The sequence below is a fragment of the Candidatus Omnitrophota bacterium genome (genome assembly GCA_030688425.1).
Lineage (GTDB): Bacteria > Omnitrophota > Gorgyraeia > Zapsychrales > JANLHA01 > JAUYIB01.
The window spans coordinates 690799-879678 of the sequence record JAUYIB010000012.1; the positions used below are offsets into that span (position 1 = coordinate 690799).

Here is a 188880-nt window from a genome sequence, read left to right on the forward strand (position 1 = left end):
TCGACGTTACCGCTGCGGATCTGGACCGAATAAACGTCCTGGGTGAAGCCGCTCAGCTGGATCTTGATGAAATCCAGCCCCGCCTCCAGGATCGCCCGGGACCTGTTCTCATCCAGCAGGATCCCGTTGGAGGCGATCACCGAGACAACGCCGTTGTCCTCGGCGAATTTGATGACCCTGGCCAGGTCCTGGTAGATGAGCGGCTCGCCGTTGGTGTAAAGCACGGCCACCACAAGGTAATCCTTCAACTGGCGGATGATGTCCATCGCCGTCTCCGCCGGCATCTTTCCCTTTTCGATCCCGCTCCCCGTCCCGCCGGGATTGTAATCGTAGATCACGCCTTTTTTGTCGCGGCAAAAAACACAGTTCGCGTTGCATTCGTTCCAGAGCTCGATGCTGATCATGTAAGGCGAGCGGCCGGATTTTTTCAACTGAAACGTGTAGGCGAAGTAACAATACGCCACGTTGAGCAGTTTTTTGAGGGTGATCTTGCCTTTGCGCAGACCCAGGGCAAGAAGGCTCAAATGCACCAGGGTATACTGATTGCGGGTCTTCATGCGTTGGAACCAATCGCGGGTCACGGGCGTCCTCTCTTTTGGGCGGGGTTACTAAGACGGCTGCGAAGGGTGGCTCTGCCGGAAACCATAGGTGCTCTCAATGATGTAATTGGGGCGTTTCCGGCTTTCCTCATAAATCGCGTTGATATAAAGCCCCATCATTCCCATGCAAAGAAGCTGGATACTGCCGATAAAAATGATCGCGATCATGATCGCCGTCCACCCCGGGATGGCGCGGCCCTGGAGTTTTTCCAAGAACACATGGACCAGCAGGGCCAGGTCGGCCAGGATGGCGAGAAAGGACGTGAAGATGGCGACCTTCAGAGGCGCGGACGAAAACGAAATGAGCGCGGATTCCAAAAAATTGTTGATGACGGCCGGGTTCAGGATCGGGAATTTGGTATTCCCGGCGAAGCGCGGCTGGCGTTCATAGGACACATAGGCGTGCTGAAAACCGACCCAGCAGACCAGCCCCCGCATGTAAGGCTTCTTTTCTTTCAATGCTGTCAGGTGATCGACGACCCGGCGGGACAACAGCTTGAAGTCCCCGGCCTCCACCGGCAGAGGGATCGAGGCGGTCCGGTTGAGGATCCAGTAGGCCAGGCGCGTCAGCAGGATCTTGGTCACGGACTCCCCTTTGCGCGACTTGCGGACCGTGTGAACAACGTCCACTCCCCCCTCTTTCACGAAAGCCGCCACCATCTCGGAGATCAGTTCCGGCGGGTCCTGGAGGTCCGCGTCCATGTAAACGACCGCGTCGCCCGAGGCGTGCTCCATCCCCGCGAGAACGCAGGGCGAGACGCCGAAACGCCGCGACATGCTGATGACGCGGATGTCACCGTGCCCGCGGTCCAGGTCCTTGAGGACATCGAGAGAACGGTCCGAGGACGCGTCATTGACAAAAACAAGCTCATACGACCCGGCGCGGCCGGCCGCCTGTTCGTCTTTCATGACGCGGCGCGTCCGCTGGACCAGCTCCGGGAGGACGGCCTCCTCGTTGCGGAAGGAAAAAACAACGGAAAGAAAAGAAATGGTCTTTGGCATATGATTGTCCGGGACCCTGACGGCGACGGGGTTTATTTTACCCTCCCCCCGATGGCAAATCAACCAAACCTTTCAAAGAATGCTCGAGAATCTCCACGGCTTTATGGCTCGACTTTCGCCCGCCATCCCGAGCAGCGCGTCGAGGGACAGCCTCGTCACCTTTCCATCCAAAATGCCGTGGAGCGGAATCCCGCCCAGAAAGCCATCCTTCCCATTCCTCAGGGAAGGCTTTCTGTTGGCGGGATCAGCGGGCGGCGGGCGCGGAGCGCAGTTCATACAGCCGCGGATGGACCCTGTCAGGGTCGGCGTACTCCAGAAACAGGTCCACGATCCTGCGGATCTTCCGCGTCAGCTTGGGAGAGCCCCACTTTTTGTCCTCGGGTCTGACGTTCAGCCGGTCGTAACTCAGGTGGACAACATGGCGGTTCCGTTTTTTCTGAAAATCCCGGAAATCCTTGTCGATCGGCGGCAGGACGGCCCTCCACTCCTTGACATCGGACATGAAATGCACGGCCTTGGCGTCCTCCGGGCCGGATTGCGGCTTGTAGAAGAAATCGATGATCACGCTGGCGTGGATCACAAAGGATTCCAGCATGGCATTATAGATATGCAGGTGCGTGGTCCCCCGGATCAGGGACTGACTGACCCCGTAAAGCATCGAGATCTCATAATAAAGATGCTCGCCTGAAAAAGCGACCAGCTTCTCTTTCGGGACTGAATCAATAATTTCCATCAAGAAACTCCACTCTCCCCTCCCTCTCCGTGGGGAAGGCACGGGAGGGGGAGATAGCAACTCCATCTCTTCCTTCCCCCTTCGTGGGGAGGGTTACCCCAATTCTTCCCTCCCCCTCCGTGGGGAGGGCACGGGAGGGGGGAACCACTGCTGATATTGCCATCGGTATGCCCCCTCCCCCTACCCCCTCCCACAAGGGGAGAGGGAAAATGGTATGGAGGCAACGGGAATCCTCAACCCTTCCTTTCAACTCTTCCCCTCAACCCTTCCTCTCAACTCTTCCTCTCAACCCTTCTGCACCTTCTCTGCCAAAATATTGATCCTCTGGATCAACGCCTCGAACACCTCATCCCCTTTTCTCGCATGGATCGGGCCCTTGGACTCTCCCGCGATCAGAGCGTCCAGTTCCCGGAGAACGCGCTCATACGGGCCGACCATGATGTTGGAGACGTAATACGTCCAGTACACAAGGACCAAAAGCAGGACCCCGGTGCTGATAAAAAACAGCGGGGCCACGCCGTTGAAACGCTTGATGTCCACGAACCACGGCAGGGCCCAGTGGAACTGGTGAATGTCGACCTCGGCTAACAGCATCAGATGCTCGCCGATGTAATACAGATAACACAGCGTGGCAAACGAGATCACGCTGGCGATGAAACAGCAGACCATGATCGGGAAGATGATGCGTTGCTGGGACCTGTTGACGTGGAGCAAGAGACTGCGCTGATATTCGGCCGCCATGGGTTCTCCTCCTGAGAGAAGTTGTCGGGACGCTCGTTGGGGCTAAGGATAAACGCCTTGCCGGATGAGCCTGCCTTCGCTGTTATAAATTTTTGAGACGCCGCTTTTCAGCGACCATTCGCTTTTCAGCCGTCCGTTTTCGTGGAATATCCTGGTCTGGATCAGCCGGCCGTCTTTATAAATGTAATCGGACATCAGCCGCCCGTTCTGGTAAAAGAGCCGCCGGCGGACCAGTTTCTCGTCATTAAAACGAAGAAACGTCTTGACCTTGCCGTTGGGGTGATATTCCTTGTGCACGCCCTTTTCCGGCATGTCGATCGCGGCCGCCGGAGGACAGGCGGCGCACAGGAAGATCAAAATGGACAAAAAGATCCGCGCTCTCATGACCCCGCCTTTGCTTTGCGCTCAAACACCGCGTTAAGATCGCTGACCCTGTCGCGGCCCAGAAGTTTCTGCGCCTGGCGGACCGCCTCCGGCAGATTTGTCGATTCCACCGTTTTCTGGATTTTCGGAAAAAACCGCGGGTCCAGACTGAACTTGCGGATGCCGATGCCCAGGAAATACGGCACATACCTCTCGTCATGGGCCATATCCCCGCAGACCGACACGTCCTTGCCGTGCTTGGCCGCCGCGTCCACGATCTTTTTCAACGACCGCAGGATAGACGGGTGGTGCGGCAGGTAAAAATCCGCGACCTTTTCGTTGGTGCGGTCCACGGCCAGCATATACTGGATAAAATCGTTGGTCCCGATGCTGAAAAAATCGCTTTCTTCGGCCAGTTCGTCAATGATCTCCAAAACCGCCGGCAGTTCGACCATCATGCCGATGGGCGGGGTGGAATGGCAGACGATCCCTTCCTTCTTCAAATCCGCCGCGCACTCGCGCACCACCTGCTTGGCTTCCAGCAGTTCATCCAGGGAGGAAATCATGGGAAACATGATGCGAATCTCGGCCCCGGCGCCCGCGCGCAGGATCGCCCGCAACTGCTGGGCGAAGATGTCCTTGTGCCGCAGAGAAAAACGGATGGACCTCAATCCCAGAAAAGGATTTTCTTCATGCCCGTAATCGTAATAGGACAACACCTTGTCCCCTCCGATGTCCAGCGTGCGGAAGACGATCTCCTTGCCGCCCATGCCGTCCACCAGTTTCTTGTAAACCACATACTGCTCTTCTTCCGACGGAAAATCACTGCGGACAATGAACGGGAACTCGGTGCGGTAAAGCCCCACCCCCTCGCACTTGTATTCCCGGGCGATCTGGACGTCGTGCAGGAGGTTGACGTTGGCGTAAAGGCGCACGCGCGTCCCGTCTTTGGTCCTGGTCGCCGGCTTCATCGCTTCACAGGCCTTTTTCCAGCTCAGGCGGGAATCGTCCTTCTTGGCAAAGGCTTTGACAATGGTCTCGGAGGGCTCAACGTAGATCTTCCCTTCCTCGGCGTCCATCAGGACCATGGTGGACGGCGCGAGCTTCAGCAAATGGCGAGCGTCGGAAATGATGACGGGGATCTCCAGGGAGCGCGCCAGGATCGACAGGTGCGACGTCATCCCTCCGCTCAACAGCAGCACGCCCCGGACGTCCTGCGAGGACAGCTTGAGGATGTCGGAGGGCAAGAGTTCCTCGGCGATCACGATCTTTCCCCGCAGGTCGTTCTCCTCATCCGATATCCCGACCAGATTTTCCAGCAGCTTGATGCCGATGTCCTTGACGTCGTGCTTTTTCTCGCGCAGGTACGCGGTCGGCAGGTCCTCAAATTTCTTCATGTACTCTTCCACGACCGCGACGATCGCCTTGGGCGCGGGAAGGCCCCGCCGGATGCCTGCGGCAACGGTGTCGACAAAGGCCTTGTCCTTCAGCATCAGGATCTGCGCGGTGAAGATGAGCGAGGCGACGTCGGCGAGCTTTTGTTCGATCTGCTGTTGAAGGGCCTGAAGGCGCTCTTCCGTTTTGCGGACGGCCTGGGTGAAATCGTCGATGCTGTACGAGCGGTCCTTGGCATGGGCCAGGAACTTGGCGAACGGCTGGAGATTGTCCAGGACAACGGCCTGCGCCACGGCAAAGCCCCGGGACCCGACGCGGCCCTGGATAACCTTGGGGTGGCTGAGACTGTCCGGCTCTTTCTGACGGCCCTGCTTTTCATTGAACCCGATCAAAAGCCGGGCCGTTTCGATCACGGTCGCCAGCTGTGAAGAGATGGCGCGGAAGTAACGCACGTCCTCCTCGCTGAAATCATCCTTCTTGGAATTCTGCACGACCAGCGCCCCGATGCGCGACACCCCGCGCACGATCGGGACCGCCATGAACGACTCGTAGAGCTCCTCCCCGATCTCGGGGAAATGGCAGTAACTGGACGACCGGCTGGCGTTCTTGACGCAGATCGGCCGCAATTCCTTGACAGCCACGCCGGTCAGCCCTTCGCCGAGCTTCATCCGGACATTATTGATGGCCGACGGGTTCAGCCCCTTGGTGGCCTTGAGCACCAGGTCTCCGGTGTCCTCATAGTAAAGATAGATCGAGCACACCGGGCAGGCCATGTGCTCGGCCACCATCTCCACGATCCGCTGAAGGAACGATTCCAAACTCGGCGCGTCGGAAAAAATCTCCGTCAGTTCGCCGATATCGCAGATGAGTTTTGTGTGGTCGCGTTTTGGCATAGGTAAGGTTGAGCTCCACCCTGCCCTTGGGGCAGGGTGGGCGAAATCCCGTTCAGGGCGATGCCCCTATTATAAGAAGAAATAATATGGAAAGGAATATTAATTTGGAAAGAGGCGGGACGATACGGCAGGAGCACTTTGCTCACAACGGTGGAAGGGCTAATGGCTTATTGGTACCCTCTTGGAGGTACTTGGGGCCTATCGATTACCTTTTGCCCGATTATGTGTTTTACACAACATTTGGCAATTTTTGGATGCTGTTTTGCCGCCTTTACTCCATGCCGTAACATGGTCGGCATCCATTTCGTCTAACTTCCAAATCTTGCTCTTGTTTGCATCATGGCCCATAGCACAATGCGGGCAATTCGACGCACCTTTAGCTTTGGCTTTGGCGGTCTGTGTTGCATAAACAGTTCTCTTGGTCGCTTCGTCAAAGACCCGCACTTCGAGTAACTTTGTGTCAACAGAGCCGCCGAGGATATATTCAAAAATTCCTTTGCGATTTTTTACATATGGATCAGCATAAAGCTTTTGCACCTCGGCTGACACTTTGGTGGAATTATATGCTTTCTTGTGATGCTCTTCGTACAGCCGTCCCCACTCAAGCCCGCGCATCTCGCTTTCAACATCGGTAAATACACTAGAAACCCAGTCGATCACGCTGTTGAAATATCTCTTTAATTCATTGATATTTTTGTCAAACCGATGACGGCTCATGTAATCGCCGATATTGCCCTTGCTTACCCAATCCAGCGCACATTCAAGAAATTCCTGCCGGTTGGCACTGCCTTTTATGTATGCGCTCCATTTTTGGATGTTGGAGTTTTGGCTATTACTGAACTCCTCTTTGCTGAGAGTCACAAACGGGCCAGAATACACGGCGTTGAGTAATTCCTGATCGCTAAGCGGAACCCCAGCGATATTGATTGTCTTAAACCATTCCTTTATTTCGCTTTCTGTTCCTTCGCATTCATAAATGGTAAGCTTGGTCTCTAGCATCTTGGCTTTCTTATCTTTTGCCATACCGCTAAAATTCTGCGGCATACCGTTTTCATCTTTGATAGCGAATTTGTCAGTTACAAACCGTCCCAGACTGGTAATGCGCTGTTGCCCGTCTAGAACTTCCAATTTGGCGTCGCTTACTTTAGTAAAATAAATCAGCCCTATTGGATATCCCTTGAGGACTGATTCGATAACAGCCGCTTCTTTTTTGCCGCCATCGGAAGCATAGATATAGTTGCGCTGATACTCCGGCTGAATAGTGAGTTTGCCAGACAAGCCGAATAGCCCTTTGCCCTCCAGCTCGTTATAGACAAACCCATTGCAAATATCTTTGACAGTGATGTCGGTCTTCAAAATTGTTTTCATATCATTGTTCCTTACGCCTTATAAAAATTCGTCCATATTTTAATTTTCCATTCATATATGGGCCATCCTTACCTGTTTTACTTGGAATTCCAGCAAGTCCTCTAATATTGCCGGCCGCAAGTCCTAAAATCTCAAATTGCTCAGGACTATATTTATCAAGAAAGCTGATCGGCACGCCCATCACTCCGTCGTAGTCGCTCGGGATGGCGTCAGTAAACGGCACCTCTATGGCATCATAATTGTCGTATTTGTCATACTTTTTCTTACCTTTAACTTCTTTGTGTTTGCTGTATTTCAAATTTTCTCTCATTGTCATAAGCGGCAATGTTCGGTGACGTCTTCCGTGGTCGAGATTGGTAAACCAACAAACATTGCGGAACTTCACTAAACCTGTCTTTGGATCGTAAACTCCCGAAGCAAAATCGCGCGTATTCGGTGTAAAAAAATATGCGTTACCTGCATGGAAACCGTTCCCAAACCACAATTTATTATCTTTAATTAATGGAAATATTTCTTTGTAAGTAATCGCACTCATGCTGCCAATAATGACGAACCTTTTTTGATAATCATAAAGTTGTTTAACATACTGACGAAACAAGCTAAATGGAGGATTCGTTGCCACTATATCAGATTGTTTCAGCAGATTTATACATTCATCGCTACGAAAGTCACCATCGCCTTCGAGCGGTATCCATTCGTTGTGTTTGTTTGCCTTTAACTGCTTGACAACATCTTTCAAGTTAAATTCGCCGTCGCCGTCTATATCGTGTACCTTATCGATAATAAATTTATTAGCGGTTAACTTTGGACGACCTTTTGATTTTGTGAGAGTTTTGTCATCACCAAACAACTGCAGTTGTGTATTCGCTACAGGTGAAGGCTTGTAGCTGGTGGTGATAAGTTGTTTCAATCCGAGTTTGTTGAAATTAAGCACGAAATAGCGAAAAAAATTGCTCTCATACGGATCGTCACAGTTGCAATACACCACCTTGCCGCGGAATACTCCGGGGTTATAATCCAAATACGCTTCAATCTCCTTCTGAATATCGCTGTACTGAGTATAAAACTCGTCGTACTTTACCATTCTTGCGTTAGTAAGATTATTGGTTGCCATGTTAGAAATATTCCTACAGTTTTGTGCCTAAAGGCGCCCTTCAGGTGTCAGACCTGATTCAAAATCGGCAGAACTATCTGTCAAATTTACACTTACTGATAATCGGAAGATCAGTTGTGCCAGATTTCTGCCAACATTCTCAATGAAATTGATTCAAGGTGGCCTGGATTTGATCAAATTCTTTTTTTGTGTACTTAGGAAACCAGCTTTTAAATTCTCTATCGACTCTAAGAAAGTTCGGGTCCACCTTGTTATTCGCCGTCACATAACCCTTTTGTTTACACCGCGCAATTATGGAACTCGCATCCAAACCATCTTTTGTAAACGCATATTCTGCGACAACACCGCAACACCAACTCATTGGTTTATAAATGTTGCAGCCGGGAATGATGCTTGGTAATTGTGAACCTGCGAGGACACCTTCGCGAAGCCTTTTAACAAAATCAACATTTTGTTGCAATTCCCGCGATTCATTAAGGACATCAGAGGGATTAAGGGGCCGTCCGAGAAGTGATGCTCTTAATTGAGCTGCACAAAACGGTACGATTAAGCCTCGCTTTTTAGTTGGATGGTGGAGTTTTAACAAGTTCAAAGCGCCGGCAATGTCACTATCATTAGATACTAAAACTGCACAATCATACCTTTTTAACCATCCATCATTCAAAAGGTGCATCGCAAGATTCACATCAGACCCTTTTTCATCGACTCTAACAACACTTTCAAAAACCAAATTCTGACGAGTATCCCTTTTATACATATCGGATGAATAATCTGGATAAGAATGGTTCGCTAATGGCATTCTTATAACGTGTGCTTGAAATCTTCCCCAATAAATTTCCAACTCAGGAATACATTTTTGTAAGGCCCGGATGTAGATCTCCTGTCTTCCTGGTCGATCTGGATCGCCTAAGGGGGCAACAGGTGAAGTAAAATATTTGATAGAGGTAATATCGTGTTTATCTGCAGGGAGAACTTTAGAGAATAGGGATTTAAAATCGAGCCATTTATACGGTGTATGCTTTAAGCTCCTATGATAGAGGTTAAAACCATCGATGTATATTGTTGTTTTTGCAGGCGCCATAAAATAAGCAGGGGGCTACTTGCGTAGCCCCCGCACCCTGGGTCAAAGACCACAGGGGTGGTTGAAATAATTATAAATATGGTAAACTTTCTCCTTTAAACAGAAAGGTTAAATACCCCTGATAAAAGATAACATATTTTTTTTGAATTTGCGAAATATGGGCTATTTGCGAGTTTGGGCATGTTTTGTGCCGAAATGACCAAATTCGGTACAAAGTTGAATAATCTTTAACTCTGAATAAGTTCATTTTACCACATATGCCCAAATGTCAAGAAAAATCGTTGCCTTTGCCAAGCCAAAATAAAAATGTCCTAGTTCTACCAAATTAGAAATCTCTCTTCGCAATTCAGGCTTCCCCCAGTTCTTAATCCTCCGTTAACCTGTATGACAAGCTGAAGAACAAGTAGCACAACCGTCTACGCTACTATATCCTCGACTTCTTGCTTGCTGCACAGCACCATGACAGCTTGTAAAGTCGCCTAAATACTCTCTGTTCTCTGGGTTAGGTAACCACTGGCACCCGTCTTTGTGCACCTCATGGTCATAGCGAGGATTGTTTGTAGTTTTACAAACGTAATACTTAGCCATTTTACCCTCCTTTTAAATGATTATAATTAAATAATACAATACCACCCATCTGTATGGTAGTCAATTATTATGGTTTGCACACTTTGCACGGAACATACCCGTATTTTTCAGTATCTTTTTTCGACTTAAATCCAATTAAATTTTCAGATTTTATTTTATGAGCCCAAATACATGATGGGCGATTGTATTTGTTAGAATTAATACTACCTACATGCGCTATTTCCTTGTCCGCAACATCATTCGACGAATTTTTAGATTGGTACTTTGGGTAGTCAGTACAACTTGGATAATACGGAGCACATTTTACTGCTAGCTTAATTCTGGAAACACATGACTTAATGATCTGAATTATGTCATGTGCCCCAAAACTGTCATAACCTTTCACCCCCACCTCTCCGCCAGCCCCTCATCCATCAACACCTGATTCAAAAACCTCTCCCCTTCCCCGGCAGATACCCCTGCAAGCTCCTTCGGTGCTCGCAGGGCGTTTCTTTTATCTTCCCTAACACCGTTTGGCGGTCGATAAAAAACGTCCGCCAAGTAGCGGTCGTATTTGTCGGACCGGGAGCTGGTGAGGAGGATGCGCGGAACCTTGGCGAGCTCGCGTTCGACAAAGGATTTGGATTTTTTGCCTTCGGGTGTTGTGAGCTCGGGGGCATCTCACCCCTTCGATTAATTGCCCTGTCCCCTTCCATTAAATTATAACTTCCCCAAATTTTTCAACATTTTATCCAAGATATCATGCAACGATATTTGTCCCCGATAATACAACGCTGATGTTTTCTTGTATTCTTTTTCAAAGCGTTCTCTTATCGCTGGATCTTTCAACAAAAAGGCTTCTTGTTCGGATAAGGGGATCTTTTGATCTATAGCCGGGAATCTTCTTTGCTTATGCTTGTTGTACGCTTCTGTTCCAATAAATTTCTGGACAGTATCGTTGTTCAAAAGGCAGGCAACATCGTAATAATGTCTCAAAAAATTGGCGGGCATTCTTCCTGTTTCTTGGAATTGCCGAAATTTCGTTGCAATAGTCTGCAATTTTTCAACAAAGGTATAACCCGGATGATAGCATTTCACATTGTTCGCCTTATTATCTATAACTTCAACGCCCTTTTGTTGAGCAAAATCTAGCGCCCAAGAACCAATTGTCAAAGGACTGTTGGGAGCAACGTCATCAAAACCAACTTCAAGCAAGACACCTTCTTTTAGTCCCCCTGCGAGAGGAAATGTATTCTTGTAATAAAGACGGATCCCTGCACTGGTAAATTGGTCATTATCAAATTCCGTATCACGAGCGATTCTCTCTATTCCATTAATCTTGATCTTCTTCGCGAGCCAATCGTAGTAATTCTTACGACTTGCACAATGCTGTGGTTTAATATGATTTTTTCCTGCCTTAACATCCATTTTAGCGGGTGGTTCAATACGAATATCAATGTCCTCGGAAAAGCGATGGATTATTCCATACCCTTTGGAAAGTGATGTGCCGCCTTTTAGTTCAAATTCAAATCCCCCTTGTTGCAAACCATACAAGACATGCATAATCCAGTAGTCTTTTTCTACTAAACTGCTATCAATATTCTTTTGATGCTCTACAGTCCGCAGAAGCTCTTTAAACTCAGGATGATTATGAAGATAATCAGGCATGTGCTAAAGACCCCCTAATACCCATTGATTAAACAAAGTTTTTGTTCTTTCCCCTGCATAGGCATTAACAGCGCGCTTCATCTGCGATTCTGATTCTTTCAAAACTTTATCTTTAACGCTTTTTAAGACATCTTCCCTGTCTTCAGCTAATTCATTTAAATTATTCAACAAGTCAACCAGCAAAAACTCCCTTGAGAGTTCTTTTGGAAATTTATGTTTAAGGCGAAAATCAAACAGTTTTCCGCCAAGCATAAATTGACCATGTCGTTTATGATTATAAACAACTCTTTTATTGTAGAGTTGTGTTGTTCCCACTCCTAATGAATTATACAAATTGGGCGTAGTCAGAAGAAACTCATCACTCTTTAAGAAAGCACTCACAAGTTTTTCATCTTCTGGTGGCACATTTCCAAAAGATACTTTCATGGGATAATAGTACAATCCTTGCGATAACTTTTGTAAAGTCTCTTCTTCTACTAATTGTTTCAAGTGTCTATCCACAGCATTTGACCATTGTTCCAGATCACTTCTGCGATAAACTTGTCCTGGCTTTAAATGCTTTTTTAACTCTTCATGCGCATTCATTTTCTATCACCTCACACTACAAGTATAGAATCCAATCTATAAGATTGCAAGTTTATTAATTTAAAATTCATGCAATCTGATAGTAAGCAATAATTCCAAATATTGAATTTATCGAATCCATCGAACCATGTAAGATTCTTAACTATATGCAATATGACACTTTACATACATCCAAGGACCGGGCGCCAACAAATCTCCTGGCATAGATCACTTACGGCTAACATGTCCCCAACGTCCCCAAAACTGCCATAACCTTTTACCCCCACCTCTCCGCCAGCCCCTCATCTATCAACACCTGATTCAAATACCTCTCCCCTTCCCCGGCAGATACCCCTGCAAGCTCCTTCGGTGCTCGCAGGGCGTTTCTTTTATCTTCTCTAACACCGTTTGGCGGTCGATAAAAAACGTCCGCCAGGTAGCGGTCGTATTTGTCCGACCGGGAGCTGGTGAGGAGGATGCGCGGGGCCTTGGCGAGTTCGCGTTCGACAAAGGATTTGGATTTTTTGCCTTCGGGTGTTGTGAGCTCGGGGGCGTCAATGCCTCTCAAACGTAAATATTGGCGGATGCGGGTCTCGAACCCCAGGTCTATCTTGACGAGCAGGGTGTCGCCGTCCACCACCCGCTCGACATGGGCCTGATAGGTGAACAAGGCCTCTTCTTGCCGGTCTGTGGCGCTGATGCCGTAATCGCCGTCCTTTTTGAGGGACTCGATGATCTGGCCTTCTTTGAAATTGCGGGCCGTGGAGGGAATCTGCCGGTGGACCTGAAACCCCAGGTCAATCCAGAGCCGCTCGTCTTCCTGTTTGTGGACGGAATCCGGCGCGATCAGGCGGTAGGTATAAATCGTCCCTTTGCGGGGGATGAGTTTGGGGATTGCCGAAGAGGACGGTTTGCCGTTTCCTTCAGGGGCAGACTCTTTGACTTCCTCATAGATTTTTCGCGCCAGCTCGCGGGAGGTCCAGCTGGATTTTTCCGCCCGGCGCGTAAAGGAAAGCCGGGTTTCCTCGTCCGGGATGGTAATCAGTTCCCGATAATGCGCCCACGTGAGGGGGGACAAAGATTCTCGCCGCGCGGCGAGAATCTTGAAGGACCGGGCAAACTGCACACAGCGCCACAGCGTGCTGACGCTGATCGTCAGGTCTTCGGAGAGTTTCTCAACAACTTCCTGCCCGTAATGTTCAGAACGCGATTCGTGGCGCAAGATATGTTCATTGATGAGCTTGCCGGTCTGCCAGTAGGTCTGCACCTTGGCCTGTTCGATCCTGCTCTGGCCCAGGAGAAGGGTCTCTTCAACCTTGCGGCGAAGGGCGGGATAATCGCTGGGGATGACGGATGAGGTTGGCATGGGTCAAAAGATCAATCGACGGTAATGTTGCCATTCTACACCCGGGCTTAAATTTTGTCAAAATGGACGCCGGGCGGAAAACCCGGGTTAGCTCAATGTGTCCCCGAAACCAGGGACCCGGCCTTTATGGCCTTCCTCTCATTTCCTCACATCGGTCTTAACGGTTGAGAGAAGCGTTTTAAGCACCTGGTGAGACGGGTTCACTTCTCCGTTGGGGTCTGTCCCCTCCGGGCCCTCAATGAACGACTTGAGAGAAAAGACCATGACATCCGTCAATTGAGGAAAGGCCTTCCCGACAACCGGCGCGTTCAGGTAGTACGTTAAGTTCAGGGTCGATTCTTCAATCCCCTCTGACCTTGCCCTGAAAAACTCGTGGCCGCCGATGGTCACACTGGCCATATCCTTGACAGCATAAGGCCAATGCCCTTGGGCCGTCGCTTCCAGAAAGGCCTTTTCAAAATCCGCCGGTTCAGCCGGGGACTCGGGCAGGGATGTCAAATTGATCTCGATGCCATCCGTTCCCTTGCCGATCATGATGTTCATATACCCGTCTCCCGCGGCTACAAGGAATTTCCAGTCCGAAGGATACTTAAAAGAGACCCCGAAGTTGTCGTTGCGATAGGTTTTCCAGGACCCCACATCCAGGGAGGTCGGCCGCGCGTGTTCCGTGATGCCCGCATTCTCGCGGGATCTCTCAACAACAGCCGCGACGTTTGTTTCATATTCCGAGACAGGTGAAAAAGCTGAATCCATGCTCTTGAAGACCAGCCCCTTGTTATCCACGGCCACGATCGTCCCTGAATCGCGCAAAACCAGAAGATTCTCATTTTGGGACTTGATGGTCAGGTCGGTCACCAGCCCCCCGGACACATCAAAGACCAAAAAGCCGGAAAAGGTATGGATATTCTGGCCCTGAAAAGGAGTGGCGACCCAATAACCGGTCATCAGGTATCTGTCATCGAGCCATTGAGGGCTCGACACATAATCGCTGATACGGAAGAGACGTTTGCCTGTGTCAACATCATAAACGGCAACCGGGCTTACGCCTTTTCTGACCGATTCTTCGTCCATGTAGGAGAAGGCGAGCTGTTTGTCATCCGGGGACCACGCAAAACGGCTGACGTTACGAAACGGCCCGGCCAATTCCCTTTCACCGGTTGAAATGACCTGGCCGTCCTTTTTCTCAATGCCGATGAGGATGACTTGCGTCTCACCCCGTTGGCCCGTCGTCTGACAGGCCAGGGTCTTTTGGGAATGTGACAAGGCGGGCTTATAATAGAACCGTTTTCTGGGCAACACTTCCCGGCCGCTTTCAAGATCTACAAAGACCAGTTCCTGGGCTGAATTGCCAAGTCTATGCACAAAAGCCATAGTCGCATTGTCGAGCCAGACAGGGCCGTCCTGACACTCGTAACAATAAGCCAGGTCCCCCCATTTATCTTTTGCGGCCAGATCAATGGTGGCTTTGCGGGAAAGATCCAGTAAAAGGATGCGGCTGTTTAAATTGTTATTCAGTTCATTTAAGGCGACGGCCCCGAACCTTCCATCCGGCGAGAACGTGATCCGGTTAAACGCCGTCACCTGGTGCGGGAGGAACCTTGCAAGGGAATCCTCATAGACAAGCTCACCGGCCCTATTTAAGACTTTGACCGCGATCTCGCTGCCTCGGTAAGAAACCACACCGATCAAGCTCTCATCACGGCTGGCCGAGAGCCGGCTTATGTTGGGAGCCGGGGCCAACCCGGGGACCACCCCCTGAGGAATCGGCCGTCCCTGGTCCTTGAAAAATAAAAGGGACACGGCCAAGACCGCCCCAATAAGGCCCAAAGCCAAAAATAAACCGCGCATTTTAATTTTATAGTTCACGTGAGAATGAAGGTGCCAGAAAATTCTGGGGACATGACTTAATTATCTGAATTATGTCACGCGCCCCCGAAACTAAAATCCTATCTGTCTGAACAAATCCCCGGAGGCGTGCAGGTATTTGTCTTTCTTGATCTCTTCTTTCCAGCCCCGGAGGACGTCTTTATTTGTCTGGACGCGTGAGTCGCCCCAGTTCCAGCCTTTGAACATGGGGATGGTGTCCCAGTCGGTGTTGATGTAGGACAGGGCTTTGACGTTGTTCTCTTCCATGAAAGTGAACAGTTTCTTGAAATAGATCTTCCAGGCCTTGTCGTCCTTGCTCAAGATGCGGCCCATGGGGGTGGCCTCGGCGATCATGAGGGGCTTGCCTTTGTCCTGCGCGATCTTCAGGACCCGCTTGATGTCGCTGATATTATACCCGCTGAAATACGAGATGCCGACCCAGTCCACATACTCATCGCCCGGATACCACCGCAGGAGATTGCCCCCTTCCACCACCGATGCGTAGGAATGCCAGACATACGCCACGTTCGTGACTCCGGCCCGGTTGAACTTGTCAACGATGTAGCGGTAGGCCATGGCGTATTTCGCCGGGTCATAATGATTGATCGGCGCGTCGAACTCGTATCCGATGCGCAGGAACACCGGCGCGTTCGCCTTCTTGAACCAGGCCGCCATCTTGTCGAGGTTGGCGTCGTAAGAGCCGGCGACGATTCCGTCCAGGGCGTCGACCATGTACAGCCCGATCTGCAAGGCCGTGCCCGGATATTTTTCCTGCAGGTAGCCGCAATGCTGGACGCGGGAGCCGAGATCCGAGGGCTCATCCAAACTGTTTGCCATCTGGACGGAGGAGTACACCATGAACCCGGCCGGAATGCGCTTGACGCTGCGGACGTAATCGTTAATGGATTCCTGGTCCTGACCGATGAAGAGCAAGACTTCGCCGTCGGCCGGCTCGAACTTGGCCGCGGCTTCGGTAAAGGCCGGGATGGATAACGCAAGCCAAAACGACAAAAGCCCTAAAATGAAAAGTCTTCGCATGTCCCCCTCCTGTTAGTGAACAGGCCCTGTCCGCTACGGCCCGTAGTTGACCCCCAATAATATCCAGCTGTAAGCTTTCAGCCCGGCCTGGGCCAGGATGCTCATGACCATGAAGAATGCCGTGAACAGCAGGACGTAATTCCTCACATGCCGGTTATTCATGAAAACATAAACGAAAGGAAAGAGCGCGAGGAAAAATATCAGGAATGCCACCGCCAGGAACAATAAATGCCCGGGGTGGAACCGTGTCCCTGTGGAAAATATCATAAAGCCTAAAATCGACACATCCATGACGGCCGAGATCGCCGCTGACACCTTGGCAGCGCTGCGGAAACTGACCTTCGGCTGCGGGGCCTCTGTCTTGCGGGTCAGCCGGTCGTCGATCTTGAGGCGGTGGGCGGCGATGGTAAACCCGATCAGAGTGAAGAAATTGTACAAACCGAACAGGGCGAACCTCACTTTGGACGGCTGATATTTCCGGAACGCAACCATCCCCGCGAGCCAGCTGGACAGACACGACAACAGTATGAACACGGCGACCCCCCACGCCCAGAAATACCGGAAAATAAAATCAGCAAAGGCGATCTTAGCCGGGACCTTTTCTGTCATCCACAGGTCCTCCGTTAAAAGCCGGGACGGGGCATTGATGCTGATCTCCGTGTAACCCTGGTTTTTCAGGCTGGTTTTCCCGTTGAAAAAGGACTTCAATTCCTCGGGCACATCATACCTGCTGTTATTAATCAAATAACTGACCCGCAGGCTCTTGCCCAGCGAGATTTCCGGGGCCACGTATTTTGTCACATAGACCGTCATCGGGATGACCGTGTCGCCGTAAACGCTCGTGAGCCGCATCGGGAAATAGATCTTTTCTGAGGGGAAGGAAATGGACACGCTCAAGCTGTAAAAAGCGTTCCCCTGATCATGGCCGCCATACCGGTACTGATATTCTGTCACTTTCTTTGCTTCCTGATTGAACTTCTCCACATCTGAGATCCAGGAAATGACAAACGAATACTCTTGCCCCAGATATTCATCAAAAACGGATTTGATATCCGGAGGCAGGGTCAGGTCTTTGGCCGTCAGGTAATCCGCCAGCCGGGTGCCGTCCCGGGCGGTGATCAGCTCCGTGGTCAGTCCCATCTTCTCCAGGCGCTGATGAACATCCACCCCCTCGAAGTCGCCGAGCCTCGCCATGACCCTGTAATGGCCTAAAAAAACAGGAAGATATTTCCCGGCAAAAGGGAAGCTGTATATTTGTGTCAGCCGCATATAACTGAAAACGCCATCGATCACCGAACCGGACAATCTCTCCACATTGTGGCCCTTCAGGATCGGGAAGCTTTTGAAAACGTCGATCGTGACCCCGTCGGGCTTCGCAGGTACCGGGAAGATCCATACCGCTCTCTCCCCCTGCAGGGCATCGGTGTGGATCGACAGCAACAGCCGCTCCTCCCCCTTGTCATGATTGATGACGCACAGCTGATTGTTCATCTCCTGAAGCCGCCAGAGCTGCGCGTTGGGATCGTAGATCATGAGGCCCCCGTCGGCATGGGCCGGAGACGCGCAAATGGCCGCCAGGATGATGAACGCCGCGAGGCCCGGGAGCATTCTGCAAACACTGTTTTTCCTTCGCATAGCTGTCATTTCCTTTCCGGTTGGCAGAGGTTGCGCGCGATGGCTCAACGGTCGACAGGAACGCAGATCCCGCGCTCGATCGCCGCCTGTTGGGGGTTGCTGATCTCCTGGCCGTCGATAACGGCCTTGAATCCCGTCGATTTGAACCCGTAGATGTCCGCCTTATAGGTTTCCCGGTAAAATCTCGCGACCACCTTACGGAACTCCTCCGGATACCGGCATTCCAGCATGGTCTTATCGGAGACCTCTTCCCTGAACAAACATTTGCCGTCCACCATCCCTTCGACCCTGCGCTCGGTGGGCTGGCCGCCCAAAGGGTGAGTGTAGGTATACACGTAGGGCGTGCAGGATTCCAGATGGTCCGCCATTTCCAGGTGCTTGGCCTGTTCCGCGGGCGCGTTCTTGAACACGGTCAGTTCCGGAACGCACCGGGACTTTGCCCATCCGTCCCTGATATGCTCGCAGAGGCCGGGGTCTTGCCTAAGGATCGCGGTATCCTTGATACACCGGTCCCTCTCCAGGCCGGCCAAATTCCCGCACGCGGTCAATTCCTTCGGCAGGGCCGGGGAATCCGGGGCCGCGGCTTTGGCCTCTTGCTGCGGTTCGGACGGGGCCGGACCGGGCTGAACAAAAATGATCCGGGGGGCTCCAGCGGGTTGAACGGCAGGCGACGCGACCGGGGACGGCTCTCCGGCAGGCACAGGGGACGGCAGAGGGGCCGGCTTTTCGGCACTTTCAATCTCGTCGCGGTAAAAGGTCACATCGGCGTCCTGGACCTTCAGCCTGACCCACGCCTCATTTTCTTCCGTCACCAGGCCTTCAAAACGCTTTCCGTTCTTCAACGTGATGACGGTGTCGGTCAAGGACGGATTCTTCAGGTCCTCGGCCAGCTCGCTCCCGTCGTCATATGTCGTGATCTGCCTGGAGAGGAACAGGACCAGGGTGTTGTCTTCCGGGGAACCGTCCAGCTTCAACTGAAATTCATAGCCTTTGACATTTTTGCGGTCCTCGCTGCGACCAAAGAGCATATCGCTCAAAGGAAATTCGTATGCGAGAAGATGAAACGGCTGTTTTGAGAGATCAACGCCGGCGAGACTCTCATTGTCCGCCTTTAATTTATCGAAGTCCACCTTGTATATCCAGGAAACTTTATGCCTGCAACCCACGCCCTTGTAATGCGGTGTGAATCCGGGCAGACAGCCGTTCTCAACACGAAAATAGCGGGGGCCTTTGTCATAAAAGCCGTAACAAAGCCCGATAGAGGCTGTCCCGACCAAAGAGATCTGCGGGTACTCCTCGAGGTTCATGATCTTTATGCACGGACGCACCGAATATTGCCCGGGGATGATGATATCCGCTGAGACTGCGTTGACGTTGAGCAAGGCAAGAGTTGCCAGCGCCGGAAGCCATTTTTGCCTAATCATGATCCCCCCCTTATAATCGAAGATATTTATACAGCAGGAGCCCGGTCAGATAGGAACCCGCATTGCACACGAAGGACAACTTGAAAGACTCAAACGCTTTCATCTTCAGGATGCTCCATAAGATCGCGCCTTCCATGGCGATCACGGAAAACTCAACGAGAGCGTCCCTCCATGGGAAAGGCAGGTCATGGAACGGCAGGACAAACCAGGCGTAAGGCAGTGTCGCGAAGGACGGCAGGATGCCCGCGAACAGCAAACAACCCATAGAGTGAGCTTTAAACAGGCCCCCCTGAAAAATCTTTATATAAATCAACAAAACCGATGTTTCAATCAAGCATGTTAACGCAAGCGCTAATAAAAAATGAGATTCATACGCCAGGATTTCCATAAAGCAGGGACAGCTCCTATTTTTTCATGTACTTGCACTCGGTCCGTCTCACGCGGTCTTTTGTTGTGATTCCGGGGAGTCCGGAGAAGTCGATTTCCAAATCTTCTTTCACTCCCGCCAGGAATAAATTGTACCCCCTCTTTTCGATAAAACGCAGCTTTCCTCCTTTGAAAATTCTCTTTGTGTAAACGTTTGTTAAAAAATCGGCATGGCCCTTAAATGCCCAGTCTTGATTCAGGTCCACGGGCTGAAATACTGTGTCATACGCGGGATTAAATGTGAATATCGGCCCAAAAAACGGCCCCGTGCAGTTCCCTTCGATCAATTCATACTGCCCCGCGTATCCGTAGAGGTCCCCGGCGCTGGCGGCCGCTTTTGGGGACGTCAAATTCATGGACTGTCTGTTAGCATTATCGATCCGGAATCTGATGACGAGATGAAGAACAATGACCAACGCGGCCAGAGACGCGACCAACGCAAGGGCCACATAACAGAGGAGTTTGAAGATATTTTTAAAACTGGCCTTCATGCACTACTCTTTCGATAAAGTAGAAAAAACGGAAAAAACAACAAATTCAGCCCCAAATGTGATCCCCTCCCATCGAAGTGAATGGTGTCATTCTACTCCTAAGCCTAAATTTTTGTCAAAATAATAAAACTCATCGTCCAGGGGAGGCTCAATACTGTTTGGCGTACCGGTCCACCAGCTCGCGGATCATCTTCTGATACTTGATGTTGTTCTTTCTGGCCTCTCGCTTGAAGAATTCGACGCTCGATCTGGTCAACGAAAGCGTCACCTTCACGGTTTCATCCGGGAGCACCAACTCTTCCGGAGGCGGCAAGAAATCGGGGACTCTTGTTAATTTGCCTGTCGGCTGATCTCCATTTGTCTTTTTCTTCGTCATAAGATTTCACTCCTTTCCTTCCGCCATCAGAATACCCCATAAGCCATATAAACGTCAATATAGTTATACATACTATCGTACGCACGGAGGTGGTGACAAATTGGCACCGGTTTGAGGTGGTTGCAAACTGCAACCACCTCCCCCTCTACCGGTGGGCAACAAAGCCGATCTTGCGCTTGGGCGGTTCCGGAGGCGGGGCCATGAGCTGGCGGATGGCGTCAACAATTGTCTTGATCTCCGTGTCATGCCTGCCCACTACCCGCTCAAGATCTTCAATTTTACGGGCCAATTCCTGATGGGCAGACAAGAATTCACGCAGTTTGATAAACGCCCGGACAACAAAAACACTCATTTCAACGGCCTTCTTTGTGTTCAATACACTGGCCGCCATGATAGCCCCATGCTCGGTGAAAACATGCGGTAACGCTGGAGAGAATCTCAACGTCTTAAGGTGGTCGCAAATTGCGACCACCTGCTTTTTCTCTTCAACCGTCAATTGAAACATAAAATCCGGTGGAAAGCGATGACGGTTTCGCTTAACTTGCTCATTCAATCTTCTCGTTGTTACTCCATACAGTCCGGCTAAATCCTTGTCAACAATGATCTTATGCCCCCTAATCAAGAAAATTCTTTTCTCAATGATTTCCGGTGAGGTGACTTTGGAAGACATAAAAAACCCCTTTCGTTGGGGGAAAGGGGGATAGCTGTCTTTAATTTACATCAACGTTTGCTGCTTTGCAAGGAATCAACTTGAAGTTCCAAATTGGAACTTCAAGTTTGACGTGGTATCACATTTTGTGATACCTGGAAGGTCTCAAGGATATCACGATTTGTGATATCCTGGCGTGCCCAAAAGTCGGCTTCCTCTAAAATCTTTTATCCCAGGGAAGTCCCGGCTTCCGCAGTGTTCATCCAGGAAAGTCGGGGGCTTCCTCTAAAATCTTTTATCCCTGGGAAGTCCCGACTTCCACCGCGTCTATTGAGGAAAGTCGGGGCGGACGGATTCGAACCGTCGACCCCTTGCTCCCAAAGCAAGTGCGCTAGCCAGCTGCGCTACGCCCCGATATATCAAATCTTCCATCCCAGGGAAGTCCCAGCTTCAACTGCTATATAGATTAGCTGGGGCTACGCCCCGATTATATTTAAGAACAGTGCTCCATCTCGATAGGGATGGTGAAAGGCGCCTGTATTGCGGAACCCGCCCCTCCTCACCGACTCGGCGGGCGTGGTAATCAGCGCTCTTTATTCATCGCGCTACCACCCCATCAGCCGTCCGCCCTGATAGACCAGCAGGGCGACAAGATACGCCATCCCGGTCATATAGGCGAGCTGGAACATCGCCCAGCCGGCGCGGCCGGTTTCTTTCCAGACCAGGGCGATGGTGCTGAGGCATTGCATGGCGTACACGAAAAAAACAAGCAGACTGAGGCAGGCCAGGGGCGTGAACAGCGGCCGTCCGTCGGGCCAGGACGCTTTTTTGAAGGCCTGCAGGAGGGTGACTTCCTGGTCCTCCTCCGTGATATTGAACACGATGCTCATGGTGCTCACAAAAACCTCGCGCGCGGCAAATGCGCCGACCAGACCGATCCCGATCCGCCAGTCATAGCCCAGCGGCTTCAACGCCGGCTCGATGGTGGTGCCGATCCGCCCGGCAAAACTGTGGCGCAGACGTTCGCCCGCGTCCGGGTGGTCGAATTTGGGATACGTCATCAGCCCCCACAGCAGGATGGACATGGCCAGGATCACGGTGCCGGCCCTTTTCAAAAACTGGCGGCTGCGGTCCTGCATATGGAGCGCCACGGTTTTCAGCGAAGGCATCCGGTAAGGCGGCAGTTCCATGATGAAGAGCGGCTTCTCCCCGCGGAACAAAGTCTTCTTGAAGATCCAGGCCATCACGCCCACCCCGACGATCCCGAGGAGATACAGCATCAGCATGAGACCGGCCTTCTCCAGGGCCGACGAGCGCGGCATCAGAACCGCGATCAGGATCGTGTAGACCGGAAGACGGGCCGAACAGCTCATCAACGGCGCGACCAGAACGGTGACGAGCCGGTCCTTGGGACTTTCGATGGTGCGCGCGGCCATGATCCCGGGGATCGCGCAGGCGAACGAGCTCAACAGCGGAATGAACGACTTTCCGTGCAAACCGAAACAGGACATGACGCGGTCCATGATGAACGCGGCACGCGCCATGTAGCCGGTGTCCTGCAGAAGACTGATAAAAAAGAACAGGATCAGGATCTGCGGCAGAAAGATCACAACGCCTCCCACCCCGGCGATGATGCCGTCGGTCAGAAGGTCGCGCAGGTCTCCCGGCGGCAGGCCGTTCCGGGTCAGATTGGCCAGCCAGAGGAAAGCGGAATCGATCCACTGCATCGGATAGGTCGCGATCGAAAAGATCATGAAGAACATGAAGGCCATGATGCCGAGGAAAAACAGCCAGCCCCAGACCTTGTGCGTGAGGATGCCGTCAATCCGGTTGGTCAGCCCGCCCGAGGCCTCGCCCTTGTCCTTCACCACGCCCTGGAGCACCTTTTCGATCCAGCGGTAGCGGGACTCGACGATCTCCGAGCGGTAACGGATGCCGCGTTTATCCAGCGATTTACGCGCCTCCAGGACTTTCTGGCAAAGCTGTTCGCCCTCGCAAAATTCATGCTCAATGACGCACTTCTGGTCTGCGTCGAACTTGGCGTAAGACAGCAGGACCAGGGCCTCGGAAAACGCCACAGGGCGGGTCAAGTTCTTTTTCTCGATGAGAAACCGGGTGATCTGCTCGACGGTCTCTTCCATGGGCTGGCCCATGCGCCACAGGCGTTCGTGGGGGGCGGGGACCCTGCCGGCAATGGCTTTCTTGAGGTCTTCGATCCCGGCCTTCCGGCTGGCGACCAGCGGCACGACCGGCGCGCCGATGCGCTTGGACAGCAGTTCGCAGTTGATCTCCTTGCCGAGGGCCCGCACCTCGTCCATCATATTCAAGGCCATGATCACGGGAACGCCCAGGTCCTGGATCTGGCTGAACAGGTAAAGGTTTCTGTCCAGGTTGTTGGCGTCGATGACGCAGACCACCAGGTCCGGCGGCGGGGTGTCCTTCATCCGGCCCAGCAAAACGTCGCGCGCCGCTTTCTCATCGGGCGAGCGCACGACCAGACTGTACGTCCCGGGAAGATCCAGCACGTTGACGATCCGGCCGTCGGGCATCACCATCCGCCCGGTCTTTTTCTCGACCGTGACGCCGGGATAATTACCGATCTTCTGATTAAGGTTGGTCAGCGCGTTAAAAACCGTGGTCTTGCCGGAGTTGGGGTTCCCGGCCAGGACAACGGTCAATGTCTTGGTGTGCTGATGTTCGATAGTGGATTCAGGCATAATTTTATTTCGGCAGTTGATCCCGGCTGCCTTAACCGCTCCGCAAGGCAAACCGGCCGGGATTATTTCGCGCATGAGCTTACGTTCGCTTCGCTCCGTAAGTTCAGCGCTCAATAACCTTAACGCACTTCGCTTCATCCCGCCTCAGCGAGAGGAGATACCCGCGGACCTTGATCTCCACCGGATCTCCCAGAGGAGCGAAACGCACGACCTCCACGGTTTCGCCGGGGGTCAGGCCCATCTCTTCGAGCCGCTGGGCGACAACGCCGTAGTCGGCGAACTCGATCACTTCGCCTTTCTGGCCCGTTTTCAGCTCGGCCAGGGTCATGACATGTCTCTTGTGCATCGCGGTCTATGGCCTCGTGGAAGGGTCGTCTTTGGCCGTACAATGGCCGCAGCAGTCCTTCCCTTTGCCGTTGATGGATTTGTACAGGATCCAAATGAGATAAATGAAACTTGCCGCAACGATGAACAGGGCAATATAGGTCTGCATCACCGGCCCCCTTGGGGTATATATACTGATATTTCTTTATCCGGAAGAAAATTTATACTAACAAAGCTTGCCTGGATTGTAAATCGTTCTTTTTCCATGGCAGGACGGGCGGAACCGGCCGGATTTGCCTTGCCCGGCCGGAAAAACAGAAGTATGATAAAGCTGCGATTGTGGAAGGCGCGACCACACCATGAAAAATTACCGGGTTCTCAACCTGTTGTTCTGCGTCATCTTTGTGTCCGGGGCCATTTTTCACGTTTTCCGGCAGATGGCCTCGGACGACACGGGCAAAGAGCTCGCGGCCCGGGCCGCAGTCCTGCCCAAAGCTTCGGAATTCTCTTCCAAAACAGGGACTCCCCCCCATTATCAGGCCTATACCAACGAATCCGGCGGCCGGCAGGCGGCCGGGATCGCGTTTGTCACGACCGACGTCACGCCCGATATCCCCGGTTACGCCGGGCCGATCAAACTAATGGTCGGCCTGGACCCGGAAGCCGTGATCACAGGTGTCGCGGTCATCTCCCACAGCGAAACCCCTTCTTACGTTGTTTCTCTGGAGGATTTTCTCAAACAATTCACCGGCCGTTCGGTCAAAGATGCTTTCACGCTCGGCAAGGACGTGGACGGCATAACGCGGGCCACGATCTCCAGCGAGGCCATCGCCCGCGCCGTTGAGCGCGGCGGCAAAAAAGTGGCCACGGGTATCCTGGGACTCGACGCCGGAGTGCCTGCGGCGGCACAGCCCCGGCTTGCTGTCACGGAAATTCTGCTCACCGTTTTTATCTTCGGTCTCGCCGTCACCGCCGCGGTAACCAACAACCACCGGATCCGCTGGGCGGCCCTGTTGTCCGGGCTGTTTTACCTGGGATTCCTGAAGGCCACCATGTTTTCGGTGGTTCAACTGGTCAACGTGCAGTTGGGCAAAATTCCTTCCTGGACCGGGCATCCCCTGTGGTATGTGCTCCTGGGGCTGACCTTTCTCACCATTCTTGTTTGGGGAAATGTCTATTGCGGAAGCGTCTGCCCGTTCGCCGGATTGCAGGACCTTCTTTACAAATTGGGGAAAAATCTTCATGTGGAAAAATTTTCCGTGTCGCCAAACCTGGAACGAAAAGCCCGCTATCTCAAATTTATTGTCCTTTTTTCCGTTCTGATCATGGGCGCGGCCATCGGCAAATCCGATCCCGCCAACATCGAGGCCTTCATCCTGTTCTTCACGTTCCATGCCAGCCGCCTGGGATGGCTTCTCGTGGCCCTGGTGTTGGTCGCCGCGCTTCTTGACCAGCGTTTCTGGTGCAAATATCTCTGTCCGGCCGGCGCGTTCAACGGTCTCCTCGCCCGTCTGAGCCTTTACAAAGTCCGTCTGGACGGCGACTGCGGAGGATGCGCGGCCTGCCAAAAACTCTGCCCGATCGGGGCGATCACCATGGACGCGCAATCCAGGCCGGTCATTGACGATCCCGAATGCATTGTCTGCGGGAAATGCATCCGCGGCTGCCCGGAAGCCGGCCTGCAATTGACGAGGATGACCCATGAAAAAAAATGACGCCCTGTTCGCCGGAGGAGTGCTCCTCGGCCTATCCCTGCTCGCCGGCGTGGCCGTGGAAAATACGCGGTCGGTTCTGGACCCCCGACGGGTGGACATTGTCATTGACGTGGCAAAAGTGAAAGCCGGCATCGAAAAAGCCGGGCTGGTTCCTTATGATGCCAAATACTGGAAAACCTTAAAATGACCTCTCCGATCGTCGAATGCACGCTGTGTCCCCGCCGCTGCCGGCTCCGGAACGGAGAACGCGGCGATTGCCGGGTCCGGCTGAACCTTGACGGAAAACTGTACTCTCTCGTCTTCGGGAACCCGTGTTCCGTCCACGTCGATCCCGTTGAAAAAAAACCGATGTATCACGTCCTGCCCGCGTCCTCTTCATTCTCGCTTGCCACGGCCGGGTGCAACCTGCACTGCAAATACTGCCAAAACTGGGAAATATCCCAAGTCCCGCCGGAGGAAACGGAAAACTACAACCTCACACCGGAGCAGATCGTCCAGGCCGCTCTCAATGAACGGTGCCGGAGCATCGCCTACACGTATTCCGACCCGGTCGTGTTCTACGAATACACGCTGGCAACCTCGCGGCTGGCCAAGGAAAAAGGGCTGATCAACATTTTCCGGACCGCGGCTTATATCGAACCGGAACCTCTGGAAGAACTCTGCGCTTATGTGCAAACGGCCAGTGTGGACCTGAAGGGCATCACGGAAGAATTCTACAAAAAAATATGCGCGGGAACGCTGGCCCCTGTCCTCAAGGCGCTGAAGATCATGAAAAAAAACGGGGTCTGGATCGAGATCACCAACCTCGTCGTCCCCACCTGGAATGATTCTGCGGAAGATATCCGCGGGCTGTCCCGTTGGGTGCTGGACAACCTGGGGCCTGACACGCCGATACACTTTTCGCGGTTCTGGCCCATGCATCAGCTGCAAAATTTGCCGCCCACGCCGGTCCGGACCCTGGCCGCGGCCTACGACATCGCGAAAAAAGAAGGGTTGCGTTACGTTTACATCGGCAACGTGCCGGAGCACATCGGCAATAACACGGTCTGCCCCACCGACGGTAAAACGCTCATCCGGCGGGTGGGATATTCCATCCTGGAGAATCACATCGTCAACGGGGCGTGCGAATATTGCGGGACGAAGATCCCGGGGATTTGGAGTTAAGATACACGTCACAAGACACAAGTCACAAGACACACGTCACAAGCAACACCGTGAACCTGATAGCGATAGAAGGGCGGGGCGGGGTCCCGGCGTAGCCCTCGCTTTTTGCTCGGGAAGGAAAGGAAAAAAATGCAACGGAGAGAATTTCTCAAACACATCGGGCTATGGCTGGGTGGGTTCATGCTCCTGAAGTTCCGGGACGTTATCCGGATATTCAAAAAAGACCGGCCTGACAACCTCCATGAAGCCCGGCATTACCGCCCCGGCGACACGCTGGCCGGCTGACGAAGCCCGGTCAATAACGGGACGCACACGGCGAAATTGAGCGCGGCCGCCAAAAAGCTCACCGCCGGGATCCCGTAAAGGGGAACCAGCAAAGCCCCGGTCACCAGCGCGCCGGCCGAGGCGCCCCAGGTATCGGCCGCATACAACGGCCCGGCGGAGTCGTCGTTTCCTCCCGCGTGCAGCCGGACCGCCAACGGGTAAATGATTCCGCCGGCCAATCCCGCCAGCGCCGGCAAAACCAAAAAGACGGCGGCCAAAATCTCCTCCCCTCCCGCCTCTTTCTGAAAAACACCCAGGAATACGGGCAGCGATAACAGAAAAATTCCCAGCCCCGTCTGACAAAAGATATACATCCTCCCCACCCGGCCGGGCGGCCAAACGCTGCTCTGGAGGACCAGCGCGCTGCCTGCGGCCAGCCCCAGCATGAACGCGCCCATCATGGCGCCGATGCGCTCATACGCGTATCCGTAAATCGCCTGGAACGCGATCAACAGCAAAACCTGCGAGACGATCAGCGAAAATCCGGCGACGCCCACGGGAAGCCGTAAATCCGAAAGAGAACCACGCCGCGGCGGTCGCAGCCCGAGAAGGAAAACAAGCAACGGAAAAATCAAAAAAGCGGTTGCGGGGATTCCGCGTAACGCCGAGGCCACCTTCGCCGCCCAGGGATCATTCTGCAAACTCCAGAGGACCATATTGTAATAATACGCCACAGGGCAGAGGTCGCTGTTGATCCTCCCTTCGACGGACAAATCCTTTTGGACGCGGCTCATCCGGTCCGGGCTCATGACAAACGGCAGGTAATGCCCGTTGACGAACTTCAGCCCAAGCCGCCGCTCGGCTTCGCGGCCGGACAAGGTGGCGGGATCAGCGAACAGGGTTTTCGAATTACCGGCAAGAAAGATGTGCGTGTCTCCGGGAATCGACTGCACCTGCGGGAAAACCTGCTTGAGGGTTGAGTGGATCGAACGCAGATATTCGCGCTGCGAGGGGCCAAGATAGTTTTCGGAAGATGTCAGCCGCAGGGACAAAAGACTCCCGGGATACATCAGTCGCTGCACCTCTCTGAAAAATTCGACGGTATAGTAACGGTTCGTCATGGCGCTCACCGGGTCCCCGAGGTTCACGATGACGACATCATAGCCCTGCGTGATCCGTCCCCGCCCCTTCTGCTTGATGAACCGGCGCGCATCCGCAGCCACGGCGTTCACCCGCGGGTCTGCCAGCGGCCTGACCGCTTCGTCCGGAAAGTACGCCCGCCCCAGGCCGATCATTTTCGGGTCCAGCTCGACATAATCCACATGTTCAACCGGATGGCGCAGGATTTCCCGCAGAGATCCGTTCAACCCGTTGCCGGCCAGAAGGACCTTCCGCGGCGAGGCGTGCGACAACATCGCGTAATGCACGGATGTCTCTGCGGTGAGGTCGTCGCCGGTCGTGAACGCCAGCGTACCGTTCTCATACACGCTGAACGTATCTTCCCGGCGGATCAAGGACAAATGCCCGTAGGGAGATTCCACCGACGCGACCAGTTGCATCCCCGGCCATTGGGCGCGGCGGGACCAAGTTTCGACCGCATCCAGACAGAGGATCGGGACAAAAGCGCCGAGTAAGAATAGGACGAAAAGAAAACGCTTCGGAGCCCACCAGGCCATCAGGACCCCGCAAGCCGCGGCAAGCCCCAGCCATCCGGCCAGCCCCGCAACCGTCAGAGGGGCCAGGACATGGACCAAAACAAAATGAAAGAAGAATCCGCCCGATGCCGCGCCGAGCGATTCCCAGAAATAAATTCGGGCCGCCGCGCGTTCTTCTGTACGGCTCTGCAGCGCCGCAGACCGGACGAGCAGGGAAAAAATAGCGCCGAACACAAACGGCACGGGGGCAAGGACAGCGAAACTGGCGATCGCCATCGGGACAATTCCAATGACGGCGCCGGAGGGGACGTTCAACATCACTTTCAGGAAACGCCCGGCAAGGACAGTCGCCGGCAGCAGAGCCCAGGCCGCGACTTGGGCGATCACAAGTCCTGGCAAGGACAGGTGGGGCGGGCACAAACTTCCGGCATAACTCCCGACGGCGATCCAGAACAGCCACGCGGCCAGGATGACGGCATAGGCGATTTCATTGCCGAAAAAAACGGCGGACAGTTCCCTCAACATCACGACCTGGGCTGTCAGGGAACAAAATCCGAGCGCGAAGGCAAGGACATTCGAATGGGACCCGGACAAAGGACGCTGCTCCACCGCTTCACCCTCCCGGCCTAAGGCCATGATGTATTCTACTCTCCCTCCCGGCCGCGGACAAGACAACAGCCACAAATACGCAGTTCCTCACGGCCCTGATTTTGACTGTGCTATAATATCCATCTATGAAAAAGCGCCTGTGGATCATTGCCGCCGCCTTGCTGTTCACCGGGACAGCGGCCTTTTACATGCTGGCCTGCGCTTATCTTCCGGACAAGATCAAGGAGATCCTCGTCACGCAGGCCCGGGAGACGCTCGGCCGCCGCCTGTCCTTCGACGACGTCATCTATGACCCCCTCAAAGGGCTCAGCGTCACCAACCTGACCCTGTACCAAAAGGGCGATGACCGGTCTCCTCTCCTTCACGTCCGCAAGGTCCATTTCAACGTGCTGTTGGCCCCTCTTCTCCTGAATAAGCAGGCGGTGATCCCCTCCATCACCATTACCGAACCATATGTGTTCCTCATCCGCGAAGGGGAAACCACCTGGAATTTTTCCGACCTGCTCGCCCGCCGCAAGCCGGCGGCCGGCAAACCCAAGATATCCGTGTCGGTCGGCGGGATCAACATCGAAAAAGGGCGCATCGAGATCGCCGACAAGACGCGGCCCGGCGCCCCGGTGAGAATCCTGGCGGACACCGACCTGCGCGCCAGCGTCTCCCTGACCAAGGACATCCGCTTCTCGATCGCAGCGCGCCCGTCGGAAAAATCGTCCCTGAAGGCCGACGGGATCTACGCGCTCTCCAGGCGTGAGCTCACCGCCGACATCGACGCCCAGGACCTGGACGCGTTTTCCTGGCTCGGATTGTTTCCCCCCTCCCCGATCTTCACGCCGCGCGGCGGCACGGTCCAGATGGCCAGTCTGCGCGTCCAGCACAAAGGACAAAAGCTGCGGATCACCGGCAACCTGATATTCCCCCAGGCCGACATGACGTTCTGCCCCCGGGGAGCGGACCAGCCCTGCCACACCGTGCGCGGGGACGCGAGCGCGACGGGGATCGATTTCGTCCGCGACGGCGCCGCCTATTTCCGTTTTGAGGGAAACACCAAGGTCGGCCGCGCGGACCTTTTGTTCGATAACCGCACCCTCATCCAGGGCGATCTTTCGGCCCCGGCCCTGGAAGTGACGCGCCAGAACGGGAAACTCAAAATCACGGGCAGCGCCGAAGGCAAGGGCATGCACGTCGAGGTCTCCAGGGAACACCGGATCGACGGCGACGCGCAGCTCACCGGGTTGACATTTATCAAGAATGGCCTCGACTTCCATCTCAAGGCCAAGGCCGTGATCAAGAAAGGCCGTTACGCCGGCTCCGGCAAAAACCTCAGCGCCGACCTGGCGTCCCAGGCTCTGGAGGTCACCCGCAAGGACGGAAAAACAGCCGTCGAGGGAGACCTGACGGCCGCGAACGCCGCCCTGACGGTCGGCGACGACACATGGACCTTGACCGGGCAATTGTCCAGCCCCCGCCTGTATTTTGTCCAGGACAACGGGTCATTTTACGTCAAGGGCGGGGCCGAACTCACGGACGGGGATTTGACCGTTGGAAAACAGGTGAAGGCCAAAGGCCGGCTCAAGGCCGATTCCGCCGAAGTCCTGTTCAAGGACGGCGGGCTGAACGTCAGGGCCGGAGGGCTGCTTTTTGAAAACGGATCGGTAATCACGCCGGACAAAAACATCGCCGGCACGTTCTCCTCCAAGGATTCGGTCCTCGGGCTCAAAGACGGCCGGCTCACCCTGGAGTCGGACCTGACGATTGCGGCAGGACGGCTCGCCCTGCCGGGGGACAAAATTTTGACCGGCAACCCTTCCCTGCAGATCAAACTGGATCACGCGCTGGACGGGAGCGAAACCGTCTACGCCGGGACCGTCGATTTTAACAACTCCGACATCACCGGCCTGGACCGCGTCGGCGATGCGCGGGGCGTCCGGGGAAAAATGTCTTTCGACAATCTCCGCGCCCGGAGCAGCGGCCTGACCTTCCGGGCCTTTGACACCGAACTTCAACTCTCCGGGAGCGTGAAAAACTTCACAGACCCTGAGGTGGACATCCAGGCCTCGGCGGACCGCGTGGATCTCGGCAAGATGTCGTCTTTGTTCGCGGATGAGCTGGCCGGATACGGGCTGAGTCCGTCGGGGCTGGCGGACGTCAACCTGCGTTACCGGGGTCTCCTGAAACCTTTTGATCCTGCCGGGATGACATTGACGGCCTCGGTGTCCGGCGGAACGCTGGAAGGGAAAAAACTTCCGGCCCCGGTCCAGCAGATCTCCGGGACCTTTACGGCGTCAGGCAACAACCTGGCCTGGGACAACGCGCGGGCGCTTTACCAGGGCACGCGATACGCGCTGACCGGCCGCCTGAAGGATTTCAAGAACCCGCTCATCACCACCACGGCGGAATCCGATTTCTTTAAGATCGAGACAACCGCCGAAATTTCAGGGGAAGAGATCCGGGTCCGTTCGCTCAGCGGGACACTCTACGACGCTCCGGTGAACATCCGGGGGACGGTCTCACTGCCGCCGGGGGCTTCGCCGGTCCTGGACGTGTCTGGAACGGCGCGCCTGAAACTGGATCAGCTGGCGTTCCTGCCGGAATCGGCAAAGACAAAGATCAAGGACATGAAACTCCGGGGCGATGTCAGCGTCGAAGCGTCCTTCCAGGGCTCCCTGCAGGAATGGAAAACGGCCAAATGCGCGGCCACAGCGACCGCGGACAAACTGTCCCTCAACGGCCTCACCTTCGACGGCGTCACCGTCAAAATCGACCAAGGCACCCGCATCGCGACGTACTTCAGCCTCTCCGGCGGATTTTACGGCGGCCGCCTGCAAGTGGATGCCCAGGCCGAAACGCAAAAGGCCGACATGCCGTTCTTCCTCTCGGCCAAAATCCTGGACACGGACCTGGCCCTGTTAAAACAGGACCTCAAATCCAAGAACTTTGAACTGGGGGGCCGGTTCCTGTTCGACCTGAGCCTGGAAGGCCCGCTGGCCAAAACGGAAAAGATCAAAGGACGCGGCTCGGCCCAGATCCAGGACGGCAACATCGGAAAATACGACGTGCTCAAAGGGGTCTGGAAAATCCTTTTATTGAAGGACTACGAGAACATGATCCTGACCTACGGGAGGGTCAACTTTGAAGTGCGGAACAAACGCGTCCTGACGGAGGACCTGTTCATGAGCGGGGACACCATGGAACTCTCAGGCAAGGGTTGGGCGGGGTTTGACCAGCGGCTCAGCTTCTTGGTCATGCCGAAATTCAAGGAGTTCGCGATCCTCAGTTCCCAGGACGGCGCCATCAAGAAAACGCCGACCCTCATCATGGCCAAGGCCGCGGACGTGGTCGGCGTCAAGATCACCGGAACGCTCCAATACCCGCAGTACGAAAAAGTCATCCTGCCCGGCAAGATCCTCGAGAAATCCTCGGACACCATCCGCGAGGGTGTGGGCACCATCCTGGAAGAGATCTTTAACTTTTAACGTTTCGGCGGTCACGTGTTTTCGATGACGGGGGCCGCCGGGAAGAAGTCGGTCTTTCGCCGTTTGAGGCAGGCCCAGAGTTTCTTGAGCGCCCTGGCCCGGTGGCTGATCTTGGACTTGACGGAAGGATCGAGCTCGCCGAAGGTCTTCCCGTAGCGCGGGACCACAAATAACGGATCATACCCGAACCCGTTCGTCCCGGCCGGTTTGGCCGCGATCAGCCCGGAGCATTTCCCGTCCACGACCGCGACGACCCCGTCTTTGTCGGCAAGGGCCATAAAACAGCGGTAGCAGGCCTGGCGTTTGGACGCCGGGACCCCGCTCAGCAAGCGCAGAAGTTTTTTGTTGTTCTTCTCGTCCGTGGCGCCGGGCCCGGAAAAGCGGGCCGAATAAACGCCCGGCTTGTTGCCCAGCACCTTCACTTCGATCCCTGAATCCTCCCCCATCGTGAGTTTGCCCGTGTGCCTGGCGATGGTCACGGCCTTCTTGATGGCGTTATCGCGAAACGTCTTGCCGTCTTCCACGATCCTGGGCAGCCCGGAATAATCGTGCAGAGACGTGACCAGGATGTCGTCGTCCTCGAGCATGTCGCGGATCTCCCGCAACTTCCCTTTGTTTGTTGTGGCAATGAGCAATTCACGCATGGTGATGTCCTTTATGTTAAAAGAGTGAGCCCTTTGAGATTCTGTTTCTGAATGACCGCCAGTTCCCTGATCCCTTTTTGCGCCAGCTTGAGCAGGCCGTCCATCTGGGCCTTGGAAAACGGATGGCCTTCGGCGGTCCCCTGGACCTCGACGAAGTGTCCTTTCCCCACCATGACCACGTTCATGTCCATGTCGGCCTTGGAATCCTCGGCGTAATTGAGATCGAGCATCATCTGCCCCCCGAAAACGCCGACGCTGATCGCGGCCACGGTGTCCGTCAGGGGGATCGCGGGGATCACCCCGTCTTTTTTCAGCTTCATCAGCGCGAGCGCCAGGGCGATGAAGCCGCCGGTGATCGCGGCCGTGCGCGTCCCGCCGTCGGCCTGGATGACGTCGCAGTCCACCTTGATCGTCCTCTCCCCCAGCCGATCGCGCGCCACGACCGCGCGCAGGGACCTCCCGACCAGTCGCTGGATCTCCTGGACGCGGCCCGAGTTCTGGTCGCGCCTGATCCTCTGGGCGCAGGAGCGGGGCAGCATGCCGTACTCCGCCGTCACCCACCCGTTCCCGGTGTTCTTCAAGAACGGGGGGACATTTTCTTCCACGCTCGCCGTGCACAGCACCCGCGTGTCGCCGAATTCGATCAGGCACGAGCCCTCGGCGTACTTGGTGAAATGTTTCGTGACCTTGATCTTTCGCAAAGCGTTGTTGGCGCGGCCGTCGTTTCTGGACATAAAATAAACTCCTTTTCAGCGTACAGCAGTTACCGAATAACGGCCAGAGAGCCTTTCTCCCCGCTCTCCGCTGAACGCTATCCGCTCTTTCTGTTGTATTCCGCGCTGACGTTGGTGTGGATGCCGCCGCGGGGGTTCATGACCACGTCGACTTTGGCCCAGCGGGGGCGGCAGGCCCTGACGATGTCCTCGAGGATCTTGTTGACCAGATGTTCATGAAAAATACCGACGCCGCGGTAAAAGATAAAATACATCTTGAGCGATTTCAGTTCCAGGCACGTCTGGTCGGGGCCGTAGGTGATCCGCACCGAAGCGAAGTCCGGCAGGCCGGTCTTGGGACAGATGCAGGTAAGCTCCGGGAAGCTCAAATCCACGGTGTAGTCGCGGTCGGCGTACTGGTTTTTCCAGACGTCGATCTTCGGGGTCTTGAGCGCCCGGATCTGCTTTTGCAGGCCTTCGTAGGAATTCTTTTTATTCATTTGGACCTCTGTCATTTGTCACAAAGTCACAAGGTCACATGTCACACGTAAAGAACCTATAAACGACAACCTGTGACGTGTGACTTTGTGTCGTGTGACGTTACCTAACCTTCATAAACTTATGCATCTGCGGCATGATCCGCGTGTTAGGCAAAAACTTCAGGCAATACTCCTGGAATTCCAGGCAACGGGCCATGACGCCGTTCTTCAGTTCAAAGGTGTTCGGCTGGAGGACAAACAGGATGTCCGGCGCGATCCTGCGGACCAGGTCCACCGCGCGGACAATGTCCGCCCGGTCGGCGCCGCTGGTGACCACCGCCTTGATAAAGACGTCCTTTTGAGTCGAAATTTTCAGGAATTCCTCATGCTCCGTCCAATACGCCCGGCACCCGGTGGAACTGGGGAGCTTCAAATCCATGGCCACGACGTCCACGTCCCGGATGACCTCGGCCAATTCCGCCGGAAGGGTCCCGTTCGTTTCCAGATACGCGGGCAGGCCGCTTTGTTTCAACAGCGGCAAAAGCTCTTTCAGAAACGGCGTTTGCATCAACGGCTCGCCGCCGGTCAGGCTCGCCGAATGGCACCCGCCCCGCAGTTTTCCGATTTCCGCCATGACCTCATCCAGGCCCATGTCCGTGTAGTTGCGGCTGGCGTCGCCGATTGAAGCCGGGGTATCGCACCAATCGCAATGCATGTTGCACTCAAAAAAGCGGACAAACACCTGCGGGACGCCGGCGTACTTGCCTTCGCCCTGGATGGAGCGGAAAATCTCCAGAATTTTGGCCTTCATCTGCGCGTGCTCTGTCTGTTGAATTTTAAAATGGATGTTTAGACGGGGAGTATTGTAACACAAAATGCAAAGAAAGGAAGATTCCGCTGCAAAGAGGGCAGCGGAGGCAGGAGAGGGACAAAAGCGCGCGACCTGCGCCGCCTCCGGGTGCGCAAATCACGCGCTCATCAATCGATATATTTCCCCTTGCGGCCCTGGACGTCGGTGATGTATTCTCGACGGATCAGGGCGCACACCACGGCCGCGACGAGCAGGATGGCAAAGGTCAGGGTGAGCTTGAAAAAATTCGCGCCGCTCATGATCTCAAACCAGATCTGCAAAATGGCCAGGAACGCGTAAACGACCATGAGACTGATAGAAATGATACTCGCGATTTTCATGGCTATTTTTCCCTTTCGAGGATGACCATAAATGCTTCCCGTTTCCAGAACATAAACAGCCGCCGGGATTCCCGCTCCATGGTCACGACACGGTATCCTTCGGCCGCCTGGGAATTGAGAAAACTGCTGAATCGGACCGGATCCACTTTGGACTGCCCAAGGATCAACGACCCCAGAACCCCTTCCTGGTAAATGATAACTTTGTATTCTTTCACGGTGTCCTCCCTTGTTGTTTAAGACGGATCTTTCAATCCCAGGGCCTCGAATCCCTTTTCCCTCAACAGACAGCTGTCGCACCGTCTGCAGGGACGCTGTCCCCCGCTATAACAGGACCAGGTCAAATGATACGGCACTTTGAGTTTGCGCCCCAGCTCAATGATCTGGGCCTTGGTCTTGCGGATGAGCGGGGTTTCAATGCGGACCGGCCTGCCTTCCACCCCGGCCTTCAATCCCCGCCGGAGCGTTTCCTGAAAGGCCCGGTAAAACTCCGGCCGGCAGTCCGGGTAGCCGGAATAGTCGATGGCGTTGGCCCCGATGAAGATCGTCCGGGCGCCGACGGCCTCGGCGTAGGAAGCGGCAAAGCTCACGAAAATGGTGTTGCGCGCCGGGACATACGTCACCGGGATCTCCCGGGGGATGCGCCGGCGGTTTTTCGGAAGAGGAATTTTCTTGTCCAGAAGCGCGGAGCCGCGCCAGGGCAGGGGAATCTTGACGACCTTGTATTCACTTCGGCTCAGCGCGGCGATCCGTTTGGCCAGGGTGATCTCCTTGCGGTGCCGCTGGCCGTAATCAAAGATCAGACAATACGTCCGATACCCCCGGCTCCTGGCGTAATAAAGCGTCGTGGCCGAATCCAGCCCGCCGGAGAGCAGTACAATCGCGCGTTTCATCAATTTGATAGTCGCTTAATTTCAGCGGAAATTTCATCAATGACTTCAATATTTTGGATCTGCTTTTTATCCCCAACCTTAACGGAAATTACGTAAAATACCTTACCGCCATATTTTTTTGTAAATTTTTCATGTGCCGATGCCTGGAGAGATCTTTCTTTAAATATCTGGCTTATGTGCGAAACTCCTCCCGCAGGCTTAATCTGCAAGCCGATGTATTTATCCTTTATTTGAATAAAAAAATCGACATTATACAACCGGTCCCACTCATCTGAAGCCGGCTCCATCTTGATCTTCAATATCTCTGCCAACTGCCCATAAATCGTCTGGATCTCAGTGACATACCCCTGATAGGTTCTATTGATTACCATTTGAAACATATAATCTATACAATCTTCTTCAGTAATACCCTCAACCTCCGCTGCAATGACTTCTGTTATTTTAATATAAAGTTTCTTACCCAAATCTTCGATATGCCCTTTCGGGCGGACATTTTCAAAATAGTATTTCTCCCACTCTTCAATGGCCTTAGGGGAACACTTTCGTATTTCCTCAGAAACCGACCCGACATTCCGGCTAAAATTCATCTGGAACCGGTTCATCGCGCTATTTAATATCCATTCTTTAGCCATGAGCCCCGCTTTTCAATTCAAGAAATTTTGTTTTGTATTTATAGTCTGAATTTTTGTCGACATCCACAAGCCCGCTTTTGATCAAATGCGCGTTGACGAATGTTTTGTTTTGAAGGTACATGTAACAAAACAGCCTTTTCTCGGCATCATACTTTTCCTGGTCATATTTCAAAAAGACTCGCTGCCCCCGAGTTTTATCTCTTAAATATCCGATAGCTTCATCTTGCTTCGCGACGTCCTGCCTCACGCCAATCAATTTCACCATAAGGCCATTATCAAGCCTAACGATCTCGGGGCTCACAATCTCTTTAACGGTATAGAAATCCCCCCGACCGCCGCTATTCTGGTCGATCTTAGAACCGAACTGCAGTTTCTTCGGGTCAATTTTCTTGTCAAATTTAACGGGATCCTTAAATATATACGGCAACTTTTGTATTTCGGCGGCAAAATCGATAGAAAGCTTCTCTTGCCCGCAGACATCAAATTCACACTCCTCAAAGAGCATTTTTTCCTGACAACCGATTTTTGCTTTAATGATCGGGAGAAAATCATCATTAATTTCATAGCCGACGGAATTCCGCTCTAACTTTTTTGCAGCCAAGGTGGTCGTCCCGCTGCCCAAGAAAGGATCCAACACAACATCTCCGACAAAGGCAAACATTTTAATCAACCTCTTGGGAAGCTCTTCCGGGAACATGGCCAAATGCTTATCTTGCTTTTCCCCCGCAAAATTCCAGTGCCCAGTGAAATACTGGTTCCATTCCTCCGTGGTCATCCTTGATTTTTCGCGGATCTCTTGTCCAACGGGCCTCGGAGTCCCCTGTTTCTTAAAAATTAAAATGAATTCGTAGTCTATTTTAAGAATCCCATTGCGCGGATAAGGGAAGGACCCCATAACCGTAGCTCCGCCTGTTGTGTTGCAAGTCGTGACCTTCTGCCAAATAATGGCGCCCATGTAATCAAATCCGATGGTTTCACAAAATTTTATAATTTCAGTCCTGATAGGAATTATTTTATAACGTCCATAATAAACAGACCTCGCGAATTGATCACCGATATTAATGCACAGCCTACAGCCATCTTCTAAGACACGACAACTCTCCCGCCACACAAGATTTAAATTATTGATATAATCTTCATATGTGTGGTTATATCCAATCTGGTTTGCATCGCCATAATCCTTGAGTTGCCAATAGGGGGGCGAAGTAACAATCAGCTGGACGGAAGAATCGGCCACCTCTCGCATGCAGCGGGCATCTCCTATGATAACTTTATGCGACGTTTTTTCGGTCTTTCTTATCATTTAAACCAGCTCCTTCTCACACCACGATAGGCATCTCCATATTTGTGCGTACGCGCGCTCCCGTAATCCATACAATCATTACTCATAATACGTCACGCTCGCCGTTTCGGACTCCCAGACCCGGACCTTGAGCAGCTTGAACGGCCGGCAGTCTTGGGCGAATTCCTGGTAAATGTGCTTCGCGAGATTTTCCGTCGAAGGGTTTGCGCTCTGGAACGCGGGCAGGTCGTTGAGATTCACGTGGTCGAGCCGGTCGAGCAGGGCGTTGAGCTTGTGCTTGACCTCCTTGAAGTCCATGATCAACCCGATGTCGTTCACCCGGTCCGCCTGGATCGTGACCTCGGTCTTCCAGGTGTGGCCGTGCAGATTCTTGCAGGGCCCGTCGTACCCGCGCAAGGCATGCGCCGAACAAAAATGGCCCGTGACTGATAATTCAAACATCAATGAGCTCCCAACTTACGGAGTCCCGCAGGGGCGACGTAAGTTTGTTGAGCGAATTGATCCCGCCGTCTTCCCGCCGCAGGCGGGAGGCGGGATTCAGATCGCATTGTTAAATTTCACACCGGACACCGCGTCACGTGCTCGATATCAAACCCCAAAAACTGCTTCGCCGCCTTCTGAAAATGCTTGGGTTCGTCCGAAACCAGGAACCGGTAACGGGCGGTGCGCCGGGCCGTCCGGCTCAAACCGGTCTCAACCAAAAGCCGGGCCACTTCCTGCGCGACCTCCTGGGCCGAGTCGATCAGGGCGACCTGCGAACCCATGACCTTGCCGATCACGGGCTTTAACAGCGGATAATGCGTGCATCCCAGAATCAGCGTGTCAACGCCCCACGACTTCAATTTGTTCAGGTATTCCTGGGCGATCTCATGGGTCACCTTCTGGTCAAACCATCCCTCTTCCACCAGCGGAACGAACAGCGGGCAGGCCTGGGCGATGACCTTGATGCCGGGGTCGGCCTTGGTGATCTCTTTTTCATACGCCGAGCTTTTGATCGTGGCCGGGGTCGCGATCACGCCGACGATGCGGTTCCGGGTGGAACGGACCGCTTTCCTGGCGCCGGGGACGATGACGCCCACGATCGGGAGCCGGAACGTCCGGCGCAGGACCGGCAGGGCGTGGCTGGTCGAGGAATTGCAGGCCACGACGATCATCTTGACGTTGTGCTTGAGCAAAATCGAAATGTTCTGTTTGGAGAACCGGATGATGGATTCGCGCGACTTGGTCCCGTAAGGGACGCGGGCGGTGTCGCCGAAATACACCACGTCCTCGTTGGGCAGCTGTTTCATGATCTCCTTGACCACGGTGAGCCCGCCGAGGCCGGAATCGAAAACGCCGATGGCCAGATTTTTCTTGCCGGATGCCATGACAATCCTTTCCGAATATTACCGGGAAACGTATTCCCAGATGCTCTGCGCCAAGCCTTGGGCGATCTTCTCCCGGTGGCCGTCGGTCTTCAGCAAATTCTCTTCTTTGCCGTGGGAGACATATCCCACTTCCACGAGGATCGCCGGGGTCAGGGTGTTCCTCAAAACGAAAAACCCCGCCATCTTCCGGCCGCGGTTGTGGGCCCTGGTCTCATCGGACACGACCGAGGCCACAAAACTCGCCAGCGAATAAGACTCGACCCTTTTGTACGAATACATCATGTCTTCCAGGATCTTCTTAAGAGTATCAGAATTTTGCTCCATTGACAATCCGCTGAACAACAACTGGTGGTTGCGGCGGCGCTGGTCTTCTTTCTTCTCTTTGGACTCCAGCTCCCGGCAGGCGTAGACCTCCACGCCCTGGGTGTTCTTGGACGGGCTGGCGTTGGCGTGAACGCTGATGAACAAATCCGCTTGGGCCCGCGTGGCGATCTCGGTGCGCTGTTCCAGCGTGAGGAAAACGTCCCGGTCCCGCGTCAGCACGACCTCAAACCCCTTGCCCCGGAGCTTTTTCGCGAGATTCTGGACGATGCCGAGCGTCACGTCTTTTTCCCGCAGGCCCGACCGGCCGATCGCGCCCGGGTCCTTGCCGCCGTGCCCGGCGTCCAGGACGATCTTCTGAAACCGCATCCGCGCCGCCGTCTTCACCGGGGCGGCCGCCAGCAAGCGGTCAATGATCTCCGCCTTGAAATCCGGCGGGACAATGATCAAACTGCGCTGGATCTTCAGCGGCGCGCTCAAGGGGATAGTTTTGCCGTCCAGCACAACGAGGTGACTGCCGACCAGGGCGCGGGCCTCTTTGCTCCCCTTGCGCATGGTCACGGTCTGGGACACGCTGTCCAACTGCCAGGAAATGCCGTTGGCCTCGCACATCTCCTTCAAATTCGCCTGAACGCCGGGGCGCGGCGCCGTGGCGCATCCGCCCACAAACGGCGCGGCCGCCAGCAACAGGAGACAACCATATCGGACCAATCTCTTCAAACAAAACTCCTAGGGAATGAGCGCCGCTTCCTTGAGGATGTCCTTGGCCGGGGCGTCGCCGGTGATGATGGTCGGCGTCAAAAGGATCACGATCTCGGTCTTGCGCTTCTGCTGGGAACTGTTGCGGAACGCCATGCCCAGGACCGGGATGTCGCCCAGCAGCGGGATCTTGTTCCGCGTCTCCAGGCTTTCCTCCTTGATCAGGCCTCCGATCACGATCGTCACGTTGTCCTTGACCATGACCGTGGTTTCCGCCTCGGAGGTCTCCTTGACCGGGATCACGTTGTTGTTGCTCGTGGTCAGGGTCTTCACCACCGAGCTGACCTCGGGCTTGATCTTCATGGTGACGTAATCGTCATGATGAATGGTCGGGGTCACGTACAGCTTGATGCCCACGTCGATAAAATTCACGCTCTCGGCCGTGGTCGCCGGGCCGGACGCGGGTGTTGTCGTGGTGGTCGTGACATACGGCTCCGTGGACCCGACTAAAATTTTCGCCTCCTGGTTGTTGAGCGCGGTGATGTGCGGGCTCGACAGGATGTTGGTCACGCCCACCGTTTCCAGCGCCTCCACCAGCGCCGTGTAATCGTCGTTGGCGATGGTGCCGATGCTCAGCGATCCCTTCTTGCCGCCGCCCAGGATGTCCAGGTCGTTCTTCAGATCCAGGTTGTGGTAATCCGAGACGATCGCTTCCCAGTCCACACCCAGTTTGTGCTCGTCGTTGAGCACGATCTGCACGATCTTGGCCTCGATCAGGACCTCTCTCTGTTTCACATCGAAGGTCGAGATCAGGTGCGCGATCTCGCGGACGATGGACGGCGTGTCCTTGACGATGAGCTTGTTGGTCCGCTCATCGAACCGCACACTGCCGAGATTTTCGGTGAGGACCTCCTGCACCTTGGCCGCCACGTCCTTGACCGGCGCGTAGCTCAACTCAAAAACGCGTGTCTCGCTGGGCAGGTCGATCTGCTTGGCCAGCGCCTCCATCGAGTCCAGCTTGTCCGGGGAATCCATCAGGACCACCGTGCTGGACTTGGCGTCCGCCACGATCTTTCCCGACGGGCTTTTCACCTGGTTCAGCACGGCCACGATGTCCGCCGTGTCCGCGTAAGCGATCTTGAGGATGCGGGTCTGGACCTTGCCTCCGAACTTGAAGCCGTAACGCTGTTCGAATTCCACGGCCGGCATCACGTAAACGATCCCGTTGTCCACGTTGTAGGCCAGGTCGTTGGCGTCGAGGATGATGTCCAGGACCTCCTTGAGCTTGACGTTCTTCAGGTAGATCGAGACCTTGCCCTTCACGTCCTCGCCGGCCACGATGTTCAGCCCGGTCTTCTGCGACAACAGCTTGAGCACGTCCATGATGTCCATGTTGCGCAGTTCCAGGACGTCCACCAGCATGTTATGGGGCAGTTCCTGCCCGGCCGCCTGCGCCTGCTCAGGGACCGGCGCCGCCGTGTCTGCGGCAATCCCCGCCCCGGCCAAAAGCCATCCCGACACCATCATGATCAAACCGGCGCGCACAGTCACTTCCCCTTTTGGCATCCCCGGGCCCGGCCCAGGGAGAAAACTCTATAAAAGTCGATTTATTATATATCAGGTTGGCCTGATAAGAAAATTCATTCCTCTTATTTCATTTGATAGCAAACCGCAATCCATCCCTGAATTATCTGACAGGCGCCAATTCCATCCGCTCGCCCTGGAACTCAAATATGACGCGGCCGTCCAGGATCCTTTCTAAGACAGCCCCCTCCAGACGGTCGCCGGGGGATAAAAAAACCGGCCCCTCGGCCTTTCCTCCCTCCAGCACAGCCACCGGGTGATCATCCAGAACAATCCCGACCACCTGATAGCCCCCGGACAAATTCGGCCGGCTGGCGGCAATAGGGTGGCCGGCAGAATTGTCCGGCGTGTCTTGCTCCCGGGCGGAACCAGTAAATAAATCCCTGGATTCAAAAATTTTTCCGTACTCCATAAAATTTCCCGCTTTAGACACAGGGATCGCCCTCATCTCCGGCTTTCGGGACATCGCCTCGCCGGAAGACAATTCCCCGGCGCTGTCGCCCGGAGAAATATCCAGGGCCTGCCAGCCGATCAAAACCGCGCAGATCAAACACAGGCAGCACAAAAAGACATTCACGCACCTCAAAAGCATCATCCCATCACTCCTCCACAAGGATCCGCCCCATCACCAGGCGGCAGCGCAACTCCGGGGCATTGGGGGATTTTCGTTCCAGAAAAAACTCCTGCACATCAAAATAATACGGGCCTTGCTGCGCATGGTACACAAATTCCATGATGCCGTTCATCGGCCCCTCGATCACGAGGCCGACCGGCACATACGCCGCGATCCCGGTCTTTTTCGCTTTCTGAGGCTTGATGTCGGCAACCGTGATCCCGGCCCGCCGGGCCGACTCCTCGATGCCTGACTGGACATAGGCCAGAAGATCCTGTCCATCGTCCGGTTGCCGAAAGATATTTGTCCTGTCTGCATATCCCTCAATAAAGACCTGCGCGTCCCGGACCGCGGCGGTGTCCCGCCGCACATCCCGATAAACGCGCTCCATTTCGGAATCCAGGGACGACAACCGGACAAAATATCCCTGTTCCAGGATGCGGTAACCGGCCGCAGCCAGGGCCAGGACAAAAACAACGCCGGCCAATATTTTTTCTCTGGCTGACCAGTTCCTTTTCATCGCTCCCCTCCTGCACCGGACGCGGCCAGCCGGAAAACCAATTTGAAATCGATCATCTCCGCCGTCCCCATCTTCTTTTTTGTCGCGAATTCCAAGGCCACGTCACGGAACGCGGACGACCCGGCCAACGTCTGCTGAAAACCATGAACACCCTCTTCAACCGGGGCCCAGCCCTGGACGGACCAGACGCCGGAAGCGCTCATCGCGACCGACCGCAAAGAAATGTTCTCCGGCATCAAGTCATACAGGTCTTTCATGGCATCCACGACCAGGACACGGCCCTGGACCCTGTCGTCGACGGCACGGTAACCATTCATCTTTTCCCTTTCCCGCCGGACCTGGGTCTGCAGGGACCGCGCCTCTTCCTGCAGACGCTCCACCTGCGCTTCTCTGCGGCTGACGGCGGCCTGCATAAAAAAACACAACAAACCAACCGCCAAAACCATCAGCACCGCCGACAGCGAGATGGTCCGCCTCAGCCGGCAGGCCGCCCGTCGGGCAAGAATATCCTTCGGCATGAAATCCATCATCTGGTCTGTGCCGGCGCTCATGACACCCAGGACTCCCGCTGACGAAAATTGCGCCGGACACGGCGAGCCCCAGGAGATCGCATGGGGCCCGCCGGAAAGGGCCGGACCCGGAAGAGTCTCTGCCGGCAAGGAGACGGCTCCCGCCAATTCCCGCAAATCCACCGGCAACCTCTGGACTGAGGCCGATCCGAAAATCCTCTCCGGCCCGGCCCCGGGGCATTGTTGGCCGTGCGCCTTGATCGCAGCCGCAATATCTTCGAGCAAGGCCGGGCCTTGTTCCGCCGACGAAAAACTGCGGGAAAAAACCCACTGTTTGTTTTCACAAAAACACACTTCAACCCCGGCGTCATCCGCTTCGATCAGTACCGCGGGCTCCCCGGCAAAATCCGGGTGATCCCTGAAAAATCTCTCCGCGATCGCCTGCGAACTCAAAACAAAATGCTCCGGTGTCAGGCGGCACTTGTGAAGGATTTGCATATAACGGTCGACCGTCACCCGGGAGACAAAAACCGCCAACGCCCTGGAAGAGCCGTCCGGTTCACGTCCGGTCAGGCTCACGTCAAAAATCACTTCCTCTCTGCCATAAGGGACCAGGGATGGGATCTGCAAATCCACGATCCGGCGCATTTCTTCCCGGGACTGTGACGGCAGCGGCAGCTGTTTCAAAAAAACTTCCTGCCGGGGGACGAGGCAAATCGCGCCTCTGCCGCGGCCGCCGAATTCCGAAACCATCTCCGACAACAATTCCTGCGCAGACTTTCCGGACCCCGGAATCTTCCGGATGCCGCCGCGCACGGCCCACGCCTTGTTTTTCCAAACCCCCCGGAAGAATTTGACGCACGCCGCGTTGATCTCGACAACCGTTTTTTCGTCCCGTCTCATGGCTCCCCCTCATCCCGCCGCCAGTCCACAACCGCCAAGGTGTGACGCTCAATGACCGCCTGCGCCGACGTGAAAATCCCCGTGTCTTCATCGACACCTTTGATCCGGACCACAAGGTGCCGCGAAACAGGCGTGCGCAAACGCGCCATCGCTGTCCAAAGGGCCGATTCCCGGGCATTGAGCGGCGTCTCCCGGCCGTCCACCCGCGGATCATCGCCTGTGCCCCAGTTCCCGTCAGCGCCCCGCCGGAATTCCACGATCTTCCGGACAAGTCCGTCGGCATCATCCTGCGACGCGTTGTTGGCCGGACCGGCGAAAAACCGGGCCAGCGCCGCCAGGACCGGCTCCTCGGCCGTATCAAAATTGATCCGCAACCGGCCCTGACGGGGAAAGACCGTGACAAAATTCTTAAGGCGATCAAATATCTCCGGCGTCATCCCCTCAACCATCATCAATTCTTCAACGGCATCAAACGGCCGGTTTTTGCCGGCCGGCTCTTCTCTGCTCTCCGGCGACCCGGCGGACACCTCGTCTTCATCTTTCCGATCCACAACCGCAAAGGATAGACGCGCGGCCATGCCTTCCTCTCCGCCCCCCAGCGTTATCAGTTCGGCCAAAATTCCGCTGTTGGCCGGCGTCAAGGCATTGAGGTTGATCTTTCCGTCTTCATCACTGAAACCCGCGCGGCCGGCGGCGCCCATTTCAAAAAAAGACCGGTCCGCGCCTTGCCGGCCGAACACATGTTCCGGGGCCTCCCCGTCCGGCAAAGAAAATCCGCACTGATAACGGGTATCGAACCCTTGTGACGACAGGTCCGCGGAATCCTGACGAATCAAAGATCGCGCATACATAACGCCCGACAAAACCGCCTGCCGGGAGCGCATTTTCCCCAAATGCGTTTTCACCAGCATCCGTTCGGCACGGAGACTGCGCGCCAGTCCGGCAGCGGCCAGCGACAAAATCACCATCATCCACAAAACCACGATCACCATGACCCCTCTCCGGTTCCCTGTTCTCAACGGCTGTCCTCCGGAGGCCAAAGGCCCCGGGGGATAAGGATCACCCTCCGGAAGGACTCTGTTTCCACAGCCACTCCCGCCGGCAACCCGGGCCCTGACCAGGCATCCTGCCAGGCGGCGCCGGACCTTTTGCCGATAAAGGAAAATTTAAAATCCTCTAAAAGACCGCCTCGGCATAAAATATCCCGCTTGGCGCCGGGGTCTCCCTCGCGCAGCGGAGTAATGTCCCGGACCAGCCGGCGGGCGAGCTCCGTTTCGCGAAAATCAGCTGTCACGGCCGTCTGCTCCTGCCGGTGTTCGCCGATCCGGACCTCGTGTACCTGTCCCTCTTGAGGAATTTCAAAAAAATATCGCACCTTCCACAAGCGGCTTCCTGACACAGTCACGAATGACAAGGCATCTGCCTGGCCTTCAAAGACTAAGCCACCTTCCTCCGCCCAAGACGGGAAGGCAGTTTCCAGATCCGACGACAATTTTTCTATTAACAGGATCCTGGCCCGCAGCCGGTCCCCTTTCTCCTGTGCCAGGCGACTGACGCGCATCCCGCCGATAAACACAGACGCCAAACCGCCGGTAATCAATAAAAAGATCGTCATCGCCAGCAAAACCTCGATGACGGTGAACCCGCCGGGCCGATGGGATATGCGCTCTGCCATGGCTACTCTCCGGGGCTGTCCGCCTTCAGGATGTTCATCAAAAAGATCTCTTCGGATTTCTGCGCCGCAGACAGACGGGTCTCCATCTGCGCCGCCGTCCGCAAAGACGCGCTCAAAGCCCGAAGGGTCAACGCGATCCCGACGGTCAGGACCACCAGCGTCAAAGTCGCCTCAACGAGCAGGACCCCGTCACAGTCCTTCGCGTTCCGTTTCCCAATTCGCCACATCATCCGTGCTCTCCACCCCGTCGCGCCCGCTGGAGGACAGGTCATAATCCCCCGCATTCCGCGCGCCCGGCGAGGCATACACATAATCGTTGCCCCAGGGGTCTTTCGGGATCCGTTTCTTTTTTAAATAGGGGCCGTTCCAGTCCCGGGGGACCGGCGCCGCGGCCGGCGCTTCGATCAGCGCCCGGAGCCCCTGTTCACTCGTCGGATATCGTCCGTTATCCAGTTCATACATGTCCAAGGCCGTGGCAAGATAAGAATCAATGTCGGCCCGCGCCGCCGCGCGCCGCGCCTTTTCCCCCTGGCCCGCCATGTGCGGCACCGCGAACGCCGCCAGGATGCCGATGATCATCAGCACAAGCAGCATCTCGACCAGCGTAAACGCCTTTGCCGTTTTTCCCAATATCATCTTGTCTTTCCCCCTTCCATCCTCTATTTTCCACTTTCGGTGTTTCTACATCCCCTGCACATCCATCGTCATGATCGGCAGGAGCATGGCAACAAAAACAAAACCGATGACCGCGCCCAGGATCAGGACCATGCCCGGCTCGATCAGCGAAAGAAGCCGTTTGACCGTCCGTTGCGTCCGCAATTCACTGTATTCCGCCAGCTTGACCAGCCCCCGCCCGGGACGGCCGGACTGTTCGCCGACCATGATCATGCCGGCCGCGACCGGATCCAGCAACCCGGTCTTACGAAGGGCCTGCGCCAACCCGGCCCCGTCGGAAACATCCCGCCGGACCTCCCGGATTCCGTCTCTGATCGCGATATTGCGAACAACGCCTTCCACCGCCTGCAAAGCGGCCACAATTTCCACGCCGCCGTGAATCAGCGCGGCCAGCCCGCGGGCCAGCCGTCCGGTTTCAGCGGTCCTGATAAACTCCCCCAAAAACGGGACCCGCAAGGCGGCCCGATCCATTCGCAATTGACCCGCCGGATCCCTGGACAACCACGGCAACGCGGTAACGGCTGACACAACCAGGGACGCGCCGATCCACCAAAAGCGGGAAACCGTGCGGGCCGCGCCTGTCACAAAACGCGTGACCAGAGGGAGCTCGGTTCCCCAATCTTCAAAGACGACTGAGAGCTCCGGAACGACAAAACCGAAAAGAACGATGAAACTGATCCCGGCCGTGGCAACGATCAGCCCCGGATACATCAGGCTTGTCACCATTTGCGAAACCGCTTCCTGGTCTTTTTCGCGCCAGACCGCCAGCTCATCCGCGGCCGAGACAAGATCCCCCGAGATCTCCCCGCAACGGATCATGTTGACATTGAGCAGCGGAAAACAAGCCGGATGCCGGGCCATGGCTTCGGAAAGCATCAAGCCGTCCCTAACATTCGAAGCGATGTCACCCAAAAGATCCCGGAGAAGGGGGTGCCGGACCTGGCGGAGGGCCGTCTCCAGCGATTCCAAAAGCGGCACGCCGGCGCCCAGTAGATCCGCCAGCATCCGGATCGCAAACGTGATGTCCCGGTCCGGGACTTTTTTCCCGGACAGACGATGAAGAACGAGTCCGGAGAATTCCGCGTCCCTCTTTTCCCGGACATCCAGAGGCGTCAGCCCCTTTTTCAAGACCGCCCGGACAGCGCCCGCCGGCGTGTCCGCGGCGACTGTGCCATCCACGGTCCGCTGCGGCCCGTCTTTCGCCGTATAGAAAAATGTCGCCATCATGAATCTCCTGTCAACCCTCCGCTGTCACGCGCAAGACCTCGGCCGGCGTGGTGCGGCCTTCCAATATCTTTTTCCATCCGTGTTGAAGCAGCGTCCTCGTCCCCCGGGCAACGGCCTTTTCTTTGATCTGTGTGGCCGGCGCCGACGACATGATCATCTGCCGGACCGGGTCATCAACCGTCAAGAATTCATAGACCCCTTCCCGTCCGTGATACCCTGTCATGCCGCACGATTCACACCCCCGCGCTTCATAAATCCTCAAGTTTCCTGACGGGACCGGACACGCGCCGAAGGCCCGGACGGCTTCCTTATCCAACTCCGCAGGCTTTTTGCACAACGGGCAAAGCACACGCACCAGCCGCTGGGCGACAAAGCACCGGACCGCGCTGGCCACCAGGTAAGGCTCAATGCCCATGTCCGTCAGCCGCGCGATGCCGCCGGCCGCGTCATTGGTATGCAATGTCGAGAACACCAGGTGCCCGGTCAGGGCCACCTGGACGGCGATCCGCGCGGTCTCCAGGTCCCGGACCTCGCCGACCATCATGATGTCCGGGTCATGGCGCAGCATGGAACGCAGCCCGGCCGCGAACGTCAGACCGATCCCCGGGTTGACCTGGACCTGGGTAACGCCGTTCAGCCGGTATTCGACCGGGTCCTCAATGGTGATGATTTTCTTGTCGCGCGAATTCACGGCCGAAAGGCAGGAATACAGCGTGGTCGTCTTACCGCTGCCCGTCGGCCCGGTCAAAAAAATGATCCCGTGCGGGTTCTTCAGAAGAACGTCCAGCCGGTCCAGATCTCCGCTGTCCAATCCAAGCCGCGAGAGGTCATAAAGCTGCCTCGAATTTAAAATGCGGATCACGACACTTTCCCCGAACTGCGCCGGCAAAAAAGAAACTCTCAAATCCAATTCCGCGCCCCCGGCATTGATCTTTAATCTCCCGTCCTGCGGAAGCCGTTTCTCCGCGATGTTCAGCCCCGCCATAATTTTAATCCGGGAATTCACGGCATCCTTAAAATGCCGCACGTGATCCGGGAGCTTGATGTCATACAGCATCCCGTCGATGCGGTAACGGATCTTCAACGCGTTTTCATACGGCTCAATGTGGACGTCGGTGGCACGGGCCGCGTGGGCTTCCGCGAATATCTGGTGAACCCATTTGGCGATGGATGCCTCGGGATCGACCGGGCCGTCATCGACGGGCTGAATATCTCGCTCCCATGTGCCGAAGCCCGCATCGCGCATGGATTCGATGGTTTCCGCGCCGATCCCGTAATATTTGCGGATCGCCTCCCGGACATCCTTCCCTTCCGCTAAAACAGCCTTAACCCTTTTTCCGGTGGCCAAGGCCACGGCATCAAGCATGGAGATATCTTCCGGAGCTGCGGCGGCCACCTTGAGGACACCGTCCGTTTCCTCCAGGGGAACCACCTGATAAAAAACGGCAAACTTCGGAGGCAACAGGGCGGTCGTCTCCGGCGGCACGTTTAGGTTTTTCAAAACCAGGCATTCGTTTCGCATGGCCATGATCGTGACTCGTCAAGGGACGACCCTTCGGGTCGCCACTTGGCCGTGGCATGACCACGGCCAAGTACTGCACCAAGCCACGGGCAGAGCCCGTGGCATCTGATTTGTCTCATACAATTTCAAATGGTGCTTCTTGGGGCAGGGGACGTGCCGGGGGCATTCGGAGAAAAGGGGATCCCTCAATCCAGGGGAATTGATAACACGGCCGGGGCGGCCGTCTTTAGTTCTTCCGGCTGTCGGGCCGGGGGGTCAGGAACACGACCCATTCGGTGCGCTGAAGGACCTGCGCGTTTCTGCGGAACACCGCACTGACAAACGGCAGGTCGCCCAGGACCGGGGTCTTCTGCACAACGGTTTCCGGGGTATAACGGTAAAATCCGCTGATCACGATGGTCTCGCCGGGACGCACGGGGACGTCCACCAGGGACGAGGACTCCGGCCAGGGCCGCGGGCCGGCGGGGGTGTCGGCGATCCATTCGACGACGGGACGGATCTTCATGGTCAGCGCGTCGCCGGTCTTCTGGGGCAGGGCAAACAGGGAAAAATCGTAATTCATGCCGTCGCCGGTCCGGCCGCCGGACGTCTCCCGCATCTCGAGCGGCTGTTGGAGGACCCAGGGGATACGGATCTCGCGGTTGGCAATGGCCTGGACGGAAATATCGTCGGTGTCGTTTTTCGTCCCGATGGTGTCCAGGGCCTCCAGCAGGATCTGCATGTCCTCGCCGGACACGATCCCCATGTTGAGCTCGCCCAGCGGCCGGCCCGACGGGTCGCGGGGATCGGGGATGGGCCATTGCTTCAATTGAGACAAGATCGCGGGCCAGTCGATGCCGGCCTGGTGGTCGTCCTTGAGCTGGATCTGCAGACAGCGTCCGTCGAGGGGCACGTCCACTTTTCTGTCCAAATTTTCGATGATCTCCGTGATCGCCTCGATCTTTTCGGGCGTGTCCATGACGGCCAGCTTCTCGATCAGCTCCTCGAACTGGAGACTGCCGGTGCCGGGGGTCAGCAGGGGCTGGATTTTTTCCCGGATGGCTTCGTAGGTGACGTATTTCAGATAAAATGTTTTAACGGACAGGGCGCCCGGGGGCGGGGTTTCGGGGATTGCGGCCGGGGCCGCGTCTTCGACGGCGCGGGCGGCGCGGTCCATGGCGTCCAGGGCGCGGTCAATGATGGCGTCCCTCGGCTCCTCGGCGCTGAGGCCGGGCGCGATCACCAGGCACAGCACAAATGATCCCCCTGCGACGATAGGGGAAATGCGATGCTGAAAACGCCGGGAATTCTTCATCGAATTTTATTATACCAGTTTTTGGAAAAACGATACGGAAAGTTCCGTCCCTCTTCGCCCTGCATGATTTGCTGACGCAGATCTGATCCCGGCTGCCCCATGCGCTGACGCGGGGCAAGACAGCCGGGATTAATTCCTGCCGGCAGGCAGGCGCCCAGCAAACTTACGTCGTCCCTACGGGACTCCGTAAGTTTGGGGCTCATTAAAAAAGCCGGAATCAGTAAACTGATCCCGGCAGAAGAAAAACAGGGGAAACGACAAATGGCTGGGGTAGCCGACAACATTTGAATTATAACATATCTCATCCGTCTCTTCAACCCCCCGGCTCAACCGGCTGCCGCGCGGCCCGGAACTTTTCAAGCTGTTTTCGGGCGTATTCGTCGTCGGGATAATCCGCGGCCAGCTCCTCGCCGAGCATCACCGCCTCTTCGGTCCTTCCCATTTTGTAAAGCACTTCCGCCTTGGTGTCCCGGTAGGCGTACTTGCGGGGAGAACCGGCCAGGGCCAGGTCGATCAACCGCAGGGCCTCGTCAAGATTCCGCCCCTCTTCCGCGTACAGCCAGGCGAGATCATTGCAAGAATCGGCGTGGCCGGGTTGCCTGCGGAGGCTCTCAGTCAGCAGGCCCTCCTTCTCGGCGGAGGTGAGCTGCGGAAAGCGGGTCTGGTATTGATAATACGTCGGGTTGGAAACGATCAGTGTCAGGACGGGGATCAGCGTCATCATGCCGTTATAAAAATAGTGCGCGACCGTGCTCGCGAGCGTTGTCCCGGCCCAGACCCTCAACAGCGCCAGGATCACCCCCAGCACCCCGACCATGAAGATGGCGAACCAGTCGCCCCAGTATTGCTCGACGTGCAAAAGGGCAAAGACCGCCGAAACGATCCCCACGGCCAGGGCCGTTCCCCGGTACTGCCGGATCACGTAAAAAAAGTACCCGCGGAAGATCACTTCCTCGGCGAACGGCGCGATGAAGACCGCCATCACCAGGAACAGGTAGAAAATCCCGGCGGACGGGGCGGCCTCGATGGCCTTGTTCAGGGGCGTCTGCGGCTGCATGTCGCGGGCCAGGATCCAGACCGACGTCAGGACCGCGAACCCGGTGCCGGCCAGCGCCGGAAGAACGAGGATCTTTTTCCAGGACGCGTCCCCCTTGCGCAGCGCGGTGATCTGGGTGAACGACACGCCGGGATAGCGGCGCGCGCGCAGGGCGATCAGCCCGATGATCCCCGCGAACGACAGGACGGCCGTGACCACCATCTCGGCCAGTTCCGACGGCGGGCCAGGCAGAACCGCTTTCGCCGCCTGAAGAAGCATGACGAGGGCCACCATCCCCGACATCCACAAATACAGAACGGTGAAGCCGTCCGACGCCATCCGCAGATCCAGGGGCATGGACGCGAGCAGCCCCGGCGCGCGTCTCAGCGCCAGCTTGAACATCACGCGGTAGATCAGATACGGAATAAAAATGAAAAACAGAAAAATCCCCAGGGCGTTTTGGGCCATTCCGGTCACCAGGGTCAGGACAACAAGGAAAAAGACATACGCGGCCCCGTACCGCATCGGCAGGGCGCAGAACCTCCGAAGGATTTCCGGAGACTGCTTCCACAGCAGGGACACGTCGCAATACAGCAAAACCGCCAGCACCGCCGCAATCACGCCATTGGACATCGCCGCCCCTTTCTTCAAGCTTTCCGAGGAGGATCAAATCACAAACTTTGAAATTTCGCGATGAAAAACCCGTCCCTGTTTTCCGACGGCAAAACACGGCGACACCGGGACACGCGCGGGTCGAAGTCCCTGGTCTCCCATTGCGTCAGCGCCGGATAAGTCAGGGTTCCCTCAAAGTCGATGTCGAGCAACGCGAGCCGGCCTTCGGTCTTGCGCAAAAGCCAGTCCACCACGCCCTCGTTCTCTTCCGGCGCGAAGGTGCAGGTCGAATAGACCATGACCCCGCCGGGCTTGAGCAGCCGGGACGCGCTCAAAACGATCCCCCGCTGTTTGCGGACCATTTCTTTGATCTTGCGCGCGCTCCAGTATCCGAAACTGTCCGGATCTCCGGCGCAAAACCGGCCTTCGCTGCTGCAGGGTGCGTCCACGAGGATTTTGTCAAATCCCTGCGAATCCCGGAACCGCCTTGCGTCCATCACGCGGAACTCGATGTTGCCCGCGCCCAGCAGCGCGGACACGGCTTTCAGTTTATAAAACCGCGGCCGGACCGCCTCCAGGGCCGTGATGGTCCCCTCGTTCTTCATCAAAGCCGCCATCTGGGTGGTCTTGCTGCCCGGCGCGGCGCACATGTCCAGGACCCTGTCCCCGGGCTGAGGGTCCAGGGCCAGCACCGGCAGCATGCTGGAAAGGCCCTGGATGTAAATCAGCCCATCCTTCACAAGCCCGCTCTGGCTCAGGTCCCGGGCTGTGGTCCCGCGCAAAACCAAAGCCCCGGGGACTCCCGGGATGTCCTCAAAACGGACGCCATCCTGCTCAAGCCGCGCGCAAACGGTGTCGCGGTCTGTTTTGATCGTGTTGATCCGCACGCAAACCGGCTTTTCACGGCTGAAGCTTGCCAGCACGCCTTCCAGCAAACCGCCCGGAATAATCGTCGGGAGCCGCTCCATAAACAGGGGCGGAAGCCCAGGACTCCCTGCTATTTGCGCTATTTTTGGTTGCGCCAAAATGACGTCCCCCCCTGAATTCATATTTTTTACGATTATGGCAGTAACGATTCGTATAATATCAGAATTATTTATTTTATGTCTCTTTTTCTTGCTTTTAACCCAAATAGAGTTCCCGAAGTATTTCTTGACCCGGAGGGGAATATAGATTATTATTATGAGGCTGGTTCAGCCGGCGCATTATGAAAAAACTGCATACCTTTCACATTCCGGTCATGGGGACCGGATTTTCTATCGATACCCCCCTGAAGGTTGCCAAATACGGCATCTCCTCTGTTGTTTCCCTGGTTGACGACATCCTGATCGAGGACATGCGGAAGTATTACAGCAAGCTGACCGGGGAGGAGTATGTCCCCATCACCAAAGACGAGCCAGATTACCGCGCGAGGCGCATCACCGCCTACCTGAACCTGATGGACCGGATCGTCAAAAAGCAGTTTGAAGAGCTGAAACAGTCCGCGTTCGAGATCGGCAGCGAGATCACAAAATATTTTCAACTCTTGCCAGAGACCTCCCCGCTTAAAGAGCTCTACCGGCGGATGCTCCACACCGCCGACCCCGCAGAAAAAGAATACCTGCAAAAGACCCTGCGCGAATCCATTGAGCCGGGCGCGATCAACGTCAACATCATGACCAAGCTCGACCGCCTCAATTACGACAAAGACGGGAAAGAACTCCCCCGCGAATTTTCCGACGCCCTGGCGGCCCTGCGAGGGTTCGCCATGAGCACGCTCAACTCGGCCATTGTTTTTTCCGCTGGCATCAACCGCCAGCTCTACAGCTATGTCGAGGAGTTCAAGGATTTTTACGCCGACGCCTCCGGCTTCATCAAAAAAAGGGTCATCCTGAAAGTCAGCGATTTCCGCTCGTCCATCATCCAGGGAAAATTTTTCGCCAAAAAGGGTATCTGGATCTCGGAGTTCCGTGTCGAGTCCGGCCTCAACTGCGGCGGGCACGCCTTTGCCACGGACGGATATCTGATGGGCCCTATCCTCGAGGAATTCCGCGCCAAAAAGCAGGAGCTGATCGACACCCTGCACACGATGTGCAACGACGCGCTCAAGTCCAAAAACAAGATTCTCCTGGAAAAAGCGCCCCAGATGAAGATCACGGCCCAGGGCGGGATCGGGACCGTCAAAGAGGACAAATTTCTGCAGGATTACTACAATCTGGACGCCACCGGCTGGGCGTCGCCGTTTTTGCTGGTCCCCGAGGTCACCAACGTGGATGAAGACACCCTGAATAAACTGGCCGGGGCCACCGAAGACGATCTGTATTTAAGCGGCGTTTCCCCTCTGGGCGTGCCGTTCAACAATCTCCGGAGTTCCAGCAGCGACCTGGCGCGAGACATCCGCGTCCTCCAAAGCCGTCCGGGCAGCGCCTGTCCCAAGGGATATCTCGTGTCCAACACCGAATTCACGCCCCAGCCGATCTGTACCGCCTCACGGCAGTATCAAAAGTTGAAGATCGACGAACTCAATCGCCAAAATTTGAGCTCCCTGGAGTACCAGGAACAGTTCCGGAAAATCGTCCAAAAATCCTGCATCTGCAACGATCTGTCCGAAGGCGCGATGATCAAATACGCGCTCGGCAAGAACCCCGCCCTCCAGCGTCACACCGCGGTCTGCCCAGGGCCGAACATCGCGTATTTCTCAAAGATCTGCACCCTGCAGGACATGGTGGACCACATCTACGGCCGGACCAACCTCCTGAATACCGCCGAACGTCCCAACATGTTCATCAAAGAGATAAAGATGTACATGGATTATTTCGGCAAGGAAACCCAAAAAGTCCTCGGCGATCCCACGGGACAACAGATCCAATACTGGAACACGTTCCGGAAGAATCTTCTGGAAGGCATCGAATATTACAAGACTCTTTTCCCGAAGATGCTCGAGGAAACCTCGGAATTCCGCGACAAATGCCTGTGCGAACTCGAAGATTTCCGCAAACAGCTCCTGGCTTTCTCGGTCTTTCACCCCGCCCTCTTCCCTGAAGCCCTTCAGCCGGCCGCCGCCTAAAAGAATTCCCCCAGGCCTGACCCGGCAGCCCCTACGGCCACACTCAATTTTTCATGGATAATTCGCGCAGGACCACAGGTCTGCGCAATTTGTACAACAGATAGGAGAAGACCGCGACCGGGACCAGGGCGACAGCTCCCAGGTCCAGCACGGAGAAGAATGACGACGCCAAAAGCGCGGTCAGGACGGCGTGGGCCAGGTGGTAAGCCCAGACGCGCCCGGCGTTGAGATAGACCCCGCTCACGACAAGCGCGAAGGAAATGAACGCGATGAGAAAAACCGTGTAACCATCGGGCTGGACCAACAGGATATCATACCCCCTCCGGGCCTTCATATACTGCAGGACAGGGATCGAAAAGAAATAGATCGAAAGGATGACATAATATCCCAACAGTCCAACGGCCCGGACCTCATCGGCGATCAGCGGGAGGTCGCTGAAAGGCGCTCCCTTCATCTGCCTGTGCCGCCGATGGACAAGGGGGAACACCATCGCAAACGGGACGACGTTGATCAGCAGAAATCGAAAAAGCAAGTTCCAAGCGGTGAGGTCTGTCATGGGAATTGAAATTCAAAATTTGAACGGCGGCGGTTCGACTCCCTCCATGTACTCCAGAACGAAAAGTCGTTCCGGCGCCACCACCGCCACGGGAAAATCGGCAAAAGCGGCGTCGTGAAAGCCCAGCAAGGTCGGTGCGGTGCGGTCCACCGTCGCCGACATCTCCAGGAGCTTCCGGTCCTTGGCGCGCAGGGTGTCCCAGGGCCGTTTCCCGAAGTCCGGCGCGGTGCAACGCAGGACCGAAAGGCATGTGAGCGCGAGGGCAAGAACAAGCCCCGACCGCATCAGCCGCGTGAGCATCTCCCCGCGCGACAAAACAGTCAGGATCATCAGCAGGACAGGGATATAAAGGAACCTGCTCTGATGAGACCCGAGCCACCACGTCGCCCAGTAAGCGACCGCTAAAAGCGGCAATATCAAGAATTCCTTCCTCCTCCACGCATCGGCGAGGACGTAAAAGAAGGGCAGCAAACAGAGCAGATATACAAGTCCGAGGGGATAATCGTAGCGGTTGTTCACGCCGTTTTCCGGGACCGCCACCAGCCAGAGATGGCGCAGGAATTCCTTTGGAGAGCGGCCGGAACCATACATGTCCCTGACAGCCATCAGCGGGCCGGCCTTCCCCGTGATGGACGTCCAACCCAAAGAATTTTGATCGATGTTTTTATTGACGATCCATCGGCCCGCCGCAAGGGGATAAACCGGCGTCCCGGAATAATACAGCGATTTCGCCAGGAACGGCCCGGCGATAAAAATGCTCAGCAACACCGACATCAGCGCCACCCGCTTTGCGTCCGGCCAGCGTTCCCCTGGCCCTTCCCCTTCTGGCGGCACCGACAACCACGCGAACTTGAGAGGGCGCTTCCCTCCCAGGGACATCACCGCCGCAAACGCGATCATCAGGACCGCGCTGATCACCAAAAAGGCCGGGATAAAAGGCTTGGACCATATAAAAAATGTCAACTCCAGGGCACAAAGCCATTTCCGGCCGTGCAAAAAACTGTCCCACGCGGCAAAAAAAAGATACACAATGACGAGATCCAGCATGGCGGTGCCGGCCTGGATGCCGACGTTGTGGCTTCCGGCCACGGCACAGGCGATCCAGAACGCAGGAGATAACCTCCCTCTGGTGAAACGCCCCGATAGCCGGGCCATGACCGCTATCATGCCGATCAAAAACCAGAATTGAGGAATTTTGTTGGGAGTGGGCGTGCTCAGCCAGAATGGCGCCAGGGCGAAATCCAGCGGCAGGAGGAACAGGTCTGTGACCGACCAGGGGAGGAACTCAAAAGATCCGTAAATCAAATGTTGCCGCGGAACGGTGATGTGATAATTGAGGGCATCACCTTCCTGGGGAAGATGCGGAGGCAGGAGCGAGGCATAAAACGCGCAGGCCAAAAGGACAAAGAGGATCATTCCGGCGGTGAGAACCAGCGTCCTGCGCGGCAGCGGCATCCGCAGAATTTCAGCACGGCTTTCGAGGACAACATCTTTCAACCCCGGCCACGCGCCTTTCAGGACAATCAGAAGAACCACGGCAAACACAATCCACCCCAGGGGCGATGTGATCCCGCGGCGCGACCCCAGCCAGAACAATTCCAGCCAATAGGCGGGATAGCCGATGACCAGAAAAAACGTCGGAAGATGCCAGAACGTCAGGGCGTTCTGTTGATGAACACGATGGTCCGCCATAGGATATAAAGGACTGTTATGGCCAGGCAATAAACATCCACCCAGAGACATGTCTGGGAGCCTGGTTTCGGTGATGGGCTGTCGGGAAAATTCATGGCCGGTGGATGGTCCCCTCATGCAGATCGCGGTGGCCGGCGATCCGTTCCAGGATCATATCGTAGGTCTTTCCCCAAGGATAGTCGGCATTGCACGCCTGCTGGTGCCAGGACACGGCCACGTGCGCGGACCGGCATTCCTCCAGTTGATCGATGAGGCGCAGGGCCCGGTCCTCAAATGGCACGTTCTCAGCGCCTGGCGGCTGATAGATGTTGAAATCCATGATGACCTGGGGGATCTCCCAAAAATCGAACGGCCGCTGGTTCTGATGGTCGTAAGGACGGTAAAGACTGGCGCAGCCGCTGCGGAACCCCACCCGGACGTTCCACCCCAGAGTCGAATCAAATTTGAGATAGCGGTTATGAATGGGCGGGGTTTTGTTCTCGTCGTAGCGCAGCCAGCGTTGCCGCCCCTTGGTGACCGGGCTTCCAAGGACGTTCTCCAGCAACTCCTTTTCCCGGCGGAATAGATCGCCATCGACCGCGGATAAAAAACTCCCCTGGATCCCCACCTCAAACCCGTCCCTGACCAATTGGCGGAGCTTCTGCTGGAGCGGAAGGTTCCGGGCCAGGTCATACGTCGGGTCGGTGACCCACGTCAGCGGCGTTTTGGGGAGGACCCTGGCGTGGATGTAAAAAACCGACCGGTAATCGAATTTTTTCTCGACCTCCTCCCAATGTTCAAAGCACCAGTAGGACGGCCGCTGAAACAAAAACCGCGCGGCATGGCCTGCGGCCCGGACGGCACCCCTCCCTTTTCTCAAAAAACGAAAAAAGTCATAAGCATTCAAGGCCGTCTGCTTCACCATGAGCGTGAAATCCTTGGCAAGATAATCCACATCGTGCGAAAGCTCGATCCTCGGTTTGGGGACCGGTTTGAAACGCAAAGCCGGGAAATGCTTCCGCAGGGCGGCCTCCAGCTCATTGAAAAGAAAATTGACGATCGGCACGGCCAGGGACGCCTTGTCTTCGCGCGGATGCAGGACGCCATGGCTGAGCGCGCTCTTCCTCCGACGGAGGAGCAGGGCCTCTTCCAGCCTGGAGAGAAAAACAAAGGCGTTCCAGAACAGATCGTAAGGCAGGGTGAATTTTTCGTCCGTAGTCGTGGTGTTGTCGACGGCGTAAATTTTCTCTCCATGGATAGATTCGATGCGGTTTTTCGGAAGGATATGCGAGCGGTTGATCAACGCCAGGTCCCCGCCCTGATAATACTTGGTGTAATAGATCACGGGCTGCTGCCTGCCCCTGTCTTTCTCATGGATGTCGGAAATCCGCCACTCCGCCTCCAGCCCCTGGATGCGGTTGAACTCTTCAAGGATGTAGCGAAGCCAGCGCTGATCTTCCAGATCGGTGATCAGGTGGATCACCGCCGGGACGGCTGCGGCGGCGTTCTCGGGCTGGACTCGAACGGACGGAAGGATCACGGTCTCTTCTTTCCGCCGTGCCCTCGGGTCAAACGGGGCGCCATCAAGGGGACGACTCCTCTTTCTCGATCTCCCGGGCCTTGAAAAGGAACGCGCCCTTCACGCGGTCAGGGGAATAGCCGATCTTGACCAAAACTTTTTCCATAAGGTCCATGGCGTCGCAGATGTCATTGGCGTCCTCCTGTTCCATGACCGCCCGGTGCCCCCCATGCTCGACGGTGATCTTCATGGCCGCCGTTTCAGCATGTGGTCAATGACCCGCTCGCTGACCTTGTTGTCTTTCAAATACGCGATCAAATCCGACGTCATTTCATACCGGGAGTTGGTCCGGTCGATCTCGCTGATGATCTCGCTGTCCGGGACCCCGGTTTTGGCCATTTCCGCGATCTGCACGACCGTCAGGTGGCGAGGATTGTCGGTCGAGGCCCTGGGTTCCTTGTCCATCTGGTGGCCGATAACGCCGCCGACAACCCCTCCGGCGGCCGCCCCGATCAGGGCCCCCTCCACATCATGGCCGTCCTGATGGCCCACGATGCCGCCGAGAACCGCACCTCCCGCGGCCCCGATCCCGGCCCCTTTGGCCGTATTGTTGTTCAGACTTTCACAGCCGGCCGAGGCCAAGACAAAAATGAGGCAAAAAATAAAATTTTTCATCATCTCGTCCTCCTCAATGAGCGATTGAGTTACGGAGTCCTGCTGCCCCTTGCGCCTTGGCGGGGCAAGAAGCAGGACGACGTCAAATCAACCTGCGCGAACCCGTTCACTTCGCTCAGGGTGGTTTGGCCAGATGGGTCAAACCATTGATCCCAATTCGGCTGCGACCCAGCAGCGCAAATCGGGACGCATCAAGAGCCCCCAGGCTTCCTTTTGACAAAAATGCCAAATCAGGACCGGGATAAACCTCTCCCCCGGTAGCGGCAATTTTACCACGTTTACCTTTCCAAGACGACGGGATTGTGATAAATTAATAGAGAGATTGGGGGAGGTTCCGACTGGCCTTATGAACAGACAACCCGTATTCATCTTCGACTTCGACGGCACGATCGCTGACACGCACCACTATATCGTTCAGATCAGCAACCGGCTCGCCGCGGAATTCAAATATAAGCCTATCCTGCCGCACGAGGTGGAACTCCTCAAGGACAAGACGTCCCAGGAAGTCATCCGCCACCTCAACGTGCCTGTCCTGAAGATCCCGGCGATCCTCGCCAGAGCCAAAAAAGAATTTTACGCGGGAATCGGGACCCTGAAACCGATCCAGGGGCTCAAGGAAACCATTCACCGGCTGAAACGGGAAGGGGTACGGATGGGCATCCTGTCATCGAACGCCGCGGAGAACGTCAAAAAATTCCTGTCCAACCATGCCCTGACCGACTCGTTTGAGTTCATCGACACGACATCCAAGGTCTGGTCCAAGAACACGTCGTTCAAGAAACTCATCGCGCGCCGCGGCTTCACGATAGAGCAGCTTCTCTACATCGGGGATGAGACCCGGGACATCGTGGCGGCCCAGGCCTTGGGGATCCATGTCGCAGCCGTGACTTGGGGCTACAATTCCATGAGAACCCTGCGCGACCATAACCCCGACTACATCATCCACACGCCGCAAGACCTTTACGAGCTCTGCACCCGCACCGCGCACAGCGCCCAAATGGGCGAAGAGTTTCTCTTCCCCAATCCCCTGCAGTTCGATCTGGGCGATAATTTCATCCCCGGTATTTCCTGAGCCCGCAGCGAAATTTAAGCCTTAAAATCAAACCGTCACGCCTTCAAAATCGATGTAGCCCTTCTCCGGCTCCATGGCGATCAGCTTCACCCGGACGCTCTGGCCGATCTCCATGCCTTTCTCGTTGCGCATGACCCGGCCTTCCACCGGCGGGGACAGCAGGCGCACGTATGTGCCTTTGTCGGACGCGCCGGTCACGAGCGCGTCGAACTCCTGGCCGATCTTGCCGCGCAGGAGCATGGCGCCGGCCACCTTGCGCATGAAGCGCTCGACTTTTTTGGACGACTTGTCGCGGTCCGTGCACCAGCCGGCGATCTCGGCGAGCTCCGTCTTCGTGTAGGGCATGTTCTCCCCGGAGAGCACGGCCTTGATGAGCCGCTGGACGATCAAATCCACATAACGGCGGTTGGGCGCGGTCGAATGGGTGTAGTCATGGACCGCGAGCCCGAAGTGGCCTTCCTTGGGACGTCCGGGTTCGGCCATCACATATTCGCCCGCGCCGATGAGCTTGACGATCGTCAGCGACAGGTCAGGGAAATGCTTCAGATCCGCGTGCCTCTGCCGGGCCAGGAAATCCGAAAGGGCCTTGGAATCGGGGTCCGCCGGCAGCTCTTCCCCCAGTTCCAGCGCGATCTGGCGGATCCTCGGCCATCGCTCGGGCGTGCGCACGATGCGCTGGATATACGGACAATCATGTTTCTCCAGAAAACGGACCATCGTGCTATTGGCCGCCACCATAAAATTCTCGACAATCAGCCGCGCGGGATTCTTCTTTTTCAGTACCAGGTCCGCGACCTCGTCCCCTTTCATCACCGGGGTCACCTCGATGGTCTCCAATTCCAGGGCCCCGTTTCCCATCCGGAATTCGTGCAGGCGCTGCGAGGCCTCGTCCTGCAAAAGGAGCTGTTCCTCCAGCCCCGGGATGCTTTTCGCCAATTCCGGGACCGGCCCGGCCCCCTCCAGCCATTCTCCGACGGATTCATAAACCAATTTGGCTTTATTGCTCACGCGGGCCTGGAACACGTCGCCGGAACGGACACTGCCGTCCTTGAGGACAAAGTATTCGACGATGACGGCGAAACGTTCGCCGTCGGGGACCAGGGACGACAGGTCCGCCGAAAGCCGGTCCGGCAGCATGGGGAAGACCTCAACCCCCGTATAAACCGACGTGCCGTTGTATCGGGCATGGTCATCGGTCTTGCAGCCCTTGGGCACGTAACCGTCCACGTCCGCGATGGCGACCATCACGCGGATCTCGCGGTTTTGGCGGCGCTCGCAAAATTCCAGCTGGTCCAGGTCCTTGGAATCCACATTGTCGATGGAGGACCACAAAAGGTCCCTCAAGTCCCTCACCTTTCCGTTGGGAACGGCCTCCGGATCCTTTTCTTTAAGATCGGCCACCTCATGGGCCACCGGCGCCGGGAACTCTGACCAGAAACCGTACTCGGCCATGGCACGGCGCGCAACAACCCGAAGATCGATGAACGAAGAAAAATTCATAGAAACCCACCCTTCATTGTGTGCGGTTAGAAGACAAAAATCTCAGGGGAAAAAATGGGCGGGGCATGACGAACGCAGATCCGCAAGAAGCACAACTGACGCGAGGAGGAATGCACAAAATTATCCTAACAAGAGCGCCAACAGCTGTCCAGACGTTTTCAGTGAAACTCCGCAGGTCAATTCTTTCCCATCCCTGCGGGGTGGAATCCCGCCGGTTCCCCATCCCCGGGCTGAGCCCGGGGTGCTTCTGGGGAGGCGGGATAAAAAACCCGGCGCAAGGCCGGGTTTTTTATATCTTCTGCAAATAAAACGTCTATGGCTCCTGCCCCCCCTCGCCCTTTAAAACGGGATGACCGCATCTTCTGGAGGGATCAGTGCGAGCCATGCTCCACGGAGGAATGAAGCCTTCCCCGGATACCCCGCGCCGCGGGAGCGGTGGATGGCTTCATTTCAATCTTTCCGTAATGCGATAGAGCACCCCGCCGGCGACCTCCGGTTTGGGGATCATGAACTTTCGGGCCGAGACTTTGATGGTACTGCCTTTGGCGGACTTTTCGACGGCGATGGCCACGTCGGCCCCGTCTATCTTAACTTTGATGACTCCCTTGGCCCGGTCCTCGCTCTTGAGCTCCCCTGTTTCCTTGACCACGGCCAGGGCCGTGTCGTAAGCCTTATCGAACCCCTGGCTGACGTCGGCGGTGCTGTCATCGTTGCCGAGCAGCATACCGGCGACACCGGCGGGAAGGAACCCCACGCCGAGGATCGCGGCCGCGCCGTAGATCTTCGCCCCCTGGATGGCGGTCGGACTCATCGCCTGGACCATGATAAGCGTCGCCATCTGCTCGGCGCTGGTGATGTTCTTAAAAACTTTGTCCTTCATGCCGACGTCAAACACCTCGATCTTGGGCTCAGTCCCTTTGGTGTAATCCTTGAAGATCACACGGCCGACAGTGAGCCGCATCTCGTCGATCTGCATGACCATGTCCCCGGCCGGCTTTTTCTTGTCTTTCGACTCTCCCTTCTTTTGATCTTTCGCCTGGACCTGCGCCACTTTCAGGGAATCCACGTTGAGACTGCCGTCCTTATTCTTGATCACCGTCATTTCTTTGACGTTCACGATGATCAGCGGCGTATGGAGTTTTCTCCGGAGAAGGGCCGGGAGGTCATAATCCACGCCGATTTCCGGGATGTCGATGAGCGGCTCATCCGGGAACCCCGGGGGATTGTAAAGCAGGATATTTTTGATCCGGACCTTCTGGGTCAACAGATTCAAGGAAAAATGCCCCACCCGGAGCGGCGCCCCGACCACGGAGGAACCGATTGAGGTGATGGCGGACTTGATCAGGAAATCCTTGATCACGGCCAGCCCCAACAGAACGGCCAGGACAACGGCAAAAATTTTCAACCAGCGATTTTTCATCTCAGCCCCTCCCTCCAGATTATGTTTCTTTATAAATGTGCACGTCTCTCTGCGGGAACGGAATTTCAACGCCGTTTTTCTGAAGGGCATCGAAGATCCCCTTGTTGGTGTCGAACAGGACATCCCAGTAATCGTCCTGCTTGCACCACACGCGGGCGGACAGATTGACGCTCGAATCCCCGAACTCCGAGATGCCGGCCCTGGCCTTGCTGCTGTTCACGATCCGCGCGTCGGCCCGGATGATCCCGCCGATCAGATCGATGGCCTTCTGGATATCGGCCTTGTAACTGACCCCGACCTTGAGCTCCAGAAGCTTGGCCGTGGAATAATTGTGGATGACCTCGCCGATGATGTGCTTGTTGGGAACCACGATCATCTGCCCGTCCACGGTCTTGAGCTCGGTGCGCGGCAGTTTGATGTCCGTGACCTCGCCCACGACCCCGGCGACCTCAATGATCTCCCCGACCTTGAAGGGCTTGGTAAAAATCAGCGTGGCTCCGGCGGCGTAGTTGGACAGCGGCCCCTGCATGGCGAAACTCAAGCCGAAACCCGCCACGCTGACGCCGGCGATCAAAGGCGCGATCTGAATCCCGAAATTTCCCAGGGCCACGATCACCGCGAACGACAAAATCAGAAACTGGACGCCGCTCACCAGGAATTTGGCGATGGTGATATCGATATTTTTCTTCTCCAGGAATTTCCCGAATAGATTGGCAATATACCTGGACACCATCCAGCCGGCGACCAGCACGATCAAGCCGCCCAGCACCTGGAAACTGTATTTGACCACGAATTCCATGATGAGACCCACCAGATTCTTGGCCGTATCGATCTGCTCCGCGGCCACTTCCTCGACCGATTTGGCCTCTGCCGCGGCCTGGGCAAAGGCATCGCCGGCCCAGGACATCCATGCCGCCGAAAACACACACCGTAAAATAGACCGACTTCTCATACCGCCTCCTTATTGATCCTGCTTTTTAGAATCATCGTTCTTCCAGATTTTCTTAAGATATTGGTCGCGGCCGGATGCGAAACGGTAGTACTTGTACGGCAACGGCTTTTTTTTATAGTAATCCTGGTGATATTCCTCGGCCTTGTAAAACGCGGAGGCCGGGGTGATCTCGGTCTCGATCGGCTTGCCGTTGTAGCGGCCGGATTTTCCCAGCTCGGCCTTGGAGGCCTCAGCCAGCCGCTTCTGCTCCTCGCTGTGATAAAAGACCGCGGTCCGGTACTGGGTCCCGACATCGTTGAACTGGCGGTTCACGGCGGTAGGGTCGATGTTGCGCCAGAAGACGTCCAGAAGCTGGGAATAGGAAACCTGGGAGGGATCAAAAAGGACCTCAACGGCCTCGCAGTGGCCCGTTTCGCCAGAGGAGACTTCCTTATAATCCGGGTCCGCTTGGGAGCCGCCGGTGTAGCCGGAGGTCGTGGAAACAACGCCTTTGAGCTTGTCGAACGGCGGCTCCATGCACCAGAAGCATCCGCCGGCAAAGGTCGCTTTTTCCAAAGGATGGGCGTTGGGATCCAAATCCCTGGGTTGGCTGAGAACCAGCGCAGCCGGGACGAAGAGGAATAGGGACAAAAAAGACAGGAATGGGGGTTTCATAGGGTTGCGGTTCATCAAATCACAAATCGCACCCCATCCTAACAACTTACCCGAAGATTTTCCAGCATTTTTTACTGCAGGGTTTGATTTTGAAAGGGGCGTCTGCGGCCTGATGTTCCTGAGGAAGCGCGAACGAATCGGGATGAACGGGGATCAGCAACCCAGAGGCTGAGTGATGAGGACCGGCGACTGCCGGGCATCCAGCCACTCCAGCAGGTGAAGGAGATCCGGCTCGGCAACAGCCACACAGCCGGCGGTCGGCCGGCCGAAACCGCGCCAGACATGGAGAAATATCGCGCTGCCGTTACCCGGGACAACAGGATCGGTGTTGTATTCCATCACAACGCCGTATTTGTACAGATCGTCCTCTCTCTTCATCTTCTCGAAAGATTTGGCTTGCACAGGACCTTGGACCCAGAGGTTGTAATCCGGGGATTCAGGATCGTCAACCCAGAAATCGTTGTCCGTCGCTTGCCGGTAAGATAATCCTGTTTTGACAGATGCCGTGTAGCCGAACGCGGTCCCCAGACGGAAAACCCCGGCAGGGGTGCGGCCGTCGCCTTCACGTTTCTCTCCGGCCAGGGCAAGTCCGTTTTTTCCCAAAACAGCGGCCACCGGGCCGATCACGGGCTGCCAGCTTCCCTCTCCATTTTTCTGCCAGCCGGTCAACAACGCGTCCGCCCCCGACTCCGACAGCGGCTCGACAACAACGGCCTGGGCTGTGTCCGGATCCAAGCCCGCCAGGGTAGCCGGCGGTTCGTCCAGGAACTTTTCCAGCTGGACATCCACCAGCGGGAAATCCTTATAACCGGGATCGTCAAAATGCCACCATTCATGCTCGTAAAACGCGAAACCGCTCTCCCCCATGACACGGGCGAGATATTCGGCGTTCCGGCGGGCCTCCGGTGAGGCCGAAGGACTGTCCCGGCGGGCTTTTTCGGAAAAATCATCATAGGCCGACGGCATTTCCAGTTCCCGCCCCGAAGCGTCGATCAGCGTGACATCCACCGCTCCTCCGCGGTTATGCCTCGAACCGCCGGCGTTGGGATTGGCGACATAACGGTCATCAGGCAGGATGTCCCAGAAAATTTTTTGGACGTACGGCGGGCGGTACCCGTCCCAGACCTTGATCCGGTACCCGTCCCGGAGGAAACGCACGTTGGCGGCGGCCAGTTTTTGCGCGGTCTCTTTACGAAGCGCGCAAGCCGCCACGGGATAAATTTTCTTGCCGGTAAAATTATTTTCCGTCGCGTAACGCAATTCGACGGCGATGTCGGGATCAACATCCTGAACGCGGACAAGGCCTTCAATTTCTTTGACAGCCCCGGCGCAGGACCCCTCCCGGGAAACAATAAATGCGGAGAACGCCAGGGCGAAAATGACAAGGAGCCGGGGGGAAATCCATGAAAACCGGTTGGTCATCGTTATGCGGGAACTTCCCTTATTTTTTGAAAAATGTGGCCCGCCCGCCTCCCCTGGCGGCCAAGCCTGTAAAATCGGCGCGGGAGACCGCGAACATCATCCCGGCGCCCACCAGGGCAAAGACCGACCCGAAAACCGGGAAGAACCACACCCCGCCGTGCATGCCCGGCTCCAGCACCGATTCGTACGGATCGTCCGGATTGAAATGCACCGAGACCTTTGTCCCGACCGGATAACGATTCAGGACCCGCTGGGCGTCCGCGGGGTTGGAGGTATTGAGACTGCCGTAACGGACTTTGCTGCTGACGTACGTCGTCCCCTCCAGAACATATCGATAGGTGACATCCGCGCTGTATGTCGTCCCGCGATCACTGTCGCGATGGCGTCCCATGTCCGAAGACGAGACCACGCCCTCCACCGTCGGCCAGGTCATGCTCAATTTCGATTTCTGGATCTGTTTGAACCCCATGTTCATGACGGCAAGGCCGACGATCAAGAAAATGCTGCAAAAGCCAAAGGCGATCACACGCGGCATAACATCTCCCCCCCCTCCTTATTGTCCGCCAAGATCTTTCTTCATCCAGTTTCTGCCTTCCATCACCCGGGCGACCAGCATGCTCGCCACGTTGTCTCCGGCGGCGTTGACCATGGTGGCGGGCGGGTCCACGAGCGTGCCGATCATGGAGATCACCGGCAGGGCCTCCGGGGGAAAACCGTACAGGGTGACGATCAGGATCTCGCCGATGAAGCCGCCGCCGGGAATCCCGCTCATGACCGTGCCGCTCAGCAGGGCGATGCCGATCGCGGTGACGATCGTGCCGGGCCCGGAAAAATCCATGTTAAAAATCCCGAACAGGAAAGCGATCTTGAGAATGGCGGCCAGGCAGGAGCCGTCCATGTGAATCGTCGCTCCAATGGGGATCACGATCTCGCGGATGTCCTCCGGCACGCCGGTCTTGCGGGCGGCCTCCAGGTTTGTCGGGATCGTCGCGACACTGCTCCCGGTCCCGAGGGCCGTGAACGCGGCCGGGATGATGTTGGTCCAGAATGTCCTCACGCCTCTCCCCCCGCCGGCCAGGAAGGCGTACAGCGAAAACGCGGCAACAAAATACCCGATGGCCAGGGGATAATACAGGGCCATGGCGCGCAGGTAGGAACCCATCAATTCCGGGCCGAAAACCCCGACAAGATAGGCGAAATACGCCCCCAGGCCGACCGGCGCGTACAGCATGATCAGCCGGATCAGCCGTCCCATGACCTCGTTGCCGGCGGCCAGAAACTGCGTGAAGGGGCGGGCCTTCTCCCCGCTCAGGGACGCCGCCAGTCCGACAAGGATCGCGAAGACGATCAGGGCCAGCATGTTTTTCTTGGACAGCAGGTCCCGGAAATCCGCGACCGTGAACGCCCGGACAATCTGCTCGGAGACATTGAACGTCTCCGCCGGCGGCGGGGGCAGCAAGTCCAGCCGGACGCCCGAAGCCGGAGGATAACACATCACCCCGGCCACCATGAGAACGGACGAGACGATCCCTGTCCCGATGAAGATCAGCATCATCCATCCCATGATCCTCCCCAGCCGCTTCCTGTCCCCCATCGAGGCCACACTGGAAGAAATTGAAAAAAACACCAGGGGAACCACGGTGGTGAACAGCAAGTTCAGAAAAACGTCGCCGAGCGGTTTGAGGACCACGGCGCTGCCCTTGAGGCAAAAGCCCAGGACCGCGCCGATAGAAATGGATACCAGCAGAAGAAGAGAAAACCCGTAACTCTTCAGGAATTGTTTTTTGTCCGTCACTCACCGGCTCCTGGAAGCCATTGGGAAAACATCGCCCTTTTATTCTAACAACCGGCCCGGCGCGTGTCCACGCCTAAACCGCAAAATCAGCCATCCCGCGCCTTCCGCCGCAAGGCCCTAAGGCGTTCTCCAGAGCGATCGTCCAAGCTCCTCAATCACCGGATCGATCTCCTCCGGACGGAACCCCAACTCCTTGGCTTTGAGCGCGAAGGCCATGGCGCGATGATAATCTCCGTCCGCCTGAGCGACTTTGGCCGCCACGTAAAACATGGCCGCTTCCCGGCCCGTGTAGGCCGTCACCCGGTAAAGGTTCGCATCCGGCCCGGTTTCCACCAGTTCGGTTTTAATATACCCGGGGAAATCCATCGGACTCCCGTAAAGAAGCGTGCATGGATAAGTATCCAGGGTTCCCGGCAAGGACACGCTGTGGTCAAACGCATGAAAATCGCGGGTCCAGCGATTGTAAAACAGCGCGTCTGGGAATTTGGCCTGCATGAGCCCGGCGTAATGCTTAAAGCCGAAGCAATCGTCCCCGAAATCCAGGGCGGTCATCGGGGAGGAGGAACGGTAATAGCCGAAGATCGCGCAGCCGCGATGCTGGGTATAAACCTTGCGGGAAAATTCCAGAATATCCCGGTTCGCCGCCCAAAGCTGCTGCCGGTAGTGGCAGGACCACGCCGTCGTCGCGGCCACAAAAATCACGATGAATGCCACGGCGAATTTTTGAGCATTGCGGACCCGCCGTCCTGCCGTTGTGTACAGCAAAACCAGCAGGATCCCCGTGAGGCCGTAACCCGGGGCCAGATAATGCGGCGCCGGCTGTTTGAGCACCATCAGGATCTGGCAAAACAAGGCCAGCGCCGCGACTTCAAGGACCATGAACGTCTGTCCCATCGTCTCGCGTTTCTGAACAAGCCTCCAATGCAAAAGCCATCCTCCCGCGCCGGCAAGAAGGATGAAAAGAAGACTGTGCTCGCTCAACAGCCATCGGATCTCTCCCCCCAAATTCTGGAGATCCAGCAACCCCACGCCCCCCGAGCCGTGAAATCCCTTGTGCGTCAGAATGGTCGTCAGCCAACTCCAGACTTTCCCGTAGCGGGGCAGGATCGGCGAAGTCACGGCCACCCACGCCACGGCGAACGACACGAGCAACAGGGCCTTCGATACCCATCGCCGGAAACAAAAAAGAGGAATGAGGATCAAGGGAAGGAAAGAGATCTTGGTGGCTGTCCCCAGCGCGCAAATAATGCCGAAAACAACCGCCATCATCCGGCGGTCCCTAACATTGTCGTCTGTCAACAGCTTCACGGAGTACCCCAGGAACACATTGAGGAATGTGATCATCAGGGTCTCGGAGTTGACATTGGCAACGATGGGCAGGACATATTCGTGACTGCGGTAGGATTTCAGCGTCAGGAACAGAAACGCCGGCAGCTGGATCAACAGGGCCTGAGGGAGGTCTCTGGTTTTCCGATAGGTGTATTGCCCCAGCCAAAACAATGACACCACATACAGAACAAGCATCACCGCGTGGATCGCGCCGAGGTAATATTCCGGGTCGTCAAAAACATGGCCGGCGATCTGCCCCGACGGCATCGGCCAGGTCAACAGCCGGATGACCAGGGCCCCGAGGATCTGCAGGGTGATTCCCGGATGGTCGACAAAGATCGGGGCAACCCCGTCCAGGAGATAGAGCGAATTGACGAGATGGATATACGCCGGATCAAAATTGGGCCCAAGCCAGTAAGGTCCGGCCGCGGATTTGAGCCACAGGATCATGACGGCGGCCCCCAAAGGGATTGCCAGCAAAATCACCCGCGTCTTAAAACTTATTCCGATGGGACCGCGTTTATTTTTCACAAAAAAGCTCCCGGCAGAAATCGGCACAAAAGAGCAGCCCAAACCCCAGCCCCAACAGGGCCAGGACAACGGTCATGGCCGTTTGGGCAGGGCTGTAAAAAAACCGGACGACATTTTCCCCGGCCGACAGCGCGACCGCTTTAAACGCGAGGTTGGCCTCCAGTACCGGGACGGACTTTCCGTTGACCGTGGCCCGCCAATTCGGATGAAACGCATCCGCGTAAACAAGCCAGCCTCCGTCGCCGGGAACCGAAATCCGCGCCACCAGCTCATTGGCGGTAAATTTCTCGACATGTCCCCCTTGCGGAAGCCCCTGGCGCCCCTTCTCTGTTCCTTCCCGAGGAGAAGCCGGCGGTTTCCCTCGCAGCACAACCGGATCCGAGGGGTGACGGATTTTCATAATTTGAAACGCAGCCTCCTCAACCGTGGGGACAAAAACGGCGCGGGATGTTAAATGCATCTTGGGATAATAACACCCGACCAAAAAACGCTGCACGCCGGGAATCGGGACCAGGCGCCTGACCCGGCTGGACAAAAGGTCCATCCGGTAAACAGGGTCGCAGACATCCATCTGCACAAAATTGAAACTGCCCGTGTATTTCGCCGTCATCGGGGAAAATGTCAACAACTGCCACGCCTGCCTCTGGCGGTCATCCAGCGGATCGAGAACGCGGACAGGCTGATAACCGGCTTGATGGACCTTGACGCTATCCATGGCCCGGACCTGCTCATCCGGCAAGCGCGGGGCCTGGGCATGCAGGCGTACCTGAAAAAACATCAAATCACCGAATATCGCCAAAAGCAACAATCCCGCGAGGACGCGTTGCTTCCCCGGGTCTTTGCTCATCCATTTCAAAAACTCATCCACGCCGTACCCCGATCCAAGCAGCACCAGAACTTTCACCAGCGCCGCCAGCGAACCCAAGTGGCGGTAATACGCCATCCCCGGCAAATGATAGCACAGCTTCGCCAGAGCACCTCCAAACGAGAGCAAGGCGACAAAGGCCGTTGTCAGAAAAAGGCAGAAAAAAAGTCTGTCCCGGCATTTGACAACCGCAAGGAGAAAAAATAAGAACGGCAGAAAGCCGATATAAACCGTCATATCGACCGCGGAACTGACCGGCAAAAACGGCGGATCGGCGAACAGAAACGCGCGCAACAGCATCCCCAGGTCCGCTGTCCCTCCATATGTCAAAAAGGACTCCATGGAGCTGGCCCCGGTGCCGGGGTCACGGCCCGGAGAAGAAAAAACCAGGTCCTGCAGAGCCAGACGGTAATAAACGCCGAAATAAACCGTCAGACCCAGAAAGGCCAGGAACCCCAGAATGTTCTCCTTCGTGGCCGATACGAGGGCCCGGAAAACGCCTTTTGTCCGGCATAGCAGCAAGGCCGCGAACACGGCCACAGCCCAGAATTCCGCGATGATGTGGTAAGCCGTACTGCCGACAACCCACCACATTAAGCCCAGTATCCCGGCCCACCACAAAAAAATCGGACGTAACGTCCGTGAAAACAGGACCACATAATAGACCACCCATGGGAGCATATAACCGAACCGCAGACTGTCATGCAGATTGGAATACCAAACCGTGCTCACCGCGGCAGCAACACCAACAGCCAGGACCGCCAGCCGATTTTGATAAATGAGCCGGGACAAACGGTAAACCCCCAGGAGGAAAAAAATCTGCTCGCCCACCACACCGATCTTGAAAAGCAGCATCGCGTCCTCAGCGCGAAAAATCGAACCGAAAAACATGACAACGTAATGGACCGGGGTCAAGACCTGGATCTGGTGAAAATGGGCCGGGAGTCCGTAGGTGCTGAACGGCAGCCATTGCGCGATGTGCCCGTGAAAGAACCATTCGCTGTAAAAAAAATGATAAAAAGAAAACTGATACATCGTGTCGTGGACGGGAATAAACCGCGGATCCAGATACAGCAGGTTGGCGGCAACAACGGCCAGGGCCAGCAGAAAAAAATGGGAATCGAATTTGCGTATCATGAGAGGCTGAAATTTGGGTCAGGGGACATGAGACATGGGACGGCAAGTTCTGTGCCGATGCATTTCATTATAAAGCAACCGCAAACAGCCACCAATAAAAATATCCGTTTTCCTTCCCGCGAAACCGTCCTCGCGTAAAACGCGGGGGACTCATTTTCTAAGGGAGGATGAAACATTTTTGCGGATTTCTGATATACTATGCTCGCTTGACCCCGGAAGAACCTATGCCCCTGATCCCCTTGTCAAAAACACGCAGGGCCTCCTGCCTGGGACGGCTCCTCGTCTTTTTCGTCCTGATCGTCCTGGCGATCCTGTATTTTAATCCCTGGTTACGGAAGATCGCCCTGGACGCGGTCGCGGAGCGTTACCCTCAGACCAAAACCTGGCCGGACAAGGCGGCCAAGGCCGCCGGGGATGCGCGTGATCTGGCCGTCTCCGGGTACAATAAAGGGAAAAAGCTCCTTCAATCCTCCCTGCCCTCGTCATCTCCGGCCCCAAAAGCCGCGCCCCCCTCCCGCCCCGCCAAATTGACCGGGGAAAAAGACGAAATCCGCATCGGCTCGTTCAACATCCGGATATTCTCCAACAACAGCCGCACGGATGACGAACTCCAGCAGATCGCCGATATTCTAAAATATTATGATGTGATCGCCATCCAGGAACTGCGCGACGGGAAGGTCCTCCAGCGGACAACCGATATCCTGGCGCAGATGGGCCAGGTTTACGACTACATCGTCAGCCCCCCGACCGGGCGAGGCGTGAAAGAGCGGTACGCCTTTGTCTTCCGCCCGGACAAGATCCAGCTCATCGGCGAAGGCCGCCTCTACGACGACCCGCGCGACGTCTTCATGCGCTCGCCGTTTTACGCGACGTTCCGGGCGGGGAATTTCGATTTCACCCTGATCACGGTGCACCTCGTCTACGGCGACTTCAAAGACGCCCGGCGCAAGGAAATCCACCATCTGGCCAGGGTTTACCGCGAGGTCATGGACACCGACCCACGGGAAAAGGACATCATCGTCCTCGGAGACTTTAACCTCCCGCCGGTGGACAGCGGATGGGCGGACTTTAAGGCCATCCCGGAGATGATCCATCTCATCAGCCCGCCGGAGAAGACCACCATCACCGACACCAGCCTTTATGATAATTTCTGGTTCCAGAGAGATTCGCTGCGGGAATACACGGGGCGGGCCGGGGTCATCCGGTTTGACGAAAACATGTTCCAAAACGATGACGCCGGCGCCGAACGGGCGGTTTCCGACCACCGGCCCATCTGGGCGGATTTCCGGACGTCGATGCAGGATGACGACTGATCACCCGGCCGTGTGGGTGGTTTTGCGGTGAAGCTCCTGCCTCCGGCGGGCGATCTCGGCGAGGAATTGGCGCGGCAGGAGCCGGACAAAAAAAGGAATGGCCTTGTTCGTGAAGCCGGTGATCGCGATGAGTTTCTTTTCTTTCATGGCTTCATACCCGAACCGCGCCGTCTCGGCGGCTGTCGGTATCCGGCGCTTGCGGGTGACGGACGGATTTTCACGGTAGGCCACCAGTTGGAATTCCGACTGGACCGGGCCCGGGCACAGCACCGTGATGAAAACGCCGGTGCCTTTCAACTCGCTGGCCACGGCCTCCGAGAAGGACAGGACAAACGCCTTGCTCGCGTAATACACGGACATCAGCGGCCCCGGAACGAACGCGGCCATGGACGCGACGTTAAGGATGCGCCCCTCCTTCCGGGCGATCATGTCGTCCAGAAAAAGCCGGGTGAGCTGCATCAGGACCGCCACGTTCACCTGGACCATCTCGGTCATTTTCTGCAGATCGGACCGGGCGAATTCCCCAAACCCGCCGAAGCCGGCGTTGTTCACCAGGACGTCCACAACGATATCGTTGTCCCGGACCTCCTGATAAATGCTGCGGGCCGCGCCCACCTCGGTCAGGTCGCTGATGATGTTCTTCACCGACACGCCGTGTTTCTCGTGGAGGTCCTGGGCCAGCTCTTTTAACCGCTCTTCCCGGCGGGCGACAAGGACCAGGTCATATTGTTCCGAGGCAAACACCCTGGCGAACTCCATCCCGATGCCGCTGGAAGCGCCAGTGATCAACGCCGTCTTTTTCATAGCCCCTCGCTTTGCGTTCAGCCCGGGAGTTTACTTCCCCTGCTCCGGCTTGGGCTGGACCCCTTTGTCCCACTGCGGGATCACGGTCTCCAGGAACTGCCGTTTTTCCGCGATGAATGTGTTCATGTCCAGGCCGATGTAAGCCTGGGCTTTGGCTTTGGTTGAAATGTCCGGCACGGGCACCGGGTCCTTGACCCCGCGCTGCAGCAGCACGCGCGCCAATTGCAGACGGGCTTCCTGGGATTTTTCAATGGACGTGCCCAGGATGCGCGACACTTCCAGTGGTGCATGGAAGGCTGCACCATGGCTGGCCGCCGCGTAGTCCCATCTCCACTGGGCGTGGCGGATCAATTGCAGGATCGGTTTCATTTCCGCTTCGGTCGCGCCGGCGTCCCAGGCGGCCTTGGCCTCGACGTGCGCCTTCACCAGCGCGTCCTCAGCCATGATCCGCAGTTCGCGGACCTTGTCCTGCCGCTCAAAGACGTTCTGCCGCAACGTCTCCTCGTCCTCCCGGTGACAGACCTGGCAGGAGTTCGAAATGTTGTTCAAGGGGCTCTGGATCCAATGGTCCGTGAACTTCACCCCGCCTTCCCGGCGGTAAGGCATGTGGCAGTCCACGCAGGATACCCCACGCTGGGCATGGATGCCCTTGGTCCAAATTTCATAGTCCGGATGCTGGGCCTTGAGCATCGGGGTCTTGCTCAACGCATGGGTCCAGTCCGAGAATCCCGCCGCGTCATAATAATCCTCGATGTTCTCCGCCTCCATCCCTTTGTCCCAGGGGAACGTCAAATATTTTCCGTCGCCCTTGAAATAATATTCCACATGGCATTGGGCGCAGACCATGGTGCGCATTTCCTGGTGCGTGAGGTCCGCGGTCTTTTTACCCTGACGTTCCAGCGCCTCCAACAGCGCCGGGCGGGAGATCCGAAGGCTCATCGTTTTGGGGTCATGGCAGTCCAGGCAGCCGATGGCGTGCGTGACCTCGTGCCCTTTTTCGATCCACTTCCCTTTATAGAATTCCGCCGGGCCGGTCTTGGCCATCATCCGGACGACATCCGGGCTTTTGCAGGACCAGCAGGTGGCCGGCTGCGGAGCGCCCGTGCGCAGGGTGTTGCGGATATCCTCGATCGTGTGCGCGTGGCCGCGGCCCTGGCTGTAATCGCGTGAAAACGCGTAACCCGCCCACAGCACCACCATCCGGGGATCGCGCTCCAGCATGTCGATCATGACGCTCCCGCCCTCGCGGCTGGCGAATTCCCCCTGGGCCGTCATTTTGTAACGGTCATACTGGCGTGGATAGTTTTTCGCCCATTCCTCGCTGCGCACCTCAAGCTCATCGATCGGATGAAGCACCTGGCGGGCCATGCGCGACTCGGCCCGGCGCTCGATGATCGATGTGGCAAAAAGTCCGAAAACGTACACGACCATGGCGGTGGCCAGGAAGATCCCCCAGCCCACGATCGGCCGCTTGCGGATGAGATCAACGATGGTTTTCATGTTTGTCCTCCTCATTCATCGAAGGGTTATCTGGTAAAGGAAAAAACTTTTTGAGCCATCCCGGAGACGGGTCCGGAAGCTGAGGGGATTGAACGTAAGGCGTTGCGGACAAGCTCCGCACCGTGCCGTGGGGGACGTCGCGGTGGCATTCCCAGCACAGCTTGCCGTCGCCTTTCAAATAATCCTCATAGGTTGTCTTGTGAATGCTCACGTCCTGCAAAATACCGGAATGGCAGCGGATGCAGTTTTCCTGGACCACCGCCCGGCCCTCCGGCTTGATCCGGATGACCTGTTGTTCCTGGCGCAGGGTGAAGATGGTGGCGTGCCGGGTCCCGTCCTTGGCCTTGAATTCGTATTTATGAATGATGTTGTCGTGCGGGACATGGCAGTCCATGCAGGTCACATCCCGGCCATGGCTGCCTTTCTGCCAGGTCTCATATTGGGGGACCATCACGTGGCAATTGATGCAGGTCCGGGGATCCTCGGAAAGATACGAGGACGCGTTGGAAACATTAAAAATGAGAAGACCCAGCCCGCAAAGGCCGCCCAACAAAAAAAGGACCGGCAGAAGCCACTCCTCCGGAGGGGCCGCGGCCAGGATCAACGCTTTCAAGTGACGGAACGTCTTTTTCATCCCCTATAGTATAAATAAATTTTAATAATTGTCGTATTCTATCTTGATAAAAATGCGAAAGCTATCCGTAATAGCACGGAGCCCGCCAAAACAAAACCCCCGTCCGGAGGACAGGGGTTTTGTGAAAACAGCAACCGGAACATCCCGGGGCTTACTGATGCTTCAGCAAGTCGCGGATCTCCGACAACAGGAGCTCTTGTTTGGTCGGAGGCGCGGGCGGGGCCGGCTTGGCTTCCTCTTTTTTCTCGAGTGTGTTCATCAATTTGATCATCATGAAGATCGCGAACGCGATGATGATGAAATCTACGGTCGCCTGGAGGAAACTCCCGTAGTTGAGCGTGACCGCGTCCTTGAGTTTCCCATCGGCGCCCATCTCGGCCGCTTTCATGGTCAACTTCAAATCCTTAAAATTGACCCCGCCCAAGATCAGCCCGATGGGGGGCATGAGAATGTCGCTGACCACGGAGGAAACGATCTTGCCGAACGCGCCGCCGATGATGATGCCGACCGCCATGTCCACAACGTTGCCGCGCATGGCGAATTGCTTGAATTCCTGAACGATTTTCATGGCTGGACTCCTTGACGAGCCGTTTTATTGACCGAGACTCCCCATTTTCTTCTCCAACTCCGCCTTCATCTCAGCGGCCTTCTTTTCCGCCAGGGCCTTGATTTCGGCCTGGGCCTTCTCCAGAATACTCTTGGCTTCCGCGGAATTCTGGTCGACCTGCGAGAGGACGTGATTGGCCAGCTTCATGGCATCCTCATATTTCTGGCTGCTCAAAAACGCGTTGGCTTCGCTCACGAGGAATTTCGCTTTTTCATCCACCGTTGCCATGGCCGAGGATTGCTGAATGGCGGCGCCGGCATCAGCCGACTTTGGCTTCTGCGCGCACCCGGTCAAACCCAGGGTAAAAACGACTGCGGTCACCACGAGATACGAAGCGGCTGTCTTCATGGAAGGCCCTCCTCTGTTGATGATCTTGGATATGAAAATCTCTATCGAAAGAGTAATCATACACCCTCTCCCCAAAAAACACTAATCAATTTTGGACAGGCCCTGGAGCGGCGAGGAATCCACCGGGGATTATTGAAATTTGATGACGAACGTAAAGTCCGCTTCCTGGGAAGGGCTGCGGGGCTGAGTATGCCAAAGACTGGCATGGATCTCCGCCGGAAGGGATTCAACCCAAAAATCCAATTCCGGCTCGAAGGGGCTGGCGTTGTTGCATCCGCCGGGGTAATGGCAGCTCTGGCCCAGATGGACAAAACTGTCCAATTTCGACGGCGTACGCGTCAGCTGGCCCATCTTGAATTGCACCCTGGCCGATTCGCTCGGAGAAACCCAGGCATACTCATAACCAAAATCCCGGGCATTATAGCTTCCCAGCATCAACAACGGTTTGTAAAAATCGCCGGAAGAGAACCCCGCCTTTTGTTTTTCCTGGAGAAATCCGCTGTAATCATAGATCGCCACGGCCTTGCGTTCGATGGGGAACCATTCGAGCGAAACCGCCTGCAGATAGATCGGATCACAATTCTCCCCCCGGCGGAAAGCGGAACATTCATCGGCCCACAGGAGAAGAAACGGATTCATCCAGAACCGGCTCTCCTCCGACTCCCCTTCGATGCTTTTCTCGCCGTCGGCATAGCAATACTGCCCCTTCAGCCCCCACCAGGGCCTGCCGTCCATGATGTTGCCGAACAGGTGCAGAGACGGCGTGTACTCCCCCAGAACAAGGCCGGAATGGCGGGCCACGATCTCTTTGCGCATGTTGAAAATGTCCTCGCGGGTCTTGCCGTCCAGTTCGACGGGAGGATAAATGGGGATGGTGACCGGCTCGATCACGTCGCTGACATCCAGGCGCAAACGGTTAGCTTCGGCCGGAAGCTGGACAGGGGCCGGGGGCGGCAAACGGGAAAACCGGGGAAAATAAAATCCAAGTTTCTGAATGACCGCGGTGAGGATGACCGTGAGGACAAGGATGGAAAGCAGCAGGCGAAGCGTTTCACGCATGGGGTATCACTTGGCCAGGAGCTCGTCGATTTTTCCGGTGATCTCCGGGGCCAGCGGGTCTGTCCGGGTGCCGAACCTCGCAACCACGTTCCCATCTTGGTCCACGAGGAATTTATTGAAATTCCAGGTGATGGGCCCTTCCAAACCCGGCAGAGTGATGAGATATTGATACAATGGGGCGATGTCGTCTCCGGCCACGCTGATCTTGGAAAACAGCGGAAATGTCGTCTTGTAGTTCAGCAGGCAGAAACCCTTGATCTGGGCGTTGTCCCCCGGCTCCTGATTCTTGAAATTGTTGGCCGGGAACGCCAGGACCTCCAGTCCCTTGTCTTTGTATTGCTGATAGAGCTTCTCCAGCCCGCCGAGTTGGGGCGTGAATCCGCATTTCGACGCCGTGTTCACGATCAATAACGCTTTCCCCTGGTAATCCGCCAGATTCTTCTCCTCCCCGTCGATGGTCCGGACGGTGAAGACATGAACGTTCGGCGCGTTCTCCGCGGCAGCAGGCCTGACGCACATCACAGAAATCACCGCTAAACAGAAAAGAATTTTTTTCAGCATGTTTTAGGTCCTCTTGATTTTTTGGGAACGGGCAACGCCGGGGGTTCTGACCACCCGTTGCCGACCAGGGCCATTTTCTGGCCGCGGCTCCAGGTCTTGATCCTGGCTTCGCGCTGCATGGCCTGCCGCCGGGTCCGGCATTTTTCAAAATAGGCCAGGGCCTCCACGCCGAACATCCTCGTGTAACGCGCGCCCCGGCCAGAACGGTGCTCTTCGAAACGGCGCGCCAGATCGCTGGTCACGCCCGTGTAAAAAGCGCTGTTGCCGCAACGGAGGATATACACGTACCACATGGGGGCAGGGGATTTTCTCATGCGCCTGGGGTTTCACCGCCTTCCTAAATCAGGAAATATGGGAAGCGGGTCAATCTGTGAATCCGGGGTAATCCGGGCTGTCGACCCGCCAGCTGCCGATGGTCCGGTCGCCATCCATCACGACCCACTGCATATGCATGCCGCCAAGCGGGCAGGCTTCCTGACACCGGCCTTCGCTCGTGCATTTTTCGGGATGCAGGACAACGGCGATCCCGTCCTGGAGAATGATCGTGCCGGAACTGCACATCTCGGCGCAGGTGCGGCACCCGGTGCACAACTCCTGGTCAATGACAGGGACCAACTTACGGAATCTGTGTGTATCGCTCATATTTTTATCCTCGGTATAAAGGTTAAAATGGCATCATGAAAGTCGATCTAATCTTATCTATACTAATTATATAGAAATTCAATAAATCCTGGTAAAAAATTACTTCCCGGGACGTTTCGAGGACGCGGCTAACGCCCCTGACTGACGGCAATAGCTATATTCTCTTGAGTTTTTGCGCCGCCCTCATATAACCGGCGCTCATGGCAAAACAGTAAAACGCCGCCCCGCCCAGACAGGGATGGACAACAAAAAAGACCGCCGTCAACAGGCAAAAAGTCCCCATGGCCGCCAGCTGATAGGCCCATTTTCGATAAATATAAACCGTGGAGAATGTGATCTGGCCGCTGGCAGGCGACTCCCCATTGAGCATTTTCCAATTTAACCCCGCCTCGAGTGTTTGGGCAAGGGGGACCGCCTGCGAAAGCACAAAGCCGCCGGCAATAAAACTAAACCAGTAATCGTCAAAAACCGACGCCACCGCGAAAACAAAGGCCCCCAAGGCCACTACTGGAATAAACGCCCGGGCTTCCTGATCGACCGATGGGATGGTCCCCGTATCCATCAGGATCGACGTCTGCTTTTGTCTCCATCCCTCGGCCCAGCGGCGCAGATAAACCTGGGCCAGCAGGATCGCGGCAAAGAGAACAAAAAGCGCAAATCTCCAATGCGGGCAAAAGTCCACCATGGCCGCCTCCCTTGCTCTTGAACACGTTAATAACTCACCCCCATCTTCAGCCCGAATTCCAGCGTATCGCTTTTGGCCTGAGAGCCCTCGCGCCGTTGTGAAAAATCGGCGCTATACCAGAATGTATGACCACTGTGGGAGGTGAAATGTTTGGTTTCGGAATTTTTGAGGTTCCAATACCGGATGAACGGTTCCAGGTAAAAGCTCGCCATTTCCGTCTCGCGGGCAAGCTTGACCGAACCGCGCAGCCCGAAACCGGTGTCCTGGCGGAAGGTGAGATCATCCAGCACCTCTGTCCCGTTCACCTTGGGGCCGCCGTCGGAATAATGGTTTGTCTGGCGGCCGAATATAAACAGATCATATTCCCCGATCATCGTCATGGTCCAATCACGGGGCATCTGCCGGAAAACCTCAAGCCCGAAGGGCAGATACAGATACCGGGACTCGCGTTCAAAGCCAAAGGCGCCGGAAAAACTGGTAAAAGGAAGCAGGCGGCCCGGAGAGTTGTCGTTCAGGTAACGGTACCCGACACCCATGTACGGGGTCCAGCGCGTGCCGGACATCATGGGGATGTCGTATCCGGCCAGGAAACGGGCCTCATACAGATAATTCCGGTCATTCTCATGGTCGGCGATCCCGTCGCCCTTGAAATCCACATAACCCCAGCCGAGCATGCCTTCCACTTTGAACACGTTCACCATATTCTCGTTTGAAAAGATGTCCCGCCAGGACTGAACGGCCTTATTCTCCGAGAGACGATACGTGTAAGCCCCCTGCACCCCGCTGAACAGGCCCCGCTGTTCCATGAGCCCGGGTTCGCTGTAAATGTGATAATAACTTTCGAGGCCCATTTCCAATTTGGATTTCGGCGCGGAAGAAGGCAGCTGGCGGAGTTTCGTTTCCCGGCGGTCTTTTTTCAAGGATTGCGGGGCATCACCCACAGGCAGAGGCTGGACAGCAGACTGCTCGCGAGAGCCAGGAAACATCTCGCCAGAAATTTTCTCCGCAGGGACAACCGCATCTCCGGTTGGCGACGCGTTGATACGGTCGAGTTCGCGGCTGATCAGGGCGTTCCTCTCCTCCCTGTGGAGCCCTTTATTCTCCCATGCATAGCAGACATTTTCCCAGGCCAGGGAGTCTTCCGCAGAGAGATGCCGCGACACGCAGTTGAGTTCCCGGGAAATTTTTCGCTGACGCTCGCTTTCCGTCAAGGGCGAGCCAGCCCATGAACTCTCCGTAAGGGCCCAAAAAGCGGCAGTGATCAGAAGAGGAAAAAGAATTTTTCGCAAGGGCAAAAGTCCTGGGTACGCGAATGATTATTCGTTTAATAATCATTATAATCAGACATTTTATGAGAATAAACAGTGTTCTTGAAAAAATGAAAGCCCCGGGAAGGAATCCATAAAGCCGCGGACTGCTCTTGCAATCCCTCGCCGCGCCAGGCGAGCTCGGGATTCTCTATCGCGCTTTTCTCGCAAACCTCTATGGAAGCGCGCTAAAAAAAACCGGAGAGTTGGGGAACTCTCCGGCTTGATGAGTGATACGCGGTACTGGTTTGCCAACTGGCCGATGCGTGAGTGGGGTTAGGAAGGAACGACCCCATACGATCGGTAGGCAATAAAATTATACCGCATGCCCGCCCCCTCTGGCAAATTTTTGCCGCACCGCGTCCGGGGCCGCCGCGACACGCGATTTTACAATTTTTTTACAATCATTTTACCCCCTCATGACAACCGGCCTCGCTATCCGTGCGATAGTTGTGTTGATGAATACGCAGCCCCTCACAACAACAGCCCGGATCCCTGACGACCTGCTCAGAAACGGGCTGATCAACCCGGAGGTCCGGGCAGACCGGGGTCTCCGGCATACAGAACGCCCGCGCGCCTGGCGCGGGATCGCCGCCCTGACAAGCACGTCAGGGCGGTTTGGCTATCCCCGGCAAGGGACCCGGCGTCCCCCAAATTTCCAACAGGAGGAATTGTCATGAAAAGTCAAAATGTCAACTGGCTGATCCTGCTCACCATGGTGTTCGTCGCGGCGTTCTGCGTGAAATGGGTCGGCACCGTGGCCGCGAAAGGCGAGCTGGAGAATGTGATCGAGTCTCTGGAGGTCGGGGACCCGGTCTATTACGAGAACCTCACCATCATCCCCATCTACAATACCAAGGCCCGCGACGGAAACAATTACGCGACCCTCGATGAAGCCCTCGGCCGCAACTGGCTTGAGATCACCGAGGTCTACGGCGGCACCGTTCCCAAGGTCAGGATCACCAATCACTCCAACACCTCTGTCTTCATCATGGGCGGTGAGATCCTTTCCGGCGGACGGCAGGACCGGATCGTGGGAAGAGACGTCCTCATCGGCCCGCGCAGCCGCAACGTCATTGTTCCCGTCTACTGCACGGAACAGGGACGATGGAATGAACAGTCCCGGAATTTCTACAGTAAAAAAAATCTCGGCACCTGGAACATGCGAGCCGCGGCCCAGCACGCCGGCCCTTCCACTCAATCCGACATCTGGGGCCACATTTCCTCGTCCTCAGGCCGCATGGGCATCAAATCCAACACCAGCGCCTATCAAAGCCTTTACGAGGACACCTCGGTCCGCCGGAGGATCGAACAGCATGAAACCTATCTGAGAAATATTCCCCAGCTCGAGCGCGACACGGTCGGGGTTGTCATCGGCGTCGGAGGCAATATCGTAAGTGTCGACATTTTCGCCAACCCGGACCTTTTTCGCGAACTCTGGCCGAAGATCCTCAAATCCGCCTCTTTGTCATCAATCGACAGCTCCCGCTCGGGGTCGATCAGCCAGCGGGATGCCATCCAAATCCTGCGGAGAATCCATGACGCGTCCTACCGGCAGAAATCCGCGGTGGATCTCGGCGTGGAACTGTCCGCCTACAACAATGGGGTGAACGCCAACGCCCTGCTTTACCGCGGCGCGCTCCTTCACTTGGCCGCGTTTCCGGCCGGCTACGACAATATCCGCACGAAAAACAATTGGAACAACGATCGCCGCATCCCGGTGATCCAAAGACGCTATTAATCAACGCATCAACACATTGAAGGAGGACATATGAAACGCTTGTTATTCATTCTCGCAGGACTCACCCTTATCTCGGCTGTTCCCTCCCAGGCCGCCCTTGACAAACGCGTAAAGGTCTACGCGGACCTGGATAAACCCGTGATCATGAGCGGGACCCCGGAAAATGTCGTCATCCGCGTCGGGCTCTCCGCCCCGGATATGGACTTCGTAAAACAGAGAATACCCCTTAACCTGGCCATCGTCCTGGACAAATCCGGGTCCATGGGCAGCCAGAACAAGATCCAGAACGCCCGCAGCGCGGCCCTGGAGATTATCGACCGGCTCAATCCCAACGACATCGTGTCGCTGATCGTCTATGATTCCCGGGCCTGGGTCATGGTCCCGGCCCAGCCGCTGAAAGACAAGGGAACGTTCACCAGCGCCATCAACCGCATCAACGCCGACGGCTCCACCGCTCTGTACGACGGGGTGAGCCTGGGCGCCCGGGAACTGCGCAAAAACTTGTCCAGCGAATACTTCAACAAGGTCATCCTGCTCTCGGACGGACTCGCCAACATCGGGCCCTCTTCGACAGAGGAGATCGCCTCCCTGGGGGATTCGCTGGAATCGGACGGCATCACGATCACCACCGTAGGCGTCGGGCTGGATTACAATGAAAACCTGATGGGGGCGCTCGCGGAGTCCAGCGGCGGCAACACCTATTTCGCCCAGGACAGCGACCGCCTGCCGGAAATATTCGCCCAGGAGATCGACGAATCCATGACGCTGGCCGCGCAGAAAGTGAAGATCCGCGTGGAATGCGCCGACGGCGTTGTGCCGGTGGGCTCCATCGGCCGCAAAGCCGTTTACGGAAACCGCGACATGGAATTGACCATCAATAATCTTTACGGCAAAAACGAAAAAAGCGCGATGTTCGAAGTCCAGGTCCCTGCGGGCAAGCCCAACGGCAATCTGGAAGTCGCCCGCGTGACTGTCGAGTATTTCGACCCCAAAACCCAGGAAACCGTCAGCGAGCGCCAGGCGGTTAATATCCGGTTCGACAGCAACCAGGCCGTGGTCGACAAGGCCCTGAACAAAGAGATCCTCAAAGACGCCGAGTTGACCCGGACTTCGGAAATCAAACAGCAGGCGATCGCGCTGGCGGACCAGGGCCACTATCAGGAAGCCGACGCCCTCCTCCAACAAAGAGGGGCCGACCTTGAAAAAGTCGCGCAACAGTGTGATAATGACGCTGAACTGATGGAAGAAGCCAAAAAGAACAAAAGCTCGTCCTGGTCAGAAAACGCTAAAAAGGGGACGACGAACTTCTTCCGCAAACGGATGCATGCCGAATCCCAGAGCCAGATCGGGCAGCAGTACGAACCCGGGTATTCAGATTATTGGGGAAGTAAATAACCTCTGTTCATTCCGGCGGCCTCCCGCCCATAAGCCGGGGGGCCTGCCGGAATGCTCCTAACATGAAATCATCCAAATTCAAAATCCATCTGGGCATCTGGTTCATCCTCGCGGTCGTGGTCCCCAGTTTTCTTCTTGGGATCCTGGCCATCCGCACGGTGGCGCGTGAGGAAGCCTTCCTGGAAAAACGCCTGCAGGACACCCTGTCGGCGGAAACCAGCCACACGGCATCCGCCGTGACGGGACTGCTCGCGGCGGCCAAGGAGGAACTGAACCGCACCCTCACCTTCCGGCCCCAGCAGACCGACCAGGCGTTCCAGGTCTCGCTTTGGAAAAAATCATCCGACCTGGTGGATATCCCCTTTCTGCTGTCTCCCAACCGGGAGTTGCTTTGGCCTTCGGAGGTAGCGCAGGTCTCTGCCAGCGAAAAATTTTTCATCCGGTGGAGTTTGGATTTTTTCAAAGACCTGGAAGCGACACCGGTCTACCAGAACATCGCCCTGGCATATAAAGACAAGATCATCGAGGAAGCGCCCCGTTATCAAACAACCTCCTGGGGAGATTCCTCAGACCAGCAGGCCATGCAACAAAAATCCTCATCTCCCAAATTGGCCTCCCGCAGCCGGGCCCAGAAGTCCGACGCCATCGGCGAACAATACTCAGCCAGCCAGTTCGCCCAATATGAACCCTTGCAAAAAGAAGTGTATTCCGAGGCCACCCAAAAAGGGCAGACCGTTTCCAAAAGAAACATCTATCCGCAAAAAAGCGCGGGACAGCAGGCCCAGGCCAGGATGGAACCCGAAGAGTCCATCTTCATTTCCGAATCGCTCAAATTCAGTCAGATCGTTTCCAAGTCCGACAGCGGGATCATCCCCTTTATCATCAAGGAAAAACTGCGGCTGCTGTTCTGGAAAAAGGACGGCAGCGGACATATCTACGGCTGTCTCCTCAACCAGGAGAGTCTCGTGGAGCGGATCGTGCGCGCCCTGCCTCCTATCTATTCCGAAACCCGGGTCCTGACCGTACTGGATGAAAACGGCAAGCCGCTGATCACGCCGGACCAGAAAAACCCGATCGACTGGCACCGGCCGTTTGCGGCCGCGGAGATCAGCGAGATCCTCCCCCGATGGGAAGTCGCCGCTTATCTGACCGACCCCCGCGCCATTTCCTCGAAAGCGCGCGCGACCGAGGTCCTGACCTGGGTCTTGATCTCCATCCTCCTGGTCTCCATCGTCACCGGCGGGGCGCTGGTCCTGCGGTCCCTGGACAGCGAGATCCGCCTGGCCCAGCAGAAGACCACGTTCGCGGCCACGGTCTCGCACGAACTGAAAACGCCGCTCACGTCCATCCGCATGTTCACCGAAATGCTCAAGGAGGGCCGCCAGCCCGACGAAAACAAACGCCGGCAGTATCTCGACATCATGCTCTCGGAATCGGAACGGCTGACGCGGCTGATCAACAATGTCCTGGACTTTTCCCTCACGGGCCGCAAACAAAAAACCTACCGGTTCAAAGAGGTTGACATCGTAGAGTTATGCCGCAGTGTGTTCGAAGGCCAGCGCGTGCGGCTGGAATACATCGGCTTTCAGATGACCTTTGCCGGCGCGGCGATCGGCCTGCGCGTCAAGGCCGATGAAGAAGCGCTCCGGCAGGTCCTGCTGAATCTCCTGTCAAACGCGGAAAAATATTCCGGAGAGAATAAAGAAATCGACATCGAGATCGTCAAAAAAGACGGGAGCGTCCTGATCAACGTCATGGACCGGGGGATCGGCATCCCGGCCGCGCATGCCCGGCGCATCTTTGAAGAATTCTACCGCGTGGACGACAGCCTGACCGCCAAGACCCGCGGCACCGGCCTGGGGCTGACGATCGCGCAGAGCATCGCGCGCGATCACGGCGGCGAAATTCTCTGTATTCCCCGCGACGGCGGCGGAAGTATTTTTCAGGTTAAACTCCCTTGCCTGGAGGCGTCACAATGAAAGAAAAAATTTTGGTCGTTGAAGACGACGTGGCCATCATGACCGGCCTGGTGGACCTGCTGACCGGCGAAGGCTTCACTGTTTCCTCCGCCACGGACGGAGACCGGGCCTTAGGGCTTTTTTCCGCCAACGCGCCGGACCTAGTGCTGCTCGACATCATGATCCCCGGCAAAAGCGGGTATGAGGTCTGCAAAGAGATCCGCAAGAAGAACGCGACCGTGCCGGTCCTCATGCTGACCGCCAAAGGACAGGAAGTGGACAAAGTGGTGGGGCTGGAAATCGGGGCGGATGATTACATCGTCAAACCCTTCGGCGTCAATGAACTGCTGGCCCGCGTCCGCGCGGCCCTGCGCCGCAGCCAGGCCAAGCCCAGGCGCGAGAAAAACGACGACCCGTTCAGCTTCGGCGACATAACCGTCAACCCAAAAACGTTAACGGGGACAAAAAAGAAAAAAACCTTTCCCGTGACCCCCCGGGAGGTCCATCTCCTGCAAATTTTCCTTGAACACGACGGCGAAGTGGTGGACCGCTTCACCCTGCTGGACGAAGGCTGGGGGATCCAATATGAAGGCACGACCCGAACCCTGGACCAGCACATCGCCAAGCTCCGGCAGAAAATCGAGGACGATCCCGCCTCGCCCGCTTACATCACGACGGCGCATGGGACCGGATACCGGTTCAATTCCAAGGGAAAATAAGAGGTTGCCGCGAAAGGGAGCTTAGACAGCCGTGAAGAATTCTTTGAGTTTGGCCGCGTAAAACCGCACGAACTCCCGCTCGTCGAACTTGATCGGATCGATGATCCTCACCCCGACATTGTAATGGGACTGGTCCTGCGGATTGCGTTCGACACGGACGACCTTGGCGTGGATCTCGATCCTGTCCTTCTCCGGGAGGAGAAGATACATCAGAAGTTCCTGCCTCGGTTTCAACTCCTCCTTCGCCGAAAACGAAACCCCTGTTCCGCTGATGTCCAGCGTGGACGTCTCGATCTCGCGTTCCTGCGGCGGAACGCGGAATTTCATCGGGATTCCCACCTTCAAACGGTGATACGCGCGTTTTTCCTGCATAAAGCCTCCGTCTCAAATAACACCGACATTATAACAGAAATCTTCCTCCGAACATACTTCTTGAAAATCCTTTTTCTTCCTCACCCCGCGGCCCTGCGAATGGAATAAACCTCGATCTGTGCGTCCCGGTTGAGATGCCCTTCGATGAACCGCTGAAAGCGGCCCAGATAGGCCATCCCGAGTTTCCGCATGACCCGGCCGGAAGCGGCATTATGGACAAAATGGTGCGCCTGGATTTCTGTGACGGGATAGGCGGAAAAAACATAATCGAGCAGCGCCTGGGCGGCCTCGGTGCAATAGCCGCGGCCCCAATATTCCCGCCCGATCCAAAAGCCGAGCTCGGGAACTTTGACCGGATCATTGAAGTGCATCACACCCGTGGCGCCGATCAACGGTCCACCGTTTTTCAGGGCAACCGCCAGGGACAACTCGTCTCCCTGCAAAAACGCTTCCTGCTGAGTCGCGATCCAGACCCGAGCCGTGTGCTCCTCGTAAGGATACGGGATCCGGCAGGTGTTCTCGGCAAAAATCTTGTCGTTGAGCAGTTGGGACAGGCGAAAGGCATCGTCTGGACGGAATGGCCTCAAAATCAACCGCTCCGTTTGTATGGTTGGAAGTTCCTTCACCTGTCCCCCGGGCGTGAATAAAATCAATAACGATCGACGGCACGTCTCGCGCTTACTTCCTTTTGCGAAACACTTTCAGGACTTCCCACCCCAGAGACAGGGCGCAAACGATCAAGACCAGTGAAACGGCAATCAGCACGATCTGTTTTTTCTGCCAGTAACCCCCCAATTGAAAGACCAGGGCGGTCATGGATGTCGCCAGCATGAACAGCGCCGGCGGCAGCGCGTAACGGATGGGCTTGTTCTTGCCCAAAAGCCAGCAGGTGATCACCAGCAGCGCCAGCGCCGCGACCAGCTGATTGGACGCGCCGAAGGCCGGCCAGATGACCTGCCAGATCGGGGTGTTGACGCTGTCCTTGCCGAGCGCCAGCCATCCGGCCAGGACAACGATCGTGACCGTCGAAAGATACCTGTTGCGGATCCCGGTCAATTCTTCGGCGATATACCGGGCAATGCGCGTGGCGGTGTCCAGGGTCGTGAGGATGAAGGCATTGAGCACCATGATCGCGAACGCTCCCCCCCATCCGCCCAAGAACGAAGACGTCACCTTGCCGAACCCCAGGCCATACATGTTCACCGGAGACGACTTGGCCGCGACATGCGCGTGAAATTCCGCCAGGCTGAACCCGCCGGCCACGATCGCGATCACCAGCGCGGCGAGAAAACCCTCCAGCAGCATCCCGCCGAAAGCGATCTTTTTGGCGTCGGCTTCGCTGGACAATTGCTTGCACGTCGTCCCGCTCGCGATCAACGAATGAAAACCTGAGTTGGCCCCGCAGGCCACGGTGATGAACATCATCGGCCACAGCCACCCCATCGGACTGTCAAACCCGGTAAAGGCCGGGGTGTTCATCGCGGGGCGCGTGACCACAAGACCCGCCACCCCCAGCAAAATCCCGGCAAACAGCAGGTAGCTGGACAGATAATCCCTCGGCTGAAGCAGAATGTTTACGGGGGCTACCGACGCGAAAAGGCAATAAACCAAAAGGACGACCATCCACACGGTCAGGGCGTTGGCGCCCAAATCGATCGGGAACAAAGCGCCGAGTTTCATCAATCCGGCCAGGGCCAGGAGCCCGGCGATCGTAACAATGACCGTGTTGGCGTTGAGCTTATACAAAAAAAATCCGGTAATAACAGCGACCGGGATCAACCCCAGCGAAGGGATGATGATGTCCGGCTCTTTGACAAAGGTATCGGCGGCGAAGTAGGCAAAGACCGCCACGACAAGGATCAGGGCCAGCAGGGTAAAAATCGAAAGCAGAAGTTTGGCTCTCCGGGAAATGGTCATCTCCGCGATATCGCCGATCGAAGTCCCTTTTTCCCGCACCGCCATCATCAGAGACCCAAAATCATGCACGCTGCCCAGGAAGATCGAACCGAACACCACCCACAGCAGGGCCGGCAGCCAGCCCCAGACGGTCAGGGCGATGATCGGCCCGACGATCGGCCCGGCGCCGGCGATGGAGGAAAAATGGTGACCGAAAAGAATCAGCCAGTGTTTGGCCGGAACAAAATCACGGCCGTCACAGCGGGTATGCGCGGGCGTGGGGCGGGAAGGGTCCACATCCCAAATCGATTCGATCCTGCGGGCGTAAAAACGGTACGCCAGGATGAATGCGGCTGCGGCAAAAATAATGAGAGTGAGGGCGTTCATTCTTCAGGTGGCGTAAAACTGGCGGAAAAAATTCCCGTCGAGATCAGGAGACGACCTTTTTCATTATAATGAAAATCCGCCATCCAGCCAGCAAAAAATTCCTGTTTCGGCGACAGGAGTCCCCCTGCCGATGGGCAAAACGTCTCATGAAAAAACTTTTCATGAAGACTTTTTCATTCTTTCTTCATGTTCTTTTCATGTCGATTTTCCTATAATTCTCCCGCAAACACCGAAGAAGGCGACATCGTCCAACAAGGGAGGTTTACCATGCGGCCATTCTTTATCTCATGTGCTATCGCCATGGCGTTATGCCCTGCCGCGGCTTATGCATCCGATGGCAACGCACAGGGGGCTACGTCTTCCTCCCTCCCCCAGAAAGACTGGACCTTCTCCAGTTCCCTCAGTTATGAAACCGGTGACTTTGGGACCAACACGACCACCAACACGGTCTACATCCCTCTCACCTTACGGCGTAATTTCGAGCGCTGGGACGCGGCCCTGACCGTTCCCTACATTTACCAGCAAAGCGGCCCAGGGGTCAGCGCCTTGAGCGGGGTCCCCCTGCGGACAGGCCGTTCAGCGGCCGGCATAAAACAAAAAGCCGACGGGCTTGGCGATATCCTCATGACCGGAAGGTACCGCCTAACGGAACAAGGCGCTTCGGCGCCTTTTGATCTGACCGGTTTAGGAAGGATCAAGTTCCCGTCGGCCGATGAAGACAAACGCCTGGGGACCGGTGAATTTGACGAAACCATCGGCCTCGAGGGCGCGAAAGCCCTGAACGAAACGTGGCGGCTGTACGCGGATCTCTATTACACGTTTATCGGCGAACCGCCCGGGACCGATCTCGACAACGAATTCGCCTATGACCTCGGGGTCGGGTACGCCTTTACAGACCAGACAACGGCCAGCGTATTTTACGAGGGCCGGACCGCCCTGGTTGACGACGTCGATGACCCCAGCGCCCTGGCGTTTTATGTCACGCACGAACCGGACGATGCCTGTGACATCTTCGTAGGGCTCCGTGTCGGCCTGTCGGACGGCAGCCCGGACACCGGAGTCCTGGCCGGAGGCAATGTGCATTTCTAACGCCCAAAGGAGGCCAACAATGAAACATCAATACGCATCATTATTGTTTGCCGTGACCCTGATGGGAGGACCGCTACCCACCCTTCTCGCCGCAGACGACCCGGCGGTTTTCAAGGCCGAAGAGGCCAAGCTGGAAGAGACGGCCGCTCCGATAGAGACCGAGGCCCAGACGAACGAAGGGCAACAGGCCGTCACCCAAAAACTCAAAAACCAATTTCAGGTCGATGACCGGCAGATCAGCAACCTGCGGAACCAAAACATCGGCTATGGAGAAATCGGCATCGTCCTCTCATTGGCAAAACAATTGCCGGGCGGGATCACGGACCAGAACATCCAGACGGTCATGGGCACGCGCCAGAGAGAACACAAACGGGGATGGGGTCAAGTGGCCCGGGAACTCAACCTGAATCTCGGCCGGTCGATCAGCGACGTCAAAAAAGCTAAACGACAGTCCGCTGAGACCGTCTCCCCGCCCGATGCCGAGGGAGCGGCGGGAACAACCGGACCGTCACCCACAAACACCGCCCGGACCGCGGGGCCTGGCAAATCTTCCATGACGGGCAAAGTCCCTAAATCCGTGGCACCCCGGTCCAGCCCTCCCCCAAAACGCTGAACCAACTCCTCCCAAGGAGCCGTAACAAAACCGAAAGCCAGGGAAGCGATTCCCCTGGCTTTCGGTTTTGTGGAGCATCCGGGACAACCGTGTCCGGCGCTTGAACGGCGCCGCCGGACATAGGTCACATGAACAGAATTTCTATCACTTTTTCCATGAGCTTGACCGGCCCCTGGGACTTGTCGTAGTATTCAGTGGCGTCGGGGACCAACTGCCGCTGCCTCTCTTCCGGAAAAACGCTGGCCACCATCACCTTCAAGTGCGGATCATATTCCCGGATCACTTCAAAAATCCGCTGGCCGCCGATCCCCGGCATCCGCAGATCAAGCAGAATCAGATCCACCCTCTCCCGGATCAGCAGATTCGTGGCCTTAACCGCGTCCGGCGCCTCCAGGACGTCAAACAACCGGTTGCCGCCGGACCGGAACAACCGGGCATAATTCTCCCTGATGGCATCTTCGTCATCAATGATCAGAATTCGCTTTTTCATTGGGCACCCTCCTTTTATCTCAAGCTTACATCAGATGAAATGAAAGGAAGGTGAAGATAAAATGAATTTTCTTCATGCGGCGGAGGGCGCGTCAGGCCAGGGGCAGGGTGACAAAAAACGTTGTGCCGCGGCCCGGTTGGCTGTCGATGTCGATGGTCCCGTTATGAATTTTGGCGATGGACCGGACAATGCTCAACCCCAGCCCGCATCCATCGACCGATTCATCACCCCGGAAGAACCGTTCAAAAAGTTTGGGCATGAGTTCCGGAGGGATCCCTGGCCCGGTGTCTGCGACCGAGACAACGACATTTTCCCCTTCAGCCCTGGCACTGATGTCGATCGTCCCCCCCGCGGGAGTGAACTTCAGGGCATTATCGAGCAAATTCAGGAACAAGCGCCGCAGGTGCAGAGGGTCGGCCTTGACCGTCAACAGCTCCCGCGGGAGCATCAGCCGGACATCCAAGCGCTTGCTAAGGCAGAGGATTTTTCCCTGCTCATGGATTTCCCGCAAGAATTCCCCCAGGTCCACCTCTTCAAACTTAAAAAGACCGGGCTGATAATCCAGCCGGGCCAGATACAGCAGCCTCTCAATGGTTCGCAGCATCCGGTCCGTCTCTTCCAGATTGATCTTCAACGCCTTTTGATATTCCTGATGGCTACGGCGGCTCAACAGCCCCACCTCCGCCTCCCCCTTGATGATGGTCAGCGGTGTCTTCAGCTCATGGGCGACCTGATAGCTGAATTCCTCGATGTACTTGAATGATTTTTCCAGCCGCGCGATCATGTCATTGAATGCCTGGCTCAGGTTCTCCATCTCCTCATACGGATGCCAGGTTTTCACCCGGGCGCTCAGATCCTCATGGGTGATCTTCTGCGCGGCCGCGGTGATGATCTCGACGGGGGTCAGTATCCTGCGGGCCAGGACCCGCCCGACAAAACTTGTCAAAAGCAGGATGATCGGCACGCTGATGATCACCGAGTTCAGCCAGTTCAGGGCGGCCTCGGCGATCGGGGTCTGGAAAACCCCGACCTGGAGGATATATTTCCCTCCGTAAAACCCGCAGGGATAGTTGATCAGCCGGATCCGCCGGCGATTGTACGTGACATTCTTGAACGCGGCCCCCCCGCTGGAAGAGAGATCGGCGTTCTGCAAAAACAGCGTCAGGAGGTCGGTCGGCAGGCTTTTCGCCCGAAAAAGGGGCTGTTTGTCCCAGGAGAGGAAATTCACATAATCCTCTTCCAGGTCCAGCCGGTCAATCTGTTTAAACCAGCGGCGCTCGAACCCCATGATCCACCAGCGGCTCAGCCGCTTCCCCTGCTCGGAGATCGTTTTGTCGACGGCAAAGGCCAGGGCGGAGGGGGCCTGGCCCTTGATCTCCAGGTAGGTGTTGACGGTAAAAACAATACGTTCGGCCTTGAGTTTCAACTCGTTGTCCATCTCAGTATAAAGCGTAAAGAAAAGCATCACATACAACAGCCCGCTGAACACGACCAGGATCATGCCCAAGATGACGGTGTACATCACGCTGATCTCAAATTCCAGTGAATTCAACCGAATTTTGGCGGAGGTGGGCCGGCGCAGAAGCCGCATCCCGAGATGCGACGCGGACAACACGGCGCGGCCCGGCATTTTCACCGCGGCCCGGAGACGCCGGAGCACGGCCGATGAGCAGGAGACGACGGTGGGAAAAAGACGCTTGAACAAAATCATAGGGAAAAATTCTTAACCCCAGCTGCCCAATCGCATGGCTGGGCAAGGCGCTGGGATTAATTTCTGCCTGTCGGCAGGCAGGCGGCCAGCGACTTACGTTCGCTATCGCTCCGTAAATCGCGGCCTCATTAATCCTTGAGAATGTATCCCGTTCCCCTAATCGTGTGGATCAGTTTCAGCTTGGACCCGTCATCAACCTTGCAGCGGAGATTGCGGACATGGACGTCGATGACGTTGCTGAGGCTGTGAAAATCCTCGTGCCAGACATGTTCGGAAAGCATCGTACGGGTCACTACCTGGCGGGAATGGAGCATAAAATACTCAAGCAGGGCGTATTCCTTGGTGGTCAGGACAATCTTCTTCCCGGCTCTGCGGACGTCGTGGCTGAGCATGTTCACATGCAGATCGGCAAGAGTGAGGTCGCTGGTCTTCTCGCTGCGGTTGCGGCGAAGCAGGGCATGGACTCTGGCGAGGAGTTCTCCGAACGCGAAGGGCTTGCTCAGATAGTCGTCCGCACCGCAGTTCAGGCCGTTGATCCGGTCCTTCACGGCGTCCCGCGCGGTCAAGATCAGGATGGGGACATTGATCTTTTTATTGCGGAGTTCTTTACAAACGGCGAGGCCGTCTTTTTTGGGGAGCATGAGATCAAGGAGGATGAGATCATAGGGGTTGACCTCAGCCTGGAACAGGCCTTCTTCGCCATCGCGCACCGCGTCCACAATGAATTTCTTTTCCGTCAACCCGCGCTTGATGAACGCCGCGATTCTCAGCTCATCTTCGATCAGAAGGATTCGCATAACGGCCTCCCCTTTTCTCACACAAACGTCAATTCAAGCGAAACCATTTTACTCAGGAACAGGGAAATAGACAAGAAGAAATTATGCCCAAGGGCAACAAGGCCGGAGATGCCCGGGGCCAATGACCACGATGGGAAATGGCCACTGTGTTGACAAACTTCCCTGGCGGTATTAGAGTATAGACCTTTACATCATCCATCAATCATATCCTATGAGCCCACCGCAACGTCACGCGGCCCTGGCCGCCCTAAAACTCCCGGAAATCCGTTATTTTCTGGGATCGATCGCGTTTTTTACCCTGGCCAACCGGGCGGCAATCGTTGTCATCGGCCTGCAAATTTATCAGATCACGCACAGCGCCCTGGCGCTGGGGATCCTGGGACTGGTCGAAGCCATTCCGGCGATTTCCCTGTCGCTATACGGCGGCTATGTGGCCGACCGGTGGGACCGGCGCACGATCCTGCTGGCGACCCGGTCGGTGTCGGTCCTCTGCGGCCTGCTGCTGGCTCTCATCACTTTCAATCTTCACGCTGTCCATGTGTCGGCGCTGTATGGCGTCATTTTCCTGGCCGGCATCGCGCGGGGGTTTGCTGACCCGGCCATGACCGCGTTTGAAGCCCAGGTCGTGCCCAAACACCTCACGGTCAACGCCACCTCCTGGATCGGAAGCACCTGGCTGTCCTGTTCGGCGATCGGCCCGGCGCTGGTGGGGTTCGCCTATGAGGCCTTTGGCCCGGGAAGAACCTATCTGGTCATCGCCGCCGGGTTTGCGATGTCCTGGATATTCACCTGCCGGATCCCGGCCAAGCCCTATCCGGCCATCGCCAAGGACGAATCTATCTTCAAGAGCATCAAGCTGGGCGTCAAATTCGTGCTCAAAGAGCAGGCCCTGGTCGGCTCCATGGCCCTGGACCTGTTTGCCGTCTTGTTCGGCGGGGCCGTGGCGCTCCTGCCGATCTTTGCCACGGACATCCTGCATGTCGGCGCGCGCGGGCTGGGTTTTCTGGAAGCGGCGCCCGCGCTGGGGGCGCTGATAGTGATGCTTTGGTCCACACACCATCCGCCCATACGCCGTGCCGGCCGCAACCTGCTGTTGTGCGTGGCCTGTTTCGGCTTCAGCATTATCGTTTTCGCCTTCTCGAGAAATTTCGCGCTGTCGCTGCTCGCTCTGTTCTTAAGCGGAGTCTTTGACGGGGTGAGCATGGTCATCCGCCGCTCCATCCTGCGTTTGATGTCGCCGGAGCACATGCGCGGCCGGGTGGCGGCTGTGAACTGGATCTTTATCGGGGCTTCCAATGAAATCGGGGCTTTTGAGAGCGGCCTGGTGGCTCACTGGATCGGCGTGATCCCCTGCGTGTGGGCCGGCGGCGTGGTGACCCTGCTGGTGGTCGCGGTCACCGCCCTGGCCGCGCCACGATTGAGGAACCTTGGTTTTGATCCCAAGAATCTGGACATAAAGAATAATTAAACAAGAAACAGGATTCAACCCACCAGCCGCGCTTCTCCCCTCCCGCCTGCAAAATCGGCGATCTTGTCGACTTCATTTTATTCAAGAGTATTTTATAAAACAAAAGGTGCCTGGAAGAGGGGGATCGGGGAATTGGGATTAAAAAAATGAGACCCGTCTCTACTTTTTGATATCGGCGATCTCGTGGAGCTTTCTGACAGCCAGGCCGGCCTCACGGGCTTGCTGGAGGGCCCGTTCAAGCCGGGCGGAGGCGGTGCGGCCCAGGCATTTGTGCTGGGGGTCGCCGTCAAAGGCCCTGAGCATGCCGGCGACGAGTTTTTCACGATTGAACGCCCTGCCGGTGAGCCACTCCTGGACATCGAGGACATCATTCGCCACGGCTCGGGCAAGATCCTGGTGCCTGGACCAGAGCTCTTGCACGGTCCCGCCGGCGACCAGACCGGAAATATTGATGGTGAGAATGTAGAGATTCTTAAGAACGAGCTCAAAAAGAAGGGCATCGGTCCCCGGAAGGACCGTGCAGGGAATGCCCAAAGAGCCGAGCGCGTCATGGACCAGCCCGGCTTGCGGGCCGAAAACCGGGGATGGGATCAGAACCTTGAAATCCTGTCCCGGCTTTTTCTCGAACCAGACCGAAATGACCGTCGGATCATGCAGGCCGTGCGTTGTCCAGTCCCGGGGCAAAAGCTCATTCTGCAACAAGATCAATTTCTCGCGCCACGCCGAGGGCAAAGCTTCCAGGACAGCCGGCAGATCCTTCTCCCCCACGCCGACGACAACCGCTTCCAATTCCGCGATCTCGCGGGCCGCGTCGTTGAGGTTCATGGCCCGGGTGACCGGATAAACGGGGTAGCCGGTCTTGAGGAGCCCCCGGGCAAATACCCCTCCCATCTCGCCGATGCCCACTAAAATAACTGGCTTATTCATGGCCTCCCCCCCTCTGGCCTGCTTCCCAGGCACTTACTCAAATCGAAGTGATACTCCTGTTTTAGTTCCCCTCATGGACCTGATCACAGCCGATTTTCAGTTGCTTCGACTCCCCTTCTTGCGTTTCCTCCGGTGTTCTGAAATCTGAATCATGCCGCTTCCCCTTCGCGGGGTTGATATGAAGCGCGGATCATACTGTAAACCGCCGGGACCACAAAGAGCGTAAAAAACGTGGAAACGATCATCCCCCCGATAACGGTGATGGCCATGGGGCGCAAGGCCTCGGCGCCTGGCCCCAGGGCCATCGCCGGCGGAAGCGCGGCGGAAATGGTGGCCAAAGACGTCATCAAAATCGGCCGCAGGCGCATCGGGCACGCCTCCAAGAGAGATTCCCGCAAGCCCTTGCCCTGGTCCCGCAGTTGATTGGTAAATTCCACAAGCAGGATCGAGTTCTTCTTCACGATCCCCATAAGAAGGATAATCCCGATAAAACTGTAAATGTTCAACGACTGGCCGGTCAGCCACAAGGCCAAAAACGCTCCGGAAAGACTGAAAGGCAGGGCCAGAAGGATGATGAACGGATCTTTATACCCGTTGAACTGCGACGCCAGGATCATGTACGCCACCAGCACGCCCAGCCACAGGACAAAGGACAGGCTGGAAAAGGACTCCTGGAACGTCTGGGTGCTGCCCCGGAAAACGGCCCGGTAACCTTCCGGCAGAATTTCCTTCGCGATTTTCTGCGCCGCTTCAATGGCCTGGGCCTGGGACTTGTCCGGCGCGACGTTGGCGTGCAGGGTCACGGCGCGCTCGCGGCTGCGGCGGTTGATCGTGGTGGGCGTTGATTTCTCTTTGAGAACAACAAGGTCTTTTAACTGCACGAGCTCCCCGTGATCGTTCCAGACCCACAGTTTCTGGATGTCCTCGGCCTGTGCCCGCTGGGACGGAACGAGCCGCACCCGCACGTCATACCGCCGGCCGCCCTGGGTATACCGGCCCACCCGTTCGCCGGCGATCATGGCATTGACGGTGCGGGCGATGGACTCGATGTCCACCCCCCGTTCCATGGCCAGGGTGCGGTCGGGATAAACCTGGATCTCCGGGATCCCTTCATCGTAATCGCTGTCCACATCGGTCATCAATCCCGTGCCCGACATCTTCCGGGTCATCTGCTCGCTGAACGCGATCAGCTTGTCCCGGTTGGGCCCCAGCAGGGTCAATTCAATCGGGTACCCCCTCTGGCCGGAGAGTCCGCCCGTTGATGGGTCCTGGATCCTGGTCTCCAGGCCGGCGATCTTGCCGAATTCCTTGCGGAAATACGCCATGATGTCTTTCTGCGTGGGACGGCGCTTGTAAGGCGGCGTCACCGGCCTCTCGTGCGGCTCTTTGAGGATCACAAAAATCTGTCCCGCGTTGACTTCCCCCCCGCCGAACCCGCCGATGGCGCAAAAATACCTTGCCACTTCGGGACGGCTTTGCAGAAAGGCCTCGGCCTCTTTGAATTTTTCATCGGTGAAGTCGATGGAAGACCCGGTCGCCGTTTTCAGACGGCAAAAGAACATGCTCTGGTCCTGCGGAGGGACGAATTCCTTGTTCAAAAATTTGACCAGCAATAGCGACGCGAGAAAAAACGCCAAGGACCCGATGACAACAAACCCTTTCCGGGACAATGTCCACTCCAGCCCGTCGTGATAAGCGGCCGCCAAACGTTTGAATCCGCGGTCGACGGTTTTCCCCAGCCAGGTCTGGTGTTCGCCCACCTCCAGGAACTGGGAACAACGCATCGGCGTCAACGTCAGGGCCTCCAGCAGAGAAATGGCGACAGCCACGGAAATCGTCAGCCCGAACTGAAAAAAATACTTTCCCATGACCCCGGACATGAACGCGACCGGGAGAAAGATCGCGATGATCGCCGCGGTCGTGGCCATGGCGGCGAAGGCGATCTGGTTCGCCCCCTTGCGCGCGGCTTCAATCCGCTCCTCCCCTTTTTCGCGGTGGCGCACGATGTTTTCCAAGACCATGATCGCGTCGTCGACAACGATCCCGATGGCCAGAGAAAGCGCCAGCATCGTGAAGGTGTTGAGCGTGAATCCCAAAAAATAAATAAAGATAAACGTCCCCAGGATCGACGTGGGGATGGCCAACAGCACGTTGATGGTGGCTGTCCATGATCCCAGGAAAAGCCAGCAGACCACGGAGGTGACCAGGGCCGACAGCAAGAGCGTGAATTTCAACTCTTCAATGGCCTGCTTGACGAATTTTGTGCGGTCCACGGTCAGGTTCAGCTTGATCCCTTCCGGCACGTCCTTGCGGATCTCCTCGAGACGTTTGAGAATGCGTTCGCCGACAGCCACTTCGTTGACCCCGCGCTGCTTGCGCATCCCCAGGCCCACCGCCTGCCTGCCGTTGGTGCGTGAAATGCGCCGGATATCAGCCAGGCCGTCCTCCACGGTCGCCACGTCTTTGATGAAGATGGGCTTATAAATCGGCTGCCCGCCCCGGCGGGTGATGGGGATATTCTCAAATTCCGCGACGTTCAGCGCCTCGCCCATGGCGCGGACGTTGCGTTCGGTGGTCGACGTCTCCAGCCGCCCGGCGGGGCGCTCGACATGGCCCTGTTCGATGGCGGTGATCACGTCCAGCACCGTCAGCTGATGTTCATTCAGCTTCACGGCGTCGATCCACACGCGCAGGTTCCTTTCCAAAAATCCGCCCATGAACACCTCGCCCACGCCGTTGACCGTGGCAAACTGGTCTTCCAGATGGTTATCCACGTAATCCATCAGATTGCGCAACGGGATGTCCGACGTGGCCGTCACCCACATGATGGGCTGGTCTTCAGGGTTGGTTTTGGTGACGATGGGGGGATCGATATCATCGGGAAGCCGACGCTGGGCCTGGGAAAGTTTGGTCTGAATTTCTTGGACCGCCACATCGATGTCGCGTTCCAGCTCCAGTTCGACGGTGATGCTCGCCTGGCCCTGCCGGATGGATGAGGACATGTCCCGAATGCCCTGGACGGACATCAGGGCTTCCTCCACGACATCCACCACGTCGGTCTCCATGACTTCGGGCGCGGCGCCTTCCCAGGTGACGCGCACCGAGACCACCGGAAAATCCACGTCCGGCAGGCGGCTGATGCCCAGCCGCTGAAAGCTGATCCAGCCGAAAGACATCAGCCCCAGCATCAGCATCCAGGCGAAGACGTGGCGTTTAATCGACAGGTCCGAGAGTGTCACGCAATTCTCCTGTTGTCACCAGCAGGTTCCAATAAAGGCGCTTGGTATCCTTGGCGGCCGCGGTCCAGGCCCGGCGCATCTCCTGCAGGTCTTCCAGGGCCTGCAGGACATCAAGGTTGTTGACCAAATTTTTGCGGTAATCGTCCAGCTGGAGCCTGTAGTTTTCATCGGCCGCGTCGTAAGCCGCGCGGAGGGCCTTCTCCTTGAGTAATGCCACTTCCAGATTGGTGTACACGTTCTCGATCTCCAGGGCGGCCCGACGGCGCGTTTCCAGGTAAATTAACTGCGCTTTGCCAGCGGAGGCCTTGGATTCCCTTACCTTACCGGTGTTCTCCCCGCCCCGGAATACCGGGACATCAATGGACAGCGTGACATCCCAGTCAACGCCCGAAGAATTCCCTACGCGCTTGTCGTAATAGTTCCCATCGAGGCTCACCTCCGGGAAAAATCCGGCTCTTGCAACCACGATTTGTTTCTGCGCGACCTTCCATGCCTCGAACGCGGCCCGGACGTCATCCCGGTTTTCGGCCTTGGCAAGATCATTTCCTTTGACGGGGACCGCTACCGTCTCCAGGTCGTCATGGATAGAAACAATTTCCTGCCCGGTCAAAAATCCCAGCAGTTGGCGCGCGATCATCCAGTCGCCTTTGACGGATTCCAGATCGGCCTCGATGCGGCTCAAGCGCGCCTGGGCGCTGGCCACTTCGCTGGCCCGGGAACGGCCCAGATCAAAACGTTCTTTCAGTTCCTTGACCCGGTCCACCAGCGCCTGACGCACCTCGGACAGAGTTTCCACGTCCTCCTGATAACTCAAAAAGAAATAAAACGCGTCCGCCACATCCACGAAAAGCGTCTCCTCGGCGCGGCGTTTCTCATGCCGGCGCTGGCGCTTTTCGGCGCGGCTGCCGGCGATGGCGGCGAATTCCTTGAAACCGGAGAACAGCGGCTGGCTGAAGGTAAATTTTCTTTCCGGGACTTCACGGAGAGTGAAACCGTTGGCGTTGCTCCTCCCGTCCTGCCGTCTGTCCGAATAGATGTAGGTGACGTCCGGCAGGACCCCGCTCAACGACTGCAAAAACCGGCCTTCGGCTTCTTCAATGGATTTCTGCTGAATGGCGACGGTTTCGCTTTGCCGAAGGGCCCAGCGATAGCATTCTTTCAAAGTTAATGAGGCTGCGGAGGCGTCAGACGGAGTTCCCGGGACAGGGGCCGCCCAGGACAAGCTGGCGCGCAGAATAAAGAGGAAGGAAGAAAACAGAATGACTGGCCGCATCGGGTTTCCCCCTGAGCAAACGTTGAAAAACCGTTGTATTATAAATGAAAATCAAAAAATTGTATATCCCTATCGGAGGAAACGGCAGGGTTGCCGCCTGAAAAATTCTGGAAGGATACCGCGGCGAGCATGAGAGGGGGAAAAAAGCTGCGGACAGAAAAAGGGCCCGGTGATTGTGTCACCGGGCCCCCTTCAAGGACAAGCCTTGGGGTCGATTACAACTTTACGACATCGACGGCCTGTTCGCCTTTCGGGCCGGTCGTGATGGAAAATTCCACCTTCTGGCCTTCTGCTAATGATTTATAACCTTCACCCTTGATCGCGCTGTGATGCACGAAGACATCGTTGCCCGACTCCGGGGTAATAAATCCATAGCCTTTTTGGTCGTTGAACCATTTGACTGTACCTTTGGTCATGTTACGTTCCTCCTTTCCTGAGGTAAATTCGCGAGTAAATATCGGCACAATAAAAAAGCCGCAAGGCGATTCAACTTCCGCCTTCCGGCTTCTAGTGTTGTCTCCTCTACTTACTGCTTCTATTCGTACTGGAAGTAATTATGGCCGAGGTATCTATGTTTGTCAAGAGATTTTTTTATCTGCTTTTTCCGGCTCCTGGCCGGACTTCCACCGCCGGTGGATCCACGCCCACTCCTGCGGCGCCCGTCGGATCTGTTCTTCGATGATCCCGGTCAAGGCCTGGACATTCGCCTTCACTGTCGCCTCCTGATCCCCGAGAATCACCATCTCGTGCGCTGGCAGGATCTTCACGCAATGCCGGCCGGCGCCGGTACGGAAAATGAACATGGGGACCATCGGTGATCCTGCCCGGGATGCCAGGACCACCGGACCGGTCGGCGTGGACGCGGGCCTCCCAAAAAAGTCCACCATGATCCCTTCATCGCCGAAATCCTGGTCCATCTGGATCAGTACGATGTGATTGCCCCGCAAATGGGCCAATGTCTCGCTGATCGCCCTTTTCCGGGGGAAGGAATGGATCGTTTCGATCCCGCATCTACTTTGCAGGTCGTTCAGATATTTTCCCACCGCCGGGTCCCGCATCGGGCGGGACATGACATAGATCGGATAACCCGTCTGGGCCAGCTTCAGGTGCAGGAGAGGAAAATTGCCGAAATGGGCCGAGATCGCCATGACCCCCCGGCCCTGCGCCAGGGCCGCGTCCAGATGGGATATTCCTTCGACGGTCACGTTCCCCAGAGACGACAAATGACTGGAGAACCACATGGTCTCCAGCGCGCCCCGTGGCATGTTGATAAAAAAACTCCGCGCGATACCGGCCCGCTCCCGGCGGGAAATATCCGGAAAGGCCGCGGCCATGGTCTGCCGCGCAAGCCGCCGCTGCGACGAGCTGCAAATATAAAAAAGACATCCGGCCACAAACCCGATAGCGGACACCGCCCCCAGGGGCAGACAGCGGATCAACGCCCGCGCGGCCTTCATCACCCGCACCAGCACCCGCCCCCTTTTCGCTCTTTCGGCTGCCTTGTCCATACCTCCCGAAATCCCCGAACAAAATTCTTATCTCCCGCCAATTTTAATTATGCTCATCCTAACAATTTACGGGGGGAGTGTCCATCACTAAAAAATATACCGCCGGGAAATCCGTCCTTTCTCTCCCAGAGATGCCTCCGGGGACCCGGGACAAACCGCGTTGAAATCTGCGTCAAAATAGTTTATATTTGTCATAGAGAGTCCTATGGTATGATAAAGGCAAACCCATCGTAAGGTGGGGACGCAAAGCTATAGGGCCCGCTCGGAATCTTTGCGGATTCCAGGGGGGCAGCCAGTTGCCATATCAATCGGCATCGACAACTATGTCTGGTAATGACTGCCTATCCTCTGTTTATTTGGGATAGGTTTTTTATTTTAACGGCAACACAAAAAGGGGCGTCAGGAGGCAGTGCCATGAAAGGGAAGATCCTGATCATTGATGATGAAAAAGAGATGGCGCAGTTCATGAGCTGGCGGCTCGCCCGGGCGGATTTTGATTCCCGGCTGGCCTTTGACGGCCAAGACGGGCTGACCATGCTCGAGGAGGAAGAACCGGACCTCATCCTCACGGACATCGTCATGCCGAAAATGGACGGCTACACCCTCTGCAAAACGCTCCAGGAACGCGGCACCCTGTCGAAAATCCCGGTGGTCGTGATGACCGCTTACGCCAACAGGGCAGAGGATTTCGAAGGGATGGGCATCCAGGCGTTTCTGGTCAAACCTTTCGACGGGCAGAAGCTGGTCGATGTCATCGAACAAATCCTCGATAAAAAATCCCGGGCAGAGTGTCACAAAAAAGTTCTTCTCCAAGACGGCCTGGAGGCGGGAGTGCCTTTAGCCCTCAAACAATTCCGGGAACTCGGGTACGACGCGCAGGTGGACGTCATGAAGGAAGAGGATAATTTTATCGAAGAGATTTTACGGCATCATCCGGATGTCCTGATCCTGGACGCCTCGCGGCCAGGCGTTCCGGCGCATCAGATCATCCATTCCCTGCGCTCCTACGTGCTCCTGCAGGACATGACGATCCTGTTCTATCTCAAAAACAAGGGTGAAGAACCCAAAGGATGGTTTCGGAAGGGGAAAAATAAGCTCCTGGAAGAAACCAAGGCCGCCTGCCTGAAGGCCGGGGCCGTGAAGTATCTCGACTCGATGGACCGGGAAGCGTTCTTGTCCGTGCTTTTTGAATACTGCCGTTGACCCTCAACCCCAAGAAAAAGCCGCCGGGATCGACGTCACAGCGGCTTGACATTCATCAGAAAAAAGCCCTCTTTCCTCTTCACGACTGAAAGCTCAAATCTGATACCGTCGGCGTTTTTGCAGAAAATCGGGCCGGCAAAGGTCCCGGCGGAAAGATACGCGCTCACCTGTTTGGAGACCGACGGCGGGATCTCCTGCCCCTTGTCAAACAGCCGGTATTTCAACCTCATGGATTTTCCGGGCATCAGCATGTCCACCGGCTCAAAGCTCATCCGCAAAACCTTGGTGAATCCGGCCTCGACGTTCAGGTCGATCTCGCCGATCCGGATATCGCGGATCCCGCAGGACCCGTCGTTCTTTAAATAAAGCCCCAGATCGTGCGGATCGAATTCAAATGTCAAAGACGGCGTGACCCTCTTCTTGATCTCCCGCGACAAGGCCCTCCACAAAAGAAGGATGACCAGCAGGCAAAAGCACAAAGCCACGGACAAAATCAGGATAATTTCATCCTGGGAAAACTGGTAAGCGGTCATCATTCCTCCGTCTGCTGCTGTGGCGACTTATTCGAAAATCATTTCCTTTATCCTATCAATCCACGAAGCCCTTGTCCATCACAAGCGCAATGGATGGGTCGGGCGGGACAAAAAATCCCGGCGGGGGCAATATTTACCGGGCCGGGCCTTCCCTACCCTTCACCTCATCCTCCCCCAGGGCCGTGGAACGGGCGAACACGTCCCCCAGGACCTGAAGAAGGGTTTCTCTCGTAAAAGGCTTGGCGATGAAATCATCCACACCGTAGGCCTTGGCGGCCGCTTCGGCATGGCGTTCGGCAGGGACGTCCCCGCGATCGCGGACAACGTCGCGGTTCGGCTCCCATTTCCAATTGTCTTTCTTTTCATGATAGACCATCTCTCCAAGCCCGCTGGTCACGACGAGCAATATCCCCCTCGTCTCCGGGGCGCTCCTGAGGACTTTGATCAGCTCCGTCCCCTTCATGCGGGGCATGACAATGTCCATGAGGACCAAATCCGGGTTCAGGGTCCGGCAGAGGTCCGGCACGCCTTCCGGAAGGTTCGTTGATGTGACCTGATAAAGCCCGGTCTTCTCCAGGCATTTTTTCATCATGTCACACAACTCCAGCTCATCATCCACGACAAGGATCTTCTTCATCGTTGCGCCTTCTGAAAATCATTTTATATAATACCCCGACACCTTCCAGATATTGTCCGTATCCAGCATGGGCGTGATGGTCTCGACCATGGATTTGCCGTCGCTAAATGTGACCTGAAACTGGATAACAACGTATTCCCCGGCAGGGGCGCCGGGCAGCGCCGTCAGATAATTGGCTGTTTGGACTTTTCTGTGCAGCACATCCCCCAGGGGCCCCCGGGCCCTTTCCAGCATGGCGATCCATTGGTCTCTGCCGGCGGCATTTTTGAATACCGGGGCGGCCGTGTCCCAGCTCTCCCCCCACCGGCCGGTGTCCACCAAATCCAGCCATTGCTTCGCCGCCTCAACAGCGGTCTGGACCTTCTCCGGCGTCCCGGCGGCCGCGGATCCCGCCATCAGCAAACTTCCCGCAACAACAACCATCATCCATAAATTTTTCATTATCGCCTCCTTGAATTCAAACCGCTGATTTCTTTTCCTTTTTCCAGACATAAAACGAATAGGCAACGGGGATGACGGTCGTTAAAACGACCCCGGCGACCATGCCGTAAACCGTGACGGCGTTGCCCCATTTCATAACAGGCCCCAGGATCATGAACAGCCCCAGCGCCACAAACATCCATCCCGCCAAGCGATGCGTTTTATTCCAGGATTGTTCGCTGGACAGGGTCCACGGCGTTCGGAACCCCATCAGAAAATTGCTGCGGATCTTTCCCATGAAATTGCCGATCACCAGGAACAACGACCCCATGGCCATGAACATCACCGTTGACACGTTGACGGAGCGGCCCAGGGCATGCAGGACAATCAGCCCGTGCGCCAGGGCCATGATCAGGAATACGCCGATGAAAATCGTGTTATAGACCTTGATGGAACGCATCAGGTTTTCTTTGCGCGGCTCAATCAGAGGGATCAGCAGAAACAACCCCAGGACAAGCAGCGAAATCTTGGGGATGACCCAAAGCGCGATGGATTTATTGGCGAAACCGTCCGGACTGCCGTCCATGCCCCAATGGATCGGTATCAAGGCCTCGTTTGCGACCCGAGCGTCCGCAAAGACCGACAACCCTGCCATTACAAACAAAATTCCCACAACAGGCCAAATGGATAAATTTTTAAAGTTCATTTTTCATCCCTCCCTGAATTTTAAAGGCGCTCATCAGCGACAGCAGGGCTTCCTCTAATACTGAGACATTCAGGCAATACATGATCGTCGTCCCCTGCTTGGCACCCTGGATGAGATCGGCCTCTTTCAGCACGGAAAAATGCTTGGATAAGGTCGGCTTCGTCAGATCGAAATGTGCGGCGATGTCGCCCGCGGACAAATCTTTCTCCCGCAGGAGTTCCAAAATTTTCCGCCGCGTGGGATCAGACAGAGCTTTGTAGATCTTGTTCATGCCTAAAGTTTGCCATAAATCTAATTAGATGTCAAGCTAATTAGATAAAAAGCTAACAATTGGTACGGATAAATTAACAAGACATTGCAATTATTGAACTTATAGAAAACCTCAGCTTGTTAGCCAAAGTCTATCATGCCATTGAGAACTTCACTTCCTGACAGAAAAATCATTTCCTTTGACGTCGCATCTCTTTTTCCAGGGTTTCGCGATCCATGGCATTCTCCCAGACTTTGGTTCTTTGGGCGGCATCCATTTCCTCTTCAAAATTCTGGTCATATTTCAAGACGCCGAACTCATCATACGTTTTACGATTGACGCAAATCCCGCTCCGATACGTGTCCATGAACTGCAAGACACCGGACTGGTCATAGATCTTGTCCGTCCCTTCCTGCACATCATCCTTATAAGATATCTCGAAAAACAGAATCCCCTTTTCATCATAGGCCCTGTGCACGCCGTTCAGCTTCCCGTCTTTATAAATTTTTTCCTGGTGGGGGATGCCATTGTCGTAATAGGCTTTGTAAAGGCCGTCGATCCTTCCGTCCCGGTAGACCGCCTCCTGCTCGATCTGGGCGTTTTCATAATACGTGCGGAAAAGACCCGTGATTTTGCCGTCGATGTAATGCGCCTCCTTTTTGAGAACGCCGTTCGGAAAATATTCCCTGTAGGTGCCGTTGAGGCGTCCCTGCTTGTAGTCGTCTTCCAGGGCGTCGGCTTTCGGCCTGACGGACGCCGCGGCCCGCGCTGACCCCTGATCGGGCTGGCCGGCACCGGCCGCGCCCTGGCCGGACGCGGGACGGTAGTTCCTGACAACCAGCTCGCTGAAAAACTGGTGCAGCCCTCCCCGGATCTTTTTCTCTTCCCCGTCAAGGATGACGAACATCACGGTAAAAACAGAAAAACCCAGCACGTAGACGAGGGCGATCAACTTCCCGACAAAAGAATCATTGATCTCCAGGTTGTTGACCAGATACTCGGCCAGGGCTTTGGGAAGATAATAAACCATCAGGTACCCGATACCCAGGACCAGGCCGAAACCAGCCATGGCGATCATCAGGGCAAAGATGTTGACCCGCAGGCGGGCGGGAAGAGGTGGAGGGGAAGGACGGCTTGTCGTCTGGGATGTCATGGGCGGCAATCCAAATTGATCTGTTGGCTTATCGCATTATAATACCCGAACGGCAAATATTGAATTGAATTTGCGGCAAAATATCGCTAAGATAATTTCAAGGAGAAATTCATGCCATTCTGGACAAAAGCCAAAAAGCCGCAGGAACAGCCTCCCCAGACCATCCTCGTCATTGATGACGATCCCACCACCCAGAAGATCGTCCAGCAGGCCCTGACCAAATCCGGCTACCTGGTCCTGACCGCGTCATCGGGAGAGGCAGGGCTTGAGGCGGCGCGGGACAAAAACCCCGATGCCATTATCCTCGACGTCCTGATGCCGGGAATGGACGGCTTTATGCTCATCAAAGAACTACGAAGCCGGGAGGCCACCAAGGGGAAACCGGTCATTGTCCTCACCTCCCGGGACAATGTCGGCGACACCTTCCAGCGTTTCGGGGCCGACGCCTTCCTCACCAAACCCGTCAATCCCCCATTGCTGCTTGAAACCCTGCGAAAACTAACAGGACAATAAAAAAGCCGGCTGCGGGCCGGCTCTCCGAAAACGCTCGCCCCCTCCTCTGAAATCACGGACCGCCGCAGTCTTCCGGACAATTGCATCCATTCTCGTGTTCCGCATCACAGAGTCCGTCCCCACAGGCCACGCAGACGGAAGCGCATCCCCCGTAGGGTTGGCCGCAGGCCTCCTTCTGTTCCCGGGCCGAAAGTCCCAGGCAGCACTGTTCTCCGTTGCTGACCCCGGGTCCGATGCAATCCGGGGCTTCGCCGGTTTGCTTACAAACTGCCGGATCAGCGGCAGGCAGATTGGCCCCCAGAGCAGGAACAATAAAAAACGCTATCAGGAATAACCGAATAAAATAGGACATCATCGCAACCTTTTCAATTCTTTTTGTCAGGAACCGAGGGTCCCCAGAAACGGCTCAAGGCCCCAATGATCGTCGCCACAGGGATGATTTCCGTCCCCGGCGTCATACAATACACGCCCGACAGGATGGCGGCGGGCAGCCGCCACTTCTCAGGAAGCTGCGCGGCCCCGGCCAAATACCACCCCACCACGCCGCCGACGATCGGCCCCAGGAACAACCCGACCGGGCCGAACGTGGCGAGATCAACACAATCCAGGATCATTCCCGCGGCGATCGGGCCCAAGGCTCTTTCCGCGCGCTTGCCGATATCGGGATCTTGCGTTTCAGGACCGGCCATAAGTTATTCCGCTCCCCCTCCTGTCATGATGGCGTAAAGCAGACCCAAGCCGCCGATAAAAATCACCAGGGCCACCATGGGCAGGATCATGAACCAGATCCTCGCCGGCCACCGGCGCACTTCAAAGGCCGTTGTCGCGCCTTTGTAGCCGGTCACGCAGGCCCAAAACGAGAAGATCACAACGAGAAGCGACCATAACTCGTCCCCGGCCCAGGCCGCGGCATAATTTGGGAACGCAACCGTGTAATACAACAGCAGGAGGATGTTGGGAAGGGCATAAATAAAGGACGCATAGATATAGACAGTGCGCGCCAGCTTGGCGTCCGGTTTCTGCGCCCCGCACCACTTGAGCCGCACCTCGAACCACCAGCCGCCCACCAGCCAGGTGACGTATCCGGCCAGGGCCCCGAAAATCAAAAGGCAGGCCCACAAATTCACCCACGACCCGGTCAAAACAGGGCCGATCTGTTCCCAGCCGGGCCGCGGCTGCCCCATGTCGGCGCGCAGCATGTTCTGGTCGATCTTGTCGATCACGTGCGTCATGCCCAGGACCCAGCCCACAAAAATCAGATACGGCGTCTTGCCGAGGGCGATCTGCCTGGCAAAAAATTCTCTCGGCTTAAAATACAGCAGCAGGATGTTACGCGGGACGAGCGGAGCGGATTGCGGTTCAATGGGGTCGGGCACGGAAGACGGCGATTGGGGAATCGAATCCATAAACGCTCTCCTTGGTTTTGTATCGTTCGGGAAAATGCCTCCGCTCCCAGATTTTTCTATCCTAACAACCTGAACGGGGGGTGTCAATCCCAACAATATCCATGAAAAAAACCGTGGCGCGGGAAGCCCTCCCCCAAGGCGGGTCCGCCGCACCCCAGGGGCAAAGCAAGACCTTTGATCACGGCTGTTTTGCGGGATGAACCTCATCCCCGATCACAGACGCCAGGTACTCGCTCATCCGCCGGGCGCCCTGTCCGTTCAAATGGGCTTCGTCGGCGAAATAATCGTTTTTGTCCAGGATGGCTTGGGGGTCCAGGATTTTAAAACCAAAGGATTCCTGGACCGAGCGGAGAAACGACAGGTATTGCCCGGTTCTTCCGGACTGGACATTCTGCGAGGCGATATCGGGCGGCAGGGCCGGGACCACATAGAGCACCTTTACCCCGTTTTGCCGCGCGAGACGCAGAAACGCCAAAAAATATTTCTGGAAGAACAGGCTGGCGGACAGCTCGTCCGGCCGCTCATCCCGCGCCCGGGCTCCGGTGTAGACCCACCCCGCGCGGTCATCGGCGTAGCCCTTCCTCTGATAAAATTGTTTAATAAATCCGTCGACCATCGTTCTGCCGGAGAACCACACGCGCAGTTTCCAGAAATCCTGGTGTTTGAGAGACGGAACCAAAAATTTCACGGCCTGGGCCGCGCCGAATTCCTTCGCGAACAGCAGGATATTCCCCCGGCTGTAGTGATACAGCACATGCTGTTTGTTCTCGACCAGGTATTCCTTTGTCGTTGTCACGGTGCTGGGCAGGAACCCGGCGATGATCAGCGTCGGCCGGCCGGCGCGCGAGGACAAATAATTCTTCAATAACAGATATGACGTGAACGCGGAGAAATCGGCGTATGTCGAGAAATTGAAGGCTGAAAGACCTGTCCCCTTTTCGATGACCTCGGGCATGATTCCCAGCAGGACATAGCTGTCGCCGAAAATGACGACATCAAACGAACTCTTGCCGGACTGGGCGAGGTCATTCTTGAGCTTAAACTGCAGTCCGTCGAACGGCGGCGGGTAAAGATAGTTGTCAAAATAGGCGCAGGCCGATTCAAAGGCCGCGATCAGGACAACGGCCAGCAAAAAGCCGCGGGGCCATTTTTTAGAACTGAAAATAAATGAACTCTTTCCCACCGGTCACCCCATATATCAAGAGAAGGTAGAACAGGATAAAATACATGACCGCCCGGAACACAACGGACGATTTCAGGAGGATCAGTTGGTCGTTCTTGGCGTATTGCATGGCCTGGAGCGCGGCCAGCGGCGCGGCAAAAAAGAGAAAAATCCGCGCGTCCGCAAGAAACTGTTCCGCGTCGGCCGGCCGGAAGTCCGTCACGATCGAGCGGAGCAACCCGCAGCTTTGCTCTAAGGACGACGAACGAAAAATGATCCAGCCGAAACACACCAGGTGAAAGAAGCCGGCGACTTTGATCCCATGCCACAATTTTGAAATCGCCGCCCCCGAGAGGAATATCGAGCCCGGCAGAAAATCCTTGCAGCACCGGTGCCCGACCAGAAGAAGCCCGTGATACGCCCCCCACGCGACAAAGGTCCACGACGCCCCGTGCCACAGCCCTCCCAGCAGCATGGTGATCATCAGGTTCTTCGCGGCCCTTACGCCTCCCCCCTTGTTCCCTCCCAGCGGGATATAAAGATAATCTTTCAGCCACGAGGACAGGCTGATGTGCCACCGCCGCCAGAAATCCCGCGGGTTCGCCGCGAAGTACGGCAGGTTGAAATTGACCATGATGTCGAACCCCATGACCTTGCCGAGGCCCCTGGCGATATCCGAATATCCCGCGAAATCGCAATAGATTTGAAACGCAAAGGCATACACGGCCAGCAGGACGTCCATGCCGCCGGCCATTTTCTCCCCGGCGAAAACCGGGTCAACAAGTTTCGCCAGATTATCGGCGACAAACATCTTCAAGAACAAGCCCCAAAAAATGAGATAACACCCCTCATAGAATTGATCTAAAGTCATTTTCCGGGGGGACAGGACCTGGGGCAAAAGATGCCGCGCCCGTTCGATCGGGCCGGCGACCAGTTGCGGAAAAAACGCGACGAACAGGGCAAAATCAAAGAACCGCTTTGTCGGCCGCAGTTGGCCGCGGTAAATGTCGATGGCGTAGCTCATGGTCTGGAACGTGTAAAAAGAAATTCCGACGGGAAGAACGACCTGCAGATACTGCGGCTGGACGGAAAGCCCCCACGCGCTCAAAAGCGCCTGGAGACTTGAGGCAAAAAAATTGAAATACTTGAACACGGCCAGGATCGACAGATTGCCGAAAACGCTCAGAATAAGGAACAGCTTTTTCCGGCTCCGGACGGCGGATCCATGGATCTTCAGGCCGCAGACGAAATCAAGCGCGGTCGAGATGAAGATCAGGAACAGGAACCGCCAGTCCCACGCGCCGTAAAAAATGTAGCTGCTGACCAGCAGAAGCCTGTTTTGCCACTTATGCGGGAAAACCAGATAGAGACTGTAAACAATGATAAAAAATACGGCGAATGGAAAGGTATTGAATAGCATGGCTTGGATGGGAATTTGAATTTATTGTACAACAATCCGGTGGGAGGTCACATGGATTATGAAAAAATCAACTGCGGGGACATCGACTGGCCGGAAAAGCGCCCATTCCTCTATTGAGGGGCCGATCCGATCATGATCTTTGAAACTCAAAAACAACGTATTGGGCCGTGACCTGGCCAGGGTTCAGGATGCCGTGGCGCCGGCCCGCCGGATGAAAAATGACGCTATGCGGCCCGAAGCGTTTCCCCAAGGTCTCGACTTCACCATCCAGGATAAGGATCAAAACATCGTAAGGATCGGCGTGGGGCTCATAGCCGGCGCCGGGCGACAGGACCGAGGCGTGGCATTGCATCCTTTTCAGATACCGTGAAGGTCCTTCGAACACCAGGCCGGTGTGAAACCCCTCTTTGCCTTCGTTGCGGGACAGAGAATCATACGCTTGATATTTTCCAAAGGGCAGGGCGCCGGGGTCTTTCTGCGGATTCGGCGTGTACCACCGGAGCATAATGTAATTCGCCGGCTCCGTGCTCACGGTCTGCAGGGTGTGCGGATAACCGGGCGGATAATACACGAATTCGCCGGGTTTCAAGCGCAGACGCCCCCGGCCTTCATTGCCCAGATACATCGGCAGCAGCAGATCGGCTTCGCCTTTGAGCATCATCAGGATCTCTTCCTCGGGGTGCGTGTGCGGAGGATGCGGGCAATGGCCGTGGACAAGAGCGGACGCGTGGCAGGAAAAATCCTGGATGCCTTTGGTCGGGCCGCGGAACAGAAAATGCGGCTCCCATTTCTTCGCTTCGTCGAACGGCAGCGGGAGGGGCAAAGGATAACCCTGGTTCGGCAGGGCCCCGGGGACCTCCCCCCGCAAGGAGATCGCTTCCGACAAGGCCCGGACATCCAGCCGGCCGCCCTTGAACACGTTCCTCAATCTCCAAAAGAATCTCCTCACGCCCTTGACGGCCGCGAGCAGACGGGCTGCGCCTTTTTCACCTAAAAACTTATTTTCAACCATGATATACCTGCGGCCGGGCCGATACTCGGGCTGAATTTCCTTTTCCGTGACCCAGGCCTGGTCTTTTTTGACCCCCCGGTAGACCTTGCAGGAGGAGCAGGGAATGCCCTTCCGGGCCTCCTTCTTGCCCATGAGCATGTCACGCGCATACTGCATCTTCTCGCCGTTAAGGCAGGCGTCCAGGCCCTTTGCAAACACGTTGCCGTAATCGCCCCAGTAATTGATCGGACAGCCCAGCATCCGGCCGTCATAGTTGATCTGAGGGGCGGACCACATGTCCCAGCAGCAGGACCGCTCGACGTAATCCTGGCCGTATTTGTCCATATATTCCTTCCGGCTCGCCACCCCGAGGCCCGTCTCTTTTCCGACAAGTTCCTTGTTTTTCACGGGAGAGAAATCCGGCAGATCGTACAGATCCGCCCAGGACAATTTGAGAAAAAAACTCATGCCCAGCGACTTGGCCATCTCCCTCGCCTTGGCGATCTCGTGCTCGTTGTGGCCGAAGGCGACGAACTGCCACTTAAGCAGCGGATACGGGCTGCGGTATTTGGCTTTCAGGCGGTTGATCATGCGGACATTGTCCATGACCTGATTGAAGTCTCCCTTGACACGGTACTGGACATACGTCTCCTGGCTGGCGCCGTCGATGGAACAGGTGATCCGGCGCAGTTTGTATTTCACCAGGGCCTCGGCGACGTCCTCGCGGACGTGGTTGAGGTTTGCGCCGTTGGCGAAGTAAAGACAGACGTTGTGACGGTGGGCGTGGGCGAGAATCCTGGCCAGGTCCTTGTTCAGAAACACCTCGCCCCAATTGGACAACTCGATATGGGCGACGTTGGGATTGCGGCGGATAAAATCCTTGAAGTCTTCAAGCTTGAGGTAGCCCACCCCCAATTCGCGGCCGGTCCTTCCAGTCGCCGTCGGGCAGGACGGGCATTTGAGCTGGCAGATCGTGGAGGCGTCCAGCCGGGCGAACCGGGGGTTGAGGGGTTGCTCTTTCACCATGATTATCTCATTTTCCTCCGAAATTCGACGGGAAAGCAATATCCAAGTATACCCGCTGGACGGAAAATCGTCAAATCGGCTTTTGGGGGCAGGCCAGGGATATTATAAAGGATACTGAAAAGGCCTGCGGGAGAATTCTCAGGAGGGCGGGCTCAGATCCAATCCGTGCTGTACTCGGAAAGCGGTAACAGATGTTTTTTGGCGCGCCAGTACCACCACACGTGCCTCAATTTCCACAAAAGCAGTTGGGGGTCGCCCCAGGGGATATCCGTCTTGAGGGAGGGATTGAAAAAATTGAGAAGCAATTTGGAAAGGTGCCTTTTGTTCCGCAGGGTGTAAATCATTTCCAGGGGCAGGACAAACCGGAATTTCAGCCCCGGCTTGTACGAAAAGCCTTTGAACGTCCTGTCCGCCCGGCCCAAGGCCAGGTCCAGGTAAAGAGCCGGGAAATCAAGGCCGGCGGCATCAATGAAATCCAGGGACCCGGGAAGACGCGGATTGATCTCCAAGAAATGAAATGTCCCGTCCCCGGTCTTGATGAAATCGAGATTAATGGCCCCATGCCATTTCAAAAGCCGGATGAGTCTCTGGACCAATTCAAAAAATTTCTTGTCCGTGGTGCTTTCGCCGTAAGGCGGCGTGCCGTTGAGCGCGTACTCCTGTTTGGCCGTGTACATGAAGCAATCCAGGATCTCCCCTTCGCTAACCACAGCCGTGAACCCGCAAAAATCCCCGTCCAGATACTGCTGAATGACCGGCCAGCGGTCTTTTTCTTCCAGCCTCCGGTAATATTCGACCAAACCGTTTTTGCCGGTAAAGTAAGCGTTGCCCCGGTTGGCCGATCCGCGCGGCTTTTTGACGACACAGGGATAAGGAAGCTGATCGGCCAGGCGTTCCACGTCTTCGGCTGATTGAGGAAAATGGGTCCGGGGGATGGGGATATTGTTCTCCAACATGAAACGGTAGGACTTATCCTTGAACCTGGCCAGAGCGATCAATTCTTTTGAAGGCAGAAGCATGCGGACATGCGGGGGGATGCGGTCGCGCTCTTCCGACAGGAATTCCGTCGTGTGGTCGCTCATGGGGATCAGGACATCGAATTTCCCGTTCCTGAGGAGCGTGAGAAGAGATTCCACATAAACGGTCTTGTCGCTTTCCGGCGGGTTCACGATGCCCATCGAACAGTATTTGGAACGGAAACCGGCGCAGTATTCATCATGGTCCAGCAGATAAATCTGGTGCCCTTTACGGGCAAGGCTCTTCATGACCACCAAAGCCGCGTTCCAGTTCCCGGTCGTGACAAGAATTTTCATGACCACCATTGTAATGAAACCGCGGGAAACTTACCATATAAATCATGCTGGCGGAAGACACGAACCTGCCGCTCTTTACAAACCCGGCAACGCGTGTTACTTTTATTTATGCCCGCTCTTCTCAAGAAATTCCTGAAGGGGCTGAAAAGCATCCTCAAAAAGATCCACCACGCGATCCCCCCCCAGGCGCGAAAAGTCTACATGCCGGCGCTCAGCTGGGGCCTGTATTATGTTGAAAATCATATCAACGCGATTTTTCCTCCGGTCACGCTCTATGAAGGCCTTGAAGCCGGCAGCCAAACGCCTCTTTCCTTTGCCTACGCGGGCGAAATGCACCGGATGGACACTTACTGGGACGACCTCGTCTTAAGCGACGGTTTCAAGAAACGACTTTTGGGCCGGCGATTCTTCTGGGAAATCATCCCGGAGCTCAAAAGGGAATATCCCGGTTGCGGCTTCCTTGTCATGGAACAGTCTTTCCTGACGATCCCTTACTTCGGCGGGAAGCCCGGATTTTCCATTCCCTTCTGGTTCAGGATGGAGATCGGCATTGAGCGGCCCATGAACAAGCTGTTCGGCCGGCAGCGCTCCGACATTGAACGGCTCATCCGCAAGAACAAGCTTTCGTTTGAGATGACCAGGGACCGCCAGCGTTTCGACGATTTTTATCACAACATGTACGTGCCTTATATCCGGGACCGTTATGCCGACGACGCCGGGATCAATGCTTACGAGCTTTTCCTCAAGAAAATGCCTGTCAGCGAAATGCTGTTCATTAAAAAAGACGGCAAGACCATCGCCGGGGCCATGGCTGTATTCAAGGACGGGAAAGCGTTCCTGCGCAAGCTGGGCGTTGTGGAAGCCAACCCGGAATACGTGCGCTCCGGCGCCATCGGGGCGATCTATTACTTTCTCACCCAGGAACTCAAAACCCGCGGATACAACATGATGGACGTGGGCGGGTGCAGGCCGTTTTTAAACGACGGGCTGACCCGATACAAGCTGTCCTTGGGGGCAAGATTGAGCAAAGACAACTCCCGGCATTCCACGGTCAGATTTCTGGTCCTCGGGAACGCCGCGGGGGTCAGGAGCTTTCTGACCCGTAATCCTTTTCTGTTCAAGAACAGGAATAAGAAACTCTGCCGCGCCCTGTTTGTGGAAAACTCGCCGGGGCTTTCCCTGCCGGCCTTGAACGACATCTCCGCTTCGTCTTATTGCGAAGGGATCGCGGAAACCCAGCTCTGCGTCTGCGGGGACAAAAAGTTGCCGGGAGACCCGCGTCTTTTGGAGCACCAGCCGGTCAGCGTCCGGTTCTTCGATGAGCTGGTCAACGGATAACAAACCTGAAAAAGGAGCCCCGATGTGAATAAACAGTTCATCCTCAATTTCACGCCCACAGGCATGATCCCCACCAAGGCCATGACGCCCCACGTGCCCATCCTGGTCCCCGAGATCGTCGAGCAGGTGACCGAGGCCGCCGGCCAGGGCGCGAACATGGCGCATGTCCACGCGCGTAACCCCCAAGATGAATCGCCCACGTACGAAAAAGAGATCTATGCCGACATCATCCGGGGCATCCGGGCGAAAAACAAGGACCTGGTGATCTGCGTCTCGACCAGCGGACGGAATTTCCCGGAATTCGAGAAACGCTCCGCCTGCCTGGACCTGACCGGTGATCTAAAGCCGGATTTCGGCAGCCTCACCTTAAGTTCCCTCAATTTCAACAAGCAGGCAAGCATCAACTCCCCGGAGATGATCCAGGCGCTGGCCAAAAAGATGCTGGACAACGGCATCAAGCCGGAGCTCGAGGTCTTTGACCTGGGGATGATCAACTACGCCCATTACCTGATCCAGAAAGGGCTGATCAAGCCGCCTTACTATTTCAACCTGATCCTGGGCAACATCGCCTGCGCGCAGGCCAACCTGCTAAGCCTGGGGCTCATGATCAAGGAACTCCCTCCGGATTCCATCTGGTCTGTGGGGGGGATCGGCGGGGCCCAATTGAAAATGAACGCCATCGGCATCATCGAGGGAGGCGGCGTGCGCATCGGGCTGGAGGACAACATCTACCTGGACAGCGAAAGGACCCATCTGGCCACCAACAGCGAACTGGTCAGGCGCATCATCGGCATCGCCAAGGTCATGGGCCGCGTCCCGTATTCGCACCGGGAGGCCAGGAAAATCCTGGGGGTGGCCTGATGGAAAATCCGACCCAACGCCCTTCGATCCTCGGCAAGATCCGGAACAAATTCCGCCACGGCCTGATCTTCCTCGTCATGAGCGACTACCTCAAGAAGATGGGTATCGAGATCACGCCGTTCTACTGGATGAGGGAAACCATCCCCGACCAATCCCCGGCCGGGATGGAGACCAATTTTCGCGATTTTGATTTCTCCTTCTTCGGCCCGGAAGACATCGAGGCCATCTGCAAGCATCCGGAGCGGAAATTTTATCACGAAGAGCATGTCACCAAGCTCTTCAAGGCGGGCAAAAAATGTTACGGGGCCAAATGCAACGGGGAGATCGCCGGTTTCACCTGGATCGATCTGGAGGAAAGCGTCACAAAGTTCCATCCCTCAAAGATGAAAAGCAACGAAGCTTATCTATTCGACATGTATGTCTTCAAGTCCTTCCGCGGAAGGAACCTGGCCCCGATTTTGCGCTATAAGACCTACGCGATCCTGAAAGAACTGGGGCGCGACACGTGTTACAGCGTTACGGTCTGCTACAACACCCCTTCCATCAAATTCAAACAAAAGCTCAACGCCCAATTCGTTTTTCTGGGCTTGTATGTCAACCTTTTCAAAAAAATCCGGAAGCGCTGGGTCCTGAAACGATATTAATCCGGGCCCTTCACGGCGCCGTCGTTAGATAGGCGGCGAGCTGGTCCAGGGTCCCGGTCCAGCCCTGCGTCATGCTGGCCATGCCGTCGTCGAAGGTCTTGCGTTCCTGCTCGGTCGCGTTGATAGGAACCCACCGGATGGTAAGCGTGGTTTTGCCGCCCTGTTCTTCAAGCGTGAGGGTGGTGAGCATTTCCAGCGGCCAGCCCGGAGACATCGGGTGACGGGCGACTCCCCCTTTCTCATCAGAGAAGGAATTGACCCAAACGATCCTCTCGGGCTTGACGATCTCGCGGTAAACGAACTTGCCCCACACCTCCTGGCCGGTGGGTGACTGCAGGCCGTAGTGATAGGTCCCGCCCGGATGGAAATCCATTTTAGCGACACGCACCGTAAAACCCTTCGGCCCCCACCAGTGCTTCATCCGTTCCGGTTCTGTAAACGCCTTCCACACCAGATCCCGCGGCGCGTCGAACGTGCGCGAGATGACGAATTCCTTTCCCATAATTTCCTCCCTGTCAGTTAGACGATGTCTCGGCCACCAATTTCAACGGCGTCAGGTCCTGCTCGAATTGACCGCCGGCCATTTTGTCGCAGTTCATCATCAGGCCGACGGCCTTGCTCATGAAATGATATCGGCCTGTTCGCAGGTGCCGTTAAAAATCAGGCAGGGGTTGATCGTCGGCATTTTTCTCGTCCTTTTTCATTCAGAATGGACCGGTCCCAAAGACCGGCCTCATGGTCTAAAACCCAACAATGACCTTGAACCCGCCGTAGGACATGCGTTTGACGTCGAACGGCATCTTCTTGGGATCGCACATGCCTGCGATCCGCGGGTCTTTCATCACCTTGGCGTTAACTTGATCGCGATGCGCCTTCGATTTGTACACGATATACGAAAACACAACCGTTTCTCCGTTCTTGATCTTGGCCAGCCGCGGGAACGGCAGACCCATTTTGACTTTCAGGTCGTCGCCGGCACATTCCTTATAATCGAGCGCGCCGTACTCCCGCCAAATTTTTTCCGCTTTTTGCGACATGCGGCGGTAGGCGGCCAGGTTTTTCTTCGGAACAGGCAAAACGAATCCGTCAACGTATTTCATGGTGTCCTCCTCAATGAGCGCATGAGTTATGGAAGTCCCGCGTTGAGCGGGACGACATAACTCATCCGCGCGAATTGACCCCGCTGCTTGCCCCGTCTTGTTGCCAGGGGCAGCGGGGACTTTCTGGTTTTTACGATCCGTGCTTCTCTACATAAGGGGCAAAACGTTTTTCGAGGCAGGTTGTCCATCCCCAGCTGTGCGATTCGACCTCTTCCTTGCTCACAAACCCTTTATGAAGCAGAGTCAGGCGCGTGATCTCGCCCACGCCTTCAAACTCCACGGTCACGATGGTTTGCGGCATGTCCTTTTCTTCCCATTGCCAGGTGAACTGAAGGCGCTTGTTGGGAATGATCTGCGTGTATTTGCCGTAGGCCGTGTGCTTGCCGTCCTTGGAAACCATGTGGATGCGGTACGCCCCTCCGACTTTGGGGTCGGCCTGCGCGTCCCGGCACTCGATGCCTTCGGGGCTCCACCACTGGACCATCTGCCCGGCTTCGGTCCAGGCCCTGAACACCCGCTCCACCGGGGCCTTGATGGTCTTCTCTATTCTTAATGCATTGACCGTCGGGGATTTTTTCACGTGGGGTTCTCCGATTGCTTCAAATATTCTTCGAGCCGGTCCAGGCTTTCCGTCCAGAACTTGCGATGGGCCTCGATCCAGCCGTGGGCCTTGTCCAGACTTCTCTTCTGGATGGCGATGCGGTGTTCGCGCCCCACGATCTTCCGCCGCACGAACCCGGCGTCTTCCAGGATGCGGACATGCTTGGAGACGGCGGGAAACGACATATCAAACCGCCGGGCCAAGTCCGAGGCGTTGCGCGGCTTCTTGGCCACCAGCTCCAGGATATGCCTGCGGTTGCCGTCGGCCAGCGCGTAAAAGACATGACTCAGCTCGTCCTTGTAGTATTTAACCATATGGTTAAATGTTATGACAGAATGCGGCGTTTGTCAAATAACTTTTTATGAAAGACCGAGAAACGGGACGGAGGTATCAGACAAAACGGTTGAGCTCGACGCCCGATTCGTTCAGCGCGCTCAAATATTCCGGAGACCGGAGGCATGCCAGGACCCGGATCCTCGACCGGACCACATCGTCCCTCTGCCTCAGATCATCGTCCACATACCCGGGGTGACAAAAAAAGATGTCGTTGGCGGCGGGCCTCAAGGACAGATAAAACCTGAGGATGTCCGGGAAATCCGCGGCGCGCTCGTAAGCGTGATAGCCCAGCAAATGTCCGTTGTGCGCGATGCCGGACGCGTCCAGCATCCGCCGGAAAGAGCGGCCGGGCCAGTTGACGGCAAGATTCCCCAGGCACAATCCCGGGCGGGCCGGGAACCCCCGGAGGAAAATGTCCCGGACCGGAGGAGAGGAAAGACGCACATAAAACCGCGGCTTCGCCCTGCGGATCTCCCGCGCAAGCTCAATGACGACGTCCCGGACGCCCGGAAGCTGTTGCACATGCTGGTGGCCGTCGATAAAATCCGGATACTCCCCCATGACGCGGACGAACCTCTCCAACTGGGCGCGGACCTCGCGCGACAGCGCTTCGCGGGACATCCGGCCCGTCAGGCAGCCGGAAACAAATTCGGGGAATTCATGGAAATGCCCGCGGGAGTTGACCAAGCCGGCGGGGCCGGGAACGGAGCTGACGGGCCTCCCCCTGGTCAAGACAACATGCAATCCGATATCCATGTCCGCCCGGCCCGGCCGCAACGCCTCCAGGTCCGCCTCGCAGGAATCATAGATCGTCATGCAGCTGACCGCCGTGATCCGCCTCTCCCGGACGAGTTCCAGGATGCCCTGGTTCACGCCCGGGGATAGGCCGTAATCATCAGCGCAAACAATCACAGCTTTCTTCCTCCGGCAGGACGCGGGGAGCGTCCCCGGGGACCCGGTTCAAGAACGCGTGAATGACCCCGGCGGCTTTTTGCCGCCCCGGGGTTGTTGGAGGGGATTCTTGATGGCGGGACACAAACAGGGGGAAATGCTCAACCATGAAATTGATTTTGTCCGTGACATCTTCCGGGGTGGCCGCCAGGCCGAGGCCGAGCCGCTCAACCGCCGCGGCGTTGACAAATTGTTCCGCATGATGCTCAACAGGGACCACGACGGCCGGTTTGCGAAGCGCGACCGCTTCGCTCACGGCGCTGAATCCGCCGTTGATGACCATCAGGTCCGCACGGTTGAGGATCTCGATATTATCGCGGACTTTACCGTGAAACGTGATCCAGCCGCGGGAAGGGCCGTCGCACCCGAGGACGTCGATATGGACCCCCTCACGCTCTTTCAGCCGTTCCAGAAAGGCCGGGAAGGCCTTGAACTGGGACCCGGTCAGCATCACAAGAATATTTTTCAGGACGGGCGAAGCCGGGCGGACCTCCAACTCTCCTCGGACGATCACGGGAATCGGCCAGAATTTCGCATCGCCGGCCGTCCTCGGCTCGAGCCAGGGGCTCAACACAAGGTCCGGGACCAGCCGGTGAAACAGCAAATCCATCCTTTCAATCAGGAATTGCGCGTAAAACCGGCAGGGAGGTTTTGGGGCCTTCTGATATTCCGCGACAATCACATCGGCATTATTGACGGCAATGACGGGAACGCGCAGAAACGGCCGAAGCAACAACAGCGTATAATCCGAGTCAATGACAATGGCGCGGTAACGGCCGCCCCGGATGATCTCCGACGCGATCCGCATATTTTTCAGAAGGATCCAGATAAAATGCGGGAACGCCAGGAACGTGTACAGAATGCTCAACCGCTTGCCGCGCTTCCCATAATACAGGGAACGGAGGAGATGCACAGCTCCAATATCATGCCTTTGCCGGAAAAAATCATAGCCGTTGCCGGACGTGAGAACGTCCACGCCGTAACCCAGCGCCATGAGTTCCCGCATGACCGCGTAACAGCGGGTCGAATTCCCCATCCCCAGTCCATTGACGATAAACAATAACCGTTGACGCGTTTTCATGATGGCCCTTTATTTTCGCTCCCGGGACCCGGGACCGCTTTCATCACCCATGAAAAAGGAGGGACGATCTGTCTGGCCTTCAGCGTCATTCCGGCCCGCCGGGTCTCCGCCGCCATTCCGTCGAATGAAAAAAGCCGGACGTCGATCTGATGCCGCCGGTGATAATACTGATAGGCCCTTCCGGGCCAAGACCGGCACGGCAGGACAGCGACAAACGCCCCTTCTCTTTTTAACATAGCGGCGGCGTTATTCAAAACCTTTTCGGGAGAATCGACAAATTCCAGGGCGCCCGCGCACACGATCAGGTCGAAACGTTCCTCAAGCCGGAAATCCTGAATGTCCCCCACGATCCTGCGGCAGGCCGGGATCGCGCAACGGTCAAGCATCCGGGCCGACACGTCGACACAGGTCAAACTCCGGCAGCCCTGCTCCGATAACCGGCGGCTGTAATAGCCGGTCCCGGCGCCGAGTTCAAGAACATCTCCCAGCGGCCCCTCCCCGGCCATGCGGCGGACCGCCTGGAATTCGCGGTCCCGGAGCCAGCGCCAATGCCAGCCCGCCGAGCGCTCCTCATATCCGGCCGCGGCACGGTCAAAGTAAGCTTTGACGTTATCCATCACGCAAGATCCCCGGCTCGGGAAAATCGCACACAAAGGCGCAGAAGCTGAGCTCGCGGGCGCGGTAGAAACTCAACCGGTGTTTCGTCCGCGGCCGGAAAACTTCCTCCATCGTTTTTTCCGGATGATACCGAGGGACATAGCCGTTAGACCGGTATCCATACAGCGCGTAGACATAAACCCGGTGAAGGACCTGCCGGAGGGAAAAACGCCTCTCCGAAAACGAGTGAAAGAAACAGCCGCAGTCAATTCCGCTGATGACGCCTTTGATCTCATCCACCGTCAGCCAATCCAAAAACCCCAGGGAAAAGCACAGGTCCGCCGACAGGGGGCCGAGATCCCGGAGGTCCCTCCGGAGAAACCGCGCCCTGGAAGAAAACCCGAGGCGGTCACAGTTCCCGCGGGCCTCACGGAGCGCCGCTTCCGAGACATCGATCCCGATATATTCCCTGGCCCCGGCCTCCATGACGGCGGGCAACAGCCGCGCCGTCCCGCACCCGAGCTCCAGGACAACCTTGTCCTTCGCGGCTGTTCTTAAGACCCGGCCCGCCGTTTCCATCCGTTCTTTGAGCGGCCTGTTAACGTCCGGAAACAGGCCTTTGCGGCGCGGAGAATATCTGCCGGCTTCCCATGCGAGGATCTTGCAGTCCCAGAAATCCCTGATATCGGCCGGGCCGCGTCCCATCAAAGGTTAACCGCTTTCTTGAAAATCTTGCTGGAGTCTTCCTGGAGATCGATCCTGCCGTATCCGCCATTCTGGAAAGTGACCGAACGGATATCGCGGATTTGCCTGCCCGGGATACTGATCGCGACCCCGTAGGGGGATTCCACGTACAGGTTCCCGAGGAACTGCACTTCGTTGATCTTGCCATACTTCTTATGCGCCTCCCATTCGGCGCCGTCCGGAACGGTGGAATAAAAATGGTCTTTGAGCACCTCGATGGTCTGCCGGGATCCGTCTTTGTAATGGATCACCACAACCGGGTCCTTAATGAAATACGGGGAATTGACCCCATAGTGCGACTGCCTCAGGTCCCGGCCCACGATCTCCGTGTATCCGATCAAATCACCATTGGCGTCCCGGAGCAAAAATAATTTCTGCAGGTATCTGATGTTTTTCGCCGCGGCCGGGATCTCGACGACCGCGTCCAGGTAAAGGTAATCCTCCGCCTTGCGGTATCTCAGCAGCTTGGCGGCTCTTCTCTGGAGTTCCCGCTCTTCTTGAGTCAGGGTGCTGTATTCATGGATTTGCCGGTAAATATACGGCCCCTTGTACTCGACCAGATAAAAAGGCCCGCTGCGCAAGACATTGATAACGCCCCCCTCAATCGTCTTGGGGTTAAAAAACGGGAGGTCGTCCGCGAAGATCAGCAGATATCCGTGGCTGGGATCGGCCTTGGAGAATCCCTCCCCCTCCTGCCTTTGGTTCTTGTATAACAACTGGTAATGGGCATTGGAGGGCAAATGAAGAAACGTGTCAAACGGCCAGTGGTGGACGCCGAAGAAATAATAAAAATTGTTTTCATATATGTCCGGGGGGATATCCAGAGACAGGAGCAGGTCGGTGACCAATTTTGTGTGCTGATAGGAATTATACGCCACCGCGTACCTGAAATAGTGCCTCCTGGCCTTCTCCGGCCGCATTTCGTCCATATTCACGACAGCGGCGGCGGAGATAACGGCAACAAAAAGCATCAGGGCCGCCCTGCGGCAGGATAACCGGCGGATGATCAGGAATATTGAAACGGCCAGCAGTACCTCGAAGGCGGGATGAGACAACTGAAAGTGCCTGGCGTTCATCTGGGACGGCAGGGCGACCACCGGCAAAAACACCAGCCCGGTCAAAACGGCGACTTTGGGAAGCCAGACCTTTTTCAACCCGTCGCCGTCGCGCCAAAGACACCACATCCCCCACGCGACAATCACCGCCGAAAGAATCCCCGGATAAAACTTGATCCCCAGGACCTCTATCACGGGGTGCCGGATGTTATAAAAAACGTAAGTCGCGAAATTGGGCCAATATCCCTCGAGCCAGCTTTTGTTCAAAAGGTCGCCGGTCAATGTCCCCGCATTGCCCAATATTGTCTTTGTGTTCATCCAATCGTTCTTGATTTCGTTGAGAAAATAGTAACCGAACACCAGAACAACCGCCAGGCCGAACGCCTTGAGGGCGGCTTTGATCTCTTTCCTGTTGAAAATTCCCAGCAGGATCATATAAACGGGAATCAAAATCAGCATCGAAAAATGAAAACTGATCCCCAGGCAAACCCCCAGGGCGGCCATCAAAAGGAAAATCTTCTTCCCCGTTGAAACATAAAGATCATAGCAATAGAAGACCATGACGCTCGCCGGGATGATGAGACTCGCGTGCCAGCCGGTAAAACTGTAAAACACGTAGTTCTGGGAAGAAAGCATGGTCAGGAGCGACAGGTAAGCGACGGTCCGGTTAAAATGCCTCTTCGCCAGATAGAAAACGACGCCGGCCGCGCAAAGGAAGGAAAACTGCAGCAGGATATGGATCCCGCGGGGGGAACCGAACACAAAAGTAAAGGCCGAGTATAACAACGTCAGGGCCGGGCCGAAAATATAGCCGCCCTGGGTGGCCTCCGGGCCGTAAGGGCTCAACCCCCGCCCCAGAAGAAGCCGGCAGGCCCGGGCATAATCCCGCTCCTGAAACCCCATCCAGCCGAAGTGGTCGCTGAAAAAATCAAAACCATGAAAGGCGGCCACGAACAGGATGGCCGCGACCAGGAAAGAATCCCTGTACCGAACAACACCGTTGACAATTTTCTTCAGCATGAGCGCGGACTTTCCATGATCGGGGAAAGCGGCACGTTTCCCCAGAACTTTTTATCCCAAAAACAACCGCCCCTCCCCGGGAGATTCCCAAGGATTGGACGGGAAACGGCAGATCGGTTAACCGGTTTGGTTGTATGATTCCCGATGGGACGAAGGGCATCCAAACAAGCCGTGCGGCAAGATCATGAAAGTATTATAGCGGGTTTATGGGAAGTGTGAAGAAGGAATTCGATAGACGCGGCGGGCGAGGGGAAAACGGGCATGGCCCATGCTTTAACGGTTCAGAGACAAAGGGGATGCAACCATCCTTGCGCGCGGCAGATCTTATCCGCCGGCCTGGCGCGAATCTTCCAGAAACTCCCAGCGCGTAAAAGTCTTTAAAAGCTCATCCTCGATCTGCTCAAGCCGGGCCTTGGCCTGGGTGATCTCGGCCGGGGGCTTCTTGAAAAATGCCGGGTCCGTCATCTGCTGATAAAGCTCATCCTGTTCGGCTTCAAGCTTCTCAATTTGGGCCGGAAGCGCGGCGAGCTCCTGCTCTTCTTTATAGGAAAGTTTGCGGGGCCTGGGTTTCGCCGGCCTCGGGGCCTCTTCCTCTTTATTGATGTCGGGCCGCGGGTTCGCTTCCTTGGCCTTCGGCTTGCGCTGGCTTAACCAGTCGTCGTAACCGCCGGGATATTCATTGACCTCGCCGTCACCTTCCAGGACGATGGTGCTGGTGACCACATTGTTCAAAAAGGCGCGGTCATGGCTGACCAGCAGGATGGTCCCGGGATACTCCGACAGCAATTCTTCGAGCAGTTCCAGGGTCTCGACGTCCAGGTCATTGGTCGGCTCATCCATGACCAGCACGTTGGACGGCTTGGTGAACAGCCGGGCCAGCAATAGACGGTTGCGCTCCCCGCCGGAAAGGACCTTCACCGGGGTCCGGACCCGGTCCGGCGAAAAAAGGAAATCCTGCATATAGCCGATGATGTGCCTCGGCTTGCCGTTGATCATGAGCGTGTCGCTGTTCCCGCAGATATTTTCAGCCACGGTCTTTTCTTCGTCCAGCTGTTCTCTCAGTTGATCGTAATAGGCGATCTCCAGATTGGTCCCCAGCCGCACCTTGCCCTGAAGCGGTTCCATCTTTCCCAGCAGCAGGCGTAAAAGGGTTGTCTTCCCCGATCCGTTGGGGCCGATCAGCCCGATCTTGTCGCCGCGCATGACGTTCGTCGAGAAATTCTTGAAAAGGCATTTGTCATCATACCAGTATCCCAGGTTCGCGGCCTTGATCACGCTGTGCCCGGAGCGCTCCGCCTCCTGGGCCTGCATGTTGACTTTCCCGACGGCCTGGCGCTGGGCCTTCTTCACTTCGCGCATCCGCTCGAGCGCCTTGACCCGGCCTTCATTGCGCACCCGGCGGGCCTTGACGCCCTGGCGGATCCATACCTCTTCCTGGGCCAGTTTTTTCTCAAACTCGGCCCGCTGGACGTCCTCATTCTCCAGCGCCATCTGTTTGCGCTGCAGGAAGGTGTCGTAATCGCAATCCCAGCTGAAAATCCTCCCGCGGTCAAGCTCCACGATCCGCGTGGCCAGGTGGCGCATGAACATGCGGTCATGGGTGACGAACAGCAATGTCCCGGAATATTTTTTCAGGAACTCTTCCAGCCAGTTGATGGAATCGATGTCCAGGTGATTGGTGGGCTCGTCCAGAAGAAGGATGTCCGGCTCGATCACCAGGGCCCTGGCCAGCAGGGCGCGCCGCTTCTGCCCGCCGGACAGTTTTTCAAAATCCGCTTCCGGGTCGAGCTTCATGTGCGAGAGCACGGATTCCACCTGGTTATTGATGTCCCAGCTTTCGGTGCGGTCCAGTTCGGCCTGGACCCGGTCCAGCCGGCGCATCAACTCAGGCGTGTGCTCCGTATGAAGGCGGTGGCTGATGTGATGATATTCCTTGAGGACCTCTCCTCTCTTGCCCAGCCCCGACGCGACAATGTCGAACAGGTTCCCCTGGACATCGGCGGGGATCTCCTGCGGCAGGTGCGTGACTTCCAGCCCCTGCTGGCGCACGATCTGCCCCTCATCCGCGCCGAAATGGCCGGCGATGACCCTCATCAAGGTCGTTTTGCCGGCGCCGTTGCGGCCCAGCAGGGCCACGCGCTCGCCGGGCTCCAGTTGCAGGCTCAACTTGTCAAAAATGAGCGGCCCGCCGAAGGCGATCGAAATGTCCTGTAAACTGATCAGCGCCATAGATAATCAATTGGGTGACTGGTTTTGAATGGTTGGACCCTTTGCGAAAGCCAGTAGTATACACGCCGGCGTGGAATACGCAAAGGTTAATCGGGATGGCAAAAAAATTACCCACACCAATGTTCATCACATCGACATGGGTAATTTTTATCTCTTTGGAAAACTTCGAGAATGCCGCTTTTATTGACCGCTGTCCTTGCGCTTCAAAAAGCATTCCTTGCAATAGATCGGCCGGTCGCCCCTGGGCTTGAAAGGGACTTCGCACTCTTTTTTGCAATCTGAACAGACCGCTTTGTGCATTTCCTTGGGCTGTCTGTCATATCCGCCTTGAAACCCCATGATGTCCCTCTTTCTGATACCTTTTGCGGTATCTGTTAACGGACTGCTGTTTGGTGAAAAACGATTAAAACACCCAGAGGTATTATACCGGGTTTCCGCGGGGTGGGAAGGATAAAATCGAACACAAGCGGGCGTCTCCTGCCGGCTGTTTTTTTCTTCCCAGGGGGAAATTTTGATTTCAAAATGGCGCCCCGGATCGCCTTGGGGGTCTTTCTTTATTTGGTAAAAATACTCGCGATTATACTGAAATTAATATATATTTATAGTGTCTATGCGCACCTCCCCCAAAGCCCAGGTCAGCCTGGAATACATGGTTATCCTGACCCTCATCGTGGCCGGGATCATCACCGGCGGGCCTTACGTCATCCGCTCCATCAACGCCCGGTTCCATTTCATCGACGACCAGGTCCAGGATTCCCTCAGAGAAGAAATCAAGCAATCCTCCGAAACCAATTTCCCTCTGCCCACTTGCGAATGCCAGGACTTCGTGGCCGGGGCATGCGGCGACACAGCAAGCGCGGGCAATTGTCCCGGAGGGACCCCTGAGAAGCCCTGCTGCGGCGATTATCAGAGATTCAAGAAAAAACCATGCTTTCCCGTTGGCTGTGAGCTTGTGATGCCCATGGGAATAATCGAAGTGTGCGAGAATGACTCAACCTGTTGCACAGAATACCTGCCCAACGGCTGCGGGAGCACCGATCCCCCCTGCGATGCGGCCATCCCGTGCTGTCGAAACCAGGCGATCAAAACCCGAACTTGCGATTTTGGGAATGTCACAGAATCGATATGCGCGGCGCCGAATGCCGATCCCCTCTGCAATTTTAGCTGTACCGGTGTCGTGCCAAATCACACTGAAGTTTGTCCTGACGACCTGCTTCAGTTGGATGATGATACGGAGTATTCCGTTGCTACAGGGTTGGAGTGTACGACCTATTCGACCCCGGGAGGACCCTATACCTGGACACCGCCGGCGCACAAAATCTGGAAAATGGTCATCAGGGTCTGGGGAGGCGGGGGGGGAGGCGGGGGCAGACAGTCTAATCGTGCCGCTAATAATCGACAAGGCAGCGGCGGAGGCGGAGGCGGATATGCTCAAGCGGATTTCCTTTATAACGAAAACGCGACGTATTTGATAGATGTGGGTGGCGGCGGCGCTGCTTTGGCTAATGGCGTTCTCTCAAGAGTCACGCACAGGGTAGGAGCGACAGATACTGTTATCATTAGGGGCAGTCCAGGCAGCGCCGGCCAGCACGGCACTGACGTTGCCGGCGGGGCCGGCGGAGGGACATCGGTTAATACGACCGGCGGATATACGAGCGGGACAGACAGCATCCAAGTCGCCGGACAAAGAGGGGCCAGATCGGGCACCAATGCGTTAATGACTGGCGGCAAGGGCGGCGACTCAGGAAATCCCCAGACCGGCGGCGGCGCCGGCGGCTCGTCCTGTCCTACCTGCCCGCCTGATGCAACCCCCAACATCCTTGGCTCTCCCGGCTCAACACCGGGCGCCGGCGGGGGCGGTGGCGGCAGAGGCGCCCTGTTGCTTCCCCCGCCTAATCCCATCATCAATAATCTAACCGGCGGCGCCGGCGCTGATGGGATGGTCCAGATCTGCACCGGCGGCAGCGGCAGTGCAGACTGCTCGGCCCCGCCCGAAAACCCGCCTAAATGCGAGCTCTATTGTGAACCGGGGTATTTCCCGAATCCGATCAGCAGAACTTGCGCGATCCCCTTAGAAGTCACCTTCACAACGGCTGCGGATCCTTGCCCTGGAGCAGAATCAAGTTGCACACAGGATGATAGTGCCATAACAAGTGCGCAATTGTGCAATCCCGGCGAAATTGTGACATTTGCGCCTTTGATAGGGGCTGGATGCACCACCGGGGTTGAGCAACCGTGTATGGCCATCCTCTGGTGATTGACTCCCTGCAATAAAGGTTACCCTCACCAAACTTTATAAAATGCGAATAAGCAACAGCCCACCTGATCTTTATTCCGGGATCGACCATCTGTCGTTTGACACAAGGCCTTTCAGCCCTGCCCCGGATGATATCGAACAGATATGCCGCTTCTTCTCCCTTGGAAAACTCCGGCATTATGCGGTTGAAAAAGGCATTACCGTATCCCACTCCAATTTCTTTGTCTTTGCCGCAACGACCCGCGGACAATACGCGCTTAAATTTTACCCGGTGGATGCAGCCAAATCAATCGCTATTGAACACGCGGTCAACCGTTTTCTGATCGGCCATCATTTCCCGACCCCCGCCATGCACGCCGGCCAAAAAGGACAGCCCTTTCTGGCCAGCCATAACCGGCTCGCCGCCTGCTATTCTTATATTGAGGGCGTTCCGTCATGGGAGCGCATCAAAGAACCCAAAACCATTCACCAGATCAATTCTGCGATGTTCTCTTTAAAGAATATTTTATCTGCCGCTCCCGGGAGACTTCCTTTCCTTAAAAACATCAGCCTTGCGGCAAGGATCCGCGCATTGGCCCAAGCATCCCGCGCCATGGCTCCCTATGGCCACAAACGGCTGATTGACGCATCTCTGAAGGACGCTTGCCAATCATATCAACGGCACCAACCGTTGTTCACCCGCCAACGGCTCCATAATAACGCTGGCTTAACCAATTTTCTCATCTCGAACGGAACCGTCTACACTCTTGACCTATCCCACATCCGGGAGGATTACACCCCTTCCGATCTGGCAAGCCTGGTCGTTTCCTGTCTATTCTTCCAAATACCCCAAAATACGATTAAAATGATTGTTAAAGGCTACTTTGAGCAGTACAAAATAGGGCCGGACTATGCCCCAACCCTCAACACCCTTATTCAGATCGAGCTGATTAGAGAATACTTAAAGAATGTCCGGCGTAAAAAATCCGCCGACTTCTCCACCTGTCCGGTGGATTTTGCGCGCACTTACAAACTCCACCTTGCAACCCGTAAAAAAATTATTGCCGCCGTATTGAGAAGAATGAAGAACACCCCGGGGCTTATAAAATAATTATTTTATGGAACAGATAAAATACAACGATACTGGCGCTAATCCGGCATTGAGGAAATTCAACCCGTCCCGAACGGATATCGAACGCATCTGCCGCTTCTTTTCCATTGGGGAGCTCAAATATTTTGAAAAGGAAAAAGATGTTGCCTTTTCCCACGAGAATCCTTTCATCTATGTCCAAACGACACACGGGGTATACGCGCTTAAATGTTATCCTGCGGGTACGGCCAAAGCTATCACTGTTGAAAATGCCGTCAGTCGCTTCTTGATCCATCATGATTTTCCAACGCCTGTCATGTACATCGGCCATGACGGTCACCCGTTCTTGACCAGTATGGGGCGGCTTGTCACCTGTTTTTCTTATATCAAAGGTGTCCCGGCGTGGCAACGGATTAACCATCGAAGCACCATCAGCCAAATTAATGCCACCATGCTATCGCTAAAAAACATCTTATCTTTGGCCGGCGGACGCATCCCTTTAGTCAAAGAAAAGAACTTGGCTACAACTATCCTTGCCCTGATTCAAAATTTTAAAGCGCTGGGACCCTATCCGAAAGGGATGATTGGGGCATCTCTGCTGGAAGCATATCGGACATATCATAATCACCAACCGCTATTCATCCGCCAATGGATTCATAATGACGCCAATTTCTCCAATTTCCTCTTTTACAAAGAAACCCTCTATACCCTCGACCTATTCCACGTTAGAGAGGATTACGCTCTTTCCGACCTGGCATGCATGGTCTTCTCTTGCCTATTTCTTGACAACCCTGCTGCAACAGTAAAATCAATGGTAAATGACTATTTCGCCAAGCATAAAATTAGCTTGAACCATTTCTTAGTCCTTGACACCCTTATTAAAATTAAAATGATCAAACATTGTTTATGGAATATCCAACTTGGTCAACCCGTTGGCTTGGCTACAGAATCTATTACTGCCCTTTTAAAAAAAACAAACAATATTTCAAGGTCCCTGTCCCGAGACATAAAGTGAATCTACACTCAATGCGAATCAACCGCGGCTACACCGATTTTCTTGCTGGTATCAAGAAAATATCGTTTGATAAGAACGAGTTCCGCCCTTTCCAAGATGACATCCAACGCGCCTGCCACTTCTTCTCAATTGGAAAACTCCGGTATTATAAAAAAGAGGGGGGGGGCGACTTCATTCATACCAACCCACTGATCTTTGTCGTAACTTCGCAGGGAAAGCATACGCTTAAATTTTATCCACTGGATGCGGCCAAACAAATCGTCATTGAATCCGCCGTAAACCGCTACTTGATTAATCAGCGTTTCCCAACGCCGGCCATGCACATGGGGCATGACGGCCAGCCCTTTTGGGCCAGCAATGGCCGTCTCGCCGCCTGCTACTCTTATGTTGACGGCTTTCCGGTATGGGAGCGAATCGGGCAACGAAACGTTGTCCGTAAAATCAATACCGCTTTACTCTCTTTAAAAAATTTTCTATCGAGAGCGGAACACATCCCCTTCAAGAAAGAAGAAAACTTAACGACACTTATAAAAAAACTAGCCAACTCATCCTGTGCCTTAGCCCCATATGACCAAAAAGAAATGATTGACGCGTTTCTACTATGCGCAGGCCAAACATACCAGTATCATGGGCTGTTATTTACCCGCCAACGCCTTCACAATGATGCCAATCTCACCAATTTCCTCGTGCACAAGAAAACGATCTATGCCCTTGATCTGTCCCACGTCCGAGAAGATTACGCCCTTGCCGACCTCGCAAGCCTGGTGTTGTCCTGCATATATTTTGGCGCTCCCCTCACAATGGTGAAGATCGCAGCCAAAGACTATTTCACCCAGCATAAAATCGCTCATAAGTTTTCCCCGGTTCTTAATACCTTGGTTAGAATTGGGCTTATTGATAATTATATAGGAAAGATCGAGCGTGAAAAGTCTATGGACCTTCCCGCATATCCGCCAGATCTTCGGCGCACCCACATATCCCAGCTCTTGGCCCGCAAAAAAATTATTATCGCCGTATTGAAGAAGATGCGCGATAACCCAAGATTCCTTGTTTAAATATTTTAGAAACCGGTAAAGCCGTAGGATTTGATTGTAACGAAAAGCGGGGGGAGACAGGGATGGGCCAAGAGGCTTATGCTATCTTTCTTTCATTTTTTCCAACCAAAGGCCAAGGACAATTTGCCGTAATGTTTGATCATCGGTCCCGCGGCCGTTATCAACCGATACAGGATTGGGCCAAGCCCTCTCCCCATACATTTTAATCAAAATATGCCGTATTGATGTGGGGACCTGCACCTCGCTCCTGGCGCCTCGATCTGGGATCGCCTTAGCAACTCCCAATGTACGCAACAGCTTTTTATCTTCCTTCATGGCCGCAGGGATCGATTGTGACAAGGCCAACATGGGCCTTGATAAGAACGGAAAAATAAACTTGCACCCGTGTGCTTGCGCGACCCGTTGATGAGCGCCCTCATCAACCATTGCCCAATCCAGCCGAGCCGCCAAGCCGCGGAATTTCGCCATCCTTGATGACACCGGACCAAACCATTGGTCACTGCCCATGCCCGAGATGAACACATCGCCGCCGATCCGATGGTCATATTTCTTGAAAGCGGCATAAACGATCGCCAAGTCCAGATCCAACACCGGTTCATCGGTGATACCAGCAAGCTCTTCGAAAGCAGACAGGAATTCCACAATCTTGACCTGGAGGATGTGGTGCCCAAGTCCCAGTTTATTCGCAGACTGGCTTGCCGCCGCTACTGTTAAAGGATTGAAATCATCAAATCGGACAGTCACGGCGGCCACTTGAGCCCCACAGCGCTGTGCCAAAGAGGCAAGCAACATTGAATCAAATCCACCGGTGAACATAACCGCTCGAAGCTCCCCTGCTATATTTCCCATGACATCTTCAAGTATTTGCTGAACGGCCAGGCTAATGTTTTTGAGGTCGACAGGAACCCCAGATAATGAAGGGGGAGGAAGTTTCTTCCGTCCTTTTAAAACCGTTCTTGGGGCCAAAAGATAGCCATCGCGGAGATAATCCCAAGCCGCCTCCTGATCGATTTCATGGCCAATCCCTGTATACACATAAGTACCGGTCATGCCTTTTGTATCCCATGGTACCTTTCCATTTGCGCTTCGATCTCTTTATTTCGCCAAGCCAAACGACAATTGATGCATTCGTGATAATTTCGAAAGGGATTCCCAGCCAAGGCCGAAACGCGCACCTGCTCATAAGCCTTAGATTGCCACACCTCTTTAAATGATGTTTTGTAGGCATTCCCTATTGTAAGCCGTTGCATAAAACAGCAAACATTCACGTCGCCATTCAGCTTGATTGAACTAAAAAACCACCCATGATAACAAGGAGGCCACTCATCATCAAGCGCCACCTTATCGGGGTGACCTGGCAATCTGATGTGGTCATTATGCTCACTTATTTCAGCCACAGTTTTACGGACATGATCTACCCCGAGCTTATTAACAAGCTGCTCAGTCTTTGACTCGCTTGATGCATTTAATCGATTGGCGATAAAATTCACTTCAATATAAAAATTAGGATTTATCTTTGGTCTCAGCCGGGCCAATTCCCTTATATTCTTAATGACCTTCATGAAAAGATCCTGGCCCTGCAAGGCGAGGTAAGATTCCCGATCAGCTTCCCCAAGATTAATTACAATATGATCCGCTTTCAAAATATCCCGGCACCGCTCCAAAGGGAATGTCCCGTTGGAATAGATCGTCACGGACAAGGGGTATTGTTGAAGATAATCCAACATCTCGTAAAAACGTGGGTGGAGCGTCGGATCGCCCTGTCCTGATAAATAAATCCTGTCAACTTGTAGATTGGCGCAATCGCGCACAACCGCTGAAAACATATCGAATGACAAATGGTTTTTACCTGTCGGGCGATGTTCGGTCCCGGGGCCATAATAATAACAATACTGACACCTGAGGTTGCACAAATCTGTTACATGAATCTGAACAGTAGCCGGGCCTATCAACGCCCGCCCAACCTCAATACCCTTTAAACGCAAAATTAATCTGCGCGCTATTTCCCGGCGATCAAAATTCATTTTAATTATATCCCCCAGGCATGTACCTATATTGGCGTGCGGACCCCATGATATATTTTCATTTGGGCGGCGATCTTTTTATTACGTCGAATAAGGAGGCAATTCCTGCATGTGTGGAAATCCCTAAATGTATCGCCTGTCAATGCTGAGATACGCACGCGTAAGTATGCCTCCGATTCCCAAACATCCTTAAAAGATGTCTCATAGGCATTCCCAATCGTCAACTCGTCCGTGTAACAGCAAACTTTCACATCTCCGTTAAGTCTTATCGCGCTATCAAACCACCCATGGTAGCATGGCGACCATTTATCGACAACAGTGTTTTCTGCATGCAATTTTATATGTTGATTATGTTTGCTGACTTTAAACGCCGCCTTACGCACAAAATCGGCCCCAAGCTTAAAAGCAAGTTTCTCTGTTCTCAAGAAACCCTTCGCATTCAAGCTGGTCTCGACGAAAACTACTTCAATTCTAAAGTCCGGATTAAACTGAGGCCTTAGCCTCGCTAATTCCCTGATATTTTTTATGACCCTTAAAAAAGGGCCATTGCCCGTCAACTCTTGGTAAGGGGTCCGGCCCCCTTCCCCCAGATTAATTATTATGCCATCGGCCATCAAGATATCTCGACAACGTCCCAATGGGAACGTCCCGTTGGAAAAAAAGACCACTGACATCGGACACTGCTGAAGATAACGCAACATTGTATAAAAATGCGGATTTAGCGTCGGCTCGCCATCGCCCGACAGAAAGATTTTATCGACTTGCAAATCAATGCAATCGTGGACAACTTTGGCAAATCGATCAAGCGGCAAATGAATTGTACCGCTTGGGCTCTGGGCACTGCCAGGGGCGTGAAACTGACAAAACTTGCAGGCGAGGTTACACCGGTTCGTCAAGAAGAGCACGACCTGGGCAGGGCCAATCAATGCTTGCCCAGCCTCAACACCTTTTAATCGCAACACCAATCTACGCCTTAGTTCGCGCTGATCAAGAAACATCTTGTCCCCTCTTCCATCTCAAGCGGCAACTCTTCCAGATGACATTTTAAGTTTTTTCTGAGCCGCGCGCGCGGACAACTTTCTCATTAAGGAACTTGTTGACCGGAACATAACTGCAATGCCGGCATTCCCGCCATTTGGAGGAACAGGCGTGAATTCCTGCGGACGCCTCCCTGAGCGTGTTATGCAGGTAGTCATTATCAAACCAAATGGCTTTGTAACGGCGCTCATTGACATTCCCTGCGACACAGACACCGACACCATCACACGGAGCAACAACCTGCCCGTTCTCATCAATATAACTATAAAACCATCCTACCTGGCAATGGACTTTTTCCCCTCCGGTCGCGTCATAGACAAGCAGACGGTCATTATTCATGGGCGTCGGCTTTAGCGCGACGATATTTTCAAGCTGGTGACCATGGACAACAATATTTCTTAAATTTTCAAGATTGTGTTCAAATGTGTACCCGACTCCCAGCGCGGTTTCAACAATCTCGCGTAGCGCCGATAGCGAATCATTTGAAAACACCAACTCTTTCATCTCTTCAGTTGCCTTAAAAAACCGAATGTAGACCCTGTCAACCCCGCGCTGCTGGGCAAGGTCCAGGAAGGCGGGCATTTCCTTATAATTGTGATCATACACAATGAATGTCAGCACAATCTTGGGTTTCCCATATTTGCGCCTGGAAACCAACAGCCTGTCCAAGTGCTTTAGCAAATTTTCCAGTGATCCGCTTGCCTTTCCGTGAATACGCCGGTATGACTCTTCAGTCATAGCGGATAGATTCACGATCAAACGGTCCGCCAAGCAGAGGTATTGCAAATGCTTCGAGTCAAAATCGAGATGACTGTAAGCTCTTAATTTCATTCCCAGCTCCTTCACCTTGCGGAAAGCCTGCTCCGCAAAAGGATAAAGGACGATCTCCCCTCCCTCAAGATTGATTTCATCAACGCCGATCTCATGGCAATCTTCAATCACACCCTCAAGCACTTTGTAATCGAGCATGACTCGTTTCGGCGGGGACGAGATTAGCGGAGAAAAATACCAACAAAATGCACATTTGCGGTCGCATGCCTGAATGGCATGAATATTCACAGATTTAGGCCCGATCAAGGGCCGTCCCAGCAACGCGCTTTTTGCCCGTAACATGTCCCTAACTTGGGGATCCAAGGATTTCAGCGTTTCAACATTAACCATAAGTCATTCTCTCCAGAGATTGGAAAATAGAATCACCCGCCATTCTTTCTTGCTCCGTAACGCCCCAATAAGCTTAAAAAACCGTATCAGTTCCTTTCGGGATAGAGCTGTTGAGAAATCCGTATGATGCGTCACTATGCCGGACACCGGTCTGCGAACCATGTCCTTGATAAGCATTTCAACCATATCCGCAGCGTTATGAACAGAACACAATCCGTCCCTCTCATATCGGCTAAAAGAAATCTTCGCCGGCAATTCGATCAACCGGTTCTTCCCTTCTCTTCTGCGGTTTCCAGCGGAGAAAGCCCAAAAACCCTCCGCCTGAAGCACCCGCAATGTCCGCTCATCATACCCGTGAAACGGCGGAACGAACGCGGGGGTAAAACGATCCCCGAACGCCTGCCGCATAAGCCTCGCCCCCTGCCGAATGTCCTCCCGCTGGGATTTCAAAGACCGGGAGATCCCGAATTCATATTTTATTCCCGCGCGGGGAGAATGGTTCAAATGCCTCCAGCCATGCTGAACGATATCCAACAAGCGCGGTGTTTTTTCTTTGGCGCGGCGCAGGAAACGGACCAGCCCCTTGTCCATTTTGCCCGGGATGACGGCATAAACAACCGGGACGGCATGGTCTCTGGCCAGATCAAAGAAAAAACGAAAGCTTTTATCCAGCGTCCAAACATCGTCATCCCGGATAAAAATGTGCCGCCCCATGGATTCATGTTCCTATTTTTTGAAAAAACCGCTATACTACACCTTAACATTGAAAAATAGAAAAATGCGCGTCCTACTCCATTATACCCATAAACAAACCCTGGGACACACCACCCGGAGCATCAGCCTTGCCGCCGCGATCTGCCGTCAGGGCGCGGAACTGCTGATCCTTCAGGGGGGCGTGCCCCAACCCTTTGTCCGCTTTCCTCAGGGCTGCCGTGTGGCGGACATCCCTCTTCCCTTCGACACCCGCGCCAGCTTTCAGTCGCACGTTGTTCCCGCATCCGCGGCCCAGCGCTCCCGGTTCATCCTCAAGACAGCGGCGGAATTCGCCCCGGACGTCTTTGTCACCGAGTTCTTTCCATTCGGGCGGCTGTCCTATCTGCCGGAGCTCCTGCCAACACTGCGCACCCTGCGCAAAAAGGGCGTCCGGATCATGTCCAGCATTGGATACCCCCTGCTTGTCGATCTGGACCGGCTGGAAGACAAAAAGTTTACCGCATTGCACCGCGCCGTGTTCGCTTTCTTTGACGCCTTTCTCATCCACACCCCGCCCGAGCTCGAGACCCGATACATCCAGGACAGCATCCAATCCGCCGCCCTGTCCCGCGCATACGCCGCTTTTATGAAAAAGCTGAAAAAAAGAACTGTTTATACCGGATATATTGTTCCCGAAAAGATTATCGCCAGTGGCGCAGGATCCCCGACGGAAGAGTTCAACGGGCCCAATGTCATTGTCAGCCGCGGCGGCGGCGCCGTGTATCCCAAGTTGATCACTTCGGCCATTGAGGCCCAGCGCCTTCTCGGTGACAACATCCGCACCGTCATCACCTCCGGCCCGGCCACGTCTCCCAAGGAGAGAGCTCTTTTTCAATCCTGCCTTAAGCCCGAAGACAACGGACGGGTGTTCCTGGCCGACCTGCTCCCGGACCTTGACGATCTTCTGCGCACCTGCCGTGTTTCGGTCAGCCTGTGCGGCTACAATACGTCCGTCCAACTGATGCGCTACGGCACGCCGGCCGTCATCGTCCCCTACCAAAATAAAAATTACGACATGGCGACCAACGACCAGATCGCGCGCGCGCGGTTGCTGCAAGAAAAATTCTCAAGCATCGTCCTCGATCATGACGCCCTGACAGGGCCATCCCTTGCCGATGCGATCAAAGAACAAATGAACCGCCCCCGCCCCGCCCCTGCGCCCGCCGAATGGTTTAGCGGAGCTGATGTTGCGGCGCACCTTGTCGTTCAAGGTACTCCAAATTAAACTTCTTCAAGAACCCGTGATAGGCAAAACAGCCCGGGCAATCCCCCTGCGCGGCGGCATCGGAATGTTTCTTCCTCACGCTGTCTAACTCATCGGGAAGTTTCCCATCCAGCCCCACCTTCCCCGCCGGAGACAGATACAGGCACGGATAAACATCCCGCCGGGACGTGATAAAAAGGGCGCGGGCCGGCGTGGCGCACGCGCGGATGCACTTTCTGCCGCCGGCGAGCAGGACCGTCATGGCTTCAACCAGTTCTCGATTAACACCCGGATAATCGTCCTTCAATATGGCGGCTACCTGTCCGCGGACCTTCTCAACCATTTCCTCTGTCAGAGCGGCCAATGATTCGGCCCCGGGCATGTCGTGGCGGTGATAATAATCAACCACACCGGATTCCATGATCTTGGGGGAAAACCGTGCCTGAAAACGGCGGGCAAGCCGGTACACATCCGCCAGCTCCGCATAATTGACGCGGTTAATCGTGAACTTGAATTCCAGGACAATGTCCTTGCCGAAATTCTCCGAGACCCATTCGACGGTCTTCATCGTCTTCTGATAAGCCCCCGGCCCGCGCAATTGATCATGCGTTTCAGACCCGCCGTCAATGCTGATCCCCATGTGCATCCCGTGCAAAGACGATCCATGGGCCGACAGGACCCGCCGGACCCCTTCAAAATAAGCCGCATTGCTGTAAACGCCGAATCCAACGATCTCCCCGCGCTCGCGGAAGAACGACATGGCTTTCAACAGGCGCCCGCAATTTTTGTTCAAAAACGGCTCCCCGCCGGTGATGGACACGAAATGAACCCTGTAACGCTCCAACAGCTCCCTCATCATCTTCACGACCATTGCCGCGCTCATCTCGTGCCGCTCCTTCTCCGCCCATATCCCGCAATGCTGACAATGGAGCTGGCAATGGTTGGTGATCTCAATGGTGATATCGTTGAGCAGCTGTTTATCCACGGATGTTCGCCTCCGCTGACGCCTCGGCCCGGCGGATGTTCTGGTCATAAAAAGGGCACGTCGCACAGGCCTTATACATTTTCTGGATATGACCGTATTTTCCCAAAAGGCGCATGTTCATCATGCGGGGTGAAAGCCAGATGTCTTTCAAAGACCTCCGGTCCAGTTCGCCGAGATTCATCTCGGGGATCCGGCAGCAGGAGCTGGTATTGCGATTCGACGTTGCGATCAAATAAAACCAGCCGTTCAAACAGGCCGGAGGGGTTCTTTTTTGCTCGCCCTCCGGATCTGCGCCGGGATCATCTGGCAGAGCAATGTCCCGATTATAGGCATGGACATTCATTCTTTTAAAATAAATCTGACGGACGCCAAGCCGGGACGCCAGGTCGCGCATTTGCTGTTTCTGATGAACATTCATCTCATTGACGATATAAACGATCTCGATCAAGAACTCCGGTTTGCCGGCATCGCGCAAGGAGACCAGGCGCTCAATATTGGCCACGACCCGATCGAAAAGATCCTTTCCCTGCACATCGCGATATTGCTGCCGGTCCACGGCGCTCAGATCAACCACCACATGATCGCATTTGATCACATCCGAACAATAATCCAAGGGGAACGTCGCGTTCGTAAACAATTTGACCTTTAACGGTTTATGCTCTATGTGCCGCATCATGTCCCGGAACGACGGATGAAGCGTCGGCTCCCCCGCGCCCGTGATATGGAGCTGGTCCACCTCCAGGTCAACGGCATCTCGGACGATCTCCAGAAATTTCTCCCATGGGAAGAAATGGGCCTTATCAAAATGGGCCGGATTGCCCGGGGCGTGGGTCCAGCAGTACCGGCAGCTGAGATTGCACGAATTGTTGATATCCAAAGCGACAATCTCGGGCCCGATGTCAACTTTCTTATCACGCACCCCGGCAATCCGCTGTAAATACCGGCGCCCCAATTCCACGTCATCAAAAATCATAAAGTGTCCCCGGCTATAAAAATGGGCAATGATCGGTTATTTTCGATTGTCATCTTGTCATTAAGCAACGGCCTGTTTTGCGCCGGGTCGCAGGGGTCTTTTCCCCGGGAAAATAGCCAACGCTGGCTCCTCTTCATTTCTTTATACAAAGGGCACCTGGTGCAAGGGATATCGTCCCTCTCCTTTTCTTTACCCAGCAGCATGGCTCTGGCGTAATTCATCTTTTCGTTATTCAATATCCCGACCAGGTCTTCTTCGAAGGCGTTCCCATAATCGCCCCAATGGTTCTGGCAACAGCCCAGAACCCGGCCGTCCGGATTGATCTGGGGCTGAAGCCACATCTGCGAACAATCCTTCTCGCCCAAATAAATCCTGCCATATGCCTTCCGGTATTCTTCTCTGCTGGCAGCCCGCAACCCCGATATTCTTTTCACCAGATATTTATTCTTGACCGGAGAAAAATCATCCCACGCAAGCTTGACATAAAACTCCATACCGAACTTGAGCGCCATTTTTCTTGCAAGGAGAATCTCGTGCTCATTATGCCCGAACGCAATGAACTGCCAGCGCAGCCTGGGCCACACCGACCGGTATTGAATCTTGAGCTCGTTGATCTTCCGGATATTTTCCATGACCTTCTCAAAATCCCCGCCACGGCGGTAGATCCGATACGTTTCGCGGCTGGCCCCGTCGATCGAACACGTGATAACGCTAAACTGATACTTGACCAACCCCTCGAGCATCTCTTCACTGACCGTGTTCAGATTGACGCCGGTCGCCGCGCTTAAAGTGATCTTTTTCGCATACGCATGCTCCACAATTTTCAGCAGGTCACGGTTCAAAAAAATTTCGCCCTGACTGCTGAGTTCAATATGACGGATCCACGGATTGGCAGCCACGAAATTCTCAAAATCGGCAAACTTGAGCGTCTTGGAGCCCAGGGTTCTGGCTGTCAATCCCGATGTGGTTTTACACGTCGGGCATTTCAACTGGCAAACCGTTGAAGCATCCAAACGTATTTGGGATGGCTTTATTTGCATGCAGCCCCTGCCTTGAGAAAAGACCGGCAACATTCGATAACACTGCGGGCTTTTTCCTGGTTCATGAACGAATACAACGGGAGGTGCAGGGCATCCGAGTTGTACCACCGGCTCACCGGGAACGTCCCTTTTGCGATCCCTTGGAAAACTTCCATCTGGTGAAGCGACAGATAGGGCTTCTGGGCCATGATTCCCTGTTTGGCCAAAAAATCCATAAACTTGTCCCTCCCGTCACAGCAAACCACGAAATTCTGCGGGACGCTTTCCGCACCGGGAGGGTCTTTAAAAATCGTCAGGCCCTCCATAGCGCCGAGCTCCTGCTCATAGAGCTCCTTGATCTTCTGCCGGGAAGCGATGATCTCCTTCAGATGAGCAAATTTGACCTGCAGGGCGATCAGGTCCATGAACGACATCGGGGCGAAGCGCTGTCCCAAATTCAACAGTTCGTTGTCGTCCCGCCAGTCTTCCATCCAATGGCGGACGCGATTGTATTTTTCATCGTTAAAAACAACCATGCCCCCGCCGCCCCCACAGGAAGACAACGGCTTGTAATACGAGAACGAGAACACAGCCATGTCCCCGAAACTGCCCAGCATCCGCCCCTGAAAACGGGAGCTTTCCGCCTGGCAGACATCTTCAATAAAAACGATCTTTTTGTCCCTGCAGATCCGGCCGATGCGCTCCACGCCGCAGGGACGCCCGAACATATGGGCAGCAATAACAGCCCTTGTCTTCTTGGTTATCGCGGCCTCCACCAGGGACGGGTCCATCTGCAGATCCTCCGCCCGCGCGTCCACCGGCACCGGCCTGGCCCCGCAATAAAAGACGGCCAGGGCCACGGCCTGATAGGTCAGGTCAGGGACGACCACTTCATCCCCGGGGCCAACCCCAGCCGCCAACAGGGCCATTTTCAAAGCGTCGCTCCCGGAATTGACGGCCACGGCATGCTCAACACCAATATAAGCGGAAAATTTCATTTCGAAATCCCGGACCATCGGCTTGATGTCGTTGAGGCCGCTCATACCCTTCAGGGCGCGCTCCATTTCCACCGCGTATTCACGCGCCAGGGCCTGCTCGATCAGGACACTTTCATATCTTATGCCTGCCATGCCACCGCTCCCATGATCTTGTGATCAACGGCTTCGATCTGCTCGCAAAGGTCAATGTATCGCCGGACCCTGTCCTCATATTTACGGCCGGGCGGGGTTTGGGCCGCGTAAGACGCGTTGAAATTGCTGATGCTGCGGTAACTGCAGTTCGGATGATCGGCGATGTGCTGTTCCAGGGCCCGGAAATACGGTTTGGCCTGCGGCAGGAATTCCCCGGACGATCCCTGGCTAAAATCCATCAGGTAAAGATGCTCCCGGACCTCCTCGGGGAAAGACAAGAGCAGCCAGTTCGCCAGGATCTTCCCGCTGGGGACAGACAACAGGTCCCACGCCCCCCGGGCGGGCTCGCTGTATCCTCGGCCGATCAAACCCTGCCTTCCCTCTTTCAATTCCCAGGCGCAGGCCCGGCGGTATTGGTCTAAAAAGATATCCGAAGATTCCCGGTCCCAGACTTCAAGAAAGGCCGGATGCACTTCCAATGATCTCAGGCCCATGGCCGCCAGGTACTTCACGTTGTCCAGAAGCTTGGCCACGCCGGAAGGGTGCACCACCATGGTCGCGGTCATCGGCCCTTTGGACCCGATCGCCAGGTTGACTCCCCGGACGATGTCTCTGTAGTAAAACTCGCCGATACCCGGCCTGTTGCGCTGGGTCGTGGCCTCGTCCCCGTCGATCCCGACCTCCAGGTTGACCCCGTGGCGCAGGAAGAACTCCATCAGCGGCTCATTCAGCAGGGTGGCGTTGGTCTGCACGGAAATATACCGGCTCAACTCCTCCCGCCTTATGGCCGCGATCATCTCCTGGAGCCGGTCCGCGTCCATCAATGGCTCGCCCCCGGAAAAAATAAATTCCGCCGGTGCAACGGGGCGGATATAATTGAGAATGTTCTGAAAAGTCTCCGGCGTCATGACCTGCTTCTGGGTCCGGTATTTATAGAAACAATACCCGCAACCCAGATTGCAACGGTCCGTGAAGAACAGCCAGACGTGGTTAACGTGTTTTATCATGTCCGTATTTTTTCAGCCTCAGGGTCAGGTGCGTGCGCGTCAAGAACCGCATGATGTCATTGATCGCCCACGTGTTCATGTATTCCCGGCCCATCATCGTGTTCATCAACTCAAAGCTGTGGCAGACATGCTCGCGGTAAGGCAGAAGGGCGTGCTCCTGGTGCATCTTTTCATAAGCCTCCTGATAATAAGACAGGATCTCCGGCCGGAACTGTCCGGTGGCAGGGTTCCAAAGCGTGAATTCGATCCTTTTTTCCTCGGGCAGGCACAGGAACGCGTCGCCCCCGAAGAGATAGTTCGGCGGATGCAGGCTCAGGTCCATAACCCCCGGGCCGATCCATTTCACGTCCTCATTGGCATACATCACCCGACGGAGCTCGGGGCGGCGCGCCATTGCCAGATAGTTTTCCTTAAACAGGGCGACGCTCTCGGGGGTCCAGGGCATGAAAGCCGCTGGCGTGACATCCACATGGGGAATTCCCAGCTGTCTTAAAAAGCCCAGCCCCTGCTCCATGTGCTGGACTTCTTCAGGGTGGACCGTCATGGTCGAACCGCACTTGATCCCTGCGTCCATGCATTTTTTGATCGTCTCTGTCAGTTTCTGAAAAGATCCCGGCTTCAATCCGCAGCGGTGCTGGTTGGTCGTTTCCGAGGCGCCGTCAATGCCGAACTCGAGACTGACGCCCAGCTCGCGCAACCGGGAGATCGATTCATTGTCGATCAACAGACCGTTGGTCTGAATGTGCAAGGACGTGTCTTTAAAGCGCTGGTGGGCTTCGTTCAAAATTTTAAAGAGATTGTCCTTGGCCAGGAACGCCTCCCCCCCGCTGAAGATCAGCGTGGAAGGGGCTGTTTTTTCTCTCTCGAACAATAAAAAGAGCTGTTCGACCGCGTCCAGGGAGATCTCCCGGCCGTGCATATGCCGGAAAAAGCAGTAGTCGCAGTGCAGATTGCACCGCTCGGTCACATAAATCCAGGTGTAATTGACCCTGAATTTCTTAGCCACTTTTTCTGGCATCAAGGAAGTATTTGATCTTTCCATTGATTGTCCTGGGGATCGCCCCTTCATACATTCTGGCCTCAACACAACGGTCCAGCCCCACCGCTTTCACCACGGCTTCCGGCAAGACCCGAAGCCGCCTGGGGTCGCCGCCGGCCACACTAATGATAAGTTTATCATGATATTGCAGCGGGTGCTTATCTATCACGAAGAAGAACCTCGGGTGGCCCAGGAAGTCGTTGACCGCCCGGATCAACTCCTGTTTCAAGACCACGACCCCGTTCACCAGCAGACTGTCTTCCGTCCTGCTCAATACCTTGAGCCCTAACGCCCCTTTTCGGCGGACAAGTTCCACCCGGTCCCCCACGCGGTAGCGGATAAACGGCATGCTCACGTTGTCCGTGTCCGTCACCAAAAGCGCTCCCGTCCCGGTTTCCGCCACCCGGCCGGAATCGTCCAGCACCTCCAGGATCAGCCCGTCAGCAACGACCCGCATATACTCGTCGTCCGGCCTCAGGGCCACGGCCAGCCCGGAGATCTCCATGGCCCCGTAATGGTCATGAACATCCACCCCCCCCATGCGCTCGATGCGCTTGCGGTACGCGGGCCACAACGGTTCTCCGTTGACCAGGCAGCGGCGGATCGAATGCTTGCGGCCCAACAGGGCAAAAAGGTCAAAGAGCTGGTTCGTGTAGGCGTTGATTATCGCAGGTTTCAACTCGCGGACCAAGCGGGCCGCTTCCAGGACCTTCTCCGGCGTGCTGATGGGGCCCAGAGGAATGACCCCGCATCCGGCCGCCTTGAAGGCCGCCTCCATCAGGCGGCCGCCGCTGTTGAGCTCATACCCGCACAGATTCAGGCACAGCATCCCTTCCTGGACGCCGGCAAGACGGTAGAGCTTGACCAAGCGCCGCAGATGGGCCTCATACGCCCCTCGGGAATGGGCGATCAACATCCGCGAAGAGGTCGATCCCGACGTGGCCGTCACGTTAAAGGCGTCCTTGACCAGCCCTGCCCCGGCATACGCCTGAACATCCTTCCTCCCCGACACCGGGAGGCCCTGAAAATCTTTCCAGGAACGCAGCCGCACCCGGTAACGGCGGTCTTTCCCGGAAAAGGCCCGGAGCAATCGCGAAACTTTTTTTAGGGTGTCCATATTGGCCATGGGGCCTTCCGACGATTCCGGGAGTTCAGGTAATCAGTATCCCCACCTTAATTATTGATGGATCGCTGGATTTGGTTTATCATATATCCAGGTATGATTTTTTCACCTCACGCCTTTATTCCAAAAGAGCAAAATCATGAAGAATGAATACGATATTCTAAATTTTACCGACAAACTGATACTGCATTTTTATAAAAATCGTTACCTCAAAGGGAAGGCCGGCTACCACCCCTTGCCATGGCTGGGGATATCAGAAAGCGAAAGAAAAGAAGGTTGCCATGAACGGCTGAATGCCCTGTTGGAATTTTTAAAAATATCCAGAGTCGGGAACGGCGTTGTCCTTGATGTGGGATGCAACGTTGGTTTTTTTTCCTTATCCTTAAAAGAAAAGGGATTTTGTGTATATGGAGCCGATGAAAACAAGTTTTTTCTTACTGTCGCGGATATCATCGGGCGCTCAATAAAAAAAGGAAATTTCCTTCCAATTAACATATCCGTTGATAAAAAAGTCGTGGAATTCCTACCTCCTGCCGATATTTGTCTTTGTTTATCCATTTGGCACCATTGGGTCAAAAAACAAGGGTTAACAAACGCTACCGCTATTTTAAAATCGCTATTTAAGAAAACCAGAAAAATCTTATTCTTTGAAACCTCAAAACCCAGGGCGATCAATGATTTTTCTGTCAAAAAATACCTAGTAAAAACCTTAAATACAAATCATATCTTTAGACTTGGGGAATCTATCCCCCCAGAAACTTCGCCCCAAAAAGTTGATATCCGGGAGCTCTTTGCCGTCATTAAATGAAAATCTCCTCATGCACCTGCTGTTTTGGCCCTGGCCAAGATCGAATCAAGCGCCGGGGTTTTTATGCCTATCCTGCGAGCCTGACGGACAAGGGCACCAGTAATAAAATCGAGCTCCGTCAAGCGCCCAGCTGAAATATCCTGAAATATTGATCCCCGGTGAGATATGCCCGTCAGATCCCCGTCGCGCACCCTGCGAATGAGCCGTAAGGGATCGAACGCAAGCCGCACTCTTAAAGCCCTGGCTACGGCTCGACCTTCCTTAACTGCCTGCCGCACCAATTCCCAGGTTCCCCGGTTCTTCTTTAGAATATCATATTTCTGCCCGGTTATGACGGGCAATGGGTTCATCGCCGCGCTAAAAATGAGTTTTGCCCAAACAGGCCCGCGAGAATCACGGTATGCTTTGGCCCCAATGCCGCATTCGCAAAAAAGGCCGGCAACCAGCGGCGCCCCATCACCACCGATATAGATATCGCCTCGATAAAATAATGTTGCTTGGCCAGGGCCTCTTTCTTGGCAGGCCATCGTTGTCACGCCACGACATACATGAGCCCGCTTAAAAAATCGTTTCGTCCAACCGATATCAAAAATCCCATTCTGCGGGAAAAATACGCACCGCGGATCAAGCCCGGCTGCTTCCGCTACCGCCCCCCGCATGTCCATAATCTTGGTTGCAATGATTAAGACCTCAACCTTGTCGCCCGCCAGTTCTGTCAGGGACGAGACTGTTCGAACTTTCACCTTTTGCGTATGCCCTTGTTCTTTGATAATAAACCAGCCCTTCCTCAGCGCCCGATAAATCACAGGATTTCGTTCATACACGGTTACGGCCGCCTGCTCCGCCAATAAGGCCGCAAAGCACTTCCCCAATGCCCCGGCACCGATAATGACGATTTTACCCATCACGCCTCCAACAAAGAAAGAACACCGCTATTAAGATCCTCCAGCGTTCGGCTTTTCAATATCAAATTTGCCAGTGTTCCTCCCTGGAAGCGCAATACCTGGTCATAATCCCTGATTACCCGCTGCTCCGGCTTAGACTTGAGAAAAAACACAAGCTCTTGCATCAATGCAAGGCTTTGCTCGGATTCCGTCATACACCAAAAATCAAAAAACGGTTCCCGCAGGCACATCTGTAAGATATCTCGCATCAATGCCGGGCTCACCTCCATCTGGATAGGGAGAAAATTCATTATAAACATAAACGGAATAATATAGTTAGGGACGGCGGGGGCCCGATCTCGCCTGTTAAACAATATTTGCCAGCCAATATTGGGTTCGATACCATTTAAGGATCCGATCCGGAGGACCATCTCAAGATTACGGCGCAGGGCTGGGGCCGTCTCCCCACGAATCCCCGTCATGAAAGAAAGCTGGAGCTCTGTCTCTTTTCGGCGGTACTTCAGAAACGCCGCCAGTCTCTTCGCGCTATTTTCTCCCTTGCGTATACGTCGCAACAATGCCAGGTCAACATGCTCAACGCCAAAAAAAATCGTTCGGCAACCCGCCGCGGTCATCCGATCATAGATATCAGGATCAATGTCATCTAACCTCGTCTTACAACGCCACGTTACCCCGGGGTTTTCCTTTTCCAAACGCTTAAGGAATGACTCGGTAAATGGCCTGTCCGATATAAAATTTGGTTCACAGAACTCAAAATATGTTTTCCCACCACGCTGGCCGGCACGCATCCACTGCAACACCTCATCCGGAGACCGCTGCGTGATCGCCGGCGCCCCTTCAAACGGCAGACGGTTATAACAAAAAGAACACTTGGCATAACAGCCAAACGTCAAATATCCCCAGAAACGGTAATTTTGATAGCCATAACGCCCCAAGGATTTTTCAAGATGTTCAAAGAAAATATCGTCCGGTAAATGAGGATCCCCGATATGTTGCTTCACATACTCCTCGATATCCAATGGACTAAATGTGATGTTCTCCCGCCAGATCAAGGATGTTTCATATAAGGAAAAATAGGGGGAACAAATGATGATTTTTTTATTTTTTAACAGGGGTAAATAAAGATAGAGGAAAACCAGCGATTCGATCTTGGGATAATTATTATGACAAGCCATGGAAACAAGGATCGTTTCCTCCTTGATGCTGGTCAGCAATTGCATGAGAGACGAACGAAAGTCAGGTTCAGTGGACCGTTCGATATCATAAAACCCGTAAGGGCAACCCAATTCATCGAGAATGGCTAAAGCTTTGACCAACCCGACCGGCAACAGGCCATGATGTTTGGGAATAATCTGAAGGACCGCGAGCGAACGGGACTCCTTCATGATCTCCTCCTCATTCGTTCAAGGACGAGGTACCCCCCGGCCTTATTCGCATTGACCTTTAGATCAAATTTCTGCGCGCATTGCGCAAGCAAACGGCCCGGGGAAACCCCGCAACCCATAAAATCATCCCCCGGATCGAGATAACTGATAATCCGTCCACCCGAACGCAGCAACCCCATCATCCTTGCCAGCTTTACCTGATAATATGCCAAGGTCTCCTGCCAGAAAATATCTGACAAATAAATTAAATCCAATGATCCCCGCTTAAAATAATCGGGGCTGTCAAAAATATCCATCCGCACAAACCGTAAACAATCAAGGCGCTCACGCACTCGGTCGGCAAACCACAGGTCTTTTTCCCAGAATGGTCCGGATTCCCGCAAGACAAACATTTCATCGTCCGTAATAAGTTCATATTTTTCAGCCAATCCAGCGGGAGGCACAATCTTTTTACCAGTGACCGCATGGTATAAATACACCTGTTGCAGACTGCGAACGTTCTTTTTAACCGCTGCAATCCTGCCGGGATAGGCCTTCCGCAACCGCTCAAAAGATGGCATTGCCTTATTTTTCTTTAATAAAAAGGCTTTGGCCGCAAGCACAAAAAGCTGGGCGGGATTCGTATCAACCGCCCATAAAGAGCATCTCCCATGGACGGCACCAAGGATGGTCAAGGCCTGGTTACCACCGCCGCAACAAGCCAAAATATTACGGCAGTCGCCGGAAGAGACCAACGCGGCAAGCTGTGGCAGTGGTTCTGTGGTGTCATAATACCGGACAAACCCGCCAAAGCGTTTTAGCGCCTTGTAGATTCCTATTTTCTCAAACCTGTCTCTTTTCATCATTAAAAGAAAACCTGGGAAGAAGCGGCCTTCAAAATAAATTTTCTACCAACGACAAGGCCACACATCTTTGATGCACAGGAAGTCAACACAGATTGAAATCCACGCGTAGGGGTGTTATCGGCAAGAACCACGTTGCTCAAAGCCTTGCCTTATTAAAAACCCAATTGGTAATACAAATTCATCAACCAAGGATCAGCGTAGGTCCTGAGCAATGAGTTCCCCTTGCTATAATCCTGCCGCGGATCATACTGATTGCGAAAACGAATCTGCAGGCGCGACAAAAATTCTTCTCCAAACAAAATCCTTGCAAGAGAAGTGAATTCGTGAAGCCGGCGGATCTCCCATTTCCCGGAATATTTCCATACCCCTTTGGAGAGGGCCACCAGGCCGGATTGCCGGAGAAACTGCAAACCTTCCCCGCAATGTTGATCAAGAGATACGCCGAAACGCCGGAAGAAAGCCCGCTCATCAAGGCCATAGAAGATCGCTAACACCGCATAATGGGACTTTACGTAGCCAAAGTCCTGCGCACAGGCATCGACCCGCGTAAAATCTACCGTAGAATTTTCATCAACGTGATAAAAAACAGCTCCCGGGAATTGCCCCCGGGCAGAAGGGCCGAAGGCCGCAATCGCCGTATCAAGGTTCAAATATGCATTTCTCCCCCCCTCTCCTTTTAACGAAAACGCGTCATACCCTTTGCGGCGAAACCCTGCCGCGGTCAGAATCTTGAACGCAGCGTTCAGCATGTCATCTCGCCTTTTAAAAAATTCGGGAACTGTTTCTCCAAGGCTGCACAATTTTCTCGGTGATGAGCCGCAATAAGGGTAAATATGCGCGCTGGTAGCCCCTCCATCAATTAAAGTCTTTAGATCGTCAATAAAACTGCTTACAGTCTGTCCGGGGAGGCCCGCCATGAGATCAAAATTCACATAAGGAACCCCCGCTTTTTGGGCCGACTTCAAACACCATAATACTTTTTTCCTTGTTTGAGAACGACAAACCAGTTTTAAAACCTTCTCATCCAACGATTGTACGCCTACGCTTAGGCGGTAAAGTCCCCGGGTTGACAATGCCGCCAGCTTCGATGCTGTCCAGGAAGAAGGATTGGCTTCGAAAAGAATCTTACGGCGCTTGGCCGGAAAGGCCTTGTCAACCTCATCAAGAATAGCCGTGATTTGCGCCTCATCAAGGATGGACGGGGTGCCTCCTCCAAACAAAATGGTATCAGCATCCATGCCCTTATGGAGAGGCGCAAGAAGCATCATCTGATGTGCCAGGGCTTTGATATAGGCGTCAATCTCCGCACGTTTCCGCAACAGGACCTTAGAACAATCACAAAACGTGCATATCCGCCCGCAAAAAGGGACATGAATATACAGTTGGGCCTTGTCAATGGAGCGCACAAAAGCATCTTTTTGCCGCGCAGTCCTCACCATTTCTGCGACGGCATCCCACGATGACGGAACCGTTAAAGCGCCGATCAAAGCATCTTCGAATGACAAAGTTTTAGTATAGTTAAGAAAAAACAGGAAATTGCGCTTATCGAAACTGTCCTGGTCCATATCCATTGCACTCCTTCACATCAAGCTACGACTGGCGCCTCCGTTGCCTTGCACAACAAACACGGCCGCCAATACGGCTTCGACACATCCATGACTGGGTTGAATCCGTTTCTCTCAAAAAAGATCTCTTCAAAACTTTTCGACAGCAAATTCCCGAAGAAAAAAGGATCTTTGCCGATAGGTAATCCATTAACCGCGCGGAAGGGATTATAGCAGCCATAACAATCACCATTACCGTCGATAAACATCACATATTTATGGACCTCACAAGAGTATTGCGTATGCCTGGAGCAACCGTGGATATCCGCGCCCGGCTTTCCGGAAAGCGGTTTTAACCTCTTGAGCAACAACTCTGTTTTCTTGATAAAATCCACCAGGTTCGTGCGCTCCAACAAGTATTGTTCCCGGCTATTTAATCGCGCCAATAATAAGACTTTTTGCAATCCTCCATAATCGAACCCAAGGTATTTCGTGGTCTTAATATAACTGTGCACGTGTTGATAGGAGACGTACAACCTCCGCGTGCCCAATTCAGCGGCAAGCAAACGGTGCACCTCCTGAGGGAAAGAGAAGGCATCCTTCAAGGATTGCGTTGATATGACATAATTCGTCTTAAGTGTGACGTCGAGATTCCTTGCAGAAATAGACCGCATAACATTCTTCACCAGGCCGATACAGCGGTCAAAAGAGAACCCGGGCGAGGGCTGATGGATCGTGGCCATCCCATGTTCATCAACAGCGTTTAAATTGATCGTGAGTTGCCTTATGAAGGGCAGGATCTCGATAATCGCCTTGTCATTAAGCGCATTGGATAACAACTCGACCTGATATCCCAGGTCATGCGCCATGGCAACCACTTTGGTGAACACCGGGTTCAAGGTCGGCTCCCCGCGTCCTCCTATTTCCAATTCCCGGAATCCGCGCGCATAAGCGGCCGAGAGGACATCATACCAACGCTGCGGGCTCATCGAATCCTTATCACTCAGGGGGTGGGCCTCTTTAACATAGCCATACATGCAGAATGTACAATGGTATTGACATCCGTCATAAAGCGAGATCAATAATCGTTTATTTTCCATAAACCGCGCTTACCCCAGATCTTTAGGCGTGACGGAAGGCATCCAGCTTCCCGGCATTGTGCCTTGATACATTTCAGGCAATCCCGCGCAATCTGTCCCCTCACAACAAGGATGCTTTTGAAAACCGCAAGATTGATATCTTGCATCAAAATTCCTGCTTATCCCATAGCATTGCGGCTGCTGCATTTGATGAAACTTTTTATAAGGCCAGTCCAGAAGACACACCGGGAAATATCTTACACGTATTCCCCTGTGGTGATTTACAAGGTGTTTTAACGTCTTATTAAGATAGGGGGCCGCCAACGCATAAGGAAGTATTAATTCATATCCCTTCAAGCTCATAGGCACATACCCCCAGAAATGCATCTCAATAATATTTTTGAATCTCAGAAGGAACTCCCCGATTTCCGGCAGGACCGCATAATTCATGGAATTCATAACAGTATTTGTGATCACGGTCAGGCCTAATTTATCAAGATTTTCTAAACCCCTGACTGTTTGAGCGTGCGCTCCAGTCCTTCCCGTAATCCTTTTAGAAAGATCGTCGTCCGTAGCGTGGAAGGAAACAAAAAATTGATTAACGCCCGCGGCTTTCAACACTTCTGCCTTACGAAGATCAGACAAGGCCCTCGCGTTAGTCTGGATCATGACATTGCGATACCCATAATCCCTAGCGCAAGAAGCATATTCCGGCAACTGCTCATTGAGCGTGACTTCGCCCCCGGAAAGAATAACCCCCGAGTGCCTGCCCTTCGGGATCGACTCCAAGAATTTCCTAAAATAAGACAAGGAAATGACGTGCAAATCGACCAACGCGCCGTCAGCGCCTTCTATCCAACAGATATTACATTTGCTGTTGCATTTATTCTCGATCACAAAGATCGCATATTCATGATCTTTCATCCAAGAACCTTCCTGGGGGCTTAGAATACGCTATAGTAACTGCTTTTACTAAATACGGGCCCCTGAGGGCCGAGGGCGCAATCAAAGGCGACATCGTATAATAAATGGTCCAGTTTTTCTTTGCGAGACCTGACGAAATCCACAATATGAGCCGGATAAGAGAAGTGCTCTAAAAAATACAATAATTGATCGACATTAACTCTGGAGAAATAAATGCCATCATTATTCTTCTTGTGAGCAACACATATTGTGTAACACGGCATTAACTGTCGGACCAAACTATGCCCCAACACAGAACCACGGTTTTTTCCCAAAACAAGGCTGTGCCCGACTTTATGAACGAACGACTCAGTCTCTTTCGGCATCCGAAAAAAGTCATAATGATTCTCAAAATACATCCCGTCATGACCCCAGTAATAACTGTTCCCCTGAGATATCCCCGGCCTCCCTTCCGTATAAAGATGGACGCCGTCTATCTGTTTGAAACCGAAGATATCATCGCTTAAATCGACTGAGAACATAAAGTAAGGCTGATGTTTAATGTCAATCTCTACAAATGGCGGGACATGGAAATATGAACGTAAAACTTTCAAAAGATTTGGCGCTGTCTTGCGGGGGTTCCTGACACGATGGTTATAAAAATACAATTCCCATGTTAGGGCATTGCAGCCCCATTTTACTCCCCACACTGTGTTCCAGGAGCCGATCGCATCCCGGATCTTCTTTATTATCGACCTAAATGCCTTCTGGCAAGCACTGTGCAGCAAAGAATTATATAAAAGGCTATCTGATGATAGCCGCCCTCGTGGGGAATCAATGGGCATATACGGATTGTGGCAGTAGTCATAATATTTCCATATTTTTTTCATTCGAGAATGCCCCGCCTTATAAAACATTCCGTTATAAATCTCTCCCGACTAAGAAATAAAATTTTATTTTCTGAACCGGTACCGATTGGATACTAATATACTGCAGACTCAACCCCGGGAAAATCCGGTAAAAATCAACAAGAAATCTTAAGGCCTCCCCTTTAGGGTCAAACATCCTCAAGTAGGAGGACATCTTTCTTGTTTTGCAGCATATATCAATCCTCAAAGAACGTCCACCCAAAAAATATCTTGCACAAAAAATCATTGCCTTCGGAAGAAGGCCTTCCTGCCGTAAGACATCATAACATAGGCGATCTTCTTTTAATAATTTTCCGGAGAGGCCGCCGGAAAACTGGTCCAGACTGAAAGGCCCAAAGTAAACCTTAATACTGGCCCGCCCCTCCAAGCCCCAATCAACCCCCGAGAACTCCACATCCCTGAACTGTTCCCAATCCCGCCTGAATGCGGCATCCGGGATATTTAATGATGAGAACAACCGTTGGATGTGCTCCACTTTCCCGGCTTGAGATTGTAAATCTCCGTAAGTATTATATAACTTTATACGACAAGCCTCGGATCCGGATGGATAATCGGCCAAGCCGATCCCAAAGCAATTGTCCGCGGCATTCTCAAAAAGGAAGTCTTGGCTCAACGGCACCTTGCAGCGAAAGGCTGAAAGCCATCTTAAGACATCCCGCCTGTGGAGACACATGATGGCTAATCGCATGTTGTCCACCCTCATGCCATTAACCAATTCGCATGAAATCTCGAATGACTCTTCCGGCGGCAGGGGAAGGCCTTCATAGGCGCGCAGATATCCGACAAAATCGGGTGAGCTGTCACGGCATAATAAATCAAAAAATTTTTTTCTGAACTCCAGATAAATCATATTCACAAATATCCCCAAATAGGTTAATATAAACCGTGAAAATTTTTAACCCGGACGCCATTTTCTTCTCCATCATCCTCATAACCGGTTGTTTGACTGTCATTACCGATTTAAGGCTAAGAAAAATATACAACACTCACCTGGCTGTCGGCACTGTTCTTGGGTTTGCCGCGATCATCTATGCGGCCGCCTGGGCGAAGGAGAGCGTTGTCGTTCACTTTATCAACGGCCTGCTCGCTTTTACCATCGGATTTTGTTTACACCGATTCGGGTTATGGAGAGGAGGCGATGCCAAGCTATTCGCGCTCTATGCATTCCTCATGCCGCCACTTCAAGGCGGCAATACCCTGTTTACCAACGCCGTTGATTTGTTTGCCTGCTCTTTTATCGCCGGGACGATTATCCTCATGCCCTTCTTAATAAAGAATACTGTTTCACATTTTAATACTCTGATCAAAACTCCCCTTCCTCTCGGGAAACTTAAATCCAGGAGCAGAGCCGTTGGAGTGACAGCCTTACTCTCCTGGGCTTTCTTTCCTGTTTTTCATTTCGCAGGAGCTCTCCACACTGCCATAGCCCCTTTCTTGATTACATTCTTTATTTTTTATCTCTACCATTTCATAAAAAAAACAATACCAGTCAACTATTTCACTGTAGGAGGCGTCATTGCTTTTGGCGCCATCATGCGCTTATGGCTAAGCCCCTCCTCTTTATCCTGGCCTGTTTTGCCCTATTCCATTCTTAAAATCACGCTGTTCACTTTACTATCCGCCAACCTTTACATCGCGATTGAAAATCTTAAAGAAAAACAGGACCGCGTCCCTTTTGCGCCGTTACTTTTTATGGGATGCATGCTAAGCTATAGCTCTTTTTTAATAAACATAGTACACTCCATGGAACGATGGAACGGCCTCCTCTTCCGATAGAGATCGTCATAGAGATCACCGGCAAATGCCGACAGGTCTGCCCCTATTGCACCGGGCCGCGGACCCCGCATGTGCCCTGGAGCGACATCAAGAAAACTCTTGATGAGGCTGCGGGCCTTGGCATCCGCACCGTCCGCATCACCGGCGGGGAACCTCTCATTTCCCCGGACTTCCGCAAGGTCCTATCCTATGCCAAATCCAAGAAGTTCACGGTCATTCTGAACACCGCCGCTGAGGACATGACCCCCTCCCTGCTCAAAGCTGTGGCGATGAATGTCGACGCCGCGCTTGTTTCCCTGCAGGGATATGACGAACGGACCAACGCGGCGTACACGCGTTCACGCAATCCCTTCCTCGACAAAGTCAAGAATATCTTCCTGCTGAAGGCCTATCTCCCGACCCTGTGGCTGGCCACCGTCATCACCCCCACATTGGGCCGGTCTTTCCAGAAATTCCTGCCGCTTGTCCAGAAAATCAATCCGGACTGCTGGTCGCTGTTCCGGGCCATCAGCGAGACGGACGAGGTCAAACATATGGACCGCGCGTTCTACCGCACCCTCACGCTCAACATCATGAAGGCCCGCCGGGAGAATATCAATGTGTCCATCGGCAACGCCATCCCCCTGTGCCTCACAGGGAACCTCAAAACGGGCCAACAGGCGTTCATCGGCGGCGAGTTTGACGACGGCCATGTGCGCCTGGTCCGCAGCGCCAAGGGGTTCTTCAAGCCGAGTTATTTCCTGGAAACAAATCTTGGGGACACAATCCAGGCCGCCTGGGCCAATCCCTTCCTGCGGGAGCTCGACCGGACGGATTATTTGCCGAAGGAATGCCAACGCTGCCCCGTGCTGAACACCTGCCGCAGCGGGTGCCGGGCCATGGCCTTACGCGCCTACGGGACGGCCCTGGCTCCGGATCCTCTATTCGCTCCGGCTATCGCGAAAAAAGCCCTGTCAACGCCTTATCCAAAACATCCCCTCCCGCAAACCATTCCTGGGGGATTTCCGGGATAACTGCCTTCCGGCCGGATGCCTCCCGTATTGCCACCGACAAGCTCTTGGCGGTTAAATCTTTAATGGACAAAATCCTGGCCCCGATCGTTTCTCTCAACATCCCTGCCCGCGCCGGCTGCTCAAAAAAGGAAATCTTGCCATACCCCTCAAAAGGAATCACCACGGCTTTTTTCCGGTGTTTCATCAACATAACAGAGGTATGATACGCAGCCATGGATACGCACACATCGCTGTCCGCGATCAACCCTTCATAATCACCCAAAGATCTCAGCAACACCAAATTATTCACCTTCTTCTTCCCAACCAACGCGGCAAAGAAATCCCTCTCCTGCAATGTCGTCGACGGCCCCGCGATGACGGTCAAATAATATTCTTTCCCGAGCAAGTCGCTGGCGCGGATGGCCTCTGCAATCACTTTGGGATAAACCGCTCCCCCGCCCCGGACAACAGCCACCCGGCAAGCTCCTTTGGGCACAGGTGGCTTAGGTAGATTCTCATCCTCATCATCATACACCACCTCTTGCCGAGGTAACAGATACCCCGCAAAGCTTATCTTTGAAGCGTTTCTTTCAAAAAACTCGAGATATCTTTGCCGATCCTCCTTCCGGGGAAATGAACCGGCAATAAATTTTTTTTCCAGATGTGGCGAAAAAATGATGATCTGAGCATATAATTTTAATATTTTCTCCCTCCACGCATAATTTGTCCCGACCAATAAAGGATACCCTGCCACCCCCCATAAAGTCGAGCCTTGCGCGGATGCCTTGACCAGGGACGGGATCAATTCATGGCGGCATTCTTCCCGACCTATGGGGAAAAGCTCTGTTATAAAAAGATCCGGCCTTTCCCGAGTCAGGATATCCACACACATTTGAGCCCGCGCTGCGGCATCGATCCCACCCCCCGGGTTGGGCTCCCGGAAATAACGACGGGCCATAAACGTTCCCGGTAATGGATACCCCCGGCCCACCAGATCTATTTTAGCCTTACGCTGTTGAACCCCCGCATGAATAAAAAAAAGGTCCCCTTGCGGGAACCTTGTTTTAAAAACCTCACCAACCGCCATGACACGGGAGGTATGGCCAAAACACTCAAAATGGGAAAAATAAATACCCACCTTGAGACAAGCCCTACTGATCATATATTGCAGGCTTCGTTTTGAGATTTGCCCCTGGGGTATTGCATGCTTTACGCATATCGCTATTAACGATACCCGAGCAATCCCCCAACCCATCCACGACGCCAAGCCATGTATAAAAATCTTTTTCTTCCTCCTCGTGCGTTCTCTGATGTGCAAGGATACGACACCCCGACAACGCACTATACGACAGAAAGTCCCATTGGGGACCGAAGGGACCGAGGAAATCCTTTATTTGCTTCTCGCACAAACCCCCGGATCCCTTTGAAGCATAGATAAACGCTATATGTTTTACAATGTCCTCTTCCCGGCTACCGGGGATATGGGCCATCAATGTTCGCCTTGTTTCAAACCCGGGAGATTTCATTAAAGCACACATTATCGCATCCAGCTCCGGATCTTCTTTGGTCACCGGGTCAAAAACGTCCACAAAACAATCATTGATCCTTTTCCCTGCGCCTTTCCCATCACATACCTTAGTAGCGCAAACCCCCGCTTTAATCCGCTTCGCATCTTTTAAACATCCCGCATCATTGCTACACAACGACAAATCGCCTGCGGCTGCCGCAAATTTTCTAAGCTCCAAATCTTTTATGAAAACTTTTGTTGGATCCAGGGATTCTTCCTCAAGCAACTGCTCCTGATTTACAACCCGATCGGATTCAACCACCTGAGGAGGACGGGCCCTTGTCTTAATTAAAAAATTAATAAACCCCGTCACCCCGGCAACGAACAACAAAACAAGCAGACCAATAATTAGGACAGACCTGAGACGCATAATTATTCCTGTCGCTAAAAGTGATTAATAGGTATGCGTCGTGATATTGGTGTGCGTGACACAAGAATCCGGCGGATTGTGGACAGTCACAAAGTTAGAATGAGACGCGGATTGCCCTGAACTCATGTCTGTCAAAGCGCCGGTCATTCCCAAAGCGGCGACGGTGGACAACCCGACTTTAAAAATCGTCTCCTTACTGACAAAGCCGTCCTCGTCTTTCATCAATTCCCCCAGAGACTTGGTCAACGGGATCTTCTTATGGCTGATCTTGCTTGCCTTCTTCTTTTTCATACGACACTCCTTGGGGCCAGCGTTGAAAAATTTCCGCGTATTTTTTATCACTCAGCAGGTAAGAAAACACCGTCCGGAACTGATGCGCAAGCACTTGTTCCAACCTCGAGTTCCCCATCAGAACAACGTTTTTCTCCAAAGCGTAATTGACAACCGGGTCCACCCCAAGCCACGGGCTGTAAACAGAACGGTAATTCCACAGGTCGGAGCAACCGGCGCTCAAGAGGAACAGCAGGTTCTCCTTATTGAGCATGTCATCATAATTTTCCTTATTGATGTCCCCCAGCCGGAAAATATCGTCCCCCAACATCCTCGCCTCGTCCGTCGGATAGCACCCTCCGTCCGGCGCGTAAGCCATCACGGTGCGACCGAAGCCGCAGGGGTTCATCATGTTGACGTAAGCAGGGTCTTTTTTAAATAAAATCTTGGTCAAGATGGTCCTGGCGATACGCTCGCTCAGAAACGTGCCGGACGTATTCAATTTCATGATATACGCCATGGCCCGGTCGTAAAACCCGTTAAACTCCTCCGCCGTATACCCGACATCGTCCCAGCAATTACAAGCATACCCGATCTTATTGACCGGCCGCAAGGCGATTTCCCCCTGCCCCAATCGCAGGTATTCATCGATGATCCGCTCCGGGTGCGCCAGCGAATGCCTTGTAATCGTCGGCAGCATGCTGACCCTGCGCCCGAACTTCTTGGCAAGATGCTCAATCTTTTCCACCACTTCCGCGTGCGAGCCCCGCCCGCCCACCGTCACCCGGTTCTTGTCGTGGATGTCCGCCGGGCCGTCCAGGGACGTGCAGACCTGGACGTCGTGGTCGGCCAAAAAGCGCATTTTTTCGTCATCCAGCAGCAACATGTTGGTCACGATGACGATGCTGAGATTCTTGCCAAGGGTGTTGAACTTGCGCGCGTTCTCTGTAAGAAGCTGGACCACCGGCCAATTGAGCAGAGGCTCCCCGCCCTGGAACTCCAGGGTCACGGATTTGTTCTCAACGTCAAAAAGATACTGCAGGACGCGGGCCGCCGTTTCCATGGACATGTCTTCGGAAGAAGCCCCGCCCTCCGCGTGGCAATACGTGCAGCGGAGATTGCACCGTTTGGTCAGGACAGCGATATGAAGAGATGTATCTGAGAATAAGTTGGCGTTTAAGTTCCGGTAGTCATCGAGAACGCGGCGGATATTATCGGCATCGACGATCAATCCCCGTTCCAGCAAACGGTTAAACAAAGCGCCTCCCGGCGAAACGCGCAGGCTGTGCAACTGGCGGAACTCTTCGTCGTTCAAAGCGTCCCAACACCCAAGGACGTTGGTCACCAGGTATTTTTCGTTGAACTTTTCGGAATTGAACGGCAGTATGGAAAACTGAGCGGTTGGAGTCATATCAAGAGGGGGTTATTTTTGCGTCTTCGGGGCCGGCTTAGCCTTGGGGGTTCCCTTTTTTTCTTCCGCCTCAAGCTCCTTGATCAGATTCTCGATCTCCTTGTCCTCCGCCTCTTTGACGATTGATGGGGAAGCGGAGAACAGGGCCCGCTGAAGCAAAACTTTCATATTGTCGGCATTGATCTTCAAGCTGCTGAAATAATGCGCGTAATTCAGAAGTTCGTCGGAAAAATCCAGCGCCAGCTTTTCCAGATCCTGTTTGTCTTTTTTAGGCTTAAGCCAAGCCGCAACCAGGTCCCTTTTCTCTTCCTCAAGCCGGACATTGGCCCGGTACATAAAAACATATCCGGCCGAATGAATGGACTGCAACGGGTAAACTTTCAAATCGACCGGGACCTTGATCCAACCGTCTTCTTTTTCAAACTTTTTCTTCATAATAGTTCCTACCAATTTTTATCTGCAGGTTATAAAAAAATTTTCTAGTACCATTTTAAAGTATACATGTTTTGACGGGTTTTTCAATAAATTTTAAAAGACCCCTTCGTGCCGATAAAATTATATTGTATCTTGTTATTTATCAAAATCTTATGCCGCTAACAGGCCTCTTAACCGCCCCCCAGAACCCAGTGTCGTTTCCTGTTGAAAAGGGATATCCTCATAAGACCTGAAAATGATGTCTTCTTTGAGAAATTTCAGGGCACACAAAATTCTTTTTCATCATGAATCTACATCAATAGGACGGCCCTGGTCCGCTCCTTCACTAAGCCCCATAATATATTAACATTGATAAGGCTAAAGTCATCGAAATTAACATCAAAACTTGCCTTTGGTAAAACAATAGAATCAAAAAAGCCTTTTTCCCTTTTAATACAATCAATATAGTCGTCAACTCTGAGGACTCCCGTGCAAGGTCTCGTATAGCCTAATAATGAGACGACTTTTGACACCTTGACATTTTCGCCATTTAACCCGCAGAGATCATCGTATGTTCTCTCGGGACATAACACAAGATATTTCCGCCCATCGGCAAACATCCTCTTTAAGTTCGCTTTAAGTCCTTCTAAGTCTGATCTTAACAATCTGGGGCCATCACCCTCCTTGCGCCCTCCCTTGTAAAGATCATCGATAAACCAGATATCCACATCCGGATAACGCCCCATTAAATCAGATTTAAATTGCGGATAATCAACGGATACCTCATCTTTCACCATATCCTCAAAGAACCGGCAAGAGGACGGCACCTGGATGCGGATGGAGCAGGCCGGATCGTTTTCAAGCAATCCATCGATGGTGTCAAAAATGTCTCCGGAATCAACAAGGCTTTTTAAAGGGATGAGCCCGACATTGTATTCAATCTTATTTTCTCGCAATAAATTGATTGTCTCGATAACCCCCTCCGGGCTCTGGTTTTGCGCGAAGCATTTTTCCCGCTGACCATCTAACGTAATGACAGAGATCGCGACGATGATATCCTTCCCCCTGAGCTGTTCGGCAACCGTCCGGCTGATTCCCCGGCCATTTGTAACCCAGAATATCTGCTTTGAAAAAAAAATAATAAGAGGCATGACCTCCTCGAAGTACGGGGATTCCGCAATTTCACCGCTCCGGCAATGATAAGAATTGCCGACATAAGAAAGGTGGTCTGGAATATAATGGAGAAAATGGAAGATTTCAGCCGGGGTCAGAAACGGCATAATACGCAAGATATGGTGGGGGATATATCGATCAAAACAGAAAGAACATTTTTTGGAACAAAGCGAGCCGGCCACAACGGCGCAGTTCTCATAATCATTTTTTCCCGCGCGATAATTATCTTCGCCTATTTTATTGATCAAGGCGTTTTTGTCATCGACAAATTGTTTATTCATCAATCCCCGACACAATGCCGCCTTAAAACAGCGGCACTTGCGGCAAACATTTGAAATAAACGGCGATCTTATAAATAACTTATTAATATCTCTAAAACTATCGCCGTAATAAAGATTATTGCTCACCAGAAAAGAATCGGAGCTGATCTCAATACATTTGTCTGATGATGCCTCCGGGTGTTCATGATTCAGGAGACACGGCGGGAATCTCTTCAAAAATCTTGCTTTAATAGCGTTTTCTTTAAGATGCGCTGAAAACCCGAGAAATCTTCTGGATTCGGACTCAAAATTTGTTTCGTCAAACTCAAATTTATAAAACACTTGACTCATGATTTAACCAAAGTAAACGGGTTTCCTTGACGCGGCGGCCGAAACAGAGCACGGAGTCCGGCAACGGACGAGAATCCGTCATCGCATAACTGCTGATACTGGCAACCCCCAGCGAAATCAACGGCTGCAAGTTGTTCTTGGCCTCGTCTTCAGGCAAATAAACCGAAACGGGAATTCCCGCTCCGGAAAGATTCCCGATTCCCTTCACCGTCTGTTGATAGCTGTCCTTCACTCCCGTCATTCTGTCAAAACTCATTTTATCTAAGGAAAAAAACGGCACTTTAACGGCCTTGACGGGGAACTTTTTCAACTTTTTCACCAAGGAATCATCGGCAAAGATCCTGGCGTTGGTGTAAAGAACGATCTCAAAGTTTCGAGACGCCCGGTCCAGCAGAGACAGGATATCATCGCGAAAAAATATTTCCCCACCGTATAAATGGATCGCTTGATATTTGGGATCAATCTTCTCAATCTCTTCCAGCAGATCGGGAGTGCTTTTCTCGCCGGCCGGCAAATGGCAATCCTGGCATTCATTATTGCAGGAAGAACGACAGTCAATTCGATTCTGACTCGTTGCGAAAGTAAAAGGGGCATCCGCACTGACGTCCTTTAGACATGTTGCCAAATACTCTTTATCCCTTGTCGGGCAGTAAAGGCCGTCGCGCCTCAAAAGGGGATGCTCATGCATCCTGGAAAAGATTTCGGTCATTGACTCTTTATGAATATCTCCAAAGGCGATGGGCAAATAGGGGCACGGCATCACAAGGCCGTTACATGAGATATAACAAAAAACACTTTTAGCAGGGCACGACACTTTTTTCTCTTCTAATATTTTTGAGAGATAGCAAGATTGCGATTCGACATAGACGACGTCCTTGTATTTCAGGTCTATGCACTCCAGCATGGACAACTCTTCCTCTTGCGAACAAAACAACTTCTCGCTTTTCGAGCAATTCCCGACATAGCTGGGGAACAAGATCCGGACATTTTTAGCGCCATATCTTAAGCAGAACTCAATGTGGGTATTGATATCGCCGTTTGTAAAATATTCTTTGTCCTTTGGCACCAAGGACGTATGGACCGGCAACCCGAACCTGCGCGCATACAGAAGCGCCTTGAGAACTCCGACAAAAACCCCTTTCTTCCCCCTCTTTTTATCGTGAAGAGCCGGCCGATAATCATCCAGACTTAAATAAATCAAATCAAGCCCGGCCCGCTTTAGCTGCGAAACAAGATTTGAATCAAGCAACAACCCGTTACTTTCAAGAGACATAAAAAAATTGCGCTGTTTCCCAAGCGCAATGATCTCGCACAGATCGCTTCGCAATGTCGGCTCTCCCCCGGACAGGTCTACGTGGGTGAATCCGCCTAACAACAGATCGTCGAATATCTCCTTGATCCGATCGAGAGACAGCTCATTCGGGATGCTGTGGCCCAGGTATTTTATGCCGCAATGCCCGCAGTTACACTGGCAATCATAAGTTAAACTTAACTGGGCGACGGATCCTAAGTTATGCATAATGGTCGACATCCATGTTTTCCACAACGATTCCCCGTTTTTTTAACGAAACAACCCTGTTGGCAATTCCCAGCCTTTTTTCCTGCTCCCGCGCATCAACCTTGGGCCCTATTTTGCTGGCCCGGGTCAACGGGTTGTCAGAATACGTTATAATCATAAATTCATCAAATAAGACAGCGGCTTCCAATGACTCCAAATAATCCTTCATTGTTTCTGTGGGAAAGTTTATCAGCAGATGCGTGTATAGCCAAACGGCGGGGTTGAGACTCTTGATTTCTTTGACTATTTTCTTAACATCATCGACCTCATACTTCCTGCCCATGAGGCCCAGAATCCGTCGAGACCCGGATTGTATGGGGACATTGATATAGCTGATATTCCCTTTAGAGATAAAACAATGGAGCCTCGGGTATAAACGGATAAAATCACCCGGGAAAAAATTGCTGATTTTAAGCTTAATGTCATCGTGTCTAAGGCAGATCTTTTGTATCAATTCAACCAAATCGCTGCCGATATCAGCCCCGTAACTTCCGCAATCATCCGCCAGCAGGACAATCTCATCCCTTCCTTGCTCGGAGGCCTGCTGGATATCGCGGAGGATCTCATCATGGCTCCGGCTGACAACATCGCCCTTGGCTTTCTTGATATTGCAGTAACTGCAGCTGTACTTGCATCCCTGGCAAATGAGGACAAAATGCTCTCCATCCGTAATCTTTGTTTGATACGGGACGAATATTCTCGGGTCCACAGAATCATTCTTGATGGAATCCACCGGATGTTCAAACGCAAAAAATTTCTCAAGGGATTTTAATTCTCTTGGGCCGACAAAAACCATTTTGGGTTCAGGGCCTGCGCCTTTTGATTGAAAAGCCATCGCATAACAGCCAAAGATGACAACCTTCTCGATGTCTTTCTTCTGCAAAGCCGTGTCAATCAGCTGTTGGGCTTCAAGCATTTTAGCCTTCGTCACGCAACAGGTATTGACTAAGATAACGGGACAACCCAAGGGGTATCTAAAATCAACGCTGTACCCATTCATCTTCAGGAAATGCACGGCCCTGTTAAATAAAAACCCGCTGGGTTCACAACTTTTACTGCCGTTTAATATGCCAATTCTATATTTTTGGTCTATTTTCATTGATTTTTAATTTCTTAACAAAGGATGACCTGTATCCCCGCTTCGTCCCAGACGGACATTCCAAGCAGATGCCGGAACTCGTAAGCGACCCCTACACCCGGGGAGGCTGGTCACTAAATACTCAAGGTTAATTTTTTCGGAATTAAACGGCCTTATGAAAAACTGAGCGGTTGGAGTCATATCAAGAGGGGGGTTATTTTTGCGTCTTGGGGACTGTCTTTGCCTTCGGAGTTCCTTTCTTCTCTTCTGCCTCAAGCTCCTTGATCAAATTCTCGATCTCTTTGTCTTCCGCCTCTTTGACAATTACGGGGGATGCTGAAAAAAGGGCCCGCTGAAGCAACATTTTCATGTTGTCCGCGTTGGTCTTCAAACTGCTGAAATAATGCGCGTAATTAAGAAGCTCATCGGAAAAATCCAGGGCCAGCTTTTCCAGATCCTGTTTGTCTTTTTTAGGCTTAAGCCAAGCCGCAACCAGGTCCTTTTTCTCTTCCTCAAGCCTGACATTGGCCCTGTCCATAAAAACATAACTGGCCGAATGAATGGACTGCAAAGGATAAACCTTCAAATCGACCGGGACCTTGATCCAACCGTCTTCTTTTTCAAACTTTGTCTTCATAATAAACTCCAGAAATATTAACCAGCATCTTGTTAGGAGAACCTCAATACCCTTTTACAGTATACCCACTTTTGGGTCTTTTTCAATAATCTTTGCTTTAACCTCCCCCGTCCCATATCCCGGCCAGTCCCCGGGAGACCAGGTCGGAGTTGAGCCAGCGGCCGCGGGCGGCCACGGCGTGGGGATCGGGTTCATTGGGCTGGTAAAAGACGTCGGCCAGGTAGCGGTCGTATTTGTCGCTCTTGTAGGTCTTGATGATAAGGAACTTCACTCCCGACAGCTCCTGCGTGACATATTGCCTGGCTTTTTGTCCCCGCAGGGTGTCGATCTCGGGCGCGTCAATACCGGACAGCCGCAGGCGCTGTTGGGTCCAGATGCCGAAGCCCTGGTCGATCGCGGCCAGCAGGGTGTCGCCGTCAATGACGCGCAGGACGCCGGCCTTGAACGTGTAGAGCCGGTCCACAGGCGTGTCCGTGACCTTCAGCCGGTAACCGTCCTTTGTTTTCTGCGAAACGTACACCCGCTTGATGTCCAGCTCCGCGTCAGCGGGCGGGGCTTCGATCCGGCTGGAAAATCCACAGTCCACAAACCACGGCACCTCCACTCCCTCAAAATCCCCGGCCCGGGCCAGTTTATAAGTGTACAGCTTCCCCCGGACCGGTTCGCGCAAGGCCGCCCCGCTTTCCGGTTCGTCCCGCAGGGATTCCGAAAGCGATAGCCGCAGCTCATTGGCGTTGATGCTCCCCTTGCGGATGCGGGAGATCCACGTTAGCCGGTCCTTCTCCTCCGGCACGGCCAGGAGATACCGGTAATGCGACCAGCTCAAGCCGGCGGTGTTGTTCAGTTTTGGGAAATACCGGAAGAATTGTTCACAATGCTGGAGGGTGCGGCTGTTGATGTCCAGATCGCGGGAGAGTTTCTGGTAGAAGGCGCCGACGGCGCCGCGGGGCCGGGCGTTTTCGTCGAGGTAAGAATGAATCAGCCGCCCGATGGACCAATACGTGCGGATCTTCTGCTGTTCCAGCAGGCGCTCCGCCTTCTCGATGCCGGCGGCCATTTCCGTGCGGATCGCGGCGAGCAGTTTGCCGTAACCGGTTGGGACGATCTGCGGGGGCATAACAACGGTATTATAGCGGGTTTATGGCCGGGGGGAAGGGGGAATCGCCGGAAGAGGCGTGTCCGGGGGGCGGATTAAGTCCAGTGTCCCCGGAATGGCTTGAAAAATTTTCCTAATTCTTTCGGATGACGCAAATAATGCGGGACGCGGCCCGCGTAATATCGGCACCTGAAATAGCTATGCCGTAAACCGCGGCCCAAACCCACATAAACGCGCTGCGGCCAGGGAAGTGTTCGATAATAATTGCTGAAAATACGCTCCTTGTTCGTCTTTAAGCTATTATCCCTCATTTTCTGAAAAGTCTTTGTCCCTTCGATCAATCGGAAATTGCCGAGCACGCGGTCAATGTATTTGGAATGCGCCCTCCGCATGGCTTTCAAAAGGAAATCCAGATCCATGCTGTAATGGTCGGCAATATCATAAGCGCCGATCTCATTGTGCAAAGAACGGTGGTAAAAGTAAGCTGACGGATTGACCGCGAATTGAGCCCCCAGCAGAACGCTGACCACGTCCAACCGCTGGGGCCTGTTGACATAAATGACCTGTCCCCGGCCGTCTAAAACGCGGCAATTGCCGACCAAAAGACCCGGTTCGGGGAGCTCCTCAAGGAGGTCAATCACGTGATTCAACACATTGGGCTCATAATAGTCGTCGGCATTTAAAAATCCGATATAACGGCCGCGCGCGCGCGCTATGCCTTTGTTCATGGCATCCGACTGGCCCCGGTCTTTCTCCGAGACCCATCGGATATGCGGGTATTTCCGTGCGTAGCGCGCGACAATCCTGGCCGTTTCGTCCCTTGAACCACCGTCGATAATATAGTGCTCCAGGCGGTTACAGTTCTGTTCAATGACGGATTTGAGGCAAGATTCTATAAACCGTTCCCCCTCGAAAACGGGCGTTATGACGCTTAACGGCGGCGGGACCGTGAGGACCCATGGGAGGCCTTCCGGGCTTCCGGGCAAAAGGTCGTCCCCCCTCCCTTGACTTATCCTGTCATTTTGCGGGGCAGCCCATTTGATCATTTCTCATCCGCCTCCGCGGGGACGTTCTCGACCATGACGATCACTCCGCCACCCTCGGCGGCGGCCATGGATTTTTCCATCATGCCCTTCATCATTTTGTCGCTTATGCTGGAGTACAGCTCCATCCCTTCCCCTTTAGCCATCCGGTCCTTTTCCGTCATGTCTTTTCCCATCATGGGCCGGCCGCCCATCGCTTTTTCCGCCCCTTGCAAGAAAGACATTGTCATCAACCCTATTCCGATATAAAAAACTGTCGCGAAGATAATTCCAAACCCTTTTTTCATGTCTTACCAACATTTGCAGAACTTCAAAAATGATTTTTTATTGCCCACTTAAACGCGTCTATTTCTATAAATACCGGCGATTCTATTTTGACTTCCTCCCGGTACGGCTATGACAGGTGAATGATGTTATTTTAAAAACGATCCCCGGTCAATTGCACCGGGGTATAACACGGGGATTATGGCGGGTTTATGGCTGGGGGAAAGCAGGCGATGTCCCTACTTTTCCTAACAAGGGTATTATGGCGGATTTATGGGGTAGACGCTTTAAACCCTTCCCTGTGGGTTCAAAACCCCTTCTTTGATGGCTTTGTCAGCGGCGCTGTAGCCGGAATCCCACAAGAATTTTTTGTCTTCGTCTTTAAGATTAAAGTCAATGGTCGAAATCTTCCCGGTCGGGATGGGAACGGTTTTGGCCCATTGTGCCTCTTCCACATGAACCCGCTCATGCGCCACCTGCATGGTTTCAAAAATCCTCAAAACATACGCGAAAATATTGGAAGGAATTTTCGGGGGCAGGGTCTGTTCATCCGAAATGAGCTTCAGCCCAATGGTCGTAGCCAATCCTCCCGGATCGTTAAAGGTATCTATCGGATAATTCGCCAGGACACCGCCGTCCACCACGAAAGCCCCCTGATCCTGCTGGGCGCGGAAGAAAAACGGGATGCTCATCGAACGCCGGACCGCTTCAGCCACTTCCATATCCGGGCTGACATCCCGGTCAAACTTCAAAAGCTGCTGCTTTACAATATCAACGGCAAAAATCCTCAAATATTTCCCCTTAATCGACTTAAAGTCCGTCACCTCTTTTTGAGACAAAAGGCCCCGAATCCATTCATAAAAATTTTTTGTGTCAAAAATGCCATATCCGGTGCCGGGAAAAAACAGCGGCAGGAATTGTCCGATGACTTGATACCATTTCTTCTTAAATAAATTCCTGACATCGGCAAAATCATTGAAATCCTTGTTCCAAACGATGCCTTTGAGTTCATCCACCCTATATCCGGCGGCCACCAGGGACGCGGTAATCGCCCCGGCAGAGGTCCCGGCCACGCGGCCGAACACAACCCCCTCCTCTTCAAGACGCTTTAACGCTCCAATGAGGGCGATGCCTTTGACCCCGCCGCCTTCGAAAACGCCGTCCAATGCCATAAAACACCCTCGCAAAGTTCAAAATGACCGTTTATTCCCGTCTATAATCTCGCGCTGGACATCCTTGACAAATTCCCCGTATCCAGCTATAGTTGTATCGGCTGTACGACCGAAACGGGTTCTCTTTTCGAGACCCTAAAAAAATTAGGACGTGCGGCCATTTTTATTGAAAATCTTCTTGTCAGAGCAGCAAAAAATGGTATTATTAAACTAGATCTGAAACTGGGCTCGACTCAGCGGTAGGATCTATCGGGGCTCGGCAACGAGCCCCTTTCATTTTCTACCTATAAACAATCCCCCACTGATTTCCCCTGCTCGCGACTTTACATAAAACAGGGTCCAACCTATCAAAATAATTGCTTGCCCCTTTTTTCTTCACATAAGCACAGGCCTTATGCTTCTGCATCAAAAAGTAAACATTAACATCTACCAACTGGATAAAATATGAATGCACTGAATCCCGGTGGACAACATCCTCAACGATTGTATCAATTAAAATATTTCTTGAACCAGGGTTTGCCATGTTGGGAACGGGATTAAAACGTCGCATCCTCCTTGAAATGGCCATCAATTTTTTCACATCCGTTTGATCGGCAATAATGATACCGAAATCTTGCGGATTTTGCGGCCCGGGGAAATTACGATACGAAATCGTGTTGTGAAATCTCTGAATCAACGTTGTCCACGCAATATCAACGACATCCGCCCCCACAGGTTTTGTACGCTTGTCGACCACGACATTAATAACATTGATATCCGAAAGCCCTGCTTGAAAATCCAGGACGGCCCTCATCAAACGCAAACGGAGAGATTTCGGGATCCCGGTTGATCCCCCTGAGCTATGGATAAAATCCGCCGCATGGATTTCCTGCCGCAACTTCAGGCCATACCTGGCCCGGAGAGACTTCCTAAAATTAATAATCTCTTCCAAAATTTGATGCCATCTTAATTCATGCACAACAAACCCGCTTAGCGCATAGTAATTCGTGGGGCTCCCAACCAACCCGGAATCACCGCTCTCATCTACATAAAATAAATACATGGATTACTCCTTGAATAGTTCCCCTCGGAACGCCTTTTGCATGAGGGAGTTGAAGAGGGTTTGAAGCTGGGCTTCGGATTGTCTTTGCTTCTCCTTCAGTTTCTCGACTTTTTGGACAAGGTCGGCGAATTTTTGCTGTATTGGCTGCGGAGGAACAAAAACGTCAAATTCCTTCAACAAAGTTGGACTAATATTGGACTGACCGACAGCTTTCTTACAACGCTGGGCAAAAATATTCTTGTAGAACGAAGAATTAAGAAGGAAAGAAAAAAATTCGGGGACAACGCTTGGAACGAGTTTTAATTTTACTAAGTAGGAGGCTAAAACAGCTTTTTCTTCTCGCCTCCAGCAAGCTGTTTTTCCAACTAAGTCGGTCGAATTTGTACGATTAAAGATGACATCTCCTGAAACTAGCCTTAATTGGTTAAATTCCTTTTCGGTCATGTCAACATAGTTGACCTTCGATAGGTCCAACTGACCATCATATGTAATATTCCCCATTCCCAAAACAATATATCCATTGCTTTCCGTATTGGACTTTTCAGAAGTGCCATATTGTGAAACAAGCACAACGTCTCCAATTTGCTTCACTGGCCACTTCATCGGATTCCGACTGGGATCACCGAACATTCCCAGGAACGCGGATTTGAGGAATTGGTCGGCAAGGCGGAGGGTTTGGCGGCGTTTTTCGAGGGCGGATTCGGCACGGGTTAAATTCTCGGCTATTCTTTTTTGCTTGTTGATTTCAGGCCAAAACACTTTAATTTGATTCATGCGTTGCTGATTGAGCTTTCCCCTTGTTGTCCCAGACACATAGCTCCTCAGATCTGAATAGTTCAGGAAATACATCAAAAAACGGATATTGGTGTTCTGTTTACAACGCAATACATGGGCATGGTTATTAACCCAGCTCTTGCCGGAAATAATGTAGGCACATTTTTCCTTCGGTCCCCAAGAACCACCGTCCTCAGCCAATAGCAATAACTCTTCATCAAAAAGAGAGTCATTTATAAACCCAACTTGGCCATTTGCTCCATAGTAAGGAACATCCCCCTGCCTTTTTTGTCGCTCTTCATCACTGACAGGAATCCTTTGATTGTCCAAGCAATCTACAATATTTTCCAGTTCGGTATAATTTGATCTGACAATCATATCGATTTAGATATCTCCTTTATTACTGCTGAGATTTCCACCTCCAGCGCTGACGTGCTCGCCAGTATCGCCTGCGGTGGCTCATACTGCACTTCCTCATACACCACCGGCTTGTAGCGGGAGATGGACAGGTCGTATTTGTTCTCCCGGATCTCCTTGGCGTCCACCCAGAACCATTTCTCGCCCGCGCCGGGCTGTTTCTTTTTGTTCCGGGCGTTCCATTTGGCGATGATGTCGGGGATGTCGTTTTTGTCCGGGGTCCTGGTCCGCTTGTCGTCCAGTGAATAGCCGTCGGCCTGCATGTCGTAAAACCAGACCTTGTCGGTCACCCCGCCTTTGGCAAAGATCACCACTGCGGTGGACACCCCGGCGTAGGGCCTGAACACGCCGGACGGCATTTTGATGACGCCCTGCAGTTCGTTTTCCTCCACTAACATCCGGCGGGCCTCTTTGTGGGCATTGGACGAACCGAACAACACCCCGTCCGGGACAATGACCCCGCACTTGCCTCCGACGACCAACAGCTCCACAAAAAGGTTCATGAACAACAGCTCAGTTTTTGTGGTTTTCAGCTTCAGCCGGCCGGAGATGTCGCTTTTGTCAATACTCCCCTTGAACGGCGGGTTGGCCAGGACGATCTCATACTTTTCTTTTTCCTCATAGGCCTTGGAGAGCGTGTCTTTATACTGGATGTCCGGCTTGTCAATGCCGTGCAGGACCGCGTTCATGAGGGCGATGCGGACCATGGTGGTGTCGAAATCAAAACCGTGCAGGGCCCTTTCCTTCAAAAAGGCCCGCTGTTTTTTGTCCGCAATTTTGTCCCCAACAAGATGGTGCGGGACGCCGTCCTCGTCATATTCCAGCACATCGGGGGAGGTATTCTCCTTGAGGATATGCTGGTAGGCGTTGATCAAAAAACCGCCGGTGCCGCAGGCCGGGTCGCAGATCCGGTCGCCCAGGACAGGATTGACCAGCGCCACAATCATCCGGATGATGTGGCGGGGGGTTCGGAACTGGCCGTTTTTACCGGATTGCTGAAGTTCGCTCAGCAGATATTCATAAAGGTCGCCCTGGATGTCCTGGTCCTGCTGGGTGATATTGAGTTCGTCTATGATCCGGACGGCTTCCTGAAGAAGGGACGGCTTGGGGATCATGAAAATCGCGTCTTTCATGGCCTGGCTGAAAAAATTGTCTTCTCCTTTGAGCGTCTTGATAAAGGGGAACACCTTGTCCCTCACATGGGCCATCATTTCTTCGGCCGGCATGTTGATCCAGTAGGACCAGCGGCAGTTCTCCCGGCCTTTGTAAATCGAGACAAATTTCTCATTCCGTCTCTCGGCGGCCTTTTTATGGACAAAATCCATGTCCTCCAGCCGCTTCATGAAGATCAGGTAGGAAATCTGCTCAATGGCGGTCAAGGGGTTGGCAATGCCCCCTTCCCAGAACTTGTTCCACAGATGACGGATTTGATTTTTTAAATCTGTTCCCATGTTTATCCCTTTCTTATCCATTTGGCCCCGCGGCCCATGCCGGTAGAGGCGATAAGCCCCCCGTCGCGCAGCTCGCGCAGAACCACGCGGATCATGTCCCGGCTGATGTTGGGGCAGGCCTCTTCAATTTCGGAAATAGCGAACGGCTTGACCGTTTTTTTGACGAACAATTTGATTTGCTCTGTTTTTGAGCTTTCCTCGCGAATCACGCCCACCCTGGATTCCAGCTCTTTATACGCCGCGAGCAAGACCCCGTAAAAATAATGCAGCCACGGCCCGGCGTCATGCTCCAGTTCATGCCAGCCCCTGGAGGAGCGCTCCAGCGCCTCATAATACGTTTCCTTGCTGTCTTCAACAACACGCTCCAGACTGATGTATTTCCCGACCCGGAAACCGGCGTGATACAGAAGGAGCAGGCACAACAACCGCGCGGTGCGGCCGTTGCCGTCGGTAAACGGATGGATGCACAGGTAGTCCAGCACAAACAGCGGGATGAGAACCAACGGAGAAAAATTACGCTTTTGGGAGGCAAATTGATACCCCGCGACCAAACTTTCGACAAAATAATAAGTCTGGCCGGCCGGGGGCGGCTGAAAACGCACCCGGATACTGCCGTCCTTCAGCCGGTCAATGATCTGGTTGTCTTCCCTCTTGAACTCGCCCCCCGTTTGCTGGGTGTATTTATATAGGGATTGATGAAGCATCGTGATGGTGTGGAGCGAAACCGGAACAGCCTGATGGTTTTCATGAATATATCCCAAAGCGTCCCGGTAACCGGCCACCTCTTCTTCAGGGCGGGTGCGCGGGGCTGACTGCTGTTGGACGATGTCAACCACGCGGTCGCGCTTGACGTCAATGCCTTCGATGCGGTTGGAGGATTCCACGCTTTCCACCTTGGCACGCTCGACAAGCTTTTCCAGCACATCGGGGGACTGGCGGGCATACAGCGCCTCTTTGCCCTTGTATTCGGACAAGGCGCTGGTGAGATTGAGCAGTTGGGGCGTGATGCGGATTTTATTAAGATATTCTTCGGAAAAGGATTTCATGGGGTCTTTACCCCTTCTCATGTTATCCCGACGCCCTACGGGCGCGGGGTTAATTCGCGCAGCGGCTTACATTCACTTTGTTCTGTAAGTCGCGCGCTCATTAATTCGCGCAGCGGCTTACATTCACTTTGTTCTGTAAGTCGCGCGCTCATTAAGGAACTCCAAGACTTCCTTAAGATCATCCTGCGAGAAAAGCCGGCTGGCGGCATCCACGCCGAACGCCTCGACAGGCCCTTCGTAGAAATCATCCAACTCAAGCAATTCATGACGCCGGACCTTGGACAGGAAGACGCTCTTAATGACGCGAAGGAAACGGGTTTGGTCGGTGTTGTAGTTGTGGGCGATGATAAAGGCGTCGAAGCTTTCGGCGATCTGGTCTTCCTGGCTTTTGAACTTGTATTTCCCGAAGATGGACTTGATGAACTGGACCAGGGTCCCCTGCGGCTGATTGTAGGCCTCCCTCAATTTGTCCTCGGTGATATACAGTTCCGGGCCGTTTAATGTGTTTTCCAGGTCTTCCAGGTCCTGGTCGTTGACCGGTTCATCGTTGCGTATCTTGACGATGGCCCGCTCTTTTTCGGCCAATTCTTTGATGCGCTGTTCGACTTTCTCTTTATAAATGTGCACATACTCGCCTTCGCCGTTGGGCCCAAACTCGATCCATTTGCGTTCAATCACCTGGTCATCCAAATCGAATTGGATGATTTCGCGCTGGTCGGCACGTCTATACTTCATGATCGGGGACAATTTTTTCCTGGCCTCGCGGATATTGCCGACATTCAGGCCGTCCCAAAACGCGTCGGAAGAGACCTTGAAAACTGCCTGCTCCTGGCGTTTGACCACCTGGAGCGTCATGGGCAACAATTGCAGGTCTTCCTTGATGGCGGTCTTCAAATCGAGAATGGTCCGGTCGTCCTTGTTCAGCACGGCCAGCTCAAGCTGTTCGCACCTCAGGATAAAGGAATACTCATTATAATTGACGTCTTCCAGAAACCGCATCAGGGGCGCCGCCTGGTCGTAAAGATAGTCTGTGTCCATATTCTTCCAGAACTCAGGACTATCCAGCCGATGAAGGACGTCCTTCTTCTCCCTCACGCTGATTGAATCTTTTGGCAACAGGGCGATCATATCCTGGAGTTCTTTCTTGATGCCCTCAATCTCCTTCTGGTCAGAGCGGCTCAGATAAACACGCAGGCGGTTGATCTTGGCCTTGAACACGCGGGAGGTGATGGCGTCCTGAATGTCGGGGGCCTCTCCTTCGGGTTTTTGGCCGAAATATTCAAAATTGTTCCAGTGGTCAATGATCAGGAAATTTTCCTTCTGCGGACACCACGGCTTCATGTTGTTCTTGTCGAGCGTGCGCGTGCCGCGTCCGATCATCTGCCAGAATTTAATTTTGCTGAACACCGGTTTGGCGAAGACCAGATTCACGACTTCCCGGATATCGACACCGGTGTCGAGCATATCAACGGAGATGGCGATCCGGGGGAAGCTTTCGTTTTCAAACCGCCCCAGAAAATTGTCCGCCCGAGAATCCTCGGAGACAATCACCTCGGCCAGCCGTCCCTTGTATTGCGGGTAAAGACGGTCGAAGGCGTCCAGCAAACGGTAGGCGTGGTTCTTGGTCATGGCGAAGATGATGGTTTTCCCGGGGAGGGTGCCGGTATCGTCTTTGTAACAAACTTCCATGAATTCGCGGACCATGGCCTCGTGCGTGCCGGTGTTGGTGAAACGTTTCTCAAATTCTGTACCCTCAAAATTCAGCTCGTCCAGGGTCTTGCCCTCTTCCACCAGCTTTTTCTTGACGGCGGGAGGAATTTCGTCTTCGCGCAGGCCTTTGATTTGAAAAGACGTCTTGGCGTGGTACGGGATGAAGAGCAAAAGGTGCTTCTCTTCTACCGCTTTGTCATAGGTGTAATTGAAAAGATTCTCTTTGGGATCAGTATTGAGCGCCACATCGAAATAGCGAAAGGTATCCCTCTCGATGAACTGGGCAGGGGTGGCGGTCAGGCCGATCTGGATGGAATCGAAATACGAGAGAACGTCTTTCCATTTGTTGTAGATGGAACGGTGGCATTCGTCGGCGATCACCAGGTCGAAAAAGCCGGGGGAGATGTCTTTATAGCACTCCATCATGGTCTGGATGGTCGCCGCGTAAAGACGTTTTTCGGCGTTGAATTTGCCGGACGTAATTTTGCCGCAGCTTTCGGTGAAAAACCCCTGGAAACCTTTCTTGCCGTAGGCCTGGTCGCGGAGGACTTTGCGGTCCGTCAAGAATAAAACTGTGTTAATCCGCTTGGCCCTTAAAAGGGCATCAATGATGGCCATGGAGGTCCGCGTTTTCCCTGTTCCTGTAGCCATAACAAGCAGAAATTTACGGCGGCCATTTTGGACCCCGGTTAAAACGGTACGGATAGCTTCGGCCTGATAATCACGATCGGCAATATCGGGATTGATTCTGATATCGAGCAGATTCTTCGCGGCTTCCTGTCTCTGAAAATACAGTCGCTCCAAATCTCTGCGCTCAAAAAAACCATACACAAGTCGGGACGGATATCGCTGTCGATCCCAAAACATGATATCTTCCCCATTTGTCAAAAAAATGAACGGGTCAACACCGAATTTGGCTTTGATGTTATCGGCATAACCGGCGGCCTGCTGCTGGCCTGCGCGAGCGTTTTTGGTCGTGCGTTTCGCCTCAATAATAGCCAATGGCTGGTCGTTGCGGCCCATCAACAAATAGTCGGCATATTCATGCTCGGTGACATAATGCTCTTCCCGCTCCGCAACAGGATCGGACTTCCTCCACACTCTCTCCATTTCAAATTCTTCGCGGTAGATGGAGGAACCGGTTTTGGACCATTGGGCCTTGGCGAGGGCTTTATCAATGTATTCTTTACGGGTTTGGGCTTCATTCATAGTAGGTATAACATACCATTAAGTAGGTAATATGTCAATATAATACCCTATTAGATATTATAATGCCTGCTTATGGTACAAATGCAGCTCTGCCTGGAAGAAACAGCACAGATGCGGAAAAGGACATTGCAATAGCCACGCCCATTCAGGGATGGAGGCTGTCCTCAACACCACTGAGGGCGAAAACCATTGCAACAGGCGGCCGTCAGATCATGAAATCCAAAAACAGAGATGTAAGAACTTAGAATAATGTTAGTTATGAATCTGGAAACATGTCATGGGCCACAAAAAAATTTTAAAGCGGCGCCCCTCCCATTCCGATAAATAGTATTGTGCCGGCCGGATTTGTTTGTTATAATCGAAATTTCAAATTGTTCAATCATCATATGATTTCCTTTCGATAAAGATTTAGACAATCTTTGATGTAGAATCATTTTTCAATTTTAAAATTACGAGGGAGTCAGTTCATGGAACAAGCCAAGGCCCAGCCAACCCACCACGTCACAGCCGCCGCAGACCGCATTTCTTTTTTCCAAAAAGCCGCATACAGCATGGGGGCGTTCGCGAACACAGCCCAGGCGGCTTTCACCGGACAAATGGTCATGATCCTGAACCTCGGATTGGGCATAAACCCGGCTTTAGTCGGCTTCATCGGGTTCCTTCCCCGCATTGTTGACGCGGTATCAGACCCTGTTACCGGTTACTATTCCGACAATCTCCGGACCCGCTGGGGACGCCGCAGGCCGCTGATCCTCTTCGGATCGATCACCGGCGGCATTTTGTTCGCGCTGATGTTCCAGCTCTACAAAGGGCACAGCGAAATGTTTTATTTCGGGTATTTCCTGTCTTTTCAACTTTTGTTTTTCCTGTGTTTTACCTGCTTTTCCATTCCCTGGATCGCGCTGGGCTATGAAATGACGCCGGATTATCATGAACGGACACGTCTGCAGGCGGCCAGCAGTTTTGTCGGCCAGCTGCCATGGTTCATCGCTCCCTGGAGCTGGATGATCATGCACAACCCGAACTGGTTCACAGACGGCGTTCATGGGGTCCGCGTTCTCGCGATCATCATCGGGGCCTGTCTCATATTCGGAGGCGTCCTCCCCGCGATCTTCGGCAAAGAACATTTCGACGCCTTCCCCAAGCCGGATGTCAGCGGCGCCTGGAACGTCATGAAGAAATTTTTTAGGGGGGTGGGCATCTCCCTGAAATGCTGGCCTTTTGTGAAGCTGTGTCTGGCCACATTGCTGATCTTCGGCGGGTTTATGCTCGCGTCCTCTTTTACCGCGTATATTGTTTTCTTTTATGTCTTTCAAGGCGCGGCTTCCGTTGATCTGGCTTACGCGAACGGCGGGAAATTGCTGGGCTGGTACGGGACATTCAGCGCTCTTTGCAGTATGGGCGTCATCTTCCTGACCTCCTGGCTCTCCCGGAAAGTCGGAAAAAGAAACACCTTTTTTATCACGATCCCCATTTCGATCGTCGGTTATGCGTTGAAATGGATCGGGTATAATCCCGACTTTCCCTACTTGCTGATGATCACCGCTCCTCTCGTCACCTTCGGGCTGGGGTCCCTCTTCACGCTCATGAACTCCATGGTCGCTGATGTCTGCGACCTCGATGAGCTCCAGACCGGCGAACGCCGGGAAGGCACCTTCAGCGCCGTTTACTGGTGGATGGTGAAACTCGGCGTGGCGCTGGCGTCGCTCATCGCCGGGGTGCTTTTTAATGTCATCGGTTTTAAGGAATCCCTGGGGCTGGGACAGGCCACCAGCACTTTGTTCTGGATGAGGATCTGTGATGTCGGCATTCCGATCGTGACCTCGTTAGCCGCTATTTTCATTATCGCGACCTTTGACATCTCGGAGAACAAGGCCTACGACATCCGTGAACAGGTCGAAAGACGGAGAGAAGAAAGACGCGGCGAGGAAAGACGAAAAGCCGAAAGACGCGAAGAGGGCCGGCGCAGAGACGAAAGACGGGACTAAGCGTAATATAGGCCCCGATTCTGTTTATAAGAAGTTGGGCAAATCGCCCGGATGGAACGACCGTCCGGGCGTTTTTTGTCACGCTTTCCCCAAACACCCCGGGCTTTTAGTCCGGGGATGGGTAAATCAGCGGGATTCCGTCCCATAGAGGCAGGACACCGAGGGGCTCCATCCCACCTTAAAATTAATAAAATTCTAACTTAATCATCCCATTCTGTTAACCCGGGGCGGTATAATAGAGCGGTAAAGATTGATTTCCCGTTAAACCGGATTCGCGCTGGGCTGGAGGAAAGACGTGGCAAAACAACCTGAAAACAAAAAAACGACTTCAAAGCCGGTCATTATTTTCCCCTACCGGGGGTATGAAAATAACAAGCAGTGCGAGTGGTATTTCTGGTGGACCGTCGACCGGTGCAAGGGCATTGATCCCAAACCGATCGTTGTTCTGCCCCGGGCCACGGTCATCCGGCAGGATGCCGCATCTTTTCTCAAGGATGAGCGGTACAAGACGCTGGAGGTCGTGCAGACCTGGTCTGTGGACACCTGCCAGACATGGCTCGCCGGCTGGGGCCATGTGCTTGATCATTATCCTGAAGCCGAAAGGATCGTGCAGATCCCGGGCGACCTGGATTATGTGAATGAGGACGTCAAATTCTACGACAATCTCGGGGGCTTTATTGAAGCCACAAGCTCGGACATTGCCATCGGGGATTTTGGGACCGGGGACAAGTACAGCGCCAAAAGTCTGGTCGACACATACGGCTCATACCCCCTGCTGGCCAACTGGTTCCCGGAGATCTCGCGAAGCATCCGCTCCCTGCCTCTTCACAGGCCAAGGTCCGAGTTCCTGAACATCAAAACATCTGTTTTGCGCGATCTTTTGATCAATAACAGGAATTTTGCTTATGAGCAGACCCTGAATTTTCTCATCAAGTCCTGGAGTTATGATCAGGCAAAATGGAAACACCAGATATCCACATACCCTTTGGGCAGCCTGTCCGACAACAAGTCTTTCCGGGATTACAGGACATGCGTCGACCAGATCGAGAGGATCGAGCGGATGCTTTCCCTGTTATGGCGGGAGATCAAGGAGCCCCAAAAAGGCGCAGAGGAAAGCGATAAGGAGTTCGAAGAGCAATATACCGTGTTCAGCAATCAATACGACCTCCTCGTCGGCAAATCGAACAGCATCATCGACACGGCGAGGACGACGATCCGGGCGCTGCTGGGGGTGTAGGGCAGGATAAAGGGTAAAAGGCGATGGGGACAGTCCTGACAGGGGCTGAGATACCCCCGATTGGTTTAGGCATGGGCCAATCAGGAATGCGTGTCCCCTAAAAGGTGACTGTCACCCGCTGTTGTTACGAATAATCACGGGAAACATGGCTACGCATATTCCAAACGCTATCCATTTTATCCTCATGGCAATTCTGGATGTACTCATAAGAATTTTCTAATTTGAGTCTTGTCAATCATATAACCGGTCAAAACTATGGATTGAGATTTTCAGAATGCTTCCTTAAAATCTCTTTAACATGTTTGGGCAATTTTTCGAATGCAATTTTTGCTTTATTCTTCAATCCTTCGTACACCCTTATATCATCATCCATCCAAATTAAATCCAACCGCCTTATGTGTTTTTCCCCAATATGGGTATACTCCTCAGGCGAAGCCCAATAGCAACTCTTGCAAATGAACGGTTGTTTCTTACTTTTCCAATTTTCGCAATGTTCGCATGACCATGATTTTGCCCTATTACAAGACCCACACAACAACATATAATTTAATACATCGCGACTGGAGAAATCCTTGTCGGTCGAAATTTCGTATGGGATCCTGTGATCAATTTGCAAATACCTTTCATCGAATTCCTCCAAACAAATGTAACACTTCCCCGCACCCACAACGATTAATTCGTTCTTGAAATCTTTTGAGAATACTTTTCTCCCACCTAATTTATCATTGATAATTTTTGATAGATCGCCAAATTTGTATGCAGCTATGCTTCTTCCCGAAGAGCCCTTTACGCGGAAAGTTTCTAAAGGGACCCCTTGTTCTCTAACATCTCTGGCGGCTCTTGGTGGGTGTGAATAGCCGTATTTTGACTCCAATTCTTCGGTTGTAATAAATCCATGCTTTAAGATGTGTTCGATAACTACGCGGGGACGCTTGGAAGTGATTTTCTTTAATTTCGCAAGCAGCTTAAGAGGGACGGTTTTCTTCATTGGAAACTTCCAGCTAACTCCAGCTGTTCTTCCCGAGCAAAATTAGATTCCCGGATCTTATTATTTAAGGCCTGCGACAAATAAATGGATTCAAAAGTAATGGCTTGCCTACCCAATAGAGTTGCTTGAGTTGATTTGCCTGCATTGATCTCTAAATGAGTTAATTGCAAATGTCCTGGCAGCTTCTCTCCGTGAAGCTTGTCTCCCGTTCTACCATCATAACTGACAATGAATGGGACATCTTTTCTGTTTAAATTCTCTAACATTGTTACAAACTCATCAAATTTAACCCCCCGGATATATCTTTGATCTCGATTACAACAAACTCCTTGATAAGGCGGGTCCATATAGACCAGGTCATTCTGTGTGGCTACGTTTAACACATCTTTATAATCTTCTGACAGGAATGTAACTCGTCCCCGCAACAAATATGACGAACGAAAGATATTTTCTTTCATACTTGCCGGGCTCATACCTCTCCTGCGATTATCTGGGCTTTGGTTAAATTCTCCAAATGAATTGTATCTGATGGCGGCTTTTACGCATCTCGCCATAAGATACAACAAATACTCAGGGCGCTTTGTTCTGTTAAACTTTTCACGAATTTGATTATAATATTGATGTTCTCTTTCAAGTTGCTCATTCCAGAGATTTTTATATTTTAAACTTATCTCTTGAGGTTGATCAACAATAGTTCTCCATAGATTAATTAAAGGCTCATTAGCATCATTAATTACAAAACTCGTTGCCTTGTTGTAAGTAGCAGCGGCTAAAGAAATTGCAGCGGACCCCGCAAATGGCTCAATAAGACGAAAATTGGATTTCTCAGGAAAATACGATAGAATTTTTCTTGCTATTCTTCTTTTGCTACCTTGATATGGGAATGGTTGTGGAATTTTCATAGTTAACTCGAATAGTTTCATTTTAATCCCCCTTATAAGGTTAGACAAGCCAAAACTCTTCTTTAAAATTTAATTTATTAAAAGGCAACTTCGGGGAAAAGGGGGGCAAACTATTTATACCACTCATAAGTGTGGGCGTCAAGCTTTTACCCCTCCATCCCATAAGTTATCCGAGAGCGAAAGGGGCCTGACCCAAATGGGATCAGATTTCTTAAACAACATAGAACGGCCTAAAAAAAGACCGTTCTATGGCCTCCGCAGAAACCTAAAATGCAAAAATTCTCGGCCCCTGATGGGACCGAGAGTTTTGCACATGGTTGCGGGGGGCCATTGCGTTCGCCCTTCGGGCGAAGGAATGGTTGCTATTCTCAATACTCACTAAGGTAGCAACCATTGGAACGGCCCTTTCTAAATTTTCATAACATTCAGCGGCCGTTCGAATCGGCCCCATAAATAATTTAAGCCAGGCCCATAAGGACCTGGCTTAAATTGGTTGCGGGGGGCCGATTTGAACGGCCGACCTTCAGGTTATGCGTACCAGCTACGGTTTTCACCGCCCCTGATCTTTGACGACCAGGATTTGTGGTCTGGACTATACCTTCACCCTTCCGGTTTCCCGGAGAGGGTGCCTGCCGTCTAGTCTCTACACCTTTCCGGCTTCGCTGAATTGCTTTCGCGTTCAGCTTCGCCGGACTTGGCTCGGTATTCCCGGCCTGCCTACCGACAGGCAGGTTAAGGGTTCACCGAATTTGACAGGAGTCACTGGTTTGTTTCCAAACCAGCAGCCCAACTTGAGCCTGACGAGCTCCCAGACTGCTCCACCCCGCGATCTATGTCCAAGAAAAAATTCTTTAATTGCTTCTTTAAATATCTGTGTCCTGAGCCGCTTTTAAGAAATTTTTCCCGGCCCAAAGCGTCTTTCTTGTTCAAATACGACTCGCAATATATCAGCTGAAAAGGGCTTCTGTGCCTCGTTGACTCAACCTTGCCACCATTGTGCTCATCCAGCCTTCTGCTAATATCTTCCGTAAAACCAATATACAGTTTTCTATCTTTCTCACTCAACAGTATATAAACTTGATACATACCGTCTCAAAAACGCTCCCACGTAAAATGACTTCGTCATCACGTGGTCCCGTGGCCCGTTTTTAAAATCTTCAAAGGAACGGGCTTTACGGGACACCCCGCGATATGAGTGCTACCTCTAAACTATAAAACTCTTGCAGAGCAGCACGAATAATCCCCGGTGGTGTTGCCGGGGATATGATATCTACCGCTAACCTAAAAAATTCTTTTAGCAAAGAACGAAATAGCCCCCGGCGCCTTCGCCGAGGATTACTACTATACTACAAAATTCCCGCAAAACGAAATTTATTATTCTCCGGCGACATTACCGGGGATTTTCTTCTTCATTCGCCGGCATGGTCGTGATCCTGGCTACGACTTCGCCGTCTTTGACCAGGCCCATCTTCTGGCGCGCGATCTTTTCCAGATACACCGGGTCGGTCTCCAGGAGAAGGCGCTCTTTCTTCAGGCGCTGGTTCTCTTCTTTTAAATTCAGGATCTCCTGGGCGTAATCGGTGTTCCGGGTCTTGAGGTCCTGCATCTGGGTATACGACGGAAGAAAGAGCAGAAAAACCGCGATCGTGAATATGAAAAGCCAGATGCCGTTTTTAATCATATCTTTAATGCTGGAGGATGGAAGTTTGAGAATGGAAGATGAAAAGTTTTCATCCTCCCGCCTCTCACTTTTTGGTGTTCACCAGCAAACAAAAAGATCAAACAAATACTTTTAGCGAATCTTGCCCCACAGCCCTCGTTTTTCTAAAAAATTGACGGTAACGAGGGTCAACGGTTACGCCGTTGTGTTCGAATTCAACCTGCCCCAATGCAGCGCAAATTTTTAGCGAATCTTGCCCCACAGAGGCCCGGCATAAACGGCTTTGCTGCCGAGTTCTTCTTCGATCCTCAAAAGTTCGTTGTACTTGGCCAGGCGGTCGGTCCTGGACAGGGAACCGGTCTTGATCTGGCCGACACCGGTGGCCACAGCGAGGTGGCTGATGGTGGTGTCTTCGGTCTCGCCGGAGCGGTGCGAAATGACGGAGGTATACTTGCTCTCTTTGGCGAGATTGATGGTGTCCAGGGTCTCGGACAAACTGCCGATCTGGTTGACCTTCACCAGGATCGAATTGGCGATGCCCTTCTTGATGCCTTCCTGCAATTTCTTGACGTTGGTGACGAACAGATCGTCGCCTACGAGCTGGACGTTGGTGACGACGGCGTCGGTGAGCTTCTTCCAGCCGTTCCAGTCGTTTTCCCCCAGCCCGTCTTCGATGGAGATAATCGGGTATTGCTTGATCATGTCCTTGTAGACGGAAATCATGTCTTCGGCGGTGACCTGCTCGCCGTTATAGCCGTATTTGCCGTCCTTATAAAACGAGGACGCGGCCGCGTCCAGCGCGATGAAGATGTCTTTGCCCGCCTTGTAGCCGGCTTTTTCGATGGCTTCGATGATGAGCAGGATGGCTTCTTCGTTGCGGGACAGGTTCGGGGCGAAACCGCCTTCGTCGCCCACGGAGGTGGAAAGTTTTTTGTCGTGAAGGATCTTCTTGAGGTTATGGAAAACTTCGGCGGCCATGCGCAGGGCTTCGCTGAAGGTCGGCGCGCCTGTGGGCACGATCATGAATTCCTGGATGTCGAGGTTGTTGTCGGCATGGACGCCGCCGTTCAGGATGTTCATGTGCGGCACTGGCATGCGGTGGGCGCGGGCTCCGCCGATGTAGCGAAACAGCGGCAGGCCCGCATCCGTGGCCGCGGCCTGTGCCACGGCAAGCGAGCACCCCAGGATCGCATTCGCCCCCAGGCGGCCCTTGTTCGGGGTGCCATCAAGCTCCGTCATGGTGCGATCGACGGTCGACTGATCATCGGCCTCCAATCCCACAAGAGCACCGAACAGCTCGTCCTCGACGTTGGCCACGGCCTTCAGGACACCCCTGCCCCCATAGACGGACGGCTCGCCGTCACGTAGTTCAACGGCCTCATGGGTACCCGTACTCGCGCCCGACGGCACCGCCGCGCGACCGATCGTGCCGGTCGACAGCCCGACCTCGACCTCGACGGTCGGCTGACCACGGGAGTCGAGGATCTGCCGAGCGTGAACGCGAGTGATCTGGGCCATTGGACCGTCCGGTTCGAGGTGGCGGGTGCCACGCGAGTCTACGGGTGCGCGGCGCTTCCCGTCCCGCCGGGACCCTTGTCAGTCGGCCCC

Annotated in this window: 181 protein-coding genes, 1 tRNA gene, 1 pseudogene and 1 riboswitch (1 of these 184 only partly in view); of the genes and pseudogenes, 31 read left to right on the forward strand and 152 right to left on the reverse strand. The window is 54.3% G+C overall.

The window, feature by feature from the left end; all coding sequences use genetic code 11:
* The 25 genes from Q8Q08_04335 to Q8Q08_04455 form a co-directional block, all read right to left on the reverse strand.
* Positions 1-557 carry the 5' portion of a radical SAM protein gene (locus Q8Q08_04335; GenBank protein ID MDP2653240.1) on the reverse strand. It extends 478 nt beyond the left edge of the window, so 557 of the gene's 1035 nt are visible here — the first part of the coding sequence; the start codon lies at positions 555-557; its stop codon lies off the left edge, out of view.
* Positions 558-608: 51 nt separating this feature from the next.
* On the reverse strand, positions 609-1601 hold the full coding sequence (locus tag Q8Q08_04340; GenBank protein MDP2653241.1) for a glycosyltransferase family 2 protein: 993 nt from the start codon (positions 1599-1601) through the stop codon (positions 609-611).
* Positions 1602-1845: 244 nt separating this feature from the next.
* Complete coding sequence (locus tag Q8Q08_04345) at positions 1846-2334, reverse strand: hypothetical protein (protein MDP2653242.1); 489 nt, start codon at positions 2332-2334, stop codon at positions 1846-1848.
* 285 nt (positions 2335-2619) lie between these two features.
* The gene (locus tag Q8Q08_04350; GenBank protein MDP2653243.1) at positions 2620-3075 is read right to left on the reverse strand and encodes a hypothetical protein; all 456 of its coding nucleotides are present in this window, start codon (positions 3073-3075) and stop codon (positions 2620-2622) included.
* 42 nt (positions 3076-3117) lie between these two features.
* Positions 3118-3459, reverse strand: a complete 342-nt coding sequence (locus Q8Q08_04355; protein MDP2653244.1) for a hypothetical protein — start codon at positions 3457-3459, stop codon at positions 3118-3120.
* Positions 3456-5726: a phosphoenolpyruvate--protein phosphotransferase gene (gene ptsP / locus Q8Q08_04360; GenBank protein ID MDP2653245.1), complete on the reverse strand. Its 2271-nt coding sequence runs from the start codon at positions 5724-5726 to the stop codon at positions 3456-3458. Before ptsP ends, Q8Q08_04355 begins: the two co-directional genes overlap by 4 nt.
* Before the next feature lie 198 nt (positions 5727-5924).
* On the reverse strand, positions 5925-7094 hold the full coding sequence (locus Q8Q08_04365) for a DUF262 domain-containing protein (protein ID MDP2653246.1): 1170 nt from the start codon (positions 7092-7094) through the stop codon (positions 5925-5927).
* 1 nt (position 7095) lies between these two features.
* Positions 7096-8208: an adenine-specific methyltransferase EcoRI family protein gene (locus tag Q8Q08_04370; GenBank protein MDP2653247.1), complete on the reverse strand. Its 1113-nt coding sequence runs from the start codon at positions 8206-8208 to the stop codon at positions 7096-7098.
* A gap of 139 nt (positions 8209-8347) precedes the next feature.
* Complete coding sequence (locus tag Q8Q08_04375) at positions 8348-9289, reverse strand: NYN domain-containing protein (GenBank protein MDP2653248.1); 942 nt, start codon at positions 9287-9289, stop codon at positions 8348-8350.
* A gap of 375 nt (positions 9290-9664) precedes the next feature.
* Positions 9665-9877, reverse strand: coding sequence for a hypothetical protein (locus Q8Q08_04380; GenBank protein MDP2653249.1), 213 nt, complete (start codon positions 9875-9877; stop codon positions 9665-9667).
* 699 nt (positions 9878-10576) lie between these two features.
* A complete protein-coding gene (locus Q8Q08_04385) occupies positions 10577-11524 on the reverse strand; it encodes a nucleotidyl transferase AbiEii/AbiGii toxin family protein (GenBank protein ID MDP2653250.1) in 948 nt (315 codons plus the stop codon).
* 3 nt (positions 11525-11527) lie between these two features.
* Positions 11528-12109 carry a DUF6088 family protein gene (locus tag Q8Q08_04390; GenBank protein MDP2653251.1) on the reverse strand — a complete coding sequence of 194 codons (582 nt, stop codon included), beginning with the start codon at positions 12107-12109 and terminating at the stop codon, positions 11528-11530.
* A gap of 256 nt (positions 12110-12365) precedes the next feature.
* Positions 12366-13454 (reverse strand): DUF1016 N-terminal domain-containing protein, encoded by a 1089-nt coding sequence (locus Q8Q08_04395; protein MDP2653252.1) that lies wholly within the window; start codon positions 13452-13454, stop codon positions 12366-12368.
* Between the two features lie 138 nt (positions 13455-13592).
* Entirely contained in the window at positions 13593-15302 is a 1710-nt protein-coding gene (locus Q8Q08_04400; protein MDP2653253.1) for a hypothetical protein, read from the reverse strand.
* 90 nt (positions 15303-15392) lie between these two features.
* Complete coding sequence (locus tag Q8Q08_04405; protein ID MDP2653254.1) at positions 15393-16358, reverse strand: glycosyl hydrolase; 966 nt, start codon at positions 16356-16358, stop codon at positions 15393-15395.
* A gap of 33 nt (positions 16359-16391) precedes the next feature.
* Positions 16392-17966, reverse strand: coding sequence for a hypothetical protein (locus Q8Q08_04410; protein ID MDP2653255.1), 1575 nt, complete (start codon positions 17964-17966; stop codon positions 16392-16394).
* A 71-nt stretch (positions 17967-18037) separates the two neighbouring features.
* A complete protein-coding gene (locus Q8Q08_04415; protein MDP2653256.1) occupies positions 18038-19417 on the reverse strand; it encodes a hypothetical protein in 1380 nt (459 codons plus the stop codon).
* A gap of 10 nt (positions 19418-19427) precedes the next feature.
* Positions 19428-19682, reverse strand: coding sequence for a hypothetical protein (locus Q8Q08_04420; GenBank protein ID MDP2653257.1), 255 nt, complete (start codon positions 19680-19682; stop codon positions 19428-19430).
* A 139-nt stretch (positions 19683-19821) separates the two neighbouring features.
* Complete coding sequence (locus Q8Q08_04425; GenBank protein ID MDP2653258.1) at positions 19822-20334, reverse strand: hypothetical protein; 513 nt, start codon at positions 20332-20334, stop codon at positions 19822-19824.
* A gap of 148 nt (positions 20335-20482) precedes the next feature.
* Positions 20483-20710, reverse strand: coding sequence for a CopG family transcriptional regulator (locus tag Q8Q08_04430; protein MDP2653259.1), 228 nt, complete (start codon positions 20708-20710; stop codon positions 20483-20485).
* 145 nt (positions 20711-20855) lie between these two features.
* Positions 20856-21380, reverse strand: coding sequence for an ORF6N domain-containing protein (locus Q8Q08_04435; GenBank protein MDP2653260.1), 525 nt, complete (start codon positions 21378-21380; stop codon positions 20856-20858).
* A 319-nt stretch (positions 21381-21699) separates the two neighbouring features.
* Positions 21700-21773 (reverse strand) — tRNA-Pro (locus Q8Q08_04440).
* 191 nt (positions 21774-21964) lie between these two features.
* Positions 21965-24076 carry a ferrous iron transport protein B gene (feoB, locus tag Q8Q08_04445; protein MDP2653261.1) on the reverse strand — a complete coding sequence of 704 codons (2112 nt, stop codon included), beginning with the start codon at positions 24074-24076 and terminating at the stop codon, positions 21965-21967.
* A gap of 103 nt (positions 24077-24179) precedes the next feature.
* Positions 24180-24422, reverse strand: a complete 243-nt coding sequence (locus Q8Q08_04450) for a FeoA family protein (GenBank protein MDP2653262.1) — start codon at positions 24420-24422, stop codon at positions 24180-24182.
* Between the two features lie 6 nt (positions 24423-24428).
* Positions 24429-24569: a hypothetical protein gene (locus Q8Q08_04455; protein ID MDP2653263.1), complete on the reverse strand. Its 141-nt coding sequence runs from the start codon at positions 24567-24569 to the stop codon at positions 24429-24431.
* Positions 24570-24759: 190 nt separating this feature from the next.
* Between Q8Q08_04455 and Q8Q08_04460 the strand changes: the two genes are divergently transcribed.
* From Q8Q08_04460 to Q8Q08_04475, 4 genes are all read left to right on the forward strand, one after another.
* A complete protein-coding gene (locus Q8Q08_04460) occupies positions 24760-26115 on the forward strand; it encodes a 4Fe-4S binding protein (GenBank protein ID MDP2653264.1) in 1356 nt (451 codons plus the stop codon).
* Positions 26102-26302, forward strand: coding sequence for a hypothetical protein (locus tag Q8Q08_04465; GenBank protein MDP2653265.1), 201 nt, complete (start codon positions 26102-26104; stop codon positions 26300-26302). The genes Q8Q08_04460 and Q8Q08_04465 overlap by 14 nt, the downstream gene beginning before the upstream one ends.
* Positions 26299-27279 carry an AmmeMemoRadiSam system radical SAM enzyme gene (amrS, locus tag Q8Q08_04470; protein MDP2653266.1) on the forward strand — a complete coding sequence of 327 codons (981 nt, stop codon included), beginning with the start codon at positions 26299-26301 and terminating at the stop codon, positions 27277-27279. Before Q8Q08_04465 ends, amrS begins: the two co-directional genes overlap by 4 nt.
* A gap of 129 nt (positions 27280-27408) precedes the next feature.
* On the forward strand, positions 27409-27564 hold the full coding sequence (locus Q8Q08_04475) for a hypothetical protein (protein ID MDP2653267.1): 156 nt from the start codon (positions 27409-27411) through the stop codon (positions 27562-27564).
* Here the strand turns inward: Q8Q08_04475 and Q8Q08_04480 are convergent.
* A complete protein-coding gene (locus Q8Q08_04480) occupies positions 27534-29834 on the reverse strand; it encodes a hypothetical protein (protein MDP2653268.1) in 2301 nt (766 codons plus the stop codon). The genes Q8Q08_04475 and Q8Q08_04480 overlap by 31 nt on opposite strands.
* Before the next feature lie 98 nt (positions 29835-29932).
* On the opposite strand from Q8Q08_04480, the gene Q8Q08_04485 reads away from it, so the two are divergent.
* The gene (locus tag Q8Q08_04485; protein ID MDP2653269.1) at positions 29933-33280 is read left to right on the forward strand and encodes an AsmA family protein; all 3348 of its coding nucleotides are present in this window, start codon (positions 29933-29935) and stop codon (positions 33278-33280) included.
* A gap of 11 nt (positions 33281-33291) precedes the next feature.
* Here Q8Q08_04485 and Q8Q08_04490 read toward each other — a convergent pair whose 3' ends face one another.
* From Q8Q08_04490 to Q8Q08_04610, 25 genes are all read right to left on the reverse strand, one after another.
* Positions 33292-33924: an XTP/dITP diphosphatase gene (locus Q8Q08_04490; protein ID MDP2653270.1), complete on the reverse strand. Its 633-nt coding sequence runs from the start codon at positions 33922-33924 to the stop codon at positions 33292-33294.
* A gap of 11 nt (positions 33925-33935) precedes the next feature.
* Positions 33936-34658, reverse strand: a complete 723-nt coding sequence (rph, locus tag Q8Q08_04495) for a ribonuclease PH (protein MDP2653271.1) — start codon at positions 34656-34658, stop codon at positions 33936-33938.
* A gap of 77 nt (positions 34659-34735) precedes the next feature.
* A complete protein-coding gene (gene queF / locus Q8Q08_04500; protein MDP2653272.1) occupies positions 34736-35137 on the reverse strand; it encodes a preQ(1) synthase in 402 nt (133 codons plus the stop codon).
* Between the two features lie 100 nt (positions 35138-35237).
* Positions 35238-35927, reverse strand: a complete 690-nt coding sequence (locus Q8Q08_04505; protein ID MDP2653273.1) for a 7-carboxy-7-deazaguanine synthase QueE — start codon at positions 35925-35927, stop codon at positions 35238-35240.
* Between the two features lie 167 nt (positions 35928-36094).
* Positions 36095-36307 (reverse strand): hypothetical protein, encoded by a 213-nt coding sequence (locus tag Q8Q08_04510; protein MDP2653274.1) that lies wholly within the window; start codon positions 36305-36307, stop codon positions 36095-36097.
* A 2-nt stretch (positions 36308-36309) separates the two neighbouring features.
* On the reverse strand, positions 36310-36522 hold the full coding sequence (locus Q8Q08_04515) for a DUF4177 domain-containing protein (protein MDP2653275.1): 213 nt from the start codon (positions 36520-36522) through the stop codon (positions 36310-36312).
* 18 nt (positions 36523-36540) lie between these two features.
* Complete coding sequence (gene queC / locus Q8Q08_04520) at positions 36541-37197, reverse strand: 7-cyano-7-deazaguanine synthase QueC (protein ID MDP2653276.1); 657 nt, start codon at positions 37195-37197, stop codon at positions 36541-36543.
* Positions 37197-37829, reverse strand: coding sequence for an MjaI family restriction endonuclease (locus Q8Q08_04525; GenBank protein MDP2653277.1), 633 nt, complete (start codon positions 37827-37829; stop codon positions 37197-37199). Before Q8Q08_04525 ends, queC begins: the two co-directional genes overlap by 1 nt.
* Positions 37822-39132 (reverse strand): DNA methyltransferase, encoded by a 1311-nt coding sequence (locus Q8Q08_04530; protein MDP2653278.1) that lies wholly within the window; start codon positions 39130-39132, stop codon positions 37822-37824. The genes Q8Q08_04525 and Q8Q08_04530 overlap by 8 nt, the downstream gene beginning before the upstream one ends.
* Positions 39133-39210: 78 nt before the next feature.
* Entirely contained in the window at positions 39211-39573 is a 363-nt protein-coding gene (queD, locus tag Q8Q08_04535) for a 6-carboxytetrahydropterin synthase QueD (protein MDP2653279.1), read from the reverse strand.
* Between the two features lie 116 nt (positions 39574-39689).
* Positions 39690-40499: a glutamate racemase gene (murI, locus tag Q8Q08_04540; GenBank protein MDP2653280.1), complete on the reverse strand. Its 810-nt coding sequence runs from the start codon at positions 40497-40499 to the stop codon at positions 39690-39692.
* A gap of 18 nt (positions 40500-40517) precedes the next feature.
* Positions 40518-41540: an N-acetylmuramoyl-L-alanine amidase gene (locus Q8Q08_04545; GenBank protein ID MDP2653281.1), complete on the reverse strand. Its 1023-nt coding sequence runs from the start codon at positions 41538-41540 to the stop codon at positions 40518-40520.
* Between the two features lie 9 nt (positions 41541-41549).
* Positions 41550-43064, reverse strand: coding sequence for a secretin N-terminal domain-containing protein (locus Q8Q08_04550; protein ID MDP2653282.1), 1515 nt, complete (start codon positions 43062-43064; stop codon positions 41550-41552).
* Between the two features lie 142 nt (positions 43065-43206).
* Positions 43207-43698 (reverse strand): hypothetical protein, encoded by a 492-nt coding sequence (locus tag Q8Q08_04555; GenBank protein ID MDP2653283.1) that lies wholly within the window; start codon positions 43696-43698, stop codon positions 43207-43209.
* A 4-nt stretch (positions 43699-43702) separates the two neighbouring features.
* Positions 43703-44236 (reverse strand): hypothetical protein, encoded by a 534-nt coding sequence (locus tag Q8Q08_04560; GenBank protein MDP2653284.1) that lies wholly within the window; start codon positions 44234-44236, stop codon positions 43703-43705.
* The gene (locus tag Q8Q08_04565; GenBank protein ID MDP2653285.1) at positions 44233-45648 is read right to left on the reverse strand and encodes a PilN domain-containing protein; all 1416 of its coding nucleotides are present in this window, start codon (positions 45646-45648) and stop codon (positions 44233-44235) included. Before Q8Q08_04565 ends, Q8Q08_04560 begins: the two co-directional genes overlap by 4 nt.
* Positions 45645-46640 carry a type II secretion system protein GspK gene (locus tag Q8Q08_04570; protein MDP2653286.1) on the reverse strand — a complete coding sequence of 332 codons (996 nt, stop codon included), beginning with the start codon at positions 46638-46640 and terminating at the stop codon, positions 45645-45647. Before Q8Q08_04570 ends, Q8Q08_04565 begins: the two co-directional genes overlap by 4 nt.
* 23 nt (positions 46641-46663) lie before the next feature.
* Complete coding sequence (locus Q8Q08_04575; GenBank protein ID MDP2653287.1) at positions 46664-47323, reverse strand: type II secretion system protein; 660 nt, start codon at positions 47321-47323, stop codon at positions 46664-46666.
* 2 nt (positions 47324-47325) lie between these two features.
* Complete coding sequence (locus Q8Q08_04580) at positions 47326-47553, reverse strand: hypothetical protein (protein MDP2653288.1); 228 nt, start codon at positions 47551-47553, stop codon at positions 47326-47328.
* Positions 47513-47959, reverse strand: coding sequence for a type II secretion system major pseudopilin GspG (gspG, locus tag Q8Q08_04585; protein ID MDP2653289.1), 447 nt, complete (start codon positions 47957-47959; stop codon positions 47513-47515). Before gspG ends, Q8Q08_04580 begins: the two co-directional genes overlap by 41 nt.
* A gap of 45 nt (positions 47960-48004) precedes the next feature.
* Entirely contained in the window at positions 48005-49225 is a 1221-nt protein-coding gene (locus tag Q8Q08_04590; protein MDP2653290.1) for a type II secretion system F family protein, read from the reverse strand.
* Positions 49226-49235: 10 nt separating this feature from the next.
* On the reverse strand, positions 49236-50753 hold the full coding sequence (locus Q8Q08_04595) for an ATPase, T2SS/T4P/T4SS family (protein ID MDP2653291.1): 1518 nt from the start codon (positions 50751-50753) through the stop codon (positions 49236-49238).
* Between the two features lie 220 nt (positions 50754-50973).
* Complete coding sequence (locus Q8Q08_04600; GenBank protein ID MDP2653292.1) at positions 50974-52041, reverse strand: hypothetical protein; 1068 nt, start codon at positions 52039-52041, stop codon at positions 50974-50976.
* 313 nt (positions 52042-52354) lie between these two features.
* Positions 52355-53710 carry a CPBP family glutamic-type intramembrane protease gene (locus tag Q8Q08_04605; protein MDP2653293.1) on the reverse strand — a complete coding sequence of 452 codons (1356 nt, stop codon included), beginning with the start codon at positions 53708-53710 and terminating at the stop codon, positions 52355-52357.
* 38 nt (positions 53711-53748) lie between these two features.
* Positions 53749-54738 carry an RsmB/NOP family class I SAM-dependent RNA methyltransferase gene (locus tag Q8Q08_04610; GenBank protein MDP2653294.1) on the reverse strand — a complete coding sequence of 330 codons (990 nt, stop codon included), beginning with the start codon at positions 54736-54738 and terminating at the stop codon, positions 53749-53751.
* 158 nt (positions 54739-54896) lie between these two features.
* Between Q8Q08_04610 and Q8Q08_04615 the strand changes: the two genes are divergently transcribed.
* Positions 54897-56735: a hypothetical protein gene (locus tag Q8Q08_04615; protein MDP2653295.1), complete on the forward strand. Its 1839-nt coding sequence runs from the start codon at positions 54897-54899 to the stop codon at positions 56733-56735.
* Positions 56736-56778: 43 nt separating this feature from the next.
* Here the strand turns inward: Q8Q08_04615 and Q8Q08_04620 are convergent, their stop codons facing one another.
* The 5 genes from Q8Q08_04620 to Q8Q08_04640 all read right to left on the reverse strand — a co-directional run bounded on the left by Q8Q08_04620 (position 56779) and on the right by Q8Q08_04640 (position 61159).
* Positions 56779-57291 carry a hypothetical protein gene (locus Q8Q08_04620; protein MDP2653296.1) on the reverse strand — a complete coding sequence of 171 codons (513 nt, stop codon included), beginning with the start codon at positions 57289-57291 and terminating at the stop codon, positions 56779-56781.
* Positions 57292-57303: 12 nt separating this feature from the next.
* The gene (locus Q8Q08_04625) at positions 57304-58983 is read right to left on the reverse strand and encodes a hypothetical protein (GenBank protein MDP2653297.1); all 1680 of its coding nucleotides are present in this window, start codon (positions 58981-58983) and stop codon (positions 57304-57306) included.
* A 91-nt stretch (positions 58984-59074) separates the two neighbouring features.
* The gene (locus tag Q8Q08_04630; GenBank protein ID MDP2653298.1) at positions 59075-60502 is read right to left on the reverse strand and encodes a hypothetical protein; all 1428 of its coding nucleotides are present in this window, start codon (positions 60500-60502) and stop codon (positions 59075-59077) included.
* Between the two features lie 43 nt (positions 60503-60545).
* Entirely contained in the window at positions 60546-60731 is a 186-nt protein-coding gene (locus Q8Q08_04635; GenBank protein MDP2653299.1) for a hypothetical protein, read from the reverse strand.
* On the reverse strand, positions 60728-61159 hold the full coding sequence (locus tag Q8Q08_04640; protein MDP2653300.1) for a glycine zipper domain-containing protein: 432 nt from the start codon (positions 61157-61159) through the stop codon (positions 60728-60730). The genes Q8Q08_04635 and Q8Q08_04640 overlap by 4 nt, the downstream gene beginning before the upstream one ends.
* A gap of 343 nt (positions 61160-61502) precedes the next feature.
* Here Q8Q08_04640 and Q8Q08_04645 point away from each other — a divergent pair, with 343 nt between their 5' ends.
* The gene (locus tag Q8Q08_04645; protein MDP2653301.1) at positions 61503-62228 is read left to right on the forward strand and encodes an HAD-IA family hydrolase; all 726 of its coding nucleotides are present in this window, start codon (positions 61503-61505) and stop codon (positions 62226-62228) included.
* A 27-nt stretch (positions 62229-62255) separates the two neighbouring features.
* Here Q8Q08_04645 and Q8Q08_04650 read toward each other — a convergent pair whose 3' ends face one another.
* From Q8Q08_04650 to Q8Q08_04690, 9 genes are all read right to left on the reverse strand, one after another.
* Complete coding sequence (locus Q8Q08_04650; GenBank protein ID MDP2653302.1) at positions 62256-63728, reverse strand: RNB domain-containing ribonuclease; 1473 nt, start codon at positions 63726-63728, stop codon at positions 62256-62258.
* A 445-nt stretch (positions 63729-64173) separates the two neighbouring features.
* Positions 64174-65148 (reverse strand): hypothetical protein, encoded by a 975-nt coding sequence (locus Q8Q08_04655; GenBank protein ID MDP2653303.1) that lies wholly within the window; start codon positions 65146-65148, stop codon positions 64174-64176.
* Between the two features lie 19 nt (positions 65149-65167).
* Positions 65168-66100, reverse strand: a complete 933-nt coding sequence (locus Q8Q08_04660) for a mechanosensitive ion channel (protein ID MDP2653304.1) — start codon at positions 66098-66100, stop codon at positions 65168-65170.
* Positions 66101-66109: 9 nt separating this feature from the next.
* Positions 66110-66754 (reverse strand): peptide-methionine (S)-S-oxide reductase MsrA, encoded by a 645-nt coding sequence (gene msrA, locus Q8Q08_04665; protein ID MDP2653305.1) that lies wholly within the window; start codon positions 66752-66754, stop codon positions 66110-66112.
* Between the two features lie 153 nt (positions 66755-66907).
* Positions 66908-68176, reverse strand: a complete 1269-nt coding sequence (locus tag Q8Q08_04670; protein ID MDP2653306.1) for a M15 family metallopeptidase — start codon at positions 68174-68176, stop codon at positions 66908-66910.
* Positions 68177-68195: 19 nt separating this feature from the next.
* Positions 68196-68711, reverse strand: coding sequence for a DUF3592 domain-containing protein (locus tag Q8Q08_04675; GenBank protein MDP2653307.1), 516 nt, complete (start codon positions 68709-68711; stop codon positions 68196-68198).
* An 18-nt stretch (positions 68712-68729) separates the two neighbouring features.
* Positions 68730-69971 carry a dicarboxylate/amino acid:cation symporter gene (locus Q8Q08_04680; GenBank protein MDP2653308.1) on the reverse strand — a complete coding sequence of 414 codons (1242 nt, stop codon included), beginning with the start codon at positions 69969-69971 and terminating at the stop codon, positions 68730-68732.
* Between the two features lie 117 nt (positions 69972-70088).
* On the reverse strand, positions 70089-71831 hold the full coding sequence (locus Q8Q08_04685; protein ID MDP2653309.1) for a hypothetical protein: 1743 nt from the start codon (positions 71829-71831) through the stop codon (positions 70089-70091).
* Positions 71821-73833 (reverse strand): YfhO family protein, encoded by a 2013-nt coding sequence (locus Q8Q08_04690; GenBank protein ID MDP2653310.1) that lies wholly within the window; start codon positions 73831-73833, stop codon positions 71821-71823. The genes Q8Q08_04685 and Q8Q08_04690 overlap by 11 nt, the downstream gene beginning before the upstream one ends.
* 224 nt (positions 73834-74057) lie before the next feature.
* Here Q8Q08_04690 and Q8Q08_04695 point away from each other — a divergent pair, with 224 nt between their 5' ends.
* Positions 74058-75146, forward strand: coding sequence for an endonuclease/exonuclease/phosphatase family protein (locus Q8Q08_04695; GenBank protein MDP2653311.1), 1089 nt, complete (start codon positions 74058-74060; stop codon positions 75144-75146).
* Here the strand turns inward: Q8Q08_04695 and Q8Q08_04700 are convergent, their stop codons facing one another.
* The 11 genes from Q8Q08_04700 to Q8Q08_04750 all read right to left on the reverse strand — a co-directional run bounded on the left by Q8Q08_04700 (position 75147) and on the right by Q8Q08_04750 (position 83149).
* Positions 75147-75950, reverse strand: a complete 804-nt coding sequence (locus Q8Q08_04700; protein MDP2653312.1) for an SDR family oxidoreductase — start codon at positions 75948-75950, stop codon at positions 75147-75149.
* Positions 75951-75980: 30 nt separating this feature from the next.
* Positions 75981-77450 (reverse strand): ammonia-forming cytochrome c nitrite reductase, encoded by a 1470-nt coding sequence (gene nrfA, locus Q8Q08_04705; GenBank protein ID MDP2653313.1) that lies wholly within the window; start codon positions 77448-77450, stop codon positions 75981-75983.
* Positions 77434-78084, reverse strand: coding sequence for a cytochrome c nitrite reductase small subunit (gene nrfH / locus Q8Q08_04710; GenBank protein MDP2653314.1), 651 nt, complete (start codon positions 78082-78084; stop codon positions 77434-77436). The genes nrfA and nrfH overlap by 17 nt, the downstream gene beginning before the upstream one ends.
* Positions 78085-78235: 151 nt before the next feature.
* The gene (gene mscL / locus Q8Q08_04715) at positions 78236-78652 is read right to left on the reverse strand and encodes a large-conductance mechanosensitive channel protein MscL (GenBank protein ID MDP2653315.1); all 417 of its coding nucleotides are present in this window, start codon (positions 78650-78652) and stop codon (positions 78236-78238) included.
* A gap of 24 nt (positions 78653-78676) precedes the next feature.
* Positions 78677-79039: a hypothetical protein gene (locus tag Q8Q08_04720; GenBank protein MDP2653316.1), complete on the reverse strand. Its 363-nt coding sequence runs from the start codon at positions 79037-79039 to the stop codon at positions 78677-78679.
* Between the two features lie 129 nt (positions 79040-79168).
* The gene (locus Q8Q08_04725; GenBank protein MDP2653317.1) at positions 79169-80098 is read right to left on the reverse strand and encodes a hypothetical protein; all 930 of its coding nucleotides are present in this window, start codon (positions 80096-80098) and stop codon (positions 79169-79171) included.
* A 6-nt stretch (positions 80099-80104) separates the two neighbouring features.
* A complete protein-coding gene (locus Q8Q08_04730; GenBank protein ID MDP2653318.1) occupies positions 80105-80659 on the reverse strand; it encodes a glutathione peroxidase in 555 nt (184 codons plus the stop codon).
* Positions 80653-80973, reverse strand: a complete 321-nt coding sequence (locus Q8Q08_04735; GenBank protein ID MDP2653319.1) for a GIY-YIG nuclease family protein — start codon at positions 80971-80973, stop codon at positions 80653-80655. Before Q8Q08_04735 ends, Q8Q08_04730 begins: the two co-directional genes overlap by 7 nt.
* Positions 80974-81022: 49 nt before the next feature.
* Positions 81023-81301 carry a 4Fe-4S binding protein gene (locus tag Q8Q08_04740; GenBank protein MDP2653320.1) on the reverse strand — a complete coding sequence of 93 codons (279 nt, stop codon included), beginning with the start codon at positions 81299-81301 and terminating at the stop codon, positions 81023-81025.
* 154 nt (positions 81302-81455) lie between these two features.
* Positions 81456-81986, reverse strand: a complete 531-nt coding sequence (locus Q8Q08_04745) for a hypothetical protein (protein ID MDP2653321.1) — start codon at positions 81984-81986, stop codon at positions 81456-81458.
* Between the two features lie 26 nt (positions 81987-82012).
* A complete protein-coding gene (locus Q8Q08_04750) occupies positions 82013-83149 on the reverse strand; it encodes a hypothetical protein (protein ID MDP2653322.1) in 1137 nt (378 codons plus the stop codon).
* Between the two features lie 820 nt (positions 83150-83969).
* Between Q8Q08_04750 and Q8Q08_04755 the strand changes: the two genes are divergently transcribed.
* From Q8Q08_04755 to Q8Q08_04770, 4 genes are all read left to right on the forward strand, one after another.
* Positions 83970-85034, forward strand: a complete 1065-nt coding sequence (locus tag Q8Q08_04755) for a hypothetical protein (GenBank protein ID MDP2653323.1) — start codon at positions 83970-83972, stop codon at positions 85032-85034.
* A 30-nt stretch (positions 85035-85064) separates the two neighbouring features.
* Positions 85065-86429, forward strand: a complete 1365-nt coding sequence (locus Q8Q08_04760) for a VWA domain-containing protein (GenBank protein MDP2653324.1) — start codon at positions 85065-85067, stop codon at positions 86427-86429.
* Between the two features lie 62 nt (positions 86430-86491).
* Positions 86492-88408, forward strand: a complete 1917-nt coding sequence (locus Q8Q08_04765) for a HAMP domain-containing sensor histidine kinase (GenBank protein MDP2653325.1) — start codon at positions 86492-86494, stop codon at positions 88406-88408.
* Positions 88405-89106: a response regulator transcription factor gene (locus Q8Q08_04770; GenBank protein ID MDP2653326.1), complete on the forward strand. Its 702-nt coding sequence runs from the start codon at positions 88405-88407 to the stop codon at positions 89104-89106. Before Q8Q08_04765 ends, Q8Q08_04770 begins: the two co-directional genes overlap by 4 nt.
* Before the next feature lie 21 nt (positions 89107-89127).
* On the opposite strand, the gene Q8Q08_04775 is transcribed toward Q8Q08_04770, so the two are convergent.
* The 3 genes from Q8Q08_04775 to Q8Q08_04785 all read right to left on the reverse strand — a co-directional run bounded on the left by Q8Q08_04775 (position 89128) and on the right by Q8Q08_04785 (position 91761).
* Positions 89128-89478, reverse strand: a complete 351-nt coding sequence (locus Q8Q08_04775; GenBank protein MDP2653327.1) for a PilZ domain-containing protein — start codon at positions 89476-89478, stop codon at positions 89128-89130.
* A gap of 80 nt (positions 89479-89558) precedes the next feature.
* The gene (locus Q8Q08_04780) at positions 89559-90065 is read right to left on the reverse strand and encodes a GNAT family N-acetyltransferase (GenBank protein ID MDP2653328.1); all 507 of its coding nucleotides are present in this window, start codon (positions 90063-90065) and stop codon (positions 89559-89561) included.
* Positions 90066-90156: 91 nt separating this feature from the next.
* Positions 90157-91761, reverse strand: coding sequence for a carbon starvation protein A (locus Q8Q08_04785; GenBank protein MDP2653329.1), 1605 nt, complete (start codon positions 91759-91761; stop codon positions 90157-90159).
* A 267-nt stretch (positions 91762-92028) separates the two neighbouring features.
* Between Q8Q08_04785 and Q8Q08_04790 the strand changes: the two genes are divergently transcribed.
* Both Q8Q08_04790 and Q8Q08_04795 read left to right on the forward strand, forming a co-directional pair.
* On the forward strand, positions 92029-92850 hold the full coding sequence (locus Q8Q08_04790) for a transporter (protein ID MDP2653330.1): 822 nt from the start codon (positions 92029-92031) through the stop codon (positions 92848-92850).
* A 19-nt stretch (positions 92851-92869) separates the two neighbouring features.
* Positions 92870-93463, forward strand: coding sequence for a hypothetical protein (locus tag Q8Q08_04795; GenBank protein MDP2653331.1), 594 nt, complete (start codon positions 92870-92872; stop codon positions 93461-93463).
* A 124-nt stretch (positions 93464-93587) separates the two neighbouring features.
* Here the strand turns inward: Q8Q08_04795 and Q8Q08_04800 are convergent, their stop codons facing one another.
* From Q8Q08_04800 to Q8Q08_04810, 3 genes are all read right to left on the reverse strand, one after another.
* The gene (locus tag Q8Q08_04800) at positions 93588-93953 is read right to left on the reverse strand and encodes a response regulator (GenBank protein ID MDP2653332.1); all 366 of its coding nucleotides are present in this window, start codon (positions 93951-93953) and stop codon (positions 93588-93590) included.
* Positions 93954-94044: 91 nt separating this feature from the next.
* The gene (locus Q8Q08_04805; protein MDP2653333.1) at positions 94045-95664 is read right to left on the reverse strand and encodes an ATP-binding protein; all 1620 of its coding nucleotides are present in this window, start codon (positions 95662-95664) and stop codon (positions 94045-94047) included.
* Between the two features lie 128 nt (positions 95665-95792).
* Complete coding sequence (locus tag Q8Q08_04810; GenBank protein ID MDP2653334.1) at positions 95793-96461, reverse strand: response regulator transcription factor; 669 nt, start codon at positions 96459-96461, stop codon at positions 95793-95795.
* Between the two features lie 211 nt (positions 96462-96672).
* Between Q8Q08_04810 and Q8Q08_04815 the strand changes: the two genes are divergently transcribed.
* Positions 96673-97929, forward strand: coding sequence for an MFS transporter (locus tag Q8Q08_04815; protein ID MDP2653335.1), 1257 nt, complete (start codon positions 96673-96675; stop codon positions 97927-97929).
* Positions 97930-98088: 159 nt separating this feature from the next.
* On the opposite strand, the gene Q8Q08_04820 is transcribed toward Q8Q08_04815, so the two are convergent.
* The 5 genes from Q8Q08_04820 to Q8Q08_04840 form a co-directional block, all read right to left on the reverse strand.
* Positions 98089-98856, reverse strand: a complete 768-nt coding sequence (locus Q8Q08_04820; protein MDP2653336.1) for a hypothetical protein — start codon at positions 98854-98856, stop codon at positions 98089-98091.
* Between the two features lie 149 nt (positions 98857-99005).
* Positions 99006-102095, reverse strand: a complete 3090-nt coding sequence (locus Q8Q08_04825) for an efflux RND transporter permease subunit (GenBank protein ID MDP2653337.1) — start codon at positions 102093-102095, stop codon at positions 99006-99008.
* On the reverse strand, positions 102070-103368 hold the full coding sequence (locus Q8Q08_04830) for a TolC family protein (protein ID MDP2653338.1): 1299 nt from the start codon (positions 103366-103368) through the stop codon (positions 102070-102072). The genes Q8Q08_04825 and Q8Q08_04830 overlap by 26 nt, the downstream gene beginning before the upstream one ends.
* Before the next feature lie 215 nt (positions 103369-103583).
* Positions 103584-103784 (reverse strand): cold-shock protein, encoded by a 201-nt coding sequence (locus tag Q8Q08_04835; protein MDP2653339.1) that lies wholly within the window; start codon positions 103782-103784, stop codon positions 103584-103586.
* A gap of 162 nt (positions 103785-103946) precedes the next feature.
* Positions 103947-104876: a lysophospholipid acyltransferase family protein gene (locus tag Q8Q08_04840; protein ID MDP2653340.1), complete on the reverse strand. Its 930-nt coding sequence runs from the start codon at positions 104874-104876 to the stop codon at positions 103947-103949.
* Positions 104877-105084: 208 nt separating this feature from the next.
* A riboswitch (cyclic di-GMP riboswitch) is annotated at positions 105085-105180 on the forward strand.
* 110 nt (positions 105181-105290) lie between these two features.
* Between Q8Q08_04840 and Q8Q08_04845 the strand changes: the two genes are divergently transcribed.
* Positions 105291-106079, forward strand: coding sequence for a response regulator (locus Q8Q08_04845; GenBank protein ID MDP2653341.1), 789 nt, complete (start codon positions 105291-105293; stop codon positions 106077-106079).
* 35 nt (positions 106080-106114) lie between these two features.
* Here Q8Q08_04845 and Q8Q08_04850 read toward each other — a convergent pair whose 3' ends face one another.
* The 6 genes from Q8Q08_04850 to Q8Q08_04875 all read right to left on the reverse strand — a co-directional run bounded on the left by Q8Q08_04850 (position 106115) and on the right by Q8Q08_04875 (position 109778).
* Positions 106115-106615, reverse strand: a complete 501-nt coding sequence (locus Q8Q08_04850) for a hypothetical protein (GenBank protein MDP2653342.1) — start codon at positions 106613-106615, stop codon at positions 106115-106117.
* 130 nt (positions 106616-106745) lie between these two features.
* Complete coding sequence (locus Q8Q08_04855) at positions 106746-107249, reverse strand: response regulator (protein ID MDP2653343.1); 504 nt, start codon at positions 107247-107249, stop codon at positions 106746-106748.
* Positions 107250-107267: 18 nt separating this feature from the next.
* Positions 107268-107690 carry a DUF4019 domain-containing protein gene (locus Q8Q08_04860; GenBank protein MDP2653344.1) on the reverse strand — a complete coding sequence of 141 codons (423 nt, stop codon included), beginning with the start codon at positions 107688-107690 and terminating at the stop codon, positions 107268-107270.
* A gap of 16 nt (positions 107691-107706) precedes the next feature.
* The gene (locus Q8Q08_04865) at positions 107707-108375 is read right to left on the reverse strand and encodes an SdpI family protein (protein ID MDP2653345.1); all 669 of its coding nucleotides are present in this window, start codon (positions 108373-108375) and stop codon (positions 107707-107709) included.
* On the reverse strand, positions 108365-108646 hold the full coding sequence (locus Q8Q08_04870) for an autorepressor SdpR family transcription factor (GenBank protein ID MDP2653346.1): 282 nt from the start codon (positions 108644-108646) through the stop codon (positions 108365-108367). Before Q8Q08_04870 ends, Q8Q08_04865 begins: the two co-directional genes overlap by 11 nt.
* A gap of 169 nt (positions 108647-108815) precedes the next feature.
* Entirely contained in the window at positions 108816-109778 is a 963-nt protein-coding gene (locus Q8Q08_04875) for a toxin-antitoxin system YwqK family antitoxin (protein ID MDP2653347.1), read from the reverse strand.
* A gap of 111 nt (positions 109779-109889) precedes the next feature.
* Between Q8Q08_04875 and Q8Q08_04880 the strand changes: the two genes are divergently transcribed.
* Positions 109890-110291, forward strand: a complete 402-nt coding sequence (locus tag Q8Q08_04880) for a response regulator (protein MDP2653348.1) — start codon at positions 109890-109892, stop codon at positions 110289-110291.
* Positions 110292-110656: 365 nt separating this feature from the next.
* On the opposite strand, the gene Q8Q08_04885 is transcribed toward Q8Q08_04880, so the two are convergent.
* From Q8Q08_04885 to Q8Q08_04910, 6 genes are all read right to left on the reverse strand, one after another.
* A complete protein-coding gene (locus Q8Q08_04885) occupies positions 110657-110980 on the reverse strand; it encodes a hypothetical protein (protein MDP2653349.1) in 324 nt (107 codons plus the stop codon).
* 3 nt (positions 110981-110983) lie between these two features.
* Positions 110984-111697, reverse strand: coding sequence for a YIP1 family protein (locus Q8Q08_04890; GenBank protein ID MDP2653350.1), 714 nt, complete (start codon positions 111695-111697; stop codon positions 110984-110986).
* A gap of 178 nt (positions 111698-111875) precedes the next feature.
* Complete coding sequence (locus Q8Q08_04895) at positions 111876-112880, reverse strand: hypothetical protein (protein MDP2653351.1); 1005 nt, start codon at positions 112878-112880, stop codon at positions 111876-111878.
* Complete coding sequence (locus tag Q8Q08_04900) at positions 112849-114279, reverse strand: MBOAT family O-acyltransferase (protein MDP2653352.1); 1431 nt, start codon at positions 114277-114279, stop codon at positions 112849-112851. The genes Q8Q08_04895 and Q8Q08_04900 overlap by 32 nt, the downstream gene beginning before the upstream one ends.
* 130 nt (positions 114280-114409) lie before the next feature.
* Positions 114410-116296 carry a cupin domain-containing protein gene (locus Q8Q08_04905; GenBank protein MDP2653353.1) on the reverse strand — a complete coding sequence of 629 codons (1887 nt, stop codon included), beginning with the start codon at positions 116294-116296 and terminating at the stop codon, positions 114410-114412.
* Between the two features lie 152 nt (positions 116297-116448).
* Positions 116449-117609: an ATP-grasp domain-containing protein gene (locus Q8Q08_04910; protein ID MDP2653354.1), complete on the reverse strand. Its 1161-nt coding sequence runs from the start codon at positions 117607-117609 to the stop codon at positions 116449-116451.
* 108 nt (positions 117610-117717) lie between these two features.
* On the opposite strand from Q8Q08_04910, the gene Q8Q08_04915 reads away from it, so the two are divergent.
* The 3 genes from Q8Q08_04915 to Q8Q08_04925 are packed head-to-tail and all read left to right on the forward strand — an operon-like array spanning position 117718 to position 120452.
* Entirely contained in the window at positions 117718-118947 is a 1230-nt protein-coding gene (locus tag Q8Q08_04915) for a hypothetical protein (GenBank protein ID MDP2653355.1), read from the forward strand.
* 24 nt (positions 118948-118971) lie between these two features.
* Positions 118972-119808, forward strand: a complete 837-nt coding sequence (locus Q8Q08_04920; protein ID MDP2653356.1) for a 3-keto-5-aminohexanoate cleavage protein — start codon at positions 118972-118974, stop codon at positions 119806-119808.
* Positions 119808-120452 carry a GNAT family N-acetyltransferase gene (locus Q8Q08_04925; protein ID MDP2653357.1) on the forward strand — a complete coding sequence of 215 codons (645 nt, stop codon included), beginning with the start codon at positions 119808-119810 and terminating at the stop codon, positions 120450-120452. Before Q8Q08_04920 ends, Q8Q08_04925 begins: the two co-directional genes overlap by 1 nt.
* A gap of 10 nt (positions 120453-120462) precedes the next feature.
* Here the strand turns inward: Q8Q08_04925 and Q8Q08_04930 are convergent, their stop codons facing one another.
* The 11 genes and pseudogenes from Q8Q08_04930 to Q8Q08_04980 all read right to left on the reverse strand — a co-directional run bounded on the left by Q8Q08_04930 (position 120463) and on the right by Q8Q08_04980 (position 130419).
* Positions 120463-120954, reverse strand: a complete 492-nt coding sequence (locus tag Q8Q08_04930) for an SRPBCC domain-containing protein (protein ID MDP2653358.1) — start codon at positions 120952-120954, stop codon at positions 120463-120465.
* Positions 120955-121192: 238 nt separating this feature from the next.
* Entirely contained in the window at positions 121193-121552 is a 360-nt protein-coding gene (locus Q8Q08_04935; protein MDP2653359.1) for a DUF1428 domain-containing protein, read from the reverse strand.
* Between the two features lie 130 nt (positions 121553-121682).
* A complete protein-coding gene (locus tag Q8Q08_04940) occupies positions 121683-122132 on the reverse strand; it encodes an SRPBCC domain-containing protein (protein MDP2653360.1) in 450 nt (149 codons plus the stop codon).
* The gene (locus Q8Q08_04945) at positions 122129-122467 is read right to left on the reverse strand and encodes a metalloregulator ArsR/SmtB family transcription factor (GenBank protein MDP2653361.1); all 339 of its coding nucleotides are present in this window, start codon (positions 122465-122467) and stop codon (positions 122129-122131) included. Before Q8Q08_04945 ends, Q8Q08_04940 begins: the two co-directional genes overlap by 4 nt.
* 76 nt (positions 122468-122543) lie before the next feature.
* Positions 122544-123401, reverse strand: a complete 858-nt coding sequence (locus Q8Q08_04950; protein MDP2653362.1) for a ChbG/HpnK family deacetylase — start codon at positions 123399-123401, stop codon at positions 122544-122546.
* Complete coding sequence (locus Q8Q08_04955) at positions 123385-124521, reverse strand: glycosyltransferase family protein (GenBank protein ID MDP2653363.1); 1137 nt, start codon at positions 124519-124521, stop codon at positions 123385-123387. The genes Q8Q08_04950 and Q8Q08_04955 overlap by 17 nt, the downstream gene beginning before the upstream one ends.
* Positions 124518-125138 carry a class I SAM-dependent methyltransferase gene (locus Q8Q08_04960; GenBank protein MDP2653364.1) on the reverse strand — a complete coding sequence of 207 codons (621 nt, stop codon included), beginning with the start codon at positions 125136-125138 and terminating at the stop codon, positions 124518-124520. The genes Q8Q08_04955 and Q8Q08_04960 overlap by 4 nt, the downstream gene beginning before the upstream one ends.
* A complete protein-coding gene (locus tag Q8Q08_04965) occupies positions 125131-125823 on the reverse strand; it encodes a class I SAM-dependent methyltransferase (protein ID MDP2653365.1) in 693 nt (230 codons plus the stop codon). Before Q8Q08_04965 ends, Q8Q08_04960 begins: the two co-directional genes overlap by 8 nt.
* Positions 125823-127937: a hypothetical protein gene (locus Q8Q08_04970; GenBank protein MDP2653366.1), complete on the reverse strand. Its 2115-nt coding sequence runs from the start codon at positions 127935-127937 to the stop codon at positions 125823-125825. Before Q8Q08_04970 ends, Q8Q08_04965 begins: the two co-directional genes overlap by 1 nt.
* A gap of 324 nt (positions 127938-128261) precedes the next feature.
* The gene (locus Q8Q08_04975) at positions 128262-130166 is read right to left on the reverse strand and encodes an ATP-binding cassette domain-containing protein (protein MDP2653367.1); all 1905 of its coding nucleotides are present in this window, start codon (positions 130164-130166) and stop codon (positions 128262-128264) included.
* A pseudogene (locus tag Q8Q08_04980) lies at positions 130108-130419 on the reverse strand (hypothetical protein). Before Q8Q08_04980 ends, Q8Q08_04975 begins: the two are co-directional and overlap by 59 nt.
* Positions 130420-130776: 357 nt before the next feature.
* On the opposite strand from Q8Q08_04980, the gene Q8Q08_04985 reads away from it, so the two are divergent.
* From Q8Q08_04985 to Q8Q08_05000, 4 genes are read left to right on the forward strand one after another with little or no spacing between them, the layout of a single operon-like run.
* On the forward strand, positions 130777-132423 hold the full coding sequence (locus tag Q8Q08_04985; protein MDP2653368.1) for a hypothetical protein: 1647 nt from the start codon (positions 130777-130779) through the stop codon (positions 132421-132423).
* A gap of 43 nt (positions 132424-132466) precedes the next feature.
* Entirely contained in the window at positions 132467-133513 is a 1047-nt protein-coding gene (locus tag Q8Q08_04990; protein MDP2653369.1) for a phosphotransferase, read from the forward strand.
* Positions 133514-133520: 7 nt separating this feature from the next.
* The gene (locus tag Q8Q08_04995) at positions 133521-134507 is read left to right on the forward strand and encodes a phosphotransferase (GenBank protein MDP2653370.1); all 987 of its coding nucleotides are present in this window, start codon (positions 133521-133523) and stop codon (positions 134505-134507) included.
* Between the two features lie 11 nt (positions 134508-134518).
* Complete coding sequence (locus tag Q8Q08_05000; protein ID MDP2653371.1) at positions 134519-135562, forward strand: phosphotransferase; 1044 nt, start codon at positions 134519-134521, stop codon at positions 135560-135562.
* Positions 135563-135643: 81 nt separating this feature from the next.
* Here the strand turns inward: Q8Q08_05000 and Q8Q08_05005 are convergent, their stop codons facing one another.
* The 4 genes from Q8Q08_05005 to Q8Q08_05020 are packed head-to-tail and all read right to left on the reverse strand — an operon-like array spanning position 135644 to position 139737.
* Positions 135644-136612, reverse strand: coding sequence for an asparagine synthase-related protein (locus Q8Q08_05005; protein MDP2653372.1), 969 nt, complete (start codon positions 136610-136612; stop codon positions 135644-135646).
* Positions 136609-137586, reverse strand: coding sequence for a radical SAM protein (locus Q8Q08_05010; protein MDP2653373.1), 978 nt, complete (start codon positions 137584-137586; stop codon positions 136609-136611). Before Q8Q08_05010 ends, Q8Q08_05005 begins: the two co-directional genes overlap by 4 nt.
* 26 nt (positions 137587-137612) lie before the next feature.
* Complete coding sequence (locus Q8Q08_05015; GenBank protein ID MDP2653374.1) at positions 137613-138584, reverse strand: radical SAM protein; 972 nt, start codon at positions 138582-138584, stop codon at positions 137613-137615.
* Between the two features lie 46 nt (positions 138585-138630).
* A complete protein-coding gene (locus Q8Q08_05020) occupies positions 138631-139737 on the reverse strand; it encodes a radical SAM protein (protein MDP2653375.1) in 1107 nt (368 codons plus the stop codon).
* Between the two features lie 171 nt (positions 139738-139908).
* Here Q8Q08_05020 and Q8Q08_05025 point away from each other — a divergent pair, with 171 nt between their 5' ends.
* Together Q8Q08_05025 and Q8Q08_05030 are read left to right on the forward strand one after the other, a co-directional pair.
* Entirely contained in the window at positions 139909-140559 is a 651-nt protein-coding gene (locus Q8Q08_05025; protein ID MDP2653376.1) for a hypothetical protein, read from the forward strand.
* 4 nt (positions 140560-140563) lie between these two features.
* On the forward strand, positions 140564-141763 hold the full coding sequence (locus Q8Q08_05030) for a glycosyltransferase (protein ID MDP2653377.1): 1200 nt from the start codon (positions 140564-140566) through the stop codon (positions 141761-141763).
* On the opposite strand, the gene Q8Q08_05035 is transcribed toward Q8Q08_05030, so the two are convergent.
* Genes Q8Q08_05035 through Q8Q08_05065 form a run of 7 tightly spaced genes read right to left on the reverse strand, consistent with a single transcriptional unit; the run spans position 141711 to position 149021 of the window.
* The gene (locus tag Q8Q08_05035) at positions 141711-142727 is read right to left on the reverse strand and encodes a radical SAM protein (protein ID MDP2653378.1); all 1017 of its coding nucleotides are present in this window, start codon (positions 142725-142727) and stop codon (positions 141711-141713) included. The genes Q8Q08_05030 and Q8Q08_05035 overlap by 53 nt on opposite strands.
* Entirely contained in the window at positions 142720-143700 is a 981-nt protein-coding gene (locus tag Q8Q08_05040) for a radical SAM protein (protein MDP2653379.1), read from the reverse strand. Before Q8Q08_05040 ends, Q8Q08_05035 begins: the two co-directional genes overlap by 8 nt.
* Positions 143697-144740 carry a radical SAM protein gene (locus Q8Q08_05045; protein MDP2653380.1) on the reverse strand — a complete coding sequence of 348 codons (1044 nt, stop codon included), beginning with the start codon at positions 144738-144740 and terminating at the stop codon, positions 143697-143699. Before Q8Q08_05045 ends, Q8Q08_05040 begins: the two co-directional genes overlap by 4 nt.
* The gene (locus tag Q8Q08_05050) at positions 144731-145849 is read right to left on the reverse strand and encodes a DegT/DnrJ/EryC1/StrS family aminotransferase (protein MDP2653381.1); all 1119 of its coding nucleotides are present in this window, start codon (positions 145847-145849) and stop codon (positions 144731-144733) included. Before Q8Q08_05050 ends, Q8Q08_05045 begins: the two co-directional genes overlap by 10 nt.
* Positions 145837-146856 carry a radical SAM protein gene (locus Q8Q08_05055; GenBank protein ID MDP2653382.1) on the reverse strand — a complete coding sequence of 340 codons (1020 nt, stop codon included), beginning with the start codon at positions 146854-146856 and terminating at the stop codon, positions 145837-145839. The genes Q8Q08_05050 and Q8Q08_05055 overlap by 13 nt, the downstream gene beginning before the upstream one ends.
* Positions 146840-147874, reverse strand: coding sequence for a radical SAM protein (locus Q8Q08_05060; GenBank protein ID MDP2653383.1), 1035 nt, complete (start codon positions 147872-147874; stop codon positions 146840-146842). The genes Q8Q08_05055 and Q8Q08_05060 overlap by 17 nt, the downstream gene beginning before the upstream one ends.
* Positions 147855-149021: a hypothetical protein gene (locus tag Q8Q08_05065; protein MDP2653384.1), complete on the reverse strand. Its 1167-nt coding sequence runs from the start codon at positions 149019-149021 to the stop codon at positions 147855-147857. The genes Q8Q08_05060 and Q8Q08_05065 overlap by 20 nt, the downstream gene beginning before the upstream one ends.
* 136 nt (positions 149022-149157) lie before the next feature.
* Here Q8Q08_05065 and Q8Q08_05070 point away from each other — a divergent pair, with 136 nt between their 5' ends.
* On the forward strand, positions 149158-149826 hold the full coding sequence (locus tag Q8Q08_05070) for a hypothetical protein (protein MDP2653385.1): 669 nt from the start codon (positions 149158-149160) through the stop codon (positions 149824-149826).
* A gap of 8 nt (positions 149827-149834) precedes the next feature.
* Here Q8Q08_05070 and Q8Q08_05075 read toward each other — a convergent pair whose 3' ends face one another.
* From Q8Q08_05075 to Q8Q08_05110, 8 genes are all read right to left on the reverse strand, one after another.
* Positions 149835-150731 carry a 2-dehydropantoate 2-reductase gene (locus tag Q8Q08_05075; GenBank protein ID MDP2653386.1) on the reverse strand — a complete coding sequence of 299 codons (897 nt, stop codon included), beginning with the start codon at positions 150729-150731 and terminating at the stop codon, positions 149835-149837.
* Positions 150731-152116 (reverse strand): radical SAM protein, encoded by a 1386-nt coding sequence (locus tag Q8Q08_05080; protein MDP2653387.1) that lies wholly within the window; start codon positions 152114-152116, stop codon positions 150731-150733. The genes Q8Q08_05075 and Q8Q08_05080 overlap by 1 nt, the downstream gene beginning before the upstream one ends.
* Entirely contained in the window at positions 152113-152961 is an 849-nt protein-coding gene (locus tag Q8Q08_05085) for a hypothetical protein (protein MDP2653388.1), read from the reverse strand. The genes Q8Q08_05080 and Q8Q08_05085 overlap by 4 nt, the downstream gene beginning before the upstream one ends.
* A 152-nt stretch (positions 152962-153113) precedes the next feature.
* On the reverse strand, positions 153114-154532 hold the full coding sequence (locus Q8Q08_05090; protein ID MDP2653389.1) for a radical SAM protein: 1419 nt from the start codon (positions 154530-154532) through the stop codon (positions 153114-153116).
* Between the two features lie 14 nt (positions 154533-154546).
* Complete coding sequence (locus Q8Q08_05095; GenBank protein MDP2653390.1) at positions 154547-155605, reverse strand: radical SAM protein; 1059 nt, start codon at positions 155603-155605, stop codon at positions 154547-154549.
* A 9-nt stretch (positions 155606-155614) separates the two neighbouring features.
* Positions 155615-156508 carry a radical SAM protein gene (locus tag Q8Q08_05100; GenBank protein ID MDP2653391.1) on the reverse strand — a complete coding sequence of 298 codons (894 nt, stop codon included), beginning with the start codon at positions 156506-156508 and terminating at the stop codon, positions 155615-155617.
* 20 nt (positions 156509-156528) lie between these two features.
* The gene (locus Q8Q08_05105) at positions 156529-157377 is read right to left on the reverse strand and encodes a hypothetical protein (protein MDP2653392.1); all 849 of its coding nucleotides are present in this window, start codon (positions 157375-157377) and stop codon (positions 156529-156531) included.
* 31 nt (positions 157378-157408) lie between these two features.
* Positions 157409-158266 (reverse strand): hypothetical protein, encoded by an 858-nt coding sequence (locus tag Q8Q08_05110; protein ID MDP2653393.1) that lies wholly within the window; start codon positions 158264-158266, stop codon positions 157409-157411.
* A gap of 35 nt (positions 158267-158301) precedes the next feature.
* Here Q8Q08_05110 and Q8Q08_05115 point away from each other — a divergent pair, with 35 nt between their 5' ends.
* Positions 158302-159192 carry a hypothetical protein gene (locus tag Q8Q08_05115; protein MDP2653394.1) on the forward strand — a complete coding sequence of 297 codons (891 nt, stop codon included), beginning with the start codon at positions 158302-158304 and terminating at the stop codon, positions 159190-159192.
* On the forward strand, positions 159168-160205 hold the full coding sequence (locus tag Q8Q08_05120; protein MDP2653395.1) for a radical SAM protein: 1038 nt from the start codon (positions 159168-159170) through the stop codon (positions 160203-160205). Before Q8Q08_05115 ends, Q8Q08_05120 begins: the two co-directional genes overlap by 25 nt.
* On the opposite strand, the gene Q8Q08_05125 is transcribed toward Q8Q08_05120, so the two are convergent.
* The 18 genes from Q8Q08_05125 to Q8Q08_05210 form a co-directional block, all read right to left on the reverse strand.
* Positions 160126-161451 (reverse strand): hypothetical protein, encoded by a 1326-nt coding sequence (locus tag Q8Q08_05125; GenBank protein MDP2653396.1) that lies wholly within the window; start codon positions 161449-161451, stop codon positions 160126-160128. The genes Q8Q08_05120 and Q8Q08_05125 overlap by 80 nt on opposite strands.
* On the reverse strand, positions 161336-162121 hold the full coding sequence (locus tag Q8Q08_05130; GenBank protein MDP2653397.1) for a hypothetical protein: 786 nt from the start codon (positions 162119-162121) through the stop codon (positions 161336-161338). Before Q8Q08_05130 ends, Q8Q08_05125 begins: the two co-directional genes overlap by 116 nt.
* A 24-nt stretch (positions 162122-162145) precedes the next feature.
* Entirely contained in the window at positions 162146-162412 is a 267-nt protein-coding gene (locus Q8Q08_05135; protein ID MDP2653398.1) for a hypothetical protein, read from the reverse strand.
* A complete protein-coding gene (hxsB, locus tag Q8Q08_05140) occupies positions 162378-163802 on the reverse strand; it encodes a His-Xaa-Ser system radical SAM maturase HxsB (GenBank protein ID MDP2653399.1) in 1425 nt (474 codons plus the stop codon). The genes Q8Q08_05135 and hxsB overlap by 35 nt, the downstream gene beginning before the upstream one ends.
* Positions 163803-163814: 12 nt before the next feature.
* The gene (locus Q8Q08_05145) at positions 163815-164237 is read right to left on the reverse strand and encodes a hypothetical protein (GenBank protein ID MDP2653400.1); all 423 of its coding nucleotides are present in this window, start codon (positions 164235-164237) and stop codon (positions 163815-163817) included.
* A gap of 290 nt (positions 164238-164527) precedes the next feature.
* Complete coding sequence (locus Q8Q08_05150) at positions 164528-166000, reverse strand: radical SAM protein (protein ID MDP2653401.1); 1473 nt, start codon at positions 165998-166000, stop codon at positions 164528-164530.
* The gene (locus Q8Q08_05155; GenBank protein ID MDP2653402.1) at positions 165981-167531 is read right to left on the reverse strand and encodes a radical SAM protein; all 1551 of its coding nucleotides are present in this window, start codon (positions 167529-167531) and stop codon (positions 165981-165983) included. The genes Q8Q08_05150 and Q8Q08_05155 overlap by 20 nt, the downstream gene beginning before the upstream one ends.
* Positions 167512-168657: a radical SAM protein gene (locus Q8Q08_05160; GenBank protein ID MDP2653403.1), complete on the reverse strand. Its 1146-nt coding sequence runs from the start codon at positions 168655-168657 to the stop codon at positions 167512-167514. Before Q8Q08_05160 ends, Q8Q08_05155 begins: the two co-directional genes overlap by 20 nt.
* 193 nt (positions 168658-168850) lie before the next feature.
* Positions 168851-169273: a hypothetical protein gene (locus tag Q8Q08_05165; protein MDP2653404.1), complete on the reverse strand. Its 423-nt coding sequence runs from the start codon at positions 169271-169273 to the stop codon at positions 168851-168853.
* A gap of 97 nt (positions 169274-169370) precedes the next feature.
* Positions 169371-170390: a DUF1016 N-terminal domain-containing protein gene (locus Q8Q08_05170; protein ID MDP2653405.1), complete on the reverse strand. Its 1020-nt coding sequence runs from the start codon at positions 170388-170390 to the stop codon at positions 169371-169373.
* A 74-nt stretch (positions 170391-170464) separates the two neighbouring features.
* The gene (locus Q8Q08_05175) at positions 170465-171415 is read right to left on the reverse strand and encodes a glycosyltransferase family 2 protein (protein ID MDP2653406.1); all 951 of its coding nucleotides are present in this window, start codon (positions 171413-171415) and stop codon (positions 170465-170467) included.
* Entirely contained in the window at positions 171412-171636 is a 225-nt protein-coding gene (locus Q8Q08_05180) for a hypothetical protein (GenBank protein MDP2653407.1), read from the reverse strand. Before Q8Q08_05180 ends, Q8Q08_05175 begins: the two co-directional genes overlap by 4 nt.
* 327 nt (positions 171637-171963) lie before the next feature.
* Positions 171964-172848, reverse strand: coding sequence for a patatin-like phospholipase family protein (locus Q8Q08_05185; GenBank protein ID MDP2653408.1), 885 nt, complete (start codon positions 172846-172848; stop codon positions 171964-171966).
* Between the two features lie 280 nt (positions 172849-173128).
* On the reverse strand, positions 173129-173890 hold the full coding sequence (locus Q8Q08_05190) for a DUF3800 domain-containing protein (GenBank protein MDP2653409.1): 762 nt from the start codon (positions 173888-173890) through the stop codon (positions 173129-173131).
* 3 nt (positions 173891-173893) lie between these two features.
* Positions 173894-175042, reverse strand: coding sequence for a restriction endonuclease subunit S (locus Q8Q08_05195; GenBank protein ID MDP2653410.1), 1149 nt, complete (start codon positions 175040-175042; stop codon positions 173894-173896).
* Positions 175039-176532 carry a class I SAM-dependent DNA methyltransferase gene (locus tag Q8Q08_05200; protein ID MDP2653411.1) on the reverse strand — a complete coding sequence of 498 codons (1494 nt, stop codon included), beginning with the start codon at positions 176530-176532 and terminating at the stop codon, positions 175039-175041. Before Q8Q08_05200 ends, Q8Q08_05195 begins: the two co-directional genes overlap by 4 nt.
* 2 nt (positions 176533-176534) lie before the next feature.
* Entirely contained in the window at positions 176535-177578 is a 1044-nt protein-coding gene (locus tag Q8Q08_05205) for a Fic family protein (protein MDP2653412.1), read from the reverse strand.
* 123 nt (positions 177579-177701) lie between these two features.
* Positions 177702-180497, reverse strand: coding sequence for a DEAD/DEAH box helicase family protein (locus tag Q8Q08_05210; protein MDP2653413.1), 2796 nt, complete (start codon positions 180495-180497; stop codon positions 177702-177704).
* A 467-nt stretch (positions 180498-180964) separates the two neighbouring features.
* Between Q8Q08_05210 and Q8Q08_05215 the strand changes: the two genes are divergently transcribed.
* Positions 180965-182485, forward strand: a complete 1521-nt coding sequence (locus Q8Q08_05215) for an MFS transporter (GenBank protein ID MDP2653414.1) — start codon at positions 180965-180967, stop codon at positions 182483-182485.
* A gap of 295 nt (positions 182486-182780) precedes the next feature.
* The gene (locus tag Q8Q08_05220; protein MDP2653415.1) at positions 182781-183722 is read left to right on the forward strand and encodes a hypothetical protein; all 942 of its coding nucleotides are present in this window, start codon (positions 182781-182783) and stop codon (positions 183720-183722) included.
* Between the two features lie 253 nt (positions 183723-183975).
* On the opposite strand, the gene Q8Q08_05225 is transcribed toward Q8Q08_05220, so the two are convergent.
* The 5 genes from Q8Q08_05225 to eno all read right to left on the reverse strand — a co-directional run bounded on the left by Q8Q08_05225 (position 183976) and on the right by eno (position 188790).
* A complete protein-coding gene (locus tag Q8Q08_05225) occupies positions 183976-184710 on the reverse strand; it encodes an HNH endonuclease signature motif containing protein (protein ID MDP2653416.1) in 735 nt (244 codons plus the stop codon).
* A complete protein-coding gene (locus Q8Q08_05230) occupies positions 184707-185633 on the reverse strand; it encodes a DNA adenine methylase (protein ID MDP2653417.1) in 927 nt (308 codons plus the stop codon). Before Q8Q08_05230 ends, Q8Q08_05225 begins: the two co-directional genes overlap by 4 nt.
* A 738-nt stretch (positions 185634-186371) precedes the next feature.
* Positions 186372-186698, reverse strand: coding sequence for a GIY-YIG nuclease family protein (locus tag Q8Q08_05235; GenBank protein ID MDP2653418.1), 327 nt, complete (start codon positions 186696-186698; stop codon positions 186372-186374).
* Positions 186699-187002: 304 nt separating this feature from the next.
* Entirely contained in the window at positions 187003-187293 is a 291-nt protein-coding gene (locus Q8Q08_05240; GenBank protein ID MDP2653419.1) for a septum formation initiator family protein, read from the reverse strand.
* 222 nt (positions 187294-187515) lie between these two features.
* A complete protein-coding gene (gene eno / locus Q8Q08_05245; protein ID MDP2653420.1) occupies positions 187516-188790 on the reverse strand; it encodes a phosphopyruvate hydratase in 1275 nt (424 codons plus the stop codon).
* Positions 188791-188880 lie beyond the last annotated feature (90 nt).

What these genes read in the sequence shown, in the direction of transcription:
- Q8Q08_05240 (MDP2653419.1), bottom strand. Translation starts at nt 187,293, where the DNA reads ATGATTAAAAACGGCATCTGGCTTTTCATATTCACGATCGCGGTTTTT.
- Q8Q08_05025 (MDP2653376.1), top strand. Translation starts at nt 139,909, where the DNA reads ATGATGCGTCACTATGCCGGACACCGGTCTGCGAACCATGTCCTTGAT.
- Q8Q08_04345 (MDP2653242.1), bottom strand. Translation starts at nt 2,334, where the DNA reads ATGGAAATTATTGATTCAGTCCCGAAAGAGAAGCTGGTCGCTTTTTCA.
- Q8Q08_04960 (MDP2653364.1), bottom strand. Translation starts at nt 125,138, where the DNA reads ATGGATAACGTCAAAGCTTACTTTGACCGTGCCGCGGCCGGATATGAG.
- Q8Q08_04695 (MDP2653311.1), top strand. Translation starts at nt 74,058, where the DNA reads ATGCCCCTGATCCCCTTGTCAAAAACACGCAGGGCCTCCTGCCTGGGA.
- Q8Q08_04870 (MDP2653346.1), bottom strand. Translation starts at nt 108,646, where the DNA reads ATGAACAAGATCTACAAAGCTCTGTCTGATCCCACGCGGCGGAAAATT.
- Q8Q08_04380 (MDP2653249.1), bottom strand. Translation starts at nt 9,877, where the DNA reads ATGGCTAAGTATTACGTTTGTAAAACTACAAACAATCCTCGCTATGAC.
- Q8Q08_05190 (MDP2653409.1), bottom strand. Translation starts at nt 173,890, where the DNA reads ATGTATTTATTTTATGTAGATGAGAGCGGTGATTCCGGGTTGGTTGGG.
- Q8Q08_04365 (MDP2653246.1), bottom strand. Translation starts at nt 7,094, where the DNA reads ATGAAAACAATTTTGAAGACCGACATCACTGTCAAAGATATTTGCAAT.
- Q8Q08_04795 (MDP2653331.1), top strand. Translation starts at nt 92,870, where the DNA reads ATGAAACATCAATACGCATCATTATTGTTTGCCGTGACCCTGATGGGA.
- Q8Q08_04565 (MDP2653285.1), bottom strand. Translation starts at nt 45,648, where the DNA reads ATGAGACGGGACGAAAAAACGGTTGTCGAGATCAACGCGGCGTGCGTC.
- Q8Q08_05045 (MDP2653380.1), bottom strand. Translation starts at nt 144,740, where the DNA reads ATGCAAATAAAGCCATCCCAAATACGTTTGGATGCTTCAACGGTTTGC.
- Q8Q08_05055 (MDP2653382.1), bottom strand. Translation starts at nt 146,856, where the DNA reads ATGATAAAACACGTTAACCACGTCTGGCTGTTCTTCACGGACCGTTGC.
- Q8Q08_04425 (MDP2653258.1), bottom strand. Translation starts at nt 20,334, where the DNA reads ATGAAGGCCAGTTTTAAAAATATCTTCAAACTCCTCTGTTATGTGGCC.
- Q8Q08_04965 (MDP2653365.1), bottom strand. Translation starts at nt 125,823, where the DNA reads ATGGGACGCGGCCCGGCCGATATCAGGGATTTCTGGGACTGCAAGATC.
- Q8Q08_04970 (MDP2653366.1), bottom strand. Translation starts at nt 127,937, where the DNA reads ATGCTGAAGAAAATTGTCAACGGTGTTGTTCGGTACAGGGATTCTTTC.
- Q8Q08_05080 (MDP2653387.1), bottom strand. Translation starts at nt 152,116, where the DNA reads ATGAAGGAGTCCCGTTCGCTCGCGGTCCTTCAGATTATTCCCAAACAT.
- Q8Q08_04505 (MDP2653273.1), bottom strand. Translation starts at nt 35,927, where the DNA reads ATGAAGGCCAAAATTCTGGAGATTTTCCGCTCCATCCAGGGCGAAGGC.
- Q8Q08_05085 (MDP2653388.1), bottom strand. Translation starts at nt 152,961, where the DNA reads ATGATGAAAAGAGACAGGTTTGAGAAAATAGGAATCTACAAGGCGCTA.
- Q8Q08_04370 (MDP2653247.1), bottom strand. Translation starts at nt 8,208, where the DNA reads ATGGCAACCAATAATCTTACTAACGCAAGAATGGTAAAGTACGACGAG.
- murI (MDP2653280.1), bottom strand. Translation starts at nt 40,499, where the DNA reads ATGGCATCCGGCAAGAAAAATCTGGCCATCGGCGTTTTCGATTCCGGC.
- Q8Q08_04435 (MDP2653260.1), bottom strand. Translation starts at nt 21,380, where the DNA reads ATGTCTTCCAAAGTCACCTCACCGGAAATCATTGAGAAAAGAATTTTC.
- Q8Q08_04735 (MDP2653319.1), bottom strand. Translation starts at nt 80,973, where the DNA reads ATGAGAAAATCCCCTGCCCCCATGTGGTACGTGTATATCCTCCGTTGC.
- Q8Q08_04865 (MDP2653345.1), bottom strand. Translation starts at nt 108,375, where the DNA reads ATGAACTTTAAAAATTTATCCATTTGGCCTGTTGTGGGAATTTTGTTT.
- Q8Q08_04475 (MDP2653267.1), top strand. Translation starts at nt 27,409, where the DNA reads ATGCAACGGAGAGAATTTCTCAAACACATCGGGCTATGGCTGGGTGGG.
- Q8Q08_04800 (MDP2653332.1), bottom strand. Translation starts at nt 93,953, where the DNA reads ATGAAAAAGCGAATTCTGATCATTGATGACGAAGATGCCATCAGGGAG.
- Q8Q08_04810 (MDP2653334.1), bottom strand. Translation starts at nt 96,461, where the DNA reads ATGCGAATCCTTCTGATCGAAGATGAGCTGAGAATCGCGGCGTTCATC.
- Q8Q08_04990 (MDP2653369.1), top strand. Translation starts at nt 132,467, where the DNA reads ATGCGAATAAGCAACAGCCCACCTGATCTTTATTCCGGGATCGACCAT.
- Q8Q08_05000 (MDP2653371.1), top strand. Translation starts at nt 134,519, where the DNA reads ATGCGAATCAACCGCGGCTACACCGATTTTCTTGCTGGTATCAAGAAA.
- queC (MDP2653276.1), bottom strand. Translation starts at nt 37,197, where the DNA reads ATGAAACGCGCGATTGTACTGCTCTCCGGCGGGCTGGATTCGGCCACG.
- Q8Q08_04785 (MDP2653329.1), bottom strand. Translation starts at nt 91,761, where the DNA reads ATGAACGCCCTCACTCTCATTATTTTTGCCGCAGCCGCATTCATCCTG.
- Q8Q08_04740 (MDP2653320.1), bottom strand. Translation starts at nt 81,301, where the DNA reads ATGAGCGATACACACAGATTCCGTAAGTTGGTCCCTGTCATTGACCAG.
- Q8Q08_05015 (MDP2653374.1), bottom strand. Translation starts at nt 138,584, where the DNA reads ATGTTTCTTGATCAGCGCGAACTAAGGCGTAGATTGGTGTTGCGATTA.
- Q8Q08_04405 (MDP2653254.1), bottom strand. Translation starts at nt 16,358, where the DNA reads ATGCGAAGACTTTTCATTTTAGGGCTTTTGTCGTTTTGGCTTGCGTTA.
- Q8Q08_05030 (MDP2653377.1), top strand. Translation starts at nt 140,564, where the DNA reads ATGCGCGTCCTACTCCATTATACCCATAAACAAACCCTGGGACACACC.
- msrA (MDP2653305.1), bottom strand. Translation starts at nt 66,754, where the DNA reads ATGAAACCCCCATTCCTGTCTTTTTTGTCCCTATTCCTCTTCGTCCCG.
- Q8Q08_04860 (MDP2653344.1), bottom strand. Translation starts at nt 107,690, where the DNA reads ATGAAAAATTTATGGATGATGGTTGTTGTTGCGGGAAGTTTGCTGATG.
- Q8Q08_05065 (MDP2653384.1), bottom strand. Translation starts at nt 149,021, where the DNA reads ATGGCCAATATGGACACCCTAAAAAAAGTTTCGCGATTGCTCCGGGCC.
- Q8Q08_05165 (MDP2653404.1), bottom strand. Translation starts at nt 169,273, where the DNA reads ATGAAGACAAAGTTTGAAAAAGAAGACGGTTGGATCAAGGTCCCGGTC.
- nrfA (MDP2653313.1), bottom strand. Translation starts at nt 77,450, where the DNA reads ATGAAAACCATCGTTGATCTCATCCGCAAGCGGCCGATCGTGGGCTGG.
- Q8Q08_04350 (MDP2653243.1), bottom strand. Translation starts at nt 3,075, where the DNA reads ATGGCGGCCGAATATCAGCGCAGTCTCTTGCTCCACGTCAACAGGTCC.
- amrS (MDP2653266.1), top strand. Translation starts at nt 26,299, where the DNA reads ATGACCTCTCCGATCGTCGAATGCACGCTGTGTCCCCGCCGCTGCCGG.
- Q8Q08_04600 (MDP2653292.1), bottom strand. Translation starts at nt 52,041, where the DNA reads ATGAAGAATTCCCGGCGTTTTCAGCATCGCATTTCCCCTATCGTCGCA.
- Q8Q08_04485 (MDP2653269.1), top strand. Translation starts at nt 29,933, where the DNA reads ATGAAAAAGCGCCTGTGGATCATTGCCGCCGCCTTGCTGTTCACCGGG.
- Q8Q08_05185 (MDP2653408.1), bottom strand. Translation starts at nt 172,848, where the DNA reads ATGGCATTGGACGGCGTTTTCGAAGGCGGCGGGGTCAAAGGCATCGCC.
- Q8Q08_04835 (MDP2653339.1), bottom strand. Translation starts at nt 103,784, where the DNA reads ATGACCAAAGGTACAGTCAAATGGTTCAACGACCAAAAAGGCTATGGA.
- Q8Q08_04775 (MDP2653327.1), bottom strand. Translation starts at nt 89,478, where the DNA reads ATGCAGGAAAAACGCGCGTATCACCGTTTGAAGGTGGGAATCCCGATG.
- Q8Q08_04975 (MDP2653367.1), bottom strand. Translation starts at nt 130,166, where the DNA reads ATGGCGCTGATCAGTTTACAGGACATTTCGATCGCCTTCGGCGGGCCG.
- Q8Q08_04460 (MDP2653264.1), top strand. Translation starts at nt 24,760, where the DNA reads ATGAAAAATTACCGGGTTCTCAACCTGTTGTTCTGCGTCATCTTTGTG.
- Q8Q08_04525 (MDP2653277.1), bottom strand. Translation starts at nt 37,829, where the DNA reads ATGGCTAAAGAATGGATATTAAATAGCGCGATGAACCGGTTCCAGATG.
- Q8Q08_04730 (MDP2653318.1), bottom strand. Translation starts at nt 80,659, where the DNA reads ATGCTGAAAAAAATTCTTTTCTGTTTAGCGGTGATTTCTGTGATGTGC.
- Q8Q08_05090 (MDP2653389.1), bottom strand. Translation starts at nt 154,532, where the DNA reads ATGGATATGGACCAGGACAGTTTCGATAAGCGCAATTTCCTGTTTTTT.
- Q8Q08_05235 (MDP2653418.1), bottom strand. Translation starts at nt 186,698, where the DNA reads ATGTATCAAGTTTATATACTGTTGAGTGAGAAAGATAGAAAACTGTAT.
- Q8Q08_05150 (MDP2653401.1), bottom strand. Translation starts at nt 166,000, where the DNA reads ATGAGTCAAGTGTTTTATAAATTTGAGTTTGACGAAACAAATTTTGAG.
- Q8Q08_04880 (MDP2653348.1), top strand. Translation starts at nt 109,890, where the DNA reads ATGCCATTCTGGACAAAAGCCAAAAAGCCGCAGGAACAGCCTCCCCAG.
- Q8Q08_04830 (MDP2653338.1), bottom strand. Translation starts at nt 103,368, where the DNA reads ATGCGGCCAGTCATTCTGTTTTCTTCCTTCCTCTTTATTCTGCGCGCC.
- Q8Q08_04510 (MDP2653274.1), bottom strand. Translation starts at nt 36,307, where the DNA reads ATGAAAATCGCGAGTATCATTTCTATCAGTCTCATGGTCGTTTACGCG.
- Q8Q08_05205 (MDP2653412.1), bottom strand. Translation starts at nt 177,578, where the DNA reads ATGAAATCCTTTTCCGAAGAATATCTTAATAAAATCCGCATCACGCCC.
- Q8Q08_05195 (MDP2653410.1), bottom strand. Translation starts at nt 175,042, where the DNA reads ATGATTGTCAGATCAAATTATACCGAACTGGAAAATATTGTAGATTGC.
- Q8Q08_04745 (MDP2653321.1), bottom strand. Translation starts at nt 81,986, where the DNA reads ATGGTGGACTTTTGCCCGCATTGGAGATTTGCGCTTTTTGTTCTCTTT.
- Q8Q08_04690 (MDP2653310.1), bottom strand. Translation starts at nt 73,833, where the DNA reads ATGATACGCAAATTCGATTCCCATTTTTTTCTGCTGGCCCTGGCCGTT.
- Q8Q08_05155 (MDP2653402.1), bottom strand. Translation starts at nt 167,531, where the DNA reads ATGTCGACCATTATGCATAACTTAGGATCCGTCGCCCAGTTAAGTTTA.
- Q8Q08_04410 (MDP2653255.1), bottom strand. Translation starts at nt 17,966, where the DNA reads ATGCTCCCGGGCCTCGCGGCGTTCATCATCCTGGCGGCCATTTGCGCG.
- Q8Q08_04905 (MDP2653353.1), bottom strand. Translation starts at nt 116,296, where the DNA reads ATGGTGAAAGAGCAACCCCTCAACCCCCGGTTCGCCCGGCTGGACGCC.
- Q8Q08_04670 (MDP2653306.1), bottom strand. Translation starts at nt 68,176, where the DNA reads ATGACCAACCGGTTTTCATGGATTTCCCCCCGGCTCCTTGTCATTTTC.
- Q8Q08_04450 (MDP2653262.1), bottom strand. Translation starts at nt 24,422, where the DNA reads ATGCACAAGAGACATGTCATGACCCTGGCCGAGCTGAAAACGGGCCAG.
- Q8Q08_04855 (MDP2653343.1), bottom strand. Translation starts at nt 107,249, where the DNA reads ATGAAGAAGATCCTTGTCGTGGATGATGAGCTGGAGTTGTGTGACATG.
- Q8Q08_05225 (MDP2653416.1), bottom strand. Translation starts at nt 184,710, where the DNA reads ATGAAGAAAACCGTCCCTCTTAAGCTGCTTGCGAAATTAAAGAAAATC.
- ptsP (MDP2653245.1), bottom strand. Translation starts at nt 5,726, where the DNA reads ATGCCAAAACGCGACCACACAAAACTCATCTGCGATATCGGCGAACTG.
- Q8Q08_04455 (MDP2653263.1), bottom strand. Translation starts at nt 24,569, where the DNA reads ATGCAGACCTATATTGCCCTGTTCATCGTTGCGGCAAGTTTCATTTAT.
- Q8Q08_04890 (MDP2653350.1), bottom strand. Translation starts at nt 111,697, where the DNA reads ATGGATTCGATTCCCCAATCGCCGTCTTCCGTGCCCGACCCCATTGAA.
- Q8Q08_04790 (MDP2653330.1), top strand. Translation starts at nt 92,029, where the DNA reads ATGCGGCCATTCTTTATCTCATGTGCTATCGCCATGGCGTTATGCCCT.
- Q8Q08_04465 (MDP2653265.1), top strand. Translation starts at nt 26,102, where the DNA reads ATGAAAAAAAATGACGCCCTGTTCGCCGGAGGAGTGCTCCTCGGCCTA.
- queD (MDP2653279.1), bottom strand. Translation starts at nt 39,573, where the DNA reads ATGTTTGAATTATCAGTCACGGGCCATTTTTGTTCGGCGCATGCCTTG.
- Q8Q08_05180 (MDP2653407.1), bottom strand. Translation starts at nt 171,636, where the DNA reads ATGTCTTTCTTGCAAGGGGCGGAAAAAGCGATGGGCGGCCGGCCCATG.
- Q8Q08_04925 (MDP2653357.1), top strand. Translation starts at nt 119,808, where the DNA reads ATGGAAAATCCGACCCAACGCCCTTCGATCCTCGGCAAGATCCGGAAC.
- Q8Q08_04655 (MDP2653303.1), bottom strand. Translation starts at nt 65,148, where the DNA reads ATGAAAAATCGCTGGTTGAAAATTTTTGCCGTTGTCCTGGCCGTTCTG.
- Q8Q08_04610 (MDP2653294.1), bottom strand. Translation starts at nt 54,738, where the DNA reads ATGAATTCAGGGGGGGACGTCATTTTGGCGCAACCAAAAATAGCGCAA.
- Q8Q08_04560 (MDP2653284.1), bottom strand. Translation starts at nt 44,236, where the DNA reads ATGAAAAGGAACTGGTCAGCCAGAGAAAAAATATTGGCCGGCGTTGTT.
- Q8Q08_04570 (MDP2653286.1), bottom strand. Translation starts at nt 46,640, where the DNA reads ATGGTGATCGTGGTTTTGTGGATGATGGTGATTTTGTCGCTGGCCGCT.
- Q8Q08_04720 (MDP2653316.1), bottom strand. Translation starts at nt 79,039, where the DNA reads ATGAAGACAGCCGCTTCGTATCTCGTGGTGACCGCAGTCGTTTTTACC.
- Q8Q08_05005 (MDP2653372.1), bottom strand. Translation starts at nt 136,612, where the DNA reads ATGACCGGTACTTATGTGTATACAGGGATTGGCCATGAAATCGATCAG.
- Q8Q08_04885 (MDP2653349.1), bottom strand. Translation starts at nt 110,980, where the DNA reads ATGGCCGGTCCTGAAACGCAAGATCCCGATATCGGCAAGCGCGCGGAA.
- Q8Q08_04725 (MDP2653317.1), bottom strand. Translation starts at nt 80,098, where the DNA reads ATGCGTGAAACGCTTCGCCTGCTGCTTTCCATCCTTGTCCTCACGGTC.
- Q8Q08_05120 (MDP2653395.1), top strand. Translation starts at nt 159,168, where the DNA reads ATGGAACGGCCTCCTCTTCCGATAGAGATCGTCATAGAGATCACCGGC.
- Q8Q08_04555 (MDP2653283.1), bottom strand. Translation starts at nt 43,698, where the DNA reads ATGATGCTTTTGAGGTGCGTGAATGTCTTTTTGTGCTGCCTGTGTTTG.
- Q8Q08_04755 (MDP2653323.1), top strand. Translation starts at nt 83,970, where the DNA reads ATGAAAAGTCAAAATGTCAACTGGCTGATCCTGCTCACCATGGTGTTC.
- Q8Q08_04430 (MDP2653259.1), bottom strand. Translation starts at nt 20,710, where the DNA reads ATGACGAAGAAAAAGACAAATGGAGATCAGCCGACAGGCAAATTAACA.
- Q8Q08_04820 (MDP2653336.1), bottom strand. Translation starts at nt 98,856, where the DNA reads ATGAATAAGCCAGTTATTTTAGTGGGCATCGGCGAGATGGGAGGGGTA.
- Q8Q08_05100 (MDP2653391.1), bottom strand. Translation starts at nt 156,508, where the DNA reads ATGAAAGATCATGAATATGCGATCTTTGTGATCGAGAATAAATGCAAC.
- queF (MDP2653272.1), bottom strand. Translation starts at nt 35,137, where the DNA reads ATGAATAAAAAGAATTCCTACGAAGGCCTGCAAAAGCAGATCCGGGCG.
- Q8Q08_04955 (MDP2653363.1), bottom strand. Translation starts at nt 124,521, where the DNA reads ATGAAAACGCGTCAACGGTTATTGTTTATCGTCAATGGACTGGGGATG.
- Q8Q08_05215 (MDP2653414.1), top strand. Translation starts at nt 180,965, where the DNA reads ATGGAACAAGCCAAGGCCCAGCCAACCCACCACGTCACAGCCGCCGCA.
- Q8Q08_05110 (MDP2653393.1), bottom strand. Translation starts at nt 158,266, where the DNA reads ATGATTTATCTGGAGTTCAGAAAAAAATTTTTTGATTTATTATGCCGT.
- Q8Q08_04645 (MDP2653301.1), top strand. Translation starts at nt 61,503, where the DNA reads ATGAACAGACAACCCGTATTCATCTTCGACTTCGACGGCACGATCGCT.
- nrfH (MDP2653314.1), bottom strand. Translation starts at nt 78,084, where the DNA reads ATGAAAAAGACGTTCCGTCACTTGAAAGCGTTGATCCTGGCCGCGGCC.
- Q8Q08_04580 (MDP2653288.1), bottom strand. Translation starts at nt 47,553, where the DNA reads ATGATGTGGCGAATTGGGAAACGGAACGCGAAGGACTGTGACGGGGTC.
- Q8Q08_04615 (MDP2653295.1), top strand. Translation starts at nt 54,897, where the DNA reads ATGAAAAAACTGCATACCTTTCACATTCCGGTCATGGGGACCGGATTT.
- Q8Q08_04675 (MDP2653307.1), bottom strand. Translation starts at nt 68,711, where the DNA reads ATGCCGCGTGTGATCGCCTTTGGCTTTTGCAGCATTTTCTTGATCGTC.
- Q8Q08_04375 (MDP2653248.1), bottom strand. Translation starts at nt 9,289, where the DNA reads ATGGCGCCTGCAAAAACAACAATATACATCGATGGTTTTAACCTCTAT.
- Q8Q08_04400 (MDP2653253.1), bottom strand. Translation starts at nt 15,302, where the DNA reads ATGCGCGGTTTATTTTTGGCTTTGGGCCTTATTGGGGCGGTCTTGGCC.
- Q8Q08_04640 (MDP2653300.1), bottom strand. Translation starts at nt 61,159, where the DNA reads ATGATGAAAAATTTTATTTTTTGCCTCATTTTTGTCTTGGCCTCGGCC.
- Q8Q08_04530 (MDP2653278.1), bottom strand. Translation starts at nt 39,132, where the DNA reads ATGATAAGAAAGACCGAAAAAACGTCGCATAAAGTTATCATAGGAGAT.
- Q8Q08_04915 (MDP2653355.1), top strand. Translation starts at nt 117,718, where the DNA reads ATGCCCGCTCTTCTCAAGAAATTCCTGAAGGGGCTGAAAAGCATCCTC.
- Q8Q08_04910 (MDP2653354.1), bottom strand. Translation starts at nt 117,609, where the DNA reads ATGAAAATTCTTGTCACGACCGGGAACTGGAACGCGGCTTTGGTGGTC.
- Q8Q08_05040 (MDP2653379.1), bottom strand. Translation starts at nt 143,700, where the DNA reads ATGATTTTTGATGACGTGGAATTGGGGCGCCGGTATTTACAGCGGATT.
- Q8Q08_05175 (MDP2653406.1), bottom strand. Translation starts at nt 171,415, where the DNA reads ATGATCAAATGGGCTGCCCCGCAAAATGACAGGATAAGTCAAGGGAGG.
- Q8Q08_05230 (MDP2653417.1), bottom strand. Translation starts at nt 185,633, where the DNA reads ATGAAACTATTCGAGTTAACTATGAAAATTCCACAACCATTCCCATAT.
- Q8Q08_05020 (MDP2653375.1), bottom strand. Translation starts at nt 139,737, where the DNA reads ATGTTACGGGCAAAAAGCGCGTTGCTGGGACGGCCCTTGATCGGGCCT.
- Q8Q08_04930 (MDP2653358.1), bottom strand. Translation starts at nt 120,954, where the DNA reads ATGGGAAAGGAATTCGTCATCTCGCGCACGTTCGACGCGCCGCGGGAT.
- Q8Q08_04815 (MDP2653335.1), top strand. Translation starts at nt 96,673, where the DNA reads ATGAGCCCACCGCAACGTCACGCGGCCCTGGCCGCCCTAAAACTCCCG.
- Q8Q08_04805 (MDP2653333.1), bottom strand. Translation starts at nt 95,664, where the DNA reads ATGATTTTGTTCAAGCGTCTTTTTCCCACCGTCGTCTCCTGCTCATCG.
- Q8Q08_05010 (MDP2653373.1), bottom strand. Translation starts at nt 137,586, where the DNA reads ATGAATTTTGATCGCCGGGAAATAGCGCGCAGATTAATTTTGCGTTTA.
- feoB (MDP2653261.1), bottom strand. Translation starts at nt 24,076, where the DNA reads ATGCCTGAATCCACTATCGAACATCAGCACACCAAGACATTGACCGTT.
- eno (MDP2653420.1), bottom strand. Translation starts at nt 188,790, where the DNA reads ATGGCCCAGATCACTCGCGTTCACGCTCGGCAGATCCTCGACTCCCGT.
- mscL (MDP2653315.1), bottom strand. Translation starts at nt 78,652, where the DNA reads ATGAAAATCGTTCAGGAATTCAAGCAATTCGCCATGCGCGGCAACGTT.
- Q8Q08_04760 (MDP2653324.1), top strand. Translation starts at nt 85,065, where the DNA reads ATGAAACGCTTGTTATTCATTCTCGCAGGACTCACCCTTATCTCGGCT.
- Q8Q08_04575 (MDP2653287.1), bottom strand. Translation starts at nt 47,323, where the DNA reads ATGGCAGAGCGCATATCCCATCGGCCCGGCGGGTTCACCGTCATCGAG.
- Q8Q08_04595 (MDP2653291.1), bottom strand. Translation starts at nt 50,753, where the DNA reads ATGGCCATGCGAAACGAATGCCTGGTTTTGAAAAACCTAAACGTGCCG.
- Q8Q08_05070 (MDP2653385.1), top strand. Translation starts at nt 149,158, where the DNA reads ATGAAGAATGAATACGATATTCTAAATTTTACCGACAAACTGATACTG.
- hxsB (MDP2653399.1), bottom strand. Translation starts at nt 163,802, where the DNA reads ATGACTCCAACCGCTCAGTTTTCCATACTGCCGTTCAATTCCGAAAAG.
- Q8Q08_04875 (MDP2653347.1), bottom strand. Translation starts at nt 109,778, where the DNA reads ATGACATCCCAGACGACAAGCCGTCCTTCCCCTCCACCTCTTCCCGCC.
- Q8Q08_04355 (MDP2653244.1), bottom strand. Translation starts at nt 3,459, where the DNA reads ATGAGAGCGCGGATCTTTTTGTCCATTTTGATCTTCCTGTGCGCCGCC.
- Q8Q08_05210 (MDP2653413.1), bottom strand. Translation starts at nt 180,497, where the DNA reads ATGAATGAAGCCCAAACCCGTAAAGAATACATTGATAAAGCCCTCGCC.
- Q8Q08_04590 (MDP2653290.1), bottom strand. Translation starts at nt 49,225, where the DNA reads ATGATGGCGACATTTTTCTATACGGCGAAAGACGGGCCGCAGCGGACC.
- Q8Q08_04900 (MDP2653352.1), bottom strand. Translation starts at nt 114,279, where the DNA reads ATGCTATTCAATACCTTTCCATTCGCCGTATTTTTTATCATTGTTTAC.
- Q8Q08_04840 (MDP2653340.1), bottom strand. Translation starts at nt 104,876, where the DNA reads ATGGACAAGGCAGCCGAAAGAGCGAAAAGGGGGCGGGTGCTGGTGCGG.
- Q8Q08_04620 (MDP2653296.1), bottom strand. Translation starts at nt 57,291, where the DNA reads ATGACAGACCTCACCGCTTGGAACTTGCTTTTTCGATTTCTGCTGATC.
- Q8Q08_05170 (MDP2653405.1), bottom strand. Translation starts at nt 170,390, where the DNA reads ATGCCCCCGCAGATCGTCCCAACCGGTTACGGCAAACTGCTCGCCGCG.
- Q8Q08_04420 (MDP2653257.1), bottom strand. Translation starts at nt 19,682, where the DNA reads ATGGGTTGTTTGCTGTTCGCGGGCATCCTGCCGTCCTTCGCGACACTG.
- Q8Q08_04995 (MDP2653370.1), top strand. Translation starts at nt 133,521, where the DNA reads ATGGAACAGATAAAATACAACGATACTGGCGCTAATCCGGCATTGAGG.
- Q8Q08_04660 (MDP2653304.1), bottom strand. Translation starts at nt 66,100, where the DNA reads ATGAGAAGTCGGTCTATTTTACGGTGTGTGTTTTCGGCGGCATGGATG.
- Q8Q08_04415 (MDP2653256.1), bottom strand. Translation starts at nt 19,417, where the DNA reads ATGATTAGGCAAAAATGGCTTCCGGCGCTGGCAACTCTTGCCTTGCTC.
- Q8Q08_04945 (MDP2653361.1), bottom strand. Translation starts at nt 122,467, where the DNA reads ATGGTTAAATACTACAAGGACGAGCTGAGTCATGTCTTTTACGCGCTG.
- Q8Q08_04635 (MDP2653299.1), bottom strand. Translation starts at nt 60,731, where the DNA reads ATGAAGATCACCGTCGAGCATGGGGGGCACCGGGCGGTCATGGAACAG.
- Q8Q08_04605 (MDP2653293.1), bottom strand. Translation starts at nt 53,710, where the DNA reads ATGTCCAATGGCGTGATTGCGGCGGTGCTGGCGGTTTTGCTGTATTGC.
- Q8Q08_04935 (MDP2653359.1), bottom strand. Translation starts at nt 121,552, where the DNA reads ATGAAATACGTTGACGGATTCGTTTTGCCTGTTCCGAAGAAAAACCTG.
- Q8Q08_05075 (MDP2653386.1), bottom strand. Translation starts at nt 150,731, where the DNA reads ATGGGTAAAATCGTCATTATCGGTGCCGGGGCATTGGGGAAGTGCTTT.
- Q8Q08_04765 (MDP2653325.1), top strand. Translation starts at nt 86,492, where the DNA reads ATGAAATCATCCAAATTCAAAATCCATCTGGGCATCTGGTTCATCCTC.
- Q8Q08_04700 (MDP2653312.1), bottom strand. Translation starts at nt 75,950, where the DNA reads ATGAAAAAGACGGCGTTGATCACTGGCGCTTCCAGCGGCATCGGGATG.
- gspG (MDP2653289.1), bottom strand. Translation starts at nt 47,959, where the DNA reads ATGATATTGGGAAAAACGGCAAAGGCGTTTACGCTGGTCGAGATGCTG.
- Q8Q08_05135 (MDP2653398.1), bottom strand. Translation starts at nt 162,412, where the DNA reads ATGAAAAAGAAGAAGGCAAGCAAGATCAGCCATAAGAAGATCCCGTTG.
- Q8Q08_04850 (MDP2653342.1), bottom strand. Translation starts at nt 106,615, where the DNA reads ATGATGACCGCTTACCAGTTTTCCCAGGATGAAATTATCCTGATTTTG.
- Q8Q08_05200 (MDP2653411.1), bottom strand. Translation starts at nt 176,532, where the DNA reads ATGGGAACAGATTTAAAAAATCAAATCCGTCATCTGTGGAACAAGTTC.
- Q8Q08_04985 (MDP2653368.1), top strand. Translation starts at nt 130,777, where the DNA reads ATGCGCACCTCCCCCAAAGCCCAGGTCAGCCTGGAATACATGGTTATC.
- Q8Q08_05145 (MDP2653400.1), bottom strand. Translation starts at nt 164,237, where the DNA reads ATGAAGAAAAAGTTTGAAAAAGAAGACGGTTGGATCAAGGTCCCGGTC.
- Q8Q08_04845 (MDP2653341.1), top strand. Translation starts at nt 105,291, where the DNA reads ATGAAAGGGAAGATCCTGATCATTGATGATGAAAAAGAGATGGCGCAG.
- Q8Q08_05160 (MDP2653403.1), bottom strand. Translation starts at nt 168,657, where the DNA reads ATGAAAATAGACCAAAAATATAGAATTGGCATATTAAACGGCAGTAAA.
- Q8Q08_04340 (MDP2653241.1), bottom strand. Translation starts at nt 1,601, where the DNA reads ATGCCAAAGACCATTTCTTTTCTTTCCGTTGTTTTTTCCTTCCGCAAC.
- Q8Q08_05050 (MDP2653381.1), bottom strand. Translation starts at nt 145,849, where the DNA reads ATGGCAGGCATAAGATATGAAAGTGTCCTGATCGAGCAGGCCCTGGCG.
- Q8Q08_04395 (MDP2653252.1), bottom strand. Translation starts at nt 13,454, where the DNA reads ATGCCAACCTCATCCGTCATCCCCAGCGATTATCCCGCCCTTCGCCGC.
- Q8Q08_04390 (MDP2653251.1), bottom strand. Translation starts at nt 12,109, where the DNA reads ATGAATGCGCATGAAGAGTTAAAAAAGCATTTAAAGCCAGGACAAGTT.
- Q8Q08_04770 (MDP2653326.1), top strand. Translation starts at nt 88,405, where the DNA reads ATGAAAGAAAAAATTTTGGTCGTTGAAGACGACGTGGCCATCATGACC.
- Q8Q08_04385 (MDP2653250.1), bottom strand. Translation starts at nt 11,524, where the DNA reads ATGCCTGATTATCTTCATAATCATCCTGAGTTTAAAGAGCTTCTGCGG.
- Q8Q08_04490 (MDP2653270.1), bottom strand. Translation starts at nt 33,924, where the DNA reads ATGCGTGAATTGCTCATTGCCACAACAAACAAAGGGAAGTTGCGGGAG.
- Q8Q08_04480 (MDP2653268.1), bottom strand. Translation starts at nt 29,834, where the DNA reads ATGGCCTTAGGCCGGGAGGGTGAAGCGGTGGAGCAGCGTCCTTTGTCC.
- Q8Q08_05060 (MDP2653383.1), bottom strand. Translation starts at nt 147,874, where the DNA reads ATGCCAGAAAAAGTGGCTAAGAAATTCAGGGTCAATTACACCTGGATT.
- Q8Q08_04625 (MDP2653297.1), bottom strand. Translation starts at nt 58,983, where the DNA reads ATGGCGGACCATCGTGTTCATCAACAGAACGCCCTGACGTTCTGGCAT.
- Q8Q08_05095 (MDP2653390.1), bottom strand. Translation starts at nt 155,605, where the DNA reads ATGGAAAATAAACGATTATTGATCTCGCTTTATGACGGATGTCAATAC.
- Q8Q08_04650 (MDP2653302.1), bottom strand. Translation starts at nt 63,728, where the DNA reads ATGAATTTTTCTTCGTTCATCGATCTTCGGGTTGTTGCGCGCCGTGCC.
- Q8Q08_05130 (MDP2653397.1), bottom strand. Translation starts at nt 162,121, where the DNA reads ATGCGTCTCAGGTCTGTCCTAATTATTGGTCTGCTTGTTTTGTTGTTC.
- rph (MDP2653271.1), bottom strand. Translation starts at nt 34,658, where the DNA reads ATGTCCAGAAACGACGGCCGCGCCAACAACGCTTTGCGAAAGATCAAG.
- Q8Q08_05105 (MDP2653392.1), bottom strand. Translation starts at nt 157,377, where the DNA reads ATGAAAAAAATATGGAAATATTATGACTACTGCCACAATCCGTATATG.